199 protein-coding genes, 5 tRNA genes, 1 other RNA gene, 11 pseudogenes and 1 riboswitch (2 of these 217 only partly in view) are annotated in these 226,392 nt (G+C 67.2%); of the genes and pseudogenes, 99 read left to right on the top strand and 117 right to left on the bottom strand.

Going from position 1 to position 226,392, the window contains the following annotated elements; all coding sequences use genetic code 11:
• The 4 genes and pseudogenes from ACVWZ8_RS05405 to eat all read right to left on the bottom strand — a co-directional run.
• A protein-coding gene (locus tag ACVWZ8_RS05405) for an aldehyde dehydrogenase family protein (protein ID WP_426975845.1) crosses the window boundary here: on the bottom strand, positions 1-429 show its beginning. It extends 945 nt beyond the left edge of the window; the window shows 429 of its 1,374 coding nt (coding positions 1-429); its start codon is at positions 427-429; its stop codon lies off the left edge, out of view.
• A complete protein-coding gene (locus ACVWZ8_RS05400) occupies positions 426-1,175 on the bottom strand; it encodes a gamma-glutamyl-gamma-aminobutyrate hydrolase family protein (protein ID WP_426975846.1) in 750 nt (249 codons plus the stop codon). Before ACVWZ8_RS05400 ends, ACVWZ8_RS05405 begins: the two co-directional genes overlap by 4 nt.
• Positions 1,156-2,539 (bottom strand): annotated as a pseudogene (locus tag ACVWZ8_RS05395) (glutamine synthetase family protein). The gene ACVWZ8_RS05400 and the pseudogene ACVWZ8_RS05395 overlap by 20 nt, the downstream one beginning before the upstream one ends.
• Before the next feature lie 52 nt (positions 2,540-2,591).
• Positions 2,592-4,046 carry an ethanolamine permease gene (gene eat, locus ACVWZ8_RS05390; protein WP_426975848.1) on the bottom strand — a complete coding sequence of 485 codons (1,455 nt, stop codon included), beginning with the start codon at positions 4,044-4,046 and terminating at the stop codon, positions 2,592-2,594.
• 248 nt (positions 4,047-4,294) lie between these two features.
• Here eat and ACVWZ8_RS05385 point away from each other — a divergent pair, with 248 nt between their 5' ends.
• Positions 4,295-5,005, top strand: a complete 711-nt coding sequence (locus ACVWZ8_RS05385) for a FadR/GntR family transcriptional regulator (RefSeq protein ID WP_426975849.1) — start codon at positions 4,295-4,297, stop codon at positions 5,003-5,005.
• Positions 5,006-5,140: 135 nt separating this feature from the next.
• On the opposite strand, the gene ACVWZ8_RS05380 is transcribed toward ACVWZ8_RS05385, so the two are convergent.
• The 3 genes from ACVWZ8_RS05380 to ACVWZ8_RS05370 form a co-directional block, all read right to left on the bottom strand.
• Positions 5,141-5,815: a response regulator gene (locus ACVWZ8_RS05380; protein WP_456504030.1), complete on the bottom strand. Its 675-nt coding sequence runs from the start codon at positions 5,813-5,815 to the stop codon at positions 5,141-5,143.
• The gene (locus ACVWZ8_RS05375) at positions 5,815-8,532 is read right to left on the bottom strand and encodes a DUF4118 domain-containing protein (RefSeq protein WP_456504029.1); all 2,718 of its coding nucleotides are present in this window, start codon (positions 8,530-8,532) and stop codon (positions 5,815-5,817) included. Before ACVWZ8_RS05375 ends, ACVWZ8_RS05380 begins: the two co-directional genes overlap by 1 nt.
• 426 nt (positions 8,533-8,958) lie before the next feature.
• Positions 8,959-9,369, bottom strand: coding sequence for an SGNH/GDSL hydrolase family protein (locus tag ACVWZ8_RS05370; protein WP_426975852.1), 411 nt, complete (start codon positions 9,367-9,369; stop codon positions 8,959-8,961).
• Between the two features lie 774 nt (positions 9,370-10,143).
• Between ACVWZ8_RS05370 and ACVWZ8_RS05365 the strand changes: the two genes are divergently transcribed.
• On the top strand, positions 10,144-11,022 hold the full coding sequence (locus ACVWZ8_RS05365) for a hypothetical protein (RefSeq protein ID WP_456504028.1): 879 nt from the start codon (positions 10,144-10,146) through the stop codon (positions 11,020-11,022).
• Positions 11,023-11,032: 10 nt separating this feature from the next.
• On the opposite strand, the gene ACVWZ8_RS05360 is transcribed toward ACVWZ8_RS05365, so the two are convergent.
• A complete protein-coding gene (locus ACVWZ8_RS05360) occupies positions 11,033-11,251 on the bottom strand; it encodes a hypothetical protein (protein WP_426975854.1) in 219 nt (72 codons plus the stop codon).
• Between ACVWZ8_RS05360 and ACVWZ8_RS05355 the strand changes: the two are divergent.
• Positions 11,227-11,810 (top strand): annotated as a pseudogene (locus ACVWZ8_RS05355) (recombinase family protein). The gene ACVWZ8_RS05360 and the pseudogene ACVWZ8_RS05355 overlap by 25 nt on opposite strands.
• A gap of 198 nt (positions 11,811-12,008) precedes the next feature.
• Here the strand turns inward: ACVWZ8_RS05355 and ACVWZ8_RS05350 are convergent.
• The 7 genes from ACVWZ8_RS05350 to ACVWZ8_RS05320 form a co-directional block, all read right to left on the bottom strand.
• A complete protein-coding gene (locus ACVWZ8_RS05350; protein WP_069950491.1) occupies positions 12,009-12,212 on the bottom strand; it encodes a cold-shock protein in 204 nt (67 codons plus the stop codon).
• Positions 12,213-12,361: 149 nt separating this feature from the next.
• On the bottom strand, positions 12,362-12,535 hold the full coding sequence (locus ACVWZ8_RS05345) for a hypothetical protein (protein ID WP_456504027.1): 174 nt from the start codon (positions 12,533-12,535) through the stop codon (positions 12,362-12,364).
• Positions 12,532-15,261, bottom strand: coding sequence for a PEP/pyruvate-binding domain-containing protein (locus ACVWZ8_RS05340; protein ID WP_456504026.1), 2,730 nt, complete (start codon positions 15,259-15,261; stop codon positions 12,532-12,534). Before ACVWZ8_RS05340 ends, ACVWZ8_RS05345 begins: the two co-directional genes overlap by 4 nt.
• A gap of 21 nt (positions 15,262-15,282) precedes the next feature.
• Positions 15,283-15,600 carry a hypothetical protein gene (locus ACVWZ8_RS05335; RefSeq protein ID WP_426975856.1) on the bottom strand — a complete coding sequence of 106 codons (318 nt, stop codon included), beginning with the start codon at positions 15,598-15,600 and terminating at the stop codon, positions 15,283-15,285.
• A 131-nt stretch (positions 15,601-15,731) separates the two neighbouring features.
• A complete protein-coding gene (locus ACVWZ8_RS05330; RefSeq protein ID WP_456504025.1) occupies positions 15,732-16,787 on the bottom strand; it encodes a zinc-dependent alcohol dehydrogenase family protein in 1,056 nt (351 codons plus the stop codon).
• A gap of 91 nt (positions 16,788-16,878) precedes the next feature.
• Positions 16,879-17,505 (bottom strand): response regulator, encoded by a 627-nt coding sequence (locus tag ACVWZ8_RS05325; protein ID WP_426975858.1) that lies wholly within the window; start codon positions 17,503-17,505, stop codon positions 16,879-16,881.
• On the bottom strand, positions 17,502-18,722 hold the full coding sequence (locus ACVWZ8_RS05320) for a sensor histidine kinase (protein WP_456504024.1): 1,221 nt from the start codon (positions 18,720-18,722) through the stop codon (positions 17,502-17,504). The genes ACVWZ8_RS05325 and ACVWZ8_RS05320 overlap by 4 nt, the downstream gene beginning before the upstream one ends.
• A gap of 204 nt (positions 18,723-18,926) precedes the next feature.
• Here ACVWZ8_RS05320 and ACVWZ8_RS05315 point away from each other — a divergent pair, with 204 nt between their 5' ends.
• Both ACVWZ8_RS05315 and ACVWZ8_RS05310 read left to right on the top strand, forming a co-directional pair.
• Entirely contained in the window at positions 18,927-19,535 is a 609-nt protein-coding gene (locus ACVWZ8_RS05315) for a GlcG/HbpS family heme-binding protein (protein WP_456504023.1), read from the top strand.
• Positions 19,536-19,545: 10 nt separating this feature from the next.
• Positions 19,546-20,256: an ankyrin repeat domain-containing protein gene (locus tag ACVWZ8_RS05310; RefSeq protein WP_456504022.1), complete on the top strand. Its 711-nt coding sequence runs from the start codon at positions 19,546-19,548 to the stop codon at positions 20,254-20,256.
• A gap of 18 nt (positions 20,257-20,274) precedes the next feature.
• Here ACVWZ8_RS05310 and ACVWZ8_RS05305 read toward each other — a convergent pair whose 3' ends face one another.
• The 5 genes from ACVWZ8_RS05305 to ACVWZ8_RS05285 all read right to left on the bottom strand — a co-directional run bounded on the left by ACVWZ8_RS05305 (position 20,275) and on the right by ACVWZ8_RS05285 (position 26,409).
• Complete coding sequence (locus ACVWZ8_RS05305) at positions 20,275-21,294, bottom strand: glycosyltransferase family 4 protein (RefSeq protein ID WP_456504021.1); 1,020 nt, start codon at positions 21,292-21,294, stop codon at positions 20,275-20,277.
• 20 nt (positions 21,295-21,314) lie between these two features.
• Entirely contained in the window at positions 21,315-23,468 is a 2,154-nt protein-coding gene (locus ACVWZ8_RS05300) for an amylo-alpha-1,6-glucosidase (RefSeq protein WP_456504020.1), read from the bottom strand.
• 262 nt (positions 23,469-23,730) lie between these two features.
• On the bottom strand, positions 23,731-24,915 hold the full coding sequence (locus ACVWZ8_RS05295) for an acetyl-CoA acetyltransferase (protein WP_456504019.1): 1,185 nt from the start codon (positions 24,913-24,915) through the stop codon (positions 23,731-23,733).
• Complete coding sequence (locus ACVWZ8_RS05290) at positions 24,912-25,622, bottom strand: CoA transferase subunit B (protein ID WP_456504018.1); 711 nt, start codon at positions 25,620-25,622, stop codon at positions 24,912-24,914. Before ACVWZ8_RS05290 ends, ACVWZ8_RS05295 begins: the two co-directional genes overlap by 4 nt.
• 49 nt (positions 25,623-25,671) lie before the next feature.
• Positions 25,672-26,409, bottom strand: coding sequence for a CoA transferase subunit A (locus ACVWZ8_RS05285; RefSeq protein ID WP_426975866.1), 738 nt, complete (start codon positions 26,407-26,409; stop codon positions 25,672-25,674).
• Between the two features lie 213 nt (positions 26,410-26,622).
• Here ACVWZ8_RS05285 and ACVWZ8_RS05280 point away from each other — a divergent pair, with 213 nt between their 5' ends.
• Complete coding sequence (locus ACVWZ8_RS05280; RefSeq protein WP_426975867.1) at positions 26,623-27,399, top strand: IclR family transcriptional regulator; 777 nt, start codon at positions 26,623-26,625, stop codon at positions 27,397-27,399.
• A gap of 264 nt (positions 27,400-27,663) precedes the next feature.
• Positions 27,664-28,638: a plastocyanin/azurin family copper-binding protein gene (locus ACVWZ8_RS05275; RefSeq protein ID WP_456504017.1), complete on the top strand. Its 975-nt coding sequence runs from the start codon at positions 27,664-27,666 to the stop codon at positions 28,636-28,638.
• A gap of 115 nt (positions 28,639-28,753) precedes the next feature.
• Here the strand turns inward: ACVWZ8_RS05275 and nadE are convergent, their stop codons facing one another.
• Positions 28,754-29,575 (bottom strand): ammonia-dependent NAD(+) synthetase, encoded by an 822-nt coding sequence (nadE, locus tag ACVWZ8_RS05270; protein WP_426975869.1) that lies wholly within the window; start codon positions 29,573-29,575, stop codon positions 28,754-28,756.
• Between the two features lie 230 nt (positions 29,576-29,805).
• On the opposite strand from nadE, the gene ACVWZ8_RS05265 reads away from it, so the two are divergent.
• The 6 genes from ACVWZ8_RS05265 to ACVWZ8_RS05240 all read left to right on the top strand — a co-directional run bounded on the left by ACVWZ8_RS05265 (position 29,806) and on the right by ACVWZ8_RS05240 (position 36,714).
• Positions 29,806-31,050, top strand: coding sequence for an FAD-dependent oxidoreductase (locus ACVWZ8_RS05265; RefSeq protein WP_426975870.1), 1,245 nt, complete (start codon positions 29,806-29,808; stop codon positions 31,048-31,050).
• Between the two features lie 52 nt (positions 31,051-31,102).
• On the top strand, positions 31,103-31,675 hold the full coding sequence (pyrE, locus tag ACVWZ8_RS05260) for an orotate phosphoribosyltransferase (RefSeq protein ID WP_426975871.1): 573 nt from the start codon (positions 31,103-31,105) through the stop codon (positions 31,673-31,675).
• 95 nt (positions 31,676-31,770) lie between these two features.
• The gene (locus ACVWZ8_RS05255) at positions 31,771-32,700 is read left to right on the top strand and encodes a LysR family transcriptional regulator (RefSeq protein ID WP_456504016.1); all 930 of its coding nucleotides are present in this window, start codon (positions 31,771-31,773) and stop codon (positions 32,698-32,700) included.
• A 112-nt stretch (positions 32,701-32,812) separates the two neighbouring features.
• A complete protein-coding gene (locus tag ACVWZ8_RS05250; protein ID WP_456504015.1) occupies positions 32,813-33,910 on the top strand; it encodes a tartrate dehydrogenase in 1,098 nt (365 codons plus the stop codon).
• A 145-nt stretch (positions 33,911-34,055) separates the two neighbouring features.
• Positions 34,056-35,558 carry a C4-dicarboxylate transporter DctA gene (dctA, locus tag ACVWZ8_RS05245; protein WP_456504014.1) on the top strand — a complete coding sequence of 501 codons (1,503 nt, stop codon included), beginning with the start codon at positions 34,056-34,058 and terminating at the stop codon, positions 35,556-35,558.
• Between the two features lies 1 nt (position 35,559).
• Entirely contained in the window at positions 35,560-36,714 is a 1,155-nt protein-coding gene (locus ACVWZ8_RS05240) for a glycerate kinase (RefSeq protein ID WP_426975875.1), read from the top strand.
• A gap of 242 nt (positions 36,715-36,956) precedes the next feature.
• Here ACVWZ8_RS05240 and ACVWZ8_RS05235 read toward each other — a convergent pair whose 3' ends face one another.
• Positions 36,957-37,316, bottom strand: coding sequence for a ribbon-helix-helix protein, CopG family (locus ACVWZ8_RS05235; protein WP_456504013.1), 360 nt, complete (start codon positions 37,314-37,316; stop codon positions 36,957-36,959).
• Positions 37,313-37,480 (bottom strand): hypothetical protein, encoded by a 168-nt coding sequence (locus ACVWZ8_RS05230; RefSeq protein ID WP_456504012.1) that lies wholly within the window; start codon positions 37,478-37,480, stop codon positions 37,313-37,315. Before ACVWZ8_RS05230 ends, ACVWZ8_RS05235 begins: the two co-directional genes overlap by 4 nt.
• Before the next feature lie 960 nt (positions 37,481-38,440).
• On the opposite strand from ACVWZ8_RS05230, the gene ACVWZ8_RS05225 reads away from it, so the two are divergent.
• From ACVWZ8_RS05225 to ACVWZ8_RS05215, 3 genes are all read left to right on the top strand, one after another.
• A complete protein-coding gene (locus ACVWZ8_RS05225) occupies positions 38,441-38,920 on the top strand; it encodes a hypothetical protein (RefSeq protein WP_456504011.1) in 480 nt (159 codons plus the stop codon).
• Between the two features lie 173 nt (positions 38,921-39,093).
• A complete protein-coding gene (locus ACVWZ8_RS05220) occupies positions 39,094-39,228 on the top strand; it encodes a hypothetical protein (RefSeq protein ID WP_456504010.1) in 135 nt (44 codons plus the stop codon).
• Positions 39,229-39,326: 98 nt separating this feature from the next.
• Entirely contained in the window at positions 39,327-40,367 is a 1,041-nt protein-coding gene (locus tag ACVWZ8_RS05215) for a thioesterase domain-containing protein (RefSeq protein WP_456504009.1), read from the top strand.
• A 15-nt stretch (positions 40,368-40,382) separates the two neighbouring features.
• Here the strand turns inward: ACVWZ8_RS05215 and ACVWZ8_RS05210 are convergent, their stop codons facing one another.
• Entirely contained in the window at positions 40,383-41,237 is an 855-nt protein-coding gene (locus ACVWZ8_RS05210; protein WP_426975881.1) for an HAD-IIA family hydrolase, read from the bottom strand.
• Positions 41,238-41,328: 91 nt separating this feature from the next.
• Here ACVWZ8_RS05210 and ACVWZ8_RS05205 point away from each other — a divergent pair, with 91 nt between their 5' ends.
• From ACVWZ8_RS05205 to ACVWZ8_RS05195, 3 genes are all read left to right on the top strand, one after another.
• Complete coding sequence (locus ACVWZ8_RS05205; RefSeq protein ID WP_426979795.1) at positions 41,329-42,003, top strand: TrmH family RNA methyltransferase; 675 nt, start codon at positions 41,329-41,331, stop codon at positions 42,001-42,003.
• Positions 42,004-42,146: 143 nt separating this feature from the next.
• On the top strand, positions 42,147-43,169 hold the full coding sequence (gene fbaA, locus ACVWZ8_RS05200) for a class II fructose-bisphosphate aldolase (protein WP_456504008.1): 1,023 nt from the start codon (positions 42,147-42,149) through the stop codon (positions 43,167-43,169).
• On the top strand, positions 43,169-43,591 hold the full coding sequence (locus ACVWZ8_RS05195; RefSeq protein WP_426975883.1) for a DUF3151 domain-containing protein: 423 nt from the start codon (positions 43,169-43,171) through the stop codon (positions 43,589-43,591). The genes fbaA and ACVWZ8_RS05195 overlap by 1 nt, the downstream gene beginning before the upstream one ends.
• A gap of 132 nt (positions 43,592-43,723) precedes the next feature.
• Here the strand turns inward: ACVWZ8_RS05195 and ACVWZ8_RS05190 are convergent, their stop codons facing one another.
• Together ACVWZ8_RS05190 and ACVWZ8_RS05185 are read right to left on the bottom strand one after the other, a co-directional pair.
• A complete protein-coding gene (locus tag ACVWZ8_RS05190) occupies positions 43,724-44,356 on the bottom strand; it encodes a uracil-DNA glycosylase (RefSeq protein WP_456504007.1) in 633 nt (210 codons plus the stop codon).
• 237 nt (positions 44,357-44,593) lie between these two features.
• Positions 44,594-44,767: pseudogene (locus tag ACVWZ8_RS05185) on the bottom strand (epoxyalkane--coenzyme M transferase); the annotation flags it as partial.
• Between the two features lie 48 nt (positions 44,768-44,815).
• Between ACVWZ8_RS05185 and ACVWZ8_RS05180 the strand changes: the two are divergent.
• The 6 genes from ACVWZ8_RS05180 (at position 44,816) to ACVWZ8_RS05155 (ending at position 49,206) form a co-directional block, all read left to right on the top strand.
• Entirely contained in the window at positions 44,816-45,151 is a 336-nt protein-coding gene (locus tag ACVWZ8_RS05180) for a hypothetical protein (RefSeq protein ID WP_426975885.1), read from the top strand.
• Between the two features lie 188 nt (positions 45,152-45,339).
• The gene (locus ACVWZ8_RS05175; protein WP_426975886.1) at positions 45,340-46,629 is read left to right on the top strand and encodes an adenylosuccinate synthase; all 1,290 of its coding nucleotides are present in this window, start codon (positions 45,340-45,342) and stop codon (positions 46,627-46,629) included.
• A gap of 277 nt (positions 46,630-46,906) precedes the next feature.
• Entirely contained in the window at positions 46,907-47,425 is a 519-nt protein-coding gene (locus tag ACVWZ8_RS05170) for a hypothetical protein (RefSeq protein ID WP_426975887.1), read from the top strand.
• Between the two features lie 88 nt (positions 47,426-47,513).
• Positions 47,514-48,062 (top strand): RNA polymerase sigma factor, encoded by a 549-nt coding sequence (locus ACVWZ8_RS05165; protein ID WP_456504006.1) that lies wholly within the window; start codon positions 47,514-47,516, stop codon positions 48,060-48,062.
• Entirely contained in the window at positions 48,059-48,802 is a 744-nt protein-coding gene (locus ACVWZ8_RS05160) for a hypothetical protein (RefSeq protein WP_456504005.1), read from the top strand. The genes ACVWZ8_RS05165 and ACVWZ8_RS05160 overlap by 4 nt, the downstream gene beginning before the upstream one ends.
• 218 nt (positions 48,803-49,020) lie before the next feature.
• Entirely contained in the window at positions 49,021-49,206 is a 186-nt protein-coding gene (locus tag ACVWZ8_RS05155) for a hypothetical protein (RefSeq protein WP_456504004.1), read from the top strand.
• A gap of 164 nt (positions 49,207-49,370) precedes the next feature.
• Here ACVWZ8_RS05155 and ACVWZ8_RS05150 read toward each other — a convergent pair whose 3' ends face one another.
• Both ACVWZ8_RS05150 and ACVWZ8_RS05145 read right to left on the bottom strand, forming a co-directional pair.
• The gene (locus ACVWZ8_RS05150; protein ID WP_456504003.1) at positions 49,371-49,466 is read right to left on the bottom strand and encodes a CoA-binding protein; all 96 of its coding nucleotides are present in this window, start codon (positions 49,464-49,466) and stop codon (positions 49,371-49,373) included.
• Between the two features lie 4 nt (positions 49,467-49,470).
• Positions 49,471-49,838, bottom strand: a pseudogene (locus tag ACVWZ8_RS05145) (AMP-binding protein); the annotation flags it as partial.
• Positions 49,839-50,151: 313 nt separating this feature from the next.
• Here ACVWZ8_RS05145 and ACVWZ8_RS05140 point away from each other — a divergent pair.
• The 5 genes from ACVWZ8_RS05140 to ACVWZ8_RS05120 all read left to right on the top strand — a co-directional run bounded on the left by ACVWZ8_RS05140 (position 50,152) and on the right by ACVWZ8_RS05120 (position 52,910).
• The gene (locus ACVWZ8_RS05140; protein WP_426975895.1) at positions 50,152-50,577 is read left to right on the top strand and encodes a CoA-binding protein; all 426 of its coding nucleotides are present in this window, start codon (positions 50,152-50,154) and stop codon (positions 50,575-50,577) included.
• A gap of 108 nt (positions 50,578-50,685) precedes the next feature.
• Positions 50,686-51,516, top strand: coding sequence for a polysaccharide deacetylase family protein (locus ACVWZ8_RS05135; RefSeq protein WP_456504002.1), 831 nt, complete (start codon positions 50,686-50,688; stop codon positions 51,514-51,516).
• Between the two features lie 50 nt (positions 51,517-51,566).
• Positions 51,567-51,977 (top strand): MmcQ/YjbR family DNA-binding protein, encoded by a 411-nt coding sequence (locus tag ACVWZ8_RS05130; protein ID WP_456504001.1) that lies wholly within the window; start codon positions 51,567-51,569, stop codon positions 51,975-51,977.
• A complete protein-coding gene (locus tag ACVWZ8_RS05125) occupies positions 51,974-52,519 on the top strand; it encodes a DUF1990 family protein (protein WP_456504000.1) in 546 nt (181 codons plus the stop codon). The genes ACVWZ8_RS05130 and ACVWZ8_RS05125 overlap by 4 nt, the downstream gene beginning before the upstream one ends.
• Before the next feature lie 97 nt (positions 52,520-52,616).
• A complete protein-coding gene (locus tag ACVWZ8_RS05120; RefSeq protein ID WP_426979796.1) occupies positions 52,617-52,910 on the top strand; it encodes a DUF503 domain-containing protein in 294 nt (97 codons plus the stop codon).
• An 84-nt stretch (positions 52,911-52,994) separates the two neighbouring features.
• Here ACVWZ8_RS05120 and purL read toward each other — a convergent pair whose 3' ends face one another.
• The 3 genes from purL to purS are packed head-to-tail and all read right to left on the bottom strand — an operon-like array spanning position 52,995 to position 56,342.
• Complete coding sequence (purL, locus tag ACVWZ8_RS05115; protein WP_456503999.1) at positions 52,995-55,334, bottom strand: phosphoribosylformylglycinamidine synthase subunit PurL; 2,340 nt, start codon at positions 55,332-55,334, stop codon at positions 52,995-52,997.
• Positions 55,331-56,089 carry a phosphoribosylformylglycinamidine synthase subunit PurQ gene (purQ, locus tag ACVWZ8_RS05110; protein WP_426975898.1) on the bottom strand — a complete coding sequence of 253 codons (759 nt, stop codon included), beginning with the start codon at positions 56,087-56,089 and terminating at the stop codon, positions 55,331-55,333. The genes purL and purQ overlap by 4 nt, the downstream gene beginning before the upstream one ends.
• 1 nt (position 56,090) lies before the next feature.
• Complete coding sequence (purS, locus tag ACVWZ8_RS05105; RefSeq protein WP_011690410.1) at positions 56,091-56,342, bottom strand: phosphoribosylformylglycinamidine synthase subunit PurS; 252 nt, start codon at positions 56,340-56,342, stop codon at positions 56,091-56,093.
• 238 nt (positions 56,343-56,580) lie between these two features.
• Between purS and ACVWZ8_RS05100 the strand changes: the two genes are divergently transcribed.
• Together ACVWZ8_RS05100 and ACVWZ8_RS05095 are read left to right on the top strand one after the other, a co-directional pair.
• Positions 56,581-56,766 carry a hypothetical protein gene (locus tag ACVWZ8_RS05100; RefSeq protein WP_426975899.1) on the top strand — a complete coding sequence of 62 codons (186 nt, stop codon included), beginning with the start codon at positions 56,581-56,583 and terminating at the stop codon, positions 56,764-56,766.
• Between the two features lie 291 nt (positions 56,767-57,057).
• Positions 57,058-60,291, top strand: a complete 3,234-nt coding sequence (locus tag ACVWZ8_RS05095; protein WP_456503998.1) for a S8 family serine peptidase — start codon at positions 57,058-57,060, stop codon at positions 60,289-60,291.
• Positions 60,292-60,451: 160 nt separating this feature from the next.
• Here the strand turns inward: ACVWZ8_RS05095 and ACVWZ8_RS05090 are convergent, their stop codons facing one another.
• From ACVWZ8_RS05090 to ACVWZ8_RS05075, 4 genes are read right to left on the bottom strand one after another with little or no spacing between them, the layout of a single operon-like run.
• Positions 60,452-60,832, bottom strand: coding sequence for a serine protease inhibitor (locus tag ACVWZ8_RS05090; protein WP_456503997.1), 381 nt, complete (start codon positions 60,830-60,832; stop codon positions 60,452-60,454).
• On the bottom strand, positions 60,829-61,836 hold the full coding sequence (locus tag ACVWZ8_RS05085; RefSeq protein WP_426975902.1) for a 3-methyladenine DNA glycosylase: 1,008 nt from the start codon (positions 61,834-61,836) through the stop codon (positions 60,829-60,831). The genes ACVWZ8_RS05090 and ACVWZ8_RS05085 overlap by 4 nt, the downstream gene beginning before the upstream one ends.
• Complete coding sequence (locus ACVWZ8_RS05080) at positions 61,793-62,356, bottom strand: SSI family serine proteinase inhibitor (protein WP_426975903.1); 564 nt, start codon at positions 62,354-62,356, stop codon at positions 61,793-61,795. Before ACVWZ8_RS05080 ends, ACVWZ8_RS05085 begins: the two co-directional genes overlap by 44 nt.
• Before the next feature lie 27 nt (positions 62,357-62,383).
• The gene (locus tag ACVWZ8_RS05075; RefSeq protein WP_426975904.1) at positions 62,384-62,893 is read right to left on the bottom strand and encodes a MarR family winged helix-turn-helix transcriptional regulator; all 510 of its coding nucleotides are present in this window, start codon (positions 62,891-62,893) and stop codon (positions 62,384-62,386) included.
• A gap of 81 nt (positions 62,894-62,974) precedes the next feature.
• Between ACVWZ8_RS05075 and ACVWZ8_RS05070 the strand changes: the two genes are divergently transcribed.
• The gene (locus ACVWZ8_RS05070; RefSeq protein WP_426975905.1) at positions 62,975-63,199 is read left to right on the top strand and encodes a hypothetical protein; all 225 of its coding nucleotides are present in this window, start codon (positions 62,975-62,977) and stop codon (positions 63,197-63,199) included.
• A gap of 153 nt (positions 63,200-63,352) precedes the next feature.
• The gene (locus tag ACVWZ8_RS05065; RefSeq protein ID WP_426975906.1) at positions 63,353-63,580 is read left to right on the top strand and encodes a hypothetical protein; all 228 of its coding nucleotides are present in this window, start codon (positions 63,353-63,355) and stop codon (positions 63,578-63,580) included.
• Positions 63,581-63,666: 86 nt separating this feature from the next.
• Here the strand turns inward: ACVWZ8_RS05065 and ACVWZ8_RS05060 are convergent, their stop codons facing one another.
• The 5 genes from ACVWZ8_RS05060 to ffs all read right to left on the bottom strand — a co-directional run bounded on the left by ACVWZ8_RS05060 (position 63,667) and on the right by ffs (position 69,707).
• A complete protein-coding gene (locus ACVWZ8_RS05060; RefSeq protein ID WP_426975907.1) occupies positions 63,667-65,025 on the bottom strand; it encodes an aspartate kinase in 1,359 nt (452 codons plus the stop codon).
• A 280-nt stretch (positions 65,026-65,305) separates the two neighbouring features.
• A complete protein-coding gene (locus tag ACVWZ8_RS05055; RefSeq protein WP_456503996.1) occupies positions 65,306-65,869 on the bottom strand; it encodes a GNAT family N-acetyltransferase in 564 nt (187 codons plus the stop codon).
• Between the two features lie 14 nt (positions 65,870-65,883).
• Entirely contained in the window at positions 65,884-66,483 is a 600-nt protein-coding gene (recR, locus tag ACVWZ8_RS05050) for a recombination mediator RecR (protein ID WP_426975908.1), read from the bottom strand.
• A 69-nt stretch (positions 66,484-66,552) separates the two neighbouring features.
• Positions 66,553-69,612: a DNA polymerase III subunit gamma and tau gene (locus ACVWZ8_RS05045; RefSeq protein WP_456503995.1), complete on the bottom strand. Its 3,060-nt coding sequence runs from the start codon at positions 69,610-69,612 to the stop codon at positions 66,553-66,555.
• Positions 69,611-69,707: signal recognition particle sRNA small type (ffs, locus tag ACVWZ8_RS05040), an RNA gene on the bottom strand. The genes ACVWZ8_RS05045 and ffs overlap by 2 nt, the downstream gene beginning before the upstream one ends.
• A 228-nt stretch (positions 69,708-69,935) precedes the next feature.
• On the opposite strand from ffs, the gene ACVWZ8_RS05035 reads away from it, so the two are divergent.
• A tRNA-Ser gene (locus ACVWZ8_RS05035) sits at positions 69,936-70,020 on the top strand.
• Positions 70,021-70,123: 103 nt separating this feature from the next.
• On the opposite strand, the gene ACVWZ8_RS05030 is transcribed toward ACVWZ8_RS05035, so the two are convergent.
• Entirely contained in the window at positions 70,124-71,035 is a 912-nt protein-coding gene (locus ACVWZ8_RS05030; protein WP_426975910.1) for an oxygenase MpaB family protein, read from the bottom strand.
• Between the two features lie 576 nt (positions 71,036-71,611).
• Between ACVWZ8_RS05030 and ACVWZ8_RS05025 the strand changes: the two genes are divergently transcribed.
• Entirely contained in the window at positions 71,612-72,586 is a 975-nt protein-coding gene (locus tag ACVWZ8_RS05025) for a M23 family metallopeptidase (RefSeq protein ID WP_456503994.1), read from the top strand.
• A gap of 739 nt (positions 72,587-73,325) precedes the next feature.
• Positions 73,326-73,679: pseudogene (locus tag ACVWZ8_RS05020) on the top strand (M23 family metallopeptidase); the annotation flags it as partial.
• A 167-nt stretch (positions 73,680-73,846) separates the two neighbouring features.
• On the opposite strand, the gene ACVWZ8_RS05015 reads toward ACVWZ8_RS05020, so the two are convergent.
• On the bottom strand, positions 73,847-74,512 hold the full coding sequence (locus tag ACVWZ8_RS05015; RefSeq protein ID WP_456506004.1) for a hypothetical protein: 666 nt from the start codon (positions 74,510-74,512) through the stop codon (positions 73,847-73,849).
• A 134-nt stretch (positions 74,513-74,646) separates the two neighbouring features.
• On the opposite strand from ACVWZ8_RS05015, the gene ACVWZ8_RS05010 reads away from it, so the two are divergent.
• The 3 genes from ACVWZ8_RS05010 to ACVWZ8_RS05000 all read left to right on the top strand — a co-directional run bounded on the left by ACVWZ8_RS05010 (position 74,647) and on the right by ACVWZ8_RS05000 (position 77,442).
• On the top strand, positions 74,647-74,769 hold the full coding sequence (locus tag ACVWZ8_RS05010; RefSeq protein ID WP_456503993.1) for a hypothetical protein: 123 nt from the start codon (positions 74,647-74,649) through the stop codon (positions 74,767-74,769).
• Positions 74,770-75,028: 259 nt separating this feature from the next.
• Positions 75,029-76,240 carry a formaldehyde dehydrogenase, glutathione-independent gene (gene fdhA, locus ACVWZ8_RS05005; protein WP_456503992.1) on the top strand — a complete coding sequence of 404 codons (1,212 nt, stop codon included), beginning with the start codon at positions 75,029-75,031 and terminating at the stop codon, positions 76,238-76,240.
• Between the two features lie 260 nt (positions 76,241-76,500).
• Positions 76,501-77,442, top strand: a complete 942-nt coding sequence (locus ACVWZ8_RS05000) for a phosphodiesterase (RefSeq protein ID WP_456503991.1) — start codon at positions 76,501-76,503, stop codon at positions 77,440-77,442.
• A gap of 7 nt (positions 77,443-77,449) precedes the next feature.
• On the opposite strand, the gene ACVWZ8_RS04995 is transcribed toward ACVWZ8_RS05000, so the two are convergent.
• Positions 77,450-79,084, bottom strand: coding sequence for a stealth family protein (locus ACVWZ8_RS04995; RefSeq protein ID WP_456503990.1), 1,635 nt, complete (start codon positions 79,082-79,084; stop codon positions 77,450-77,452).
• A 94-nt stretch (positions 79,085-79,178) separates the two neighbouring features.
• Positions 79,179-80,093: a hypothetical protein gene (locus ACVWZ8_RS04990; RefSeq protein WP_456503989.1), complete on the bottom strand. Its 915-nt coding sequence runs from the start codon at positions 80,091-80,093 to the stop codon at positions 79,179-79,181.
• A 179-nt stretch (positions 80,094-80,272) separates the two neighbouring features.
• On the opposite strand from ACVWZ8_RS04990, the gene ACVWZ8_RS04985 reads away from it, so the two are divergent.
• The gene (locus tag ACVWZ8_RS04985; protein ID WP_426975916.1) at positions 80,273-80,572 is read left to right on the top strand and encodes a type II toxin-antitoxin system VapB family antitoxin; all 300 of its coding nucleotides are present in this window, start codon (positions 80,273-80,275) and stop codon (positions 80,570-80,572) included.
• Entirely contained in the window at positions 80,565-81,242 is a 678-nt protein-coding gene (locus ACVWZ8_RS04980; protein WP_426975917.1) for a LytR C-terminal domain-containing protein, read from the top strand. Before ACVWZ8_RS04985 ends, ACVWZ8_RS04980 begins: the two co-directional genes overlap by 8 nt.
• Here ACVWZ8_RS04980 and ACVWZ8_RS04975 read toward each other — a convergent pair.
• The 4 genes and pseudogenes from ACVWZ8_RS04975 to ACVWZ8_RS04960 all read right to left on the bottom strand — a co-directional run.
• Positions 81,239-81,877 (bottom strand): TetR/AcrR family transcriptional regulator, encoded by a 639-nt coding sequence (locus ACVWZ8_RS04975; RefSeq protein ID WP_426975918.1) that lies wholly within the window; start codon positions 81,875-81,877, stop codon positions 81,239-81,241. The genes ACVWZ8_RS04980 and ACVWZ8_RS04975 overlap by 4 nt on opposite strands.
• A 158-nt stretch (positions 81,878-82,035) precedes the next feature.
• A complete protein-coding gene (locus tag ACVWZ8_RS04970) occupies positions 82,036-82,755 on the bottom strand; it encodes a DsbA family oxidoreductase (RefSeq protein ID WP_456503988.1) in 720 nt (239 codons plus the stop codon).
• A 91-nt stretch (positions 82,756-82,846) separates the two neighbouring features.
• Positions 82,847-82,939: pseudogene (locus tag ACVWZ8_RS04965) on the bottom strand (GNAT family N-acetyltransferase); the annotation flags it as partial.
• Positions 82,938-83,123 (bottom strand): annotated as a pseudogene (locus ACVWZ8_RS04960) (sugar phosphate isomerase/epimerase); the annotation flags it as partial. The pseudogenes ACVWZ8_RS04960 and ACVWZ8_RS04965, both read right to left, overlap by 2 nt.
• Positions 83,124-83,221: 98 nt before the next feature.
• On the opposite strand from ACVWZ8_RS04960, the gene ACVWZ8_RS04955 reads away from it, so the two are divergent.
• Positions 83,222-84,415: an MFS transporter gene (locus tag ACVWZ8_RS04955; protein WP_456503987.1), complete on the top strand. Its 1,194-nt coding sequence runs from the start codon at positions 83,222-83,224 to the stop codon at positions 84,413-84,415.
• 206 nt (positions 84,416-84,621) lie between these two features.
• Here ACVWZ8_RS04955 and aceB read toward each other — a convergent pair whose 3' ends face one another.
• Together aceB and aceA are read right to left on the bottom strand one after the other, a co-directional pair.
• On the bottom strand, positions 84,622-86,286 hold the full coding sequence (gene aceB, locus ACVWZ8_RS04950; RefSeq protein ID WP_456503986.1) for a malate synthase A: 1,665 nt from the start codon (positions 86,284-86,286) through the stop codon (positions 84,622-84,624).
• A 213-nt stretch (positions 86,287-86,499) separates the two neighbouring features.
• Positions 86,500-87,831, bottom strand: a complete 1,332-nt coding sequence (gene aceA / locus ACVWZ8_RS04945; protein ID WP_456503985.1) for an isocitrate lyase — start codon at positions 87,829-87,831, stop codon at positions 86,500-86,502.
• A gap of 143 nt (positions 87,832-87,974) precedes the next feature.
• Here aceA and ACVWZ8_RS04940 point away from each other — a divergent pair, with 143 nt between their 5' ends.
• From ACVWZ8_RS04940 to ACVWZ8_RS04930, 3 genes are all read left to right on the top strand, one after another.
• On the top strand, positions 87,975-89,486 hold the full coding sequence (locus ACVWZ8_RS04940) for a helix-turn-helix domain-containing protein (protein ID WP_456503984.1): 1,512 nt from the start codon (positions 87,975-87,977) through the stop codon (positions 89,484-89,486).
• A gap of 115 nt (positions 89,487-89,601) precedes the next feature.
• The gene (locus ACVWZ8_RS04935) at positions 89,602-91,350 is read left to right on the top strand and encodes a pyruvate dehydrogenase (protein WP_456503983.1); all 1,749 of its coding nucleotides are present in this window, start codon (positions 89,602-89,604) and stop codon (positions 91,348-91,350) included.
• Between the two features lie 215 nt (positions 91,351-91,565).
• Positions 91,566-92,831, top strand: coding sequence for a serpin family protein (locus ACVWZ8_RS04930; protein WP_456505907.1), 1,266 nt, complete (start codon positions 91,566-91,568; stop codon positions 92,829-92,831).
• Between the two features lie 78 nt (positions 92,832-92,909).
• On the opposite strand, the gene ACVWZ8_RS04925 is transcribed toward ACVWZ8_RS04930, so the two are convergent.
• From ACVWZ8_RS04925 to ACVWZ8_RS04915, 3 genes are read right to left on the bottom strand one after another with little or no spacing between them, the layout of a single operon-like run.
• Positions 92,910-93,929: a TAXI family TRAP transporter solute-binding subunit gene (locus ACVWZ8_RS04925; protein ID WP_456503982.1), complete on the bottom strand. Its 1,020-nt coding sequence runs from the start codon at positions 93,927-93,929 to the stop codon at positions 92,910-92,912.
• A complete protein-coding gene (locus ACVWZ8_RS04920) occupies positions 93,922-95,358 on the bottom strand; it encodes a sensor histidine kinase (RefSeq protein WP_426975926.1) in 1,437 nt (478 codons plus the stop codon). Before ACVWZ8_RS04920 ends, ACVWZ8_RS04925 begins: the two co-directional genes overlap by 8 nt.
• The gene (locus ACVWZ8_RS04915) at positions 95,355-96,023 is read right to left on the bottom strand and encodes a response regulator transcription factor (protein WP_426975927.1); all 669 of its coding nucleotides are present in this window, start codon (positions 96,021-96,023) and stop codon (positions 95,355-95,357) included. The genes ACVWZ8_RS04920 and ACVWZ8_RS04915 overlap by 4 nt, the downstream gene beginning before the upstream one ends.
• Positions 96,024-96,280: 257 nt before the next feature.
• Here ACVWZ8_RS04915 and ACVWZ8_RS04910 point away from each other — a divergent pair, with 257 nt between their 5' ends.
• Positions 96,281-97,705 carry an MFS transporter gene (locus ACVWZ8_RS04910; RefSeq protein ID WP_456503981.1) on the top strand — a complete coding sequence of 475 codons (1,425 nt, stop codon included), beginning with the start codon at positions 96,281-96,283 and terminating at the stop codon, positions 97,703-97,705.
• Positions 97,706-97,948: 243 nt separating this feature from the next.
• Positions 97,949-98,644: a queuosine precursor transporter gene (locus ACVWZ8_RS04905; RefSeq protein ID WP_456503980.1), complete on the top strand. Its 696-nt coding sequence runs from the start codon at positions 97,949-97,951 to the stop codon at positions 98,642-98,644.
• Between the two features lie 215 nt (positions 98,645-98,859).
• Here the strand turns inward: ACVWZ8_RS04905 and tgt are convergent, their stop codons facing one another.
• The 5 genes from tgt to ACVWZ8_RS04880 all read right to left on the bottom strand — a co-directional run bounded on the left by tgt (position 98,860) and on the right by ACVWZ8_RS04880 (position 103,089).
• A complete protein-coding gene (gene tgt / locus ACVWZ8_RS04900; protein WP_456503979.1) occupies positions 98,860-100,167 on the bottom strand; it encodes a tRNA guanosine(34) transglycosylase Tgt in 1,308 nt (435 codons plus the stop codon).
• 33 nt (positions 100,168-100,200) lie between these two features.
• Entirely contained in the window at positions 100,201-100,926 is a 726-nt protein-coding gene (locus ACVWZ8_RS04895; protein ID WP_456503978.1) for an SRPBCC domain-containing protein, read from the bottom strand.
• 49 nt (positions 100,927-100,975) lie between these two features.
• Positions 100,976-101,974 carry a DUF6707 family protein gene (locus ACVWZ8_RS04890; protein ID WP_456503977.1) on the bottom strand — a complete coding sequence of 333 codons (999 nt, stop codon included), beginning with the start codon at positions 101,972-101,974 and terminating at the stop codon, positions 100,976-100,978.
• Positions 101,975-102,093: 119 nt separating this feature from the next.
• Positions 102,094-102,633 (bottom strand): NUDIX hydrolase family protein, encoded by a 540-nt coding sequence (locus tag ACVWZ8_RS04885; RefSeq protein ID WP_354242255.1) that lies wholly within the window; start codon positions 102,631-102,633, stop codon positions 102,094-102,096.
• A gap of 42 nt (positions 102,634-102,675) precedes the next feature.
• Positions 102,676-103,089, bottom strand: coding sequence for a RidA family protein (locus ACVWZ8_RS04880; RefSeq protein ID WP_456503976.1), 414 nt, complete (start codon positions 103,087-103,089; stop codon positions 102,676-102,678).
• Between ACVWZ8_RS04880 and ACVWZ8_RS04875 the strand changes: the two are divergent.
• Positions 103,064-103,375 (top strand): annotated as a pseudogene (locus tag ACVWZ8_RS04875) (M20/M25/M40 family metallo-hydrolase); the annotation flags it as partial. The gene ACVWZ8_RS04880 and the pseudogene ACVWZ8_RS04875 overlap by 26 nt on opposite strands.
• A 7-nt stretch (positions 103,376-103,382) precedes the next feature.
• Here the strand turns inward: ACVWZ8_RS04875 and ACVWZ8_RS04870 are convergent.
• The gene (locus tag ACVWZ8_RS04870) at positions 103,383-104,120 is read right to left on the bottom strand and encodes a VOC family protein (protein ID WP_426975933.1); all 738 of its coding nucleotides are present in this window, start codon (positions 104,118-104,120) and stop codon (positions 103,383-103,385) included.
• A gap of 103 nt (positions 104,121-104,223) precedes the next feature.
• Between ACVWZ8_RS04870 and ACVWZ8_RS04865 the strand changes: the two genes are divergently transcribed.
• Both ACVWZ8_RS04865 and ACVWZ8_RS04860 read left to right on the top strand, forming a co-directional pair.
• Positions 104,224-104,820, top strand: a complete 597-nt coding sequence (locus ACVWZ8_RS04865; protein ID WP_456503975.1) for a YdeI/OmpD-associated family protein — start codon at positions 104,224-104,226, stop codon at positions 104,818-104,820.
• A gap of 95 nt (positions 104,821-104,915) precedes the next feature.
• Positions 104,916-105,722, top strand: a complete 807-nt coding sequence (locus ACVWZ8_RS04860; protein WP_456503974.1) for a phosphatase PAP2 family protein — start codon at positions 104,916-104,918, stop codon at positions 105,720-105,722.
• Positions 105,723-105,842: 120 nt separating this feature from the next.
• Here the strand turns inward: ACVWZ8_RS04860 and ACVWZ8_RS04855 are convergent, their stop codons facing one another.
• From ACVWZ8_RS04855 to ACVWZ8_RS04840, 4 genes are all read right to left on the bottom strand, one after another.
• Positions 105,843-107,033 carry an ABC transporter ATP-binding protein gene (locus tag ACVWZ8_RS04855; RefSeq protein ID WP_456503973.1) on the bottom strand — a complete coding sequence of 397 codons (1,191 nt, stop codon included), beginning with the start codon at positions 107,031-107,033 and terminating at the stop codon, positions 105,843-105,845.
• A complete protein-coding gene (locus ACVWZ8_RS04850; RefSeq protein ID WP_456503972.1) occupies positions 107,030-108,622 on the bottom strand; it encodes an ABC transporter permease in 1,593 nt (530 codons plus the stop codon). Before ACVWZ8_RS04850 ends, ACVWZ8_RS04855 begins: the two co-directional genes overlap by 4 nt.
• A 4-nt stretch (positions 108,623-108,626) precedes the next feature.
• Positions 108,627-109,676: an iron ABC transporter substrate-binding protein gene (locus ACVWZ8_RS04845; RefSeq protein ID WP_426975938.1), complete on the bottom strand. Its 1,050-nt coding sequence runs from the start codon at positions 109,674-109,676 to the stop codon at positions 108,627-108,629.
• Between the two features lie 165 nt (positions 109,677-109,841).
• Positions 109,842-111,134 carry a glycoside hydrolase family 76 protein gene (locus ACVWZ8_RS04840; protein WP_456503971.1) on the bottom strand — a complete coding sequence of 431 codons (1,293 nt, stop codon included), beginning with the start codon at positions 111,132-111,134 and terminating at the stop codon, positions 109,842-109,844.
• Between the two features lie 219 nt (positions 111,135-111,353).
• Between ACVWZ8_RS04840 and ACVWZ8_RS04835 the strand changes: the two genes are divergently transcribed.
• Complete coding sequence (locus tag ACVWZ8_RS04835) at positions 111,354-112,187, top strand: SDR family NAD(P)-dependent oxidoreductase (RefSeq protein ID WP_456503970.1); 834 nt, start codon at positions 111,354-111,356, stop codon at positions 112,185-112,187.
• On the top strand, positions 112,187-113,404 hold the full coding sequence (locus ACVWZ8_RS04830; protein WP_426979798.1) for an acyl-CoA dehydrogenase family protein: 1,218 nt from the start codon (positions 112,187-112,189) through the stop codon (positions 113,402-113,404). Before ACVWZ8_RS04835 ends, ACVWZ8_RS04830 begins: the two co-directional genes overlap by 1 nt.
• 121 nt (positions 113,405-113,525) lie before the next feature.
• Here the strand turns inward: ACVWZ8_RS04830 and ACVWZ8_RS04825 are convergent, their stop codons facing one another.
• Together ACVWZ8_RS04825 and ACVWZ8_RS04820 are read right to left on the bottom strand one after the other, a co-directional pair.
• Entirely contained in the window at positions 113,526-114,353 is an 828-nt protein-coding gene (locus ACVWZ8_RS04825; RefSeq protein ID WP_456503969.1) for a DUF1684 domain-containing protein, read from the bottom strand.
• Between the two features lie 84 nt (positions 114,354-114,437).
• Positions 114,438-115,085, bottom strand: coding sequence for a TetR/AcrR family transcriptional regulator (locus tag ACVWZ8_RS04820; protein ID WP_456503968.1), 648 nt, complete (start codon positions 115,083-115,085; stop codon positions 114,438-114,440).
• A 130-nt stretch (positions 115,086-115,215) separates the two neighbouring features.
• Here ACVWZ8_RS04820 and ACVWZ8_RS04815 point away from each other — a divergent pair, with 130 nt between their 5' ends.
• The 3 genes from ACVWZ8_RS04815 (at position 115,216) to ACVWZ8_RS04805 (ending at position 119,313) form a co-directional block, all read left to right on the top strand.
• Positions 115,216-115,896 carry an NADPH-dependent F420 reductase gene (locus ACVWZ8_RS04815; RefSeq protein WP_456503967.1) on the top strand — a complete coding sequence of 227 codons (681 nt, stop codon included), beginning with the start codon at positions 115,216-115,218 and terminating at the stop codon, positions 115,894-115,896.
• Between the two features lie 240 nt (positions 115,897-116,136).
• The gene (gene ppc / locus ACVWZ8_RS04810; protein ID WP_456503966.1) at positions 116,137-118,956 is read left to right on the top strand and encodes a phosphoenolpyruvate carboxylase; all 2,820 of its coding nucleotides are present in this window, start codon (positions 116,137-116,139) and stop codon (positions 118,954-118,956) included.
• Between the two features lie 51 nt (positions 118,957-119,007).
• A complete protein-coding gene (locus ACVWZ8_RS04805) occupies positions 119,008-119,313 on the top strand; it encodes a hypothetical protein (protein WP_456503965.1) in 306 nt (101 codons plus the stop codon).
• Between the two features lie 16 nt (positions 119,314-119,329).
• Here the strand turns inward: ACVWZ8_RS04805 and ACVWZ8_RS04800 are convergent, their stop codons facing one another.
• Entirely contained in the window at positions 119,330-119,956 is a 627-nt protein-coding gene (locus tag ACVWZ8_RS04800; RefSeq protein ID WP_456503964.1) for a DedA family protein, read from the bottom strand.
• Between the two features lie 90 nt (positions 119,957-120,046).
• Positions 120,047-121,018: an RluA family pseudouridine synthase gene (locus tag ACVWZ8_RS04795; protein WP_456505906.1), complete on the bottom strand. Its 972-nt coding sequence runs from the start codon at positions 121,016-121,018 to the stop codon at positions 120,047-120,049.
• 231 nt (positions 121,019-121,249) lie between these two features.
• On the opposite strand from ACVWZ8_RS04795, the gene ACVWZ8_RS04790 reads away from it, so the two are divergent.
• Both ACVWZ8_RS04790 and ACVWZ8_RS04785 read left to right on the top strand, forming a co-directional pair.
• The gene (locus ACVWZ8_RS04790) at positions 121,250-121,930 is read left to right on the top strand and encodes a helix-turn-helix domain-containing protein (RefSeq protein ID WP_456503963.1); all 681 of its coding nucleotides are present in this window, start codon (positions 121,250-121,252) and stop codon (positions 121,928-121,930) included.
• Positions 121,923-122,621 (top strand): SRPBCC family protein, encoded by a 699-nt coding sequence (locus ACVWZ8_RS04785; RefSeq protein ID WP_456503962.1) that lies wholly within the window; start codon positions 121,923-121,925, stop codon positions 122,619-122,621. The genes ACVWZ8_RS04790 and ACVWZ8_RS04785 overlap by 8 nt, the downstream gene beginning before the upstream one ends.
• A gap of 102 nt (positions 122,622-122,723) precedes the next feature.
• Here ACVWZ8_RS04785 and yczR read toward each other — a convergent pair whose 3' ends face one another.
• Positions 122,724-124,211, bottom strand: coding sequence for a MocR-like transcription factor YczR (gene yczR / locus ACVWZ8_RS04780; RefSeq protein ID WP_456503961.1), 1,488 nt, complete (start codon positions 124,209-124,211; stop codon positions 122,724-122,726).
• A gap of 61 nt (positions 124,212-124,272) precedes the next feature.
• On the opposite strand from yczR, the gene yczE reads away from it, so the two are divergent.
• On the top strand, positions 124,273-124,902 hold the full coding sequence (gene yczE / locus ACVWZ8_RS04775) for a membrane protein YczE (protein WP_426975950.1): 630 nt from the start codon (positions 124,273-124,275) through the stop codon (positions 124,900-124,902).
• 98 nt (positions 124,903-125,000) lie between these two features.
• Here yczE and ACVWZ8_RS04770 read toward each other — a convergent pair whose 3' ends face one another.
• The 13 genes from ACVWZ8_RS04770 to ACVWZ8_RS04710 all read right to left on the bottom strand — a co-directional run bounded on the left by ACVWZ8_RS04770 (position 125,001) and on the right by ACVWZ8_RS04710 (position 142,502).
• Positions 125,001-125,930 (bottom strand): Fpg/Nei family DNA glycosylase, encoded by a 930-nt coding sequence (locus tag ACVWZ8_RS04770; protein ID WP_456503960.1) that lies wholly within the window; start codon positions 125,928-125,930, stop codon positions 125,001-125,003.
• On the bottom strand, positions 125,923-131,085 hold the full coding sequence (locus tag ACVWZ8_RS04765; RefSeq protein ID WP_456503959.1) for an Lhr family ATP-dependent helicase: 5,163 nt from the start codon (positions 131,083-131,085) through the stop codon (positions 125,923-125,925). The genes ACVWZ8_RS04770 and ACVWZ8_RS04765 overlap by 8 nt, the downstream gene beginning before the upstream one ends.
• A 98-nt stretch (positions 131,086-131,183) precedes the next feature.
• Positions 131,184-131,825, bottom strand: a complete 642-nt coding sequence (locus tag ACVWZ8_RS04760; protein ID WP_456503958.1) for a DUF4232 domain-containing protein — start codon at positions 131,823-131,825, stop codon at positions 131,184-131,186.
• Positions 131,826-131,945: 120 nt separating this feature from the next.
• A complete protein-coding gene (locus tag ACVWZ8_RS04755; protein WP_426975954.1) occupies positions 131,946-132,092 on the bottom strand; it encodes a hypothetical protein in 147 nt (48 codons plus the stop codon).
• Positions 132,079-132,321, bottom strand: a complete 243-nt coding sequence (locus ACVWZ8_RS04750) for a hypothetical protein (protein ID WP_426975955.1) — start codon at positions 132,319-132,321, stop codon at positions 132,079-132,081. The genes ACVWZ8_RS04755 and ACVWZ8_RS04750 overlap by 14 nt, the downstream gene beginning before the upstream one ends.
• A gap of 123 nt (positions 132,322-132,444) precedes the next feature.
• Positions 132,445-132,996 carry an SRPBCC family protein gene (locus tag ACVWZ8_RS04745; RefSeq protein ID WP_426975956.1) on the bottom strand — a complete coding sequence of 184 codons (552 nt, stop codon included), beginning with the start codon at positions 132,994-132,996 and terminating at the stop codon, positions 132,445-132,447.
• 257 nt (positions 132,997-133,253) lie between these two features.
• Positions 133,254-135,659 carry a phosphoenolpyruvate synthase gene (ppsA, locus tag ACVWZ8_RS04740; protein ID WP_456503957.1) on the bottom strand — a complete coding sequence of 802 codons (2,406 nt, stop codon included), beginning with the start codon at positions 135,657-135,659 and terminating at the stop codon, positions 133,254-133,256.
• A gap of 151 nt (positions 135,660-135,810) precedes the next feature.
• A complete protein-coding gene (locus ACVWZ8_RS04735) occupies positions 135,811-136,629 on the bottom strand; it encodes a pyruvate, water dikinase regulatory protein (RefSeq protein WP_456503956.1) in 819 nt (272 codons plus the stop codon).
• Positions 136,630-136,675: 46 nt separating this feature from the next.
• Entirely contained in the window at positions 136,676-138,346 is a 1,671-nt protein-coding gene (locus ACVWZ8_RS04730; RefSeq protein ID WP_456503955.1) for an amidohydrolase, read from the bottom strand.
• A gap of 33 nt (positions 138,347-138,379) precedes the next feature.
• Positions 138,380-139,978 carry a 5-guanidino-2-oxopentanoate decarboxylase gene (locus ACVWZ8_RS04725; RefSeq protein ID WP_426975960.1) on the bottom strand — a complete coding sequence of 533 codons (1,599 nt, stop codon included), beginning with the start codon at positions 139,976-139,978 and terminating at the stop codon, positions 138,380-138,382.
• A 137-nt stretch (positions 139,979-140,115) separates the two neighbouring features.
• Positions 140,116-140,892 (bottom strand): amino acid ABC transporter ATP-binding protein, encoded by a 777-nt coding sequence (locus ACVWZ8_RS04720; RefSeq protein WP_426975961.1) that lies wholly within the window; start codon positions 140,890-140,892, stop codon positions 140,116-140,118.
• A complete protein-coding gene (locus ACVWZ8_RS04715) occupies positions 140,889-141,617 on the bottom strand; it encodes an amino acid ABC transporter permease (protein WP_456503954.1) in 729 nt (242 codons plus the stop codon). The genes ACVWZ8_RS04720 and ACVWZ8_RS04715 overlap by 4 nt, the downstream gene beginning before the upstream one ends.
• A gap of 30 nt (positions 141,618-141,647) precedes the next feature.
• Positions 141,648-142,502, bottom strand: coding sequence for a transporter substrate-binding domain-containing protein (locus tag ACVWZ8_RS04710; protein ID WP_426975963.1), 855 nt, complete (start codon positions 142,500-142,502; stop codon positions 141,648-141,650).
• 247 nt (positions 142,503-142,749) lie between these two features.
• Between ACVWZ8_RS04710 and ACVWZ8_RS04705 the strand changes: the two genes are divergently transcribed.
• Together ACVWZ8_RS04705 and ACVWZ8_RS04700 are read left to right on the top strand one after the other, a co-directional pair.
• Positions 142,750-143,694, top strand: a complete 945-nt coding sequence (locus tag ACVWZ8_RS04705; RefSeq protein WP_456503953.1) for an Lrp/AsnC family transcriptional regulator — start codon at positions 142,750-142,752, stop codon at positions 143,692-143,694.
• A 329-nt stretch (positions 143,695-144,023) separates the two neighbouring features.
• Positions 144,024-145,418 carry an amino acid permease gene (locus ACVWZ8_RS04700; protein WP_426975965.1) on the top strand — a complete coding sequence of 465 codons (1,395 nt, stop codon included), beginning with the start codon at positions 144,024-144,026 and terminating at the stop codon, positions 145,416-145,418.
• 174 nt (positions 145,419-145,592) lie between these two features.
• Here ACVWZ8_RS04700 and ACVWZ8_RS04695 read toward each other — a convergent pair whose 3' ends face one another.
• From ACVWZ8_RS04695 to ACVWZ8_RS04685, 3 genes are read right to left on the bottom strand one after another with little or no spacing between them, the layout of a single operon-like run.
• Positions 145,593-147,371 carry a cobaltochelatase CobT-related protein gene (locus tag ACVWZ8_RS04695; RefSeq protein ID WP_456503952.1) on the bottom strand — a complete coding sequence of 593 codons (1,779 nt, stop codon included), beginning with the start codon at positions 147,369-147,371 and terminating at the stop codon, positions 145,593-145,595.
• 8 nt (positions 147,372-147,379) lie between these two features.
• Positions 147,380-148,399: an AAA family ATPase gene (locus tag ACVWZ8_RS04690; RefSeq protein ID WP_426975967.1), complete on the bottom strand. Its 1,020-nt coding sequence runs from the start codon at positions 148,397-148,399 to the stop codon at positions 147,380-147,382.
• Positions 148,387-149,298, bottom strand: coding sequence for an IclR family transcriptional regulator (locus ACVWZ8_RS04685; protein ID WP_456503951.1), 912 nt, complete (start codon positions 149,296-149,298; stop codon positions 148,387-148,389). The genes ACVWZ8_RS04690 and ACVWZ8_RS04685 overlap by 13 nt, the downstream gene beginning before the upstream one ends.
• A 202-nt stretch (positions 149,299-149,500) precedes the next feature.
• Between ACVWZ8_RS04685 and xsc the strand changes: the two genes are divergently transcribed.
• The 4 genes and pseudogenes from xsc (at position 149,501) to ACVWZ8_RS04665 (ending at position 154,594) form a co-directional block, all read left to right on the top strand.
• Positions 149,501-151,399 carry a sulfoacetaldehyde acetyltransferase gene (xsc, locus tag ACVWZ8_RS04680; RefSeq protein WP_426975969.1) on the top strand — a complete coding sequence of 633 codons (1,899 nt, stop codon included), beginning with the start codon at positions 149,501-149,503 and terminating at the stop codon, positions 151,397-151,399.
• Between the two features lie 131 nt (positions 151,400-151,530).
• A pseudogene (locus ACVWZ8_RS04675) lies at positions 151,531-153,025 on the top strand (NAD-dependent succinate-semialdehyde dehydrogenase).
• Positions 153,026-153,052: 27 nt separating this feature from the next.
• On the top strand, positions 153,053-153,364 hold the full coding sequence (locus tag ACVWZ8_RS04670) for a phosphate acyltransferase (RefSeq protein ID WP_456503950.1): 312 nt from the start codon (positions 153,053-153,055) through the stop codon (positions 153,362-153,364).
• A 135-nt stretch (positions 153,365-153,499) separates the two neighbouring features.
• Positions 153,500-154,594, top strand: coding sequence for a YeiH family protein (locus ACVWZ8_RS04665; RefSeq protein WP_426975972.1), 1,095 nt, complete (start codon positions 153,500-153,502; stop codon positions 154,592-154,594).
• 451 nt (positions 154,595-155,045) lie between these two features.
• Here ACVWZ8_RS04665 and ACVWZ8_RS04660 read toward each other — a convergent pair whose 3' ends face one another.
• A complete protein-coding gene (locus ACVWZ8_RS04660) occupies positions 155,046-157,040 on the bottom strand; it encodes an FAD-binding and (Fe-S)-binding domain-containing protein (RefSeq protein ID WP_456505905.1) in 1,995 nt (664 codons plus the stop codon).
• Positions 157,040-157,873, bottom strand: a complete 834-nt coding sequence (locus tag ACVWZ8_RS04655; RefSeq protein WP_456503949.1) for an FAD-binding oxidoreductase — start codon at positions 157,871-157,873, stop codon at positions 157,040-157,042. Before ACVWZ8_RS04655 ends, ACVWZ8_RS04660 begins: the two co-directional genes overlap by 1 nt.
• A 56-nt stretch (positions 157,874-157,929) precedes the next feature.
• Between ACVWZ8_RS04655 and ACVWZ8_RS04650 the strand changes: the two genes are divergently transcribed.
• Positions 157,930-158,655: a GntR family transcriptional regulator gene (locus ACVWZ8_RS04650; protein ID WP_426975974.1), complete on the top strand. Its 726-nt coding sequence runs from the start codon at positions 157,930-157,932 to the stop codon at positions 158,653-158,655.
• Positions 158,656-158,722: 67 nt separating this feature from the next.
• Here the strand turns inward: ACVWZ8_RS04650 and ACVWZ8_RS04645 are convergent, their stop codons facing one another.
• The 5 genes from ACVWZ8_RS04645 to ald form a co-directional block, all read right to left on the bottom strand.
• Positions 158,723-160,105 carry an MFS transporter gene (locus tag ACVWZ8_RS04645; protein WP_426975975.1) on the bottom strand — a complete coding sequence of 461 codons (1,383 nt, stop codon included), beginning with the start codon at positions 160,103-160,105 and terminating at the stop codon, positions 158,723-158,725.
• Positions 160,102-161,373 carry a hydroxyacid-oxoacid transhydrogenase gene (locus tag ACVWZ8_RS04640; RefSeq protein WP_456503948.1) on the bottom strand — a complete coding sequence of 424 codons (1,272 nt, stop codon included), beginning with the start codon at positions 161,371-161,373 and terminating at the stop codon, positions 160,102-160,104. The genes ACVWZ8_RS04645 and ACVWZ8_RS04640 overlap by 4 nt, the downstream gene beginning before the upstream one ends.
• A gap of 210 nt (positions 161,374-161,583) precedes the next feature.
• Positions 161,584-162,366, bottom strand: coding sequence for an IclR family transcriptional regulator (locus ACVWZ8_RS04635; RefSeq protein ID WP_456503947.1), 783 nt, complete (start codon positions 162,364-162,366; stop codon positions 161,584-161,586).
• An 18-nt stretch (positions 162,367-162,384) separates the two neighbouring features.
• Entirely contained in the window at positions 162,385-163,911 is a 1,527-nt protein-coding gene (gene pdxR / locus ACVWZ8_RS04630) for a MocR-like pyridoxine biosynthesis transcription factor PdxR (protein ID WP_426975978.1), read from the bottom strand.
• Between the two features lie 93 nt (positions 163,912-164,004).
• Positions 164,005-165,126 (bottom strand): alanine dehydrogenase, encoded by a 1,122-nt coding sequence (gene ald, locus ACVWZ8_RS04625; protein WP_456503946.1) that lies wholly within the window; start codon positions 165,124-165,126, stop codon positions 164,005-164,007.
• A 230-nt stretch (positions 165,127-165,356) separates the two neighbouring features.
• Here ald and ACVWZ8_RS04620 point away from each other — a divergent pair, with 230 nt between their 5' ends.
• The 6 genes from ACVWZ8_RS04620 to ACVWZ8_RS04595 all read left to right on the top strand — a co-directional run bounded on the left by ACVWZ8_RS04620 (position 165,357) and on the right by ACVWZ8_RS04595 (position 172,364).
• On the top strand, positions 165,357-166,721 hold the full coding sequence (locus ACVWZ8_RS04620) for an aspartate aminotransferase family protein (RefSeq protein WP_426975980.1): 1,365 nt from the start codon (positions 165,357-165,359) through the stop codon (positions 166,719-166,721).
• Positions 166,722-166,859: 138 nt separating this feature from the next.
• The gene (locus ACVWZ8_RS04615) at positions 166,860-167,870 is read left to right on the top strand and encodes a phosphotransacetylase (RefSeq protein WP_456503945.1); all 1,011 of its coding nucleotides are present in this window, start codon (positions 166,860-166,862) and stop codon (positions 167,868-167,870) included.
• A gap of 92 nt (positions 167,871-167,962) precedes the next feature.
• Positions 167,963-169,030, top strand: a complete 1,068-nt coding sequence (locus ACVWZ8_RS04610; protein WP_456503944.1) for a YeiH family protein — start codon at positions 167,963-167,965, stop codon at positions 169,028-169,030.
• 236 nt (positions 169,031-169,266) lie between these two features.
• The gene (locus ACVWZ8_RS04605; RefSeq protein ID WP_456503943.1) at positions 169,267-169,605 is read left to right on the top strand and encodes a hypothetical protein; all 339 of its coding nucleotides are present in this window, start codon (positions 169,267-169,269) and stop codon (positions 169,603-169,605) included.
• A 287-nt stretch (positions 169,606-169,892) separates the two neighbouring features.
• Complete coding sequence (locus tag ACVWZ8_RS04600; RefSeq protein WP_456503942.1) at positions 169,893-170,756, top strand: endonuclease/exonuclease/phosphatase family protein; 864 nt, start codon at positions 169,893-169,895, stop codon at positions 170,754-170,756.
• A gap of 570 nt (positions 170,757-171,326) precedes the next feature.
• Entirely contained in the window at positions 171,327-172,364 is a 1,038-nt protein-coding gene (locus ACVWZ8_RS04595; protein WP_456503941.1) for a phosphotransferase, read from the top strand.
• A 268-nt stretch (positions 172,365-172,632) separates the two neighbouring features.
• Here the strand turns inward: ACVWZ8_RS04595 and ACVWZ8_RS04590 are convergent.
• A tRNA-Ser gene (locus ACVWZ8_RS04590) sits at positions 172,633-172,722 on the bottom strand.
• Between the two features lie 138 nt (positions 172,723-172,860).
• Between ACVWZ8_RS04590 and ACVWZ8_RS04585 the strand changes: the two genes are divergently transcribed.
• Genes ACVWZ8_RS04585 through ACVWZ8_RS04570 form a run of 4 tightly spaced genes read left to right on the top strand, consistent with a single transcriptional unit; the run spans position 172,861 to position 176,819 of the window.
• On the top strand, positions 172,861-173,883 hold the full coding sequence (locus ACVWZ8_RS04585) for a zinc-dependent alcohol dehydrogenase (protein WP_456503940.1): 1,023 nt from the start codon (positions 172,861-172,863) through the stop codon (positions 173,881-173,883).
• Positions 173,884-173,887: 4 nt separating this feature from the next.
• Complete coding sequence (locus ACVWZ8_RS04580) at positions 173,888-174,286, top strand: 6-pyruvoyl trahydropterin synthase family protein (protein ID WP_456503939.1); 399 nt, start codon at positions 173,888-173,890, stop codon at positions 174,284-174,286.
• 9 nt (positions 174,287-174,295) lie between these two features.
• Positions 174,296-175,519, top strand: a complete 1,224-nt coding sequence (locus ACVWZ8_RS04575; RefSeq protein WP_456503938.1) for a glycosyltransferase — start codon at positions 174,296-174,298, stop codon at positions 175,517-175,519.
• A 4-nt stretch (positions 175,520-175,523) separates the two neighbouring features.
• Positions 175,524-176,819, top strand: coding sequence for a DNA glycosylase AlkZ-like family protein (locus tag ACVWZ8_RS04570; RefSeq protein WP_456503937.1), 1,296 nt, complete (start codon positions 175,524-175,526; stop codon positions 176,817-176,819).
• 47 nt (positions 176,820-176,866) lie between these two features.
• Here the strand turns inward: ACVWZ8_RS04570 and ACVWZ8_RS04565 are convergent, their stop codons facing one another.
• Entirely contained in the window at positions 176,867-177,370 is a 504-nt protein-coding gene (locus ACVWZ8_RS04565) for a nucleoside deaminase (RefSeq protein WP_456503936.1), read from the bottom strand.
• Between the two features lie 61 nt (positions 177,371-177,431).
• Between ACVWZ8_RS04565 and ACVWZ8_RS04560 the strand changes: the two genes are divergently transcribed.
• The 3 genes from ACVWZ8_RS04560 to ACVWZ8_RS04550 all read left to right on the top strand — a co-directional run bounded on the left by ACVWZ8_RS04560 (position 177,432) and on the right by ACVWZ8_RS04550 (position 179,440).
• Positions 177,432-178,307 carry a phosphatase PAP2 family protein gene (locus ACVWZ8_RS04560; RefSeq protein WP_456503935.1) on the top strand — a complete coding sequence of 292 codons (876 nt, stop codon included), beginning with the start codon at positions 177,432-177,434 and terminating at the stop codon, positions 178,305-178,307.
• Between the two features lie 12 nt (positions 178,308-178,319).
• Positions 178,320-178,955: a uracil phosphoribosyltransferase gene (upp, locus tag ACVWZ8_RS04555; RefSeq protein WP_354242128.1), complete on the top strand. Its 636-nt coding sequence runs from the start codon at positions 178,320-178,322 to the stop codon at positions 178,953-178,955.
• 107 nt (positions 178,956-179,062) lie between these two features.
• Positions 179,063-179,440, top strand: a complete 378-nt coding sequence (locus tag ACVWZ8_RS04550; RefSeq protein WP_426976027.1) for a VOC family protein — start codon at positions 179,063-179,065, stop codon at positions 179,438-179,440.
• A gap of 126 nt (positions 179,441-179,566) precedes the next feature.
• Here ACVWZ8_RS04550 and ACVWZ8_RS04545 read toward each other — a convergent pair whose 3' ends face one another.
• From ACVWZ8_RS04545 to ACVWZ8_RS04535, 3 genes and pseudogenes are all read right to left on the bottom strand, one after another.
• Positions 179,567-180,361, bottom strand: coding sequence for an aggregation-promoting factor C-terminal-like domain-containing protein (locus ACVWZ8_RS04545; protein WP_426976028.1), 795 nt, complete (start codon positions 180,359-180,361; stop codon positions 179,567-179,569).
• Positions 180,360-180,519, bottom strand: a riboswitch (cyclic di-AMP (ydaO/yuaA leader). Its footprint overlaps the gene before it by 2 nt.
• Positions 180,520-180,759: 240 nt before the next feature.
• A pseudogene (locus tag ACVWZ8_RS04540) lies at positions 180,760-182,238 on the bottom strand (HAMP domain-containing sensor histidine kinase).
• A 96-nt stretch (positions 182,239-182,334) separates the two neighbouring features.
• Positions 182,335-183,075 (bottom strand): response regulator transcription factor, encoded by a 741-nt coding sequence (locus ACVWZ8_RS04535; RefSeq protein WP_426976029.1) that lies wholly within the window; start codon positions 183,073-183,075, stop codon positions 182,335-182,337.
• 689 nt (positions 183,076-183,764) lie between these two features.
• Between ACVWZ8_RS04535 and ACVWZ8_RS04530 the strand changes: the two genes are divergently transcribed.
• From ACVWZ8_RS04530 to ACVWZ8_RS04505, 6 genes and pseudogenes are all read left to right on the top strand, one after another.
• Complete coding sequence (locus tag ACVWZ8_RS04530; RefSeq protein ID WP_456503934.1) at positions 183,765-184,634, top strand: winged helix-turn-helix domain-containing protein; 870 nt, start codon at positions 183,765-183,767, stop codon at positions 184,632-184,634.
• A gap of 212 nt (positions 184,635-184,846) precedes the next feature.
• Complete coding sequence (locus ACVWZ8_RS04525) at positions 184,847-186,253, top strand: IS1380 family transposase (protein WP_456503408.1); 1,407 nt, start codon at positions 184,847-184,849, stop codon at positions 186,251-186,253.
• A gap of 352 nt (positions 186,254-186,605) precedes the next feature.
• On the top strand, positions 186,606-186,809 hold the full coding sequence (locus tag ACVWZ8_RS04520) for a dodecin family protein (RefSeq protein ID WP_354189975.1): 204 nt from the start codon (positions 186,606-186,608) through the stop codon (positions 186,807-186,809).
• Between the two features lie 67 nt (positions 186,810-186,876).
• Positions 186,877-187,404, top strand: a complete 528-nt coding sequence (locus ACVWZ8_RS04515; protein ID WP_426976031.1) for a SixA phosphatase family protein — start codon at positions 186,877-186,879, stop codon at positions 187,402-187,404.
• Positions 187,405-187,517: 113 nt separating this feature from the next.
• A complete protein-coding gene (locus ACVWZ8_RS04510) occupies positions 187,518-188,000 on the top strand; it encodes a hypothetical protein (RefSeq protein WP_456503933.1) in 483 nt (160 codons plus the stop codon).
• Positions 188,001-188,098: 98 nt separating this feature from the next.
• Positions 188,099-188,953: pseudogene (locus ACVWZ8_RS04505) on the top strand (EamA family transporter); the annotation flags it as partial.
• Between the two features lie 807 nt (positions 188,954-189,760).
• Here the strand turns inward: ACVWZ8_RS04505 and ACVWZ8_RS04500 are convergent.
• The 5 genes from ACVWZ8_RS04500 to ACVWZ8_RS04480 form a co-directional block, all read right to left on the bottom strand.
• Positions 189,761-190,432: a TetR/AcrR family transcriptional regulator gene (locus ACVWZ8_RS04500; protein ID WP_456503932.1), complete on the bottom strand. Its 672-nt coding sequence runs from the start codon at positions 190,430-190,432 to the stop codon at positions 189,761-189,763.
• The gene (locus ACVWZ8_RS04495) at positions 190,429-192,495 is read right to left on the bottom strand and encodes a YhgE/Pip family protein (protein WP_456503931.1); all 2,067 of its coding nucleotides are present in this window, start codon (positions 192,493-192,495) and stop codon (positions 190,429-190,431) included. Before ACVWZ8_RS04495 ends, ACVWZ8_RS04500 begins: the two co-directional genes overlap by 4 nt.
• Positions 192,492-193,238 carry an ABC transporter ATP-binding protein gene (locus ACVWZ8_RS04490; protein WP_456503930.1) on the bottom strand — a complete coding sequence of 249 codons (747 nt, stop codon included), beginning with the start codon at positions 193,236-193,238 and terminating at the stop codon, positions 192,492-192,494. Before ACVWZ8_RS04490 ends, ACVWZ8_RS04495 begins: the two co-directional genes overlap by 4 nt.
• A 171-nt stretch (positions 193,239-193,409) precedes the next feature.
• Positions 193,410-194,867, bottom strand: coding sequence for a dihydrolipoyl dehydrogenase family protein (locus ACVWZ8_RS04485; RefSeq protein WP_456503929.1), 1,458 nt, complete (start codon positions 194,865-194,867; stop codon positions 193,410-193,412).
• A 137-nt stretch (positions 194,868-195,004) separates the two neighbouring features.
• Positions 195,005-195,078 (bottom strand) — tRNA-Arg (locus ACVWZ8_RS04480).
• A gap of 277 nt (positions 195,079-195,355) precedes the next feature.
• Here ACVWZ8_RS04480 and ACVWZ8_RS04475 point away from each other — a divergent pair.
• Positions 195,356-197,182, top strand: a complete 1,827-nt coding sequence (locus ACVWZ8_RS04475) for a phosphoenolpyruvate carboxykinase (GTP) (RefSeq protein ID WP_456503928.1) — start codon at positions 195,356-195,358, stop codon at positions 197,180-197,182.
• Positions 197,183-197,273: 91 nt separating this feature from the next.
• Here the strand turns inward: ACVWZ8_RS04475 and ACVWZ8_RS04470 are convergent, their stop codons facing one another.
• The 4 genes from ACVWZ8_RS04470 to ACVWZ8_RS04455 form a co-directional block, all read right to left on the bottom strand.
• Positions 197,274-198,434, bottom strand: coding sequence for a globin domain-containing protein (locus tag ACVWZ8_RS04470; protein ID WP_456503927.1), 1,161 nt, complete (start codon positions 198,432-198,434; stop codon positions 197,274-197,276).
• A gap of 225 nt (positions 198,435-198,659) precedes the next feature.
• On the bottom strand, positions 198,660-199,109 hold the full coding sequence (locus ACVWZ8_RS04465; RefSeq protein ID WP_456503926.1) for an RrF2 family transcriptional regulator: 450 nt from the start codon (positions 199,107-199,109) through the stop codon (positions 198,660-198,662).
• Between the two features lie 20 nt (positions 199,110-199,129).
• Positions 199,130-199,615, bottom strand: coding sequence for a hypothetical protein (locus ACVWZ8_RS04460; RefSeq protein ID WP_456503925.1), 486 nt, complete (start codon positions 199,613-199,615; stop codon positions 199,130-199,132).
• Positions 199,616-199,628: 13 nt separating this feature from the next.
• Positions 199,629-201,041, bottom strand: a complete 1,413-nt coding sequence (locus tag ACVWZ8_RS04455; RefSeq protein ID WP_456503924.1) for a phosphomannomutase/phosphoglucomutase — start codon at positions 201,039-201,041, stop codon at positions 199,629-199,631.
• A gap of 135 nt (positions 201,042-201,176) precedes the next feature.
• Between ACVWZ8_RS04455 and ACVWZ8_RS04450 the strand changes: the two genes are divergently transcribed.
• Positions 201,177-203,378, top strand: a complete 2,202-nt coding sequence (locus tag ACVWZ8_RS04450; protein ID WP_456503923.1) for a RecQ family ATP-dependent DNA helicase — start codon at positions 201,177-201,179, stop codon at positions 203,376-203,378.
• Here the strand turns inward: ACVWZ8_RS04450 and ACVWZ8_RS04445 are convergent.
• From ACVWZ8_RS04445 to ACVWZ8_RS04430, 4 genes are all read right to left on the bottom strand, one after another.
• Positions 203,323-204,819, bottom strand: a complete 1,497-nt coding sequence (locus ACVWZ8_RS04445; protein WP_456503922.1) for an MFS transporter — start codon at positions 204,817-204,819, stop codon at positions 203,323-203,325. The two genes, ACVWZ8_RS04450 and ACVWZ8_RS04445, sit on opposite strands and share 56 nt — an antisense overlap.
• Complete coding sequence (locus ACVWZ8_RS04440) at positions 204,816-206,510, bottom strand: phytoene desaturase family protein (protein ID WP_456503921.1); 1,695 nt, start codon at positions 206,508-206,510, stop codon at positions 204,816-204,818. The genes ACVWZ8_RS04445 and ACVWZ8_RS04440 overlap by 4 nt, the downstream gene beginning before the upstream one ends.
• Positions 206,511-206,649: 139 nt before the next feature.
• Positions 206,650-206,737: transfer RNA gene (locus ACVWZ8_RS04435), tRNA-Ser, on the bottom strand.
• Positions 206,738-206,885: 148 nt separating this feature from the next.
• Entirely contained in the window at positions 206,886-209,174 is a 2,289-nt protein-coding gene (locus ACVWZ8_RS04430) for a prolyl oligopeptidase family serine peptidase (protein WP_456503920.1), read from the bottom strand.
• A 98-nt stretch (positions 209,175-209,272) separates the two neighbouring features.
• Between ACVWZ8_RS04430 and ACVWZ8_RS04425 the strand changes: the two genes are divergently transcribed.
• On the top strand, positions 209,273-211,390 hold the full coding sequence (locus ACVWZ8_RS04425; protein ID WP_456503919.1) for an FAD/NAD(P)-binding protein: 2,118 nt from the start codon (positions 209,273-209,275) through the stop codon (positions 211,388-211,390).
• Between the two features lie 94 nt (positions 211,391-211,484).
• On the opposite strand, the gene ACVWZ8_RS04420 is transcribed toward ACVWZ8_RS04425, so the two are convergent.
• From ACVWZ8_RS04420 to ACVWZ8_RS04405, 4 genes are all read right to left on the bottom strand, one after another.
• Positions 211,485-211,712 (bottom strand): hypothetical protein, encoded by a 228-nt coding sequence (locus ACVWZ8_RS04420; RefSeq protein ID WP_456503918.1) that lies wholly within the window; start codon positions 211,710-211,712, stop codon positions 211,485-211,487.
• Positions 211,709-213,148, bottom strand: coding sequence for a glycosyltransferase family 2 protein (locus ACVWZ8_RS04415; protein ID WP_456503917.1), 1,440 nt, complete (start codon positions 213,146-213,148; stop codon positions 211,709-211,711). The genes ACVWZ8_RS04420 and ACVWZ8_RS04415 overlap by 4 nt, the downstream gene beginning before the upstream one ends.
• A 436-nt stretch (positions 213,149-213,584) precedes the next feature.
• Complete coding sequence (locus ACVWZ8_RS04410) at positions 213,585-214,388, bottom strand: VOC family protein (RefSeq protein WP_456503916.1); 804 nt, start codon at positions 214,386-214,388, stop codon at positions 213,585-213,587.
• 197 nt (positions 214,389-214,585) lie between these two features.
• Positions 214,586-214,673: transfer RNA gene (locus ACVWZ8_RS04405), tRNA-Ser, on the bottom strand.
• A 151-nt stretch (positions 214,674-214,824) separates the two neighbouring features.
• Here ACVWZ8_RS04405 and ACVWZ8_RS04400 point away from each other — a divergent pair.
• The 7 genes from ACVWZ8_RS04400 to ACVWZ8_RS04370 all read left to right on the top strand — a co-directional run bounded on the left by ACVWZ8_RS04400 (position 214,825) and on the right by ACVWZ8_RS04370 (position 221,486).
• Positions 214,825-215,808: an NAD(P)H-quinone oxidoreductase gene (locus ACVWZ8_RS04400; RefSeq protein WP_456503915.1), complete on the top strand. Its 984-nt coding sequence runs from the start codon at positions 214,825-214,827 to the stop codon at positions 215,806-215,808.
• Positions 215,809-215,958: 150 nt separating this feature from the next.
• Positions 215,959-216,495: a PadR family transcriptional regulator gene (locus tag ACVWZ8_RS04395; RefSeq protein WP_426976050.1), complete on the top strand. Its 537-nt coding sequence runs from the start codon at positions 215,959-215,961 to the stop codon at positions 216,493-216,495.
• Between the two features lie 180 nt (positions 216,496-216,675).
• Complete coding sequence (locus ACVWZ8_RS04390) at positions 216,676-218,976, top strand: carbon starvation CstA family protein (protein ID WP_456503914.1); 2,301 nt, start codon at positions 216,676-216,678, stop codon at positions 218,974-218,976.
• Positions 218,977-218,989: 13 nt separating this feature from the next.
• The gene (locus ACVWZ8_RS04385) at positions 218,990-219,181 is read left to right on the top strand and encodes a YbdD/YjiX family protein (protein ID WP_456503913.1); all 192 of its coding nucleotides are present in this window, start codon (positions 218,990-218,992) and stop codon (positions 219,179-219,181) included.
• Between the two features lie 200 nt (positions 219,182-219,381).
• Entirely contained in the window at positions 219,382-220,074 is a 693-nt protein-coding gene (locus tag ACVWZ8_RS04380) for a bacterial proteasome activator family protein (RefSeq protein ID WP_456503912.1), read from the top strand.
• 7 nt (positions 220,075-220,081) lie between these two features.
• A complete protein-coding gene (locus ACVWZ8_RS04375; protein WP_456503911.1) occupies positions 220,082-220,537 on the top strand; it encodes a hypothetical protein in 456 nt (151 codons plus the stop codon).
• Positions 220,538-220,640: 103 nt separating this feature from the next.
• Positions 220,641-221,486 (top strand): aldo/keto reductase, encoded by an 846-nt coding sequence (locus ACVWZ8_RS04370; RefSeq protein WP_456503910.1) that lies wholly within the window; start codon positions 220,641-220,643, stop codon positions 221,484-221,486.
• A gap of 123 nt (positions 221,487-221,609) precedes the next feature.
• Here the strand turns inward: ACVWZ8_RS04370 and ACVWZ8_RS04365 are convergent, their stop codons facing one another.
• A complete protein-coding gene (locus ACVWZ8_RS04365; RefSeq protein ID WP_456503909.1) occupies positions 221,610-221,789 on the bottom strand; it encodes a hypothetical protein in 180 nt (59 codons plus the stop codon).
• Between the two features lie 39 nt (positions 221,790-221,828).
• A complete protein-coding gene (locus ACVWZ8_RS04360; RefSeq protein ID WP_456503908.1) occupies positions 221,829-222,830 on the bottom strand; it encodes a hypothetical protein in 1,002 nt (333 codons plus the stop codon).
• A 70-nt stretch (positions 222,831-222,900) separates the two neighbouring features.
• Here ACVWZ8_RS04360 and ACVWZ8_RS04355 point away from each other — a divergent pair, with 70 nt between their 5' ends.
• Positions 222,901-223,119 carry a hypothetical protein gene (locus ACVWZ8_RS04355; protein WP_456503907.1) on the top strand — a complete coding sequence of 73 codons (219 nt, stop codon included), beginning with the start codon at positions 222,901-222,903 and terminating at the stop codon, positions 223,117-223,119.
• 33 nt (positions 223,120-223,152) lie between these two features.
• Positions 223,153-223,377: a hypothetical protein gene (locus tag ACVWZ8_RS04350; RefSeq protein WP_456503906.1), complete on the top strand. Its 225-nt coding sequence runs from the start codon at positions 223,153-223,155 to the stop codon at positions 223,375-223,377.
• Here ACVWZ8_RS04350 and ACVWZ8_RS04345 read toward each other — a convergent pair.
• Positions 223,334-224,689: an MFS transporter gene (locus ACVWZ8_RS04345; protein ID WP_456503905.1), complete on the bottom strand. Its 1,356-nt coding sequence runs from the start codon at positions 224,687-224,689 to the stop codon at positions 223,334-223,336. The genes ACVWZ8_RS04350 and ACVWZ8_RS04345 overlap by 44 nt on opposite strands.
• Before the next feature lie 264 nt (positions 224,690-224,953).
• Between ACVWZ8_RS04345 and ACVWZ8_RS04340 the strand changes: the two genes are divergently transcribed.
• Together ACVWZ8_RS04340 and ACVWZ8_RS04335 are read left to right on the top strand one after the other, a co-directional pair.
• The gene (locus ACVWZ8_RS04340) at positions 224,954-225,412 is read left to right on the top strand and encodes a hypothetical protein (protein WP_426976060.1); all 459 of its coding nucleotides are present in this window, start codon (positions 224,954-224,956) and stop codon (positions 225,410-225,412) included.
• Entirely contained in the window at positions 225,405-225,725 is a 321-nt protein-coding gene (locus ACVWZ8_RS04335; protein WP_456503904.1) for a hypothetical protein, read from the top strand. Before ACVWZ8_RS04340 ends, ACVWZ8_RS04335 begins: the two co-directional genes overlap by 8 nt.
• 63 nt (positions 225,726-225,788) lie before the next feature.
• Here the strand turns inward: ACVWZ8_RS04335 and ACVWZ8_RS04330 are convergent, their stop codons facing one another.
• Positions 225,789-226,392, bottom strand: the 3' portion of a protein-coding gene (locus ACVWZ8_RS04330; RefSeq protein ID WP_456503903.1) for an FAD-binding oxidoreductase. 689 nt of this gene lie beyond the right edge of the window; 604 of the gene's 1,293 nt are visible here — the last part of the coding sequence; its start codon lies beyond the right edge, outside the window; it ends in the stop codon at positions 225,789-225,791.

Below are 226,392 nucleotides of genomic sequence, written 5' to 3'. Positions count from 1 at the left end.
AAAGCCCCAGGCGGCTATCGGCATGGGGAAGTTCCACGGCACGATGATCCCCACCACGCCGAGGGGTTCGTGGAAGGTGATGTTGACACCCCCGGCCACCGGGATCTGCTTCCCGAAGTGACGCTCCGGCGCGGCGGAATAGTAGTTGAGCACATCGCGGACGTTGCCCGCCTCCCAGCGTGCATTGCCGATGGTGTGCCCTGCATTGATGACTTCAAGCCGGGCAAGGTTTTCAAGATCCGCGTCGACAGCCGCGGCGAAGCGCCGCAGCAGCAGCGAGCGGTCCGCCGGCGCAACGGCTCGCCAGGATTCGTAGGCGCCGGCCGCCCGGGCAATGGCGGCATCCACTTCGGCCAGGCCGGCCAGTGCGACCGTCTCGATGACTTCCTCGTTGGACGGGTTGATGACGTCAAAGGTTGTTGCTGTCATGTCGTGGACATCTCTTTCATGTTGGCTCGGTAGCTGCCGGCGGCCTGCACAAATCCGCGGAAAAGCCGCAGGTCTTCAGGGTTTTGCTCCGGGTGGAATTGAACGCCGAGCACCCAGCCGGCGCCGTCTGTCGCTTCCAGAGCCTGGACGGTCCCGTCGGCGGAGGAAGCTGTGACGCGCAGGCTCGGCGGTACGGCGTCCATGCCCTGGTGGTGATAACACGGTGCTTTCGCCGCATCGCCCAGCAGCCCGTGTATCAGGCTGCCGGACTCGGTAGTGAAGGCAGCCTCGCCGTACACTCCCGGGGCCGGCTGGAAGTTCGCTGTGGGGTTGGTGTCCGGGATGTGCTGGTTGAGGCTGCCGTTCAGGGCAACGTTGAGGATTTGCGCCCCGCGGCAGATGGCGAACAGCGGCAGGCCTCGGTCCATGGCGGCCCGCGTCAGTATGGTGTCGTGCTCGTCACGCAGCGGCTGGGGAGCGGTTTTCGGGTGCGCGGCGGCCCCGTAGCGGGCGGGGTCCACATCGGGCCCGCCCACCACGATCAGCCCGTCCACCAGATCCAGCACCGATTCATCCGTGCCCAGCGGAGGCAGCAGGATTGGAGTGCCGCCGGCTGCCACCACAGCCTCCACATAGGTTCCGGGGACGATGGCCGCTTTGGCTTTCCAGACTCCCCACGCGGCGTCCTGATAGTAGCTGGTCAGGGCAATCCTGGGCCGGTAAGTGTCAGAGTCGTTCGAAGCCACGCACGCGCTCCCAGTCAGTGATAGCGCTGTCGAAGGCTTTCAGTTCGACGCCGGCGGCGTGGACGTAGTGGTCCACCACGGCGTCTCCGAACGCTTTGCGGGCGATGCTGCTGTCAGCCAGCATGTCCCGTGAGTCGCGGAGGTTTGTGGGGAGCCGTTCGGCGTCCGACTCGTAGGCACTGCCCTTCATGGCGGGGCCCAAAGGCAGCCTGTTTTCCAGCCCGTGGATGACGGCGGCGATCAAGGCGGCCGCTGCAAGGTAAGGGTTGAGGTCTCCGCCGCCCACCCGTATCTCGGTGCGCAGACCCCGCCCATGACCTACGACGCGGAGCGCGCAGCTACGGTTGTCCATACCCCAGGCGATGGCAGTAGGGGCAAAGCTGCCTTCGACAAACCGCTTATAGGAGTTGACGTTCGGGGCAAGGAAATATGTGAGTTCCTTCAGTGCGGCCAGCTGGCCTGCCATGAAGTGCTCCATGACGGGGCTGAACCCGTGGCTCGCCGTCGCCGGGTAGGACGGGGTTGCCGTCCAGATCTGTCAGGCTGAAGTGGATGTGGCAGGAGTTTCCTTCCCGCTCATCGAACTTCGCCATGAAGCTGATGCTCTTGCCGTGCTGGTCGGCGATTTCCTTGGCGCCGCTCTTGTAGAAGGTGTGCTTATCGCAGGCCTTCAGGGCTTCGTCGAAGCGGAACGTGATCTCCTGCTGTCCCAAGTTGCACTCGCCCTTGGACGATTCGACCACCAGGCCGGCTGCTTCCATGTTGGTGCGGATAGAGCGGATGACCGGTTCCAGGCGCGCGGTCGCGAGAAGCGAGTAGTCGACGTTGTACTGGGTGGAAGCATCAAGGCCGTGATAGTTCTTCTGCCAGGCCGCACGGTAGGAATCGTCGAACATCAGGAACTCAAGCTCCGTGCCCATGAAGGCGCGGTAGCCGAGTCTTTCGAGACGTTCCACCTGGGCGCGCAGGATCTGCCGCGGTGAAGCAACCACGGGGGACTTGTCCGTCCACATCACGTCGCACAGCACCAAGGCCGTGCCTTCCTGCCACGGAACTCGGCGCAAAGTGGAGATATCCGGGAGCATCATCATGTCCCCGTACCCGGATTCCCAGGAGGACATCGCGTAGCCGTCAACGGTATTCATCTCGACGTCGACGGCCAGCAGGTAGTTGCAGCCTTCGGCGCCGTGGTCAAGGACGTCTTCGAGGAATGAGCGCGCGCCGCAGCGCTTGCCCTGAAGCCGCCCCAGGGAGTCCGTGATGGCCACGACCACGGTGTCGATGGCTCCGGAGGCCACCTCCTCTCTCAGCGTATCGAGGGTGAGCTGGACGTTCAGGCCGGATTGTTTTGGTTGTTCAGTCATGGTTGCTCCGCAACGTTGGTCTTCAATGGGTGGGATTATGTTCGAAGGACAGCTACTGCTTCAGTTCGGCCTCAGCCAGGGCCAGCCGCGCAAATTCCTCATCCGGGGATCCCGTGACGATGCGGTGGCGGCTGTAGAACCAGTAGTACGCAATGGCTGCGGCGAAGATGGCCGCCGTTATTGAGGCTGCGTAGACGTCCACAACGAACGTAGCTACGACGGCGACGGCGGACAGGACGAGGGCGATCGATGTTGTGACGATGCCGCCCGGAGTCCGGTAGCCGCGTTCCAGCTCAGGCTCCTTGATCCGAAGGACGATGTGGGACAGGTTCAGCAGCACATAGGAGACCGTGGCCCCGAAAACTGCGATGTTGATGAGCAGTGCGCCGTCGCGGGTGACCGCGGCGAGCAGGAAGCCTATGGTTCCCGGGACGATCAGGGCCCAGTAGGGTGTGCGGCGTGCCCCTGTGAGGGAAAGCCATTTTGGCAGGTAGCCGGCGCGTGAGAGCGCGAACAGCTGCCGAGAGTATGCGTAGATGATCGAGAAGAAGCTGGCCACGAGCCCGGCAAGTCCGGCGTAGTTGATGAAGTCGGCCAGGAAGGTATTTCCTCCGTAGGCCAGACGGAGCGCCTCCGGCAACGGGTTGTCCGAGGTGCTCATGGCCTGCGCTCCGGCAGCGCCCGGAACGAGTACCAGCATCAGGGCACCGAAGCCGACCAGGATGAGGACGGCGACGATTATGCCCCGGGGCATGTCTCTTTTCGGGTCGGCCGATTCCTCGGCCGCGAGTGGAACGCCTTCAACGGCCAGGAAGAACCAGATCCCGTAAACGAGGGCCGCTAGTATGCCGCTGATGCCCATCGGGAGGAAAGCGCTGGAGCCAGCGGATCCGTCAGGCACGATGTCGAACAGCTTGGTCGGGTCGAATTTCGGCAGCAGCCCGATGGCGGCAGCCACCAGGGCAACGACAGCCACAGCGGTGATGGCGAACATGATCTTCAGGGCCTCGCCGACCCCCCGGAGGTGGATCCAGATGAAGATGGCGTACGTGACCAGGTAGACCGGCCACGAGTTGGTCAGTCCAAACAGCCCGAGCGCTTCTATGTAGCCTCCGATGAAGGTGGCGATCGCGGCTGGCGCGACGGCATATTCGATCAGCACGGCTATCCCGGTAGCGAAGCCGCCCAGGGGTCCGAGGGCGCGCCGTGCGAAAGCGTACCCGGCGCCGGCAGTGGGAAGCGTCGAGGAGAGCTCGGCGAGCCCGAACACCATGCAGGTGTACATGATGCCCATCAGGACGAAGGCTACGAGCAGGCCGCCCCAGCCGCCCTGGGCCAGCCCCAGGTTCCAGCCGGCGAAGTCGCCGGAGATAACGTAGGCGACGCCCAGCCCGGCGAGCAGGACCCATCCGGCAGCCCCGCGTTTGAGCCGTCGATGCTGGAGGTAGTCCGCTTCGTTGCCGCTCGCGGTGTCCCGAATGCCGGTGCCTTCGTCTGCTGATTTCATGCGTTTCCCTTTGATGAGAGGATGTTGCCCAGGACCTACCCAGGGCCTTAAAGGACTGTTTTTAGTCCAAGAGCATGAGACTTAGTCTGGTGGTGTGCATCACACACGTCAAGGGGCGCGGCTAAATTGAGCAAAATCTGGAGCGGGGTTGAGTCATTGGTGTCTTAGGTGACCTTTGGGCCCCGTCGCGGTACTGTGAGGGAAAGTAGTTGCAGCACTTCGGACGATCTGGAGCTGATCATTTGACCGTGTCCCCCTTCAGCCAGTCCTACGCCATGCTCCGGCCTGTCCGCGGCGGAAATGCCTTCGAGGAAACCATCGAGCACATTCTCCGGACAATCAAACTCGGGATCTTCGCCCCCACAGAGAAGCTCCCGCCGGAACGGGAACTTGCCGAGCACCTGGGCGTCTCGCGGGCGACTCTTCGGGACGCGCTGGGCGAACTTCAGAGTGCAGGTTACCTGGATGTCCGGCGCGGACGATACGGCGGGACCTACGTTTCCGGCACTACCGTGCGGGCGCAGCACGACATCCGGCCACTGGAGCCTGCCGATGTTCACGATGTGCTCGTCTTCCGGGGGGTCATCGAGCCCGCGGCAAGCGCGCTGGCAGCAGGTTCCGATTTATCTGCGGCAGCGCGCAGCCACTTGCGCCATTGTCTCGCGGAGGTCAGTGCTGCCACCGATGCCAGCTACCGGCCCAGGGATGCCCGCTTCCACATTGCCATTGCCGAGTTGACAGGCGCGCCAAGCCTCGTGGCGTCCGTCGCGGAAACCCGGGGCAGACTCAACGAACTGCTGGACCGGATTCCGTTCCTGGGGACCAACCTAGAACACTCCAACGAACAGCATGCAGAGATCGCGGACGCTATTCTGAGTGGCGATCCCGCTGCCGCGGAACAGGCCACCCGGCAACATCTTGAAGGGACCGCCGCCCTGCTCCGGGGGTTCCTGTCCTGACACACTTGGACCCACAATGCCGTATCTGCCCTGGCGCGCAACTTTTCTGCCGTTGTCGGCCGGCGTCAGGGCAACGGGCCGCGGCCGGAGCGGTCTGCGGACTCAACGGAGAGGTGCCGGGCGGAGCGCACCGACTCAGGGCCGGAAGCGGTATCCAACCCCTGCCTCGGTGATCAGGTGACGGGGGTTGGAAGTGTCTGGCTCCAGCTTGCGCCGCAGCTGGGCCATGTACACGCGCAGGTAATTGGTTTCCTTGGCGTAGGACGGTCCCCACACCTCAGAGAGCAGCTGTTGCTGGGTGACGAGTTTTTCGGGGTTACGGACGAGTATCTCGAGCATGTGCCATTCGGTCGGGGTGAGGCGGACGTCCTGGCCGTCGCGGAGCACCAGGCGTTTAGCCAGATCCACGGTAAAAGCATCTGTGGTGATAACCGGAGTCTGGTCCGGATCGATGCTGCGGCGCAGGAGGGCACGGAGGCGGGCCAGGAGCTCATCAAGGCCGAACGGTTTGGTGATGTAGTCATCGGCGCCGGCATCCAGGGCCTGAACCTTGTCCTCGGAGCCGTGGCGTGCGGAGAGCACCAGGATGGGAACCCGGCTCCAGCTGCGGAGCTCCCGGATTACACTGGTGCCATCCAGGTCGGGAAGGCCAAGATCCAGGATCACTACTGCCGGTGCATTCTGCCGGGCCGCGAGCAGCGAGGATCGTCCGTCCGCGGCCGTGCTGACGGCGTAGCCGTGGGCCTTCAAGGTGATCCGCAGGGCGCGCAGCAAGTACGGATCATCATCAATCACCAGGACAGCTGTCATCAGGCGTCCGGCCCGGACGAAAGGATCGGCGGGGCGTGGTGGCGCCGGGCAATGGCCGATTGCGGTTCCAGCGGTGCCTGCTCAACAGGCGCATCGAAAGGAACGCCCTCGGACAACGGGAGGCTGATGGCCATGGTCAGGCCGCCGCCCGGTGTGGCTTCAGCGGTCAGGCGGCCGCCCATCGCCTCGGTAAACCCCTTCGCCACGGCCAGGCCCAGCCCGACGCCGGTAGCCGGCGATGCGTCGTCCAGACGCTGGAAAGGCCGGAACATTTCCACGACTCTTTCTGCCGGGACGCCCGTGCCATGGTCGATGATGCGCAGCTCCCCGGCCGGACGGCCAGTCACACTGGCCCGGCTCAGGCCACCGGCGGAACCGGCCAGGACTATGTCCGAATCGGGGGCGTACTTGACGGCGTTTTCAACGATGTTGGCAATGACACGTTCGAGCATGCCTGGGTCCGCGTCGACCTCGGGCATATTGGCGGGGAGCTCGGCGCGAACCCGGCCCGGTGCGATCCCGTGCAGGCCACCGGGAATGACCTCCTGCCAGCGCACGGGCCGCAACAGCGGCCGGATGGAGTCGGACGTGATCCGGGACATGTCCAGCAGGTTTCCCACCAGCACGTCCAACCGGTCGGAGCACTCCTCGATCGTCGCCAGGAGTTCCTGCTCTTCCTCGGGGGTGTAGCTGACCCCCTGCTGCCGGAGGCCCCCAACAGCAAGTTTGATTCCGGCCAACGGGGTGCGGAGATCGTGCGAGACGGCGCGGAGGATTGAGGTGCGCATGGTGTTGCTCTCTGCCAGCCGCAGGACCTCATTGCGGCTGGCGAGCAGACGCTGGCGCTCCAACTGCGCCACCAGATGCACGCCGAAGGCCCCAAGCAGCCTTCTGTCGCTCGCCGGCAGCACCCGCCCGGAGAGGACCAGACAGGTGGTGGCATTGATCTGTTCAACGTTGTCGCCCTGGATACCTGACGTGCCGGGGGCATCGCCGGAACCGGGTGGGGCCGGCGGAACCTCGCCGACGCTCGCGATCAGGCGCCAGCCAGGCCGGGAACCGTCACCCTGGGACCTGGTGCTGCCGCCGCCGCGGCTGCCGTCGCGGTCGTCGTCGTCGTCGGGCAAGCTGAACAGTGCCGCGCCCCGGACCTGAAAAACGTCCATAGCCTGTGCCAGCAACCCCATGACTGTGTCCTCCGAGTCTGCTGCCCCGCGCGAGAGGTCGGCCAGGGTGGTGGCTTCGGCGCGGGCCAGGGCAGCCTCCTTGGACCGCCGGGCTGAGACGTCAACTACGATTGCCACAGCGGCTGACACCCCAACAAAGACGAGAAGGGCGAGCACGTTTTCCGAATCGCTGATGGTGAGGGTGCCCAGCGGCGGCGTGGAGAAATAGTTCACCAGCAGGCTGCTCCAGAGGGCCGCGAGGATCGCCGGCCACAAGCCGCCAACGAGGGCCACCGCGACGGACCCCGTGAGCTGGACCAGGACTGTCGTGGCAAGGTTTTTATCAGGGCTAACCGCAAGCACCAGCTGCAGGAGGGCGGGCAGGAAAACGGCCAGGAGAAAACCGACGGTGGCCCGGACCCGGCCCAGGTCCTGTCGCCGTGGCAGGCCGGAGCGTCCGTCGTGGAGCGGCTGGGACACCATATGGACGTCGATGTCACCGGAGTCGCGCACCACCCGGGTGCCCGTGGCGCCGCCACGAAGGCCCTTCAGCAGTCCGGCGAGCTTGCCCTGGCGCGAGACACCCAGGACGATCTGGCTGGCGTTGACGCTGCGGGCGAAATCCAGCAGGGCGGCCGCCGGGTCCTCCCCGGCCACGATGTGGTAGCTGCCGCCGAGATCCAGGACCAGACGGCGCTGGGCCTCGAGGGCCTGCGGGGATTCGGCGGCGACCCCCTCCGCAGCCCGCACGTGCACCGCCAGCAGGTCGCCACCGTTGACCCGGTTGAGGATCCTGGCCCCACGGCGGATCAAGGCTTCGCCGTCCGGGCCACCCTTCAGCCCGACGACGATGCGCTCGCGCGCGGGCCAGCTGTCTTCGATCCCGTTTCCCTGCCGGTAGCTGGCCAGGCTCTCGTCCACCCGGTCCGCGAGCCACAACAGAGCTAGTTCGCGCAGTGCCGCCATGTTGCCCGGACGGAAGTAGTTGGACAGGGCGGCGTCGATCCGGTCCTTCGCGACGATCTTGCCGTCCGCGAGCCGCTGTCGCAGTACGTCGGGGGAGACATCCACCAGCTGTATCTGCTCAGCCCGTCGGGCGATCGCATCCGGGACGGTCTGGGCAGGGCGGACCCCGGTGATCGCGCTGACAACGTCGCTGAGCGATGCGAGATGCTGGACGTCCACAGTGGAGAGGACATTGATCCCGGCATCCAGCAGTTCATCGATGTCCTGCCAGCGATAGGGGTTCCGGCTGCCTGGGACGTTGGAGTGCGCGTATTCGTCCACGATTGCAGTGGCGGGCGAGCGGCGGAGCGCCGCGTCCAGATCCAACTCTTCGACCAACAGGCCGCCATACGGCACCCGGGCGGCCGGGATGAGCTCGAGCCCTTCCAGCAGTTCGCGGGTCTCCTTGCGGCCGCGGTCCCGGGCCGCGACGGCGACGACGTCCTGGCCGTTGGCGCGCAGCCGGTGCCCCTCACGGAGCATGGCGTAGGTCTTGCCGACGCCGGGTGCTGACCCCAGGAAGATGCGCAGCGTTCCACGTGCCATGCTGTCATTCTTCCAGTTTCCGCACTGCGCGACCGGCCACAACGGCGTCAAGGATTCGTCAAGATAGGCACCCGCCACGGCTGTGGAGTTCGGCGCTTCGTGGCGGCGTTCTGTGATCGCTCGATGTCGCAGTTGTCGGCGGCAGGTGCCGTCTTGCATGGCATGCGTTTCGAGACACAGAGGTTTCGAGACACCCGAGCCGGATTAGGAGAAGGTGTCGGCCGCCCGCAAGCGGAACGGTCACCGGAACAATTTCGGGCGGATGCATGAGGTGTTGAATGGAGCTGGGGCTTGAGACTGGTAAATACCGACTACTCAATCAACGGTCATTACCAGTCTCAAGCCCCGAGCTGTGACGGACAAACTGGGAAGAGGGCCGATCCACTATGCCGCCATCGATGTCATGCCCGCTTCCGGAGGCTACCTCTAGACCGCGAACGGGCCGTCGGCACCGACGGCCGCGTCGGCGAAGCGCTCACCGATGCGACGGTGGCCGGGGGGATCCGGGTGGAGCTGGTCTGGCAGCGGAAGCTCGACAACATCTGCTTCACCGAAGAGAGAGCGCCCATCGATGTAGTGCAGATTCGGGTCGTCGACCGCTCTCTGCGCAACGATGCGGATTAGTTCGTCGCGGATGATGTTCAGCCTCAGCCGGGTACGGTCCCGGGCCTGGGAAGCGCAGGATGACAGTCGGCGGATCAATGACAGGATCCGGACCATCGGCCAGGACTTCGCCGCCGAACAGCCGTTCCTGGCACCGTTGCCGGCAGAGGAATTTGATCCGGGCCTGGTGCTGACACCCAGGGTGGACCGGTCCTCGATGGTGGGGAGGACCACCGCGCGGAAAAGTACCGCTAAGCATCAAAATGACCAAAGTTGGAGCGGCTTTTCCTGACCGCGATGGGAAGCCTTGTTCAGCATGAGCAGTCACCCAAACGTCCGTAGGCGTTGCATTGGCCCGGACACGGCACGCTTTACAGCTCTGACCTGCGGAAACGTTTCAAGTGCAGAAGTGTATGGCGAACGAACGTTACCCGACACCGCCAACAGTCTTAGCGTCGGATATTTCACGAATTCACAAGCCACCCCAAGTGGTACAGAACTGGCGAGCACGAAGCTGGCGTCACGCAGTTTCTGGTTGCAGATCCGGACGGGTACTCGATTCGATTCCAAGCGTCCCTGGGACAAAGACTTGTCTCTCCAGGACCGAAATAGGTATCCATCGAGGAGCCACCGGGGAAGAAGACGCGGCGGAAACGACCGGTTGTGAGACAACGGGCCAGTGGCGGAACACTGCAGGCCTCCTGGCTCGCACGGGGCGCGGTCTGCCCCGACCGCGCCCCGGCAATACCGGGCCCGGATCCCCAGCGGCCCGGAAGCCTTGGTCTGCAGAGCGAGGAGAGTGTTGCCAACCGTTCCGTGCTGCACGCTCCGCTCCCCGCGCTGGCCGGGAGTGCCGAGGGAGCGAGTACCCGCTACTCGTGACAGAGAGACAACCGTGTCCTATGATGCAGGCGCCGGAAAGATCCGGCGCCTGAAGCGGCCGGTCTCGCCGCGCCGGGCTTCACCGCCCCAATAAACACCGGGGACACAATTTCCGGGGAGAGACCCATGAAAAAAACCCTGCTCGCGTTCGCCACAGCCATCGCACTGATGTTCGCCGCCCCGATGGTCGCAACAGCCACCACATCGATCAACAACAACAGCAACAACAGCAGCAGCAACAGCAGCAGCAACAGCAACAGCAACAAGAACAACAGCAACAACAACAAGAACAACAACAAGAACAACAAGAACAAGAACAACAACAACAAGAACAAGAACAACAACAACAACAACAAGAAGGCCCCGGCCCCGGTCTGCCAGAGCGGCACGCCGCCACCTTCCAACCAGTACCCGGGTGTACTCGTAGTGGCAACCAGTTTCGAATCCGGAACGCTGAAGGGATTTATTGCCAGCACGTCGGGGACCGGGACAGCCTCTGTCACCTCCGACCAGCACCATTCAAGGGGCTGCGCGGCCTTCCTGCACGTCACGGATGAGTCAGGCTCGGTGGCAAACATGTCAGCAACCCTGCCGGGAGGCTCCTCGGGCGCCTACGCCGACGGCTGGTTCAACATCACCACGGCGGGCAACGTAGGAAACAACGTCCCGTATTTCCGGTTCTTCAATGGTGGCATCCGTGTGGCCGATGTTTTCCGGGACAACGGCAACGGCCAGCTGTGGCTGCGCGTAGCGTCCCCTTCGGGCACTTACGGGTACACCAACCTTGGACTGGCGGTACAGCTCGGCTCCTGGCACAAGGTGGTGATGCACGTGGTGGCCAACGGTGCCGCCTCCACCGTTGAGGTCTGGTTCGACGCCAGGCTCCTCTACAGCAACCAGGTCAGCACAGGGTTCACGACGCTGACCCGGGTGCAGCTGGGAGCGGAGCACCCCCGGCAGGTGGGCGACAGCTATATCGACGATGTCATTATCAAAGCTTCATAACGCCGCTGCCCTACGCGGACTGGCTACCGGGGCATGTGGGCTGAGATCCCGCCGGAAGAAGCCCGAACCTGACCAGCTGGAAGGGACGTTCAGCAGGGTGGAGGAAGTCGAACTCGAGGTCGATGTACTCGTCTTCGAGAATGGCGTCCGTGATGACGGCGATCTGGCTGTCATCACGTTCCGGGTAGTCGATCGGAGCAGCCCATGACGAAACTGATCGGCTACGCACGCGTTTCGACGCGGCAGCAAGTCCACCGACCGGCAGCAGGCGGACCTTCTGGCCGCCGGCGTCCGACGCGATGACCTCTACGTGGATCACGGTGTATCTGGGGCGCGAGCCTCACGACCCCAGTTCGATCGAGTACTCGACGCGCTGATCGACGGAGACACCCTCGTGATCACGACGCTGGATCGGCTCGGGCGATCCACCCAGAACATGCTCGCCTTCGCTGACGAACTCCGCGGTCGAGGCGCGGGCCTGCGCGTCTTGAACCTTGGCGGTGGCGACGTCGACACCGCAACACCCATGGGGTCGATGCTTTTCACGCTCATGGCCGCCCTCGCGCAGATGGAACACGAGATCAAACGCGAACGCGTCACCGACTCCATCAGTAAACGCAGAGAAGCCGGAAAGGACCTCGGCGGCCGACCCCGTCGGATCACCGACAGTCAGATTCGAAGCGCTGTCCGCCTGGTCGAAGGCGGCGAGCCCGCTGCGCAGGTTGCCCGCGATCTCGGGAATGTCACGCGCAACGTTTTATAGACGGTCGCGAGCACTCACCGACTAGCCGCTCTGCGCGTCCTCCCGGAAGGCGACAGCCAGCGATCACAGAACGCCGCCAAAGAGCATCCAACTCCACCCGCCACGGCGCAACGGTGCTGACCGCTGCGGACCACAAACGCCCCGCCGGAGGAATCCTCCGGCGGGGCGTTTGTGGTCTTCGCGGAAAACGTCCCGGCCTGGCCGGGGGTGCTTTCCTGAGTGCTTAGAGCGGGCGGATGTTCTCAGCCTGCGGGCCCTTCGGGCCCTGGGTGACGTCGAACTCGACCTTCTGGTTCTCGTCCAGTGAGCGGTAGCCGCTGCTGGAGATTGCCGAGTAGTGGGCGAAAACGTCGGCTGACCCGTCATCCGGGGCAATGAAGCCAAAACCCTTTTCGGCGTTGAACCATTTAACTGTGCCTGTAGCCATGCCATTATCCTTCTGAAATGCTGCTGATCTCCGGCGGCCCTGGGGCCAACGGCTGCGGAGACATTCGTCCGCTGTCCCCCAACGTACGGGTCGGCGGGCCGCGGTGCAAGAGGCCACCGGGGCCATTTTGTTCCGGATGGAGACCATGGTCAGGGCACGATGGCCACAATCCCGGTCATTGTCCCCTCCCGGAGGAAGCTGAAATGCTCGCCGCCCGCCTGGAGGCGCGGGTCCGGCAGGCCCGGCGCGCCGATGAAGTCATCGTGGTGGACAACGGACGTTACGGCCGAGGTCTGTGCGGCGGAAACTCCCCGCGCCGTCACTGGCGGACAGTGCCGGCGGATCCGTCCACGGTGACAGTCTGGCCGGTGCGCAGCCGCGTGGTGGCCTCAGGCACGCCCACGACGGCGGGGATGCCGTATTCGCGGGCCACAACGGCCCCGTGCGAGATGACCCCGCCCATTTCCATGACAAGGGCACCGGCGGTCAGGAACAAGGGGGTCCACCCCGGGTCGGTGGAGGGGGCTACCAGGATTTCGCCGGGTTCGAGGTGGGCGCCCACCGGGTCCAGAATCACCCTCACCCTTCCGGTGGCCGTGCCGGCCGAGGCCGGTGTGCCGGACAAGCCATCGGGGGCCGGGGACTTCGCCATCATTGCCGCCTCCACGTCTGTGCCGTCGGACAGCAGGACCCGGGGGATATGCCGCCGTCGCAGTTCCACGTCGTAGAGCCGGCGGCGGTCCGCGACCAGGCCCCATAAATCGGCGCCGCGCAGTCCGACGCGGATCTCATCGAAGTCCAGGAAGAAGACGTCGTCCTGGCTCGCCACGCTGCCGGTCGCGGCCAGCTCGGCGCCGACCGTGGCGAGCTGCCGGTGCATTTCTGCCAGCGCCATCACGATGTAGAACTTGGGCAGTTCCCGCAGCCCTGACAGCTCCCGGGCCCGGCGCAGGCACAGTTCCAGGAGGCGCGCCCGCCAGCGGCCGCGGGCCCGCGCACGCTCCACGAGGCTGTGGATCCGGTCCTCGGCGTGTTCTGCCGCCCGGGCGAACTGCCGGTCCGGAGCCTGTTCGGGATCCTCTACCCGCAGATAGTTGGAGATCATGCCGAGGATATGGTCCGACTGCTCCGACCACCGCGGCATGCCGAGATCGATTTCTGCTACGGCGCGGTGACCGTAACGCGCAAGGAAGCTCCGGACGCCGGCCTGCGCCGGCGCGGGCAGGCCGCCGGCCCGGAAGATCCCGGCGAGCTCGTCGGGGCGTTTCGCCAGAAAGGCCTCGCGTGCAGCCGGATCGGCGCCGATGGAGACCGCCAGCTCCCAGAGTTCAAGATCCATCTCGGTGGTCACGTTGTTCGGCAGCCCACGCAGCACCGCTTCGAGTTCGCGCGGCTGGGCAATTCCGCGCAGCAGCCTTCGCGCCGCGGCCAGCATGATGTAGCCGATCGATGGGCCCGGCAGGGTGGCCTGGATCAGTCCGTCGACCGTCCCGTCCAGGATGTTCTGGGCGTAGTCGAGCCGCTGGAAAGGCGTGGCAGGCTCGGGCAGCGCCAGCTCCGCTTCGAGCAGCTTTCCATACGCCTTCGCCCGGCGCAGTTCCGCCTCCGGACGGAGTGCAGCCCCGATGAGCGCCGGTACTAACTTCAGTATCAGGCCAAGACTCGCGGTCACCGCTGTACTCCGGACTTGCCAGGCACGGCCGGACCGCTTCGCCTGGGCCGGGAACTTTCGGGAGTTCTTGATAACCCGGAATCTCGGGTCCTCCAACAGCGCCGGAAAAACGGCCGCGGATCTCCCGTCCGCCAGCGGCAGAAACCTCAGCAGGTAGCGACGGCCGAGCCTGCTGCGCACTACGGACGTCAGGTCCACATACATGCGCAGCCCGGGGTTGACGTACTTCCAGGGCCCCTGCCGCATCCCGCCGAGGACCGAGAGCCCCAGCGGCGTGATCGGCCGGGTCAGCCCCTGGAGCAGGGTGCCGCACAAATACACCCGGGTTCCGCCGTCGGCAGCCGCGCCCGCCGATTCCCTGGCTGACGGGTCCGGCAGCGGATACAGCGTGGTGATCGGCCGGGACTGGGTCAGCCAGATCGTGCCCGAAGCATCGATGACCCACTCCACATCCTGCGGGGCGTCGAAAAGGCGCTGGACCGCGTCGCCCAGCGAGGTGAGCTCGCTCAGCTGCGCGTCGCTGAGGCTTGGTTGCCGGCCGTGTTCCGGGCCGCCCGCCGTGCGGTGCAGGACCCAGGCCGTGGCGGTGTCCAGCACGAAGTGGTCAGGATTGACCGCCCCGGAGACGACGGCCTGCCCGGGGCCGGGGCTGGCGTCGATGACCGTCTCAGTCCTCGTTCCGGTGACGGGATTGGCGGTGAACAGGACGCCAGCGGTGACGGCATCCGCGACCCGTTGGACGACGACGGCGAGGCCGACGTCACGGTGGCTGATCCCGGTGGCCGAGCGGTAGGCGACCGCCCGCTCGCTCCAGAGGGAGGCCCAGCAGCGGCGGACGGCGTCGATCACGGCGTCGGCGCCGACAATGTCCAGATAGGAGTCCTGCTGGCCGGCGAAACTGGCGAACGGCAGGTCCTCCGCCGTGGCTGAGGACCGAACAGCGACGGCGGGCTCGTCGCCCGGGGCGGCTCCAAGCCCGGCGTAGGCCGCGCGGAGTGCGGCGTCCACCTCGGGCGGGACCGGCGATGACCCGACCAGGTCCCTGGCGCGCTCCGCCGTCCCGGCCTGCGCCGTCCTGGGCTCCACCGTTCCGTCCTGGACAGTCCCATGCGCCACAGCCCGGGCAGCCGCCGTATCGAGTTGCTCCGCCAGCGCTGCCAGTTCTCCCGGCGCCGCCAGCTCGTAGGCCTCTGTTGTCAAGCAGAACCCGGACGGGACCGGAAAGCCGGCTGCCAGGAGCTTGCCGAGGTTTAGGGCCTTACCGCCCACGAGGCGCAAGGCGACTGAGCCGGCCTCTTGGAGGTCCACCACGAAGGGGGCAACCAGGAGCCCGTCCGCCGCATCTCTGACCGGGGGAGTCCGGTCTGCAGCAACCATTTCCCGCTCCTATTCCCGCTCCTAGGCAGTGTCCGCGGCCTCGCCGGTGTCCTCCCACAAGACGTCCAGATTGCGGAAGACAGGAGGACTGTCGCACAGGGCGGCCATCTTCGCGGCGAAGTCGGAGGTTTCCGGCCGGCTGGAATTTTCCATGGCCGACTCATAGGACTCGAACTCGACGATCGTGAAATAGGTTCCGGGGTGGTCGCGGTCCGCGGTGGCCAGGATCCGGCCGAACGTCGGTGCGGTGCTTCCCTCCGTCCTGGACGGCCGGCCGAGTTCTTCAATTTCCTCGATCCGGGAGGACTGAAATTCGATGATCTGCACAAACCTTGCCATGACGGCTCCTCGACGGCGGCGCTGCTGATGCGGCTCACGCTAGACCTGCTGTGTTAGCAGTGCAAGAGGTGCGGCCAGAGCGCTGCGGGAGCCCCGCGCCGCCGTCGTCGGAAGTCCCGAACGGAGCCCGGCTAGGGCGTCAGCAGGACCTTGATCGCGCGCCGTTCGTCCATGGCGCGGTACGCCTCGGGCGCCTCCTCCAACGGCATGACGACGTCGAACACCCGGCCCGGATTGATGGTTCCGGCGAGCACGTCCGCGAGCAGTTCGGGGATGTAGGTCCGGGCCGGCGCCATGCCGCCGGCGATCGAGATGTTGGTGTCGAAGAGGTAGCGCAGCGGGGCTTCGGCGCCGCCGGTCGGGACGCCGACAAAGCCCAGGGCGCCGCCCGGGCGGACGCTGTGCAGGGCCTGCTCCATCGATTCCTTGGTCCCGACGCACTCGAGCACGGAGTCGGCCAGCACACCGCCGAGCAGTTCGCGGACCTTCGCGACGCCTTCTTCGCCGCGTTGCGCGACGATGTCCGTCGCCCCGAACTCGCGGGCAATGGCCTGGCGGTCCGCATGCCGGGACATGGCGATGATCCGCCCCGCCCCGAGCCGCTTTGCCGCCAGCACGCCGCAGAGCCCCACGGCGCCGTCGCCCACCACGACGACGGTCCTGCCGGGGCCGGCCTTCGCGGCGAGGGCCGCGTGGTGGCCGGTGGCCATCACATCGGAGAGCGTCAGCAGGCTCGCGAGCAGGGCGTCGTCCGGTTCGGTGACACCCGGGACCTTAACGAGGGTGGACTCTGCCAGCGGCACGCGGACCGCCTGGCCCTGGCCGCCGTCGATCGCCAAGCCCGTGTCATCCTTGCCGCCCCAGCCGGCCAGGTGGTCGCAGGCCACGGTGACGCCGTTGAGGCACTGCGGGCATTTGCCGCAGCTGACCACGAAGGGCGCGATCACGAAGTCGCCCACGGCCAGGCCGCTGACCTCCGCGCCGACGCTTTCCACCGTGCCGACGAATTCGTGCCCGATCGCGGAGGGCTTATGGGTGGGCCTGACGCCGCGGTACGGCCACAGGTCCGAGCCGCAGACGCAGGATGCCGTGACCTTCACGACGACGTCGGTGGGCAGCTGCACGGTGGGGTAGTCCCGGTCTTCGACCCGGATGTCCCCGGGGCCGTGGATGATGGTGGCGCGCATGACGGCTCCTGGAGTGGGGGGTGGGTTACCTACGAGTCTATCCGCGCGGCGCCTGCCGCCCCGGCAGGCGCCGCAACTTGGCCAGGGTTGGCTAGCGCATCCCCTCCCGGCGAATCGCGGTGGCGATGGCCGCGGCCCGGGTCTCCACGCCCAGCTTGGCGTAGATGTGTGCCAGATGGGTCTTGACCGTGGCCTCGGAGATGAAAAGCCGCTGGCCGAGCTCCCGGTTGCTGAGCCCCTCCGTCAGGAGGCCCAGCAGCTCCGCCTCACGCGGCGTCAGGACCTCGTCCGGATTCCGCAGCTGCTGGAACAGCCGGGAGGCCACCGGTGCGCTCATGACGCTCTTGCCCTGGACCGCGCCGCGGACGGCAGCGAAGATCTCCTCCGGTGCTGCGTCCTTGAGCAGGTAGCCCATGGCCCCGGCATCCACCGCCCGGACAATGTCGGCGTCGGAATCGTAGGTGGTGAACACCAGTACCGCCTGTTTGCCGTTGCGCCGGCGGAGTTGCTTGATGGCCTCGATGCCGTCCATGCCGGCACCCATGGCGAGGTCCATCATCACCACTGCGGGGGAGTGCTCCTCCACCGCCATCAGGGCTTCCTCGCCGGAGGCGGCCTCGGCCACGACGGCGATATCCGGCTGCGTTCCCAGCAGGGCCTTGAGCCCGCTGCGGACCACCAGGTGGTCGTCCACCAGCAGCACAGTAATGGGACTCACCGATCCTCCTCCGCGGGCAGTTGTGCGGCCACAATCGTCCCTTCGCCCGGGGTGCTTTCCACCGAGAAGACGCCACCCAGCTGCTCCACCCGCTGTCGCATGGCCCGCAGGCCGTAGCCTCCCGCTTTCGACGGCGGGGCCAGCGACGACAGGTCAAAGCCGATGCCGTCGTCGTACATGTCCAGCGTGACGGCGCAAGGCAGGTAACCGAGCGTCACCGTGACGTGGGTGGCCGAAGCGTGCAGTTTGATGTTTGCAGCGGCGCTCTGGACCACCCGCAGCAGGGCATGCCGGACATCGGGCGGAACCGGGCGTGGCTCACCGGTGACCAGCAGTCTGGCGCCCGGGACATAGAGCGTCGCCGCCTGAAACACTGCGTCCGGCAGGGCTGAAGCCTCCAGGCCGGGCGAGGCCAGTTCGTGGACCAGGCTGCGGGTATCGGACAGGTTCTGGCGCAGCATCCCGCTGGCGCGGCGCACGTCCTCCTGCGCAGCGGGGCTGGGCCAGGATCTATTGGCGGCTTCGAGGAGGAGCAGGCTGCTGGCGAGGCCCTGCGTCACGGTGTCGTGGATTTCACGGGACACGCGCTCGCGCTCCTCGATGGTGCCGGCCCTGCGCTCGCTGGCCGCCAGCCTGCCCTGGGCCAGGGAAACCTCGGCGTGCAGGCGGCGCTGCTCCCCGGCGTCGTGCTCGATGCGGTCGTAGATCAGGGTCAGCATGACGCCCACGGCCAGCGGCCCCAGCAGCATGGCGACATCGCTGCCGCCGCCGAGCCGGAACAGTCCGACGGCGGTGGCCGCCGCCGTCGCGCCTCCCGCCAGGTACGCCACCCAGCCGGCGAACGCCGTCCGGCACAGGAAGAACACGGCGAACGAGCACCACGCGAAGCTGGGCGCGGCGATGACCAGGACCGCCCACAGTGCCGCGAGCACAAACATCCACAGCGCCCACGGCCGCCTGCGCTGCGCAAGGACCGCGATCACCGCATAGAGCCCACACACCGCTGCGGCCAGCGCCAGGATCCATACGTTGTCTGCCGGGCTGTGCCGCATCACGTAGCGGACCGCCGACGCCACCATCAGCACGGCGAAACCGAGATGGACGACGGCGTCAATCCGGCCGCCAGGCCAGCCGTCCGCCGCGCGGTGGTTCTGCAGGGTGGCCGATGCGTTGTCCTGGGCAGGTTCCGGGGGTCTGGCTGGTGCTGAAGAAGGCATGGGGTGTCCGGTTCCGGTGGATGGAGTGCTACCCCCATGCTAGGGCCCGCGTCGTTGCTGGTCTCTCAGCCTTTTGGCTGACACGGCAAGCCCGATGGCGGAGGCGGGTGCAGACGAACGCCCGATGCCAGGACCGGGGCCAGCCGAAAGGATGGACGTATGCCCAGGGGCACGGCCCCGCAACCGCATTCCGAGGAGAAACCCATGAAGAAATCCAACAAGACTGCTGCCATCGCCGCTGCCGGAGCGTTGCTCCTGATAGGGGGCGTCACCGCAGCGGCCAACGCCGGTACCGTTCCGGTTGCGTCAGCACCCGTAGCTGCCCCGGCGGCGGTTCCGGCGGCGGTTCCGGCGGCGGTTCCCGCCGTCGATCTCCAGCCGGGTCCTGAAACCGTGGTGGCCCAGAACCGCATCAGCGTGGGCGCCTCTGCGGCCGCCGTCAACGCTGCCCTGGCCAAGTGCCAGGCCGACAAGTTGCCGTTCGTCACGGTCGCCTTGGTGGACCGCTTCGGTACTGTCCAGGCCCTGCTCCGCGGCGACAACGCGGCGGAGCACACCATCGAAGCCGCCCAGCAGAAGGCTTACACGGCCGCCGCCTTCGGGACGCCCACGAGTGAGCTGGCCAAGCGGATCAACGGAAACGGACCCAGCATCGCTGACCTCCCCGGCACGCTTTTCCTGGCCGGCGGAGTCCCCCTTAAGGTCAATGGAGTGTCGGTGGCAGGCATCGGTGTGGGCGGCGCTCCCGACGGCATGCTGGACGAAGCCTGCGCAACAGCAGGCGCCGGTGCCATCGCCGGAACCGCCAAGTAGGCTCTGATTCATGACGTGGTTCAATGCTCCCGGCCGGCGCCATGGTCTGCCGGCACTGGCCGGGGCAGCGGCATTCGCCGTGCTGCTCACGGGCTGCACCTCCGAAGGCGGGACGGCGGCGGCCCCGCAACCGTCGTCCGCAGTCCCCTCAACGAGCCCGACGGCGGCAGCCGCCTCACCGGCGACGGCAACCACAGGGAGTACCCGCCCGGCGCTTTCCCCGGAGGCCCAAATGGAGCTGGATCAGCGGCTGATTCTCGCGGCCAAAGCCAACGATCTGCCGCTCGTGACGCAACTGATCCGGGCCGGAGGAGACGTCAATGCCAAGGACGGAATCCAGGACTCGGCGTTCCTCTATGCGGGGGCGGAGGGCTTCAATGAGATCCTGCAGCTGACGCTCGCCAGCGGCGCCGATGTTGTCAGCACCAACCGTTACGGCGGCACCGGGCTCATCCCGGCGAGCGAACACGGCCACGTGGAAACGGTACGGATTCTCATTGCTGCCGGGGTGCCGGTGAACCACGTCAACAACCTGGGCTGGACCGCCATGCAGGAAGCCATCCTGCTGAACAGTGGCGGCCTCAGGCAACAGGACGTGGTCCGGCAGCTGCTCGACGCCGGTGCGGACCCGGGCATCCGGGATCCTCAAGGCCGCACGGCGCTGGAGAACGCCGAACGGCTGGGCTTCGGCGAGATCGCTGCCCTGATCCGGGCCCGCTGACCGGGCGCGCCGCTTGGGCTACGTTCCGGCGAGCACGTCCTCGAACAACTCCACGTATTTCCGCGTCATCGCCTCCGCGCTGAAACGGGTTTCGACGGCGGACCGGCAGCCATGCCGGTCCAGGCCTGACGCACGCTGCAGGCAGATGGCCAGTTCATCGGTACCCGCGGCGAGGAAACCGGTGACTCCGTGCTCGATGATTTCCGGTGCGGAGCCCCGCGGAGTGGCCACAACGGGGGTGCCGGCGGCCAGCGCCTCGATCATGACCATTCCAAAGGGTTCGTCCCACTTCACAGGGTTGAGCAGCGCGACGGCATTGCCCAGCAGGGCGAACTTTCCGACGGCGTCCAGTTCTCCGAGGAACTCTTCATCAGGCCCGAGCAAGGGGGCGACCACGGAGCGGAAATAATCCACTTCCGCCGGGGCGCTCATTTTTGCGGCGATCTTGAGCCGGATTCCCGCTCTGCGGGCCACCGCTATGGCCTCAGCGATGCCTTTGCACGGCGCCATTCGGCCCAGAAAACACGCGTAGCCGCCGGCTCCGGTACCGGGTGGAACAGTTGCGGGATCGATGCCGTGGTGGATGACCCGTCGAATTTTCACGTCCGGGGCGCTGTTTGCCTGGTGCTGCGAGATGGCCACCAGTGACACGTCCCGGCTGAAGGCTTCATATACCCGGCACAGCGCCGGCGTCATGTCCGAATGAATGGTGCTGACCACTGGAATCCCGGGTGGGCGGTGCCGGTACAACGGTCCCGCCAGGGTGTGGTCATGGATGATATCGACGTCGTCCAGTCCGGCGTAGGCCCTGATCACGTGCGGCAGCTCTGAGCTTGTTCTGCCCATGGCGGCACGCTCCGCCCGGGCGAAACCGCCGATCCGTTCGACCGGGCAGGTGCTGTCGGCCGCCGCGGCAAGCACCACGCTGTGCCCGGCCGCCGCCAGCGAGGTGGCCAGCGCATGGATCATCGCCTCTGTTCCGCCGTAGCCCGGGGGCGGGACGGGGATCCATGGTGGAGCTATCAGTCCTATCCGCAAGATGCGCTCCTGCTCGAGGTTTAGCCTGTCTTGTCCAGCTTCTCGGCGAGCTCGACCAGATCGGCAAGGGGGGGACGTGTCCCGCGGTGGAACGTCATGCCCGGCGGGAGCCCCTCGATCGTGGCCTGGCTGCCGGTCACGTCGATGGTGATCCGGCCATCGCCTATGGGGCAGTTGGTGATGTGGACCCGGCCCCAGGACTCCGGCAGCACAGGGTCCATCCACATACCGTTCATGGAGACGTGGGGGTCATAGCGCAGCAGTGTGCGCAGCAGATGCACCGGGGTGGTGGCAGCCCAGGCCTGGGGCGAGCAAGCCGTCGGGTAAGGCACCGGTTCCGGGAAATCAGCGCGGTCAAATCCGCAGAACAATTCAGGCAAGCGGTGGTCCGTGAAATCCGCGGCCTCAGTAAGCCCGAGGGCAACCCGCCGGGCCTCGTCCACAAATCCGTACCTCATCAGGCCCGTAGCAATCATCGCGTTGTCATGCGGCCACACGGATCCGTTGTGGTAGCTCGCCGGGTTGTAGGCGCCCATATCCGTGGCCAGGGTGCGGATCCCCCAGCCGCTGAACATTTCCGGCGACATCAGCCGGGCAGCCACCTGGGGCGCCTTGTCGGCGTCGATAATCCCGTTCCACAAGCAGTGCCCCATGTTGGAGGCACAGGCATCCACAGGTCTCTTGTCCCGGTCCAGGGCGATGGCGTAGTAGCCGCGGCCCGGCAGCCAGAACTGTTCGTTGAATTGCTTTTTTAGCCGCGCCGCGCGTTCCCGCAACTCCCGCGCCAAAGCCAGGTCCCCGGCGTCGTACGCCATCCACGCCCGGGCGATGTAGGCGCCGTACACGTAACCCTGCACTTCGCAGAGGGCGATCGGCGGCTCTGCCATGCGGCCGTCCGCGAAATTTATGCCGTCCCAGGAATCCTTCCATCCCTGATTGATCAGCCCCTGGTTGTTGAGCCGCTGATATTCCACAAAGCCGTCGCCGTCGCGGTCCCCGTAGTCCCGGATCCATTCCAGCGCCCTGTCAGCGTTGGGCAGCAGTGCGGCCACCTGGTCCGCGGCGAGGCCCCAGCGGCTGACTTCGCCGAGCAGCGTGACGAACAACGGCGTGGCATCGGCCGTGCCGTAGTAGGCGGACTTGCCGCCCAGTGCCAGGCCCGTGCTGACGCCCAGCCGGACCTCATGGAGGATCCGGCCGGGCTGCTCTTCGGTCAGCGCGTCCACCACGTTGCCCTGCCTTTCGGCCAGCGTCTGCAAGGTGTCCAGGGCCAGCGACGGGTCCACAGGCAGCGCCATATAGGACGAGAGAAGCGAATCGCGGCCGAAGAGGGCCATGAACCATGGAGCACCCGCCGCGACGACGGTCCGGTCCGGATGCAGCGGGTCCTCGATCTGGAGGGCGCCGATGTCATCATGGCTGCGCTGCAGGGTGCGGGCAATCGACACGTTGCTGACGTGCATCGCGGGGATCTTCCGGATCCACTCCTGGCGCCGTATTTCCGCAGGCGAGGTGCCGGTTGCCTGGCGCTGGAAGGGCGCGGGCGTTTCGGCTGCATCCAGTAGCGGCGATACCGTCACCCTTGTTTGCCACTGGCCGTGCGGCGGCACCACGGTGCGGTAGCCCAGGCCTTCGTGGCTAAAAGTCGCGTGGGGAGCCCGCAGGACAACCCCCTTGTGAATTCCCCGCCAGACGCCCTGGATGGTGAGGGAGCCGCCTTCCGGGTGCCGGGACTGGTCCCAGTACCGGATGATCCGGGCGTCCTTCACCTCAAAGAGGTCCGCGAAGTCCGCGTCCATCGCCAGTTCCACCACGCACACGGCAGGCTCGCGGGAATGGTTCCGGACGGTGATCTCCTCCAGGATGCCCGCGCCCACCTCGCGGTTTCGTTCCACGATCAAAGGGCTGTCCGCTTGGCCGGCTGCCCGGGCCGGACGGCCGATGAAGACGGCCCGGTACGGTTCGAGGGCGCGGGCGGCCAGCGGCTCCAAAGTCACATCATTGATCGTCAGTCTCCAGCGGGAGACGATCCGGGTGTCCTCATGGAACACACCATGGGGGCGGTCTGAGTACATGTCGCCGGCCAGGCCGGAAATGCAGAAGTTCGAGCCATCCACAAGTGTCACCGTGGCCCCCAGGGGGCCAGCCGCGTTGTCAGCATTCCATCCAGCCATCCCTGGCTCCTTTGACGCTAATCCGGTAGGCAACGCTGCGGGGCCCGTTCCTGGGGACCCCAAGGTGGATCAGAAGGGCTGCCGCCGCGGATCGATCAGTCGTGGGATCTTCGTCCTCATCGGTCTCCAACGGAGCCTGATGGGCAACAAATCTGTCATGAACGAATCTGTCATGGCGGACCTCCACCAGGAGCACGTTGGTTCTATGACCCTACGCTTGTGGTTCTGTGGACGCTAGACCTGCGAAACCCACCTCATATCTCTAGACCGCTTCGAGCACGCTGACGTAGTTGGCGATGCCCACGCCGCCCATGTTCTGCACCGCGGCGCGGCGGGGGTTGGCGAGCTGCATGGCTCCGGCGGTGCCGGTGAGCTGCATCGCCGCGACGACGTGCTGGGACACGCCGGTGGCGCCCACCGGGTGGCCCTTGGCCTTGAGGCCGCCGGAGATGTTGATGGGCAGCCGGCCGTCCTTGAAGACCCAGCCTTCCTCGACGGCGCGGGAACCCTGGCCGGGTTCGGTCAGCCCCATGGCCTCGTACATCAGCAGTTCGGCGATGGTGAAGCAGTCGTGCACCTCCGCGAAGTCCAGCTCCTCCAGCCCGACGCCGGCCATCGCCAGCGCGCGCTGCCAGGACACCCGCGTGGCGGCGAAGGCGGTCGGGTCCCGGCGTTCGGCGGGGAAGAAGTCGTTCGCCTGGCCGAAGCCGGCGAGCCGGACCGGGTCGGTGGCCCCGTTGGTGGGGGAGGTGCTGATCACGACGGCGGCGGCGCCGTCGGACACGGGGGAGCAGTCGGTGCGGCGCAGCGGATCGGCCACCATCGGGTTCTTGTCCGAGACCGTGCGGCAGAACTCCTCGCCGAGGTCTTTGCGGAGCTGCGCGTAGGGGTTGTCGACGCCGTTGCGGTGGTTCTTCGCGGCGATGGTGCCCAGCACATCGCTGACAGGCCCGTAGCGCTTCTCGTAGTGCTTGGCCACCTCCGCGAACAGCCCGGTGAACCCGGTGGTGGAGGCCTTGCCGGCCATGTCGTAGTCCGCGCCCAGGAGGGCAGCGCCCACGACGTCGGCGCCGGCCTGGGTCATTTTCTCGGCACCGATCACGAGGACCGTCTTGGCCGTGCCGGCCAGCAGCGACTTGGTGCCCTGCTGGAACGCGGCCGAGCCCGAGGCGCAGGCGTTCTCGACCCGGGTGGACGGTACGTTGGCCAGCTGGTCGGAGACCTGCAGCGCCAGCGAGGAGGGGAAGGCCAGTGGCATCATGCCGGAGTTGAACTGGCCGAGGTAGATCTCGTCGATCTGGCCGGGCTCGATGCCGGCGTTGCCGATTGCCTCGGTGGCGACCTGGACGGTCAGGGACTCCAGGGTCTCGTCCGTCAGCTTGCCGAAGCGGCTGTGTCCCCAGCCGGTGAGCAGGACATCCTTGCCGAACTGTTCGCGCAGGCTCATGCTGAGGCTCCTTCGAATTCTGTTGTCTCTTCGGGTACTTCAAGTACTTCCAGTGCGACGTCGAACTCCGTCTCGGTCTTCTCCCGGATCTCCGCCACGGTGACGCCCGGGGCGAGGCGCGTGAGCGTGAGCTGCCGGCCGCCGGCTGTTTCGTGTTCATGCTTCACGAGGTCAAAGACGGCGAGGTCGCTGATGATCCGGTCAACGCAGCTCAGGCCGGTGAGGGGCAGGGTGCATTCCTTTACGATCTTGGCGGTGCCGTCCTTGGCGTTGTGCTCGGTGAGGACCACCACGCGGGGCGTGCCGGCGACGAGGTCCATGGCACCGCCCATGCCTTTGACCATCTTGCCGGGGATGGTCCAGTTGGCGAGGTCGCCGTCGCCGGAGACCTGCATGGCGCCCAGGATCGCGACCTTCACGTGCCCGCCGCGGATCATGCCGAACGACGTGGCGGAGTCGAAGATGCTGCCGCCGGGCAGCACCGTGACGGTCTGCTTGCCGGCGTTGATGAGGTCCGCGTCCTCCTCGCCTTCGTAAGGGAACGGGCCCATGCCGAGCAAACCGTTCTCGCTCTGCAGGACGACGCGGACGCCCTCGGGCAGGTTGTTGGCGACCAGCGTGGGGATGCCGATGCCAAGGTTGACGTAATCGCCGTCGTTCAGTTCTTCGGCCGCGATCGCAGCCATTTCATTCCGGGTCCAGGACATGATGATTCTCCTCAGGTGGTGTGGGGGCGGCGGTTCAGGCCGGTACTGTTCAGGCCGGTACGACGGCGGGCGCTGCTTCTGCGGCGACCGGGCGCTCGCGGACCGTCCGCTGTTCGATGTCCTTGACCCGGCCGCCGGCCTGCACGAGGCGCTGGACAAAGACGCCGGGGGTGATGATGTGGTTCGGATCGAGCGTGCCGGGTTCGACGATCACCTCGGCCTCCGCGACGGTCACGGCGCCCGCGGTGGCCACCACGGGGTTGAAGTTCTGGGCGGTGTAGCGGTAGATCAGGTTGCCGTCGGTGTCCGCGGTGTGCGCGTGGACCAGGGCGACGTCGGCCCTGATGGCGCGTTCCTGGACGAAAGTCTCGCCGTCGAACTCGGCGAGCGGCTTGCCCTCGGCGACGAGGGTGCCGACGCCGGTCTTGGTGTAGAAGGCGGGGATGCCGGCGCCGCCGGCGCGCAGGCGCTCGGCGAGGGTGCCCTGCGGGGTGAACTCCACTTCCAGCTGGCCGGCAAGGTACTGCTCGGCGAAGAGCTTGTTCTCCCCGACATAGGAGGCGATGACCTTGCGGACCTGGCCGGCCTCGATCAGAACGCCGAGGCCCTTGCCGTCCACGCCCATGTTGTTGGACACGACCGTGAGGTCCTTGACGCCGGAATTGCGAACGGCCTCGATCAGATCCGCCGGGATCCCGCTGAGGCCGAAGCCGCCTACGGCGAGCGTCATGCCGTCCCGCAGTACGCCCTGCAGTGCGGCAGCCGCCCCGGATTTCACCTTTGACATTGCATCTCCTCGTTGAGCGGTCAGGAGCGGCCGGACACGTTCCCGCCGGCTCGATCCACGTTGTGGACTGTTCGTCTGAGGAAGGAGCCTATGGCGTGTCGTGGGCCACTGTCAACGCCGTTATTCCGCTACATTTGGCCCATTTCTACAGTGTGGACGCTAGGATGGGCAGTGTCCATAATATGGATAATTTGAGGAATCCTGAGGTGAAAGATGAACTCCGTACCTGTCCAGGGCGCCCAGGTGGTCAGCCGCGTCGCGGCGTTGTTGAGGATTGTGGGACGCAAGCCCGAGGGCTCCCCGCTGACGGCACTGGTCCGGGAATCGGGCCTCACCCGTCCCACCGTGCACCGGCTGCTCAGCTCCCTGGCAGCCGAAGGGCTGCTGGACCAGGAACCGGGCAGCGGCAACTGGGTGTTGGGGCCGGAGATTCTGTTGATGGGCTCCGTGGCCTCGGCGCGGTTTCCCCTGGAAGATATCGCCAGGCCCAGCCTCCGGCGGCTGGCCGGGGAGACCGGGGAAAGCGCGTTCTTCTCCATCCGCCGCGGCGCCGAAACGGTGTGCCTGCTGCGGGAGGAGGGAAGCTTCCCGGTACGTTCCTTCGTACTGCACGAAGGCGTGCGCTTCCCGCTCGGAGTCGCCTCCGCCGGCACCGCCATCATGGCGTTCCTGCCCCCGGAGGAACAGGAGGAGCTGCTGGCCCACTGGGCCGCGCACGCCGGCAGCTTCGCGGCGGCCCATACCGAGGCGCTGGTCCGGACGAACCTGGAAGCGACGCGCCAGGCAGGCTATTCGGTCAATCCGGGGCTGGTGCTGGAAGGCAGCTGGGGGATGGGCGCCGCGGTTTTCGACCAGCGCGGACACCCCGCCTGGGCCCTGTCCCTGACCGGCATCGAGCCGCGCTTCCGGGCGGAGCGGCAGGCGCAGCTGGGCCGCCTGCTGATGGACGAAGCCCACCGGATCTCGACCCTGCTGCAGGGCACCGGGTAGGCCGGCCATTGCCCGCAGTCTCGACAAAACATGGGCCGCGGAGCACCATGAGAACTGCATGTGAAACCGCATAACCGTTTATGCCCGGCAGCGGGCCCGTTTCCGGCGGCTTCCTGCCCACCCGGTCCTGGGTGGTTGAGGGAGCGGATGAAGCCTGGCGGAAGCGCACCCTTCCGGCCCCGGCCGCCGTCGTGGTCTACGGCGTCCGTGAAATATACCAGGCCGGTAGCCGGCCGTTCACCCAGCGTCAAAGGAGTGAGTCTCGTGGCTCCTCATGCAGAAATCTTGTCTATGCCGCGTCTGTTGCGCGTTCTTGTCGCCTCCCTCGCAGCCGTGTTGTTGCCGGTGGCCCTCAGTGGCGCCGCCGTCGCCGACGGCGGTAAGCCAGCCCGCACTTGGACTGTCCAGGTCGGTTCCGAATCCTCCGACCAAGCGATCCAGGGCATGGCGTTCCTGCCCGAGAACATCTACGTCAACGCGGGTGACAAAGTCACCTGGAAGGCGAACGCGGCGGAAATCCACACGGTGACGTTCCTGGCGGCCGGCCAGTCATTGGAGTCCACCCAGCCTTTCAACCCGGCGCTTGACGCGAATATCCATCAGCAGGGCGGAAAGAGCTATGACGGGCAGTCCTATTACAACTCAGGCGTCATGACCAATGTGTCAAACAGCGGTTTTGACCAGACCAAGGAATACTCGCTGAAATTCCCGGACACGGGTGAATTCACCTACTACTGCCTGGTGCACGGGATGGCCATGAAGGGGACGGTCCACGTCCGGGAGGCCGGAACCGAGTACCCCTACAGCCAGTCCGAATATGACCACCAGGCCCACAAGCAGGAGCGGAAGATCCTGCGCGACGGAGAAAAGCAATGGGAGGCTGCCCGCGAGCATGTGGACCAGGCGGACCAGCCCACGGTGATCGCCGGCACGGACAACGGAACCGCCATGGTGATGCGGTTTGTGCACCGGGAGATCAAGATCCACGTCGGTGACAGCGTGACGTTCGTGAATAACGGCATGGGTGCCCCGCACACCGTCACGTTCGGCACGGAGCCGGCCGATCCCTTTGCGGAAGTTGGCGACCCGGCCGGCTTCACGGGCGGGGATCTCAGCTCAGGACTGATGCCTCCGGGCAGCTGGTTCAAAGTGACCTTCAAGAAGGCCGGGGACTTCGACTACATCTGCGCCCTGCACGACTTCATGGGCATGGTGGGCACAGTGGAAGTCCGCGACTGATCACTTCTCGTTTTGCCGTCGCGGGGCACTTTGACACGGACACGCCGCCCAATTGCGGGTGGACCACAGCATCACGGCTCAAAGTGCCCCGCGACGACGCCCCGTTGGGGCCCTACTACTTCCACCAGGTGTCGTTGATGGTGACCGGGACGGTGCGCTTGTGCCGGGTGCTGAGGTATTTCTGCTCGATGAGCTCGGCGGCGCCCTCGGTGACGTCCCGGCCCTCCAGATAGTCATCGATCTGGTCATAGCTGAGGCCTAGCTCGTCCTCATCCGTCCGGCCAGGCGCGCCGTCCAGCAGGTCCGCCGTCGGCACCTTTTCCCAGACGCGGGCCTGGGCGCCCAGGTGGGCCAGCAGGGCGCGGTTCTGCCGCTTGTTGAGCCCGAAAAGCGGGAGGATGTCGGCACCGCCGTCTCCATACTTGGTGAAGAACCCGGTCACGGACTCGGCGCCGTGGTCCGTGCCGATCACCAGATAGTTGTACTCACCGGCCAGGGCATACTGCGCGGTCATGCGGGCCCTGGCCTTTGTGTTTCCCTTGTGGAAATCGGAGATAGCGGCACCAGCGGTCTTTTCGAACTCGGACTCGAACGCCTCCACGGCCGGGGCGATGTTGAATGTCAACTCGGTTTCGGCGCCAATGAAGTCCAGTGCCGCCTGGGCGTCTTCTTCGTCGTGCTGGAAGCCGTGGGGGAGCCGGACGGCCAGGAACTTCGCCTCCACGCCCTCGGTTTGCAGTTCCTCGACCGCCAGTTGGGCCAGGCGTCCGGCCAGGGATGAATCGAGGCCGCCCGAGATGCCCAGGACGAATCCGTTAGTCCGGGTTGCCTTGAGGTATTCCTTCAGGAACGTGACGCGTTTGCGCACCTCCCCGGCGGGGTCGATCCGGGGCTGCACGCCCATTTCTTCAATGATCTTCGCCTGGAGTTCACGCATGACTCAAAGCCTAGCCAGCGGTGTCAACCGGGCTCAATTGTTGCGGGCGGAATGGCACCGGCGCGGCGCGTGCCGGCGCTGCGCAAAATACCGGGCGCGGCCCGGATCCGGATCCCGGCAGCACCCGTGCATTTCCGCAGCGCCGGTGCGAATCCGCAGCGAAAACAGCTGCCGAAAACCATTCCCCAAAACCGCTGCCACCCGGCGTCGCGCAGGCGTACCGTGGGGCCATGGAAACTACCGGATGCGCTGTGGTGGGCGGCGGTCCCGCCGGCATGATGCTCGGCCTGCTGCTGGCACGGGCCGGGGTGAAGGTGACCGTGCTGGAGAAGCACGCCGACTTCCTGCGGGACTTCCGCGGCGACACCGTGCACCCCTCCACCATCCGCCTGATCGACGAACTCGGGCTGGGGGAGGAATTCCGCCGGCTGCCGCAGAGCCGCTTGAGGAATGTGGCCTTTCCGGTGCCGGGCGGACCGCCCGTGACCATGGGCGACTTTGACACCCTGCCTGCGCCCTACAATTACGTCGCCATGATGCCGCAGTGGGACTTCCTGAACTTCCTTGCCGATGCCGCCGCCAGGGAACCGGGGTTCACCCTGCTCATGAGCCACGCCGCCACGGGGTTGGTGCGCAACGGCGGGCGGGTCCGGGGCATCCGCGTCCGGACACCCGATGGCGCCGAGGACGAACTCCTGGCGGACCTGGTCATCGCCACGGACGGGCGGCACTCCACGCTCCGCAGCGCGGCCGGGCTCGCCCCGAAGGAGTTCCCCGTGCCGTTCGACGCCTGGTGGTTCCGGCTGCCCCGCTATCCCTCCGAGCACGGTGCGGTTGCAGGGATCGTCCCGGCGTTCGGCCGGGGCGAGGCACTGGTGGCCCTTCTCCGCAACGACTACTACCAGATGGGCTATCTCGCGCCGAAGGGCACGGACGCCCGGATCCGTGCCGAAGGCCTCGAGGGCTTCCGACGGCGGATCGCGGCACTCCGTCCAGACCTCGCCAGCCGGGTGGACGCCATCTCCTCGCTCGAGGATCTGCACTGGCTGGACGTCCGCCTGGACCGGCTCCGTTCATGGCACATCAACGGCCTGCTCTGCATCGGCGACGCCGCCCACGCCATGTCCCCGGCGGGCGGGGTCGGGATCAACCTCGCCATCCAGGACGCCGTGGCCGCCGCGGAGTGCCTCGCCCCCGCGCTCCTCCGCGGCCGGGTGACCGTTGAGGATCTGGTGAAAGTCGAACGACGGCGGCGCATGCCCACCGTCGTCGTGCAGACCGTCCAGCGGCTGATGCACCGCGCGCTCTTCGCGCCCATCATGACCGGGAAGAAGTCACGGCTGCCCTCCGCCGTGCTGTATGTGGGCCGGCGCGTCCCGGCGGCCCGGCGCATCATCCCCCGGTTCATCGCGTTCGGACCGCGGCCCGAACATGCTCCCGCGTTTGCCCGCCGCGCCCAACGGACGTCGACGTAGCACCGGCAGCCGGCTGGGAAAACGGACCCGGCTGAGCACTAAACTGGGACCCATGACTGCCACCCCTGACACTGCCGCTGCCCGCGCCCGCCTGCTGGAACTCATCAAGGAACTGGCCGTGGTCCGCGGCAAGGTCATCCTCTCCAGCGGCGCCGAGGCCGATTACTACATCGACCTGCGCCGCATCACCCTGCACCACGAGGCGTCGAAGCTGGTAGGTCAGGTCATGCTCTCGCTGCTGGCCGACGCCGGGATCGACTTTGAGTGCGCCGGCGGCCTCACCATGGGGGCGGACCCCGTCGGTACCGCCGTGATGCACGCCGCCACCGACGCCGGCCGTCCCGTCGATGCCTTCGTCGTCCGCAAAGCGCAGAAGTCCTACGGCATGGGCCGCCAGGTGGAGGGCCCCTCCGTCGAAGGCCGCAAGGTGCTGGTCCTGGAGGACACTTCCACAACGGGCGGCTCCGCACTGACCGCCGTCGAGGGCGTCCGCAAGGCCGGCGGCAACGTGGTGGCCGTGGCAGTGATCGTGGACCGCGCTACCGGTGCCAAGGAAAAGATCGAAGCCGAGGCCGGCGTTCCCTACCTGTTCGCCTTCGGCAAGGACGAACTCGGCCTCGCGTAGGCTATCTATGCTTCAGCGCAGCACTCATTGTTCCCGTCGGCCGGGCACCATCACTGCGCCGGAAGCCCAAGGACCGAACCGGCGAAGGAGCTGGCGTGGACACGCGAAAGCTGAAGTATTTTCTGGCCGTCGTTGACCACGCCGGGTTCAATCGCGCGGCCGAGCATCTCCTCATCGCCCAGCCCTCCCTCTCCCAGACCATCGCCGGACTGGAAAAGGAGCTTGGCGTGCCGCTCTTCCACCGCATCGGCCGCCGGGCGGTCCTCAGCGAAGCGGGCAAGGAACTCGTCGGACCGGCCCGGCTGGTGATGCGCGATCTTGATGCCGCACAGTCCGCGGTGCAGGCACTCAGGGGTGTGCGCAGCGGCCGGCTGGACATCATCACTATGCCCTCGCCCGGGATCGAGCCGCTGACCTCAATGATCGCCGGCTTCACCCGGCAGCACCCTTCCGTCCGTCTAAACGTCAGCGCCGCATTCACGCCGGAGGAAGTCATCGAGTCAGTCCGGACCGGCAGCACCGAGATCGGCCTTGCCGGAGCCTCCACTCCGATCCGCGTGCCGGGTGTCCAGGTTTTGGAGCTGGAGCGCCAGCCGCTGATCCTCATCGTCAACCCCCAGGCCGACACTTTCAGCCCCGGGGAGGAGGCCATCCAGCGCGAAGACCTGGGCGGCCACCGGCTGATAGCCAGCCAGCGGGGATCACTGATGCGCTGGCTGGTTGACGATGCACTGGCGCACGGCGTCGATACGGAAATCGTCGTCGAGGTTGCGCACCGCACCTCGATCCTGCCCTTGGTGCTGGCCGGCGTCGGGCACGCGGTGATGCCGTCCTCCTGGGCGCCGTTGGCGCACAGGTCAGGGCTGCGGACTTTGCTGATCGAACCGGTGTCCCACTTGGATGTGGCGATCCTGAGCCGGAAGGAAGACCTGACACCGGCGGCCCGGGCGTTCCTGAAAGTGGCGGAACTGCACGTGGAAGCCGGGCCGGAAAATGCGCCCCCGCCGGTTCGATCAATAGGCTGAGCCTATTTGCCCTATCGAATCTTGGTCTTGGACGCGGTCTGGTGTCATGGCCTCTACTTGAAGAGGAAGGGCAGTGTGACGCTGCTAACACACTCAACGAGGAGGTAGGCACATGAGCGCCACCCAGAAATTCAGCATCGCTTCAATCCCCGCAGACGGTGTCGGCAAGGAAGTCGTCTCGGCTGGCCGCCGCGTCCTGGACGCCCTGGCAGTGAACTCCGGCGGAAAGTTCGCCTTCGAGTGGACCGAGTTCCCCTGGGGCTGCGGCTACTACGAAAAGACCGGCCAGATGATGGACCCCAATGGCCTTGATACCCTGAAGGACTTCGACGCGATCTACTTCGGCGCCGTCGGCTGGGAAAACGTCCCGGACCACATCAGCCTCTGGGGCCTGCGTCTGAACATCACGCAGAACTTTGACCAGTGGGCCAACATCCGCCCGGTGAAGTTCCTCCCGGGCATCCAGTCCCCCCTGCGCAAGGCCGACAACACCGAGCTCGACTGGATCGTTGTCCGCGAAAACAGCGAAGGCGAGTACGCCGGCCTGGGCGGCCGGAACCTCAGCGGCCGTGGCCCGGGCAACGAGGTTGCCCTGCAGACCGCGCTCTTCACCGAAAAGGGCTGTGAGCGGATCATGCGCTTCGCCTTCGACCTGGCCCGGACCCGCACGGTCAAGAAGGTCTCCTCCGTGACCAAGTCCAACGCCCAGCAGTACGGCATGGTCCTCTGGGACGAAACCTTCCAGCGCGTGGCCCTGGACTACCCGGACGTGACCACCGAAAGCGTCCTCGTCGACGCGATGAGCGCCAAGTTCATCCTGCACCCCGAAGACCTCTCCGTCGTCGTCGCCTCGAACCTGAACGCAGACATCCTCTCGGACCTGGGCTCGGCCCTGGCCGGAAGCCTCGGCCTGGCAGCCAGCGCCAACCTGAACCCGGAGCGCCGCTTCCCGTCCATGTTCGAACCGGTCCACGGCTCCGCACCGAACATCGCCGGCAAGGGCATCAGCAACCCGATCGGCGCGATCGCCAGCGCCGCCCTGATGCTGGACCACTTCGGCCTGCACGCCGAAGCCCGCCTGATCGAGGCCGCCATCGAGCAGACCACCGCCGCCGGGTACCTGACCCGCGACGTCGGCGGCGAAGCCAACACCGAAGACGTCACCGAAGCAATCATCAAGGCCCTCAGCCACACCCTGGCCGCCGTCTAGCCAGAACGCGTGACCAGCCGGGTCAAACCCCGGCGGTCAGTACAAAGCCCGGAGTGGACGGCGGTGCACCATCCCGCCGCCGTCCATCCCGCCACTTCATTCTTCAAGCACCCCTCCAGCGACATTCCACAACGAGGTAGGAATCATGGACCAAATCACCACCGCCGGATCGGCTGCCCCAGCCAAGACGCAGTCAGCTAAGAAAGCGGCCCCCAAGACACGCTGGTACAAGCAGCTGTACTTCTGGGTACTGACCGCCATTCTCATCGGCATCCTCGTCGGCTGGCTCGCCCCGACCGTCGGCATCGCCATGGAACCCATCGGCACCACCTTCGTCAACTCGATGAAAATGCTCATCGGGCCGATCGTGTTCCTGACCATCGTCGGCGGCATCGCCAGCGTCGCGGACCTCAAAAAGGTCGGCATGACCGGCCTGAAGGCCCTGACCTACTTCCAGGTCGGCACCATCTTCGCCATGATCTTCGGCCTGGTCGCCATCAACATCTTCCGCCTCGGCGACGGCGTCAACGCCGACGCCGGCTCGATCAAGACCTCCGACTCCGCAGCCAAGCTCATCGACGCCGGCACGCACCAGGAATGGTGGCAGTTCCTCACCCACATCATCCCCAACAGCATCGTCGGGCCCTTCGTTGACGGCGACATCCTCCAGATCATCTTCATCGCCGTGGTCTTCGGCATTGCCCTGAACGCCATGGGCAAGGTCGGCGCCCCCGTCCTGGACGGGGTGCAGCGCCTGACCGGCGTCATGTTCAAGATCCTGGGCTTCATCATGAAAGCCGCCCCGATCGGCGCCTTCGGTGCGATGGCGTTCGCCGTCGGCAAATACGGCGTCTCCTCCCTTACCAGCATGGGCGGGCTGATCGCACTCTTCTACATCACCTCGATCCTCTTCGTTGTGGTGGTCCTCGGATCCGTCATGGCCTTCCTGAAGCTCAACATCTTCACGATGATCCGCCACCTCAAAGAGGAATACATGCTCATCCTGGGCACCTCAACCGCCGAACCGGCCCTGCCGGGCCTGATGCGCAAACTGGAGCACGCCGGCGTGAAGAAGGAAACGGTCGGACTCGTCGTGCCCACCGGATACAGCTTCAACCTCGACGGCGCCGCCATCTACCTCTCCCTGGCAGCCCTCTACATCGCCCAGGCCACCAACACCGACCTGACCATCGGCCAGCAGCTGGGCCTGCTCGCCGTCATGCTGCTCACCTCCAAGGGCGCAGCCGGCGTCGCCGGCGGCGGCTTCATCGCCCTGACCGCCACGCTGACCACCATCGGCACCATCCCGGCCGCCGGCATCATGCTCATCTTCGGCATCGACAAGTTCATGTCTGAATGCCGGGCCCTGGTGAACTTCACCGGCAACGCCGTCGCCACGCTCTTCATCGCCTGGTGGGACCGCACCCTGGACGCAGACCGCGCCCGCCGGGTCTTCGCCGGAGAAACCGTTGAGCCCATGCCCAACGAGGACCCTATCCACCTCGACGAAGTGACCGACATCGACGATGACCTGACCGAATATGGGCACCACGCGCCCAAGGAAATCAGCGCCAAGCACGCAGGACACGCCGATGATGCCCCGCCCTCCACGGACGACCGCCGTCCCGCCTACTCGGAAACCATCTGAGATGTACAACGCAACCGCCCCGAAAACCGTGCGGACCCTCATCGCACCCGATAAGTTCAAAGGCAGCCTCACCGCTGGCGAAGTAGCGGATGCCCTGGCAGCGGGGCTCCGCTCCGCAACCGGAGCCGGGACCGGGACGGTCCATTGCGAACTGCTTCCACTGGCGGACGGAGGCGACGGCAGCGTTGACGCCGCCGTCGCCTCCGGGTTCACCCGGCGCAGCTACACCGTCGCCGGACCCACCGGCCAGCACGTCCAGGCCAGCATCGCCTTCGACGGCATCACCGCCGTCGTCGAAGTCGCCAACACCTGCGGGCTTGGACTCCTGCCCGAGGGACAGCTGGAGGCGCTGAACGCCTCCAGCCGCGGCTTCGGCGAAGCCATCCTGTTCGCACTCAGCCTGAACCCGGCCCGAATCGTCATGGCCCTGGGCGGCAGCGCCAGCACCGACGGAGGCATGGGAATGCTCACCGCACTGGGCTACAGCTTCCGCGACGCCGACGGCCGCCAGCTCTACGGCAGCGGCCGTGCCCTGGCCCAGATCGACACCATCCACCGGACCACCCTCCCCGCACTCGCCGACACCGAACTCATCGTCGCCAGCGACGTCCACAACCCGCTGCTCGGCGACCAGGGCGCCCCGGCGGTCTTCGGACCCCAAAAGGGCGCCGGCCCCGAGGACATCGCCGCACTAGACAAGGGCCTGGAACACCTCGTCACCAAAATGGCCGAAGCCGGGTTCGCCGACGCGGCCGCCCTGGCAGAGCACGACGGTGCCGGAAGCGCCGGAGGCATCGGCTACGCCTGCCTGCTGCTCGGGGCGCAGCAGGTCTCAGGGGCCGACTACTTCCTGGACCTGCTGGACTTCAACACCCGCAAGGACAACTGCGACATCGTCATCACGGGCGAAGGCAGCATCGATGAACAGACCCTGGCCGGGAAACTGCCCGCCGCCGTCGCACGGCGGTCAGGGACCCGGCCGATCATCGCCGTCGCCGGCCGTTCCCTCCTCCCCACGGAGCGGTGGCCGGAAATGGCACTGACCCGGGTCTACACCTTGGCCGAATACACCGACCAGGACTCGTCCAAAGACCCCGAACTGTCCGCCGCCCTGCTCCACCGGATCGGCAAAGACATCGGGACAAGCCTCCTGTAGCGGCTCGTCACCTGCTGCAAGAGAACTCAGAAACGCCTGACCGTAGCCCGGGCGGGCGTTTCTGTCTTCACCCGGGCGCAACCAATACCGAAGACCTAGGTATCAACGCCCACGAGGAGTATGCGCGCGTTGAGCGGGAGATCGGTCACGTCCCCGCCCGCTTTCAGCCACTCCGCCGCGGGGGATCGACTTGAGGAGCGGTTCCGCTTCCCTTGAAGCGGAACCGCTTCTCCTTGGTCGGGTCAGGAGGCTTTGGCGAGATATTCGGCCAGGGCATCCCGAAGGATGGCGGAGGGTTTCCGGTGTTCCATTTTCGCCCGTGCGACCAGCTGGGCGTCCATGTCCTCGGGCAGTCTCAGGGAACGTGACGGCGATGTTCCCTTGGCGCTAAGTGAGGGTTTGCCGACAGCGCGCCTGACTGCTTCCGCAGAACCCAGAGCAGCTTCCAGCAGCGCCCGTCCGGCCTCGGGTCCTTGGGCTTTGGTGATGCGGGCTTCCGGCCCGATATCGGCGGTTTCTGCCCAGGTGGCGAGTTCCGCGTAGCGGGCCTGCTCCTCGGCGTCGAGCCCGTGGCCGCCCTTGGCCTTCTTCGTTTCATTCACTTGTCTGTTTCCCTTTCTGCGATGTCCAGGATTTTCCGGCGGGCTTCCATGACGTGGAAGACCAGGATGTCGTTCGGAGGTGTGATGACGGCCATGACTTCAAGGATTAAGCGCCGGTCCCGGCTGGGGCCGATAAACAGGTCCGGGCGGATGCTCGAATCCACACGCGGTTCATCGAATTGCCGGACATGTTAGATCTGATTCAGGATCGCGTTCAGCGCGTCCTCACGGTCTACGCCGTGCTTGTCTGCGCTCTCTGCCCACCTGATTCCCACACCAATATTGTCGTACTATATTGGGAGTATTGCAAGACAATATCTCCCGCGTCTGCACCCCGGATCACGGAGGCGTTCACCGCGCTGGTCCACCGTGACGGCACCGACGCTGCCGGGATCTGGCCGGCCGCGGCGCCGGCGGCCGCCGGGCGGGCGCCTTCTGCGGTGATGGCATATGCCCGGGTGCTCGCGGCCCGGTTCGGGATCGTCACCATGGCGTGGCAGGCTGCGGGGTGGCCGCGGCGGGCGCATGGTTTTTCAGCGCCGGGTGGCATGGGCGCGGCCAACACGAGCTGGCCCTTATGCCGGCCGTCCCGGGCGGCAAGGGTGGGAGGGCGCCGGCTGATCCGCCCGAAACCGTCCGAACCGGGCCCTGCAGCTCGTCGGCATCAATATCGGCTAAAAGACTTTGCAGTCGCCCTGGCGCCGCAAGTGTTTTGCGGTCCGTGACCATGAGCCCCGTCGGGGCGGAAGGGTCGACGGCGATGCGGACGTCGATGCCCTCGGCCAGGATCTTCCGTTCTGGCGAAATGATGGAAGCTCCTCTGATCGTCCGCTCAGTTCCGCGGGACAAAGGCACGAGACTCCTACGGCGTCTCGATTGAAGGACGCACTGCTGGCACGTACTGTGAAGGCGGCGCGCTCCGGTGCAGCGCGAAGACGCGGCGGCCATCTGCGGCGACCGTCAAGCTGCTGGCGGAAGCGCTTCCGAACGGTGACTTCTATGACGACGAGGCCATTGCGAGCTTCGCCTGGCCTCTGCTGATCCAGGCCGGTGGTCTTGCGGACGGCAGCCGGCTTCAGCTGACCCCGCGAGGGCGCTCGGCGCTGTCGAAAGAGCCGGCAGACGTGCTGAGGCTGCTGTGGCGGCGGTGGATCAAAAACGGTGTCATCGACGAGTTCAGCCGCATCGAGGCGGTGAAGGGACAGCGGTCCACCAATGTGCTCAGCGCGGCCGGACGGCGGCGTGCAACCACAGGCGACAGCCTGCGCCTGCTGCCTGCCGGTGAGTGGGTTGAGGTCGATGACCTCTTTGCCCGGATGCAGAAAGCGGGCATGGAGCCCACCGTCCAGCGGAGTGAACGCGGGCTCTGGAAGCTCTACCTGGAGGACCCGCAGTACGGCAGCTTCGGCTATGACGGCGCGCACAAGTGGGAACTGCTCGAGGGCCGGTATGTTCTTGCAGTGCTTTTTGAGTATGCCGCCACGCTGGGACTGATCGATGTGCGCTACATCGAGCCGGACGGCGCACGCACCGATTTCCGCGACCACTGGGGCGCCGATTGGCTGCCACGCCTCAGCCGCTATGACGGGCGCTGCAGGCCCTGAGGATCACGGCTCTGGGCCAGTACTGTCTCGGACCGGTCCCCAGCTTTGAGGGCCACCTACCGCTCGCCGCGCAGCCGCCTCGCGTGCCCCGCTGATGTGCCTTAACGCTGGCGGGCGCGGCGGCGATCACCGGCGTGCACCAGCATGGTGCCACCCTTCCCACGCATCACAGGGTGGCACCGCCGAAGGACAAGAAAATCGGCGATGAGGGGCCCGACATGGCCAGCTCGGAACTCCTGGCCTCCTACGAGGAAATCAGCCGCGAAATCGGCAGGCGCGGGGTCGGCCGCGAGCCGGAACCGGTCTAGCGACTGTACTACTGGGCCGGATTCCGCCCGGAGACTGTGGCTGAGCTGTTATCCGGCCGGGTTTCTGATCCGTGTTCAGCAGTGGATACGGTAGGGGTGTGCCGCGTGAGACGGAAGAAAACAGTGGGCGCGGTCCCGGTTCCGCCGAGGCCCGCATACTCGGGCACGCCGCAGAACTGAAGCGGTTTTCGCGCCGGAATTTCCTCCTTGGCATGGGCTCCGCCTCGCTCCTGGCCGCGGACATGCTGCTCACCCGGCAGGTCCAGGCCGCCCGCCGGGTGAACAAGATCCTCACTGTGCCGGACGACACCGCCGAAATGTATTTCCCCTCGGCCAGCTGGATCCTGTTTCCCGGCTACAAGACCAGCTGGGAGGAAGCCCAGTGGATTCTTAACTCCCTGCGCGGTGCCCTGACCGAGCGGGGTCAGCTGGCCGCCGTCGGGTATTCCAATGTGGGCCTGGACATCGACCAGATCGTGATCGCCGTGATCGAGCACGTGCGCGCCCGGAAGCTCACTACCCTGTATTTCTACGGCCACAGCTTCGGCGGCATGGTGGCGACCCAGGTCGCGGCCCGGCTCCGTGAGCTGCACGGCCTCGAAGTGGCGTTCATCCTTCTCGATTCCAGCCCCAACAGCAGATACGACGTGCTGGACCAGAGCTGGTTCGAGGGGGTGGTGTTCCTCTATGAAAGCGGATTCCGCTTTCCCTCGGTGCTGCGCGGCGGCTATGAACTCGGTGAACGGATGCTCCACAAGGACGAGCGCAGCTGGGGACAGGTCCTGGACCAGACGCTGGAGCAGCTCTCGCCGATCGCCCCCTCCAGCGTGCTGGTCCAGTCGGAGTCCGCCTACATTTATCATTTTGATGCCAGCCGCTTCGCCGGGAAGCTCGGCGGCACGCGGATGGCGTTCATCGGCAACCCGCGGGACCGCACCGTGGACTATGAGACTGCGCGGGAGGCCTGGATGCTGACCTTTAAGGACAACATGGTGTCCGACGAGCTGCGCACAGACGGCGCCCGCCCGGCGCACGCCAGCCCGGGCTGGAACCCGTTCGTCTACCGCCCGCTGATCGAGGAGCTGCAGGACCAACTGTTCCCGCTGCCCTCCGGTGGAGGCAGGAAAACCGCGTTCTAGTGGTGTTCCAATGGGCTAGATCTGGTTCTTCAGATCCGCCACGGAGTTCAAGATCTGGTTGGGCCGGAACGGGTAGGCGGCGATGTCGTCCCGGTGCGTGATGCCGCTGAGCACCAGCACCGTATGCAGCCCTGCTTCCATGCCGGCGATGATGTCCGTGTCCATGCGGTCACCGATCATCGCCGTGGTCTCGGAGTGCGCGTCGATCTGGTTCATCGCCGAGCGGAACATCATTGGATTCGGCTTGCCGACAATGTAGGGCTCGCGGCCGGTCGCCTTGGTGATGAGCGCGGCGATCGCGCCCGTTGCCGGCATCGGCCCGTCCTTCGACGGCCCGGTGGCGTCCGGGTTGGTGGCGATGAACCGCGCGCCGCCCAGGATCAGGCGGATGGCCATCGTGATCGCTTCGAAGGAGTAGGTGCGGGTTTCGCCGAGCACCACAAAGTCCGGGTCCTGGTCGGTGAGGATGAAGCCGGCCTCGTGCAGCGCCGTCGTGAGTCCTGCTTCACCGATCGTGTAAGCCCGGTTGCCGGATTCCGAGCCATGCACCTGGTCCTTGAGGAACTGCGCCGTGGCCAGCGCCGACGTCCAGATGTTCTCCTCGGGGATTTCCAGGCCGGAGCTCTTGAGCCGGGCGGCGAGGTCCCGGGGCGTATAGATGGAATTGTTGGTCAGGACGAGGAAGCGCCGGGAGGTGTCCACCCAGCGCTGGATGAGGTCCGCGGCGCCGGGGATGGGCTGGTTTTCGTGCACCAGTACGCCGTCCATGTCGGTCAGCCAGCATTCGATGTCCTGGCCGCTGCGGTACACCGACGACGAGGATCGTACTTCGTCTGCATCTGTCCGCTGGGCTTTGCGCTGGTCCGCCATGGTGTCCTCCGCTGTAAGTGTGCCGCTTCCTGTGTCCTAAGTCTAAGGTTGAGTCGTGACTGAACCCGAGACGCCCAGCGAAGCCCCCGCCATCCCGCCGGCCGGAAAAGGGGTCGAGAATGCGGTCGAGCCAGAGGCGGGTGCAGAGACCAAGGCGGAGGTCGGCGTCGGCCCCTGGGAAGGCGAACTTCCCCAGGGCGGGCACTGGGATCCGGACCTCCTGGCGGATGGCGACCGCCGCAATGTCGTCGACAAATACCGCTACTGGAAGCACGAGGCGATCGTGGCGGACCTCGACTCCCGGCGGCACAACTTCCACATCGCGATCGAGAACTGGCAGCACGACCTCAACATCGGCACCGTGGTCCGCACCGCCAACGCCTTCCTCGCCAAAGAGGTCCACATTATCGGACGACGCCGGTGGAACCGCCGCGGGGCCATGGTCACCGACCGCTACCAGCACGTCCGCCACCACCCCACGGTGGACGACTTTGTGGCCTGGGCGCAGGGGGAGGGGCTGGCGATCATCGGGATCGACATCTTCCCGGACTCCGTCCCGCTGGAGACCTACGAGTTGCCCAAGGACTGCGTGCTGGTGTTCGGCCAGGAGGGCCCCGGGCTGACGCCCGAGGTCCATGAGGCCGCCCTCGCCACCCTCTCGATCGAGCAGTTCGGCTCCACCCGGTCCATCAACGCCGCCTCCGCGGCAGCCATCGCGATGCACGCCTGGATCCGCCGGCACGTCTTCCACCAGCTGCCGGGCTGACTCGCGCGCCGGCCAGCCAGTATTACAGGGCCGAGTGAGGAGAAACACGGCCAGGGCGCAGGAATGGCTAGGATGGATCGTAGCCGACAGGTTCACTCCAGGGTCAACCCAACCAGCAGACGAAATTCACTTTAGGAGTCAGCATGCCCATTGCAACCCCAGAGATCTACTCCGAGATGATCGACCGCGCAAAGGCGGGCGGCTTCGCGTTCCCGGCTGTCAACGTCACCTCCTCCCAGACCCTGAACGCCGCCCTCCGCGGATTCGCCGAGGCGGAGTCCGACGGCATCGTCCAGGTCTCCACCGGCGGCGCTGCGTACTGGTCCGGTGCCTCCACCAAGGACATGGTGGCCGGTTCGCTGGGCTTCGCCGCGTTCGCCCGCGAAGTCGCCAAGAACTACGGCGTCAACATCGCCCTGCACACGGACCACTGCCCCAAGGACAAGCTCGACGGCTTCGTGCTGCCGCTGCTCGCCGCGTCCGAGGCCGAGGTGAAGGCCGGCCGCAACCCGCTGTTCAGCTCGCACATGTGGGACGGTTCAGCCGAGACCCTGCAGGAAAACCTGCGGATCGCCCGTGAACTCCTCGAGCGCACCGCGGCCGCCAAGATGATCCTCGAGGTCGAGATCGGCACGGTCGGCGGCGAGGAAGACGGCGTCGAGAACGCCATCAACGACAAGCTCTACACCACCGTCGAGGACGCCCTCGCCACGATCGAGGCCCTCGGTTCCGGCGAAAACGGCCGCTACATCACGGCGCTGACCTTCGGCAACGTGCACGGCGTCTACAAGCCCGGCGGCGTCAAGCTCCGCCCGGAGATCCTGAAGGACATTCAGGAGCAGGTGGGCGCCAAGATCGGCAAGGCCAACCCCTTCGACCTCGTCTTCCACGGCGGCTCCGGTTCCTCCGAGAAGGAGATCGCCGACGCCGTCTCCTACGGAACCATCAAGATGAACATCGACACCGACACGCAGTACGCCTACACCCGCCCCGTGGTGGACCACATGCTCCGCAACTACGACGGCGTGCTGAAGGTTGACGGCGAGGTTGGCAACAAGAAGCTTTACGATCCCCGCGTCTGGGGCGCGTCCGCCGAAGCCGGCCTCGCCGCCCGCGTCGTCGAGGCAACCCAGCAGCTCGGCTCCACCGGCAAGACGCTCAAGTAATGTCCGACGAGTTCCGCAAGAACCTGATGGGTCCCGAGCCCACGCTCCTGCCTGCCGAGACCGAGGTCTACGCGGCGTTGGACGCGGGCGCGGAAGCGCTGGATCTGGTGGAGAAGCACCCGACGTCCTCGCTGCTTTGGGCCGTGCTTGCCGAGGAGGCCTGGAGCGAGGGCCGGACTATCGATTCTTACGCCTACTCCCGCGTCGGCTACCACCGCGGCCTCGATTCGCTGCGGCGTAACGGCTGGCGCGGCGTCGGGCCCATCCCGTGGGAGCACGAGCCCAACCGCGGTTTCCTGCGCGCCCTGTACTCGCTGGGCCGCGCCTCCGCGGCGATCGGCGAAGCCGAGGAACCGGAGCGGATCGAGAAGTTCCTTAAGGACTCCGATCCCACCGCCAAGGCAGCGATCGAAGCGAGCTAACAACAACACGGTCGAAACGACGACGACGGCGGGCGCCCACCTTTCGGTGAGCGCCCGCCGTCGTCGTTGCAGGTGGGCCCACGCCCGCCGGGTTCCCTGGCCGAGCGTGCGAGGTTAGGGCGCGGGTGGGGACTAGCTGGTCTTGGCCAGACCGGTCCGGGCCATGGCGTCCTGGTAGACGGTGTGCATTTCCTCAAGGTACTGCTCCTGGCGGGCCGGGGTGCCGGCGAACGCGCGGCCGCTCAGCGAGCGCACCTTGTAGGTCTTGAGACCGCGGCGCCACAGCAGCGGGACCTCCGTCTTGAGCAGCAGGTTGGCCAGGCGGTTCGCCTCGGTGCCGTGGGCAACGATGACGGAGGCGCGGGGAACGAGGGCCAGGAACTTCAGCAGTGGCTTGAGTCCGGCGGAGATCTGGTCCGGCGTGAACTTGCCGTTGGGCTCGCCGGCGACGTGCCAGGGGTGAACGTTCCACGGCATGACGTACTCCGGGCGAAGGCCCAGCTTCCACTGGACGCCGAGCATCCGGGTGCCCGCTTCTTCGTCGCCGGCGGTGATGAAGCCGGACTCGTCCTCGGTCCCGATGTTCGAGAAGAGGCTGATGATGCGGCACTCGTCGACGTCGTGGATCGGGTCCACGTAGGGCACAGTGGTGCCAGCTTTGGCGGCCTGCAGCGTGTCGCACAGCTCGTTGACGGCCGCGACGCTAGCTTCGTAACGACGGCTCAGAAGCTGTTCGCGGGAATTTTCAGTGGCCAAGGCTGTCATATATTGCTGAGTCTCCTGCGGGATTGGTAACGCTGCCAGGCCGTACGCGGGCACGCCAAATACGGTGTGGTTTGAAAATGTGGTGTGGACCGATTCCTGGTCGTTCCTTATTTAGTCTATCAAGCCCTGCGAAATGACGGGCCGGCCCGGGGCGGCGGGAACCGGCTGGGGCGCCGCCCCAGCCCACGGAACAGACCCCGCATCAGGCTGCCGCCGGCACCCCTCGGAAAGCGAGCAAAGCCGCGAGCTGGCGCGGCGTGGGCCCTCACCGGGGGCCTCCAGCTTCGCGAAAGCAATCTGCGGATGAACCCTGCCGCCGAGGCCGCAATCTGTGGACGCAATCACATTTTCCCGGCCCGCCAGGTCCGCGAAACGCACGATCCGGTCCGCCACGAGGTCCGGATGCTCAAGTCGTGACCGCTCTGTGCCGCAGACAGTGCCGTGGGGGATGATGCAGCTATGAAGAAGCAAGAATCCTCGGCCGCCGCAGTCGGGGCCTTCGAAGCGGTGGCCGCGGACCTGGCCGGTGCCGGCGTCACCCTCGGCCAGACCTTCGGTGCCCGCGCGCTGATGGTCAACCGCAAGGCCATCGCCTGCCTCAACGGCGACAGCATGGCGTTCAAACTGGGCCGGGACTCACCGGAGCACTCCCGGGCGCTCGGGCTTCCGGGTGCACGGCTCTTCGATCCCTCGGGGATGGGGCGGCCGTTCAAGGACTGGGTCGAAGTGCCGGCCGGCTCTGCGGAGGAGTGGACGGTGCTGGCCGAGGCGGCCCTCGCGTTCACAGCGGCCTAGCCACCGCGCCCGCCCCTTGGATGGTCGAATGAGTGCCCGGCACTGTGATCGGCTAAACTTGGGTGGTAAGAGCCCCGGAACTCTGGCGTTGGTAAAGAGCAGCGGCAGAATTCGGGGCATTCTCATGAACGGCGCTGAGCTGCGGGAATTCGACTGCGGTTCGGCCCGAACGAATGGGGGAGGATCCCATGCCAGCAATCGTGATCGTCGGAGCCCAATGGGGCGACGAAGGCAAAGGTAAGGCCACTGACCTGCTCGGCCACCGCGTCGACTACGTCGTCAAGCCCAACGGCGGCAACAACGCCGGGCACACCGTCGTCGTGGGCGGTGAGAAGTATGAGCTCAAGCTCCTTCCGGCCGGCATCCTGAGCCCGAACGCGGTCCCGATCATCGGCAACGGCTGCGTGGTGAACCTTGAGGCGCTGTTCCAGGAGATCGACGGCCTGGAAGCCCGCGGTGCGGACACCTCCAAGCTGCGCATCTCCGCCAACGCCCACCTGGTTGCGCCGTACCACCAGGTCCTGGACAAGGTCACCGAGCGTTTCCTTGGCAGCCGTGCCATCGGCACCACCGGCCGCGGCATCGGCCCGGCCTACATGGACAAGGTGGCCCGCCTGGGCATCCGCGTCCAGGACGTCTTCGACGCCTCGATCCTGCGCCAGAAGGTCGAGGGCTCGCTGCGCCAGAAGAACGAACTGCTGGTCAAGGTCTACAACCGCCGCGACATCGAGGTGGACGAGATCGTGGAGTACTTCCTCTCCTTCGCCGAGCGTCTCCGCCCGCTGGTCATCGACAGCACCTTTGTGCTGAACACCGCCCTGGACGAGGGCAAGGTGGTCCTGATGGAAGGCGGCCAGGCCACGTTCCTGGACGTTGACCACGGCACGTACCCCTTCGTGACGTCCTCGAACCCGACGGCGGGCGGCGCCTCCGTGGGCTCGGGCATCGGCCCCACCCGGATCTCGCGTTCCATCGGCATCATCAAGGCGTACACCACCCGTGTGGGCGCCGGTCCGTTCCCCACGGAACTGTTCGATGAGATGGGCATGTACCTGCAGAAGACCGGCGGCGAGTTCGGCGTCAACACCGGCCGTCCCCGCCGTTGCGGCTGGTACGACGCCGTGCTGGCGCGCCACGCCTCCCGGGTCAACGGCTTCACGGACTACTTCGTCACCAAGCTCGACGTCCTCACGGGCATCGAGCAGATCCCGGTCTGTGTGGCCTACGACGTCGACGGTGTCCGGCACGACGAAATGCCGATGACGCAGACCGAATTCCACCACGCCAAGCCGATTTTCGAGTTCTTCGAAGGCTGGACCGAGGACATCACCGGCGCCCGCACCCTGGACGACCTGCCGGAGAACGCCAAGAACTATGTGCTGGCCCTGGAGAAGCTCTCCGGCACCCGCTTCTCGGCGATCGGCGTCGGCCCGGACCGTGACCAGACCATCGTGGTCAACGACCTCATCAACGACTGACTCACTGACAGCCCACGTTCGACGGCGGCGGGTCACCTGACACGGTGGCCCGCCGTCGTCGTCGTTAAGCCGGTCTTGAATCATTGCGGAAAAGAAAAAAGAAAATCGGGTAGCTGCGTAACCTTTCGGGGTGCCCCAGCGATTACTCCTTTGTAAGCGCCGCCGGAGCCTGGCCCCCATCAGGGATCCGGCCGGCCTTTCAATGTAAGCGCGGGCCGGCGCCTGCCCCCATCAGGCGCCGGCCGGCCTTCCAACAAACCAAAGGATGTACGTTCTTATGAAGACTGTTAGCAAGACCACCAAGATTGCTGTCGGCGCCGCCATCCTCGCAGTCGGAGGCTTCTCCGGCATCGGACTGGCCAACGCGGCCCAGGTGTCCAGCACCCAGCAGGCTGACGTGACCCACGCTACGCCCGCCGTCCCGGCTACCCCCGCTGCCCCCGCAACTCCGAAGCTGCCGGCAGTTCCTGCCGTTCCGGCAACCCCCGCTGTCCCGGCCATCCCTTCGGTTGACGGTTCGGCTGACGGCAAGGCCGGCGCTTCGGTTGACGGCGAGGCCGGCGTCGAGGGCCATGAGGCTGCAGCCGAGGGCTCCGTCACGGCCGGCAAGGACGGTGCCAGCGTCAAGGGCAACGCCGTCGCCCACGGTGCTGCCGCAGCGGCTGCCGCCCACGCCAATGCCGAAGTGAAGCCCGCGGTTCCGGCTGTTCCCGCTGTCCCGGGCGCCAAGGGTGTGCCAGCCGTTCCGGCCGTTCCTGCCCAGCCGTCCGTTGAGCTGCCTGAGCTCGACAAGTAGGTAGTGCACGCCTCCCACCGGAGGCATCGGGGTGCGGCCACTAGACTAGCTGGGGCCGCACCCCCGGCAGTCACGGAAGGACAGCCTCTTGGCAGAACAGCTAAGCGATGACGAATTGTCAGCAGCCTTAGCTGGCGACCCGTCAGGCTTCAGCGCTGTCTACACCGCGATTTCGCCCGCGGTCCTCGGCTACTTCCGGGCCCGCGGCGTGGAAGACGCGGAGGCACTCACGCAGGACGTCTTCGTGGACGTCCTGCCGAAACTGGCCAATGTCAGCGGCGGCCACGCCGGTCTGCGAACCTTTGTCTTCTCTGTCGCGCACGCGAGGCTGGTCGACCAGCGGCGGCGCTCAGAGCGTACGCCGTATTTGGCCGAATACGATCCCCGGGATGACACACGGTCTTCCGCCTCCGCCGAGGACGAAGCCCTGGGCTCCCTGGGCGGCATCTCCGGCACCCTCTCACAGCTCAACGAAGAGCAGCGGGAGGTCTTGGTCCTGCGGATCGTCGCGGACCTCTCGATCGACCAGGTCGCCGGCATCATGGACAAGACACCGGGAGCCATCAAACAGCTTCAGCGGCGCGGGCTCAGTGCCCTGCGCGAACTCGTCACGGATAAGGACCACGCAGCATCATGACCGGCACACGCGAACCCCAGCAGGATGGCAGCATCCAGGCGATGCTCCGCGAGTCCGGCCTCGAAGCTGCCACCGAGCTCCGTGGCTCGCTCGAACAGCTCCGCGACCTGGTCCCGGACCAGGCCCCGGCTCCCCGGGCCGACCTGGCGGCCCTGTTGGCGGCCGGTGCTTCCGGGGACGAAGCGCTGCCTGCCGGCGTCGCGAGCCTGGCGGACCGCCGTGGCCGGAAGCGCCGGCTGGCGGTAGTCGGCGGAGCCGTCATCGGCGCGATGAGCCTCGGCGCGGGCGCGGTAGCTGCCTCCAGCGAGGACTTCCGCCAGAGCGTCAGCCACACCGTGGGAGTTATCCTCCAGCGCGCAGACACGGCACCCGACGTGGCTCCGAAGCCAGCCAGTCCCTCACCTTCCAACGTTCCGGCCGCTCCGGTACCAACGGCTGCCGCCAGCGCAGGCACGACGCCGACGGCCGAAGCCGTGCCGGCGGGCCCAGGGTCCGCCGCGGCGCCGCCTGCCTCCCCGGCCCCTGCTGCCACGCCGCCCGCTGCCACGCCGCCCGCCGGCGGACGTGGCGGAGTCCTGCCGAACCCACCCCGCGGTCCGGTAAGCCCGGCTTCGCCGGGCGTGCCCGGTATGCCGGCGGTGCCTGGACCACCGGACGGGCAGGGCACCTCTGTCAGCGCGCTTCCGGCGCCGCCCACGCTCCCGAGTGCAATTCCCACGAAGCTCCCGGGCAGGCCTTAGGCGATTCCCCGTGGGCGAGGAAACCCTGTCCGTTGCCGGATCTGGGTCCCGCTTACGGAGGCCAGGATGCGCCGGCTTCAGGAAGGCCTTGACCCTGAAACGTGTCCAAGCCACCATGAGAAAAGCAGTCGCTCCGGAAAAATCGACAGCTCCGGCTACAGGCTTCCAGGTAGCGGGCAGTGGAGCGGCGTTGGGGCAGGGACACGAAAGGACGCGACATGAGCGAAACGCCTGAGGCATCCGAACGCCGCCATAGCGAGGCGCCGGCTGAGGGAGATCCGGACGCTGACGTGTCGGAGATCCGAGTCCATTCCCAAGAGCCCGCCGAGGGCGCAGATTTCGAGGACACGACGCCGGACAGCTTGCCCGCCCCAAGTACAGCAGAGGACGAGGAAGCCGGCTAGGCCATCGTCCCTTAGACCAGCACCTGCCGCTTGGAAGAGATGACCCCGGTGTCGAAACCGGCCAGGTGCAGGCCGCCGTGGAAGCGGGCATGCTCAATTTTCACGCAGCGGTCCATGACGACGTCGAGCCCGGCGGCTTCCGCCTCCCTGGCAACGTCCTCATGTCAGGATCCGAGCTGCAGCCACAGCGTCTTGGCGCCCGCCGCGATGGCCTCGTCCAGGACGCCCGGTAAATCATCGTGCTTCCGGAAGACATCCACAATGTCCGTTGGAGAGCGGGCGTACAGCTCGTAGGTGTGGGCGGTGACCCAGGCGAGGTCGGCGGTGCACCAGTGGACGTCCTGGTCCCGGAGCTCGCGGTCCGGGTTGCTGAAAAGGTGCTGGTAGCTCCAGGACGCCTGGGTGAGGTAGCCGCCGGAGGTATGCACCAGGCCCTTGGGCTTCCCCGTGGTGCCTGAGGTGTACATAGTCAACAGCGGCGTCTCGGCGTCGAACGCCTCCGGGGTGTGGACCTCGGAGGCTTGCCCGACGGCGTCGTGCCACCACACGTCGCGGCCGGCAGTCATCGGGACGGTGTCCGGCAGCTCGGGGGCGGTGGTGCGGTTGACCACCAGGACGTGCTCGATGGCGTTCCACGGAAAAAGCCTTTGCGCCGGGTGGTCAGTCCGGTGGTTCCCGTGGCTCAATTCCTTGCTATCGCCGGAGTCAGAGGGCGGATTCCGGCGACCAGGGTTGCTGCGGCTTCATCGATCCAGGTCTCTCGGCCGCTCGGGATGGTCACTCTCAACCGAAATGGAACCGGATGGTTTTCCCAAATCGGCGCTTTATCGCGTAATATTCGTCCACGCCTTTCGACCTGGTCCTGGCTCAGTCACTTGTTCGGCAATGCACCGCGTCGCGCCGTCACTGCCGGGGGCCTGCTGCCGCGGCCGCTAGGCTGTGCTCATGCCTCACGTCAACGATCCTGCCGTCCTGGAAAGGCTCCTGCGCGCCAAGGGGCGGTGGGCCGTCGTCGGCCTCACCACCAACCAGTGGCGCGCTGCCTATGACACCTCGCTATTCATCCGGGACCGGCTGGGCATGGAGATCATCCCGGTGAATCTTCCGGCGGATCCGGTCCACGGCGAAACGGGCTACGCCAGCCTTGCCGACATCCCGGCGGAGAAGCGCCCCATCGACGTCGTCGACTGTTTCGTGAACTCGCACAAGGTGGGGAATATCGTGGACCAGGCGATCGCCGTCGGCGCCCGGGCCGTGTGGCTGCAGCTCGGCGTCATCGATGAAGCGGCGGCTGCCCGGGCGAGAGCCGCCGGACTCGACGTCATCATGAACGCCTGCCCGGCGCAGGACGCCCGGCGCTTCGGTCTGTAAGGCCGTTCGCAAACCCGTCTGCAAACCGGTCCGTGAAGCTCGCGCCTGGAACCGCCTTGTTCCTCTGCTAGTCTTCTGCTGAATCATTCCCCGGAAGCCAGGATCAGCATGCGCAGGAACCGACCGTCAGGGCTGCCGGTTTTCCGCCCGGACGCCCCCGGACGCAGGGCGGCGCTTGGTCTGCTGGGAGCCTCGCTCGTCGCGGCCGTCGGGGCGTGTGCGGCGCCGGAACGCTCCGGACAGCCCGACACATCGACCGCGTCCGACGCCGGCACCCCGGCGCCCGGGCCGGCCGGCATCAAACGCCTCCGCCGCTCCTTCATTCCGGATTTCACCCTGCCGCCCGTGCACGGCGGGCTGGTTCCGGTCCTGACGAGAATCCCGACCAAGCACCCCGTGGTCTTCCTGACCATCGACGACGGGGCGGTCCGGACTCCCGAAATGGTGCGGCTCATGGCCGCCTACGACTACCCGGCGTCCCTCTTCCTCGCCCGGACCTTCGTCCAGGAGGATCCTGGCTTTTTCCAGCAATTCGCCGCGCAGGGCAGCCTGGTGGAAAACCACACGCTGAGCCACAACATCAACATGGTCCGGCAATCCGGCTACCCGCAGCAACTGGCAGACATCGCGGGAATGCAGGACTACGCCGAGCAGCAGTTCGGGCGCCGGCCCACCCTCTTCCGGCCCCCCGGAGGCGCGTACTCCGACGCCATGCGGCAGGCCGTGGCGGCCGCGGGCCTGAAGGCCATCGTCACGTGGGAAGCCAAGGCGAACGCCGGTCGGATGGATTACCAGCACGGGAACTCGCTGCGGCCAGGCGATATTGTGCTGATGCACTTCCGGCAGGAATTCGCCGCCGATCTGGCAGCGTTCCGCGCGGCCCAGCTGGCTGCCGGACTTGAAGTAGTGCTGCTGGAGAGCTTCCTCGGCGTCGCCTGAGCCCGACCCAGGCCGCCCCAAATGTCGGGGGAGGGAAGTAGGCTCGACACATGGAAGTAGCTGAACTCCGGGGGCTCTGCCTGGGCTTTCCCGGCGCCTTCGAGGATTTTCCGTTCGGGCCGGAGACGTCAGTCTTCAAGGTACGGGCCGCGGTATCCGGAGGCGCCCGCCACGAAGCCAAGATGTTCGCCCTGTCATCGATGGACGAGGATGATTTCGCGGTGAGCCTGAAGTGCGAGCCGGCACTGGCCGAGCAGTTGCGCGCCGCCCACCCTGAGATCACCGGAGCCTGGCACCTGAACAAGACCCACTGGAACGGCGTCCGGCTGGACGGGTCCCTGCCCGATTCGATGGTTTGCGACATGGTGGAGGACTCCTACGACCTCGTCGTCGCAACCCTGACCCGGCGCCAGCAGGAACAGCTCGGCTGGGCGCGGCTCGCCCGGGAGGCGCGGCCGTGAGCGGGCGCATCGCCGACGGCGAGCTGAACTACGACGGGATCGGCTCCACGGAGCACGGCCCGCCGCCGTTGGACGTCGAGTGCCTCGTGACCTTGGCGTACGTCGGCGAAGGCCTCGCGACGTACCGGCGCGTGGTCCGGGGCGTGTTCTCGTGGCAGCTCCAGAAGCGGGCGGGTTTGCGGGTCCGCACCGACTCCGACGTCGTGAGGCCCGGCGCGCGGGTTGTGAGCGGCTTCGGAATCGGGCCGTTCCGGATCAACGCGCCCTGCGAGGTCGTCTGGGTCCGCCGCCCGGTGCCCGGGGGCGAGCCGCAATCCGCTGGTTTCGGCTACGGCACCCTGCCGGGGCATCCAGTCCGCGGCGAGGAGGCGTTCGAGATAGAAATCAATGACAAGGGCATCGTGACGATCGAAATTACGGCTTTCGGTGTTCCGTCTAACTGGTTCTACGCCGCCGGCGGCGCCCTGGCGAAGCGGGTACGGGGCCGCATCACGTCCCGCTACATTAGGAGCGCCCAGGAACTGGCCGCCGGAGTGAACTGAGCAGGAGTTGGCAGATGCTGGATCAACGTACCCTTGACCGGCTGCGGGACTTCGACCGGACGGGAACTCACCATCGCGTAGCGAAGAAGGGCGCGGCATGTGGATCGGCTGGATTGAATTCGACCTCCTTCTCGGCGATGTCCACAGCCTGAAGGAGAAACGCTCAGTGGTGCGGCCCGTGCTGGCGGAGCTCAAGCGCCGCTTCGATGTTTCTGTCACCGAAGCGGCTTTGCAGGACCAGTACCGGCGCACTGTCATCGGCGTCGGGCTGGTCGCGCCAGACCGTGCACACCTCGTTGAGGTGCTGGCCGCCGTCGAACGCTTCATGGCCGCACGGCCCGAACTCGAACTGCTCAGCGCCCGCCAGCGGGAACTCCGCAGCGACGACTGAACAGCAACGCGGGGTCACTTAGCGCCCATCCCGAGGGGGATTTATGGGCGGCAAGTGACCCCGCGTTGCTGTCAGCGGGAGGGGTTAACCGAAGTACTTCGGCAGGGTCGCCTCGTGGGCTTCGCGGAGCGCCTCGAGGGACATTGTCTCGACGCCGTTGATCTCCAGCTTGCCGCTTTCAGCGTCGACGACGCCGACCCGGACGTGCGCGAAGCCGCGGGCGGTGCACATGTCCTTGAACCGGATCTCCTCCGAGCGCGGGACCGCCACGATGGCGCGGCCCTGGGTTTCGGAGAACAGTGCCGTGAACAGGTCCACGCCGTCGCGGTCCAGGACATCCTGCAGCGCGATCCGGGCACCCACGCCGTAGCGCAGTGAGGACTCCACCAGGGCTGCCGCGAGGCCGCCTTCGGAGAGGTCGTGCGCGGAGTCCACCATGCCGTCGCGGGAGGCATTGATCAGGATTTCACCCAGTGCGCGTTCGGCGGCGAGGTCCACCTTGGGCGGCAGCCCACCGAGGTGGCCGCGCATGTTGGACCATTCCGAACCGTCCAGCTCTGCCGCCGTCGTGCCCAGCAGGTAGATGGCCTGGCCGTCCTCGCGCCAGCCTGACCGCGTGCGGCGGGCGACGTCGTCGAACTTGCCCAGCACGGCCACCACGGGGGACGGGTGAATGGGCGTGGTGCCGGTCTGGTTGTACAGCGAGACGTTGCCGCCGGTGACCGGGATGCCCAGCACCATGCAGGCGTCGGAGAGGCCTCGAATCGCCTCGGCCAGCTGCCACATGACGTCGGGGTCCTCGGGGGAGCCGAAGTTCAGGCAGTCGCTGACGGCCATCGGAACCGCGCCGGAGGTGGCGACGTTCCGGTACGCCTCGGCCAGGGCCAGCTGTGCGCCGTGGTATGGATCGAGGTAGGTGTAGCGGCCGTTGGCGTCGGTGGCCAGGGCCACGCCCAAGCCGGTCTCCTCGTCCACCCGGACCACGCCTGCGTCATCAGGGAACGCCATGGCGGTGTTGCCGCCGACGTAGCGGTCGTACTGCTTGGTGATCCAGGACTTGCTGCACATGTTCGGCGAAGCAACGAGTTCGGTCATGGCGGCGGCCAGTTCCGCGGGGGCGGAGGGGCGGCCGGTGTCCTGCACGGACCCGGTGAACGAGTCGGCCTGGACGGCGTCCTGCCACTCGGGGCGGGCATACGGGCGGTCGTAGACCGGACCGTCGTGGGCCACGGTGCGCGGGTCGACGTCGACGATCACTTCGCCTTCCCACGTGATGATGAGGCGGCCGGTATCGGTCACCTCGCCCAGCCAGGAGTACTCCACCGCCCACTTGTCCATGACCGCTTCAAACGCGGCGATGTTCCCGGGGGTGACCACGGCCATCATGCGTTCCTGCGACTCGGACATCAGGATTTCGCCCGGGGTCAGGGTGGGGTCGCGCAGCAGGACGGAGGTCAGTTCGACCTCCATGCCGCCGTCGCCGTTGGAGGCGAGCTCGGACGTGGCGCAGGAAATGCCGGCGGCGCCCAGGTCCTGGATACCCTCAACCAGGGAACCCTTGAACAGCTCCAGGCAGCACTCGATCAGGACCTTCTCGGCGAAGGGGTCGCCCACCTGGACGGCGGGGCGCTTGGACGGCTTGGTGTCATCGAACGACTCCGAGGCCAGCACGGAGGCGCCGCCGATGCCGTCGCCGCCGGTGCGGGCACCGAACAGCACCACCTTGTTGCCCTTGCCCGAGGCGTTGGCGAGGCGGATGTCCTCGTGGCGCATCACGCCGACGGCGAGAGCGTTGACCAGCGGGTTGCCCTGGTACACGGAGTCGAAGACCATTTCGCCGCCGATGTTGGGCAGGCCCAGCGAGTTGCCGTAGCCGCCGATCCCGGCCACGGCGCCGTGCATGACGCGGGCCGTGTCGGGGTGGTCAATGGCGCCGAAGCGCAGCGGATCCATCACCGCTACCGGGCGGGCGCCCATGGAGATGATGTCGCGGACAATCCCGCCGATGCCGGTTGCGGCGCCCTGGTAGGGCTCCACGAACGACGGCGAATTGTGCGACTCGATCTTGAACGTCACGGCCCAGCCGTCGCCCAGATTGGTGACACCGGCATTTTCGCCGATCCCCACCAGCATGTCTTTCTTCATCTCGTCGGTCACCTTTTCGCCAAACTGGCGCAGGTGGTTCTTCGAGGACTTGTAGGAGCAGTGCTCGCTCCACATCACGGAGTACATGGCGAGCTCGGCGCCGGTCGGGCGGCGGCCCAGGACCTTCACGACCTCGTCGAACTCGTTCTGCTTCAGGCCCAGCTCGGCCCAGGGAAGTTCAGTGTCCGGCGTCTTGGCCGCGTTCTCGACGGTGTCGATGTTGAACTTCTTGGTCTCGGTGGCGTTTCCGGCCGTCCGGCCCGTCGACGTCTCCGTCATTTGTTATCTCCCACGATCTTGTTCAGGACTGAGGTGAAGAAGCCGAGGCCCTCGGTGCTTGACCCGATCTCCGGTCCGTACCCGGTTTCCACCGCGTGCTCCGGGTGCGGCATGAGGCCCACGACGTTGCCGGCGGCGTTGGAGATGCCGGCGATGTCGCGGCGCGAGCCGTTCGGGTTGAAGCCGACGTAGCGGAAGACGACGCGGCCTTCCGCCTCGAGGGCGTCCAGGGTCTTTTCGTCGGCGATGTACTGGCCGTCCTGGTTCTTCAGCGGCACGGTGATTTCCTGGCCGGCGGCGTAGTCGCCCGTCCACGCCGTGGTGTTGTTCTCCACCCGCAGTACCTGGTCGCGGCACATGAACTTCAGGTGGTCGTTCTTGATCATTGAGCCGGGCAGCAGGTGCGACTCGGTCAGGATCTGGAAGCCGTTGCAGATGCCCAGCACCGGCAGCTTGGCATCGGAGTTGGCGGCGTCGATGATCTTGGACATCAGCGGCGCGAAGCGGGCGATTGCGCCGGCGCGGAGGTAATCGCCGTAAGAGAAACCGCCGGGAATCACGACGGCGTCGACGTCGCCCAGAGCGGTGTCGGCGTGCCAGAGGGCAATCGGGGTGGCGCCAGCCAGACGGACCGCGCGGGCGGCGTCGCGGTCATCGAGGGTTCCGGGGAAGGTGACGACGCCGATTTTCGCACCGGCGAGCCTGGGTTCTGCCGCAACGGCGATTGCCTCGCCGATCAGGGGGAGTTCAGTCATCTCAGGCCTCGACGACCTCGACGTTGACGACATCCTCGATGACGGGGTTGGACAGCAGCGTCTCCGCGGCGTTCCGGGCCTGGGCCAGGATTTCCTCGGTCACCTCGCCGTCGACCGTGAGTTCAAAGCGCTTGCCCTGGCGGACAGAGCTGAAGGCGGTGAAGCCCAGCCGGGGGAGTGCACCCACGATGGCCTTCCCCTGCGGGTCCAGAATCTCGGGTTTGGGCATGACGTCGACAACGATCCGGGGCATCCGGCAACTCCTGTGCGTGAGCATTGGGTAAGGGCGCAGCGGAGTGGTGCCGTCTCACGCCGATCCGCTGTGTGGTGAGGGCAACGTGAAAGGGCGCTCCGCGAGCTTGCATGCCCATTCTACCGGCCGCGGTGCGTGCAGACGCATTCAGGCCCTGACTGTGACCGGGACCGGCGAACGGGCCGGTCCCGGAGCGGCAGCTATGGTCTACTTCGAGGCCCGTCAGTAGGATGTGCCCATGTCTGAGAAATCAAAATCCGTGCTCTTGCCCGTAGTCGCTGCCGCTGTGTTCGCGGGGCTGGGCCGGATGGTCCTGCAGAAGATCAAGGCGGACCGCGCGGCCAGGGCAAGCAAGGTGGCCGGACCCCTCGACGAAAAGACACGCGCCTGGATCAGCGAAGTCGTCAGGACGCCGCGGCAATAGGGCGGGGGAGCTGACAGCGGCCCCCGGCAACCGCCACCGGTAACCGCTTCAAAGCCAGGGCCGGCCGTGCCGGCCCTGGCTTTGCCGTGCCCGCCGCGCCGGCCACTTGTCGAGTCGCGTGACAAATTTTGATTCCCCTTGTGGGCTATGTCATATCTCGCTCTCAGTCTGTACTGTATGACTCGGCTGGTATCCGCCGGGGCTGCGGAAACGTCTGCTCCTGCAGCCCCGCCAGTCTGCACCCCCGGCACGGACGCCGGGACCGTTCCTTACGAAAGGTTCCAATCACTCGTGAAAGCACCAGGAAAGAGCTTCCTTCGAAGCGGGGGACTCCGGAGGGCCGCGGCACTGACCCTGGGCTTGCCGGTTCTTCTGTCAACGGTCGCCATCGCACCCGCCATCGCGGCTCCCTCACAAGGGGCATCCGTTGCCGGGGTCGCACAGAAGAATCTGGATCCAAGCAACTACCTGGACGGGCGTTACATCGTCGTCCTGGCCGAGAAGCCGGCAGCCACGTACGACGGCGGAACGGCGGGACTGCCGGCCACAAAGCCGAAATCCGGCAAGAAGCTCGACGCCAACAATTCTGAGGTCAAGAAGTACAAGGCGCACCTCGAAAAGAAGCAGGCCGAGGTCGCCGGGCAGCAGAATGTCCAGATCCAGCGCCAGTTCACCGCTGCAGTCAACGGTTTCAGCGCCACGCTGACCGCGGGCCAGGCCGTCAAGCTGGCGAAGGACCCTGGCGTCCTGGTGGTTGCCCCTGACACTGAAAACGCGCCGGACTACTCCAGCACCGACTTCCTGAAGCTCAGCGGAGCCAATGGCACCTGGAACGCCACGTTCGGCGGCCAGGATGCCGCCGGCAAGGGCGTCGTCGTCGGAGTCATCGACACCGGCTACACCCCGTCCAGCCCGTTCTTCGCCGGCGAGCAGGTCAAGCCTCTCGTCGGCGACCCCGTCGTCGGCGTGCCCTACCGGACCGACGACGGCAAGATCGCCATGCTCAAGTCCGACGGCGACACCTTCACCGGGGAGTGCCAGAAAGGCGTGGAAACGGGTGCGGACTTCGACGGTTCTGCCTGCAACTCCAAGGTCCTCAGCGCCCACTACTTCGCCGATGACTTCGTGAAGTATGTCCCCGCGCAAGGCCGTGCACCCGAAGAACGGTTGTCCCCGGTCGACGTCGCCAGCCACGGCACGCACACGGCCAGCACCGCGGCCGGCAACGCCAACGTTGAGACGTTTGTTGACGGCCGCAGCTTCGGCATGACGAGCGGCGTTGCGCCGGCCGCGAAGCTCGCCATCTACAAGGTCTGTTGGGAAGACACCAACCCTGACTCCGGTGGCTGCTACAGCTCCTCGTCTGTCGCGGCAGTGGAGCAGGCAATTCTTGACGGTGTCGACGTCCTGAACTACTCGATCTCGGGCTCCACCACGACCACCACGGATCCGGTTTCCATGGCTTTCCTGTCGGCCGCCTCGGCCGGCATCTTCATCGCAGCTTCGGCCGGCAACTCGGGTCCGACCGCCAGCACCGTCAACCACGGCGCCCCCTGGCTCACGACGGTAGCCGCCAGCAGCTTCTCCCAGGAGCTGCAGGGGACAGTCGAGTTCTCCGACGGCAGCAAGTTTCGGGGTGCGAGCATCATGAACCGCCAGGTGGCCAATGCTGGCGTCGTGTTGTCCGCCAACGCGGCCGCCGCCGGGAACAAGGACGCTGCGCTGTGCGGCCCGGACAGCCTGGATCCCGCCAAGGTGGCCGGCAAGGTAGTGGTCTGTGACCGCGGTGTCTTTGACCGGGTGGCCAAGAGCGCCGAGGTGGCCCGCGGTGGCGGCATCGGCATGATCCTGGTGAACCTGAGCAACTCCTCGCTGGACACGGACAAGCACGCCGTCCCGACCGTCCACGTGAACCCGCCGGCCACCGGGATCATCAAGGCCAAGGTGACCGCCAACTCCGCCCTCACTGTGTCCCTCGTCAACAAGGACACCACGGGCCTGGCGCTCGAGGCGCAGCCGCAGATCGCCGGCTTCTCCTCCCGCGGACCGCTCCTCGCCACCGGATCCGACCTGCTCAAGCCCGACGTCGCAGCCCCGGGCGTCGCGGTACTGGCCGGCGTGTCGCCGATCGGCACGGGCGGGGACAACTACGGCTTCATGTCCGGAACCTCCATGGCCTCGCCCCACGTCGCCGGTTTCGGCGCCCTGATCCTGGGCAAGAACCCGATGTGGTCGCCCGCCGTCGTCAAGTCCGCCATGATGACAACCGCCAGCGACGTCAAACTCGCCAACGGTGCCAAGGATACGGATGTCCACGCCACCGGTGCGGGTCAGGTGGACCCGGCACGCGTGCTGGATCCGGGCCTGGTCTACGACGCCGCCACCGATGATTACCTTGCCTTCATCCAGGGCACCGGAATCGACCTGGGCATCCCGGGACTGGGTACCACCAAGGCGCGCGACATGAACGTTCCGTCCTTCTCGCTGGGCAACCTGACGGGCAAGATCGAGGTCACCCGCACGGTGACCGCCCTGACGCCGGGTCTCTACCGCGTCAAGGCCGATGTTCCGGGCGTGAAGGTCAACGTGAGCCCGAGCGTGCTGAACTTCAGTGCAGCCGGCGAGAAGAGGACCTTCAAGGTCTCCTTCGAGAACCAGGGAGCGCCTCTCGGCAAGTTCGCCATGGGTTCGCTGACTTGGCAGGGTGCCGACAAGAACGTGGCGTCCCCGATCGCGGTCCGCCCGCAGTCGGTCGTGGCGGCCCCGGATGTAGCCTTCACCTCCGGGGGCGGCACCGGTTCCGCCGCCATCAACGTCGTCTCCGGCACCAACGGTCCCATCGACATGACCCTCGACGGCCTGTCCAAGGCGGATTCCACCCCGGTGGAGCTGGTACCGGGACCGTTCACTGGTGGCACGGACGCCTCGAACGTCGTCAAGGACGTGGAGGTTCCGGCCGGCAGTCCGCTGGCCAAGTTCTCGGTCTACTCCGCGGACCCGAACGCCGACTTCGACATGTACGTGTTGACCCCGGACGGCCCGCTGACCGTCGCAACGTCGTCTGCCAGCGAGTCTGTCTCCATCCCGTATCCGGCAGAGGGCACCTACAGGATCTACGCGAACCTGTACGCCAGCCAGGACGGCAAGACCACTAAGGGAAGCGTCGATGCGTCCGTGCTCGTTCCGAATGTGGGCAACGCGACCTTGACGCCGGCCCCGCTGCGGCTGGCCAACGGCAAGACCGGCGCAGTCACGCTCAACTGGAAGGGTCTGGAACCCGGTTCCTACATCGGCCGCGTGACGTTCGCCGGAGCAAGTGATCCTACGTTCGTCAGCGTGCTGGTGACCCCGGCCGGCACGGTGGTGGTCCCGCCGACCTCCGAGGACCAGGACAGCAATGACGGTCCGGGTGACAGCGGGGACGGCGGAAGCCACGACAAGAAGGACAAGGGCAAGAAGGTGAAGAAGGAGAAGGGGAAGATCCAGAACGAGGATCTCGACCACGCTCCGAACAACGCCATCTGACGCGAAAATAAGGTGATTTTCAGTCCCCACGGCGGAGCGAAGCGCCCCTCAGGAACTAGGCTGAAGACAGCACCCTAGTCACGGCAATGGCCGGCGGTTCCACCGCCGGCCATTGCCGTTTCAGTTTCCTCCCGGAACGGGCGGCTGGCCTAGGTTGCGCCTAGATTGCGCCGGTGCCGCCGGCGACTCCGCCAAGCAGCGGTGCCATGGCGCGCCAGCGGGCGATCTCGCAGCCGTCGGTGCGGCGGAACTCACTGAGCACCTCGCGGCCCAGGAACCGGCCCGTCACCACGGCCACCTGCGGGCCACCGTACTGCTGCGTGCACAGCTTCGGCGGGCCGGGCTTGGGGAAGAAGATGTCCTCCCCGAACCGCTGCACGGCCTCGAGGGCGGCGGCCGGATCCGGCAGGGTGGACCCGGCGCCGATGGCGCCGTCGCGGGCCTCCAGCCGGAAGGTGTACGCCGGGGCTCCCGGCGACTCCGTCAGACGGATGGTGAGGTCGACGTCCTGCTGGCCGGGCACGTCCTGGGCGTCGGTCATTGCGGTCCTTCCAGGCTGATAGCGGCCAGCGCGTGCGGCGCGGGAAGGGCGAGAAGCGCCTGAAGCGGCTGTGTGAGCTCCTGCAGCAGCCGCTGCCGCAGCTCCTGCGACTCGGCGGCGAAGGACCGCTGGAGTTCCACGTACTCGGCCTTGCCCTCGGGGGTTTCGATCCTGATGGGCGGATAGCCCCACTCGTCCAGATCGTACGGGGACGCCTGCATGTCCATCGCCCGGATCCGCCAGGACAGTTCGAAGCAGTCCATCACCAGTTCGCTGGTCAGCAGGGGCGCGAGCTTGTAGGCCCACTTATAAAGATCCATGTTGGCGTGGAGACAGCCCGGTTGCTCCATGGTCCGCTGATTCTCGCGGCTCGGCTCGAGATTGTTCAACGGCACGGCGTCCGGGGTGTAGAAGCGGAAGGCGTCGAAGTGGCTGCAGCGGATCCGGTTCTCCTCCACCACCTGGTCCGTGCGCTCCGGGCCGAGCCGCAGCCGGAGGTACTCATGGCGCAGCTCGAACTTGTCCTGCCGGTAGACCATGGCCCATTCGTGCAGCCCGAAACAGCCGAACTGCGCGGGCCTCGCCGCCGTCCCGGCCAGGATGATGCGCGCGAACTCCAGCGCGTCGCGGCGGTCCCGGAGGAAGGATCCGACGTCGGCCGTGACCGCGGGGATGCCGGCCGGCAGCCCGGCGGCGGCGAGTTCGCCGTCGTCGGCAGCGCGGTAGTACTTCCAGCCGGTCCGTTCCGACGCCTCAGGGCCGGAGAGCACGACGCCGGTGCCGGGGTGCCAGCGCAGCAGCTGGCCGGGTTTCTGGGTGTAGTAGGTGAAGAGGAAGTCTTCCACCGGGTGCTTCCGGCCGGCCGACCGCCGGGCCAGATATGGGTCGGAGTAGCGCCGGACACGTTGTTGGTAAGCGGCCTGGCGCGGCAGCCAGTCTTCCCGCGGGAGGTGCAGCAGCTTAGACAGCCCCTGCGGCCGAGCCAAGGACGTCCTTGGCGGCATTCCAGGCGTTAATCTCGCAGCCGTCGACCAGGCTGAAGCTCGCTTCAACGGGCCTGCCGTCTACGACGCCGGTGACAGTGGCCTTCTGCGGGCCGCCGTACTGCTGCGTGCAGGCCTGGTCCGTGGCCTTAGGTGCCAGGCTGAGAATCGCAGCGTTGTTCTTCAGCGCCACGCAGGCCGGGGCGGCACTGGGGTGCTGACTTTCGGCCGTAGGGACCCCGTCCCGGCACACGAGCGTGAAGTTGGCAGGTGTTCCGGTTTCGGAAGGTTTGACCATGATGGCGAGTTCGGCGTTGCCCTCCCCCGGGCCGGAAGTCACCGGTGCGGCGGACGGCGAGGGAGCCGGCGAAGTCGTCTCGGTGTCAGGTGAGGGGGTGCCGGAGGAGGGGCTGGCGCCTGTGCTTGTGGGGGCCGCGGTGCTGGCTGAGGGAGATGGGGTGGTCCCGCCACCGGGATTGCAGGCGGCCAATCCTGCCACCGCCATCAGGACGAGCGCCGCGCGGCTCACTTGCTTGTACATCAGCAGTCCTCCTCTGTTACGCACAGTCTACCGCCGGGGCGTGTCCTCGGCAGCGGCCCGGGTGGCGGCAATCAGGTCCATCATGGAGGCGTGGAGTTGCCCCACCTGCTCCCGGGTCAGGCCAAGCCGGGCCATCATCGCGACCGGGACCTCGGTGGCCTGCTGGCGCAGGGCCGCGCCGCGCGCGGTCAGCCCCACCGCGAGGGTGCGTTCATTCCCTGCCATGCGCTGCCGCGTGATGAAACCCGCAGTTTCGAGGCGGCGGAGCAGAGGCGAAATGGTAGCAGGCTCCTGGGCCAGCGCATCGCTGATGTCCCGGACGGAGCGGGGGTTGGACTCCCACAGGCTCAGCATGACGAGGTACTGCGGGTGCGTCAGCCCGAGCTTGTCCAGCACGGGCTTGTACGCGCCCACCACGCTGCGCGAGGCAACGGTCAGGGCGAAGCAGAGTTGCTGTTCGAGCAGGAGGTCATCGTGTGCTGCATCAGCGGCGTCCGCGCCCGGGTTCTCCCGGGACTCCTCGGTCACATCTGTCATGGGGGCGCCTCCTGTAATAGTTAGTGGCCTAATGATTAGCGTACACTTGTGGGAGTATTTCGTTCTGAGGAGTGGATAATAATGGCCAAGGAAAACCCGGCCCAGAGGTTCATGCGTGCAACCGGCAAGCTCCGGGCGGTCTTCGGCCCCGCCAACCGGAGTTCCCTCGCGCACGAGATGACGGAGCAGAACCGGCAGCTGCTGGCACAGCGCGAGGCCGAGACCCAGCAATGGGAGACCGTCCACCGGCCGGACGGCAGCACCTACGTCGTCCCGCGGAACCCTGACGACCAGTCACTGCGGTAGGCAGTTCCAGACCGCGCGCTTCCGTGCCAGTTTGGGGCCGCCGCTCGCCATGCCTTTCCCCGCCGCCGGGCGTAAAATAAGGGCACTGGCACCGGCACCAGCTGTGAGCCACAGCTGTTCCGCGTGACCCAACGCTGGAGAGGGGGTGGAATTGTGGCAATTGCACTGGCTGTAATAAGACAGCACCTGCATCCGTCGTCGTGGGCTCGCTTCCTTTTCGGCCCTGCCTCGCGGGGTGATTACTCCGCACCGATCGTGCACACGCACGACGACTTCGAGCAGGCCTCGGAAGTGGACCTGGCCGGGTTTGAAGTGGAGACCGATGCGCACGGGCATCGATATGCGGTCCGTCGGGAAGACCTCCCGAAAGAACAAGTCTGAGAAGCGCCCCGGCCATGCGGCGTAAAAGGGGAGCGGCAGGTGCCGCTCCCCTTTTGTCTGTCCGTTCGATCGTATGCGGGCGCGGCCTAGCGGCCGGTGCCGCCGTACACTGTCGCCTCGTCCTCGCTGTCCAGGTCGAAAGCCTTGTGGATGGCGCGCACCGCGTCGTCCAGCAGGTCCGCGTGCGTGACAACGGAGATACGGATCTCCGAGGTGGAGATCATGTTGATGTTGATCCCTGCTGCCGAGAGCGCCGCGAAGAAGCGCGCCGAAACGCCCGGGTGTGAGCGCATGCCGGCGCCGATCAGGGACAGCTTGCCGATCTTCTCGTTGTACTCGATGCTCTCGAAGCCGATCTCGGCCTGGGCGGCGCGGAGGGCGGCCAGGGCGTCGGCGCCCTCGACGATCGGCAAGGTGAAGGAGATGTCCGTCCGGCCGGTGCCGTGGGTTGAGACGTTCTGGACGATCATGTCGATGTTCGAATGCGCATCGGCGATGACCTGGAAGATCGCCGCGGCCTTGCCGGGAATATCCGGAACTCCGACGACCGTGACCTTCGCTTCGGAACGGTCGTGTGCAACACCGGAGATGATTGGCTGCTCCAAGGCAACTCCCTTTTGGGTCGTGATCTTGTCGTCGGCGCCGGGCAGGACCCAGGTGCCTTCGTTCTGGCTGAATGAGGAACGGACGTGCAGCGGCACACCGAAGCGGCGGGCGTATTCGACGCAGCGCAGGTGCAGGATCTTGGCTCCGGAGGCGGCCAGTTCCAGCATTTCCTCGCTGGAGATCCTGTCGATCTTGCGGGCTGACGGAACCACGCGCGGGTCGGCGGTGTAGATGCCGTCCACATCCGTGAAGATCTCGCAGACGTCGGCGTCGAGCGCGGCGGCGAGCGCCACCGCCGTCGTGTCCGAACCGCCGCGGCCCAGCGTCGTGATCTCGTTGGTGGTGCGGCTCATGCCCTGGAAACCGGCCACGATCGCGATGTGTCCCTTGTCCAGGGCAGTGCGGATGCGGTGCGGGTCGACGTCGATGATCCGGGCCTTGCCGTGGATGCCGTCGGTGATCATGCCGGCCTGCGAGCCGGTGAAGGACTGGGCGGAGGCGCCGAACTTGTTGATCGCCATCGCCAGGAGGGCCATCGAGATGCGTTCGCCGGCGGAGAGGAGCATGTCCATTTCCCGGGCGGGGGCGGAGTCGGTGACCTGGGCGGCGAGGTCGAGGAGCTCATCGGTGGTGTCACCCATGGCGGAGACGACCACAACCACTTCGTCGCCGGCGTGGTGGGCATCCACGACCCGTCTGGCCACGCGCTGAATGCCCGCCGCGTCCGCCACCGAGGAACCGCCGAATTTCTTCACCACAAGGTGCTTGGTGACGGCGGCCGAGACGGGCAGCTCCTGGGGCTGGGGTCCGGGCTGGACTTCGGTAGTGGGCAAACTCATGCGCGCACCCTCACTGGATCATCGGGGTTCTGGGCCAGGCAACCAAATGGCGCGACCGGATAACTTCTACGCCAAGTTTATCGCCGGCAGGCCTCCGGCGTTGAATTGTGACCGCATTCCACACCCGCCCGTCCGGACATGCCCTCCGCTGCGGGTCAGGAATGGGCATGTTGGCATTATGTCCATCCCAGGGCGCCGGGGCTGGGCATGTCCACGGAGCGGTTTGCTGCACGACGGCGGAGCGCGCCGGGTGCCGGGGCGGACGAGCTTCTCGGAGGGACTAGGACCGGTCCAGCCTGTACCGCCAGGACGGCAGCATCTTGCCCGTGGTGTCCTGCGCGGCAGCGAAGTAGTGGTCCTGCCGGAATCCGAGGCTCTCCAGGAGTCGTCTGGAGGGGACGTTGGGTTCATACACGCCGGCGAACACCGTTTGTGTTCCGCGTTCCTGGAACAACCAGCCGACCAGGGCTTCCGCAGCCTCCCGACCCAGGCCATGTCCGTGGTGGTCGGGGTGGAGAACGTACCCGAGGCTCGCGCAGCGGGCCGGGATTCTGCCCGGTGCCGGCGGCTCGGCGGTGTTCCAGGTCCGGCCGTCGCCGATCAGCTGGCCGGTGGCCTCGAGCTCGACTGCCCAGCCGAGGTGGAACCATTGGGAGGTGGAGGCCTCTGCGGCGGCCACCAACTTCTCGAGGCGGGCGCGGTTCTCTTCGGGACCCAGCGGTTCGTGGGACAAATACCGCGTGGCCTCGTGGTGGCCGCGGAACCGGAGGACAGCCTCCGCATCCTCGATTGTCAGCGGACGCAGCAGCAGTCGTTCGGTGCGGATCGGGACCGGTCTGCTCATGGGCCGGACCCCGTTCAGCTCAGCGCGTTGCGGCGGCCTTCAAAGGCCCTGCCCAGGGTGACTTCGTCCGCGTATTCGAGGTCCCCGCCGACGGGCAGCCCGGAGGCCAGCCGGGTGACGGCGATGCCGATCGATTTGAGCATCCGCACCAGGTAAGTCGCCGTGGCCTCGCCCTCGAGGTTGGGGTCCGTGGCGATGATGATTTCCTGGATGGCGCCGTCGTTGAGCCGGGTGAGGAGCTCGCGGATCCGGAGCTGTTCGGGGCCGACGCCGGCGATCGGGTTGATCGCGCCGCCCAGCACGTGGTATCTGCCCCGGAACGAGCGGGTGCGCTCCACCGCGAGGACGTCTTTGGATTCTTCGACGACGCAAATGACCGAGGGGTCCCGGCGCGGGTCGCGGCAGATATTGCACAGATCCTGCTCGGTCACATTGCCGCAGACCGTGCAGAACTTGACCCGTTCCTTGACCGTCGTGATGGCGTCAACGAGCCGTTTCATGTCCTGCGGGTCGGCCTCGAGGATGTGGAAGGCCAGCCGCTGGGCGGACTTGGGCCCGACTCCGGGAAGGCGTCCGAGCTCGTCGATCAGCTCTTGAACTGCACCTTCGTACACAATGTCCTCGTTCGTTTGGGGTGGCGGCAGGCGGACGGATGGCTGGGCCGGCGGCTAGAAGCGGGGTTGCTAGAAGCGCGGCGGCAGCGGGCTGCCGTCTTGGGACCGCTCTTCCACCAGCTTCCCGCCCAGAATACGCTCGACGGCGGCGCGGCCGAAGACGCCCGATTCCTCGATGGTCTCGTCATCGGCGCTGGGGATGTCCTGGACATAGGTGGTGGTGGCTGCTGCGGCACGGGTCGGAGCTTTGGCGCGCCCCGCCTCCGCCTCCGGGCTGTTGGACAGCCGCTGGTACAGGCTCTGCCTGCCGGCGGCGCCTTGAGCTGCAGGCGCGGCGGGCGCGGGTGCGGGAGCGGGATTGGTGATCGGTGCCGAGGGCGGCGCGGTCAGGGGGGAGGACGGGGCAGCAACCGGGGCAATGCCGGCGGCACTGATGGCGGCGCTGTCGGCGGGAGCGGTGACAGCGGCCGGCACGAACTCCGGCGCCCCCCAACCGCCCGAAGAGTTGTCAGCGGCGGTCGCGGACATGGCCCCCACATACTGTGGGAGCTGGGCTGCCGCGGGCGCGTAGTGGGGCGGAGCCGGCGCATCCGCCGGCAGCGGATCCGCCGCCTCCGCCGCCGGCAGCGCATCCGTCGCCGGGCCGTGCTGGCCCACGTTCGAATCCGTGCCTACAGTCCAGATGCCCGGTGACTGCTCGAGGGCCCGTGCCCACGGGTCATCAACCGGTTCCGGTGCGGGGTGTACCGGAGTGCCGGCGGAAACTGCGGGAGCGGCGGTGCGGGCACCTGCCTGAACCGCGGCCTTCTTGCGCGTTGGCGCCGGTCCTGAGCCGACCGATGACCGCACCGTCCCGGATGCCGTGGAGGCAGAGGGGTCCCAATCCATGGGCGGTTCCTCGTCCAGCGGGGGAGCGTCCTCGTCCCGGGGCGGGCCCCAGTCATCATCGGCGTAGGCATGGGAGCCCGAGGGCTCACCCGCCGCCGCGGGCGCCGGGGCAGAGGCCGGGGCGGCGGTGGCTCCGGGCGATGCTTGCGGTCCGGGGCCGGCCGCAGACTCCGGTCGGCGGGCAACCGGCGCCTGAACCGCGGGAGACGCGGCGGGCGGTGTTGTGGGCTCTTCCGCGGGGTCCGACTGCGGCGCGGACTTCTCGGTATCCGGTGTCAGTCCCCAGGCCGCATCGGCGGACGTTGGCGGGATCTCCCGGTCAGCGGGTGCTTTTGGGTTTGGCTCAGAGCTCGCTGAGCTGTTGCTGCCACCGGCGACGGCGTTGATCTGGCAGTCAATCCCGATCGTCTTGTGGATCGCCTGGCGCAGGTTGTCGGCGTGATCAGCCCGGCCGAAGGCGCCCGCCAGGCCGGAGGTGGTGAACGCCAGCGTCAGGACCTGGCCTTCGAAGTGGCCGACCTGGGCATTGGGTTCAACCAGCGCCCAGGTGCTGCGTTTGATCTTGGTCAGCGTCTGCAGGATCTCCGGCCAGGCACGGCGGAGTACCTCGACGTCGGCCCCGGTTCCGGCAGCCGGCGGCACCGCTGCGGGGCCGGACACCGGGGCAGGCGGGGCCGGGGCCGGGCTCTGCTGGGCTGGTGCGGATTGCGGAGGACCGGACGGCGCTGGCTGCGCCGGTGCAGAAGTCAGGGCTGCGGGAGCCTGGCCGGAGGTGCCCCGGTTGGCTGCGGCGGGTTGGTCGACGGGCCAGTCGCTGGTGCTGACTCGGGGCGCCGTGAGCGGTTCCCGGGACGCCTCGACGGGCGCCGGAGCAGCCGCTGTTGCGGGTTGCGGGACCGGCGCCGTGGCCGGGGCAGGCTCGGTGACAGCGGCCACGGGAGCGGGGGCCTCCCGGACGGGGGCAGGCGCAGCCGCGGCGGGCGCGGAAGCGGTAGGTGCCTGTGCCGGGGCGTCGGCGGCGGGAGCTCCGACGTCGTTCCCGGCGTAGTTCAGGCGGCGCTCGACCCGGTCTATCCGGGCGGCGATGCCGCGTTCGCTCTGCTCGGAGGAGGGCAGCAGGATCCGGGCACACAGAAGTTCAAGGTGCAGCCGCGGCGAGGTGGCCCCGGTCATCTCGGTCAGCGCGGTGTTGGTGACGTCGGCCGCGCGGGAGAGCTCGGCCGCGCCCAGGTTGCGGGCCTGGTTCTGCATGCGCGCGATCTGGTCCGCCGGCATGCCGCGGAGGATGGACTGGGCGCTTTCCGGCATGGCCTGGACGATGATGAGGTCGCGGAAGCGCTCGAGCAGATCCTCCACGAAGCGGCGGGGATCATGGCCCGTCTGGATCACCCGGTCCACGGCGCGGAAGACGGTGGCGGCGTCGGAAGCGGCCACGGCCTCGACCACATCGTCGAGCAGCGATGCGTGGGTGTAGCCGAGGAGTGCGACGGCGAGTTCGTAGTCGAGTCCGGTCGGTCCGGCGCCTGCCATGAGCTGGTCCAGCACGGAGAGCGAGTCGCGGACCGAACCGCCGCCGGCGCGGATGACGAGGGACAGCACGCCGGGGGCCACCGGGACGTTTTCCTGGCTGCAGAGCAGCTCCAGGTACGCCATGAGGGGCTCCGGCGGCACGAGCCGGAAGGGGTAGTGGTGCGTGCGGGAGCGGATGGTGCCGATGACCTTGTCCGGCTCCGTGGTGGCAAAGATGAACTTGATGTGTTCCGGCGGCTCTTCGACGATCTTGAGCAGGGCGTTGAAGCCGGCGGATGTGACCATGTGGGCTTCGTCGATGATGAAGATCTTGTAGCGGTCGCGGACCGGGGCGTAGGTGGCCCGTTCGCGCAGGTCCCGGGCGTCGTCTACGCCTCCGTGGCTGGCGGCGTCGATCTCGATGACGTCCAGGGATCCGGAGCCGCCGCGGGCGAGTTCGACACAGCTGGGGCACTTGCCGCAGGGGGTGTCGGTGGGGCCCTCGGCGCAGTTCAGGCAGCGGGCCAGGATCCGGGCGGAGGTGGTTTTTCCACAGCCGCGCGGGCCCGAAAAGAGGTAGGCGTGGTTGACGCGGTTCTTACGCAGCGCCGTCATCAGCGGCTCGGTGACGTGTTCCTGCCCGATAACGTCTGCGAACGAATCGGGGCGGTATCTACGGTAAAGCGCGGTAGTAACAGTCACAGATTTAACCCTACCAATCGGCACAGACATAAAAGACCCCCCATGCACCCGCCAGAGCCCATTTACCCTTGCTACCTTCCGGTCCTGGGGGAGTTCAACAGGATGACGCCACATGAGGGGCCGTCAGCAAGTTTACCCGACGTTTGAGTGTGCCTCGAATCGGCCCCGTTTCCCCCGCCAATCCCGGTGGGGACATGCCCATTATTCGTGGGCTGTGGTGGGCATGTTGGGGCCATGTCCATCCCATGCGGGCAGGGTGGGGCATGTCCCGCGGCGGGAGGGCCGGCAGGGTCAATTGGGCGAAGCCGGAAAGTTCAGGTATTCTAGTATCTGCTTTTGATTCAGAAGCTACTGGAGAATTCGCCTAGCGGCCTATGGCGCACGCCTGGAACGCGTGTTGGGTTAACGCCCTCGGGGGTTCAAATCCCCCATTCTCCGCGGCTGGCCCCGGTCCCTTGGACCGGGGCCTTTTTGCGCACTCTTCGTGCCGGCACCCGCCCTGGCGCGAGTTCCGTCCCGGGGCCATCCCCCGCTTCGCGGCTCAGATCCGGTAGCCCAGCCTCCGCAGCCGGTCCCGGGCAGCCTGCTCGCTCGGCCCCACCCGGCCCAGCGCAAGACGGACGACGGCGAGCGTCACTCGTGTGGCCAGCACCACCGGCAGCGGGATGGGACCCAGCCGCGCGGTCCGGAGGCCCAGCAGCTCCCGGTACTTAGGTTCGAGGCTGGTCACGGCGGCAGCGAACAGCACCCGGTAGCCCGGCCTGAGAGCAGGGTGGAGGGGCGGATCGCGGATGAACGCCACCGCCTCGGCGACCCTTTCATCGGAGCGGAGCTCGCCGTCGTCGTACCAGCGGTCCAACTGCCGGCGCATTTCCGCCTCGCTGAGCGGCGGCGCGTCCACGCCCATCAGCCGCCCGGCCTGGGCCCACTCACGGACATAGGCGTCCGGTCCGCCCGGGATGGGACTGCCCCACAGCTGGTGGGCGGCGAGGAACGCGTCGGTAAAGGCAATGTGGACCCAGCGGAGCAGCTCGGGATCGTTCGCGGCGTAGCTCCGGGCGACGCTGTGGCCGTCGACGTAGCTTCCTCGCACAGATTCGTGCAGCCGCAACACTCTGTCCGATGCCCCGCGTGCGGCGTCCGTCGAGCCGTAGGACACCGTGAAGATCCAGCGGATCGTCCCGGCCAGCCGTCCGAGGGGATCGTCGCGGAAGCGGGAGTGGTCGTGCACCCCGGCCAGGGCGCCGGGGTGGAGTGCCTGCATCAGCAGTGCCCGTATGCCGGCCACGATGGTGGGCATGCCGCCGTGCACGGCCCAGACAGCCGAGCCGGGCAGGTGGTAGCCGGCGTCGTCACCGTTCGCGAGCCGGGGCACCCAGTCCGGCACCTCCTCCCGGGTCCCGGTGAAGGTCTGCTTGAGCTCGGACTGCCACTCCCTGAGGACATTGCGCATGGTCAATTCTCGCGCACATAAAGTCGCACAGCCGACCGCCGCCGCCGCCGGCCGTGCACGGATTTCCACCACTCACCACAGATGCCCGAACGGGCACCTTGACGGCCACGCGGGAGTCCCCCAACGAGCGCGGTTTAGGGATTCCCAGAGCTTGCCAGCTGTGTTCCCGTGGAACGTGAGCCCGCCGAGATTGGGGTCTGGCGGGCATATCGCGGGAGTCGCATCGTGGGAATACCAGGGGGAAACGGACGCGAAAAGCGGTCAGGCGGACCGTGGTCAAAGTTTGCATGGATACTCGCGGTGTGTGCGGTTTCGGTGCTGACCGTGTTGGCGTTTGGGTTCCACGGCCCGCAACTCACACCGCTCAATGGCGGGTTGCCGACGCAAGGGGCGGCGGCAAATCCTGCCACGGCGTCTGCCATGCCTCATGCCGACAGCCCCGCGCGGTCCTCCCCTGGAATGTTTACCGGGGACGTGAATGCCCTGGTTTCCTTCAGCCGCTCTGGCATCAGGACGACGTCCAAAGACGGCAAGCACGAAATGAATGTTGCGTCCCTTGGAATGCGGCGTCCGCCCTTGGGGTCTCTCACGGCGCCTCTCGAGACGCTGACCCCAACGTCGCCGTTCGGGCTCCGTATCAGTCCCCTCTCCGGTTCCGCGGGAGAGTTCCACTGGGGCCAGGACTTCGCAGCACCGTGCGGCACCCGGGTGTACGCGGCCGACGCCGGCGTGGTCCGGGCAGTTGGGTGGCATCCGTGGGGCGGGGGTAACCGCGTGGAAGTCGACCACGAAAACGGGCTGATTACTACGTACAACCACCTGCAGGCGATAGCAGTAAAGAAGGGCGAGTCCGTCGAGGTCGGCGAGGTCATTGCAAAGGTGGGCACCACCGGCTCATCCACAGGTTGTCACCTCCATTTCGAGACCATCCGGAATGGTGCCCACACCAACCCGCTACAGTGGACGCTCCAGCCCATCAAGCAGCGCGATGAACTCGGGAACATCGAGATGATCAGCTACGTCCCCGGCACGAACGCCCCCAAGGGGGCGCCGACCTGGGCTATCCCCGTGCGGCAAGACAACTCGCATGCCGTCACCGGCGGGAACGCCGAAAAGGTCGTTCCGCCTCCGCCGGAGCCACCCGTTACTGAACCGCCTCGGAAGGCGCCGCCCCCGCCCGTGGTGGAACCACCGGTGGTGCCGCAGCCGCCGCCGGTGGTGGTGGAGCCGCCGCCCCCGCCGGTGGTGGAGCCTCCGGTAACTTCGCCGCCCCCGCCGGTGGTGGAGCCGCCGCCCCCGCCGGTGGTGGAGCCTCCGGTAATTTCGCCGCCCCCTCCGGTGGAGCCGCCGCCCCCGCCGGTGGTGGAGCCTCCGGTAATTTCGCCGCCGCCCCCGGTGGTGCCGCAGCCGCCGCCGGTAGTAGTGGTGCCGCCGCCCCCGCCGGTGCAGCAGCCGCCGGTGGTGCCGCCACCCCCGCCGGTGGTGCCGCAGCCCCCGGCGGAACAGCCACAGAACTTCGCGCCGACGCGAGCCCCGGAACCAGCTCCCTAGGCCCTCGCCAAGATGCAGCTGGAGGACCTAGTCGGACGCTGCGCTGGCGGCTGCCGGTGAACCATCCGACGAAGGGAACTTGATCGTCGCGGCCGGACGCATGGGTCCTCGCGGTTACTCCCATTCCTACCCGGCTCCGCGGTGGCCAACACCTGCTTTTGCAGCGGGCGCTACTGGGCCGCCCCTGAGACGCTACTGGGTCGCCCCTGAGGCGCTACTGGGGGCGCGCGAAGAACCCGAATTAGCACCCCTAGAGAGTGGTTTTTACGGTTCACAGACCTACCCGTCTGTGGTCACATAGGGAGGTGAGTCCGTGAAGATTGGGGTCTGGCGGACATGATGCAGGAGTCGCAGCGTGGGAAAACACCGGGGAAACTCATCGAGTGAGCAGCCGATCAGGGCACGGACCATTGCCGTGCGCTGTTTATCCGGCGGCTTCTGCTTGTCCCTCGCGGTCCTGACCTTCGGGGTTCACGGGTTGGCAGGCGGCGTGACGCAATTTGCGCCAAATACGGCAGCCGTTTCCGGTGCCGTTGCGCCCGTGCCACTGGGCGCCGCGATTCCGGCCGGCCCGGCCGTCGCCAGCAACGCAGCAGAGGCCCCCGTCGCTTTCACCGCGGACCCCTCGGCGCTGGTTGGCTTTAGCCGCTCCACGGTTGAGACGAGCTCCGAGCAGGGCGGAGGCGGGGAGCTGAATGTCGCCTCCGCCAGCCTGAAACGTCCGGCGCTGGGCTGGCTCATGGCGCCGCTGGAATCGCTTCGTGAGTCTTCCCCCTACGGTCTGCGCACGAGCCCGCTGACTGGTCACTCCGGCGAATTCCACTGGGGCCAGGACTACGCCGCTGCCTGCGGCACCCGGGTCTATTCGGCCGACGCCGGCGTGGTGCGGGCCGTCGGCTGGCACCCCTGGGGCGGCGGGAACCGGGTGGAGATCGACCATGGCAACGGGCTCATCACCACCTACAACCACCTTGAGGCCATAGCCGTTAAGAAGGGCGATTCGGTGCGTGTCGGCGAGGTCATTGCCCGGGTCGGCACCACTGGATCCTCCACGGGATGTCATCTCCATTTTGAAACCATTCTGAACGGCTCCCACACGGACCCGCACGGCTGGAAACTGCTCCCCACCACGCAAGTGGACCCCCTTGGCACCATCGAGATGACAAGCTACCAGCCGGAAGCCAACAGGTCGTCAAACGCCAGCATTGGCTGGGCCATCCCGGTCCGGGAGGACCTGACACACGAAGTGACGGGCGGCGTTCAGGAAAAACCGGTTCCAGCTGTTGTCGCCACGCCGACGCCCAGCGCGCCACCGCCGCCACCCACGACGACCGCGCCACCCACGACGACCGCGCCACCCACGACGACCGCGCCACCGCCGCCACCCACGACGACCGCGCCACCCACGACGACCGCGCCACCCACGACGACCGCGCCACCCACGACGACCGCGCCACCCACGACGACCGCGCCACCCACGACGACCGCGCCACCCACGACGACCGCGCCACCCACGACGACCGCGCCACCCACGACGACCGCGCCACCCACGACGACCGCGCCACCCACGACGACCGCGCCACCCACGACGACCGCGCCACCCACGACGACCGCGCCACCGACCACACCGACGCCGACCGCGCCGCTCAAGACGCAGCCGCCGACCGCGCCACCGACCACACCGACGCCGACCACACCGCTCAAGACGCAGCCGCCGACCGCGCCGACGACCACGCCGCCGCCGACCGCGCCGACGCCGACACCCACCCCCTCGCCGGCCACCACGCCGATTCGGAGAACAGCCCCGGCGTCCAGCGCAGCTGCTGCCGCGCCGCCCAGTACCCCCGTCGCCCCCACCCCGGTGACACCCGTCGCGCCCACCACCAGCGTGACGCAGCCGAAGAAATCCGCTGCAGTGACGACCACGCCCCCGGCGCCTGCTCCCACCAGTACGCCGAAGCGTTAGGCCCGCGACGGAGCCAAAACGGGGCCGTGCCGGTCAATGCGGGGCCAGCAACGCCGAACTGACCAAATTCAAGAACAGTGTCCTTCCTGGGCTGGTGAAGTGGAATTTCGAGAGGCTTCTGGTGAACCGCGACGGCGAGGTGGTGGCCCGCTTTGCGCCCACCGTGGAACCGGACTCGCCCGAGGTCATTGAGGCGATCCAGGCCGCCCATTCCTGAGGGAAAGCCGGGCCGGGCGTCAGGCTTGAGGGCCCGCTCGGCGCCCGGTTAGGACAGGGCACAACGGCCCCTGTTCCTAAATTTGCTTACCGCCTAGACTGGCCGAACCATCCAATATATATCCGGGCAAACCCGCGGTGCGGCCACGCCTGCCCGCCGGCAATGTGGCCGAAATCTGCCGGTGGATGGCGAATCAGCACGCTTCGTGAATCACAACTGGACACTCTTATTGGGGGTCCGTGAAACCAGGAGGAAAGTGATGACAGGGAACAAAGCCGTTGCCTACAAGGGACCGGGCAAGGTCGAACTCATCGACATTGACTACCCCACTTTTGAACTTAAGGACGGCCCGGGGGTCAACCCCGCCAACGTGGGCCGTTCGGTGCGCCACGGCGTAATCCTTAAAACCGTTGCCACCAACATTTGCGGCTCCGACCAGCACATGGTCCGGGGCCGTACTACCGCCCCGCCGGACCTCGTGCTCGGCCACGAGATAACCGGTGAGGTCGTCGAAGTGGGCCCCGACGTCGAATTCATCAAGGTGGGGGATATCTGCTCCGTCCCCTTCAATATCGCCTGCGGCCGCTGCCGGAACTGCAAGGAACGTAAGACAGGCATCTGCCTCAACGTCAATCCCGACCGCCCCGGCAGCGCCTACGGCTACGTGGACATGGGCGGTTGGGTCGGCGGGCAGGCCAACTACGTCCTGGTGCCCTACGCGGACTGGAACCTGCTGAAGTTCCCGGACAAGGACCAGGCCCTCGAAAAAATGTTGGATCTGACCATGCTGTCGGACATCTTTCCGACCGGCTACCATGGCGCGGTCTCGGCGGGAGTCGGTGTCGGTTCCACCGTCTACATCGCTGGCGCCGGTCCGGTCGGGCTCGCTGCAGCCACCAGCGCCCAGCTGCTGGGCGCCGCCGTCGTCATCGTGGGGGATCTCAACGCCGACCGCCTGGCTCAGGCGCGCAGTTTCGGCTGCGAAACGGTGGACCTGACCAAGGGCGGACCGGCAGAGCAGATCGAACAGCTGCTGGGCGTTCCGGAAGTCGATTGCGGTGTGGATGCGGTCGGTTTCGAAGCCAAAGGCCACGGTGCCGGAGCCCAGGAGGCACCGGCCACGGTGTTGAACTCACTCATGGAGATCACGGCCGCCGGCGGTGCGCTCGGCATCCCCGGGCTCTACGTCACCGGTGATCCGGGCGGCGTGGACGAGGCCGCCAAGAAGGGCTCGCTCTCCCTTAGCCTCGGCACGGGCTGGGCTAAGTCGCTGAGCTTCACCACCGGACAGTGTCCCGTGATGAAGTACAACCGCCAGCTGATGATGGCGATCCTGCATGACAGGGTCCACATCGCTAAGAACGTCAACGCGAAGGCCATTACTCTGGAGGATGCGCCGAAGGGCTACGCCGAATTCGACGCCGGCGCGGCCACGAAGTATGTCCTGAATCCGAACGGCTACCTGGGCTAGAACACTCCTGGCATCCGGGTTGGCACTGCCTGGTCTCCGCTCTCCGCGGGGACCGGGCAGTGCGCTCCCGCACCGGGCCGTGCTGCCCCGGCCGTCCAGGGAATATTCCGGAAGAGAAATGGGTGACGGCGTCAGCCTTAACGCCCATTTTTCGAACATGCCTGCCGACGTTTGCACATTGTTTGCCTAATGTCTGGTTGGATAGACCTTACTGAGAGGGACACTGGAGGCACCGCTTCCACCCAACCAAGAAGGTAGCAATGGAGCTCATCGAGGCCGAACACCCCCGGCCACGTCATTTCCTACTCCACTTGAGCGACCCCCACCTGCTGGGAGGTACGGAGCGCCTGCACGGCGTAGTCGACAGCGACTCATTGCTCCAACAGCTCTTCGACGAAGTCCGGGCTTCCGGCGCGCGACCCGAAGCCGTGGTCTTCACCGGCGACCTCGCGGACCGCGGCGAGCCGGAGGCCTATGCCAAGCTGCGCGCGATCGTCGATCCCGCCTGCAAGGCCATGGGCGCCAAAGTCATCTGGGCCATGGGAAACCACGACAACCGTGCCAACTTCCGCACCGGACTTCTGGACCAGGCGGCCGATGACTCGCCGGTGGACCGCAGCTACTTCATCAACGGGCTGAGGATCATCACCCTGGACACGTCCGTCCCGGGATTCCATCATGGCGAACTCAGTCCCGCGCAGCTGGAATGGCTAGCTGCGGAACTGGCCACACCGGCCCCCGACGGGACTATCCTGGCCCTGCACCACCCTCCGGTGCCCTCGGTGCTGGACCTCGCCGTCCTGGTCGAACTTCGGGGGCAGGCGGCCCTCGCGGGAGTGCTGCGCAACTCTGATGTGCGTACCATCCTCGGCGGCCACCTGCACTACTCGACGACGGCGACCTTCGCTGGCATCCCCGTGTCCGTGGCATCGGCGACGTGCTACACCCAGGACCTGAACGTGGGTGTGGGCGGAACCCGCGGGCGCGACGGCGGGCAGGCGTTCAACCTGGTCCATGTCTACGAGCACACGATCGTGCACTCCGTGGTCCTGTTGGGCGAGACTCCTGCGGTGGGTGAGCTGGTCTCCGCGGAAGAGGCCCAGCGGCGGATTTCGGCCGCCGGGATCCGCGTTCCTCGTCAGGCCAAGCTGGAAGATCCGGCCAGGACGCCGGGCCACCGCACGCTGACCACCCGGAACTAGTGCCCCTTTACTTCTCCCAGGGAGCCTTGATCGGGTAGTACTTCTCCAGGAAATCCGTCACGAGGGCGGCCCGCTCCTCGGCCGGCACCTCGGGGAAGCTGCCGTCGTTCAGGCAGAAGAAGTCCATGTTCCGCTTGGACAGCAGCTTGGGCAGGTAGTTGAGGCCGGCCCGCGCCGTGGTGTCCACGTACCGCACCTTGGCCGCCGTCTGGGTGACGGCGCGGCCGGTGAGCAGCGCGTAGTAGTGGTAGAACGAGTTGGTCACGGAGATGTTGTCCGCCGCGCGGAAGGTGCTGGCGGCGGTCTTGGCGAACTCCGCCGGGAATTCCTGTTCCATCTGGGCAACCAGGCTGCGCCGCAGCGGGGCGGCTGAGTGCTCGAGGTGCCTCGTGGTGATCCGGCCGAACCGGTCCCAGAGCAGTTTGCGGTTCACCCGGGCGGCGTTCTCGAACCCGCTGCGCTCGGCGTCGTTGTCGCCGAGCCCGATTCGGGTTTCCGCCTCGATGAACTTGGTGATGCCGCCCGGGGTGAAGAACATGTCCGGTCCGACGGCCCGCCCGAAGAACATGTCGTCATTGGAGTACAGGAAGTGCTCGGAGAGTCCGTCGATGTGGTGGAGCTGGCACTCCACCGCCTGCGAATTGTGGGTGGGCAGCACGGACGGGTCCGCAAAGAACTCCTCGCTGCGGACAATTGTCACACTCGGGTGGTTGGCCAGCCAGGACGGGGTGGGGGAGTCTGTGGCGATGAAGATCCGGCGGATCCACGGCGCGAACATGTAGACCGAGCGCAGGGCGTACTTGAGCTCGTCGATCTGGCGGAAGCGGGCCTCATGGTCATCGCCTTCCCCCACGACGACGCCCGCCATCCGTGCCCGGCGGGCTGCGATGTACTCCGGGGAGCTTCCATCGACCCACGAGAACACCAGATCAATGTCGAAGCTGATGTCGCTTGCGTGGTCCGCGAACATGTTCTCGATGGTGGGCCAGGTGTGCCCGTAACGCTCCACCGTGCCACGGACGGCGTCCTGGGCCAGCATGGTGCGGCGGGTCAGCGAGTTTTCGATCGGGAGGATCAGTTGGTCCCCTTCGAAGCTCCACAGCTCAAGCTGGACGCCGGCCGAGGCGCCGAACTCGAAGCCGCCCTCCGGCTCGACGCGGGGGCGGTACAGCCGGAAGATCCGGGACTGGCGGTTGGGAGACAGCTCGCCGTCGGCCACCAGCACCGACGACTTCTTCTTCGCGTCGACGCTCATCGAGTAGAACGGCTCGTCGTGGCAGGCCTCCACGAGCGCATCGCGGAGCTCCTTACGGTTCTTCCAGTCCACGGCGATGACCGGCCGGTGGTTGTTGCCGCGGACCAGCAGGTAGTCCAGACCGGCGTCGGCAAGCACAGAGCGGATAAACAGCAGGTCTTCGACCATGGCCTGGTACGGCGTGCGGTTTTCGTTGATCAGCGCATACCGGCCCCGCCGGCGTACTACGTCAGGGCGGGGCCGGAACCTGGCGACGGCCGCGGCGGAGGTGACCTCTTCGTGGGCGTCCTCGGAGGCCTGGCTGCCGTAGTAGATCTCATCCTGGACCAATGCTTCTGTAATGTCGTTTCTCCGGGCTTCTGTGCGTGAACGTGTACCTACTTGCATGATAACGCGAGGCCCAAAATCGCAACGGAAATCCGCCGGTATGGCTCCGGCAGGGCTCCGGAATGGCACCGGTCTTACGCCGGCAAGCGCAGACTCAGCCGATGAGGGCGGACCGCCAGCTGCGCAGGAAGGCCGCCCCGGCGTCGTCGTGGATGACGTCCCCGCCCAGCCCCAGATCCGCCGCGGTGAGCACCTCATAGGGCTTCACCGGAACACCGTCGGCCGGGCGCACATCCACGTGCTTCACCGGATGGTCGTTGTGGTGCAGCCAATCGGCCATGGCGTAGTCGGTGCGGGAGTCGCCCACCGTGCGCCAGGCCTGCGGTGTGATGCCTTGGGCTGCGAGCAGTTCCACGGCACGGCTCGCGCCCAGGTCCTTGCCCAACCGAACAGACTCAATGTCCGTGGAAATGATGGTGGGATCCACGCGGTAGTCGATCTGGTCGTCCGAGTTGGGTGCGTGGTGGTCAAGCCGCACAACCCCGAGACCGTGCCGCCCCATCAACGCCATGGCATCGGCGTCGAAAAGCTCCTGCTCGGCGCGGTAATCGGAATTGGCGACGGCGACGTGCTGCTCCACGGACACCATGGCCCGCTTGGTTTCATCGAAGAACATGTGGGCGGAATAATCCTCGGCCACGAGACGGCGCACATCGTCGCCTAAGGCCTGCGGCATGGCGAGTTCCCGGTCCACGTGTACGGGTCCGGGGCCTTCCGCGGTGTAGCTGAACCACACTGCGCCCTTCTCGCAGATCGCGTGGATGACGGTCCCTGCCGCCATCCCGGCGGCGATCATCGGCTCCATCACCTGCTCACGGATGAAGGCATCCGAGCGCCCCGTGTTGAAGATGACCGGGATGCCCGCTGCCGCCAGCGCGAGCATGTCCGCAATAATCCCCGGCTGCACGTCGCGCGTCACAGGGCTCGCCACGGGCCCGTCGACGTCGAGCAGCAGGGCCAGCGGGGGAGTCGACGGCGAGGGGGCGGCCGGCGTCTGAAGTGCAGTCATGCACCCATTCTGTCAGCCGTTGGGCCCCTTGGCATTCGCGGTTGACCCGGGCGACTGGATGGTGTGGCCCGTGACAACCAGGCGCCGCCGGTGTGACAAATGGTTACCGTTTGGCTACAACCTCACGCCTGCGGTGGTCTTGGATTCCTTTGTCCGCCCAAGTTCCCTAGGCTGGCAGGGTGATATTCAAAGCTGTGGGCGAGGGACGCCCGTACCCCGACCATGGTTACAACACGCCCAAGGAATGGGCGGCTCTGCCGCCGCGGCCGGTCCGGCTGGACGAGCTGGTGACCACCAAGCAGACACTGGACCTTGAAGCCCTGCTGGCGGAGGATTCAACCTTCTTCGGCGATCTGTTTCCGCACGTTGTTGAGTTCCAGGGCGTCCTGTACCTGGAGGACGGCCTGCACCGGGCCGTGCGCACCGCCCTTCACCAGCGCACCGCCATCCACGCGCGCGTCCTGGTGATTAATGGCTAGAAAGCCGAAGGACGTCACCGCCCTGCACGGGCACCGAGTCGTCAGTGGTTCCGAACTCCGGGCCACCTTCGTCGAAGAGGACGACGCGCCGGACAACCCCGTCCGGCTGCGCCGCCGCATTCTGCATGGCGTCGTCCTGGTGCTGCTGGTCGGCCTCATTGCTGCGGCGATCGTTGTCGCCCTGGCGATCATGAACGGCCAGATCAAGGTTCCGACGGCGGAGCGCAGCCGCGCTGCCACTCGGCTGTGCCCGGAAGCAACGTATGACTACACGCCGCCGGACAAGATCACTCTTAACGTTTTCAACTCCACCAACCGTCCCGGTCTGGCACAGAGCGTGGCGGACGCGTTTGCCGCCCGTCACTTTATCGTGGGGGCGGTGGGCAACACTGCGTCAAGCTACCGCGGCGTGGCACTGATCGTCTCCGGCGCGGCGGGCCAGTCGGCTGCCTTCAGTGTCCAGCGCAACGTCCCGGGCTCGGACTACGTCCAGGACGACCGCACGGACCCGAGCGTCGACGTCATCCTTACCGGGGACTACAAGGAGCTGACCGGTCCGGAGCTGGTGGACCAGACGCCGGGAAAGCTCAGCTGCCCGCGGGAGGAGCGGCGGATCGTCGACGACTCCGCCGTCCCGATCATGCCGACTGCGCCGCCGTCCACCGGCTAGCGACTGACGCGCACGGCCCTGCCGGCGTCGTCGAACCGGGCGCCGGCGCCCAACTGGATAAACCGGACCGTCCGCGCAATCCGCGCCTCGGCGTCGGGGTCCTGGCCTGCGCCGTCGCCCCGGGCCGCACTTGAAGAGAGCGTGCCGTGGATGAGCTGCGCGAGCTGGGCGATGTCCGCCCGGGGCAGGTAGCCCTGGGCCATACCGTCGCGCAGGATGCCCTGCAGCAGCACGCTGAGCTCGCCCACATGGTCCGCCAGCTTCGCGAAGGACGCAGGCGAAAGCACCGCGCCCATGGCCGGACCGGGCGGGAGATGCCGGCGGCTGAGGTCCTCGACCTGGGCGCGCACATAGAGTGCCAGCCGCTCCACCGGGTTTTCCAGCGAGTCCAGCGAGTCCCGGAGGTCCAGGAGGAACCGTTCGGTCTCGTCCAGGGCGTATGCGATCAGGAGCTCTTCGATGTCCGCGTAGTAGTTGTAGACGGCGGTACGGCCGATCCGCGCGTGCCGGGCCACATCCGTCATGGTCAGGCCGGGCAGCCCGTGGGTGAACAGCAGTTCGCCGAACGCGGTTAGGATGCGGCGTTGGGTCTCGGCACGTTGGGCGGCGTTGCTCGCGGCCGAAATCCTGGGCATACGGACACTTTAGCGCGATCTGTCACCAAAGCTCCGGTTTCCCGGCGCGAACGGACACTTCGCGCCCACAAAACCGCGATTTCGGGGCGCCAAGTGTCCGCTCGCGCGGGGGCGGGGTGGGGGAGGGGGTGGCGGAGGTCCAGGGTACGGACGTTGGGCTAGACAGCGCACCCGTCCGGTCCGCAGGCATCTCCGGCACCGTCGACCGTGCCGTCGCCGGTGGCGTTGACCATCACGAGAGGGTTGCTTTCCTGCCACGCCTGTTCGAGTGCCGCGGTGAAGGTCTCCGCAGGCTGGGCGCCGGAGAGCCCGAACGTCCGGTCGATCACGAAGAACGGGACGCCGTTGATGCCCAGTGCGCGGCCCTCCTCAAAGTCCAGCCGGACGTCGTCGGCGTACTTGTCGGTGCTGAACAGCTCGGTCAGTTCGCCGGCGTCGATCCCGAGGTCCAGTCCCAGGGACGTGAGGTACTCCTCGTTGCCGATGTCCTTGCCGTGCTCGAAATGGTCGCTGAGCAGCCGTTCCTTCGCGGCGTCCTGCTTGCCGCGGGCGGCCGCGAGGTGGATCAGGCGGTGGGCGGTGAAGCTGTTGGCCACGACGACGTCGTCGAAGCGGTAGTTGAGGCCCTCGCCTTTGGCCTGGGCCGCCACGTGCTCGAACATCTGCGAGATCTGGTCCGGTGCCATGCCCTTGCGCGTGCTCAGGTACTCCAGTTCAGTGCCGTCGTAGTGTTCGGGGAGAGTGGGGTCCAGCTGGTAGCTGCGCCATTTCACCTCCACCGAATCGCGGTGCGGGAAAGCGGCCAGGGCGGTTTCAAAGCGGCGCTTGCCGATGTAGCACCAGGGGCAGGCCACATCGGACCAGATCTCAATCTTCATGCTGGCCACAACCGCGCGGGTGGCAACCGCATTCCCCGGAGGGGTTGTCACTTCGGTCACGGACGTGCCCGTACCCTGGCGCCGGCACTGCTCAGGGCGTGACCGCGCGCTCCATGACGAAGTCGTTTTCCACCGTGTTGCCCAGGTTGAAGGACTTGGTCCCGACCGTGCGGAAGCCGGATTTCCCAGTTCAGCCCGAACGCCGGCCGCTGGCCGATCGCCTCGAGGGTGCGGACGGTGGACCAGGAGTCGTAGGCGATTTCGGAGGGGTGGACTTCGTGGGCGAAGCGGACCCCGCATTCATCGAAAACGTCCAGGATCGGGTTCCAGCCGTCGGCGAGGTCCTGGTAGCCGGCGCCGAGCGCTTTCGGGTAACCCAGCTACGCCGTGATAGCAATGACGGGTAAGGATCTCAATCCATAAACCTGATTTGTGGCCAAGCACGCCCAAGAGACGGACACTTCCTATGACGGCGAATATTCTCTCCAGGGTGCCGCGCGGCTGGCTCCTGCTTGCCGCCATCGGGCTCATCGCGCTGAACATGCGCGGTCCGCTGGTGGCGGTGGCGCCGGTGGTCGGGCTGATGCAGGCGGAGCTGGGCTTCTCGCCCGTGGAACTGGGTTTCCTGACCGGCATCCCGGTGCTCTGCTTCGCCCTCGCCGCGCCGCTGGCTTCCCTCGCCGGCCGCAAGATGGGCGCCGAAGTCGCCATCACCCTTACCCTGCTGGGCGTGCTGCTGGGCGTGATTGTGCGGTCCGCGGGCGGCGGCGGCCTCGTCATGGTCGGCACGGTGATCCTCGGCATCGCCATCACGGTGGGCAACATCGCCGTCCCCCTGATCATCCGGCGCGACTTCGCCCCCGCCCGGCAAGGCACGGCCATGGGCATCTACACCGCCGCGCTGAACGTCGGCTCCTTCGTGACCTCCGTGGTGACCGCGCCACTGGCCGAACTGCTGGGTTGGCGGCCGGCGCTGGCGGCCTGCGGACTCTTCGCGCTCGCGGCGTCCTTGGTCTGGGTGCTCGCCTTCGGCAGCCGGGCCCTCCGCCCCGAAGCCGTTCCCGGATCAAAGCCTGATCGCACGGCCACCAAACCGGCGTCGCGCTGGATCACCGTCGGCCTGACCGCCGGGTTCGCCGGGCAGGCCTTTTCCTACTACGGCGTGACCGCCTGGCTGCCGAGCCTCCTCGCCGACGAACTCGGCATGACGCCGGCCGCCGCTGGTGCGGGGTCATCACTGTTCCAGATCCTCGCCATCGCCGGCAGCCTGGGTGTTCCGTTCGCAGCCCGCTTTGCCAGTACGACGACGGTCGGCCTCACCTTGGGGCTGTTGTGGCTTACGGTGCCCGTGGGCTTGCTGCTGGCCCCGGAGCTGTGGTGGCTGTGGTCCTCGTTCGGCGGGGTGGCCCAGGGTGGCGGCATCACCCTGATCTTCATCGCCATCATCCGGTTGGCCCGGGACCAGGCCTCGGCGGGGCGGATGTCCGCCGTCGTGCAGGGCGCCGGCTACTGCCTCGGAGCCCTGGCGCCGACCCTGCTGGGCTACGTGCACGGCGTCTCGGACTCCTGGGCCGGCCCGCTGCTGATGGTCCTCGGCTCGGTGGGCGTCTTCATCCTCGGCACCGCACTGTCCCTGCGCCACGTCCCCAAGGTCCACTGACTGGCCGCTCCGACGCCCGAACGGACACTTGAGGCCCACGTTTGTGTAAAACGCGGGCCTCAAGTGTCCGTTCGACGCCGTTGTCGAGCGAGGGGGTGTTCCGTCGCCGGGCTGCCGCCCCGGATCTCGGGGTGCCTGTTGCGAAGGGCGTGGCGGCCCGGCGGACGGAAATCTGTGCGCTACGGACCTGTTGCCCGTATCCGGCCCTAAGCCGCGACGAGCGCGGGGGCCCCGGCGGTGACGTCACCGCCGTCGCGCGCTTCATGCAGGAAGCGGTCGTAGGCCGGCAGCGTCAGGAACGCCGGGAACTCGGTGCTGAGCGTGACTTCCTCGAAGATGTCCCGCGCGTCGGCGAAGCGGTCCCCTTCGAAGCGTTCCAGCCTGACGAACTCCTCGTCCAGCATGTCCTCCACCCACTCACGGGTGATGACCTCGCCCGTGTCCGTGATGGCGCGGGCGAAGATCCACTGCCACAGCTGCGAGCGGGAGATCTCCGCGGTGGCGGCGTCCTCCATCAGGTTGTGGATGGCGACGGCGCCGTTGCCGCGCAGCCAGGACTCGATGTAGCGGATGCCGACCTCGATGTTGTTCCGGATGCCCTGTTCGGTGATGGTGCCGCTGGTGGCGGCGATGTCGAGCAGGGCGCGGTCGTCGGGGGTGACGTCCTCGCGGAAGCGGTCCAGCTGGTTCGGGCGCTCGCCGAGGACGCCGTCGAACACCTCGCGGCACACCGGAACGAGGTCCGGGTGCGCCACCCAGGATCCGTCAAAGCCGTCGCCGGCCTCGCGGGTCTTGTCCGCACGGACCTTCTCGAAGGCGCTCGCGTTGGCTTCCGGGTCCTTGCGGTTGGGGACGGCCGCGGCCATCCCGCCGATCGCCATGGCGCCGCGCTTGTGGCAGGCCCGGACCAGCTGTTCGGTGTAGGCGCGCATGAACGGCTGCGTCATGGTGACCTGGCCGCGGTCCGGCAGGACGAACCGGGGCCCGCGGGTGCGGAAGTTCTTGATCACGGAGAAGATGTAGTCCCAGCGGCCGGCGTTCAGGCCCGCGGCGTGATCGCGCAGCTCGTAGAGGATCTCCTCCATTTCGAACGCGGCGGTGATGGTCTCGATCAGCACCGTGGCGCGGATGGTGCCTTGCGGGATGCCCAGCAGGTCCTGCGCCAGGACGAAGATGTCGTTCCAGAGCCGGGCCTCGAGGTGGTTTTCGATCTTCGGCAGGTAGAAGTACGGGCCCTTGCCCTGGGCGATCAGGCGGCGTGCGTTGTGGAAGAAGTGCAGTCCGAAGTCCACGATTCCGCCGGCGATCGGGGTGCCATCGATGAGCATGTGCTTTTCCGGCAGGTGCCAGCCGCGGGGACGGACCACGATCGTGGGCAGGTCCTCGGCGGGGCGCAGCCTGTACTCCTTGCCCTCCGGGGAAGTGAAGTCGATCCGGCGTTCCAGCGCATCCGTGAGGTTCAGCTGGCCTTGGATGACATTGCGCCAGGACGGCGTGGAGGAGTCTTCCATGTCCGCAAGCCACACCTTGGCGCCGGAATTCAGCGCGTTGATGGTCATCTTCTTATCCACCGGGCCGGTGATTTCCACGCGGCGGTCCTCCAGGCCCGGAGCCGGGGGAGCGACGCGCCAGTCCGGATCGTTGCGCACGGACTCGGTCTCGCGCAGGAAGCGCGGGTCCTGGCCCTTGCTGATCTGCTGTCGGCGCTCCTGCCGTGCCTGCAGCAGTTCCAGCCGCCGGCCCGCCGTGGCCCGGTGCAACGCGGCAACAAAGGCCAGGGCGTCCGGAGTAAGCACCTCGCTCTGCCGGCAAATCGGCTGCGCGGTCAACGTAACCCCGTTGATGGTGAAGTTGTCAGTGAAGCTGTTCATTTCAATCTCTCCTTGGAGAAGCAAATGTTCGACGGCGGGCCGTGCGTCAGGTGCGGTGCCCACGAGGCCGAAGGTGCCGGTATTGCGGGAGCCTGCGTAAAAGGGGCCCCATTGCCGCCTCGCGGAGTCGAACGAAGCAGAGGCGGCAATGGGGAATAGCAGGCAGAGCAATGCCGGACCGAAGGCCGTACGCAACCGCCGCCGTCGTAAGTGTTAGTGGAACTGGCCCTCTTCTGTGGATCCCACGAGAGCCAAGGTGGATGCGTTCGGGTTGAGCGCGGTAGCGATGTCGTCGAAGTAACCGGTGCCGACTTCGCGCTGGTGCTTGGTCGCGGTGTAGCCGCGGGACTCGGAGGCGAATTCCTTCTCCTGCAGCTCGACGTAGGCGCTCATGCCTTCCCGGGCGTACCCGTGGGCGAGGTCGAACATCGAGTAGTTGAGGGCGTGGAAACCGGCCAGGGTGATGAACTGGAAGGTGAAACCCATGGCGCCGAGTTCGCGCTGGAACTTCGCGATCGTGGCGTCGTCGAGGTGCTTCTTCCAGTTGAACGACGGCGAGCAGTTGTAGGAGAGCATCTGGTCCGGGAACTCGGCCTTGACGGCCTCGGCGAACTTGCGGGCCAGCTCCAGGTCCGGGGTGCCCGTCTCCATCCAGATGAGGTCCGAGTACGGGGCGTAGGCCTTGGCGCGGGCGATGCACGGTTCGATCCCGTTGCGGACCTTGTAGAAGCCCTCCGCGGTGCGGACCGGCTGTCCCCCTTCGCGGAGGATGAACTCCTGGTCCCGCGGGTCGACGTCGGAGGTGATCAGGGTGGCTGCCTCGGCGTCGGTGCGGGCGATGATGACGGACGGGGTGCCGGCGACGTCGGCGGCCAGGCGGGCGGCGTTCAGGGTGCGGACGTGCTGCTGGCTGGGGATCAGGACCTTGCCGCCGAGGTGGCCGCACTTCTTCTCCGAGGCGAGCTGGTCTTCCCAGTGCACGCCCGAGGCGCCGGCCTGGATCATGGACTTCATCAGCTCGTAGGCGTTCAGCGGGCCGCCGAAGCCGGCCTCTGCGTCGGCGACGATCGGCACCATCCAGTCCTCGACGGTCTGGATGCCTTCGGAGAACTCGATCTGGTCGGCGCGGAGCAGGGCGTTGTTGATCCGGCGGACCACCGTCGGCACGGAGTTGGCCGGGTAGAGCGACTGGTCCGGGTACGTGTGGCCGGAGTTGTTGGCATCCGCGGCGACCTGCCAGCCGGAGAGGTAGATGGCGCGGAGCCCGGCCTTGACCTGCTGCACGGCCTGGTTGCCGGTCAGGGCGCCGAGGGCGTTGGTGTACGTGCCTTCCTTGTGCTCCTCGGTGAGCTGCTTCCACAGCTTCTCGGAGCCGCGGCGGGCCAGCGTGTGTTCTTCGGAGACGCGGCCGCGGAGGCGGACGACGTCGGAAGCCTTGTAATCCCGGGTGACACCTTCCCAGCGCGGGTTGGCAGCCCACTCGAGCTCCAGGGCGGCGGCCTGCTCTTCGGGCGTCTGCTGGGTGGGCTCAAATGCTGCAGTCATCGTTGTCTCCTTGGTTGTGCCCGGGGCCGGCCAGTCTGCGTCTCTGCAGATCCTGGCTGCTTGTTCCCGGATAGTGAATCTTTCCGTGAGATCTACTTTTCTGCACTTTCAAGGGGGTTTCTAGACTAAAAGGGTGGAAAGAAATGCACTTCTTCGCGTATCCTCAAGAAATGCACTCAAGCAGCTGGAACCGACAAGCCACTTCACCCTCCGCCCCCGCAGCGCCGGAGGTGGATGTCATCAGCATGGGCCGCCGCGTCCGCCACCTGCGCAAGGCGGCGGGCCTCACCCTCGATGACCTGAGTGCCGCCGTCGGCACCGCCCCGAGCCAGCTGAGCCTGATCGAAAACGGCAAGCGGGAGCCCAAGCTCGGCCTGCTGCAGCAGCTTGCGGCCGCCCTCGGGGTCAGCATCGATGAGCTGCTTGGCGCGGAGCCGCCCAACCGCCGCGCGGCCCTGGAGATCGAGCTGGAACGCTACCAGCGCAGCCCGATCTACGAGTCCCTGAAGCTGCCCAAAATCCGCATTAGCTCGCGGCTGCCGATGGATGTGCTGGAGTCGATGGTGGGGTTGCAGCATGAGCTGGAGCGGCGCTTGAACGAGCAGGTCGCGACGCCGGAAGAGGCCCGCCGCGCGAACGGGGAACTGCGTGCCATGATGCGCGAGCGGAACAACTACTTCCCGGAGTATGAGGCGGAGGCGCAGAAGGTCCTCGCCTCCGTGGGGCACACCAGCGGCCCGCTGTCCCATCACGTCATCGCGGACATCGCCGGGCACCTCGGTTTCAGCCTCCACCACGTGGGCGACCTCCCGCATTCCACCCGTTCGGTGACCGATCTTAAGAACCACCGAATTTATCTGACCCAGAATGTCCGCAGCGAACACGACCCCCGTTCGGTGCTGCTGCAGGCTCTGGGGCACTACGTCCTGGGCCACCAGACCCCCCACAACTACGGCGATTTCCTGATGCAGCGGGTGGCCACGAACTACTTCGCCGCGGCGCTTATGCTGCCGGAGCAGGCCACCGTGGAATTCCTGCAGAAGGCCAAGCAGGCCAAGGAAATCGCCGTCGAGGACATCCGGGACGCCTTCGCCGTGTCCTACGAGACCGCCGCGCACCGTTTCACCAACCTAGCCACCCAGCATCTGGACATCCGCACGCACTTCCAGAAGACGCACAAGAGCGGCATCATCTACAAGGCCTACGAGAACGACGGCGTGACGTTCCCGCAGGACCATACGGGCGCCATCGAGGGCCAGTTTTCGTGCCGGAACTGGACCAGCCGGGTGGTGTTCGATGTCGCGGACAAGTTCAGCGCGTACAACCAGTACACGGATACCCCGGCCGGGACGTACTGGTGCACGGCACGGACAGAACGCTCCGCAAGCGGTGAGTTCTCACTGTCCGTTGGCGTGCCGTACGCCCAGGTGAAGTGGTTCAGGGGGCGTGACACCACGGAGCGGTCCAAGTCGACCTGCCCGGACGAGAACTGCTGCAAGCGGCCGCCGGCGGCCCTGGCTTCGGAGTGGGCCGGCAACGCCTGGCCCTCGGCGCGGGCGCGTTCGCACCTGCTCGCCGCGATGCCGCCAGGCGCGTTCCCCGGCGTGGACGAGACCGAGGTGTACTCCTTCCTGCAGGCCCACTCCGGGAACTGACCGGGCTGTTCCTCCCTCAGCTCTTCCGACGGAGGATTCCCGGGCGGCGGCCGGAAGCTGGGCGGACTATATTGGCCGTGTCAGCTAATGGATTCGACTGCGGGAGCGCCCAGCCATGGCCAAGGAACTTGCAACCCAGCTCATCGAACAGCTTCAGGCCGCCGGAGTGCAGCGGATCTACGGCATCGTCGGGGACAGCCTGAACCCGATTGTCGACGCCGTCCGGAAGATTGGCGGCTCTGCCAAGGGCGGCATTGACTGGATCCATGTGCGGCACGAAGAGGCTGCGGCGTTCGCGGCCGCGGCGGAAGCACAGCTGACCGGCCGCCTCGCGGTGTGCGCCGGCTCGTGCGGACCCGGGAATCTGCATCTGATCAACGGGCTCTACGACGCCAACCGCTCCGGGGCGCCCGTGGTGGCGATTGCCTCACATATTCCCAGCAAACAGATCGGCAGCAGCTACTTCCAGGAAACGCACCCGGACAGGCTCTTCAACGAATGCTCGGTCTGCTCCGAACTGATCAGCACGGCCGAACAAGCTCCGCGGGTGATGCACAGCGCCATCCAGCACGCCGTCGCGCTCCGCGGAGTCGCCGTCGTCACCTTGCCGGGGGACATCGCCGGGCTGGAAGCAGCGGCCGAGACCCCTCTTCCCGCCGCGTTTGCGCCTGCCAGCCTGGTGCCGGCGCCGGGCAGCGTCCGGCAGTTGGCCGATGCAATCAATGCGGCCGGCAAGGTCGCCATCTTCGCCGGGGCCGGAGTGCAGGGTGCCCACGACGAAGTCATTGCCCTGGCCGAGCTGATCAAGGCGCCGATCGGGCACTCGCTGCGCGGCAAGGATTTCATGCAGTACGAGAATCCCTATGACATCGGCATGACGGGCCTGTTGGGTTACGGTGCCGCGGCTGAAGGGATTGAGGATGCGGATCTGCTGATTCTGCTGGGAACCGATTTTCCCTACGACCAGTTCCTCCCCGCATCCCGGACCGTCCAAGTGGACTGTGCCGCGCAGAAACTGGGCCGGCGGACGGATGTCGACATCGCCGTTCATGGCGATGTCCTCCCCACGCTCGCAACGCTGATGCCCTTGCTCCAGGCGAAAAAAAGCAGCCGCTTCCTCGATCAGATGCTCAAGAAGCACGACAGGCTGATGAACAAGGCCGTGGGCGCTTACACCCGAAAAGTGGAAAAAACCGAGCCCATCCACCCCGAGTACGCCGCCTCACTGCTTGACCAGGTTGCGGCGACGGACGCAATCTTCACCGCCGACACCGGCATTTGCAACGTCTGGACCGCACGATACATCAACCCGCTCGGCACCCGCAGATTGATCGGGTCGTACCTGCACGGGTCCATGGCCAACGCACTGCCCCATGCGATCGGCGCCCAGCTTGCTTACCCTGGGCGGCAGGTCGTTTCCGTATCGGGCGACGGGGACCTGTCGATGCTGCTGGGGGAGCTGATCACCGTCGCTGCCCACCGGCTGCCCGTGAACGTTGTGGTATTCAACAACTCAACGCTGGGAATGGTCAAACTGGAAATGCTGGTGGACGGGCTCCCTGATTTCGGTGTGGACGTCCCGGACGCCAACTATGCCGCCGTGGCCCGGGCACTGGGGTTCCACGCCGTCCGCGTCACCGACCCGGCCAAGATCGAGGACGCTTACCGGGAAGCCTTCGCCCACCCCGGCCCGTCGCTGGTGGAACTGATCACGGATCCCAAGGCGCTTTCCATCCCGCCGAAAATCAAGGGCTCCCAGATCCTGGGTTTCGCGACCGCGATGTCCAAGGTAGTGCTCAACAGGGGAGCCGGCGAGGCGGTCAGCATGGCGCGGAGCAACCTGCGCAACATCCCGCGGCGTTGAGCCAGGATCCAGCGAGCCAGGATCCGGCGAGCCGGACGTCAGGGCCGCTGGGCGTTGCCATGGGCTCGGGGGTCCGTGTCGTCGCCAAAATGACGGCAAACCGTGACGCGACAGGCATGGTTAGGTTCAGCCACGGCTGGTTGACTGGGCAGAGGCGGATCCCCGCCATTCCAATTGGCAGACCTGTCCGAGGGGTGGCAATGAAGCATCATCGCATGGCCGGAATTGTGGTGGCAGGGACCATTGTGGCGCTCACTGCGTGTTCGCCCCCGGTGCCCGGGCTCTTGAAGGCCGACGGCGTCGAGCGGATCTCGGTCGACGGCGCCGCTTACCGAGCTGAACTGAAGGCACTCCGGTTGTCCGCGCTGAAGCTCGGAGCGGCGCTCCTGTCCGACGGCGGTGACGGTTCCACCGGAAACGTCGTCTCCTCGCCGGGAAGCCTGCTGATTGCCTTGGCGATGCTGCGGGCCGGCGCCTCGGGGGGAACGGCCGCAGAGTTGGACGGCGTGCTGAAGCTCCCGTTGGAACGCCGCGACGAAGCCATGAACGCGCTGCTCGCGTCCCTCGAATCGTTCGACGGCGATCCCGGCTCCGTGGATGAGAAGAACCCGCCGCGGAAGCCGGTGATGCACGCGGCGAACGGACTGTTTGTGGACAAGCAAGTGACGACCGGTCCGGAGTACCTGCGTACCTTGGCCAGGCATTTCGGAACCGGTGTGTACCCGGTGGACTTCCGGGATGAGCGCACCACCAAGCCGGCGATTGATGCGTGGGTTGACAGGAATACGGGAGGGCGGATTAAGGAATCGCCGGCAAAGTACGATCCCAGCAACACCTTCAGCCTGCTCAATGCGCTGTACTTCGCGGCCGCCTGGCGTGCCCCTTTTGATCCGGACAACACCTCGGACTTGCCGTTCACCAAAGCCGACGGTGAGGAAATCATCGCTCCCACCATGCACAACGAGCTGAAAATGAAATACGCGGAGGGTCCGGACTGGCGCGGGGTGGATCTGCCGTACGCGGAGGGCTTTGTGATGCGGCTGGTACTGCCCGACGCCGGTGCGGCCGGCGCCGGGGACCCGACACTGGAGTCGGAAAAGCTGGCGCAAATCGCTGATGCCTTCGACGCCGCACCGCTGGAGACGGTGCAGATCCAGCTGCCCCGGTGGGACCACAAATGCAGCTTCGACCTGCGCAGGGTGCTCGGTTCGTTGGGATTGCCTAAGACGCTCACCACCACCGAGGACTTCGACGCCATCCAACCGAAAATGATGCTCACGCAGGCCGCCCAGGGGGCCAACATCACCGTCGCCGAAAAGGGCACGGTGGCTGCGGCCGTCACCCAGATCAACGGCGCGGTTTCCAGTGCCCAGCCCCTGCCGGAGCGCACCATCGAATTCGACCGGCCGTTCCACTACCAGGTCGTGCACAGCGAAACAGGCCTGCCGCTGTTCATGGGGAAGGTGGCCGACCCCAGGTGAGCGCCGGGAAAGTTACCGGTTGTGACGGCAGAAGGGTTGTTTGAGGCAACTGAAGTCATGTCACCCCCTGCCATTGTCCTAGCCATGCAGGTCACGATAGGCGGCGGCCGCGGCGGGGTGCAGGGGTAAGCCCGCGGTGTTGATAAGTGATTCCGGGCTCAGGAACTGGACCCCCAGGCTGGAGCGCGGGATGAGTTCCTCGGCGTGTCCCACCAGCAGTTCGACAGTCCGCTTCACCGTTCGGCCATCCAGATCGTTCCGGCACAGGAGCAGATTCGCCACGCCCACCGTCCAGACGGCCGGAATGCCCTCGTAGGCACCTTCCGGGATCAGCACCCGGTCGTAGAAAACGCCGTACTTGGCGCGCAACGCCGGAAGCAGCGGGGAGAGATCGAGGAATCCCAGCCCGACGTCATGGTGCGCGGCGGCAATTGCAGCGGTAGGCACGCCGCCGGACCAGAACAGCGCTTCCACTGATTCATCCTGCAGAGCCGCGAGGCCCTCGTTGAGCCCGAGGTTCAGCACTGTAACGGCCTTTTCGGTCGCAACCGGGTCCGCACCAGAAGCAGTGGAGCTGAGCTCGGCAGCCTCGATCAGGCGGGGAGTGGTCAGCGACGTCCCCGAGCCAGGCTCGCCGACAGCCACGGTCCTGCCGGCAAGCCCGGCAATGTCCCGGATGCCGCTGTTCTTCCGGATGACGCAGTGGACGTAGTTTTCGTACACCTTTCCGACGGCGGAAATTTCGACGGCGGGCGGGTCGCCCGCCCCTGCGCGCTGGGACGCCGAGTCTGCCAGCGCGACGGCGAAGGTCGCTTTGCCGGTCAGTAGATATTCGAGGTTATCCAGGCTGCCGCCAGTGGTCAGCGCCGTGGCCTGGCCGGCCACACCATGTCGCTGGAGGGACTCCGCCAGCAGGGTGGCGAACTCTAGATAGAAGCCTCCGGGCTCACCGCCGGCGACGGTGACAGCGCCCGGACGGTCCGCGGGCGTGCACGCGCTAAGGACCGGCAGAAGGATGCCGGACAACCCGGCGGCCAGGCCGGCTTGGAGGACGGTCCGCCGCGGGGGAAGGGCTCGCGCTCCCATCACGTCAGGCATGCGGAGCCGCCTGCCCGTGCACAGCCGCGGCATGTGGAAACTCGATGCGCGCGATCAGGCCATGCGGCGAGGCGTCCGCGAGCAGCAGGCGGCCACCGTTGGCCCCCGCCAGCTTGTCCACAATGGTCATGCCCAGGCCGTTGCCGCGGATCTCCCGGTGCCGGGGGGACCGCCAGAACCGGCTTGTGGCCGCTGTCCGTTCCTCCGCGGAAAGCCCGGGACCATCGTCGGACACTTCGATGGCCACCGCGCCTTGGCGCACACGGGCAGCAACCGAGATGTGGGCACCAGCTGCGTATTTGATGGCATTGTTGATGAGTTCTCCCACCATCTGGGCCAGTTCCGCGGCGTTGCAGGCGATGTGCACGGCCGGTTCGGGCGGATTTTCCAGCAGGATCGATGCTCCGCTGCGCCGGGCGGCAGGTCCTGCCCGTTCGGCTTCTTCCTGCAGGATCGGGTAGGGGTCAAGGGGAGCCTGCACGCCGCGCGAAGGGGTGCCCAGCGGACCCCTGGCAGAGTCTTCAAACGCCCGGTGCTCAGCTGCCGCCAACCTCAATACTCCGTCCAGGATCTCTTCCACACGTTCGAGTTCGGCCAGCACCGCGGCTGCCGCGTCGTGTTCCCGGGCGGTCTGCAGTTCCAGCTGCAGCAAATCGAACCTCAGCCGCAGTGCGCCCACGGGATTGCGCAGCTCGTGCGATGTGTCCGCTATCAGTTGCCGCTGGGAATCGATGCTGTCGCTGACGGTCCGCGCCATCGTGGTGAACGAACGGCTCAGTTCCCGCAGTTCCGGCGGCCCGTCCTCCGGAAGCTGACCAGTCCGGCCTGTTGCCTCAAGCTCCGTGACCGCCGAATTCAGGCGATGCACCGGGCGCAGCACCCACCGGGTTACCCGGGCAGCGCCCAGGAGGAGCACCGCAGCCAGGGCCGCGGCCGCCAACCCGACCACGAGCCACCGTTCCCGCAGTTTCTGCCGGGCCGCATCCAGGTTGACCTCGAGGACTGCCTCGCCTAGAACCTGGCTGGCGCTGCCGAAGGAGCGGGAGATCACCTCGGAACCTGATCCGAAGGGCTGCAGCGGGGTGAGCGTGGTGTCGCTGAGGTTCAGGTTCGCCCTGGCCACTGCATCGCGGACGTCTGCCCTGTCCTCGCTCAGGCCGCCGGAACGCAGGGTGTTCTGCTGGAGGCGGATCAGGACTCCCTCCCCGTACAACTCCGAGTATCTGTCCATCTCCGTCTGCAGTTGTGTGGATTCTCCGGCCGTCGCAGCGTCGAACGCCACCTGCGCGAGCCGGTTGAGCGAAGCAACGCGGTTGATCTGGAGTTCCTGGGTCAGTTCCCGGCCGGCGGACGTCAAGATGGCGTTGGAGGCGATGATCACCATGAGAACGGCCAGCACACTCAGGATGCCGAGGACACGGAGTTTCACGCCGGGTCCGCCTCGATCCGGTAGCCGACACCGCGGACGTTGATGATGAAGCCTGGCAATTGGAGCTTTGCCCGCAGCCCCGTCAGGTGCACGTCAAGGGCCCGGGAGGAGGCGACGAAAGCATCCCCCCACAGCGCGTCCAGGATCTGTTCGCGGGTCACGACCGAACCAGCATGACTGGCTAAAAGCGAGAGCAGGTCGAACTCGGTGGCCGTCAAGGGCAGCACCTGAGATCGGAGGGCCGCCACGCGCCTCTCAAGGTCGATCTCAAGATCCCCCAGCACGACGCTCCGCTGCCGCGTGCCGCTGTGACGGCCTGCACGCCTGGTGACGGCTTCGATGCGGGCGAGCAGCTCAACGAGTTTCACAGGCTTGACGAGGTAGTCGTCCGCTCCGGACCGCAGGCCAAGCACCACGCTGCGCTCGTCGTCGCGGGCGGTGAGGATGAGGATCGGAACGGGTGTGACTTGGCGGAGCTTCCGCAGTACGTCGAGGCCGTCAATGTCCGGCAGCCCCAGGTCCAGCAGGATCACCTCGAACTTCCGGTGGACCAGCAGGGCGTCAGCCCCGCGGGCAACCCTGGTGGGGTTGTGTCCCGCGGTCACGACGGCGGCGGCGAGGGCAGACGCCATGGCGTCGTCGTCCTCGACGATGAGCAACTCCATGGCTTGGTCCCTTTTCGCTGAGTGGGCACCTGCATCTGCCCGCTTTGGAGATTACCCATTCTCCCGGCGAAACCTAAGGAAGTGTTAGGAAATGCCCTCCCACGTTGGATGTGCCGTGGATCACGCATAGTTTGGATGTGGCCCTCGGCGTGTGAGGGGGACCGTCAACGTCGAGGAGGAACCATGGGCAATGTGGCCATGGACAGCAAGAAAGTAAGCCAGGAACCCGTGCTGCCGCAGCCTAGGAAGGTTCAGCGATGAGCACCCAGCAAGCCATGCCCCAGACTGAGGCAGCACAGACCCGCAAGGCCGTAAGCAACATCCTCAAGGGATCTGCCGGCAACCTTGTGGAGTGGTACGACCTCTACGTTTACACAGTCTTCGCGGCATATTTCCAGTCGCACTTCTTCAACTCCAAGGACGAGCTCCAGGCCGGTCTCGAGGCTATGGCCGTCTTCTCGACGTCGTTCCTGATGCGGCCGGTCGGCGCCTGGTTCTTCGGCCGCTACGCCGACCGCAAGGGACGCAAGGCCGCGCTGACGCTCAGCGTGACGACGATGTCCGCCGGTTCGTTCGCCATCGCCTTGCTGCCGACGACGCAGCAGATCGGCGTCTGGGCTCTGCTCCTGATGATCCTGGTGCGTCTGATCCAGGGCTTCTCCGTGGGCGGCGAGTACGGCACCAGCGCCACCTACATGTCCGAGGCGGCCACCTCCAAACGCCGCGGCTTCTTCTCCAGCTTCCAGTACGTCACCCTGATCGGCGGCCAGATGATGGCCCTGCTGGTCCTCGTCATTCTGCAGAACACCATGGACAAATCGACCCTGACCGAATGGGGCTGGCGCATCCCGTTCGCGATCGGCGGCGTGGCCGCGCTCGTGGTCCTGTGGCTGCGGCGCTCAATGGAAGAGACCGTTTCGGCCGAGCAGGTCGAGGCCGCCAAGGCGCCGGTCACGGCCGGCGTTGCTCAGCCCGGCACCATGAAGCTGCTGTTCACCCAGTACTGGAAGCCGCTGCTGATCTGCATCGGCGTCACCCTTGGCGGCACCGTCGCGTTCTACACCTACACCAACTTCATCCTGAAGTTCATGAACGATACGTCCGGCATCGCCAAGACCGACACCTCGGTGATCAACTTCTGGGCGCTGTTCATCTTCATGCTGCTCCAGCCGGTCTACGGCATCATCTCCGACAAGGTCGGGCGCAAACCCCTCCTGCTCTGGTTCGGCATCACCGGTGTGCTGTTCACCTGGCCCCTGCTGAACGCACTGTCCGGGACCAAGGACCCGTTCACTGCGTTCCTGCTCATGATGGGAGGCCTGCTGATCGTGGGCGGCTACACCTCCATCAACGCGCTCGTCAAGGCCGAACTGTTCCCGGCATCGATCCGCGCCCTCGGCGTGGGCCTGGGCTACGCCATTGCCAACTCGCTCTTCGGCGGGACGGTTCCGCTGCTGGGTGCCGCGTTCCAGAAGGCCGAGCGCGTGGACCTGTTCTTCACGTACGTCACCGTGGCCATCGCGATCTCGCTGGTGGTCTACATCTTCGCGCTGAAGAACAAGAAGTCCACGCACCTGGACCACGAACAGGGCCACGCCTGGGAGACCACTGCCGGCCCCGCTGTGCCGGGCGACGGCCCCAAGGACGACGACAGGGATCTCGTCGACGCCTCGCACCGCTAAACCGCAGTCCGTTTCGGCGGATGGTACGACGGCGGGTCGCCGGCTACGGAACGTCAGTTCCGGGAGCCAGCGGCCCGCCGTCGTCGTTAGGGCCGGGGCGTCGGTGTTCCTCCGGGTGAGAGAATGGAGGGCGGTTCCCGGCGGTCTGTTCGCGGGGGCCGACCAGTGCTAATACAGCCGGCTGCCGAGCGTGGTCCTTCCCCGGGCCTTGGTCGCCGAGCGAACCACTATGAATGGAACCCCATGACCTCCGCCCAGACATTCCCGGCCTCAGCGCCGCCAAAGTTCGCCTCGATCGGCTCCCCATACTTCGGCATCATGCTGGCCTTCATGGCCGTGGTGCTGATCCTGTCCAACATCGGGGCGTCCAAGGGCGTAGCCATCGGCCCGATCATCACCGACGGCGGCTTCTTCCTCTTCCCGCTCGCCTACATCCTGGGCGACGTCATCAGCGAGGTCTACGGCTTCAAGGTGGCGCGCAAGGCCATCGTCACGGCGTTCGCGCTGTCAGTCTTCGCATCGCTCTGCTACTGGATCATCATTGCGCTGCCCGGGTTCGACGACGATTTCGGTGCCTCCAAGCAGGCCGCCCTGGAAGGGGCGCTGGGCCCGGTCCCGCAGATCGTGCTCGCCTCGCTGCTGGCGTTCCTGGCCGGCCAGACCATCAACGCCTGGATCCTGGTGAAGTTGAAGGCGCGCACGGGCGAGAAGACCCTGTGGGCCCGGCTCATGGGATCCTCCGTGGCCGGCGAATTCGTGGACACCCTGATCTTCTGCAGCATCGCCGCGTCCGTCATTGGGATTACCGACGCCGGCACCTTCGTGAACTACGTCGTCGTGGGCTTCCTGTACAAGACCCTCGTGGAGTTCCTCTTCGTCCCGGTCACCGCGGCCGTGATCGGCTGGATCAAGAAGCGCGAACCCTCCTACGTGGCGTAGGACCCCGCCGACCCCGCCGACGCCGCCCACCCGCCCCGCCGCCCCGCCGCCGCCCCGCCGCCGCCCCGCCGCCGCCCCCCACACGCCCCGACGCCGTCCACCCGCCCCGCCGCCCCCCAATTCGCCGATCACCTGCGGGCTGGCACATAGGGACCTTCCGGCGACCTGGCACGGTTCCGGCGACTTCGGCGCCTGGACGCCCCCGGCGGGATGCCCTACGAGTAGTACTTCGCCAAGGTTTCGGCCTTGAACTCGAAGAAGCTGCCGGACTCGATGGCCAGCCGGGCGTCATCGACCATCTTCACCACGAAGCGCTCGTTGTGGATCGAGATCAGCGTGGCCGAGACCATCTCCTTGGCCTTGAAGAGGTGATGGATGTAGGCCCGCGAGTAGTTCAGGCAGGCGTAGCAGTCGCAGCCTTCCTGCAGCGGGCCGAAGTCGCGCTTGTACTTGGCACCGGAGAGGTTGTACCGGCCGCTGGGGTGGTAGAACGCCGAGTTGCGGGCCACCCGGGTGGGGGAGACGCAGTCGAAGGTGTCCGCGCCGTTCTCGATGGCGGTGAAAATGTCGTCCGGTTCGGAGATGCCGAGGAGGTGCCGCGGCTTGTTCTCCGGCAGTTCCTCGTTGCACCAGCGCACGATCGTGCCGAGGTTCTCCTTCTCCAGTGCCCCGCCGATCCCGAAGCCGTCGAAGTTCATGGCACCGAGATCGCGGCAGGCCTTGCGGCGCAGGTCCTCGTACTGGGCGCCCTGGATGACCCCGAACAGGGCCTGGTACTGCTTGCCCGCACGCTCGGACGTCAGCCGGAAGTGCTCGGTGATGCAGCGCTCGGCCCAGCGGCGGGTCCGTTCCAGGGATTCCTCCTGGTAGCCGCGGGAGTTCTGCAGGGTGGTCAGCTCGTCGAAAGCGAACATGATGTCCGCGCCGATCTGGTGCTGGACGTTCATGGAGATCTCGGGGCTGAAACGGTGCCGGTCGCCGTTGAGGTGGCTCTTGAACCACACGCCTTCCTCGTCCACGTGGGCCAGGCGTTCCTTGCCTGGTGCGACGGCGTCGTCCGGGACGGCGGTATCCGCAACTGGCGCAGTTTTCATGTCGATGACTTTCTTGAACCCCGAGCCCAGGCTCATCACCTGGAACCCGCCGGAATCCGTGAAGGTGGGGCCGGCCCAGTTCATGAAGGCGCCCAGCCCGCCGGCCTCGTCCAGGATGTCCGCGCCCGGCTGCAGGTACAGGTGGTAGGCGTTGGCCAGCACGGCCTGCGCCCCCAGCTCGGCGACTGATTCGGGCAACACTGACTTCACCGTGGCCTTGGTGCCGACGGCGATGAACGCGGGCGTCTGTATTTCACCGTGCGGGGTGGTGATGGTGCCGGTGCGGCCCAGGAAATCGCCGCCGTTCGCCGCCAGCTGCGCGCCCGACGGCGAGCAGCTTTCGCTCAGGCGTTTGCCCACGCGGAAAGAAAATTCGGATTGCTGGGCTGGCTGGAGCGGCGACGCGTCTGATTCAGGTTTGGCTGGCACCGTTCAAGTGTGCCAGCTGAATGCCTTCAACCTTTAGTGCAGCGGATCGGAGGTGGGGTAGTTTTCGGCCCGCCATTTGTCCCAGTAGTTGCGGACGGCCTCAAGCTGGTGCGCCCCCAGATCGTAGCTCGAGACGATCACCAGCGAGCCGCCGTCGGGCCGGACGTCCGGGATGGCCGGCTGGTCCGCCACGATCACGAGGCCCTCGCCGTGCTCCGCGTAGTTGTGGACTGTCAGCCCCGCCTGGTGGTTGCTCCGGAACCAAACCCTGCCGGAAATGTCCTCGCCGGTGGCCAGGGTGAGCGAATACGGTTCGCCCGGGGCGGGCACATCGCTGAGGCCGAGCTTGTCGATGACGGATCCCTCCGTTCCGGGCACCGAGAAGAAAAAGGTCCGGCGTCTGCCGTGGGGATGCCGCTCCAGGGCAAAGCGGAGTTGCTGAAGGAAGGTCAGCCAGCCCTGGGTGATGTCCTCATCCCAGGCGGCCCACTCCGAGTTGTGGTCGATCGCGGCCCTTGTGACGCTGACTTCCGTACCGGTGGGGACCGGTTTCAGCGTGAAGACGTCCCCGCCGTCGACCACGAGGGAGGTGTGGTCCGCGCCCTCGACCACCTTGGGACTGAAGTAGATTTCAGTGATCTCGGCGGCCTGATCATCAGCTTGCCAACCGTGCCACTCTGCCACTTTGGACGGTTCGCGCAGCATTGTCCAAACCTGCTGCACGTCGGAGTTGATCACAACGCTCAGGTTGTTCGTCATGGGGCGAATCTACAACGCCGGGCCGCCACGGGGTAGGGCCAAACGGAAGTCAGGCGCGGACAGATTCGAGTTCGTTGCCGATCCGGCGCTCCAGCTCCGGGGCGCCGATGGTTTCCGAGCCTCCGTGGGCGCGCAGGACGAGCAGCGACTCCAGCCGCAGCAGCCGCCATTCCCGTTCCGCATCCGGGTTCGAGTTGTCGATGGCGCGGAAGATCTCTTTGTCATACAGGTTCGGTTCATTGAGTGAGCGCTGGCGCACCTTGGCGTTGATCCGGGCCTTGAACGGGTCCGTTTCCATACCGTCCGGCGTCCGGAGGAACTTCTCGTAGACTGCCGCGCGTTCCTCCTGCCCGAGCTGGCGGCAGATGTAGCTGGAGAGTGCCAGTGCCGCCTCGACCGATGCCCATCGTCCGGGGTTCCCATCGAAGGGCAGGACGTTGAGCACGTCGGCGACGGCGAGGGCGTTCTCGGCGTCCTTGCGGATGATGAACAGCTCCTGCGCCAGATCGCTGAGGTCCTTGAGGCAGCTGCCGGACTTGGTGTTGATGCCCTTGGCCAGCCGCTCGGTCAGCAGCAGCACGCCCACAGCGTCCGGGTACGCCTCGGCCACGGCTTCCACTACGGACTCCGGTGTGCCTTCAGCGGACGGGATCAGTGCCAGGTCCTCCTCGCTGGGCCCGCTCGTTCCCGGCGGTGCGGAAGGCAGGGGAGGGACGACGACGGCGGGCGCCGTCGCGGGGTTGCCGGCGGCGTCAGGGGTGGCGTCCGCGGCCGTGGTCGCCTGGACGTCTTCGCGGCCGGCAGCCTCCACCACCTCATCAGGGGCCTCATCCACGATCTTGACGGCGGAGCCGGCAGCGATCCGCAGCATGCCGCCGCCGGTGAGCGTCGCCAGGACCATTGCGGGGGTGCCGAAATCGTCGGTTTCGACGTCGACGCGCTGGATTTCGGCGGAGCGTTTGCCGTCAGGAAGGAGCAGGTGGTGGCCGGTCTGCAGAGTTCCAGCCTGCTGTTCGCTGTAGTTCCGGGAGGCTGGGGGGTGGGTCATCTGGAGTCCTTAAATTCTCTTACGGTCCGCCCAACAGTCTACAAAAGGCACCTGTGAAGTCGGGGACGCACGGGAACCTCCGGGAGTCCCGGGACTTTTACGGTGCGGCCAGGCAGCGGTCAGTTGCCGACGCCCGCGAAGGCCAGCGCCTGGCGGATGAGCGCGCCACGGCCTCCGCTGAATTCCAGCTGCACGTCCGAGCTCATGACTTCTTGGGGGGTCATCCAGGTCAGCTCGAGGGCGTCCTGCCGCGGGGTGCATTCTCCGGTGACGGGGATGATGTACGCCAGCGAAACGGCGTGCTGGCGGTCGTCGGTAAACCCCGTCTGGGACGGGGCGGGAAAGTATTCGGCCACCGTGAACGGCACCGGGCTGATGGGCAGCTGCGGGAACGCCAGGGGGCCGAGGTCTTTCTCCATATGGCGCAGCAGTGCGGCCCGGATGGTCTCGCGGTACAGCACCCGCCCGGAGACCAGGGAGCGGACCATGGTGCCGTCCTCGTCGGCCTGCAACAGGGTGCCGACCTCGTTTACGAACCCCAGCGGATCCAGCCTGACCGGCACGGCCTCGACATAGACCATGGGCAGCCGGCCGCGCGCCTCGAACAAATCGTCGTCGGAGAGCCAGCCGGGATTCGGGTCGGGAGTGCGAACGTTCATGGTTAAGTTCTACCGCATCCCTGACCCGTTCCCCGCCGTCCGTCAGATCGCCAGCACCGATTCCAGCGGCTCGCCGGATGCGATCCGTGCCAGCAGCGCCGGTTCGGCGGCGTCGGAGACCAGTGCCTGCGGCGCCTTGCGCAGTGGCCGCCGCCGCGGTGACGGCGCCCACCGGCGCGTGCCGGTGGTCACCGGACATGTCCACGACCAGTACCGCGCCGGGGTACAGCTCCAGCAGGGCACGGTGAGGTAGGCGTTGACCTTGACCACGTGTTCCAGGCCGGACCCGGCGGCCTCGAGCACGGACCGGAGGTTGAGGATGGTCTGGCGTACCTGGTCCTCGAACGTGTCGGGCTGGTGGTCCAGCCCGCTGATCGCGGGAATTTGGCCGGCGGTGAACACGAAGCCGTTGGCGACGACCGCCTGGGAGCTGGCGAACGTCACGGTGGAACGCAACCACGCCCACTCCTGGCCCGTGACCCCGTACCAGCCCGAGGGCGTTGAACTCGCGGCCAAGGTGGCGGCGGACCTGGGCCTGGCCAACAAGCAGGTCATGACCCTGGCCGGGCACGATTCGACCAACATGAAGGACCTCGCCCCGACGGTCATGCTGTTCGTGCCCAGTGTGGACGGGATCTCCCACAACGAGCACGAATACACCACGGACGAGGACATCGTGGCCGGACTGACGATGCTCACCGAGGTCGTCAACCGGCTCTGCAACGGCGTGCTGGAGGACTGACCCCGGGTCAGGCCCCTGCCGGTTTCGCCGAAATCCAGAGCGTCGCCCCGTTGGGGTTGTCCGACAGATCGGCCGCGTCGGGGTTGGCAACGTGCAGGCTCCGTCCGTACGCCTCTTCCGTCATGCTGACCCGGTGGCCCGCGGCCGCCAGCCGGTCCCGCAGGGCGGAGAGGTCACCGGTGTATTCAAAGCCCAGGCCGGACCGTGCCGGGCCGGAACCGGTGCGCACCATTAGCACCCCGCCATTCTTGGCGGTGAAGTCGGCAGTCTCGTCGTCGTCAGGGACGGGACGGAACCGGGCGCCGATGCTCCGCAGCGTTTCGGCGGCAGCGGCAGCATCCCCGGTGAACCAGACTTCGACGACGGCGAGCGCCGGGTCAGCGTCCGCACGGTTGGCGCCGTGGGCAGCCTTGTCGGCCAGGAAGCTGAAGCCGTCCTCGCCGGTGATGCGGCAGGAGTCCCCGTGGTCCGCCTGGATGAGTTCAGCCGGGGCGTTTCCCGTTTCTGCGCCGGCTTGATTCGCACGGCGGGCGAACTCCGCGAGGTCGCCCACTTCGACGCCGAAGGAAGTGGTGCCGTCATCGGCGGAGCCAGCCGCGCTGCGGTGGAGTGCCAGGCGGCCTGCGCCGGCGTCGAACTCCCGCCATTCAGTCCCGTCAACGGTCTTCACCAGGCCCAGATCGGTGAGGAGGCTTTCCCACTGATCCATGCGGGAAGTGAAGTGGATGGGACGGACACGCAGCATTGGCTTCTCCCTGGACGCGGAATCGACGGTGACATGCAGTCGATGGTGACATGGCCATGATGCCACGCCTTGATCAAGGCGGCTCCTAGAGCACAATGGTGCCATGGCTGAACTTGAGGAACTGCTGGTTAGAGACGCCGCCGAGTGGCGGGCATGGCTTCAGGCGCATCACGCGGACAGCCCCGGGGTGTGGCTGGTGCTGCACAAGAAGGGCGGCTCGGTGACCGAGCTGGACTATGAGGCCGCGCTGCAGGAGGCGCTCTGCTTCGGCTGGATCGACGGCCAGGGCCGGCGCCGCGACGCGGAGAGTTCCTGCCAGCGGATGACCCGGAGGGGCGCCAGGAGCGTATGGTCCGCGCGGAACGTGGACCGGATCGGACGCCTCGAAGCCGCGGGCAAAATGGCGCCGGCGGGCCGTTCCGCCGTCGACGCCGCCAAGGCCGACGGGCGGTGGGAAGCCGCCTATTCCGGGGCTTCGACCGCGGAGCTGCCCGAGGATCTCGCGGCGGCCATTGCGGCCGATCCCCGGGCGCAGGCCATGTTCGACGTCCTGACCTCGGTGAACCGCTACGCGCTGATCTACCGGACCAACGCGGTCAAGCAGGCATCGACGCGGGAGAAAAAGATCACCGGCTTTGTCGAGATGCTATCCCGCCACGAGACGCCGTATCCGCAGGTCAAACGCCCGTCGGACTCCTGACCCGGCCGCCGGGCCCATCCAACGGGCAGCCGGGGTCATGCGAACTCCCAGCGGATGCCCGGGGTACGGGCAGGTCGGGGTGGCAGACTCGGCTGATGCCTACTGCCCACCGACTGCCGCGCGCCTCGGACATCTCCCGCGCCTCCGACGTCTCCACGGTGCCCTCGCAGCGCCGGCTGTTCTTCGGCGCCGCCGGTCTGCTGGTGGCCGGCGACGCCATCTTCTGGGCGATGCTTGCGGCGGTTCAATCGGACAGCGGGATCGCCGCCTGGGACGCGCCGGTGCATGACGGGCTCGTGGCGTCCCGGAACCCGGCGGCCACCGCCGTCCTGACGGCTGTGACCACGGTGACGTCGCCGCTCTGGATGACGGTGATCGGGTTTGCACTTGCCTTGGGCTGGGCCGCCTGGAAACGGGAGCTCTGGCGGCCCGCCCTGCTGATCGGTGCCATGGCGGCGACCTTTGCCCTGTCCACCCTCATCAAGCACGAGGTGGACCGCGCCCGGCCCGCTGCCGTTGACTTCCTGCTGGGCCCGGACGACGCCATGTCCTTCCCCTCGGGCCATACCTTCGGCGCCGGGGTCTTCCTCCTGGTTCTCGCCTACCTGTTCGCGGCGGGCCGGGGGAGGCGTCCGACGTCGTTCCTCGCCTTCGCCGCGGCCGCCGCCGGCACGGTGCTGGTCGCCGTCAGCCGGCTCTACCTCGGCTACCACTGGCTGACGGACGTGCTCGCCTCGCTGGGACTGGCGGTGGCCGTCACCGGGATGGTCATCCTTGCAGACGGACTGCGCTCGGCCAGGACCGCCCGGCTCTCAGCGGGAAGCGCCGTGGAGGAAACCAACATCCCATCCGGATTAGAACCCCACCCCCACGGCCTGGGCGATCACCACAGCCGAGGCTGAGGACCACGCCTGCGGATGGCGATGGCCGTGTCGTGGCTCCAGACCGAGCCGCAGTGGTAGCTGAAGGGCCAGAGTCCGGCTTGACGCGCAGGCGCTTACCACCGCGCACCGCCACAGAACTTACTCGTGCGCCGCGTCGTCCATCGGGAAGGCAACGCCTTCGCCCACCACGCGCAGGCACAGCTCGGTGCCGGGGCGGGCGATGGAGGCGTTCCAGTGCCGGATGGTGATGATCTCGCCGCCGCCGGGGTACCGGTGGTCGGCCACGGCGCCCTCGGCGAGGACCGGCGGGACGGCGAGCTTGAGCCGGACGGTGGTTTCCGGGCCGAAGTAGTCGGTGTCCACCACGACGCCGCGGATCGGCCCGTCCTCGGCGATCCGGATCTGTTCGGGGCGGAGCATGAGCTGGACCCGGCCCTGCGCCGGGGGCCGGCGGACCGGGATGCCGCCGAGCGAGCAGGTGGCTAGGGAGCCCTCCATCCAGGCGTCAAGGATGACGGCGTCGCCCAGGAATTCCGCGGTGGCGCGGTCCGCCGGACGCGTGTAGACGACGAAGGGGTTGCCGATCTGTGCCAGTCTCCCGCCGCGCATCACTGCGACCTGGTCCGCGAAGGACAGCGCCTCGGCCTGGTCATGCGTGACGAGGATGGTGGTCACGCCGGCGTCGTGCAGAACCTTGCCTACGGCACGGCGGGTCGCGACCCGCAGGCCGGCGTCGAGGGCGGAGAAGGGTTCGTCCAGCAGCATGAGCTCGGGCTCGCGGGCCAGGGCCCGGGCCAGGGCGACGCGCTGCTGCTGCCCTCCGGAGAGCTGGTGCGGCCGGCGCTTGGCCATGGCCGCGTCGAGGGAGACCATTTCCAGCAGCTCTGCGACCCGGGTCTTGACGCCGCGGTGGCCGCCGGGGAGCTTGGAGGCGTCGAGGCCGAAGGAGATGTTTTGTCCGACCGTCAGGTGCGGGAACAGGGCGCCGTCCTGAGCCACGTAGCCAACGTGGCGCTTGTGGGCGGGGACCCAGACGCCGTCTCCGGCCACCTTGCTGCCGTTGAGCGAGATGGTGCCGGTTTCGGGGTGCTCGAAGCCGGCGATGAGGCGCAGCAGCGTGGTCTTGCCGGAGCCGGACGGGCCAACGATCGCCGTCGTTCCGCCCTTGGCTACCGAGAGGTTGACGCCCTTGAGCACGGCCTGGGAACCGAAGTTCTTCGTGACCGCGTCGATCTCCAGGTGGCTGTTGGTGCTGGGCGCCACGGACGCTGCGATTCGCGGTTCCGGAAGCCGGGAGGGGGCGTCGCGCGAAGAGTAAGAATCGGTCACTGTCCCGCTACTTTCTTGGACTGCTGGAAAAGGAGATAGGTCATCGGTGCCGAGATCAGGATCATCAGCAGTGCGTAGGGGGCGGCGCCGGCGTAGTCGATTTCGCTGCTCTTGTTCCAGAACTCGGTGGCAAGGGTCCGGGTCCCGCTGGGGGAGAGCAGCAGGGTGGCCGTCAGCTCGTTGACGATTCCGAGGAACACCAGTGCGGCCCCGCCCGCGGCTGCAGGGGCCGTGAGGCGCAGCGTCACCCGGAGGAAGGACAGCAGGGGAGGCTTGCCCAGCGCCTGGGCGGCCTCATCGAGTTCCTTGGGCGCCTGGGACAGGCCGGACCGGATATTGACCAGCGCCCGCGGCAGGAACAGCAGCACATAGGCGGCGATCAGGAGCCCCGTGGTCTGGTACATGCCGGGTACCAGCCGGATGCCCACGGTTACGAAGGCCAGGCCCACCACGATCCCGGGCATGGAGCTCGTGACGTAGTTGGACAGTTCCAGGGCTTTGCTGAACCAGCTGGGGTGCCGCACGGCCAGGTACGCCATGGGGAACGCGACCACGGTGGTGACCACGGCCCCGGCCAAACCGTAGGCGAGCGTCTGCAGCAGCGCCGGCAGGAACTCCTCCGCGGCCCAGATTCCCGGTCCGCCTGCGAAGATCCAGCGCACGACGAACCACAGTGGAAGGCCGAAGGCCAGCGCGGTGAGGGCGAGCAGGGACAGCTGGGCGGGAAGCTGGTAGGAGTGAAGGGGAAGCTGCAGCGCTTTCGCCTGCGCTCCGGAGCCCACGCGGGCGTACCGTGCGGTGCCGCGGCTGCGGACCTCCGCGAGCAGAAGGATCAGGCAGAGGAACACCAGCACGCTGGCCAGCATGTTCCCCGCCGTGCCGTTGAACGTGGACCGGTACTGCACCATGATCGCCGTCGTGAAGGTGTCGAAACGGATCATGGCGAAGGCCCCGTATTCGGCCAGCAGGTGCAGGGACACCAGGAGGGCTCCGCCGGTCATGGCGATGCGCAGCTGGGGCAGCACCACGCGGAAGAAGGCACGCCAGGCACCGAGGCCCAGGGACGCGGCGGATTGTTCAATCGCCGGATCCAGCCGGCTGAGGGTCGCCGCGGCCGGGATATAGACCAGCGGGAAGTAGGAAAGCGTGGCGATCAGCACGCCGGAGGACAGGCCCTGCAGAGACGGCACGGCCGAAACCCACGCATAGCTGTTCACGAAGGCCGGAATGGCAAGGGGGGCCGCGAGCAGAACGGCCCAGATCTTGTGTCCACGCAGCGTGGTCCGTTCCACCAGCCACGCGCCGCCGACGCCAAGGACGAGGCACAGCGGTACGGTGATCGCAATCAGCAGGACTGTGTTCAGCAGCAGCTCGCCCACGCGCGGCCGGAAGATCAGCGCCGCCGCCGTGTCCCAGCCCGTGACGGCCGTCATAAAGGCGACGTAGCCCAGCGGGACAAGGGAAAACAGGGCGATCAGCACCGCGAGGACCGCTACCGCAGATACGCCGAAAGGCGGGCGGGGGCGCTTGCCCCTGCCCGCCGTCGTCGTGCTCCCGGACGTTTCCGGGGCCGATAGATCAGTGGTCACAGAATTACAGCAGTCCTGCCTTGGTCATCAGTTCGGTGACCTTCTCGGAGTTCAGCTTGGCCGGGTCCACGGTGGGAGCCTGAAGGTCCTTGATCGGGACCAGCTTCTCGTTGGCGGGGACCTCGGAGGCGATGGCGTACTCGAAGGATGTGCCCTTCTGCAGCACTTCCTGGCCCTTCTTGCCGGTGATGAACTTCAGGAAGGACTGGGCCGCGGCCGCGTTCTTGGAGGACTTCAGCACGCCGCCGCCGGAAAGCGAGAGGAAAGCGCCCGGGTCCTGGTTCTTGAAGTAGTACTGGGCCACGTTCTTGGAGTTTTCACCGGTCTTGGCCTGGTCGCCGAAGTAGTAGTAGTGGTAGATCAGGGCGGCCTCGACTTCACCGGCATTGACGGCCTTCATGGCGGTGCTGTTGCCCTTGTAGTCCTTGGCGTTTTCCTTCATCGCCTTGAGCCATTCTTCCGTCGCGGCCTCGCCCTTGAGTTCCAGCAGTGCGGCAACGACCGCCTGGAAGTCGGCGCCGGACGGTGAAGCAGCCCACTTGCCCTTCCACTCCGGCTTTGCCAGGTCCAGCATCGACTTGGGCAGCTTGTCTTCGGTCAGCTTGGTCTTGTCGTAGACCAGCACGGTGGAGCGGGCGGCGATGCCGGTCCACTTGTTGGTGCTCGGGCGGAAGCCGGCCGGCACCTGCTCCGTGGTGGCTTTGTCCACGTCAGCGAAGAGACCCGCGTTCTCCACCTGGGCCATCGCCGGGGAGTTCTCCGTGAGGAAGACGTCGGCCGGAGAGGCCTGGCCTTCCTGGATGATCTGGTTGGCCATCTCCGGGTCTTCGCCGTTGCGCAGGGTGACCTTGATGCCGGTCTCCTTGGTGAAGGCGTCCACCCATTCCTGGGTCAGGCTTTCGTGCTGGGCGTTGTAGACCGTGATCTCACCTTTGCCGTCCGCTCCGGCGCTGCTGCTTCCGGAGGGGGAGGTCCCGGAGCCACAGGCTGCCAGGCCGAGCGCGGCGGTCGCGGCGAGGGCGATGCCCGCCAGCGCGTTGTTGCGGATCTTCATGGGGCTACTTTCTGCAAGGAAAAAGGTCAGGGAACCCTAGCCCCCGTGAGCGGGGAGTTAGGGCATGCTCACTAACGAAAACTGTAGGTTAGCCAAACCTAAGCAACCAAGCCGAGACCGGCCTAAGTGATCAGGATCACATGAATTACGAAACTATTGCGTGACTTAATTCCCTTCCTCGCCTTCCTGACTTGGCGCGTCTGCTGCCGCTTCTTCCGTGGGCGCCGGATCGGTTCCGGCCCCGGCCGGCGCTTCTTCCGCGGCCGGGCCCCCGGTCCTGCCGGCGATTGCAGCGGCGGCTTCCAGCACCATCCAGGCCTGGAGCTGGGTGGAGAGTTCGACGACGGCGCCGGCCGGGTAGCTGCGGCGCGCCGCCAGTTCGGGCCGGGCCGAGAACACCAGCCGGCTGCCCTTGCGCGCCAGGGGTTCCTGGGCCGAGACGACGCGCCGGCCTTCCCAGAACGCCTCGGCGGTGTCATTCACCAGCACGGCGGCCGCGGCGCGGGTCTCGTCCGGAAGCCGCTCATCGAGGGCAGCCAGGGCCAGATAGCGGGCCAGGATGCCGGTGAAGAGCCCTCCGTCGCCGCCTCCCTCGCAGCGCAGCACGGTGGCAGTGCGGGCCAACAGCGGGGCGGGGATGGTGAGGCTGCGTGCCGCCGAGGCCACAAGGGCGGACGCGCGCTCCAGGTTGGCCGTGCCGCCGAGCTCCAGCAGGGCGCCGAGGACGGGGCCCTGGTTGTAGGTGTAGATCGCGGATTCCAGCACCACCTCGCCGGTGCCGGAAATGCGCAGGCCGTCCTGGTACATGCCTTGTTCCGGGTCGTACAGCCGCGCGTCCAGCCAGTCCAGCAGGGCCTGCGCCTTGGCTGCCTTGCCGGTGCGGGCGTAGTAGAGGGCCACCGGAGCGGTGGCCGGTGTGTTCTTAAAATCCCGTTTCTTGCTCCAGAACGTGCCGCCGCCCAGGTCGTCGGTGGAAGCGGAGTCGAACTGCAGCGTGAGGCTCTTCAGGACCTTGGCGTTCCGCCGGCGGCCGGCGGGTTTGCGGGTGTCCTCCGCCAGGCCTGCCAGCCGCAGCGTGGCAAGGGCCAGCCAGGCCATGTCGTCGTAGTAGTTGTTGACGAAGGTGAGGAAATTGCGCAGCCGGATGCCGGTGACCAGCTCGGAGGCGAGCTGGCCTGCGCTTGGCCGGTTCTCGCCGTCGAACCGTGTTCCGGGGTGGCCGGCGCTGCCCAGTTCGCGGCGGCCGGTGTCCACCAGAGCGTCCACGTAGTGCGCCTGCCACCAGTAGTGCCACGGCCGGGCGAGGTTCTTCAGCCGGCCCGACGGCCGCACAATCGCCGCGATGTGGGTCCCCGGCAGGAAGAAGAGCCGCTGCCCGAAAAGCCTGGTCACCGAGCGGGCCGCTTCGTCGGCGCGAAAGGACCAGTTGGGGGCGGCGGGGGCATCTGCTGGGCTCATGGGCCAAGCCTAGCGGCGGCGGTGCTGCCGGAGCGGGATCTTCGCGGGAGGTGCGGGCCGCCCGGATTTCAGTTAACCTGAACTAACTAATGTTCCCTGCCGCGGGTGATTGCCGCGCGTGATCGCCTCGGGTGATCGCCGCAGTGATTGTCGCGCGGCGGCCGCAGCACGCTGCGTGCAGTCCGCGGCCGGGGCCAGGTTCCACATCAAGGAGGATGCATGGACATCAAAGGTACTGTTGCGCTGGTCACCGGCGGGGCGTCGGGCCTGGGCGCGGCGACCGCGAGGCGGCTGTTCAACGCCGGCGCCTCCGTGGTGCTCGTGGACCTGCCGGGCTCGGCCGGGGCTGCGTTCGCCGCCGGGCTGAATGCCGGGGGCCCGGTGGGCGCAGGCTCCCCGGAAGCCGGCGATCCCATGGAACCCGCCAACAAGGCAGTCTTCGTCCCCGCGGATGTCACCAACGAGGAGCAGGTGCAGGCCGCCGTCGACGCCGCCGTTGCGCTGGGCCCGCTGCGGATTGTGGTCAACTGTGCCGGGATCGCCACCCCCGGCAAGGTGCTGGGCCGCGACGGCGTGCTCCCGCTGGAGGCCTTCAACCGCGTCATCCAGATCAACCTCGTGGGCACCTTCAACGTCATCCGGCTGTCCGCGGCGGCGATGGTTGCCACCGAGCCGGCCGTGACCCAGCTCGGGGGGCCGGAACGGGGCGTCATCATCAACACCGCCTCAGTGGCCGCCTTTGACGGCCAGATCGGCCAGCCCGCGTATGCCGCCTCCAAGGGTGCCGTGGCCGCCATGACGCTGCCGATCGCCCGTGAGCTGGCACGCTCGCTGGTCCGCGTCGTCACGATAGCCCCGGGCATCTTCGAGACCCCCATGATGGCCGGCCTGCCGCAGGAGGCCCAGGACTCCCTGGGGCACCAGGTGCCGCACCCGTCCCGGCTGGGCCGCCCCGCCGAGTTCGCGAACCTTGCCGCGCACATTGTGGACAACGCCATGCTCAACGCCGAGACCATCCGCCTCGACGGCGCCATCCGGATGGGGCCCAAGTGATGCAGGCCGGGTTCGGCCCCGGCTCCTCCCCGTCCACGGCCGGGCTGCCGGCCGCCGACTTCTTCGACTTCGAGTCGCTGCTCAGCGCGGCGGAGCAGGCGAAGCTGGCGGAGCTGCGGGAGTTCCTGGCCCGCGAGGTCGCGCCGTTCGCCACGGACTGGTGGAACAACGCCGAATTCCCCGCCCACATCCTGCCGAAGCTCGCCGCCCTTCAGCTCAGTGCCCCGGCGCAGCGCGGCTACAGCAACCTCTTCGCGGGACTGGTCATCGCCGAGATGACCCGGGTGGACACCTCCCTCGCGACGTTCTTCCTGGTCCATCACGACCTCTTCGTGGAGTCCCTCTACGGCTTCGGCTCCGAGGAACAAAAGGCCCGCCTGCTCGACGACGCCGCCAGCCTCCGGACCACAGGCGCCTTCGCGCTCACCGAACCGGAGCACGGCTCGGACGTCGCCGGCGGGATGGAGACCAGCGCCCGCAGGGTGGCCGGGGGAGCGGCCGACGGCGGTGACTGCTGGGTGCTCAACGGCGCCAAGCGCTGGATCGGCAACGGGACGTTCTGCGACTACATGCTGGTGTGGGCCCGCGATGAGGCCGACGGCGGCATCCGCGGCTTCATCGTGGACGCGGCCCTGCCCGGGGTGGGCCGGAGCAGGATCGAGAACAAGATCGCGCTGCGGACCGTGCAGAACGCGGACATCGTGTTCGAGGACGTCCGGGTGGCCGAGACGGACCGGTTCGCTGGAATCAACAGCTTCGAGGACACGAACGAGCTGCTCCGTGGCTCCAGGATCATGGTCGCCTGGCAGGGTGTCGGGCAGCAGCTGGCCGCGTTCGACGTCGCGCGGCAGTACGCCGTCGAACGCCAGCAGTTCGGCCGGCCGCTAGCGAAGTTCCAGCTCGTGCAGCAGCAGCTCGTGACGATGCTCGGCAACGCCGTGGCCAGCATGGGCATGATGGTCCGGATCGCCCAGCTGCAGGAGCAGGGCGCCGCGGACATGCCGCAGGTGGCGCTGGCGAAGTCCTATGTGAGCGCCAGGATGCGCGAAACCGTGGCGATGGGCCGGTCGCTGCTGGGCGGCAACGGGATCGTCACCGACTACCGGATGGCCAAGATCTTCTCCGACGCCGAGGCGATCTACACCTACGAGGGCTCGTTCGAGATCAACACCCTGATTGTGGGCCGCGCCGTGACCGGGGTTTCCGCGATCGTGTAATCTCCTGGAATCTCCGGCCGAGCGGACACTTGAGGCCCCGAAATGCGCAATTTCGGGGCCTCAAGTGTCCGCTCGCGCGTGGCGTTCGCGCGAGGGGCGGGCGCGTGGCTCAGGAGTCGGCCTAGGTGAACGGCTCCTTCTCCCCGGCTTCGATCCGGTAGTCCAGGCTGTTATTCTTCACCGGCATGGGGCAGGTGCCGTACGGGGTGAAGGCGCTGGGGTAGTTGATGGCCCGGTTGAAGTCCAGGATCACGGTGTTGTCCGGGCGGGGCCGGGCGGTGGACACCTTGCGCCACTCGTCGGTCGATTCACCGTTGGTTTCGTCGTGGAAGGTGACCGTGAGGGCCCCGAGTTTCTCCTCTTCGGCCTGCAGGTGGAACTCGTGGGCCTTGCCGGGCAGCCGGAATACCAGGTCGCCGACCGAGCGGTGCACCCCGTCGACCAGCGGGTTGGCGGTGCCGATCGGGACGTCCACAGGCTCCGGGTACGGCAGGAACTTCGCCTCGACCACGAGGTCCGGCCGGAAGTCGAAGGTGGGCACGCCGTCGAATTCGGTGAACACGGGCGACTTCGCATCCCGGGTGCGGACGGCGTACCTGCCAGCCCGCATCGCCAGCTCCACCACCACCTGGCGGCCGTCGTTGCCGCCGTACTGGGCCCACATCAGCGACTCCTCATCGGAAAGCGTCGCACTGACGGTTCCGTCCACGGGTTCGCCGGCCGCCACCAGCGTCAGTCCGTCGGACGCAGCAGCGGTGAGGGACGCCGTCGTGCCGTCCGTGGACCACAGCCCCGGGACGAGTTCGACGGCGGAGGGCTCGCTGTCCAGCCACTGGAAAGAAGTCAGCGTGAGCCAGCCGTGATCGCTCGCGAGGGCGGTGTTGCGGCTGCTCCGAAAACGCTGCCAGCGGGCAAGCCGCGGGTCAGGGGTGGTTAGGTCGGTGCTCAAGAAGGTCCTCCAATGCGGTCAGTGTGATCCCAACTAGATCGCAGTTGTGTCGTTTTCACGGTTCAAAACGGCAACAAATGCGACTCAGTTGGGGGAGTGGGGGCGGTCGGCGTCGGGCGTTTCCGGGGAGCGGTTCAGGCCCGCGGCCACAAGCTGGGCCGCGGTGGCGCGGGCAGCAGCCGCGGCTGCCGGGTCGGCGTCGAGGACGCCGATGGCCAGGCCGCCGTCGAGCAACAGGGTGAGGCTGCGCGCGAGCTGGCCCGGGTTACGGGCGCCGGCCTCCTCAGCCATGCCGTGGATCCAGGCCTGGATGTGCTGTTTGTGCGCCACCGTCCGCTCATGAACCCGGGTGCCGGAGGCGGACTCGGCGGCGGCGTTGATGAAGGCGCAGCCGCGGTAGCCATCGCGACGGCAGGCGCTTTCCAGCGCATCGAACAATCCCACGAGCCGGGCTGCGGGGTCCGGCCCGGCGGCGTCGGCGGCGGCGTGGAGCTGTCCGGTCCAGATGCCGTCCGCCTTCTCCAGGTAGGCAAGGATCAGCTCATCCTTCGCGGGAAAGTACTTGTAGAAGGTGGCCTTGGCGACGCCGGATTCGGCAATGATCGTATCGATGCCGGCCGCGCGAAGACCCTGGGCGTAGAAAAGCCGGAAAGCCGTGGACAGGATCTTGTCCCGGGCGTGTCCGGCGGGAGTGCGGACAGCCTGCGCGGTTTTGGCTGCGGGCGGGGTCATGGCTCCATGGTACACAGACAAGTCTGTCCATCCTTGCCGCAGAAAAAGCTGTCTGATAACGTCTCGCTCAAATCGTAGACGGGCTTGTCTACCCCTCCACCAACCTGCATCCATCCCGAACGGGGACATCATGAAGATCGCAGTATTCGGAACCGGAACCGTCGGACCCACCGTCGCGGCCGCCCTGTCAACCCTCGGCCACAACGTCGTGATCGGTACGCGCGATCCGCAGGCGACGCTGGCCCGGACCGAACCCGGTGCGACCGGCGGCCCGGCATTTGCCCCGTGGCACGAGACGCACCGCCAGATCGGAGTCGCGACCTTTGCCGATGCCGCGGCGGGCAGCGAGATCATCGTCAACGCCACCAATGGCGGCGGCTCCCTCGAGGCACTAACCGCGGCCGGTGCCCCAAACCTGGCCGGCAAGGTGCTCGCCGACATTGCGAACCCGCTGGATTTCTCCCAGGGGTTTCCGCCCTTCTTGAATCCGGTGAATACCGACAGCCTCGGTGAGCAGCTCCAACGGGCATTCCCGGAAGCGCGGGTGGTCAAGACACTAAATACGATGACCGCCAGCGTGATGGTGGATCCGGTGCGCGTGGCCGGCGGGGACCACTCCGTGTTCGTCTCGGGAAATGACGCGGAGGCCAAGGAGACTGTGAGGGGACTCCTCACGGGCCTGGGACACCGGGACATCATCGACCTGGGCGACATCACCACGGCCCGCGGCGCTGAAATGATCCTGCCGCTCTGGCTGCGCGTCTGGGGCTCTCTCGGCACGGGGCACTTCAACTTCAAGGTCGCCCGCTAAGGGCATCCGCCGGGCCCAACTAGCTCGCAGTTGTTGTCGTTCCCACGTTCCCACGTCCCTAAACGTCAACTACTGCGAGCCACTTGGGGGCCCGACGGCAGGCAGTCGCGGACGGACACTATCTGAGACGGATTCCCGGCAAGCGCGGGCTGCGGGTAACATCCCTTAGGAAGAAGTAACCGGGCTCACAGTATCCAGCGCAGTGTACGAGCCAAGTCGAACCCTCGAAAGATAGTTTCCATGGCTGACACTGCAATGAATTCCGGCACCGATCTCGCCTCTGAACTCCGCGCCGACGTACGCCGGGTCTCCACCCTGCTCGGCGAATCCCTCGTCCGCCAGCACGGCCCCGAACTCCTGGCCCTGGTGGAGCAGGTCCGCCTGCTGACCAAGGAATCCAAGGAAGCCGCCCGCGGCGGTGCCGATGCCACCGGGCCGTGGAGCTCGTACGACGTCGTCGCCCAGGTCCGCGAACTGCTCGGCTCGCTGCCCCTGGAGCAGGCCACCGACCTGGTCCGCGCCTTCGCGTTCTATTTCCATCTGGCCAACGCCGCCGAGCAGGTGCACCGGGTCCGCGGGCTGCGCACCCGCCAGGAAAAGGACGGCTGGCTCGCCAAGGCCGTCGCGGACATCGCCGGCCAGGCCGGTGCCTCGGTGCTGCAGGAGGTGGTGAACGAACTCGACGTCCGCCCGATCTTCACCGCGCACCCCACCGAAGCCTCCCGCCGCTCCGTCCTGGACAAGGTCCGCAGGCTCTCCGACATCCTCGCCGAAGCCACCGAGGAGGGCACGTCCGGGCGCCGCCGCCAGGACCGCCAGCTCTCCGAAGTGATCGACCAGATGTGGCAGACCGACGAGCTCCGCCAGGTCCGGCCCACCCCGGTGGACGAGGCCCGGAACGCCATCTACTACCTCACCGGCATCCTCACCGACGCCATGCCGGAAATGCTTTCGGACCTCTCTGAGCTCCTCGGCGAGCACGGTGTCACACTGCCCGCGGAGAAGGCGCCCATCCGCTTCGGCTCCTGGATCGGCGGGGACCGGGACGGCAACCCCAACGTCACCGCGGCTGTCACCCGCGAGATCCTGCAGATCCAGAACCAGCACGCAGTGCGGATCAGCATCGGCCTGATCGACGGGCTCATCTCCATCCTGTCCAACTCGACGGCGCTCGCCGGGGCGGACCAGGAGCTGCTGGACTCGATCGACGTCGACCTCGAGAACCTCCCGGGCCTGGACCGCAGGGTCCTCGAGCTCAACGCCCAGGAACCCTACCGCCTTAAACTCACCTGCATCAAGGCCAAACTGCTCAACACCGCCCGGCGGGTGACGGCGGGCTCTTCGCACGAGCCGGGCCGCGACTACACCGCCACCGCGGAGCTCCTCGCCGAGCTGGGCCTGCTGGATCGGTCCCTGCGGAACCACCACGCCGCGCTCGCAGCCGACGGCGCCCTGGCCCGGGTCCGCCGGGCCATCGCCTCCTTCGGCCTGCATCTGGCCACCCTCGACATCCGCGAACACGCCGACCACCACCACGACGCCGTCGGGCAGCTGATGGACCGCCTCGGGGGCCCCGGCGTCCGGTACGCCGAGCTCAGCCGCTCCGAGCGGCTGGAGGTGCTGGGGTCGGAGCTGGCCTCCCGCCGACCGTTGTCCGGCCATCCGATCAAGCTCGACGGCGTCGCGGACGGCACCTACGACGTCTTCCGTGAGATCCGCCGCGCCCTGCGCACGTACGGCCCTGACGTGATCGAGACGTACATCGTCTCCATGACCCGCGGTGCGGACGACGTCCTCGCCGCGGCCGTGCTGGCCCGCGAGGCCGGGCTGGTGAATCTCTTCGGCGAGGCGCCGTATGCCAGGATCGGCTTCGCACCGCTGCTGGAGACGGTGGAGGAGCTGCGCGCCTCGGCCGAGATCGTGGACCGGCTGCTCTCGGATTCGTCCTACCGGGAGCTGGTCCGGCTGCGCGGCGACGTGCAGGAAGTCATGCTCGGCTACTCGGACTCCAACAAGGAATCCGGCGTGATGACCAGCCAGTGGGAAATCCACAAGACCCAGCGGAAACTCCGGGATGTCGCGGCCAAGCACGGCGTCCGGGTGCGCCTCTTCCACGGCCGCGGCGGATCCGTGGGCCGCGGCGGCGGCCCGACCTACGACGCCATCATGGCCCAGCCCAACGGCGTGCTGGAAGGCGAAATCAAGTTCACCGAGCAGGGCGAGGTCATCTCGGACAAATACTCGCTGCCCGAGCTGGCCCGGGAAAACCTGGAACTCTCGCTGGCGGCGGTCATGCAGGGCTCCGCGCTGCACCGCACCCCGCGCACCTCCGAAGACCAGCGGGAACGCTACGGGCATGTCATGGAGACCATCTCGGACGCCGCCTTTACGCGGTACCGGACGCTGATCGACGATCCCGATCTGCCCGCCTACTTCATGGCCTCCACTCCGGTGGAGCAGCTGGGTTCGCTGAACATCGGCTCTCGGCCGTCCAAGCGGCCCGATTCCGGCGCCGGGCTGGAAGGCCTCCGCGCGATACCGTGGGTCTTCGGCTGGACCCAGTCGCGGCAGATCGTGCCGGGCTGGTTCGGCGTCGGCTCCGGCCTGAAGGCGGCCCGCGAGGCCGGTCACTCCGCCCAGCTGGTGGAGATGATGGAGGGCTGGCACTTCTTCCGCTCGGTGCTTTCCAATGTCGAAATGACGCTGGCCAAGACGGACCTGGACATCGCCGGCTACTACGTCTCCACCCTGGTGCCGGAGGAGCTGCACCACCTGTTCCGCGCCATCCGGGCCGAATACGAGCTCACCGTCGCCGAGGTCCAGAACCTGACCGGCGAGCACGTCATCCTCGATGCCCAGCCCACCCTCAAGCGCTCGCTCGAGATCCGTGACCAGTACCTGGACCCGATCAGCTACCTGCAGGTGGAGCTCCTGCGCCGGATCCGCGCCGGGTCAGCCGCGGGGGAGAGCATGTCCGGCGCGGAGATCGACGAACGCCTCCAGCGCGCCATGCTGATCACCGTCAACGGAGTCGCGGCAGGCCTGCGCAACACCGGCTAACCGTAACGCCCCGGCCCGCGCCGGTTGTGGGGTCCCGCTAGGCTTGAGCCTATGCCGTCGTTCCAGAGCAGACTCAAGATCACCGGGCTCAAGCCGGGCAACCCGCCGGAGGCCGTGATGGCCGCGGCCGTGGAAGCGCTGGAAACGCGCCACCACGTGGAGTCCAACCAGCTGGAGCTGGCCGGCGGGGTCCCGCAGCTGAATCTGCGTTTCCTGGTCGAGGCCACGTCGTACAGTGGCGAGAACAGCCAGGCGCTCGCGTCGGCAGCCATGATGCGCGACGCCGTCGAACGGGTTGCCGTGACCGGATCCCTGACGGTCCTCCGCCGCAACCGAGGCCGCTGGGCGCCCGTTTAGGCGTACACCGACAGCCTCAAAAGTCCAGTTCCTCCTCGGGTCCGCCCACCACCGGGGAACGGTCTCCGCGGCGCCGCGTGACAATCACGCCCACGACGGCGCCGATCACCAGTCCAACGCCGACGCCGATCAGGGAGCTTGCCCAGAACGGCAGCTTGGTGGCAGCGCCGGTGAAGTATCCGAGGCCGACCGACCAGATGGCCCAGAGCAGGCCGCCGAGGGCCGCGCAAAGGCTGAAGCCGCGGCTGGAAACGTTGGCGATGCCGGCGGCGGCGGTTGTCGCCAAGCGTCCGCCGGGGATGAAGCGGATGCCGATGATGGCCCCGTAGGTGGAGGACCGGCCCGCCTGGGCAATGGCGCGGTGCACGGCCAGATGGAACGAGCGGCCCCATTTCCAGCGGTCGAGCACATGGCTGAGCCGCCGCTTGAAGAGCTGGAACACGATGATGTCGCCGAGCCAGGATGCCAGGGCGGCGAGGAGAACCACAAGGAAGGCGTTGGCGCGCCCGTCCGCGGAAAGCGCGCCGCCGGTGATGACGACCATTTCGGACGGGACGGGCGGGAATATCGCATCGCCCATGACGACCGGGATGATCCAGAAATAGATCGCGTCCCCCCAGCTGTCCGCGTTGCCGAAGTCCATGGGCACAAGGTACCGCACTTCCGGCCGTACGTTCGCTCCTGACGGGGCCGCGAGCCATCGCTGTTGCGGGATGGTCCGTGGCCGGCGGGCTCAGCGGGCTTCGCTGAGCTGCAGCCCGCTGCGGTATTCCACTGCCCTGCCGGAGATGGGGTCATCGAAGCGGATCCCGCGGGCCAGCAGCTGCAGCGGCTTCGCGTAATCGTCCGGGGCCTTGTCCAGCAGCTCGGGATAGAACGCGTCGTTCACGATGCCCAGTCCGAGGGATGCCATATGCACGCGGAGTTGGTGGGTCTTTCCCGAGTGAGGCGCCAGCCGGTACAGCGCGCGGCGGCGGCTCCCGCCGTCGGTCCCGCCGGTCCCGCCGTCAGCCGCATGTGCGGGTCCGGCGTCAAACGTCCGGAGCCGTTCGATGCGGGTCTCCGCGTTGGGTTCGCCGTCGATCACCTCGGCGAGCAGGTAGCTGCGCGACTTGGTCATCCGGTTGCGGACCACCACGGGGAAGTCGACGGCGGGGTGGCCGGCGGCGGGCTCGGCCGCAGCCACGCACTCGTATTCCTTCTGGACCTGGCGTTTTTCGAAGAGCACCTGGTATTTGCCCCGCGTCTCCGGGTTGGTGGAGAGCAGCAGGATGCCGGCCGTCATGCGGTCCAGCCGGTGCATGGGGATGAGATCCGGCAGCTCGAGCTGGTTGCGGAGCCGGACGAGGGCGGACTCCTGGATGTAGGTGCCGCCGGGTGTGGTGGGCAGGAAGTGCGGCTTGTCCACCACCAGGAGGTGCTCGTCCTGATGCAGGATGTCCAGTTCCACCGGGATCCGGGTCTCGGGCGGCAGGGTGCGGTAGTACCAGATGAAGGTGTGGTTCCGCAGCGGGGCGGCGCGGTCCAGTGCGATGCCCGCCTCACCCACGATCTCCCCGGCGTCGAACCGGTCCTCGATGCCCTGGGGGTCGATATGGCCCCAGCGGTGCATCATGTAGTCCATCGCGGTGTCCCAGGGCCCCTCATCCGGGAGGCGGAGACGGGTCGCATTGACGCCGTCGCGCACGGGAAGGGGGGATTGCATCACCGCTCCATTCTACTTTGCCGGGGTTGCCGCGGTTGCCGCGCAGTCGGCCGCGGTTGCCGCGCAGTCGGCCGCGAGGAGCGGACCTGGCCGCCAATTCGCCGGAGGTGTGCGGGTTCGCCGCGAGCCTCCGGCGAACCCGCAAGCGTTCGGCGATCTCGGCACAACGGCCACCGCCCGACAATAAAAAAGTTCTTGACAAATAAAACTGTCGGCGGGCACACTGGATGCATGTTGGACATCGAAGTGATCGAGGACCCGGCGGCGGCGGAGGCCTCGCTGGACCCGATCCGCACGCGGATCCTGCTGGAGCTCGCCGAGCCCGGCTCCGCCACCCAGCTCGCCGCGAAAATGGGGCTGCCGCGGCAGAAGGTGAACTATCACCTCAAGGCGCTGGAACGGCACGGGCTCGTGGAGCTTGTGGAAGAACGCCGCAAGGGCAACGTCACGGAGCGCATCCTGCGGGCGGCGGCGGCTTCCTACCTGATTTCCCCGGCGGCCCTGGCCTCGGTGGCGCCGGATCCGCACCGGTTCTCGGACCGCTTCTCCGCCTTCTGGCTGCTCGCGCTCGCCGGCCGCATGGTCCAGGAAATGGGCCAGCTGATCGCCGGCGCTGCGGCGGCGAGGCAGAAACTCGCCACCTTCGCCATCGACGGCGAGATCACCTTCCGCACCGCGGCGGACCGGGCAGCCTTCGCCGAGGAGCTAGGCGTGGCCGTGACCCGGCTCGTGGACAAGTACCACGACGGCGGCACCGGCGCCCGGCCCGGCTCCGGCCCTCCCGGCACCGGCACGCCGACGGGCAGCGGGCGAAAGCACCGTCTCGTCGTCGCGCTTCACCCGGCATTGAAGGCATCGGCATCCAAAGCATCACCCAAGATCACTCAGGCAAAGGAGCAGGACAATGACTGACAAGCGGAACTTCGAGATCGTCTACGACACCGATCTCCCGGGCACCCCGGAGCGCGTGTGGAACGCGGTCACCAAGGACACTCCGGCCTGGATGTTCCCCACGGATGAGTGGCCGGCCGTCAGGACAGTCGACGAGTACCCCAGGCATCTCGTCTCCCGGATGGACGGCCCCGACGGCTGGTTCAACCAGCTGGAGCACGTGCTGGAACCGCTCGACGGCGGCCGCGCCCGGCTGCATTACGTCCACAGCGGCATTTTCGCGGACAACTGGGACGAGCAGTACGACGGCGCCAGCAAGCACACCGAGTTCTACCTGCACACCCTCGGCCAGTACCTGAAGTACTTCGACGCCAAGCCCGTGGTCTTCACCGACGTCCAGGCGCCGGCGGCGTCACAGTCCCCGGACGGTTTCGTCCGGCTGAAGAAGGCCATGGGCGTGGCTGGCGTGGCGCCGGGTGACGCCGTGGAGCTGGAGCTCGACGGCGTTGGGCGGCTCACCGGCGAAGTGGACTTCGCCAACGAGCACTTCCTGGGCCTTCGGACGGCGGACACCCTGTACCGCTTCTTCGGCCGGAACGCCTTCGGGGCCCCGGTGGGCATGACGGTGCACGATTTCAGCGGCAGCGGGGACTCCGAGGCCACGGCCAAGGTATGGGGCGGCTTCCTGGACAAGGTCTACGGCCGGGACTGAGCCGGCGCCCAGCGACGCGCGGGCCGCTGGGCTCTGCACGGATGCCCTTGCGATACCCGGATCCCGGCGTCGCCAGGGCATCTCGGCCAGGCGTCGTCGCGCTCAGGCGATGGCGACGGCGGGCGGGCTGGTCAGGTCCCGCCGCAGCCGGGGCGAGGCCTTCAGCCGGTCCTGGGCCGAGCGCAGCGCTTGTACCGCGGTCTCGAGCTGCGCGGGCGGCAGGGTGAACGGCACGCGGAGGTAGTGCTCGAAGGCTCCGCCAACGCCGAACCTGGGTCCGGCCGCGAGCCGGATGCCGAAGTCCGGGGCGATCACCGTCATTGCCGTACTCAGCGGAGCCGGCAGCCGGCACCAGACGGACAGCCCGCCGCCGGGCCGCTCCGTTTGCCATGTCGGCAGGTTCCCGGCGATCAGCGCCAGCAGGGTGTCCCGGTTGGTGCGGAGCGAGGCGAGCCGTTCGGGCAGCGGTTCAGTGAGGTCCTTGACCAGATGGGCTCCCGCGAGCTGCTCCACGATGGGGCCGCCCAGGTCCATGGTGGTTCGGGCGGCGGCGAAGCGCTGGATGAGGGGCTCGCCGGCCCGGATCCACCCGGTCCGCAGTCCGGCCCAGTGCGACTTGCTGAGCGAACCGATGGAGACCACGGCCGGGCTGAACGCGGCCAGCGGCGTGGAGGGTGCGCAGTCGAGGTTGAGCTCCCGCATGGTCTCGTCCACCACCAGCACGGTGCCCGAGGCGGCAGCCGCCCGGACCAGTTGCCGGCGTTGGGCGTCCGGCATCAGCCGGCCGGTGGGGTTGTGGAAGTCGGGGACCACGTAGGCCATCGCGGGCCGCTGCTGCCTCAGGGCGGTCTCCATGGCCTCGATGTCCCAGCCGGCCCCGCCAGCCTGGCGTGCCGGGGGCATGGCCACCGGAACCGGGCGGCAGCCGGCCGAGCGGATGGCGTCGAGGGCGTTCGGGTAGCTGGGATGTTCCACGAGCACCTTGGCGGAACGGCCGGCGAGGGTTCGCAGGATGATGTTCAGCGCGTGCTGGGCGCCCGAGGTCACGAGGATCTGGTGCGCGGTGGTGGGCACGCCGGCGGCGGTGTACCGGGCGGCGATGGCTTCGCGGAGCGGGCCGATCCCGAGTGCGTCGTAACCGAACCCCGGCAACAACGCCGGCAATTCCGTCAGGGCGGCCGCGAAGGCTCGGTGCACCACCTCGCCGCTGGCCGGCAGGGAGGCGTAGGCAAGGTCCAGCAGTCCGTCCGGAATGGCCAGTCCGGGCGCCCCGCTGAGTTCGGATCGGCCATCCGGCGCGGTTCCGCGCGGGCCGCGGTGCGGGATGCAGGTCCGGCCCCGGCTGCCCTGGCCGCTGCTCAGGAAGCCCTGGTCGCGCAGCAGGGCGTACGAGGCGGTCACCGTGGTGCGGCTGATGCCGAGCGTGGCGGCAAGTGACCGCTCGCTGGGCAGGGCGACGTCGAGCGGGACGCGGCCGTCCAGCACCAGCAGACGGACGACGTCGGCCAGTTCGCGGTAGGCGGGGGACGCCCCAGGGTTCCACTCGCCCAGGAGGCGGGCCAGCGTGGTGGGATTCAGGGCGCCGGACATAGAGCCAGTATTTCAAACTGGCTATGGAATGCAAGGCCAGTTCTCGGGGAGGATGAATGACATGATGACCCGAAGGCTCCTCCAGCTCCTTATTGGCCTCGCCATGTATGGCGTATCGCTCGCAATGTTCATCCGGGCCGGACTTGGACTGGACCCCTGGGACGTCTTCCACCAGGGCATCGCGCTCAAGACCGGGCTGAGCATCGGCACCGTGGTGGTGATCGTCAGCTTCCTCGTGTTGCTCCTCTGGATTCCGCTCCGGCAGTGGCCGGGCGTGGGCACGCTGTGCAACGCCGTGCTGGTGGGGGTGTTCGCCGACATCGGCCTTGCGCTGATTCCCGCGTTCTCGCACCTCGGCGGGCAGATCGGGATGCTCGCGGGCGCCGTCCTGCTCAACGGCATCGCCTCGGCCTGCTACATCGGCGCCCGCCTCGGACCCGGTGCCCGTGATGGTCTCATGACGGGACTCGCCCGGCGGACCGGCTGGTCGGTGCGGGCCTCGCGGACCGGCATCGAGGTCGTGGTGCTGGGCGCAGGGTGGCTGCTGGGCGGCTCCGTCGGCGTCGGGACCGTGCTCTATGCCCTGGCGATCGGACCGCTCGTGCAGCTCCTGCTGCCGCGGTTCACGGTGCCCGAACGGGAAGTACCCGAGGTCCCGGTTGCGGCCGGCACGGCAGTCACCGCACCCTGAGGCCGCGGCGAGGGCAGGCGGCGTGCATTTTCCCTGCCGACGCTCGAGGGAATTTGAGTGTCGTCAGGAATTTTGAGGGTCAGCGGGACGATTACGCGTCATGACCTTCGGCCCTCTTCCGGCACCGGCTGGCAATTCGGGCAGTAGTAGATGTCCCGCTCTTCGGTGCCCGCCGCTTTGCCAAGCACCCCGCGGCGCACCGACGTCCCGCATTTCAGGCACGGCTGGTGCTCGCGACGGTAGACCCAATGGCCAGGCAACCCCGAAGACCGGCCCACGGCAACACCGCGGGGGTTCAGCACGGTGGTCCGGCGGCCGGGGCCCAGATTCGCCTCCAGGAGGACCTTGGCACCGGTCATCAGGGCAGGCAGATCAGCTACCGCGGAGACGGGCGACGCGGGATTGATGCCGGCGAGGAAGCAGGTCTCGCAACGGTAGATGTTCCCGATCCCGGCGAGGTTCCGCTGGTCCAGCACGGCGACGCCGATCGGGACGTCGGGGGCGGCGCGGATCCGCCGTTCGGCCTCGGCCAGGTCCCAGTCGGGGCCCAGAAGGTCCGGGCCCAGGTGCCCGACGATCGACTCCTCCTCGGACGTGCGGATCACTTCGAGGATGCCGAGGGAGAAGCCGACGGCGTCTGCCGCGGCGGTGCGCAGCACGCAGCGGGCGGTGAATCCCGGTTTCTTCCAGCGTCCTCCCGGCGGGTAGACCTGCCAGTTCCCCTCCATTTTGAGGTGGGAGTGGATGGTCAGCCGGTCCGGTTCCGCCCGGCTGGCTAGTCCCGCCCGGCTGCCGTGTTTCGGCCCGGATTCTTCCGACTGATCCGCCGGACCCGGACCCGGATCCGCCGGACGCTGCAGCCGCATCAGCAGGTGCTTGCCGCGGGGCACCACCTCGGTCACGGTCCAGCCGCCAAGCCTGAGCGTGGCGAAGCGGGGCACCCTGAAGTCGGAGGAGATCAGCTGCTGACCTGCCAGGGCGGCGTGGAGCTGCGCGGCAGTGCGGAAGACCGAGTCGCCTTCAGGCACGGATTCTCAGTCCCTTCGGGGTGGAATAGGCGCCGGCCTGGGCGAGGGCGGCGGCCACGGGGGTGTCGAGGATGCCGTGGCCGTTCACTTTTTCCATGATGAGCTTGTCGACCGCGCCGCGGGTCACCAAGCGCACGAGGGCGGCGCCTGCCGCGGCCAGGATCTCGGTGTCGTCGCTGAATACCAGCAGGGTCTTGCCCCCGCGTTCCACGTAGAGCACCAGGTCGCCGTCGACCAGCACCACGAGGGCTCCCGCCTTCCGCCCCGGCCGGTGGCCCGTGCCTGCCTCGACATTGAGGGCGGGCCAGGGCAGGGCTGCGCCGTAGGGATTGGCCGGGTCCGTTGCCGCGAGGGCCAGGGCACTGGGTTCGGGTTTTTGCAGCTGGGTGTCCTCGGCGTAGGAACGCAGCCGGTCCACAGTGGCCGGTACGGCGAACTGCGCCGCGCCAAGATGCTCGATGAAGTAGCCCCGACGGCACCGGCCGGCTTCCTCCAACCTGGCGAGCACCTTGTACATCAGTCCGAAGCCGCCCAGGATGTTCTCCGCCATGACCGAGCCGCGGGTGACCACCCCGTACCGGTCCAGCAGCAGTTCCGCGGTGGCCCGGGCATGGATGGTGGGATCCAGTTCGGGGGCCGGCAGGGCGGACCAGCGGCCCGCGGCCAGCGGGGGAGTGGGTGCGGAGCCGGTGACGGAACCATAGCGGCCGCCGGTCAGCCCGGGTGACCCCAGCAGCCCGGTGCCGTGGGAACGTCCCAGCCGGCTCAGCCGGGGTGCGCGGGCCCGCGGCGCCCGGGACACCTGCCGATGGGCGGTGTGACCGCCGGCGATCAGGGCGCGGACGGGGGCAAAGGTGTCGCCGGTGATCCGGCCTGCCCAGGCAAGGTCCCAGAGGGCGGAGACCACGTCCTGGTCGCTCAGCACCGAGTCCATGCCGCCGGCTATCTCGGCCAGTTGCCGGAAGAAATACCCGCCGCCGTTGTTCCGTAGATGGTCGAGCAACCGCAGCTGCGCGTCGCCCGGCTCGAACTCCACGGCCGGATTCAGGGTCAGTTCGGCTGAATCGGCAAGGTGCAGGCTCACCCAGCCGTCATTGCCCGGGAGCGAGCCCGCACCGGACCAGAGGACTTCCCCGGCGGCCATGAGCTCGTCCAGCATGGCCGGCTGGTAGTCGGCCACCCTGCTCGCCAGAACCAGCGGTTCCCAGGCCGAGGCCGGAACGGGCACGCCGGAAAGCTGGTCGACCGCAGTGACGATGCCGTCCAGCCCGCGCAGTGCAGACTGGCCGCGCCGGCCGGGCGCGCGGACGTTCTGCCAGGCGGGCAGGAACCGCCCATAGGCGGCGGCGTCCACCGGCTCGACCTCGGCCCGGAGCGCGGCGAGGGACCGGCGGCGGAGCTTGCGCAGGACCTCGGCGTCGCACCACTCGCTGACGCCGGCCAACGAGGAGGCGATGGGGGGAATGGTTTGTTGGGCCTCGGCAGCACCGCCGCCGCGGGCCGACTCCACGCCATCCGTTTCCGTCGCTGTGGGCGGTTCCGGCGCTGTGGCGTGGGGGCGGAACTCGCCCTCCACCACGCGGCCGTCTGCGGCGAGCCGTTTCAGCGCGGTGCCGACGACGGCGACGCCGAGTCCCAGCCGGGCGGCCGCCTCGGCGGATGTGAACGGCCCGTGGGTGCGGGCGTAGCGGGAGACGAGGTCGCCCAGCGGATCCGCGACGGGTTCGATGAAGGCCAACGGGACGCCCATCGGCAGGGGGACGCCGAGGGCATCGCGCAGCCGGGCGGCGTCCTCCACCGCGGCGAAGCGTTCGCCGCCGCCAATGTTGACCTTGATGGCGCGGTTGGCGCGCTGGAGCGCGGTCAAGTGCGCGGCGGCGTCGGCGACCGGCAGTTCCGGGGCATCCTCCCTGGTCCCGGCAGGCTCAACCACCTCGGCAGGCTCAACCACCCCGGCAGGCTCAACCACCGGGAAAGTTTCAGCCGCATCCGCAGGCCGGGCGACGGGCGCAGGTTCGACGGACTCCGCCGGCGGTTCCAGCCGCGCTGCGACTTCCTCCGGGGTGAGCGGGCCCAGCAGGCGGAGCAGGTCCGCGACCCCTTCCACGCCGCGCACCTTCCGGTCCGGTGCGAGGCGCTGCAGCTCGCGTTCGGTGGCGTCGATGACCTTGGCGTCTAGCAGTTCGCGCAGCTCCACCCGGCCCAGGAGCTCGTTGAGCAAGGTGGAATCGAGCGCAAGCGCGGCGGCCCGGCGCTCGGCGAGCGGAGAATCCCCCTCGTAGAGGAACTGTGCCACGTAGCCGAACAGCAGGGACTTGGCGAACGGCGAAGGCTGCTGGGTGGTGGTCTGCACGATCCGCAGTTCCCGGCGCTCAACCGAGGCCGCGATGTCCTTCAGTGCGGGGAGATCGTAGACGTCCTGCAGGCACTCGCGGACCGTTTCGAGCACGATCGGGAAGGTGGGGTACTTCCGGGCGACATCCAGGAGCTGGGCCGAGCGCTGCCGCTGCTGCCACAGCGGCTGCCGTTTGCCCGGTGTCTGCCGGGGCAGCAGCAGCGCGCGGGCGGCGCACTCGCGGAATCGGGAGGCAAAGAGGGCGCTGCCGCCAACTTCCGCCGTCACAATCTGCTCGAGTTCCTCGGAGTCGAAGAGAAACAGTTCAGCTCCGGGCGGCTCGTCTTCCATCATCGGCACGCGCAGCACGATGCCGTCGTCGGCGGCCATGGCGGAGCCGTCCACCCCGTAGCGCTGGTGCAGGCGCTGCCCGACGGCCAGCGCCCACGGGGCGTGGACCGGCATGCCGAAGGGACTGTGCAGCACCACGCGCCAGTCGCCGAGCTCGTCAAGGAAACGCTCCACCACGAGGGTCGTGTCGCTGGGCACCACTTCGGTGGCCAGTTTCTGTTCGGCAAGGTACTGGATCAGGTTGTTCGCCGCGAAGTCGTCCAGACCGCTGGCCTTGCAGCGTTCCATGGCCGGTCCGACGTCGGACGCGGACAGTTCGCGCACGAACGCGCCGAGCGCGCGGCCCAGGTCCACCGGCCGGCCGAGGGAGTCGCCCTTCCAGAACGGGAGTTTTCCGGGCTGGCCGAACGCGGGGGACACCAGGACCCGGTCGTGGGTGATGTCCTCGATCTTCCAGCTGGTGGCGCCCAGGGCGAAGACGTCGCCGACCCGGGACTCGTAGACCATCTCCTCGTCGAGTTCACCGACCCGGCGCCCGCCCTTGGCAGCGGCCGCGGCCGGGCTCGCGGCCCTGCCGTCCGCGCTGGCACCGCCGGAGGAACCCGAACCTTCCACTTCGGTGCCGATGATGTAGACCCCGAACAGCCCACGGTCCGGGATGGTGCCGCCGGAGGTGACGGCCAGCCGCTGGGCGCCGGGCCGGCCCTCGATGGTGCCGGCGTTGCGGTCCCAGATGATCCGGGGCCGCAGCTCCGCGAATTCGTCGGAGGGATAGCGTCCGGCCAGGAGGTCCAGGGTGGCCTCGAAGGCGGAGCGGGGGAGCGAGGCGAAGGGTGCGGAGCGCCGGACCGCGGAGAACCATTCCTCCACGTCAATGGCGCCCAGTGCTGTCGCGGCGACGGTCTGCTGGGCCAGGATGTCCAGCGGGTTGGCCGGGACACTGAGCCGTTCGATCTTGCCGCCGAGCATCCGCTCCACCGTGATGGCGGTGTGGACGAGGTCCGCACGGTGCTTCGGGAACAGCACGCCCTGGGAGATTTCGCCGACCTGGTGGCCGGCCCGGCCCACCCGCTGCAGCCCGCTGGCCACCGAGGGCGGGGACTCCACCTGGACCACGAGGTCCACTGCGCCCATGTCGATGCCGAGTTCCAGAGAGGACGTGGCCACGACGCAGCGCAGCCGCCCGGACTTCAAATCATCCTCGATCAGGGCGCGCTGGTCCTTGGAAACGGAGCCGTGGTGGGCGCGGGCCAGCACCGGATCGGCGCCGGCGGTGCTGCCGGCCTGGGCCATCATGTGCGCCGGCGTCGCAGTCGAAGTGGGCGCTGGCGTCGCAGTGGAAGTTGGCGGCGCAGCAGCGCTACCGGACGGTCCGCCGGACCGAACCCCGGCGTCCGCCGCCTCCACGTCCGGCGCCCCCGCGCCAATCCCGGCCCAGCCGCCGGCGGTCATCAGCTGCCGTTCGGCGTAGATCTCGTTGAGCCGGGCGGTGAGCCGTTCGGCGAGCCGGCGGGAGTTGGCGAACACGATGGTGGACTGGTTGGCCAGCACCAGGTCCACGATCTTCTCCTCCACATGCGGCCAGATCGACGCCTGCGGCTGGAGCCCGGATGCCGGACCGGAGTCGAATGCCCCCGCCGCCCCCTGCAGATCGGACATGTCCTCCACCGGGACGGAGACGGTCAGGTCCCAGTTCTTCTTCGACGGCGGGGCCACGATTTGCACCGGCGCAGCGCCGGCCAGGAACTGTGCGACGAGCTCCTTGGGCTCCACGGTGGCCGAGAGCCCGATCCGCTGGGCGGGTTTGGACAACAAGGCGTCGAGGCGTTCCAGTGATACCGCCAGATGCGCCCCGCGTTTGGTGCCCGCGACGGCGTGGACCTCGTCCACGATGATGGTGTCCACCTCGCTGAGCGTCTCCCGCGCCTTGGAGGTGAGCATGAGGAACAGCGATTCGGGCGTGGTGATGAGGATGTCCGGCGGGTGGCTGAGCAGCGTGCGGCGCTCCGACGCCGGTGTGTCCCCGGAACGGACTCCCACGCTGATCAGCGGTGCAGGGAGTCCCAGCCGTTTCGCGGTCTGGGTGATGCCGATCAGCGGGGCGCGCAGGTTCCGTTCGACGTCGACGCCCAGCGCCTTGAGCGGCGAAATGTACAGCACACGGGTAGTCGGCTTCGGTGCCTTCGCCCGGGTGCCCTTCACGGCGCCAAGACCGGGCAACAGTTGGGGCTCGGCGGGGGCGGAGACGAGCAGCCGGTCCAGTGCCCAGAGGAAGGCCGCAAGCGTCTTGCCGGAGCCCGTGGGTGCCACCACGAGGGCGTGCGAGCCGGAGGAGATGGCGCCCCAGGCACCGTTCTGGGCCGGTGTGGGCGCGGAAAAAGCGCCCAGGAACCAGTCCCGGGTCGGCCGGCTGAACTGGTCCATGGCGTCGGCCGCGAGTGTGCCGCCGGCGAGCTCCTGCCCCTTCATTCCTCCATCATGCCCTACGGCACCGACAGTATTTGGCGGTAACGTTCCGGGCTGGATTCCGGGCACCGCGGCGGGACGGCCGCCGGGTTGCCCGGATACTACTTTGCCTGGAAAGCCCCAATAGTCAGCAGATTGATGCCTGGGTTGCTGCAGGCGTCCATGGGCTGGGCGAGGAACAGGGACGCCGTGTCCTCCGGCGGGTAGATCCGGAAGCCGGCCGCCGGGGTGCGGGTGCAGTCCGGGTAGTTGCCGGCCTGGGTATAGCGCAGCGTCGCGGTTCCCGCCTGGCCCGGCGCGAGCAGTACTTCGATGACGGTGGTGGAATCGTCACGGGTCGCGGCAGCACCAATGGGCTCGCCGTTGGCGTCAGCGGCCAGGGAGACACCGGCGAAGCCCGTCAGCAGGCAGGGTTCGGCTCCGGAGTTCGTCAGGATCAGCTGCATGTAGACGCTGCCGGCCGCGCCGCCGCCGGTGGAATCGGTGGTGGCCGTCAGGCTGGCGGCCTTGCACAGTGCGGCGCCGGACCGAGTGGGCGCGGGGGATGCCGACGTCGGCTGGGCCGTGTCAGTGCCGGCAGCGGCGGCGCTGCCGGCCTTGTCCGACGAGCTGGCCGTGGGGGCCACTGTTTCGCTGGCAGCCTGCGCTGGCGGCTTGCTGGCCCCGCAGCCGCTGAGCAGGAGCGCTGCTGCGGCAACCGCCGTCGTGAGTGCCAGTCCGTTCTTGGTTCGCTGAGCCGTCATGGCACCACCTTTACGTTCCATGCTGGCTTAGTCAACGACGCCACGGCGGCGGAGCCGGATTGATGCCCCGATTGTGATTTCCGGGCATCAACCGAGGTCAAACCAGCCGTGCAGCTGCTGCTAGTCCGTCTCGGGTCCTGAGCAGTAGTGGCAATCCTCGGGGCACGAGTCGGTGACAGCGGGCCACGCCGCCGCACGGGCCGGCAGACCGCGGGCAATGTCCAGGGCCCCGGCGCCAGGCTGTCCGGTGGTGCTAGTTGTCCTCATGGTGCGTTCCCTCCGCAGCGACGGTCAACTGGTAACCATCGGCTGCGTGGAACAGCTGCCGGGTGCCACCATCCGGCATCACCCACACGACGGCGCCGTCGGCGGTCCGGTTGTCCACCCGGCCGATGAGCTCGAGGTGGCCTTCCCGCCGGAGCTGGACGCGGTCACCGATCTGGACGTCGTCCCAACGGTCTGGGCTGCGGGTGGCCCGGTTCTGCTGCAAAGTCACGATGCTTCCTGGAGGTCAGTGGTGGAGAACGCTGTTGTGACTTAGCTAACCCGGTGAGATGCCGGCGGTTCAATGGACCAACTCACGGCGGAGAGGGTCTGTTGTTGTGCAGGCGTCCAGCCGCTAAGGATCGCGGCGGGCCGCCCGCCGGAACGTGGGGGGCGGAGGCGGCGGGACGGCCCACGGCTGAGCGGCGTGCCGACGGCGCCGCAATTCCAGGGCGAGGCTCTCCTGTCCGCGGGCCATCGCCCAGCGGTGGTTGGCTGCGAACGCCGGTTTCAGCAGCCAGCTCAGGCGCCGCAGCAGGGGCTTGGCCGCGCTGACGCGCCAGTCGTAGGTGATGACGGTTTCGGGGCCGTCCTGCTCGAAGGTCCAGCGGCCTGTTCCGTTCAGGTCTCCGCGGGTGGTGAGTGCGAATCCGCGGGCGGTGACCGGTTCGGTGACGGTCAACGTCCAGCGAAGCGTGTACGGCAGCCACCCCTTGGTGTGGAGAGCCACGGGCCTCGGGATGCCCGGTGCGGTGCTGTTCCCCGCGCCGGGTGCAGCCTGGACGCCCAGATACACGGAAGGCCACCAGCGGGGAAGGGTGGTGGCATCGCCGAGGACGTCCGCGACCTCCTCCGCAGTGCCGGCCACCCGCCACACGGTCTGGAATTCGTAGTCGGCGCTGCCCATCGGGGACTCCTGCCTGTTCTTCCGTGCGGATTGACTGCGTCTGGATTGCCTGCCGCCTGGGTTGCCTGCGCCTGGATTGCCTCGGGTCCGGCGGCGATCTGGTCCGTAGTACTAGTTCAGGCTGACGTGGGTGGCTTTGGCGAGCCATGAATGTCACAGGGCTGCCAGGCAAAAGGAACACCCCGGTCCGAAGACCGGGGTGTTGCCGGGGCGCGGGACAGGCCTGCGCCTTGTTCCGCGGCCTTAGCGGCGTGCCGTCAGTCCGCTGCGCCGCCGGTTGCACCGCCGGCTGCCGCGCCGGCGAGCCGGAGCCAGGTGTCCACCACGGTGTCCGGGTTCAGGGAGACGGAATCGATGCCTTCCTCGACCAGCCACTGGGCGAAGTCCGCGTGGTCGCTGGGTCCCTGGCCGCAGATGCCCACATATTTGCCGCGCTCCTTGCAGGCCTTGATGGCCATGCTGAGGAGCTTCTTGACGGCCGGATCGCGCTCGTCGAAGCTGCCGGCGACGATCGCGGAATCCCGGTCCAGGCCCAGGGTCAGCTGGGTCATGTCGTTCGAGCCGATGGAGAACCCGTCGAAGTGGTCCAGGAACTCGCCGGCCAGCAGCGCGTTGGACGGCAGTTCGCACATCATGATGACCTCAAGGCCGTTTTCGCCGCGGCGCAGTCCGTTTTCCGCCAGCAGTTCAATGACGCCGCTGGCCTCGTCCAGGGTCCGCACGAAGGGGATCATCAGCTTGACGTTGGTCAGGCCCATCTCGTTGCGGACGAAGGACAGTGCCTCGCACTCGAGGTCGAAGCAGTCCCGGAACGACGGTTCCAGGTACCGTGAGGCGCCGCGGAAGCCGATCATCGGGTTCTCTTCATGCGGCTCGTAGGCGGGTCCACCAATCAAGTTGGCGTACTCGTTGGACTTGAAGTCGGACATGCGCACAATCACCGGCTCCGGGGCGAACGCCGCGGCGATGGTCGACACACCTTCGGCCAGGCGCTTGATGTAGTAATCACGCGGGCCGTCGTAGGCGGCAATCCGTTCCCGGATTTCCGCGGCCACCTCCGCCGGCTGATCGTCCAGGTTCAGCAGCGCCTTGGGGTGGATGCCGATCTGGCGGTTGATGATGAACTCGAGCCGGGCCAGGCCCACCCCGTGGTTGGGCAGCTGGGCGAAGGTGAACGCCTGCTCCGGGGTGCCGACGTTCATCATGACCTTGACCGGGGCCTCGGGCAGCTGGGTGATCTCGGTTTCCTCGACGCTGAAGTCCAGGAGTCCTTCGTAGATGACGCCGGTCTCACCGTCGGCGCAGGAGACGGTCACCTCGAGTCCGTCGGAGAGGGCATCTGTGGCGTCCCCAGTGCCGACGACGGCCGGAATCCCCAGTTCCCGGGCGATGATGGCCGCGTGGCAGGTGCGTCCGCCGCGGTTGGTCACGATGGCGGAGGCGCGCTTCATGATCGGTTCCCAGTCCGGGTCGGTCATGTCGGCGACGAGGACGTCGCCGGTCTTGAAAGCGGCCATCTGGTCGATCGCGGTGAGGATGCGGACGCTGCCGGCGCCGATGCGCTGGCCGATGGCGCGGCCCTCGACCAGCGCCCGGCCGGTCCCGTTGAGGCGGAAGCGGCTCAGGCTGCCGGTCGCCCGGCGGGACTGCACGGTTTCCGGTCGTGCCTGCAGGATGTACAGGCCGCCGTCGATCCCGTCCTTGCCCCATTCGATGTCCATGGGGCGGCCGTAGTGGTTCTCGATGGCGACGGCGTGGCGGGCCAGCTGCTCGACGTCGTCGTCCGTGAGGCTGAAGCGGTTCCGCAACGAAGCCTCGACCGGTACAAAGTCAATGGTGTGGCCGACCTCGCGGTTGCTTGTGTAGGTCATCTGGAGCGCCTTCTCGCCCAGCCCGCGCTTGAGGATGGCCGGGCGGCCCGCCTGCAGCGCGGGCTTGTAGACGTAGAACTCATCCGGGTTGACGGCACCCTGGACGACGGCCTCGCCGAGGCCGTAGGAGGAGGTGACGAAGACGGCGTCGTTGAATCCGGATTCGGTGTCCATGGTGAACATCACGCCGGAAGCCCCGACATCGGAGCGCACCATGCGCTGGATGCCCGCTGAAAGTGCCACCTCGGCGTGTTCGAACTTGTGGTGCACGCGGTAGGCGATGGCCCGGTCGTTGTAGAGCGACGCGAACACATCCTTGATGGCCAGCAGGATGTTCTCGATGCCGCGGACGTTCAGGAAGGTTTCCTGCTGCCCGGCGAAGGAGGCATCGGGGAGATCTTCCGCCGTCGCGCTGGAGCGGACGGCCCAGGAGAGGTCCTCGGAGCCGCCGTGCTTGTCCACCAGCGTCCGGTAGGAGTTCCGGATCTGATCTTCGAAGTCCGGCAGAAAGGGCGTCTGACGCATCAGGGACCGGATCTCCTGGCCCGCCGAGGCCAGTGCCGTCACGTCATCGGTATCCAGGCCCACCAGCCGGTCGGCGATCTTCTGGTCCAGGCCGGAGTCGGCCAGGAAGCTGCGGTAGGCGTCCGCTGTCGTGGCGAAGCCGTCAGGCACCTGGACACCGGCAGAGGTCAGATTCTGCACCATCTCGCCGAGCGAGGAGTTCTTACCGCCTACTCGATCCAGATCCTTGAGTCCGAGTTCTGAGAACCACAGGATGTCTGTCGTCATGGTTGCTGCTCCTTTGCAGATGGTGGCATGCATGTGCGCCGCCCCTCGTGCGGGTTTACCGGTTGATGGGCGCAATTTCCTCTCCACAGTGACAGGTCTGGAGCCGTCTTTCCACATGAGCTCCGACACACAATGATTGTGAAAATTTTCCCTAATGCTTTAGCTTCATGCGCTGCAGGATGGTGGCTGCCATTTCCTCCACCGACACAGTGGCTGAATTCAGGTATGGAATCCCGTGGGAGACGTACAACTGCTCGGCGCTGCGCAGCTCAAAGCCGCACTGGCGCAGCGACGCATACGGTGAGCCGCGGCGGCGCTCCGTGCGGATCTGGCTCAGCCGCAGGGGGTTGGAAGAGAGGCCGAAACACTTCTCAACGAAAGGCCGCAGCGGTCTGGGGAGCCCCTCCCGCTCAAAATCCTCATCCACCAGCGGGAAGTTCGCGGCGAAGATCCCGTGCTGCAGCGCCAGGTACATGGTGGTGGGTGTCTTGCCACAGCGGGACGGGGCCACCAGGATGACCTGTGCCTTTTCCAGCGCGCGCAGGCTCTGGCCGTCGTCGTGTTCCATGGCGTATTCGACGGCGGCCATCCGGGATTGGTAGCGCTCTGCATTGCCCAAGCCATGGGCCCGGCCAGGTTCCCCGCTGGCCGCGGTGCCGACGGCACGCTCCAGTTGACCGACATGCGTCCCGATCAGGTCCACGATGATGCCCTTGCACGCCGCCAGGGTCTGGCGGATGTCGCTGCCGACAGCGGTGGAAAAGACGATCGGCTGCAGGCCGCTTGCGGCCAGTTCGTCGATGGTGCGGACGACGGACTTCGCCTGCTCAACAGTGGTGATGAAGGGGATCGTAATGCGGTCAAAATTGTTCGCGGGGAACTGCGTCAGCAAGGTGTTGCCGAGGGTCTCCGCGGTGATGCCGGTACTGTCCGAAAGGAAGTAGACAGGCCGAAGATCGTCATTGGTCATGAACGCATTCTCCACCAGGGCGCACCGGGTGGGGGAATCCCGGGGACTACATGGCGTAGGCTCGGGCGCCGTCGACCCAGGTCTCCAGGACGGCGATCCTGGAGATGTCCCCCGCCGCCACGGCCAGTGGGTCGGCGCTGAGCACTACAAAGTCCGCGCGCTTGCCGGGGGAGATGCTGCCCAGCTCGTCCTCGCGGCCCAGGGCCCGGGCGCCGTTGATCGTGTGGGCGGCCAAGGCCTGTTCCGCCGTGATCCGCAGATCGTCCGCTCCCAGCCGGTGACCCTGCCGGGTCACCCGGGTCACCGCCGCCTGGATGGCCTCGAGGGGTTTGGGCTCGGCCACGGGCGCGTCGGAGCTGAGCGTGACCGGCACGCCGGCCGCCATAAACTCGCCAAGCGGGTTGAACCTTTCGCCGGGGGTGCCGATCGCCTCGGTTACGCCTTCGCCCCAGTTGAAGTAGTGCTGCGGCTGGTTGACGGGGTAGACACCCAGCTCCTTCATCCGCACAATCTGCTCCGGGCTGGGCAGGCCGCAGTGCTCGATCCGGTGCCGGGCGTCCGACGCGGGGAAGGCCGCCTGCGCGGCTTCGATCGCATCCAGAACCATGCCGATCGCGGTGGGGGACTGCGCGTGCGTGGCGGTCTGGAGGCCCACGGAATGCGCCCGGGTGATGAGTTCGGTGTACTCGCCCGGCTCATGGTAGAGCTGGCCCGTGCGGCACGGGTCGCCCACATAGCCGTCGGGGAAGTACGCCGTCCAGCCGCCGAGCGTTCCGTCGGCGTAGAATTTGATGCCGCCCACGGCCAGGTGGGAGTTGCCGAAGGCGCCGTGGATGCCGATCTCGATGGCCTGCTCGAGCAGGTGGGACAGCAGGTACATGCTGACCCGGGTCTTGAGCTCGTTCCGGGCGGACAGGCGAAGGTACATGTCCAGCTCGCGCCGGCTCACTTGGCAGTCGCCGATGCTCGTGACGCCGCCCCGCAGGAACTTCTCCTGGGCCGCGCGCAGCTGGCGCAGGTGCTCCTCGGGCTCGTCCTCGAGGTGGAAGTTCGGGCCGTGGTGGCCCACCTTGACGCCGTCGACGCCCGTCAAAATGTTGCATGCCGCGTCCGAGAGCTCACCCGTGAGCTCGCCGTCGGCGTCCCGGAAGAACTCGCCGCCTTCGGGGTTGGGGGTGTCCCGGTCCACGCCATGCAGGGCGAGCGTGTAGTTGTTCACGACGCCGCCGTGCCCGCTGGCGTTCATGAGATAGACTTCGCGGTCCGTGGCGACCTGGTCCAGTTCCTCCTTGCGCGGATGCCGGCCCTCCGCCAGGTTCCTGTGCTCGTAGCCGTAGCCGCGCACGGGGGTGGTGCCGGGACGCTCAGCGGCCTCGCGAAGCAGAGCCACGATCTCGGGGATGCTGGCCGCCTTCGCGGGGCCGCAGTCCACCCAGCTCATCATCTGCCCGTACATGAGCGGGTGGGCGTGCGGGTCGATGAAGCCCGGAACCACCACCTTGTCCGCCAGGCCCACTACTGCGGGTTCGGTCGGGCACCGTCGGCGGGCCTCTGCGCGGCACTCGGCCTCGGTGCCGACCGCGGCCACATGCGAGCCGTGGACCAGGAACGCCTCGGCGCGGCCCAGTTGCGGGTCCAGCGTGTGGACCGTGGCGCCCGTGAAAATGGTGCTGACGGCATCCAGCGGGGATGCTTCCAGGTGGTGAAGCTTGCGCATGTTGTTGACCTCGCTTTGCAGGGGTGGCTGAGGCTAGCGGCGGATGCCGGCCGGCATGTCGGGGGCGGTTGCGACGATGACGCTGACGCCGTCGTGCCCGTAACTTTCCTTCAGGGCCCGGCCGAAGGCCTCGGGGTCCTCGACCCGCGAGGAGCGGGCGCCGAAACCCTCGGCGATCTTGACGTGGTCGACGGCGGTGACCTCCGTGTCGATCCGGGTCACGTTGGCGCGGTCGAAGGAGTCCCGGATTTCGCCGTAGCCGGCGTTGTCCCACAGGACCACGGTGAGCTGGGACCCGCGGTCCACGGCGCTGGCCAGTTCGGTCAGCGTGAAGAGGGAGCCGCCGTCGCCGGCGATGGCGAGCACGTGCTTGTCAGGTGCCGCGATCCGGGCGCCGACGGCCATCGGGATGGCCGCACCCAGGGTGCCCAGCCCGTAGCTGGCGATCCAGGTGCCGGGGGTGGAATGCGGAAGGTACTGCTGGGCCGTGTAGGCCAGCTGGGTCGAGTCCAGCACGGTGATGGTGTCCGGCGGCGTCGCCTCGGCCAGGGCGTCCAGCCAGGGCATGTGCACCCGGGAGGCGTCGACCCATTCGATCGCCGAGCGCATGGCGGCGGCCCGCGCGGCGCCGTCGTGGGCGGCGGGCGGCAGTTCCGCCGTCGCGTCGAGCAGCGCGGCCAGCACGGTCTCGGCGCGGCCGGCCAGTCCCACCGCGGCGGCGAAGGGGACGTTGAGCTGGGCGGGGTCCACGTCGATGCGGATGATGCGGCCCCCGATGCGGACGGGGCTGCCCGTGTAGATGGTCTCGGTCTCGGAGAATTCGGTGCCGATGGCGACGACGACGTCGGCCGCGTGCAGTTCAGCCTGCGTCCCGGAGAAGGGCAGCTGGTTGGAAGCGGAGAGCGGGTGGTCCGCGGGGATGATGCCTTTGGCGTTGGTGGTGGCGATGACAGGGGCGTCGAAGCGTTCGGCCAGCCGGATCAGTTGCTTCGAGGCGAGCAGGGCGCCACCGCCGGCGAGGATGACGGGCCGCGAGGCCGTGCGCAGCAGCTCGGCGGCCTCGCGAAGCTGCGCCGTGGTCCAGACCTGCGCCGGAGCGGGCGGGGACACCGGCTCGATCGTCCCCACCTCCTTGGCCAGGATGTCGATGGGGATCGCGATGTGCGCCGGGCGCGGCCGCCCGGTCCGGAAGCCATGCCAGATTTCGGCCAGTACCTGGGCGTACTGCTCCGGATCCGTCACGGTCACGGAGGGGGACGTCAGCTTGCCCACGAGCCCGGCCTGGTCCGGGATGTCATGCAGCGGGCCGCGGTTCCGGCCCAGCAGCGCCGTCTCGGTCGTGGAGGCGAGGACCAGCATGGGCACGGAATCGTGCCAGGCCTGGGCCATGGGGGTCAGCGCGTTAAGCACGCCGGGGCCGGAGATGAGCAGGCAGACGCCGGGCTTGCCGCTGACGCGGGCGTAGCCGTCCGCCATGAAACCGGATCCCTGCTCGTGCCGGGCCGGGATGGAGCGGATTCCGGTCTCGCCCAGTCCGCGGTACAGCTCGATCGTATGGACCCCGGGGATCCCGAAGACGGTGTCGACGTCGTAGTGCTCGAGGAGTTTGACTGCTGCCTGGCCGAATTTCATGTCGCTTTCTCCGCGTTCAGTTCAGTGGTGGTTCCGGGGCGTGTTTGGGTGCGCTGAAGCTGCCTGGGAGCCCTGTGGGGCATGGCGGCGTGAACCGTTCGCACCTCTGGGTGCCGGCGGGACGCGGTCCGGGAGGGCTAGTGGACGTGGCTGAGGAACTTTTTGGTCCGCTCGTGTTGCGGGTTGCCGAAGAACTGTTCCGGGGCGGACTGCTCGATGATGTAGCCGCCGTCGAACATGACCACCTCGGAGGCCACGCGCTGGGCGAACTTGACCTCGTGCGTCACCACGACCATCGTCATGCCCTCGCGGGCTAGGGTCTCCATGACCTCCAGGACCTCGCCCACGAGTTCGGGGTCCAGGGCCGAGGTCGGCTCGTCGAAGAGCAGGACCTTCGGGTTCATGACCAGGGCCCGGGCGATCGCCACGCGCTGCTGCTGTCCGCCGGAGAGCTCCGAGGGGAAGGCGTGCGCCCGATCGGCCAGGCCCACTCGGGCCAGCATCTCGTGCGCGACCGTTTCGGCTTCCTTCTTGTGCGTCTTGCGGACGGTGGTCATGCCGACCATGACATTGTGCAGCGCGTTCAGGTGCGGGAACAGGTTGAACTTCTGGAACACCATGCCGATGTCGACGCGTTGGTGCGCCATGGCGCGTTCGGAGAGCGGCACGAAATGTCCCCTGCGTTCCACCACCCCGATGCGCTGGGACTCCAGGTAGATCTCGCCGTCGTCTGCGGTCTCGAGCAGTGCCATCAGGCGGAGCATGGTGGACTTGCCGGAACCGGAGGGGCCGAGGACCGCCTTGACCTGGCCGCGCTGGATCTCGAAATCGACACCCCTGAGGACGGGATTGTGGCCGTAGCTTTTCTGCAGGTTCTTGACCCGCAGGATCGGCTGACCTGAGGCTTCACTCACAGTATGACTTCTTCCTTCTCCGGGCGAGTCCGGATAACCTTGGCCGCCTTGGTGGTCCAGCGGAATTTCCGCTCGAAGTAGCTCTGCAGGATCATCAGGATCGACACGATGACGAGGTAGTAGATGATGGCGGCCGCGTAGTACTCGGCGTAGCGGAACGTCACCGAGACGCCCACTTGCGCAGTAGTGAGCAGTTCCCGCAGCGAGATGACACTGGCCAGGGAGGTGTACTTGACCAGACCGATGAACTCGTTGCCCGTCGGCGGGATCGCGATGCGGGTGGCCTGGGGAATGATGACCTTGAGCATGACCTGGGCCGGCGTCATGCCCAGTGCCCGGGCGGCCAGGGGCTGTCCCTCATCGACGCTCAGCAGCGCCGAGCGCAGGATTTCAGCCATGTAGGCGCCCTCCACAACGGACAGTGCGATGAGGGCCGCCAGGAAGGGTGTGTACCAGCTTTCCGTCAGGGCCGGAATGAGCTGCGGGCCAGCATTCCAGACGATCAGCAGCACCAGCAGGGTGGGAATTGCCCGGAAGAACCAGACATAGGAGCCGGAGATGCCCCGGGCCGTCTTGTTCCTGCTGATGCGGCCCACCGCGAGGGCGAAGCCGATCAGGATGGCCAGGATCTGGGAGAGCGCGGCCAGGCCCAGGGCGATGCCGGCGCCCTGCACGTACTCCAGGGAGAAGAGTTGCTCCCAGAAGATGGCCGGATCAAATTGCATGGCGTCCCACCTTCAACGTTGGCATTCGGCCTATCCCTTGACCAGTTTGTCGGGGTTGAGGCCGTACTTCTTGGCGAGCTCGGCAAGCGTCCCCTTGCTGATGAGCGCCTTGACGGCCTTGGCCACCGGCTCGCTGAGCGGGCCGCCCTTGATCGTGAATACACCGAACGTCGTGTCGGTCGGGAAGATCCCCTCCACGGGGACCAGCGCGCCATTGCTCTTGGCCACGATGTCCGCAATCGCGACGTCGGTTTCCACCAAGGCGTCGGCCTTGCCATTGGTGACGGCCAGGACCGTCTCGGTGACCTTGGGGTATTCGGCGACGTTGATGTTGCCCTTGCCGCCCTGCACGCACTTCTCGCCCAGCGCCCGGACGGTTGCGGCGTTGGCCCCGCCGTTCTGGGCCGCGACGGTCTTGCCGCAGAGGTCGTCTGCAACCTTGACGCTGTCCTTGTTCTTGGCGGCGACGATGATGCCCGGGCCCGTGTTGAGGTACTTGGCGCCGTCGGCAACCTGCAGGCGGGGCTCGCTCGTGTAGAGGCCGGACCACATGACGTCGCAGCGTTTGGCCTGCAGCGCAGGCATCAGACCGTCGAAGGCGGCCTGCTGGAACGTCGGGGTGAGGCCCCAGTAGGACGCGAGGGCGCGGGCGCCGTCGGCGTCGAAGCCGATGATGTCTCCGCTGGTTCCGTTGCTGAAGTACTCTAGCGGGGCGTATTCGGGGTCGATGCAGATCTTCAGCTGGCCGGCGGTGATGAGCCCGCTCGGCGCGGCTTCTACCGCGGCCGCCGTGGAGGCGGTGCTGGCGGGACTGGATCCGCCTCCGCAGGCGGAGAGGGACAGCGCGAGGATCGCTGTGCCGAGGAGGCTGGCAGTTTTCTTCAAGGCCATCTCACTTTCGAGTTCGTGGTGCAGATCACACTGACTGGGGATGAGATGACCGTAGTCCCAAGCTCTAGCCGTGGCAAGCAATCGAATTGTTACATTGCTGATTTGGTGATTCTTTTGTTGGGACGCCCGACAATAACGTGACTCTTAAGCCTGAATCTATCGTTTGCTCCTCGTTTTTTGTCAGTTCGATCGAGATAAGATTCTTCAAGTTAGTTCCGCTCGCGGTTCCGAAGGGTACGCCATGGTCGACATCGACGAACAGATCTTCTCCCTGCTGCAGGACGACGGGCGTGCCAGTTACTCCGCCATGGCGCAAAAGATCGGAGTATCGCGGGCCGCGATCACGGCCCGGGTCGATGCGCTCATGGCGGATGGATCACTTCGCGTCGTCTCCGCAACCCACCCCGACTTCCTGGGCCTTCACTCCATCTCGCACGTGTCGATCCAGACAGACGGACCCTCGGACCCTGTCGTTGAGGCGCTTTCCTCCTGGCCGGCCGTTGTGCTGGTGTTGGGGGTGGGCGGCATCCACAACCTCGTGGTCGAAATCCGGCTCCCCAACCAGGTGGACCTCTATGCCACGATCGGGCGGATCCGCTCCCTTCCGGGGGTCTTGACCGTGAACACCCTGGTCTATGTGGACGTGGTCAGGGGCATCTTCATGCCGCGGCATGCGCTGCCGGAGAACGTGAAGGTCGACGACGTCGATCTCCAACTGATGCGCCAGCTCGAGCAGGACGGCCGCATGAGCTACAAGGATCTGGCCCCACTCCTGGGGCTTTCTCCCAGTGCGGTGCGGAACCGCGTCAACTACCTGCTGGAGAACCACGTGATCCGTATTGGGGCCGCCCACAACCGGCGGGGCAGGACCCGCAACGTCGCGACGGGGCTCGGCGTGAACCTGCGGGGGGACGGGGCCTCCGTGCTTGATGTCATGGCCACGCTGCCGGGCATCGAGTTCCTGGCCCGCACAATAGGCCGCTTCGATCTGGTCGCCACACTGGCCGCTGACTCCGCGGCGACCCTCCGCCATCTCATCGACCGGCTCAGGCAGGTTGACGACGTGGTCAAGATCGAGTCCTGGATGCACCTTGAGGTCTTCAAGGAGAAGTACGAATGGCCCGTCCCGGACGCAACCAGGCCCTTCGCCTTCCCCTCCCCGTCGAACGGCGCCGGCCGGCGTTAGGAAGGCGTTAAGACTTCCCTGGAACCGCACAAGGCGGCTCTCTTGCCGTCTCCAGCCGACGCTGGCTCCCTTTTTTCGGCTTGATCTGGCCCTGTGCACCCCCACGCCACATCCGTAGGTTTGGGGCTACACCAGGAGGAGTGATCGGGATCACTCAAAGTTAGACTGTGCGGACCGATACCTCCGGTGGACCCTAGTCTCGCCTCTTGGCGCAGGCGCAAAAGTGCACTTCTACGGGTTCCGTCAGAAATTTTGGAGGAAACGTGAACATTGCCGAACCTCGGCAGGCCGAGAATGCAGGTCTTAGTAAGGGCCTCAAAAACCGACATATGAATCTGATCGCCATTGGGGGTGTCATCGGCGCCGGATTGTTCGTCGGCAGTGGCGTGGTGATCAGCAGCACCGGTCCGGCCGCGATTATTTCTTTCTCGATCGCGGGCCTCATCACCTTGCTCCTGATGCGGATGCTGGCCGAAATGGCCGTTGCGCGCCCCGTGTTGGGCGCCTTTTACGTCTATGCGCGGCAGGCGCTGGGCCAGCGGGCGGGCTTTACCACAGGCTGGATGTACTGGTACTTCTTCGTGATTGTGGTGGCCGTCGAGGCGATTGCGGGCGGGAAGATCATCCAACTGTGGTTCCCCATGGTCCCACTATGGATGCTCAGCCTGGGCCTCATGGTGGTGTTGAGTGCCACGAACATGGTTTCGGCCCGCTCCTTCGGCGAGTTCGAGTACTGGTTCTCCTCAATCAAGGTGGTGGCCATCGTAGTGTTCCTGGGATTGGGCATCCTGTGGATCACGGGGCTTTGGCCCGAATCCACCCCAGGTCTGGGGAACCTGTTCGACCATGGAGGGTTCACGCCACTGGGCTGGGGGGCGGTGCTGGCCGCCGTCGTACCGTGCGTGGCTTTCTATACCGGCGCGGAAATCATCACCATAGCGGCTGCTGAATCGGAGGATCCCGAGAGGGCCGTCAAGCGCGCCATGCGCTCGATTGTCGCCCGGGTGGTGACCTTCTACGTCGGTTCGATCTCCGTTGTGGTGTGCATTCAGAGGTGGGACGCCGAAAGCGTTGGTGTTAGCCCCTACGCGGCGGTGCTGGACGTGATGGGTATTCCGGCGGTGTCCACCATCATGAACTTCATCGTCCTGACAGCAGTGCTCTCCTGCCTGAACTCTGCGCTGTACACCACCTCGCGCATGCTCTTTGCCCTCACCCGCAATGGTGACGCACCCAAGTTTTTCACCAAGCTTTCCAAGGGTGGCGTTCCTCGCCGTGCCATCCTGCTGGGCACCACTGTGGGGTACATCTCCGTGGTTTGCGTCTACGTGTGGGGTGACGTGGTGTTCGCCTTCCTGGTGAACTCCTATGGAGCGGTGGCGCTCTTCGTCTACCTGGTGATCGCCATTTCACAGGTGGTCCTGCGCAAGAGGCTTGACCGCGAAGACCCCGGGGCATTGAAGCTCAAGATGTGGCTCTTCCCGTGGCTGAGCTACGCAACCATCGCGCTGATGCTGGCCGTGATCGCAGCCATGGCCATTCTTCCCAGCACCCAATCCCAGTTCCTGATGAGCGGCGTGACGCTCGTTGTCATCCTGCTCGGCTACGAGCTGCGCCGGCGGCACGGCAGGAAGCCGGGAGAAGAGGCAGGCAACGACGCCGCCGAACTGCCAGCAGAACTGCCGACAGACCTGGACAACGAGCCAGCAGCAGCCCGCACATGATCTTCAGGCCGGATCAACCATCCGGCCCACGGAGCCCGCTGCAGGAGAGTGCCAATGGCGGCACTGTCCTGCAGCGGGCTCTTGTGTTTAAGCGGGTGCAGGTTTGGGCGCAGGATCGGTGTTGTCAGCGGCGCCCGGCGCCCAAGGGCCCGGCTTCCCAAAGCATCGGTGTTGTCAGCGGCGTCCGGCCAGCATGGCCAGGACCTGCCCGACGACGGCGCTGGTGGTTCCGCGGGACAGGTCCAGTGAGATGTTCCGCCGGTAGTACGGCGAGAGGTCCAGCCCGACGCCCAGTCCGAAGATGTCCGCGCTGCCGGACGCCTCGTGCGCCGCCACCACATCCTGCAGGTGCTGCTCCAGGTAGTGGCCGTCGTTGGCCAGCGCTGTGGCGCCGTCCATCGGGCTGCCATCGGAAATCACCAGCAGGATCCGGCGGGCGGCGTCGTTGCTCCCGGTGCCGCCGTTGAGAAGGCGCGCGCAGGCCCAGTCCACGGCTTCGCCGTCGACCCCCTCGCGGAACAGGTCCTTCTTCATCAGCCCGGCAATCCCCGGGCGGGCCCGCCGCCACGGGGTGTCGGCATCCTTGAAGACCAGATGCCGCACCTCGTTGAGCCGCCCTGGATGCGCGGGCCTCCCGGCGCGGATCCAGTCTTTCCCGGCCCGGCCGCCGTTCCAAGCGGCGGTGGTGAAGCCGAGGATCTCGCACCGCGCACCGGCCAGCTCCAGGGCGCGCGCATAGACGTCCACCAGTGCGGCCACGGCGGCGCTGTATTCCTTCATGGATCCGGAGCAGTCCACCAGGAACGTCACCGCGGCGTCGGTCCGGGGTTCGATCCGTTCAGTCCTGAAGACCCTGCGGTCCCCGGAGGATGTGACCAGCCGGGCCAGCCTGCTGCCGTCGAGCCGACCCTCCAAGGCGTCCCCGTCCCAGCCGTCGTTGATGGCCGTGGACAGCACCGCGCCCAGGGCCCGGCCCAGCCTGGGCACGTTGATGCCCTGCCGGGCGATGTCGTCGTCGAGCTGTTGCCGGTAGCCGCGCAGCAGCTCGGCGCGGACCAGGTCTTCGGCCTGGAACTGACGGTCATGGGCGGTGGTGAACCGCCGGTAGCCGCCATCGCCGGCCTGCAGGGCGTCGCTGTGCCCGTATCCGGCGGTGGGGACGGCGTCGTCGTTACTGTCCTGGTCGAAGAGCAGCTGGAACTGCGGCACCCGGCTGCCGGAGCGGGCCGGCCGCGCATCCCGGGATTCCAGGTGCTCGCTGATTGCCGCAACGGTCTCCGCGATGGCAAGGGCATGGCGGGCGAAGCCGGACTGCGAGAACCGTTCCCGGCGCAGGGCGGCCAGATGGGTGCCGATGTACGGGGCAAGGTCGGCCCGGGTCGATTCGATCCGGTCCTCGAAGTCCGGGGTCATCGGCTCGGCGGTGATCCGCGCCCGGCAGACGAGAGCCACGGTGAAGAGGATGATTCCCAGCGCAGTGTCGATCTGGGTGGATGCCTCGAACTCCCGGGACCACTGCTGGAAACGGCCGTTCAGGTTGGCCCGGACCCCCGGCATGGCAGGATCGGTCAACGATTCGGTGCGGAACTGTTCCAGCATTTCGAACACCAGCATGCGCGTGGGAGTCACCGGGCAGAGCCGGCCGTGCAGGGCGGCGTCGCTGTGCCGCAACCGCAGCGCCATGCCGTCGGCCGCGCCGCGGAAGGACGCCAGGGCGGCGTCGTCCGTGTCCGGGTGCAGATGCGGGGCGGGCATCGCCACCGGGGTGCCTTCCCGATAGAGGACCGGGCCGCGGAAATGCAGGCCACCCTGCCCGCTGAGCGCGCGCAGGGCCGCGGCGCACAGTTCAACGGTCTGCTTGCGGCGGCGCAGCGATGCGGCTGCGCGGTGCCGGGAGGCGGTCTCCGCCCGTTCCTTATCCGCCTGCGCCGTCTGTTCCGTCAGGGAGGCCATGCGAGGCCCTACCCCGCGGCGGCGGCGAAGGCGCCGGCCGGCTGCGGTTCGGCCGGCCCATACCCCGGCGTCCGCGGTGCTTCCAGCTCGCGGTCGAAGCAGCGCTGGAAGTACTCGGCGATGACCGGCTGTTCGGCTTCGTCGCACTTGTTGACGAAGGACAGCTGGAACGCCTTGCCCGGGTCGCCGAAGATCTCGATGTTCTCGGCCCAGGTGATCACGGTGCGCGGGGACATCAGGGTGGACAGGTCCCCCACCCGGAAGCCGTCCCGGGTCAGCTTGGCCACGGCCACCATGGAGGCCACCAGCTTACGGCCGGCCGGGTGGTCCATCTCCGGAACCCGCGCCAGCACGATCCCGATCTCGTCCTCCGCCGGGGGATGGTTCAGGGCCGCAACAATGTTCCAGCGGTCGATCTGGGCGTGGTTGAGCCGCTGGACGCCGTGGTACATGCCGTTGAGGTTCCCCAGTCCCACGGTGTTGGCCGTGGCAAAGAGCCGGAAGCCGGGGTGCACGTCCAGGACCCTGTTCTGGTCGAGCAGTGTCAGCTTGCCGTCACGCTCCAGGAGCCGCTGAATCACGAACATCACGTCCGGCCGCCCGGCGTCGTACTCGTCCAGGATCAGGGCCACAGGCCGCTGGATGGCCCAGGGGACGATGCCCTCCTGGAACTCGGTGATCTGCTTGCCGTCCTTGAGGACCACGGTGTCGCGCCCCACGAGGTCCAGCCGGCTGATATGGCCGTCCAGGTTGACGCGCACGCACGGCCAGTTCAGCCGTGCGGCCACCTGCTCGATGTGCGTTGACTTCCCCGTCCCATGGAGCCCTTGGAGCAGCATCCGCCGGTTCCGGGTGAAGGCGGCCAGGATGGCCAGCGTGACGTCGTGGTTGAACCGGTATGCCGGGTCAACCTCGGGGACGTGCTCCTCGGCATCCCGGAACGCGGCCACCTTGAGGTCCGAGTCGAGGTTGAACACCTCGCGGACAGAGACCATCTCATCGGGCATCAGGCGTGTCAACTGCTCCACAGCTGGTCCTCCGCCGCGTCAGCCCTGCCCGAGCCGGTGCCGCCCGTGCCGGCCGGGCTGCCGCCGTCGACGGCTGCTTCCCCGGTGCCGGCACCGGACTCGGCCTCAATCCTGCCGAGCTCCGCCGCGGCACGCTGCAGGGCGGGGAGTAGCTTCAGCCCTTTCTCCGGAGTGAGCCGCATGACGGGCGCCTGGACGGCGACACAGAGATTGGACACGGCGTTGGTGGTGGGCACCAGCACTGCGACGCAGACCATGCCCGGCAGGAATTCCTCGTCGTCGATGGCATAGCCGTCCCTGCGGACGCGCTGGAGTTCCTCCTCGATCAGCTCGGGGTCCGTCACGGTCTTGTTCGTGTAGCGCTCCAGCGGTGCGGCGGCAATGAGCCGCTTGCGCTGGGCCGGGCTGAGCTGGGAGAGGATCATCTTCCCGCTGGCCGAGCAGTGGACCGGAACCCTGGACCCAGGCTGCAGCGTGATCCGGAGCGGTTCGGAGGTTTCGATGCGGTCCAGGTAGACCACCTCGCTGCCGGACACAGCCGTCACGTTGCAGCTCTCGCCCAGTTCCGCGACCAGATTGCGCAGCACCGCGCGGCGCGCGCCGTGGTGCATGTCGTTAATCAGCAGGTCCTCGGCCATGCGCCGCAGGCGGACCCCGGTGCCGTAGTGCCGGCCGTTGTTTTCGCGGATCAGCAGGCCGGCGCTTTCCAGCTGCTGCAGCATGCGGTGCAGGGTGGGCTTGGGGGTGCCCGTTTCCTCCACCAGCCCCTGGAGCGTGAAGAGCTGGTCCTTCGTGGCGATCAGTTCCAGCAGCGAGAACAGCCGCATGGTGGGCGTCTCCCCGAGCAACTCCGTCGGTGCCTGCACGCCTGGGTCACCAAGCCTGTGAATCTCAGCCATTTGTTGTCCTCCACTGCTCAAGCCGCACTGTTTTTGGCATCTATTTCAAGAATATCGTACGTCTAGTTCCAAATATTTGAAATACCTGTTGACCTTGCGGCGCTTTTGTCATAATCTCGGCATCAGCACCAAAACAGGAACGTTTTGTTCCATTTTTTATATATCTAGCGTATCTAGGCGAAGTCCTGGAGGAGGAGTCATCATGAGCCAAGACACCGTCGAAACCTCATTCGTTGCCGACGACGGCGCGGAAGAAGCGCTCGTCACGGAGGCATCTGAGGCACAGGGCGATGGCGCCCCGGCCAAGGCCGCACGTGAAGTAGTCAAGGGCCTGCAGAAGATGACGCCGTCGGAGGCCTTCGTGGAGACCCTGGTCGCCAATGACGTCACCGATATTTTCGGCATCATGGGCTCGGCATTCATGGACGCGATGGACATCTTCGCTCCCGCCGGCATCCGTCTGGTCCCGGTGGTCCACGAACAGGGCGCAGCCCACATGGCCGACGGCTATGCCCGTGCCAGCGGCCGCCACGGCGTGGTCATCGGCCAGAACGGCCCCGGCATCAGCAACTGCGTCACCGGCATCGCCGCCGCCTTCTGGGCCCACAGCCCGGTGGTCATCGTGACGCCGGAAGCCGGTACGACGGGCATCGGCCTGGGCGGCTTCCAGGAAGCCAAGCAGCTGCCCATGTTCCAGGAATTCACCAAGTACCAGGGCCACGTGACGCACCCGGCCCGCATGGCAGAATTCACCAGCCGCTGCTTCGACCGCGCCATGTCCGAAAACGGGCCCACCCAGCTGAACATCCCGCGTGACTACTTCTACGGCGAGATCACCGCCGAAATCCCGCAGCCGCGCCGCGTGGACCGCGGTGCCGGCGGCACCAAGAGCCTGGACGAGGCCGCAGCGCTGCTCGCCACCGCCAAGTTCCCGGTGATCGTCTCCGGCGGCGGTGTGGTCATGGCCGACGGCGTCGAGGAATGCAAGGCGCTCGCCGAGCGTCTGGGCGCCCCGGTGGTCAACAGCTACCAGCACAACGACTCCTTCCCGGCCAGCCACCCGCTCTGGGCCGGACCGCTCGGCTACCAGGGATCCAAGGCGGGCATGAAGCTCATCTCCCAGGCCGACGTCGTCATCGCCCTTGGCACTCGCCTGGGCCCGTTCGGCACCCTGCCGCAGTACGGCCAGGCCTACTGGCCCACCGAAGCCAAGATCATCCAGATCGACGCCGACCACACCATGCTCGGCCTGGTCAAGAAGATCAGCGTCGGCATTTGCGGCGACGCCAAGGCCGTCGCCCTCGAACTGAGCAAGCGCCTGGACCAGCTGACGCTTGCTTGCGACGCCACCAAGGCCGAGCGTGCCGCCACGATCAAGGCTGAGAAGGAAAGCTGGGAAGAGGAGCTGACCGCGTGGACTCATGAGACGGATGAGTACAGCCTGGACATGCTTGAGGAGCACAAGAACGAGGAAGGCAACTGGCTGTCCCCGCGCCAGGTGCTGCGCGAGCTGGAAAAGGCGATGCCGGAGAACGTCATGATCTCCACCGACATCGGAAACATCAACTCCGTGGCCCACAGCTACCTCAGGTTCGAGAAGCCGCGCAGCTTCTTCGCCCCGATGAGCTTCGGCAACTGCGGCTATGCGTTGCCGACCATGATCGGCGCCAAGGCCGCGGCCATGGACCGTCCCGCAGTGGCATACGCCGGCGACGGCGCATGGGCCATGAGCATGGGCGAAGTCCTGACCGCGGTCCGGCACGACATCCCGGTCACGGCCATCGTCTTCCGCAACCGCCAGTGGGGTGCGGAGAAGAAGAACCAGGTGGAGTTCTACAACCGCCGCTTCGTGGCCGGCGAACTCGACAACGAGAACGAGAGCTTCGCCGCCATGGCCCAGACCATGGGTGCCGAAGGCATCGTGGTCGACCGGCTCGACGAGGTCGGTCCCGCCCTCAAGCGCGCGCTCGCCGCCCAGATGGAAGAAGGCAAGACCACAGTCATCGAGATCATGTGCACCCGTGAACTGGGCGATCCCTTCCGCCGCGATGCCCTCGCCAAGCCGATCCGCATGCTCGAGAAGTACAAGGACTACGTCTAAATCCTGATTTCGTTTCCGGTTTTACCCTTGCGGAGGTCTTCCTTGTGGAGGCCTCCGCAGGCCTTCTTCTCTTCCAGACCCGGCCGCCACCGGGCCAGACTTCTCGGCCCGACCCATAGCAAAGGACGCTCATGAGTATCCAGTCAACGACCAACTCCCGGACCTCGCAGCAGGCGCTTGACGCAATCGCCACGGTCAGCACCGGCCTGTTCATCGACGGCGAATGGGCCGAAGCGGCGTCCGGGGCCCGTTTCGACGTCGTAAATCCTCCCCACTGAAGAGGTCATCGCCACGGTAGCCGACGGCGGTCCCGAAGACGCCCGCCGGGCCATCGAAACCGCCGGCCGCGTACAGAAGCAATGGGCCAAGACGTCGCCGCGCGAGCGGAGCGAGATCCTCCGCCGTGCCTACGACCTGATCACGGCCCGACAGGATGAGCTCGCTCTCATTATGACCAGCGAGATGGGCAAGCCGTTCCCGGAGGCCAAGGGCGAAGTGGCCTACGCCGCGGAGTTCTTCCGTTGGTTCTCCGAGGAGGCCGTGCGGATCGGCGGCGACCTGACCACCACCGGCGACGGCAAGAACCGCATCCTCGTCTCCAAGGAGCCCGTGGGCCCCTGCGTGCTGGTCACGCCGTGGAACTTCCCCCTGGCCATGGGCACCCGCAAGATCGGCCCGGCCATCGCGGCCGGCTGCACCATGGTGTTCAAGCCCGCCAACCTCGCCCCGCTGTCCTCCCTGGCGCTCGTGGACATCCTGATCGAGGCCGGCCTGCCCAGGGGTGTGCTCAACGTTGTCTGCACCACTAAGGCCTCGGAGGTGGTGTCGCCCTGGATGGCCAGCGGCATCGCCCGCAAGGTCAGCTTCACCGGCTCCACCGAAGTCGGCGTGCGCCTGCTCCAGCAGGCATCGCAGCACGTCATGCGCTCCTCGATGGAACTGGGCGGGAACGCCCCGTTCATCGTGTTCGAGGACGCTGACCTGGACCGTGCCGTGGACGGCGCTGTCGCCGCGAAGATGCGCAACATGGGCGAGGCCTGCACGGCAGCCAACCGGCTCTTTGTGCAGCGCCCCATCGCGGACGAATTCGCCCGACGGCTGGCCGCCCGCCTCAGTGCCCTTTCGGTGGGCGACGGAGCCGACTCCGGCACCGACGTCGGGCCCCTCGTCGAAGAGAAGGCACTCACTAAAATGCAGGAACTGGTGGACGACGCCGTGTCCAAGGGCGCCACGGTGGTGTGCGGTGGCTCCCGCCCGGACCGCCCCGGCTACTTCTACACTCCCACTGTTTTGTCCGGCGTCAGCCCGGAATCCGACCTCATGAGCCAGGAGATCTTCGGGCCCGTGGCTCCTGTAGTTCCCTTCGACACCGAAGAGGAAGTCACCCGGCTGGCCAACGACACCCAGTGGGGGCTGGTGGGCTATCTCTTCACCCAGGACGTGGACCGGGGCTTCCGCATGGGCGACGCCCTTGAAGTTGGCATGGTCGGGCTCAACACTGGAATTGTCTCCAACCCTGCGGCGCCCTTCGGCGGCATCAAGGCCTCCGGCCTGGGCCGCGAGGGTGGCCGGGTCGGGATCGAGGAATTCCTCGAGACCAAGTACATGGCTATTCCCCGCGTCTAAGCCTTGGCTAAGCCTTGGTAGAAGCTGGTGCCCCAGGCATACCGAGCGGACATAGCCGTATCGGCGGCTGCGATGCACCGGGCTCTGACGGGGCAGGCACCCAGAGTGGCCAGGCTGTCCTTCAGCACGCGGGGCAGCGCCGTCCATCCGCACATGGACAAGGTCAGGTCAGCGATGGGGATCCTGCGGACCCGCCATCCGCTGCTTCAGGTGGATGGCGAACTGCAGTTTGATGCCGCCCTGGTCCCGCAGATCGGGGCGTCGAAGGCACCTGGATCGCCGTTGAACGATCTGTCCCGGGATGCAGCGCGGAGGACATCATCTCCGTGGGTCTGCTGAGCGCCATGCAATCGCTCTCGCCGGCGGCGGCCTGAGCTTCCTGCCCCGAGGGGCGTTCCATGAGGCCTGTCCCGAAAGAAAGGAGATCCGGCCCGTATCTGGCGCATGCCGGCTCAGGGAGGATCGCAGACGACTATGACACAAGACATTGCCACATCCGCTGAAACAGGCGGCCGGGGGAGTCTTCCCCCCGGATTTCGAAGCCCGCGGCTTCCGGGGCTGGCGGTGGCCGCGGCTGCCGTCGCCGTCGCCTGGCTCATCCACTCGGCCGTCCCGGTGCTGCCGTTCCTCACGGTGTCCGTAATTCTGGGGATTCTTTCGGCGAACCTTCCCGGGATCAGTACGGCCGTGGAAGGGGTCCTTCAGCCCGGTCTGGTGCTTTCGGCCAGGCGCTTCATGCGGCTGGGCATCGTTTTGCTGGGTCTCAAACTCAGCCTCATCGATGTGGCCGCGCTGGGCTGGAAGACGCTGGGGATAGTGGTTGGTATCGTGCTGCTGACCTTTGCGGGGACACTGATGCTGGGTAAGGCACTGAAACTTCCGGGCGATCAGTCTTTGCTGCTGGCCGCAGGTTTTTCCATCTGCGGGGCCTCCGCGATCGGGGCGATGAGCGGGGTCACCAAAACGGATCACCGCGATACCGTGGTTCCCATCGCGCTCGTGACGCTGTGCGGAACGCTGGCAATTGCGGCGCTGCCAGTGCTGCAGGGGCCCCTTGGCCTGGACCCTGTTCAGTTCGGGTACTGGGTGGGGGCCAGCGTCCACGATGTGGGGCAGGTCGTGGCAACGGCGCAGACGGCCGGGGCGGCCGCCCTCGCCGGAGCGCTGATCATCAAGCTCACCCGCGTGCTGATGCTCGCGCCGATGGTTACCGGAGCCGCCCTCGTGGACCGTTACCGCCGCCGCCGGACGGCAAAGGGAGCAAAGAAGAACGGCGCAGGGGCAAACGGCGCACGGGAATCCGGCATCAAGCTCCCGCCGCTGATCCCGCTCTTCGTGGCCGGGTTCATGGCGATGATCGTTCTGCGCACACTGGGAATCCTGCCGCCCGTGGCCCTTGAGATTGCCGGCACGGTCCAGGACTTCCTGCTGGCCGCAGCCCTCTACGGGCTGGGAGCCTCGGTGCGGGTACGGTCACTGCTCCAAACCAGCGGCAAGGCAATCATCGCAGCGATGCTCTCCTGGGCCCTCATCGCGGCACTGGCATATGCCGGCGTGCAATTCATCTAGGAGCACACAAGGCCAGCTGGTCGGATACTTCTGCTGATGGGTGGTCCGTCCTCCGAGGGCGCTGTCGGCGCGTCGGCTACCGTCTTTACAACCAGCGTTCGCTGAGGCCGGTTGACCACCGATTCAGCAACATTTCGTGCCGGACTACGACCAGGTCGGCATTGCATCCGACGTCCAGCCCATAGTTCTCAAGGCCCAGAATCTGAGCACTGTTGCCAGTATCTGAGCACCGTTGTAGGTCGCCGAGTCCAATGCCAGCTCAATGTCCTTATCGCGGCGAAGGTCGCTTCGATAAGCAACAAACATGGCACGTTCGAGCATGTCACCGTTGCCATATGGAGACCGTAGGTCTCGAATCCCGTCGTTTCCGCAGGCGACGTTCACGCCGCGATCGGCAAGTATCTTTAGCGGTAGCACCGGCCGGTTGAAGACGGGCGTCGGTGCGACCTTGCTATGACGGCGGCTCGGCAGCTTGGTCCAGAAGCTGGGCCAGGTGCAGCCCGCGCCGGTCCGTGAGGTCTTCCAGCTGGGTCCGGCACGAAAAGCCGTCGGCCAGAACCAGGGCATCAGGCGCCGCGGCCCGGACGGCGGGCAGCAACTGCTGTTCCGCTACGGCGACGGAAATATCGTAGTGGCCGCGCTCCACGCCGAAGTTGCCGGCAAGCCCGCAGCAACCGCCCAGTTGTTCGAGCTCGGCACCAGCCTCCTTGAGTAACTCCGCATCCGGACTCCAGCCCATCACCGCATGGTGATGGCAGTGCGGCTGCGCCACCACGGACTGTCCGGCCAGCGACGGCGGGGTGTAGTTCGGGAGGGTGCCGAGGTACTCGGCCAGGGTGCGGGTCGCGTTGGCGACCGGCTGCGCGGCGTCCGCCCCCAGCAGTTCGAGTGCGTCTGAGCGGAGGACGGCCGTGCAGGAAGGTTCCACGCCCACGATCGGCGTGCCTGCCTCCGCCGCGGCGGTGAGCGTCTCCACAGTCCGGCCAAGTATTTTGCGGGCGCCGTCCAGCTGCCCGGTTGAGATCCAGGTCAGACCGCAACACAGCGGCTCCGCGGGGATATCGACCTTCACCCCGGCCGCCTCCAGCACCCTGACGGCGGCCTGCCCGATTTCCGGCGAGAAGTAATTGGTGAAGGAATCGACCCACAGCAGTACGGTGCGCTGCCTTTCTCCGGCCGGTTCCGGACGCGAGTTAAACCAGGCGTGGAACGTCTGCGGCGCGAATTCCGGGATGCTGCGCCGGCTGTCCACGCCGGCAAATCGCAGGCTCAGTGGACCCAGGCCGGGAAGCCGCATCATGGCGTTGACCAGCCGCGGTGCCTTGGAGGCCAGCGCTGCCCATCGCGGCAGCCAGCCGAGGGTGTAGTGCGCCATAGGGCGCAGACGGCCCTTGTAGCTCTGGTGCAGGACCTCGGCCTTGTAGGCGGCCATGTCCACCCCGGTGGGACAATCCGAGGCGCAGCCTTTGCACGAGAGGCAAAGATCCAGAGCATCATGGACTTCCGGTGCCCGCCAGTTTGCGCCGCCTTTGCTGATCATCTCCTGCAGGACCCGGGCGCGCCCGCGGGTCGAATCTTTCTCTTCCCTGGTGGCCAGAAAGGAAGGACACATGACGTCGTCGCCGGTGTTATCCGCCCGGCACTTGCCGACGCCGGTGCACCGGTGCACGGCCTGGCTGAAATCGCCCTTGTCATCGTGGTAGGCCCATGCCAGGCCCTTGGTGAGGGGGTGCGCGAGAGCGACCCGCACATCCGCGTCCAACGGGCGGGGGTCAACGATCACGCCGGGGTTGAGGAGATTGTCCGGATCCAGAATGTGTTTGATGTTGGCGAACATCCGGATGGCGTCAGGGGAGTACATGTGCGGCAGCAATTCACTCCGGGCGCGGCCGTCGCCGTGTTCGCCGGAGAGTGATCCGCCATAACTGGCCACGAGCTCGGCGGCCTCGGTCATGAATTCACGGAAAACAACCGTGCCGCCCGGGTGGTCCAGCGGCAGGTCCAGGCGGACGTGGACACAGCCGTCGCCGAAGTGGCCGTAAGGGAAACCGGTCAGCCGGTGCCGCATCAGCAGCTTGTCGAAGTCCCGCAGGTAGTTACCGAGCTCCGCCGGGGGAACGGCCGCATCCTCCCAGCCGGAGTGGGCCGGGACGCCCGCCGGCGAGCGCCCGGCCAGGCCCGCGCCGTCCTCGCGGATCTTCCAGAGCCTGGCCGCCTGGGTCTGGTCAGTCACCACCCGGCTCTCCTTGGCCGCGTCCAGCAGCGCAAGTTTCGCTGCGCGGTCCCTCACATCGGCCGGATCATCGCCGGAGATTTCCACGAAAAGCCAGGCAGCCCCTGCCGGAAGATCCGGAACCGCGGCCGCCCCGCGCCGGTTCGCAACGACGTCGACGATCCTGCGGTCCATGCCCTCGCAGGCTGTCGGGGAGAACGGAAGCACCTGCATCACGGCGTCCCCTGCGGCACCGATGTTTCGAACCCCAGCACCACCATCGCCTTATATCGGGCGTCGGCCACGAGCCGCACGCCGGCCTCCAGCACCACGGCCAGGGTGCCCTCGCTTCCCACCAGGGCGCGGCGCAGGTCGAAGCGACGCTCCGGCAGCAGGTGCTCGAGTGAATAGCCCGAGACCTGACGGCCGAAGCGTCCCAGCTCCGTGCGGATGGTCTCCAGGCCACCTCCGACAAGGGCGCGCAGGGCGTCGGTCTGCGGCGTGGACGGGGTTCCGTCCGGACCCAGAAACAGTCGCTGCCCGGACCCTGTGACGACGTCGAGTTGGGTGACGTTGTCGCTGGTGCGCCCGTAGGCCAGGGTGCGGGAGCCACAGGCGTTGTTGCCAATCATTCCGCCGATCGTGCACCGCGTGTGCGTCGACGGATCGGGCCCGAACCGTAGCCCCTGGGCCAGTGCCGCCTTCTGCAGCGTCGCGTGGACGGTTCCGGGTTCGACGACGGCGGTGCGGGCCTCATGGTCGAGCGACAGCACCTTGTTCATATTCCGGCTGAAGTCAAGGATGACGCCGGTGCCCACGGCGTTGCCGGCAACTGAGGTTCCTGCGCCTCTTGCGGTAAGGGGGATTCCGCGGTCCCGGCACGCTTCCATCGCGCCCAGGACCTCGTCCGTGCTCCTGGGGAACACCACGACGGAGGGTTCCACCCGGTACAGCGAGGCATCGGAAGAGTAGGCGGCCCTGGAGAGGGCGTCGTCCCGGACGTCTGCGATGCCGCGCGAGCGCAGCAAGGAGGCCAGCGAACGGGGTGCCTGCAGCGAAGTAACCATGACTAACATGTTACAGGCCACATAGTGGAGAATGTCCAGAGAGTTAGGCTAAAAACATGCCACGTACCCACATGCAGATGACCCCGATCGTCACCAACGCGCCCTCCTTGACCGAGCGCGCCATCGAAGCCGTGCGGGATGCCATCAGGGAAGGAACCCTGGTTCCGGGGGAGCTGTACTCGGTCTACACCTTGGCCGAAAACCTAGGGGTTTCCCGAAGCCCGGTACGGGACGCCCTGTTGCGGCTGGCCGAGACCGGCGTGGTGCGGTTCGAACGTAACCGCGGGTTCCGCGTGATCATGCCCGGACCGGAGGAACTGGTGGAGATCTTTGCCGTCCGCCTGGCGCTGGAAGTCCCGGCGGCTGGGCGGGCGGCGCGGGCGGCGGTCAGTGACCGCGAAGCGCTGCGTGCCGCGAGCGCGGAACTGCAAGACGCCGTCGACGCCGATGACGAAGCGCTGTTCATGTTGCGCGACCAGCGATTGCACGGATTGATTTTGGCACTGGCCGGTAATAATCTGGTGCGCCAGACCATCGAGAACCTCCGGGACGCGATCCGCCTCGTGGGCGCCTCCACCGCGGAGAAGTCCCGCACGCTGCAGGGCATCCACGCGGAGCACACGCCGATTGTCCAGGCCATCCTGGCCGGCGACGGGCCCGGTGCGGCAGTCGCGATGGCCGTGCATCTGCGGGAAACCGGCCGCTTGCTGACGCGGGAGGCTGCGCGTCAGGAGGGGGAAGGTCGGGACGCCGACGCACTGTGGGCTGCCCTCATCGACTGACCGGCTACGTTCCGCCGGAAAAGACGGAGTGCGGGGCGCCGGCTGACAGGCGCCCGCGCCCAAGCCGCTATCTGACTGGAGCGGCAACCAATGGTTCGTCCGATGCGACCGCTACGGCGGCGTCGTCCGCTTCCGTGTACATGTCACGACGACGTATGGCCATGGTGCACACGGCGCTGATGACAGTGACCGCGGCAATGTAGGCCATGATCCAGTACAAGCCGCCATCGGCTTCGCCCAGCAAGTAGACCAGTACCAGCGGCGTGAGGCCTGAGGCGAACAGCCCGGACAGCTGGTACACCACTGAAATTCCGCTGTACCGCACCCGCGTGGGGAAGAGTTCGGAAAACAGCGAGGCCTCCGGCGCGTAGATCACCGGATAGATGATGCCTAGGACCAGAACGATAGTTCCGCCGACCACCAAGGCATTGCCGGTGCCAAGCAGCAGGAAGGCCGGCCAAGCCGCCAGTCCCAGAATGATCACGCCCACCGTATACATGTGCCGTCGGTCCACCCGGTCTGACAGCCGGCCCATGATCGGGATGAAGACCACCATGGCGGCGGCTGCGGCCATGACCGAGAGCAGAAGTGTGCCTTGGTCAAGTTTCAAGGTTCCGGTGCCGTAGGTGATGGCGAAGACGGCCCAGGTGTTGAAGGCCACGCCCTCGGCCCAGCGGGCTCCCATGCCAAGCATGATGTTGCGCCGGGATCCCCGGTTCTTCACGAGCTCTAACGCAGGGATGGTGGCGCGGGACTCGGCCTGCTGGAGTTTTTGAAACGCCGGAGTTTCCATGACTTTCAGCCGGATGAACAGCCCAACGATCACCAGGACCGCACTGAGCAGGAAGGCTATCCGCCACCCCCACGCGAGGAACGATTCGCCGCTCATCACTGCCCCCAGGAGGGCAAAGATGCCGGTTCCCAGCATCAGGCCGAGGGCGAGCCCCACTTGCGGCAAGCTGCCGTACAGCCCGCGCTTCCCTTTGGGCGCGTACTCGACGGCCATTAGTACGGCCCCGCCCCATTCTCCGCCTACTGCCACGCCCTGAGCCAGGCGGAACACAATCAGCAGGATCGGGGCCGCAGCGCCGATCATCGCATAGGGCGGTATGACGCCGATCAGGAACGTGGCCACGCCCATGATCATCATGGTGGCCACGAGCGTCTTCTTGCGCCCCACCCGGTCGCCGATGTGGCCGAAGATGAGACCGCCCACTGGGCGGGCCACGAACCCCACGGCAAAGGACGCGAAGGCCAGAAGGGTGCCAACCAGCGGATCCTCGCTCGGGAAGTACAGCTTGTTGAAGACCAGTCCGGCCGCCATCCCGTAGAGGAAGAAGTCGTACCATTCGACCGTCGTTCCCACCACACAGGAGATGATGACCGTACGGAGATCCTTCTTGGAGATCTCAATGTCGGCGCCGCTGCGGAGCTCCGTTCCGGCACTCACAGGGACTCCCGGAAGATGCCGAGAAGGGCGTCTCTGGTGACCGGACGCGGTACCACCGCCAGCTGCCGAGTCTGCTTCATGGTGCCGTCCACGAGTTCATCCAGATCAGCCTCGGTGTAGCCGAAGCTGCGAAGGCCCGCGGGCATCCCGATGTCAGTCATGAGTTCGGACAGCACCTGGGCCAGGGCGTCAGCGCCGTCGGTGGCGGTGAACGTCTGACCGCTCAACAGCTCAGCAGCGCGAAGATGGCGGGCCGGATCGCCGTCGTAGGTCCAGCGGAAGACGGCTGCCGCCGTTGAGGAAACCGCCTGGCCGTGCGGGACCATGGGCATCTCCGGGTATCCCTCGGCGCGGTAGTTCTTCACAGCGCCTGCGACGGGATAAGCGTTGGCGTGCGGCAGGTGGGTGCCGGCGTTGCCAAACCCGGTGCCAGCGGAGGTCGAGGCCAGCGCCATCTGGTAGCGGGCTTCGAGGTCGGTTCCGTCTTGGACGGCCCGGCGAAGGAACTTACCAACCAGCCGGAGTGCCTGCTCGCACCAGACGTCACTGATGGGGTTTGAACCGCAGAACGCCGGCCGCTTGCTGGGGTCCACCGGGGCCGGCTTGGAGTCGAAGGGGACGCAGGTGTAGCTCTCCAGCGCGTGTGAAAGCACGTCCATGCCGCTCGCGGCGGTGACCTGGCTGGGCAGCGTGAGAGTGGTCAAAGGATCGACGACGGCCAGTACCGGCCGCAGCTTCGCGTGGCTGATGCCGGCCTTGAGGTGGAGGCCCAGAAAGTCGATGACGCAGATGGTGGTGGACTCGGAGCCGGTTCCGGCCGTCGTCGGAACTGCAATGAGCGGCTTCAGCGGAAGCCACGGCGCCTTGCCGCCGCCGATCGGCGGGGTGACGAAATCCAGCAGTTCGCCCGGGTGGGTGGTCAGCAGGTTGACTGCCTTGGCGGTGTCGATCGCGGATCCGCCGCCGATGGCAATGTAGCAGTCCCATTCCCGCTGGCGGGCGTGGGCTACGGCCTCGTTGATGCTGTCGTCCGTGGGTTCGATACATACCCGGTCAAACACCTCGCATTTGATGCGGGAAGCCAGCAGGATCTGCTGGACCCGCTCGGGAATGCCCGTATTACGCACACCCGGATCGGTGATGATCAGGCATGAGGAGGCTCCAAGCGCGGCCACCTCGGATCCGATCTCTTCCAGTGCGCCATTCCCGAACTTCAGCGGGGGCGCAGCCCATGTGAAAACTGTTTCGGTGGAGTTAAGAGCGTTCATGACTGACCTCTTTGTCGTCGCTATGTGTGGAGGCTCCCCACATAATGGATTCACTGTAGTGCCGTCCATTGCAGATGTGAAGTACCTCATACCGCAAAGGGGCAGCATTAAGTGTTGTGATGCGCCCGCGATTGCAGGCAGGGAGCAGGTGAAGAACGCCGTGCGCGTCAGGTGGGGCGGGCAGGAGCCCGGCGGCGAAGTGTTCCCCGCTTAGCGGGAAGTGGTCCGGTTGACAGGGACGAACCAGGCCGCTTCTGCAGCAATCTGGACAGCGCGTTCGCCGAGTTCGCGGACGCGTCCCTTAGGCATTCGGACTGCCGGTACCTGTACTACTAGTGCGGCCTGGGCATTCCCCGCGCTGTCAAGGATCGGAGCGCCGACGCTGCGGACGCCGTCGACGTTTTCCTGTTCGTCAATGCTGTAGCCGCGCTTCCGGACCGCGGCAATCGCCTGTTCCAGCTCCTGCGGTGTTTCCAGTGTGTGCGGGGTCAATTTCTGCAGCCGCGGCGGCAAGGCTGCCACGTAGTCTTCCCAGCGTGGCGTGAACGCCAAAATGGCTTTTCCTGAGGCGGTGGTGTGGAGCGGGAACCGCGCACCGGTCCTTTGCTCGAACCGAAGCGGCAAGGTGGACTGAACCCGGAGCATGACCACCGATTCATCGCCGTCACGGATGGACAGGTTGACCGATTCGCCGGTTTCGGCGTTGAGCTGCTCAAGCAGCGGCAGCATCTTATCGATCCCGAAACCGCGCTGTGCCGCCTGGCCCAGCAGGACGGTCCCGCTGCCGAGGTAGTAGCAGTCGGTCCGTGGGTTGCGGGCGATGAAATCCTCGGCCACGAGCGCCCTGATGATCCGGTTCGCGGTGCCGGAGGAGAGGCCAACTGCCTTGGCAATTTCCGCGCCGCTGAGCTCGCCGGTGGCCGAACCGAGAAGTTTGAGTACGCTGAGCGCCCGGCCCACTGCTTGTGTCCCGGCGGGCGCATGATCAGTCATTGCGCCAGTGTACCGGCGCTACGCCCGCGCGACCGTTCCGCCGGCAGTGCCCCCTGGGCCGCCGTCGTAATCCTCGATGGCTCCCTGCCCGAGCAGGATCTTTGCTTCCTCGCCGACCACTGCCAGACCCTCCGCAATTGAGCGCAAGGGAATGGCGCCAAAACCAATCCTGAAGCAATTCCGCGGTGCGTCCGGCTGGATGAAATAAATATCGCCCCGTTCAATGAGCACTCCGCGCTTTTCTACGCGGCGGACCAACTCCAGGGCATCCAGCCCGGGCGGCCCCTCCACCCAAAGACTGACGCCGCCGGGCGGGTAGCTGCCCTGATCCCAGGGCAGATATTGTGCCGAGAGGCTGCTGACCATCTCCCAGCGGGACTTCATCTGCCGGCGGTGGCGCCGCAACGCACGGTGATAGTCCCCGCTGTCAATCATCAGAGCGAGCGCCCGCTGTAAATGGCCTGGCGGATGGCGGACCTGGTAACGGCGCACCTTTCTTAGTTCGCGGATCAACTCAGCCGGGCCGACCAAAAACCCCAGCCGCAAACCGGGTGACAGGAACTTGGAGAACGTACCCAGGTACAGGACGTCGCCGGTGGAGTCCAGCGCCTTCAGCGCGGGACTGGGGCTGCCTTCGTAGCGGAACTCGCTGTCGTAGTCGTCCTCGATGACCACCGTCCCGGAGGCGGCGGCAAGGTTGAGCAGACGACGGCGGCGTTCCATGCTCAGCGTGACGTTGGTGGGGTGGTGGTGGCTGGGGGTGACGTAGAGCAGTGCGGTGCCGCTGAGTGTCTCCGGGAGGCAGAGCCCGTCCCGGTCGACGTCGATCCCGTAGACCTGGGCGCCGGTGCGCAGGAAGATGTGGCGCGCGTCCAGATAGCCGGGGTTCTCGATGCCCACGCGATGGTGGGGGCCCAGCAGGGTCCTGGCCAGCAGGTCCAGTCCCTGCTGGGATCCGACGGTGATCAGGATTTCGTCCGGCCCGGCCTCAATGCCGCGTGCCGGAAGGATCTGGCGCCGGATCATCTCGACCAGCATGGGGTCGTCGGCGCCCACGCTGTCCTGGAGGCTGGCGAAACGGTGGGGCTGGTACAGGGCTTCCCGCAGGCTCCGGACCCAGGCGGTGGCGGGGAAGCTGTGGACATCCACCTGGCCGGCCACGAACGGGTACGGGTACTTGTACCAGTCGGCCGTTTTCTCCACCTCGGGGACGCCTTCGTCGGCGTAGCGGCGCATCCGGGAGGACCAGTCGATCATTGATTCCGTTGCCGGCGCCTCGACTGCCGCCGCGGCCAGCATTTCAGGGTTCACGAAGATACCGCGGCGCTCGTGGCTGAGCACCAGCCCCTCCGTGAGCAATTCCTGGTAGGCCAGGTTGATGGTGTTGCGTGAGACCTTGAGCTCGGCGGCCAGCTCCCGGGAGCTGGGGAGCCGCCGGCGCGCATCGAAGATGCCCACGGCGATGCCATGCTCGATGACGCGGCGGACCTGCCGGTACAGCGGCTCGCTGGAACTGCGGTCAATCTCTATGAGTGTCCGTGGCACGTGTCGCCTCCCAAGTAGCGCGATGAAGTATCAGGACCGAAAGAAGCGAGGGAGTTCAGTATGAACTCCCTCGCCAAGAATTTCTCTTTGACTTTAGCTAAATGCCACAGCATCCACTGAATCCATGACATCGATGCCGAGGGCTGCGCCGACGGCGGCGTTGGTCAGCTGACCGCCGAGGGTGCTGAGGCCGGCGCGCAGCGCTGCGTTTTCGGCCACGGCCCGCTCGACGCCCTTGTCGGCGATCTGCAGCACGTACGGCAGCGTGACGTTGGTCAGGGCGTAAGTGGAGGTGTGGGGGACGGCGCCCGGCATGTTAGCCACGCAGTAGAAGACCGAGCCGTGCACGCGGAAGGTGGGTTCCTGGTGCGTGGTCGGGTGCGAGTCCTCGAAGCAGCCGCCCTGGTCGATGGCGATGTCCACAAGGACGCTGCCGGGCTTCATGCGGGAGACCAGTTCGTTGGAGATGATCTTCGGGGCCTTGGCGCCGGGAACCAGGACGGCGCCGATGACCAGGTCCGCCTGGATGACTTCCTGCTCGATGGCGAGCTGGTTGGCGGCGAGCGTGCGGACGCGGCCCTGGTACATGCGGTCTGCGGCGCGCAGCTTGTCCACGTTCTTGTCGAACAGGACCACGTCGGCCCACATGCCGGCGGCCACGGCGACGGCGTTCATGCCTGAGACGCCGGCGCCGATGATGACCACGCGGGCCGGTGCCACGCCGGAGACGCCGCCGATCAGCACGCCGCGGCCGCCCTCGGGGCGGGTCAGGCACTGGGCGCCCACCAGGGGAGCCAGCCGGCCGGCCACTTCGCTCATGGGGAACAGCAGCGGCAGGGAGCCGTCCTCAAGCTGTACCGTTTCGTAGGCGATGGACGTGCTACCGGCGTCCAGCAGCGCCCGGGTGCAGGCTTCGTCGGCTGCCAGGTGCAGGTACGTGAAGATCGTCAGATCCGGACGCATGCGGCGGTATTCCTCGGCGATCGGCTCCTTGACCTTAAGCAGCAGATCAGCCGTGGCCCAGACCTCGTCGGCCGTCTGGAGGATGCTGGCTCCCGCCACCGTGTACGCATCGTCGGCGATGGACGAGCCTATCCCTGCGCCGGCCTCAATGAACACCTCATGCCCGTGAGCAACCAGCTCATGGACGCCCGCAGGCGTGACGGCCACTCGGTATTCGTGGGACTTGATTTCCTTCGGGATGCCGATCTTCATTGGGACCTCCGTGTTGTCGATGGGTGCTGTCAGATAAGTCCGCTGTGCGGGCTGCGCAGCATTATCGAAGTATGGGCCGGGCCCGGATGGGACCAGAAGGGCCAGAAGAGTTCGACCTGAAGGGACCAAACTGGTCCCATCAGACGGCACCCATGTGGCACTGACGCCCGCCGGAACCCCGGCCTAGGCTTTCGATCATCGCTACTCACCTCGACAAAAAGGAGATGATCGTGGACGCCACCACACTCAGGGCCCAGGCCCGACGACACCTCGGACCCCATTTCACCCGCAAGGACACCTGGGACAGCGAGTTCCCCATTTTTGTTCGTGGCGAAGGCAGCTACCTCATCGACACAGAGGGGGGCCGCTATCTGGACGGCCTCGCCGGCCTCTTCTGCGTGAACATGGGCCACGGCCGCAAGGACATCGCCAAGGCAGCCAGCGAACAGATCAGCACCCTGGCCTACGCCTCCAACTGGGGCTCGGCGCACCCGCCGGCCATCGAGGCCGCCGCCCTCATCGCGGACCTGGCCCCCGGCGACCTGGGTACCACGTTCTTCGTCAACTCCGGCTCCGAAGCCGTGGAGACGGCCCTGAAGTTTGCCCGCCAGTACTTCCGCAGCCAGGGCCAGCCGCAGCGCACCAAGGTCATCAGCCGCGACATGGCCTACCACGGCACCACCATGGGCGCCCTGTCGATCACGCAGCTGCCCAAGATCAAGGACCCGTTCGGCGAACTCCTGCCGGGCATCCGCAGCGTCCCGAACACCCTCGGCTTCACCGGCGACTGCGGCCCGGTCACCGAACTCGACTGCTTCCGAGCCATTGAGCGTGTGGTCCTCGAAGAGGGCCCCGAAACCGTTGCGGCGATCTTTGCCGAACCGGTCCAGAACGGCCGCGGAGCCCTCGTGGCACCGGACGGATATTGGCCGGCACTGCGCGCCCTGTGCGACAAGTACGGGATCCTCCTGGTCTCCGACGAAGTCATCTGCTCCTTCGGCCGGCTCGGCCACTTCTTCGGCTACGGCGTCACCGGCGTCGTCCCGGACATGGTCACCTTCGCCAAGGGCTCCACCTCCGGCTACGCACCCCTGGGCGGCCTGATCGTCCGTGAACAGCTGGTCCAGGAGCTGTTCAACTCCTCCACGGGCGGAGTCTTCACCCACGGCGCCACTTGGGGCGGGCACCCGGTGTCCACCGCCGTCGCGGTCGCCAACATCACCGCCATGCGGGACGAAAACGTCCTGGGCAACGTCCAGGAACAGGGCCCCAAGATCAGGGAGGCGCTGGAATCCCTGAAATCCTCGCACCGCTGCGTCAAGGCGGTCCGGGGCACCGGCTTCTTCTACGCGATCGAACTCATGGCGGACAGCTTCAGCGGCCGCGAACTGACCGAGGCCGAGTCGCTGAAGGTCCTGCGCGAAGTCCTGCCCGAGTCCTTCAAGCGGACCAAGGTGATCCTGCGCGGAGACGACCGCGGCGCCACCATGATCATGATCTCCCCGCCGCTCGTGGCCGACGCCGAGGTCCTGTCCGCGTTGCTGCACGGCGTGGACGGCATGCTGAACGACGTCGAAAAGGCCATTCAGCCTTAAAGCCGCGGCTTCCGGTTTCCCCCTGCGGAGACCTCCCTGGCGGGGGTCTCCGCAGGGCTCGATATGAGAGGCAAGACGATGGCGACGGCGGTTACTAACAAGCGGGGATCGCAGGCAGCGCGGCCCGCGGGGAGCGCAGTGTTTGAGCGCTGGCGACAGGAACTGTCCGGCCGCGGCCGGGTGGTGGGATTCGCCGACGGCGAGGACGCACGTGCCGTCCGCGCCGCCAGTATGCTGGCGGCCGAAGGGATTCTCCAGCCCCGGCTGATCGGCAGGAACGACGAAATCCGGCGGCTGGCCGCCGGGCTGGGCTGTGCCCTGCCCGGGGATGCCATCCTCGACGTCGGTGCGCTGGCCCGCGACAGCGCGGTCGCCGCGCTGATCGGCGAGGCCTATGCCCGCAAGCCCCTGCAGCTGCCCCAGGCCCAACAGGAGCCTGTCCATGTTGCCGCGGCCGCGTTGCGGGCCGGGTACCTTGATGCCTGCGTGGCAGGGGCGGCCGCTCCCACAGCCCTGGTGCTCCGTGCCGCGCTGCGTGTGGTGGGCTTGGCTGCCGGCTGCACCACCCTGAGCAGCTCATTCCTGATGCTCCTTCCCGACGGCAGGGAACTGACGTTCGGCGATTGCGCCGTCGTGCCGGATCCGTCCGCGGAACAGCTGGCGGACATCGCCGCTTCGGCGGCGGCCTCGCACAAGGCGCTGACCGGGCAGACTCCGAAGGTGGCCATGCTGTCCTTCAGCACCCGCGGCAGCGCCGTCCATCCGCACGTGGACAAGGTCAGGGCCGCGATGGGGATCCTGCGGACCCGTCACCCGCTGCTGCAAGTGGACGGCGAGCTGCAGTTCGACGCTGCCCTTGTCCCCACGATCGGTGCGTCGAAGGCGCCCGGCTCGGAGGTCGCAGGCCAGGCGAATGTCCTGGTGTTCCCCAGCCTGGATGCCGGGAACATCGGCTACAAGATCACCGAACGCCTCGGCGGAGCCGTCGCCGTGGGCCCCATCCTGCAGGGCCTGGCCGCACCCTTGAACGATCTGTCCCGGGGCTGCAGCGCGGAGGACATCGCCTCCGTGGGCCTGCTGAGCGCCATGCAGTCGCTCTCCTCCGCCGCTGCCACCGGCCGGCCCGGGCTTCCGCCCTCAGCGGCCTGAGCATCCGGCCACCGTTTCAATTGCTGCCTCGAAAGAAAGGAGATCCGGCCTGGGCCTGGCGCGTGCCGGCTCCGGATGGATCGCAGACCACCATGACACAAGACGTTGCCACACCCGTAGGAAGCGACAAGCAGGGTGGACTTCTTTCCCGGGGCCTGCGGTACAAGCGGCTGCCCGGGCTCGCGCTGGCAGCCGCCGCCGTCGCCGCCGCGTGGCTCATCCACGCGGCCGTGCCGGTGCTGCCCTTCCTCACGGTGGCCGTCATCCTGGGCATCCTCTCCGCGAACCTGCCCGGGATCAGCACGGCAGTTGAAGGAGTCATGCAGCCCGGGCTGGTGCTGGCCGCGAAGAGGTTCATGCGGCTCGGCATCGTGCTGCTCGGCCTGAAGCTCAGCCTCATTGACGTGGCCGAGCTCGGCTGGGCGACGCTGGGGATCGTGGTGGGCATCGTCCTGCTGACCTTTGTGGGGACACTGCTGCTGGGCAAGGCCCTGAAACTTCCTGGCGACCAGCCCTTGCTCCTGGCCGCAGGCTTTTCCATCTGCGGCGCCTCCGCCATCGGCGCCATGAGCGGGGTGACCAAGACGGACCACCGCGGCACCGTCGTCCCCATCGCGCTCGTGACATTGTGCGGAACGCTTGCCATTGCCGTGCTGCCCGCCCTCAAGGGTCCTCTCGGCCTGGACGATGTCCAGTTCGGGCACTGGGTGGGGGCCGGGGTCCATGATGTGGGGCAGGTTGTGGCGACCGCGCAGACGGCCGGTGCCACCGCCCTGGCCGGAGCGCTGATCATCAAGCTCACCCGAGTCCTGATGCTTGCCCCGATGGTCACCGGAGCCGCGCTGGTGCAGCGTTACCGCAGCCGGGCGGCGGCCAACGGCACCGAAAAAAGCAACCTGAAGTTCCCGCCGCTGATCCCGCTCTTCGTGGCCGGATTCATGGCGATGATCGTGCTGCGGACGCTGGGAATCCTGCCGCATGCGGCCCTGGAAGGCGCCGCCATCGCCCAGGATCTTCTGCTGGCCGCAGCCCTCTTCGGACTGGGGGCATCGGTGCAGATGCGGTCCCTGCTGCACACCAGCGGCAGGGCCATTGTCGCCGCTATGCTCTCGTGGGGCCTCATCGGAGTACTCGCCTATGTGGGAGTGCAACTTATCTAGGAGTGGACGCCATGACCACCACGGAACTCATCATTTCGGCGTTCGTTGTTGCCATCGCCGTAGTGGCACACCGGTGCACGGGATCACCCGCCAGCACTATCCAGGCGGGGGTTTTCAGCTGAGGCAACGTATCCGGCTACGCGGAGGTATGAGACGAGTCAACGCCGTCCCTATGCGGCGTTCCGGCACAGACGTAGACTGCTGGCGTACAACGGCAACGACGTCGGGAGAAGGACATGAGCTATTCAGGGACCGGTAACGAGAAGGCCATCGCAGCAAGCGATCTTAACCGTACACACGTCGGGCTGACCGTGAGCTTCCAGCCGGACGAATTCACCGTGGTATTCGGCCGGATCGGCGCCATTGCGCGCAAGGAGGGCGGAGTCACCATCGCGCTGGAAGGGGTGGACGGCACGGGCGGTCTTCCAGCCCACTACAGCTTTCCTCCGACCCAGCAGGTCTACGTTCAGCCGGACATGCTCACCAACACAGAGTCAACCATCAAGGATTTGTTCGGCAAGGTGCAGGACAACCTGCGCGGCCATAAGGGCGATCACCGGCCTGAAAACGTGTAAGGCCCGCGCCAAGCCCCAGCCCCGGCAAGGCAAAGGTCCTTGGTGCCCTGGTAAGCAATGGGAACCAGGGGTCTTTCCGTTTCGCGTTGACGGCTTCTCCATGCTTAGCTGATGCCCTGTATCTGGCTCCGTCCGCGCCCTACAATTGAGGCCTCGGCGTTATCGAGAAACCCATCAGGACGGTTGAGGATCAGCGAACGGGGAACACGTTGCTATCTTTCCAGCAGAAAAATCCTGACCGCAGCATATCCAGGAAGACGAGGACTGCCACCACCGCATCGGTCCTCATGTTTGCCGTCGGAACCTCCGTGCTTGGTGCCGCACCGTCAAACGCGGCGGGCACCACAACCGTCACAGTCGCTTCGTACAACGTCGACTCGGCCTGGCGCGAGGTGTCACAGCCCGAAATCCCTCGATGGGATTCACGCGTTGTCGGCGTCAAGAATGTCATCAACACGGTAAAGCCTGATGTGATCGGCATCCAGGAAGCGCCGAACATCACGGTTGGGCTGCGCCAATACACGCAGGCATCAGACATTCGGCGGATGACGGGCTACGCCATGTACCAGCCTGCCAACGGCACGGCCGAACCGATCCCTATCATGTGGCGTGCGGGGTTGTTCAAACTGACTGCTTCCAGCTACAAAATTTTCGAGTTCAAGCCGTATCCGGACTACGGTCGCGCCATGACCTGGGTCAAGCTGAAGTCCCGGGCGACAGGCAGAGAGTTCTTCGTCTTCAACACCCACTTTGAAGTCGGCGCTGGCGGGCAGGCTGCCCGCAACTCCGAAGCAGCAAAGCTCGCCGCCGAGATCAAGCGGGTCAACCCCGGCGGGTTGCCGGCCTTCGTGACTGGAGACTTCAACGACCCTTCAAGCATCTCGGCCCCGCACGCAATCCAGCTCAACGCCATCGGTTACGCGGACAGTTACGGGCTCACGGCCGCAAGGATGCACCCTGAATTCAACACCTACAACGACTACAGGCGTCCGGGCGTCGGTGACTACCGCATTGATCAGGTGTACGTCGGTGCTGCCAACGGCATCATGGTCCAGTACTGGGAGAACTGGACGCCATCTGGCAATCAGATCGTCGGTGGACGCCCGCCGTCCGACCACAACCTGATCTACACCACCGCCACGTTCCAGTAGCCGCAAAGCGCGCTCCCGGGACTGAACGACTCAGTAGAAGGCGCCTACTTCGCTGAGTTATCAACGATGTAGACGCTTTCTCCATTCGCGGGCGTTTTACGAATTCGCTGGATCCGTTGTGGGACAAGGGAATTTTCTGAGGAGTTTGAGTCGTAGCCACAGGCTAAGCACTTGATTTAGCACGGCCGTGAACAAGTCTGCTGTCTCGTGTTAGCTGCATGCAGTGCCGCTCGATCGGGAACGGGAAGAAGGCGTTCATGAGAGTTCCTTCATGATCCTTTAACCGGCGCCTCATTGTTGTAGTTCATGCTGGACATACGAACCGGCTTGCGCCGGAAGAGCTTGTGGGTGTTGAGGACCGCGGTGAACATGTACGGACAGAGCTTGGCTGCGGGCCGGGCACTGGCGGCACGGGACGCCAGGATCCCGGTACCCCGTTGCGTGGTGCCACTAGTTGGCACATCCGCAGGGTCCTGGAGCTGATCGCATGGGCTGGCCCTCCCCCCCGTCCCCCTGTCCGCCGCCGACGATACTGGCACAGCCTGGCAGGTCCGCCGGGCCTGGCCCGTTATGACACCGGGAGACTACGTTCCGGAGGTCCTGACGCCGGGACGGCCCGGCGTCAGGGGAGCGCGTCTGCGTCACGGGCGCTTCAAACTCATCCCGCCGGATGATCCGAGGCTGCCCGCCTTGCAGGCGGAAGCGCAGCAGGGGGAAGTCATTTCGTATCGGCCCTACCGCCAGGCGGTCGTCCGGGCGGAGGGCCGCTACATTAAGATCTTCCGGCCCGGCCGCGCCGTCGTGCCCGCCGAACGTTGCGCACAAATGGACATCCTGCTGGACGCCGGCACCTTCACCACCCCCAGAATCCTCCTTCGGAGCTCCCAGGACGTCATCGTTTTCAGCGCCATCCCAGGAAAGACTCTGTGTGAGCTGGGTACGAAGGAGGCCGCGGTCTCCGACGAAACGTTCGCCAGCGCGTGGGAGAAATGGTCGCGCGCCTGGGTCGCGCAACTGAACGGCCCCTCTCGGCCCGCCGCACAAAGCGTTCTCAACAGCCTTCCGCTCCATTCACCAGAGGTGGAAGCAGCGGACGTGTGGCGGCGGGTGAACGGTTGGTTGCGTCACAATGAAAACGTCCCGGGATCGTCGTCTCCGGGCGAGGCCTTGCGCGCCGCCGCAGAGCAAGTGAGCCTGAACCTGCTCCGGACGGCACCGGACCCACTGGTATGGGCCCACGGAGACCTTCACGACAAGCAAGTCATCGCCACTGAAGGCGTATTCCCGCCCGGATTGCTGGATTTCGATAGTACGGCCCGGGCCGAGGCCGCCCTCGATCTGGCAGACCTGGACGTCCACCTGGAGCTTCATCTACGACAAAACCACATGACGCCTGAACGGTACCTAACGGCTCACACGCAGGTGCTGGCCGCCGCCGAGGAACTGCACGTCAGCCCGGGCCGGTTCCATGCCTACTCGGACGCCATCTGGCTCCGTCTGGCAACTTCTCCGCTACCAGGCCGCTTGTCCCTAGCCATCGCCGTTCTCGCTGATCGGGCGAAGCATCATCAGGCCCCGTCCAGCCTCACCACGACGAAGATGGTCTAACGGCCGTGAAGGGACCTGGATGCGCCGCCTGGGTCGGGTTCGTGTTCGCGCAGGAGCTGAGACAGCGAGCCAGCCCCGTCAGTCGACTGCGCACGAAGTAAGTTCGGCGGCCTCTTCGGGGCTCATCCGGGTAACGCTACGCGCGCCGATTGTCCCCGAGGATCGCGCCTGAGGCTTCCACCTGCGTCTTAACGACGAATTCCTTTGGGTAGGAATCTACCCAAAGGAATTCGTCGTCGGGGACCACGTTAATTCGTAATACCCCCTTTGGCGGTGACGGTGGGATTTGAACCCACGTTGGCTTTGACACCAAACAACATTTCGAGTGTTGCACCTTCGGCCGCTCGGACACGTCACCAACCTGTATAGGGTACCGGAGCAAGGCGCCCAACCCCAAAACGGCCGGCTCCAAGCGGTTCGGCCGTGTCCCGGGACGACCCGCCGGCACGGGACAGGCTTCCCTGCACCCTGCCGGGGCACTAGATTCATCAGCAAGATGGGTACTTCTCAGCAGCAGGCCACAGCAACCGCGTACTGGACCGTCGGACCCGAAAAAGGTGAGCTCCGGCGCGAAGAGCTGCCCGCCCCCGGGCCAGGCGAAGCCATCGTGCGCACCCTGTACTCCGGCATCAGCAAGGGCACCGAACTCGTCGTTCACAACGCCCGCGTGCCGCCATGCGTCGCCGCGGAAATGGCCGCCCCCAACCAGGAGGGTTCCTTTCCCGGGCCGGTGAAGTTCGGCTACCTCTCCGTCGGCGTCGTCGAAGAAGGCCCGGCGGACTGGCCGGGCAGGACAGTTTTCTGCCTGTACCCGCACCAGGACCGCTATGTCGTCCCGGTCGAGTCGCTCACCGTCGTCCCCGACGGCGTTCCGGCCCGCCGCGCCGTCCTCACCGGAACCGTCGAGACCGCCGTCAACGGGCTCTGGGAGGCCGGCCCCCGGCTCGGCGACCGCGTCGCCGTGATCGGCGCCGGACTCGTGGGCGGCATGGTGGCCAAGCTCCTCAGCGCGTTCCCGCTCGGACGGCTGCAGCTGATCGACGTCGACCCCGCCAAGCGCGCGTTCGCGGAAACCCTCGGCGTCGAGTTCAGCCACCCCGACGACGCCCTGCCGGACTGCGACATCGTGATCCACTGCTCGGCCTCGCAGGAAGGGCTTGAACGGAGCCTGCAGCTCGCGGGCGACGAGGGCGACATCATCGAGATGTCCTGGTATGCCGACCGGAAGATCACGCTGCCGCTGGGGGAGGACTTCCACGCCCGCCGGCTTTCCATCCGCGCCAGCCAGGTGGGCGTGGTGGCCCGCGCCCGCCGCCACCGCCGCACCCACGCGGACCGGCTCGAGCTCGCCGTCTCTATGCTGAATGACCCCGTCTTCGATGTGTTCCTCACCGGATCGTCCAGCTTCGAAGAGCTGCCCGACGTCGTCCGGCAGCTTTCCGAGGGCACCCTGGACGCGCTCTGCCACGTCATTGAATACCCAGTCCCCGATCCCAAGACCACAGAAGCCACGAGGTAAGACCGTGTTCAGCCTGACCGTCCGCCGCAACTTCATGATCGCCCACAGCCTCCCGCGCCCCGCCTTCGGCCCTGCCCAGGGCATGCATGGGGCCACCTTCGTCACGGAGGTGACCTTCCGCCGTCGTGCGCTGAACGACGACGCGATTGTTCTGGACATCGGCGAGGCCGGCGACGTGCTGGATTCCGTCCTCGAGGGCCTCAACTTCAAGAACCTGGACGAGCACCCTGACTTCGCCGGAAAGCTCAGCACCACCGAGGCCCTGGCCCGGTACGTCGCCGACGCCGTGGCTGCGAAGATCCGCCGGGGACAGGACGGGCCGGAGCTTGCCGGGCTGGACGTCACCCTCCGCGAGACCCCCGACGCCTGGGCCAGCTACACGCTCGACTTCGACGCCCGCTAGGCACCCGCCGTGCAGCCGCCAGACCTCCGCCTGCGCCTGGTGGTGCCCGGCAACGTCCGGCATAACTCCGGCGGCAACGTCTACAACGCCGCCCTCGCCCGGGAGCTGTCCGCGCTGGGGGCCGCGGTGGAGACCTGCCCGCTCGACGGCGACTGGCCCGGCGGCAGCCCGGCGGACCGACGGCGGCTGGCCGCCCTCCTGCACGGCCCCGGCGACCCCGACGGCTCCGGCTCCGGCGACACCGGGGCGGGGAACTCCGGCGCGGACAGCAGGATAACCCTCGTTGACGGACTGCTCGCCTGCGGGGCGCCGGAGGAACTCGCGGCCGCGGCGGCCGCCGGGCGGCCCGCCTGGATCCTGCTGCACATGCCGCTCGACGACTCCGGTCTAGAAGGGGCAGGGCTGGAACGCCGGGCGCTTCGGGAAGCGGCCGGGGTGATCTGCACCAGCAGCTCGGCCGCGGCCGGGATCCGGGCCAGGTACGGGCTGGGCGGCGTCACGGTGGCCCTGCCGGGCACGGAGCCCGCCCCGCTCGCCCACGGCTCGGAACCCCCGCACCTCCTTGCGGTGGCCGCCCTGCTGCCGAACAAAGACCAATCGCTGCTGCTCGCCGCGCTGGCCCCGCTCACCGGGCTGCCGTGGACGGCGTCGCTGATCGGCTCCGACTCCGCGGACGCCGCGTACGCCGCGCAGCTCAGGGATACCGTCGTCCGGCTGGGGCTGCAGGACCGCGTCCGCATCCCGGGGGAACTCCGGGGCGAAGCGCTGGAGGCAGAATGGGCCGCCGCGGACCTCAGCCTGCTCATCTCCCGGGCCGAGACCTACGGGCTGGTGGTCACCGAGTCGATCGCCCGCGGCATCCCCGTGGTGGTGCGTGCCGGCACCGGAGCCGTGGAGGCGCTCGCGGCCGGCAGTGCGCCAAGCCAGAATCTGGCTGTCCCGCCGGACACCGCGGCAGCCGAGGTGACCGCACTGCCGGGCACCGCCGTCGCACTCGGCTCTGACCCGTCGGCGCTGGCCGAGGTCCTCCGGCGCTGGCTCACTGAGCCGGCGCTCCGCGCCCGGTGGCGGGCGGGCGCCGCCGCTGCCAGGGACCGCTTGCCCGGGTGGGAGACCACGGCCAGGACGGTGTTCGAAGCCTTGGACACAGCTCCGCGCGCGCCGCACCCGCGGGACCCGCCGGAATTGCCTGCGGCAGATGATTCCCCTGCCGCGCAGGCTGTTGGACAATGACCCCATGACGCCCGAGCCCCTCACCACCGTGCCCCCGACCGTGAACATCCCTCCGGCCAGGACGCTCACGCCCGAGCGGCTCCGCGCCTGGGCCTGGCACAGGCAGGGCCTGGACGGCTCGCTCGCGGGTTGCACGGCGGAGCAGGTCTTCGCCCGCGCGGGCTGGGCAAGGTCCGTAGGCGGCGCGAACCCGTACCTCACGCTCTTTGCCCGCGCCGGCATCCGCCGGGAACAGGTCGACGCCGACGTCCTCTCCCACCGGATCCTCGAACTGCCCACCGCCCGCGGCTGCACCTACGTGCTGGGACGCGACGACTTCGCCTGGGCCCTCAAACTGGGCAAGGACGCCGCCGAGGCTTTCCGGGTGCTTGGCAGGCTCGGCGTCGACCGCGGGGAAATCACGCTCCTGGAGGAACAGGTCCTGCACACCCTCGCCGAAGCCGCCGCGCCGATGGACCCGCGGCAGCTCAAGGACGAGCTCGGCGACTCGGTGCGGAACCTCGGGGAGGAAGGCAAGAAGAAGGGCGCCACCACCACACTGCCCACCGTCCTCGGTATCCTGCAGGCGCAGGGAAGGATCCGCCGCGTCCCCGCCAACGGACGTCTCGACCAGCAGCGCTACGCCTACGAGCTCTGGAACCTCCCCGCCAGCCCCCTGGACGAGGACGAAGCCCGCACCGAACTGATCCGCCGCTACCTCGGCTGGACCGGCGGGGCCACGCTCAAGCAGTCGCAGTGGTTCCCGGCTTTCACCGTGGCGCAGAGCAAGGCTGCGCTGGCCGCCGTCGGCGCCGTCGAGGTGGCCACCCAGGTGACCGCCGCCGGGGGCGGGGGGCTGTGGTTGCTGCCCGACGACGTCGAACGCCTGGCCGCGTTCGAGGAACCGGCCGAGGAACAGATCCAGCTGCTCGCCGGCACGGATTCGCTGGTGCTGCTGCGGCGCAACGCGGCGGAGCTGCTCGCCGAGGACGGACCTGACGGGGACAACATCGGCAGGGACGTCATTACTTCGCTGGCGCTGCAGGCGGACCTGCCGGACCACCCGATCCTGGACCGCGGACGGATCATCGGGCTCTGGCAGTACGAGCCGGGCCAGGAGCGGATCGTGCCCTGGCTGTTCCACGGCCCGACGCCAGCGGTGACCCGGCGGATCGCGGAGGTGGAGGCCTGGATCCGGGAGGACCTGGGTGACTTCCGTGCATTCAGCCTCGATTCACCGGCCACCCGGCAGAAGCGGATCGACGTCCTGGCGGCAGCCGCAACAGGCTCCGCCGCAGCAGCTTCCGCCGTCGGCACGTAAGCCAGCAGGACCGGATGCCACCGGAACGGGGCCGTGATGTCCGAGGTTCAGCTGCCGCGGTGTCCGGCGAAGAAGCCCCGCAGCAGCGCCGCGCACTCCGGCGCCCGGACTCCCGCGTACACTTCCACCCAGTGGTTGAGCCGGCGCTCGCGGAGGATGTCGAACACGGAACCCGCGGCCCCGGCCTTCTCGTCCCAGGCGCCGAACACCACCCGGGGAATCCGGGCCAGCACCACCGCCCCGGCGCACATGGCGCAGGGCTCCAGCGTCACCACCAGGGTGCAGTCCTCCAGGCGCCAGCCGTCATCGCGTTGCCCGTTCCGTGCGCTGCGCTCCCGCAGCCGGGCCGCGGCCTCGCGGATGGCCACCATCTCGGCGTGCGCCGTCGGGTCCCCGAGCGCTTCCCGTTCATTGCGCCCGGAACCGAGCACAGCGCCGTCGGGTCCGATCACGACGGCTCCGATCGGCACGTCGTCGGTGGCAAGCGCCCGGCGTGCTTCGGCGATGGCAAGGCCCATCCATTCGGTATGGCGTGGCTCCGGGGAAGTCATGGCTCAATGATAGTTTCGACACTAAGCACGCTGTGCACCACCGGAACGTCAGGAGACAGCCGTGAATACCAGGACTGAGAGCTGGTTGACGCACCGCTGGGGCAAATGGGTGGTGCCCTACGCGGCGCTGTGGGTCACGATGCTCATCGGCGGCGTGGTCGTGGTGGTCTTGGCGCTGTTGAGCGCCGAGGTCTATGACAACGTCGTGGACGACGTCGGCCTGGCGAACCTGGACAAGCCCACCCTGGCGTTTATGGAACAGCTACGGAGTCCAGGCCTGGACTCGTTCGTCACGGGGTTCACCAACATCGGCGGCGGGATTGGCATGCCGATCCTGGCCAGCATCCTGACGGCCTGGCTCATCTGGGCCAGCCGTACCTGGCGGCCGCTGATCCTGATCGGAGGCGCAGCCGCCGTCTCCGTGACCGCCACCACCCTGGGCAAGAAGCTGATCGGCCGGAACCGGCCGGACCACGCCGACGCCGTCCCGCCCTACGAAAACTCGCCGTCCTTCCCGAGCGGCCACACGCTCAACACCACGGTGGTGATCGGGCTCGTGGTGTACCTCGCCTGTCTGGAGGTCCATCGGGCCATCGCCCGGGCCGGCCTGATCACGGCGGGTGTGATCTTCATCGTCGCGATGGGAATGAGCAGGGCCTATCTGGGGCACCACTGGATGACCGATGTGATCATCGGGTGGGTGCTGGGGCTGGGCTGGGTGGGGATCGTCATCCTGGCCCACCGGCTCTTCCATGTGCTGCGCCACCGGGAACAGGCCGGCCCAGCACCGACTTTTGACCATCCCGCCCGCCTCCACGAGGGCGGCGCGGAGGGCGGTGCGGAGGCCGGTGGCGGGGGCTCCGGCAGCGGCCGTCCTGCCGAGACCAACGACGCCGATACCCCCGGCCCCTCGGGAAGGTCCTCGGCGACCGGGTGATAGTTTTGACCCATGCGCACTCTCGTTGTGGACCACCCGCTGGTCGCCCATAAGCTCACCGTTCTGCGGGACAAGAACACCCCGTCCCCGGTCTTCCGCCAGCTCACCGAGGAGCTCGTCACGCTCCTGGCGTATGAGGCCACCCGTGAGGTCCGCACCGAGCCCGTGACCATCGAGACCCCGGTCAGCACCACCATCGGCACCGCCTTCACCAAGCCCACTCCGCTGGTGGTCCCGATCCTCCGTGCCGGGCTCGGCATGCTCGAGGGCATGACCAAGCTGGTCCCCACCGCCGAGGTCGGCTTCCTGGGCATGGCCCGGGACGAGGAGACCCTGGACATCATCACCTACGCCGAGCGCCTCCCCGAGGACCTCACGGACCGCCAGATCTTTGTCCTGGACCCCATGCTGGCCACGGGCGGCACCCTGCGCGAGGCCATCAAGTTCCTCTTCAAGCGCGGCGCCTCCGACGTCACCTGTATCTGCCTGCTCGCCGCCCCCGAAGGCTTGGCCAGGCTGGAGGAGGAGCTCGCGGACGCCAACGTGACGATCGTCCTCGCCTCGATCGACGAGAAGCTCAACGAGAAGTCCTACATAGTGCCCGGCCTGGGCGACGCCGGCGACCGCCTCTACGGCATCGCGGGCTAGTACAGCCAGGCAGCCGCGTCGAGGACCCGGCGCCGAGGACCCGGCTATTGCCGGGACCGGCACGCGTTCCCTTCCGGAATCCCGCAACCCGCGCTAGCGTGTGGGCCATGGACTGGAAACTTGAACTCGTGTTTGTCCCCGTGTCCGATGTGGACCGCGCCAAGGATTTCTACGTCAACAAAGTCGGCTTCAACGCCGACTACGACGAGCGGCCCACGGACGGCATCCGCTTCGTCCAGCTGACCCCGCCGGGCTCCGGCTGCTCGATCGCCATCGGCGAGGGCCTCAACGAGGCGCCGCCAGGCACCGCTCCCAGCCTGCAGCTCGTGGTCAGCGACATCCAGGCCGCGCACAAGCAGCTCAAGGATAACGGCGTGGACGTCAGCGATGTCGATGTCCAGGACTGGGGCCACTTCGTCCATTTTGCCGATCCCGACGGCAACAAATGGGCGGTGCAGTACATCCCCAACCGGCCCAACGGCTAGACGCACCAGCGCACGTCCGTCCCGCCTCCGTCCACTGACAGCACTCAGCACGAAAGAATGCCCCGAACCGCAGGGATTCGGGGCATTCTTGCTGAAGCAGGTTCGTCCGGGAAACTGCCGGCTGGCTTAGTACCAGTTGTGCGCGTAATGGAAGTTCAGGGCGCCGCTGGGGGAGCCGTAGCGTTCCTTGACGTAATTGAGACCCCAGTTGATCTGGGTCCGGTAGTTGGTCAGGTAGTCAGCGCCGGAGCTCGCCATTTTTTCGGCCGGCAGGGACTGGACCACACCGTAGGCGCCGCTGCTCGGATTCGTGGCCGTGGTCTTCCACTCGGACTCCTTGGTCCAGAGCTTCATCAGGCTCTGCATTTCGCCGGGCCCCCAGCCGTAGGATTCCAGTTGCGATGCGGCGTAGGCCTGCGCCGCGGCGGGATCGTCAACGGCGACGGGAGTCGCCGCTTCGGGGGCCGGTGCGGGTGCCGCGACAGGTGCGGGGGCAGGTGCCGGAGCCGCGACAGGTACAGGTGCCGGAGCCGCGGCAGGTGCAGGTGCTTCAGCGGGCTTCACCTCCGCGGACTGGGCCTCGACGCTGGCGCCGGGGGGCACAGAGGTCTGGGCGTCGACGCGGACCCGTTCGAAGTTCAGGGGCGTCAGCGGGTCGGCAACGGTGGCCGACGCCTTGGAGCTGCCGGCGGCGGAGGGACCGTTGGCCGTCTCGGCGGCCTGACCGGCAGCGCCAACTCCGACGAGGACCGCGCAGGCGGTGGCAACGACGGCGGCGCGGCGGCCAGTGGAACCGATGCCCGCGGCAAACCGGGACAGGGCCGAGGCCGGCTTGGCTGACTCGGCGCGGTGGCGTGAATGCGTGGAGCGGGACTTGCCTGCAGCGCTGTCGGGGCGCGTTTGTACTTTGAATTCAGTCATGATGCCTCTCAAACGCCTGCGGAGTTAGCTGTCGGGTTCGGATGAGAAATCCGGCCGCACGGTGCTTCACGTGTCGGCTTCACCCCAAGGGTGCATAGATGCAGAATGCCCGGGAACTCTGGGTCCCCCGCCTCTGCCTGGTCCAGCGAATCCGGGAAGCGGCAGAGTTTGGCGTCCATCCGGATATACGGCGCCAGTGGTGGCCGCACTCTAAAAACCGTACAGGAGTTCCATCCGAGAGTCACATTTTGGTAACGGACATCACGACAGCGGAGTGTCGCCTTGTGCTCTTCCGCCTGGCCGTCGGTGCCGTTGCGCCGCCTGCGTGCCCACTCGACGCGCAGTAACGTCTAGCCGGCACGTAACCGTCGAACGGCGGTGGACGGACGCGACCGCGGCTAGGTCACGGGCGGGCTCGTGGGCAGGCGAACGGCGAACTCCGTCCGGCCTGGCCGGGAGGTGACCTCGACGGTGCCGCCGTGGGCCGCGACAATCGCCTGCACGATCGACAAGCCAAGCCCGCTGGTCCCCTCGGCAGTGGTTGCCGTCGTTGCCGGGGCGGGGGCCCAGGGGCTGCGGGAAATCGCCGAACGGGAGGTTGGCGCCGTCGTAGCTGCCGGATTCTTCCGCGCGGCGTCCGCGCGGGCAAAGCGTGAAAAGACCTTATTCATGAACTGAGGGGGGATCCCGTCCCCGTTGTCGGTCACCGTGACCACGGCGCTTCCATCGGCTGAACGCATCACTCCGGTCACCACCGTCGTCCCGGCCCCGGTGTGCTTGCGCGCATTGGACAGCAGGTTGGCCAGCACCTGATGCAGCTGGGCGGAGTCGCCGCGGACCACCACCGGCTCTTCGGGGAGTTCCAGTTGCCAGACGTGATCCGGGGCCATGACCTTCTCGTCACTGACGATCTAGATCGCCAGCTGGGTGAGGTCCACCTCGCTGAGCTTGAGGGGCTGGCCCTCGTCCAGGCGGGCCAGCAGCAGCAGATCCTCAACCAAGGTGGTCATCCGTTCGGACTGGCTCTGCACCCGTGCGAGGGACTTCTCACCGTCCGGCGTGAATTGCTCGGTCATCCGCATCAGCTCGGTGTAGCCGCGGATAGCGGTTAGCGGGGTCCGCAGCTCATGCGAGGCATCGGCCACGAACTGGCGCACCCTCATTTCGCTGAGCTGCCGCGCCTCGAGCGCGTTGGAGACATTGTCCAGCATCTGGTTCAGCGCGTATCCCACGCCGCCCACTTCCGTGCCACGATGGGCGGCCGACGCCGGCACCCGGACTGCGAGTGCCACCTCGCCGGCGTCGAGGGGGAGTCGGGAGACCTTGGTAGCCACCTCGGACAGCTGTTCGAGCGGCTTCATGGTCCGGCGGATCAGTGCCGTGCCGGCGAGACCGATGACGATGAGGCCGCCGGCAGACACCACCACCATGGTCCACACGAGCGAAGCCAGGGTGTTCTGCTTTTCCGCCAGCGGCAGCCCGGTGACGATCACGTCTCCATAGGGGGTCCGCCCGGCAGTGAGCCGGTAGCCGCCGGCCGAGAGCGTACGGTCAACCGGGACGCCGTTGGGCGTGAGTCCGAGGAGGACGTGGTCGTCATCGGGGGAGAGGCTCTTCCGGGTGGCGTCCCCGGCGAGGAAGCCGGCCCTGCTGACGGCGCCACCCAGGATCCGCGCGTTGAGCGTACCGATGCCCTGGCCTCGGGCCTCCAGCGGATCGGTGCGTCCGCCGGAGTCGCCGGGCGAGGGCCGTCCGAACACGCTGGCGCGGTGGGACGCCTCATCCAGCTGCGTGTCGAGTTGCTTGGTGAGGAAGACGTCCATGGAGGCGTAGCTGAAAAGTCCTACGGCGCCGCAGATGGCCACAAGCAGCGCCATGGTGACGAGGACCAGCCGGGTGCGCAGATGCCAGGTGGAGGGGTCGCGCCACTTTCGCCGGGGGGCAGGGGTCTCACCGGGGAGAGCGCGCACGGATCAATCCGCCGGCTTCAGGACGTAGCCGGCGCCGCGCACGGTGTGGATCATGGGAGCGCGGCTGGCATCGATCTTTTTGCGGAGGTAGGAGATGTACAGTTCGACGATGTTGGCTTGTCCGCCGAAGTCGTAGTCCCACACCCGGTCCAGGATCTGCGCCTTGCTGATGACCCGTTTGGGGTTCTCCATGAGGTAGCGCAGCAACTCGAACTGCGTCGCGGTGAGGTGCAGTTCCTCGCCGGCCCGGGTGACTTCACGGGTATCGACATTGAGTACGAGGTCACCGACCACGAGCTCCGCTGAGTCCATGGCGGCCACGCCGGAGCGCTGCACGAGCCGGTGCAGGCGCAGCAGGACTTCCTCCATGCTGAAGGGCTTGGTGACATAGTCGTCCCCGCCGGCGGCGAGGCCGGTGATCCGGTCCTGGACGTCGTCCTTCGCGGTGAGAAACAGGGCAGGCACAACCGGAGCGAAGGCGCGGATCCTGCCGAGCAGTTCGACGCCGTCGAACCCGGGGATCATGACATCGAGCACCAACACATCTGGGCGGAACTCCTTGGCGAGTTTGACCGCTTCGGGGCCGTCTGCCGCGACAGCGACGGACCAGCCTGCCATCCGCAGGCCCATGCTCATGAGCTCGGAGAGGCTGGGTTCGTCATCCACGACGAGAGCTCGGATGGGGGAGCCGTCCGGGTGGGTGAGCTGCGGAAGGTTGTTGGTCATAGAGTGCGAGGAGGCCATGGGACAACTCTCCGTTCTGCCGGTTAGGCGTGGCTTTGGGGATCCTGTGCTGCACCTGTGAATCCCAGCCTAGCGAGCTGGCAGCCGCCGCGGTGGTCCGTCGCGGGCTTTTGGAACCGTCTCTGACGGAACGGCCGGCATGGGCGGCGGAACTTTGAAGGCGTTCCGCCGCCGGACAATTCGGGCCTGACGGTGTGACCACTCTGTGGGACGGTGGACATTGAATGATAAGTAGGCGAAGCTTCCGCCAGACTGCCCTCCCATGAAGGATTCTTGGCAAACAGCCATCCGAGGCGAACAATATTCGGCTAAACGCCACGACCGACCAGTCAGTCAGGAAAACATCTGTTATTTTATCGGCGCGGCAGAATTGTGATCTGCACTACAATCCCGCGTTTCGTCTCACTATGTGGAACCCGAATCCCTTTGTTACTTGCAAGTTGGCATTGTTACGTTGCACACTTCAATTGTGAACAAGAACTCAACAGCACCTGCAGCCGCAGCTTCCTGGATCAGCCCACCCGCTGATACCGCGATGCGCTGTTGTCGAATGTACGCCTAACTTTTACACCCCAAGAGTTTCTAGGCATTCGCCCCAGCCCAGCGTCGGGCGCCCCTCCCCAGTTTCATTGCGGGGAAAAGTAGCATTCGAGCCGCGATGACGGCCATTCACATTGAGGTAAGCATTCATGTCAGTTGCATCCGGATACGTCCACATCTCCGTCCGTAACGCCGGCAAGGCCGGCCAGGCCTCGGGTATCCGCCAGGGTTTTGGTGGCGGCGGCCGCCCGTCCTTCGCCCCCGCCGGTCCCAGCAACAGCTTCCCGGCCCCTGGTTATGCAGCACAGGGCTACAACCCCGATTCCTACGGCCAGCTCCGCGCCGTTCCGGCCGCCCCGGCCACGGCGCCCACTCCTGTCATTGGTCCGGCTAACGGCAACGCGGTCCGCCCCGTCCCGGCCGACAACGTCGCCCGCGGCTTCGTGCTCTACATGGGCATCGACGAGGAGACCGCCGCGGCTGCCGGCACGTCCATCGCCAAGCTCGCCCAGGAGATCCGGGCCTACGCCCAGTCACTGGTCGCGGGTGCGGAGAGCTACGCCGCCGTCGCCGTTGCGCCGGCCAGCGCCCCGGGTTCCGCGCTCGACGTCGTCCGCTCCACCTTCGGCGACCCCACCGTCGGCGCCCGGCAGCGTGCCGAGACCGCACGCCTCCAGCAGCCGCAGGACCCGCGCCCTTCCGGTGTTCTCATCGACCTTGCCCGCCGCGAGGTCCACCTCGACGGCGATTCCCTGAACCTCACGTTCAAGGAATTCGAGCTCCTGAACTACCTCGTGGAGAACGGCACCCGCACCGTGGGCCGCGACGAGCTGCTCGAAGGACTGTGGCGGAACGCCGAAGAAGTGCCGAATGAGCGCACCATCGACGTCCACATCCGCCGCCTGCGCTCCAAGCTCGGCCGGCTCGCCAACACCGTGCGCACGGTGCGCGGCCAGGGGTACCGCTTCTACGAGCACCCCGAGGTTGTTGTCTGGGCTGCTCCGGAATACTCGATCTAGTCTCTAGCTCACGCAAAGCGTCCGTTCCTGTTGCAGGGGCGGGCGCTTTTGCGTTGGCGGGACGCTTCAGCGACTTTCCGCCGTGCCTTAGCCTTGATCCACCGATGTTGATTGGGGCTACGTCGGCGTTTTAAACCGAGAATGGCCGCCTTTTCAAGGAAAATGAAGTTTGTCTAGAACTCATTTTTCACCGAAAAGAGGCCATCTCGTAGATGCAAGTTTCCCACAAACCATCCGCGGTGTCGGTTTCCTTTGACGAGCCCAATCTCGTGTCGGCTGCCGGGCTGCTGCCGGTCATGACGCTGGCCCGGGACGCCGGGCTGCACGAGCTCGCCCAGGACTGGCTGACGGTGCCGACGGATAAGGGCGCGAACGCCGGGCTGAAAGTCGCTTCCCTGGTCGCCGGGATGGTCGCCGGGGCAGACTCGATTGATGACATGACCCTGTTGCGCCACGGCGGGATGAAGCGGCTCTTCACCGCCTGCTACGCGCCCTCGACCCTGGGCTCGTTCCTGCGGTCCTTCACGTTCGGGCACGTGCGCCAACTGGACGCTGTCGCCTCCCGTTTCCTGGCCGGCCTGGGGACCCGGGCCCCGCTGCTCGGGAGCCCCGGGGCGGAGGACTTCGTGTTCGTCGATGTTGACGACACGATCATCGAGGTCCACGGCTACGCCAAGCAGGGTTCCGGCTACGGGTACTCCGGGGTCCGCGGCCTGAACGCCCTGCTGGCCACGGTCTCCACCAAAGACACCGCCCCGGTAATCGCGGCCCAGCGGCTGCGCAAGGGCGCGGCGAACTCGGCCCGCGGAGCCAAACGCCTGATCACCGATGCCCTGTCCACGCTCAAAGGCCTCCAGACCGGAGGGCAGAGTCGCGGGCGGGTGCTCTGCCGGTTCGATTCGGCCTTCTATGGCCATGCAGCGGTTTCCGCCGCGCTGGCCGGCGGGGCCGAGGTCTCGGTGACCGTGCGCATGGACCCGGCCGTCAAACGGGCTATCGCCGGGATCCCGGAGACGGCATGGGAAATGATCGAATACACCGACGCGGTCTTCGACGAGACCACCAACACCTGGGTCTCGAAGGCTGAGGTCGCCGAAACCGTGTTCACCGCGTTCTCCTCCCGGAAAAAGGCCGAGCAGGTCACCGGCCGGCTGGTGGTGCGCCGCATCCCGGAACTGAACAAGAAAGCCAGCGACGGACAACCCACCTTGTTTGAAACCCATCGGCACCACGCGTTCTTCACCACCGTGGACGCCAAGGTTCTGGACACTGTCGCCGCGGACCAAACCCACCGCAAACACGCTCAGATCGAGCAGGTGAACGCCGATCTGAAGGACAGTGCGCTGGCTCATATGCCCTCAGGTGTTTTCGCGGCGAACTCCGCCTGGCTGGTTGCCGCGGTCATGGCCTATAACCTCACCCGCGCCGCCGGGCTCCTCGCCGCAGGCCCCTTCGGCAAGGCCCGGACCGGCACGATCCGCCGCAAACTCATCCACGTCCCGGCCCGCATCGCCACCAGCGCCCGGAAAATCCGGCTTCATCTCCCCGAAGCCTGGCCCTGGCAAACAGCATGGCAGGGCCTCTTCGAGCACCTCTACCCGCCGCCACAACCGGCCTGAACCCACACCAACCAGCCACACGGCGCAACCAGGACCACCAGTGGAACACCCCGACAGCGAGGCCGGATGATCCACCATGCCCAAACACCTCACCGCAGCCAGCCCGGAATTACGCCCGGGACCGGCTGCCGATCGGTGGATCAAGGCTTAGACACCTCCTTCGTTCCTCAGTCGGCGATGCGGCACTACGCGGAAAGCCGCTTCGCTTCCGCCGGGCAGTTACGTTCCCCGCCGTGTGGCGGGCGCTTTGGGTGCCTGGCTGGCGGGTATGTGCCTCCGCGGCTGAGGGACCTGTTGTGATTCGTGGGTGCGGCGTAGGCTCTGAGCGTTGATCCGACTATTGGGAGGAAGCATGTCTGTTGCACGTATTACTACCCTGAGCTCGAACTCCAAGACCTCGTTTGATGCTGCCATCAAGGAGGGGATCGAGCGGGCCAACAAGACGCTGCGCAATGTCACGGGTGCGTGGGTCAAGGAACAGAAGGTGGAGATCAGCGACGGCGCAGTTGTTGCCTGGCATGTTGTGCTGGAAGTGACCTTTGTCCTGGAAGACTGAACCGCCGCCTGAGTAGCAGCCCGAGTGATGCGCGCCCGTGGAATTCTGTCCGCACTAGGATTGGTGCATGAGCGCGCATCACATCAAACGGCTGGTGATCATGCGGCATGCCAAGGCCGACTGGCCCGGAGGGGTTGCGGATCACGACCGGCCGCTGGAGGAGCGTGGCCACAGGGACGCGCCTATGGCCGGCAAATGGCTGCTCAAGCACGGCGTGGTCCCCGATTTCATCCTTTGCTCCAGTGCGCTCCGGACACGGCAGACGTGCACGTGGGTGTGCAACGAACTCGGCGACAAGGCACCGACGCCGAAACTTGAGGACGGGCTCTACGCCGCCTCAGCCCTGCGGATGCTGACCGTCATTAACGACGTCCCGGACACCGTCACCACGCTGATGGTGATCTCGCACATGCCGGGGGTGCAGGACCTTGCCATGCACCTCGCTTCCCGTGATTCCAACCATGACGCCTACATGGACGCGGCCACCCGGTACCCCACGAGCGGCCTGACCGTGATGGAAACGGAGAAGTCCTGGTCCGAGCTGGATGGCCAGGACGCACGGCTCACGCACTTCAAAGTGCCCCGGGCCAAATAGTCCCCGGCTGCGGGCTCCCGGCCGCCCTGAATCCATAGTCACGGGACCAATTCTGCGGTTTACTGATGCTGTTACTCGTCGACTTTCGTGTTCGAGAGAAAAGGTGGATCATCGTGGATTCAGGACAGCTCATAGGGATCATTGTTGGCGTCATCGTCGTGCTGGCGATCATTGCAGTGGCAGTCATGCTCAACCGCAAGCGCAAGGTGGAGGCAAACCGCAGCCGGGCGGTCGAGATGCGTGAACAGGCCAAGACCGACGAGATCGGTGCAAGGGAGCGCGAGGCGAAGGGGGCGCGCGCCGAGGCGGATGCGAAGCAGGCCGAAGTTGAGGCCGAGCGCCTGCGCGAGGAAGCCCACGGCCGCCAGTCAGAGGCCGAGAACGTCCGCGCCGGCGCCCAGGAACAGCTGCGGAAGGCTGACGAACTGGACCCTGACGTAGTGACCAGCGAACGCGGCGACGCCGAGTCCCGGGACGGGATGAGCGGTGAGGAATTGCGCCGGGACCGCGGTGCGACGAACCACGTCCAGGGCGATACCGGCACCCACCGGCCGGAGGATGACCAGCCCCGCGGCGACCGGCCACGGAATCTCTGACAGCAAGTCTCCCCGAATCCCGGCTGCCTGGGCCGGACTTTCGGTGCGTCGTCCCCGTCATAGGGGCGGAGCACGCCTGAAACCGGCATAGTGGCACTGTGAACCCTCGCCATTCCGCCCTGGCCCTGCTCGTTGCCGTGCTGTGGGGCGTCAACTTCGTCGCGATCGATCTTGGCCTGCACCCGAATGGGACGGAGATGCCGCCGCTGCTGTTCGTCGCCATGCGCTTCACGCTCGTGGTGATCCCCTGTATCTTCTTCATCCGGAAGCCGGACGTGAGCTGGAAGGCGATCGTCGGCGTCGGGCTCTTTATGGGCGCGGGCCAGTTCGGTCTCCTCTACCTGGCCATGGCCCTGGGCATGCCGGCCGGCCTCGCCTCCCTGGTCCTGCAGGCGCAGGTCCTCCTGACGGTGCTGCTGGCTGCCGGCTTGCTCGGCGAACGCCCCAGCCGGCGGCAGTTCGCCGGCGTCGTCCTGGGCGTGGCGGGCCTGGCCGTGGTGGCCGTCGGGCGCAGCCTGGTGGCCCCCGCGTTGCCGCTCATGATCGTGCTGGCGGCGGCCCTGTCCTGGGCGGCCGGAAACATCGTCGCCCGGAAGGCAAAGGCAGCCTCAGGGCTGGGTCTTGTGGTCTGGTCCGGTGCCGTGGTGCCGCTGCCGCTGTTGGGGCTTTCACTGCTCCTGGACGGCCCGGCCGCGGTGTCGGGGGCTCTCATGGACGTGCAGCCCGTCACCCTGCTGAGCGCCCTGTACACCGCGGTCTTCGGTTCCCTCGTGGGCTACGGAATCTGGAACCGGCTTCTCAGTCTTTACCCGTCCTCCGCGGTGGTCCCGTTCACGCTGCTGGTCCCCGTGGTCGGCATGACCACGGCGTGGCTGGTCCTGGGCGAGGTCCCCTCTCCCGCCGAAGTGGCCGGGGGCCTGCTGCTGCTGGGCGGGGTGGCGACGGCGGTGCTGCGACCGTGGCGTTTGTCGCGCACGAGTTCGACGCCGCGGGGTGTGGCGCCGCACGCTCAGCGGCGCGTGGACGACCCTGCGGCAGGCAGGGCCGGGGACTTGGCCGGAGACTTGACGGACGCTTCTTTGGCAGCAGGTGCCTTGGCAGCAGACGTCTTGGCCGCCGGCCGTGGCGTGGCCCGGGGTGCTGCCGTCCTGGCGGCTGACGTTCTGGAAGCAGAGTCCCGCGGTCCGGGACGCGGCGCGGACGTCCCGGAGGAGGCGCCCCTCGTCGACGGAACCCGGCGGGACGGACCCCCGGCCGGACCCCCGGAAGCCGGACCCCTGGCTGTGCCGCGGGAGGCCGACGTCGGACGGCGGCGCGGGGCGTAGCTGGCGCCACGCCGGGTGCCGCCCCTGCCGGGCAGGACGGTCCCGGCGAACAGCAGCAGCAAGGTGGCGGCGCCGGATGCCGCCGCGAGGTAGAAGTACAGGTCCGGATGCTCGGAATCCACCGGAGTGGATATGGCGTCCGGGTCCGAGTTGAAGGCCAGCCCCCATTGCCGCAGGAATGCGATGCCGAACGCCATGAAGAGGATGCTGCCGATGCCGCTTGCCACCAGGGTCTTGTGCCGTCGGCGGACGACCACCTCGGCAACGCAGGCCACATACGCGGCGGCGGAAGCGGCCAGGAACCACACGAGTACCGTCTCGTGCAGGGTGACCCCGGTCAGCACCAGCAACGCGAGGGCAGCCAGAAACGCTCCGATGGCTGTCTTGCCGCTGTTACCCATGTGGCGCATGTGACCCATCATCCCTGAGCGGGGGCTACTTCACCACGTAGCCGCGCATGGATGCCATGATTGCGGCGACGCTTTGCTCGCGGGTCCGTTCCGGGTTGTAGGTCTGCCGGTCGAGCCCAACGACAAAGCAGGCACCGAAAATAGCGGTCTCCAGGCTGCGGCGGGAGACGGTGGGATCAACCGGGTGGACGGCGGCCACCCCGTCGATCGCGGCTCCGATCACGGCGAGCAGGCGTCCGCGCAGTTCGGTGAAGGTGTCCTGCCACTCGCTCGGCGTCCGCCAGTTCTCACTGACCCATAGCCGGGCGAAGGAGGGGTACTCCGCCATGAAGTCCATCGCCTGGCCGATCATCTCGTCCATGGCGGCGAGGGGATCGGCGGCGGTGTCCTTGACGCTCAGCAGCCGTGCCAGCAGGATGTCCACCCCATGGCGCAGCAACTGGGCGATCAGGTCCGACTTGCTGCCGAAGTTGTAATACACCGTGCCCTTGGAGACCCCGGCGGCCGCCGCGATTTCATCGACGGTGACCCCCGCCGCGCCGCGCTCGCCGATCAGCTCCATGGAGGCCTCGAACAGCTTCTGCTTGGTGGCGTTGGTGCGCGCCGGACGGAGCCTCTTCGCCGATTGAGCCGATTGACCTGGCGTCCCAGCGGCGCCGGAAGAGGGCGAGCTGCTGTCCGAAGGGCTGCTGCTCATACGGCGATCTCCGGTTTCAAGGTCTTGAGGGTCCAGTACTTGTGCTTGCGAACGGCCATGGTGGACATTGCCGTACCCAGCAAAGTGTAGCCAAGCAGCCCCAGCATGGTGGGAGGGATGCTGGTGAGGTCGGCGCCGTAGATCAGGTGCCGCATGCCGCTGACAACGTAGCCCATCGGCAGGAGCTGGTGCACCACATGCAGCGGCTCGGGCGTGGTCTGCCACGGGAAGGTGCCGCCGGAAGAGACCAGCTGGAGCACCAGCAGGATGAGGACCACGAGCTTGCCGGGAGATCCGAGCAGCGCCACCACGCCCTGGATTATCGCGCTGAACGCCATCGCCGCGGCCAGCATGAGGACCCACATCAGCACCGGATGTGCTGGGTTGAGCCCCAGCCCCACGTCCACCACCAGGGTCAGCAGGCTCGCCTGGACGGCGGCGACCGCCAGGAACGGAAGCCAGCCCCCGACGGCGATCTTCCACGCCGGGGCGTTGGAGGCCAGTGCCCGCTGGGTGACGGGCCGCATCGCCTGGATCAGCATGAAGACGCCAATCCACAGGGCGAGGGTGAGGAAGAACGGCGCGAGTCCTGCTCCATAAGACCCGGCCTTGGCCTGCGAGACGTTGCTGACGGCGACGGGATCGGCCATCACCCGGGCGAGGCTGTCCTTCTGGGCGTCGTCGGGGTTGGGGACTTTCCCGGCACCGCTGGCGAGCTCGCCCGCAAGGGTCCGGGCGCCGTCGGACGCCGTGGCGGCCCCGCCCTCCAGCTGAGCCGCGCCCTCATCAAGTTTCCCCGCACCCTGGGAGAGTTTCCCGGCGCCGTCCAGCGCGCTCTGCTGCCCGGCGGCGAGGGCAGCTGCGCCGCCGTCGAGCCGGTCCGCCCCGGAAGCGGCCTGGGCGACGGCGCCGCTGAGGGCCGGGCCAGCGGCCGCCAGCTTTGCCGCGCCCGCGCTCACGGCGGCAGATCCGTCGGCAAGCTGCTGGATCTGTGCCGCGGCGGTCTTGAGGCTGACCGCGGGGCCCGCTGCGGCGCTGGGGCCAGCTGCGGCGCGGGGGGCCGGGTTGGCATCGAAGTCGGCCAGGATGGCGTCCGCCTGGGCGGGGGTGATGGCCCCCGCCGAGACCAGCCGGGAGTTGGATGCCACGATCCGGCTCCGTTGCGCCTGGGCGGCGGCTTGGTCGGAGGCGGCCAACTGGCCCGCCAGGCCCTGCACCTGGGTGTTGAGCGCGGCGTTGCCGGCGGCCACCTGCGCGGCACCGTCCGCGAGCCGCTGCGAATCGGCAGGCAGCGTGGCGGTCTTGTCCTGCAGCTGGGTGAGCCCGGCGCTGAGCTGGGACGCGCCCGTGCTGAGTGAGTTTGCCCCGTCCCGCAACTTGAGCTGGCCGTTGTAGAGGTCCGCGGCGCCGTCCTTGAGTTCGCCGGTTCCCTGGTGCAGGGTCACCGTCCCGTCGTGCACGGTGGCGACGCCGTCGGCCAGCTTCCCGGCGCCGTCGGAGGCCTTGAGCATCTGGGAATGGATGGTGCCGAAGCCGGTGAGGAGCCGGTTGGCGGTTTCCTCGCCCACCTCGGTGGCAACCGTGGTGTGCACGGCGGTGGTGAGCTTATCCACGATGGTGCTCAGCAGATAGTTGTTCGCGTCGTTGGTGGTGACGTTGAGCATGGCCTGGTTGGCGGCGTCGAAACTGCCGGGGGAGACCAGGTTGGCCGAGAAGTCCTTGGGGATCTTCAGCGCGAAGGCGTACTTGCCCGTGCTCACGCCCTGGTCCGCTTGCTCCGATCCGGAAACGGTCTGCCAGTTGAAGACATGGCCGTCGGTCAGGCTTTCCGCCACCTTCTTGCCGGCCTCCAGCCGGGTGCCGTCCGTGGACGTGGCGCCGGAGTCCTCGACCACGAGCGCAGCGTCGATCTGGTTCAGCTTTCCGTACGGATCCCAGTTGGCATAGAGGTACACGGCCCCGTAGAGCAGCGGGACCATGACCAGCGCCAGGATGGTCAGCTTGGGCAGCAGGCCCGCGGTCATGCGCTTGAGTTCGGAGCGGGCCAGCCGCAGCACAGTCACTTTGCGCCCTCTTCCTGCAGTGTTTGACTTTGCTGCGTTTGATTTTGCAGCGTCTGAGCAGGGTGTTCGTCCCCGGACGGCGGTTCCGCCCGTTGTTCGGGCCCGGGGCGGGCGTTGCCGATCGAGGCGGCGGGACCGGCCCACCCGGCCGGGAGGCTGGTGACGGTGGCGACGACGGCAAGCGGCCGCCCGGCGTCGTGCGCCAGCTCCTCAAGCCGCGGCAGCCAGTCCGCGGGATCGCCGCTGTGGCGGTCGGGGGAGTCGACCACGAGGAGATCCGTGTTCGGGTTGGCGAGGGCCAGGGCCGTCAGCAGCTCGATCCGCCGGCCGGCGTCGAGCTGCTCGGCCCACAGCCCGGCGATGTCCTCGAAGCGGTTGACCTTGAGCCAGGGTTTGCTGAGCAGGGCGCCGCGGTAGCGGCGGGGGACCAAAGCGAGGTCCTCCGTGACGAGATCCTGGACGCTCAGGTGCTGCTCGGGCTCGTTGACGCCGGGGGAGTCCACCACGGCGCTCGCCGCACGCAGCTGTTTGATCCTGGCGCTGCCATCCCATTCCCTGCCGTCCCAGGAAAAGTGGCCGCCGGAGGGCTTCATGCGTCCGCTCAGTGTCAGCGCGAGGGCCGTGCGCTGGTCCTGCCGCGTTCCAGTCACCAGCAGGAGCCCGCCGCGCATGGCCTGGAGCGACGTCGCCGGAAGCAGGAAGTCCCGCCGGCCGTTCACGGAGAGCTGTTGCACGGAGAGCAAAGGGGGCCTTTCGCAGAGGAATGTCTGCTCCAAGTCTAACTAAACTGACTGGTCAGTTCAAATAAAGCCCGTCCCCGGAAGCGCGAACGTACACTTGAGGCCCCGAAAACGCGCTTTTCGGGGCCTCAAGTGTACGTTCGCGCGTCCTGGGGGCGTGCGGAGTGGGCATGCTTAGAGACCGTATTCCTCGAGCAGCCGGAGCCAGACTTCGCTGATTGTCGGGTAGGACGGCACGGCGTGCCAGAGACGGTCCAGCGGCACCTCACCCACAACGGCGATCGTGGCGGCGTGCAGCAGCTCGGCGACGTCCGGGCCGGCGAACGTCGCGCCCAGCAGCACCTTGCGGTCCTCGTCGATCACCAGCTGGGCCCAGCCCTCATACTGCTCGGAATGCAGCGAGGATCCCGCCACCTGGATGGGCAGCTCCACGGAGGCGGCTCTGAAGCCATCCTTTTCCGCCTGCTGCACGGACCGCCCCACGTTCGCGAGTTCCGGGTCGGTGAACACCACATTGGGTACGGCATGGCCGTCGGCGGTCTGGGCATAGCGGCTCCACGGCTCCGGCTCTCCGGTGAGTTCGCCCCTCGCGCGCGCTGCGATGGCGTCGCCGGTGGCCCGGGCCTCGTATTTTCCCTGGTGGGTCAGCATGACCTTCCCGGCCGCGTCGCCGACGGCGTAGAGCCACGGTCCGCCGTCGTCGCCTGTTGCGCCGGAGACCAAACCGGTGGAGTCGGTGCCGAGCCTCAGCGCCTTGCCCTCCGCTGCGGCGAGCCCCACGCTCTCCAGGCCCAGTCCTTCGAGGGCCGGGTGCCGCCCCGTGGTGACGAGCAGCTTGTCCGCCGTGACTGTGCTGCCGCCGTCGAGCGCCAGGCTGAGGGAGCCGTCGTCGTTCTCACTGACGCCTTGCGTTCCGGTGTGCAGGTGGAGTTCGACGCCGTCGGCCCGCAGGCCCGCCGCAACCAGCCGCGACGCCTCCTCCGGGAACATGCCCAGCAGCCCGCCGCGGGCCACGAGGGTCACTGCCGATCCCAGGCGCGCGTAGGCCTGGGCGAGTTCGGTGCCGGCCACGCCGCCGCCGAGCACGGCCAGCCGCTCGGGAATCTGGTGGGCTGAGGTCGCCTCCCGCGTGGTCCAGTACTCGACGTCGTCCAGTCCTTCGACCGGCGGCAGATTGGGGGTGGACCCTGTCGCGACCACGACGGCGTGCCGCGCCGCGAGCGCGTAGCTGTTGCCGTCCAGCCCCGCGACCTCCACTTTCCGCGGCCCCGTGAGCCAGCCGTGGCCGCGGATCAGTTCGATTCCGGTTTCCTCGACCCATTTGACCTGGCTGTCGTCCTGCCAGTTGGAGGTGAAGTAATCGCGGCGTTTCAGCACTGCGGCGGCATCCAGGGTCCGGGCGACCGCCTGCCGGGCGCCGGGGACGGTCTGGGCTGCGTGGAGGGCGGTTCCGGGCCGCAGCAGCGCCTTGGAGGGCATGCAGGCCCAGTAGGAGCACTCGCCGCCGACCAGTTCCGCCTCGACCAGCACCGCGGACAGCCCTCCCCGGACCACCCGCTCCGCCACGTTCTCGCCCACAGCCCCCGCGCCGATCACAATGACATCGAATTCCCGCTCAAGCTGTGCCGTCATGGCAGAAGCCTACGCCCGGACCTTACCGGCCGGGCGCGGGTCCCCACCCCGGAGAGTCTTAGCACAAGGCGATTGCGGAGTAGGGCTTAAACGAGAAAATCCGCAACCGGCGGACCGGTGCGGATTTTCTTGTTCTGTGCGCCCAAAGGGATTCGAACCCCTGACCTTCTGTTCCGTAGACAGACGCTCTATCCAGCTGAGCTATGGGCGCATTCTCGGCTCTTGGAGAACTTCTCGCTCCCCGAACCTCGAATTACTTTACGCGAGGTGGGCCGTGCTGACAAATCGAAAGGGGTGTAATCTGGCTGACTAGACCGGTCTACGTGACCTTAGTCACAAAATATCAGCTTGCGGAGGCAAAAGTTCGTTGAATTTCCGGGGTTTTTGATTTCCGGCCTCCCGGATGTCCCGTAACTGGACCACTTTTGAGGGGGTGATCTAGCCCTACATTTAGGAACACACCACTGAACCCGAGGAAGGGAACCGTAATGGGCGATCTGGCGCGACTGCCGTTGCTTGAAAAAGCACCCACCACACATGCTGGTCTGCTGGCATGGGTCGAAGAGGTAGCTGAACTGACCCAGCCGGACCGGATCCACTGGGTTGACGGCTCCGAAGCGGAGAACACCCGGCTCACGGACGAGCTCGTAGCCGCAGGCACACTGACCCGGCTGAACGAGAAGCTGTTCCCCAAATCTTTCGCGGCATTCTCCGACCCCGCCGATGTGGCCCGTGTCGAAGAGCAGACCTTCATCTGCTCCGAGAACAAACGCGATGCAGGCTTCACCAACAACTGGATGGCTCCGGCGGAGATGAAGGAAAAGCTGCGCGGGCTGTTCAGCGGCTCCATGCGCGGCCGCACCATGTACGTCATCCCCTTCGTCATGGGACACCTTGATGCCGAGGACCCCAAGTTCGGTGTCGAGATCACGGACAGTGCCTATGTTGTCGCCTCCATGCGCATCATGGCCACCATCGGCACTAAGGTCCTGGACCGCATCACCGCCACGAACGCCTTCTTCGTCCCCGCACTGCACTCCCTGGGCGCGCCGCTGACCCCCGGCCAGGCCGACGTCGCCTGGCCGTGCAACCCGGACAAGTGGATTGTCCACTTCCCGGAAGAGCGCTCCATCTGGTCCTTCGGTTCCGGCTACGGCGGCAACGCCCTGCTGGGCAAGAAGTGCTATGCCCTGCGCATCGCCTCCGTGATGGCCCGCGACGAGGGCTGGCTGGCGGAGCACATGCTTATCCTCAAGCTGACCTCGCCGGAGCAGAAGAAATACTACGTCTCCGCTGCGTTCCCGTCCGCCTGCGGCAAGACCAACCTCGCCTTGCTGGATCCGACGATCGAGGGCTGGGAGGTCGAGACTCTCGGTGACGACATCTCCTGGATGCGGATCGGCAAGGAAGGCGAACTGCGCGCCACCAACCCGGAAGCCGGCCTGTTCGGTGTCGCTCCGGGCACCGGCTGGGGCACCAACCCCAACGCCATGCGCGCCATTGCCAAGGGCCACAGCATCTTCACCAACGTTGCCCTGACGGACGACGGCGGCGTGTGGTGGGAAGGGATGACGGAGGAGACTCCGGCGCACCTGACCGACTGGCAGGGCAACTCGTGGACGCCTGATTCAGATAAGCCGGCAGCCCACCCGAACTCCCGCTTCTGCACGCCGATCTCCCAGATCGACATGCTGGCCGAGGAGTACTACAGCCCCGAAGGCGTCGAGCTTTCCGCGATCCTGTTCGGCGGCCGCCGGAAGACCACCATCCCGCTGGTAACCGAATCCCGCACCTGGTCCAACGGCGTCTTCATGGGGTCCACGCTGTCCTCGGAGACCACGGCGGCTGCTGCCGGCCAGGTGGGCGTGCTGCGGCGCGATCCGATGGCCATGCTGCCGTTCATCGGCTACGACGCGGGTGACTACCTGAACCACTGGGTCAACCTGTCCGCCAAGGCCAACCAGGAACGCCTGCCCAAGATCTTCCTGGTCAACTGGTTCCGGCGCACCGCCGACGGCGGCTTCGCCTGGCCCGGCTTCGGCGACAACGCCCGCGTCCTGAAGTGGGCCATCGAGCGCATCGAAGGCAAGGCTGCCGCCGTCGAGACCCCCATCGGCTACGTGCCGACCGGCGACTCGCTGGACGTCACCGGCCTGGCCCTGACCCCGGCCGAGGTGGAAGACGCAGTCCGCGTCGACCCCGAGGAATGGGCAACTGAGCTGGCCTCCATCGAAGAGTGGTACGCCCGGTTCGGTGACTCCCTGCCCGAGGCCCTGCGCTCCGAGCTCGAGGGGCTGAAGGCGCGCCTCAGCTAGTTTCACCCGTTAGTACGACGGCGGCGCCGCACCTTTTCGAAAGGTGCGGCGCCGCCGTCGTCTGCTCGCTCGGACCGGTCGGCCCGTGCAGCTAGCTGGCCAGCCAGATGTCCGGGCCGAAGACCTCGTAGTGTATCTTCGTGGCCGGGATGCCGGCGTTGATGGCCTCGTTGCGGATGCTCTTCATGAACGGCAGCGGACCGCAGAGGTACAGCGAGGCGTTTGCCGGGAGGTCCACTTCGCGCAAGGTCATGTTGCCCTGCTTGGCCCCGGCTGACGGCTGCTCGAGCCAGAGCTGGAGGTCGGCGCCGTCGAGGCGTTCGACGTCGTCCGTCATCTGGCCGCGAAGGGCCCAGCTGTCCAGATCGCTTTCCGCGTGCAGGACCAGGACCTGGCGGTCCGAGCCGGACTCGGCGAGGGAGCGCAGGATGGATGCGGTGGGGGTGCAGCCGATGCCGGCGGAGGCCAGGACCACGGGGCCGTCGCCTTCCTTCAGGGTTATCTCGCCGTAGGGGTTGGAGATCTCGAGGATGTCGCCGAGCTCCACATTGTTGTGCAGCACCGGGGAGACTTCGCCGCCGTCGTCCTTCTTGGTGGTGAAGGTGCGGCTCGCGCCGGCCTCGCCGGACAACGAGTACTGGCGGACCTGGCGCAGGCCGTCCGGCAGCTGGACCTTGACGCTGATGTACTGGCCCGGGAGGGCGGGAGTGATGGGGGTGTCGTCGGCCGGTTCCAGGGTGAAGGTCACGGAACCGGTGCCGGCGGGGGTCTTGGCGGCGACCCGCCACGGGCTCCACATCTTGCCGTTGGCCTGGGCCGCGTAGAGGCCCTTCTCGAGCTTGATCAGCGCGTCCGCCATGAGCCAGTAGACCTCGGTCCAGGCCTCGGTGATTTCCGGAGTGATGACCTCGGCGAGGTCCTCGGCGATGGCGGCGAACAGGTGCTCGTAGACCACCTGGTACTGCGGTTCGGTGATGCCAAGGGAGGCGTGGCGGTGGGCGATGCGGGCGAGGACGGTCTCCGGCAGGGTGCCGGGGTTGTTCACCAGGTGGGTGGCGAAAGCGGCGATGCTTCCGGCCAGGGCCTGCTGCTGATTGCCGTTGCGCTGGTTGGAGCGGCTGAAGAGCCCGTCCAACAGTTCGGGGTGGGCGGCGAAGAGGCGTGCATAGAACTTGGGCGTGATCTCCCCGATCCGGGAACCGACCAGCGGGAGGGTGGCCTCGATGACGGGGAAGGACTTGTCCGAGAGCATGTTGACTCCTGAGATAGTGGCCCGGGTCTTCAGCCGGACCGTGATGAATACCTGTATTTCAAATACGAGTATTTATAGTTCAGTTCTACACGGCGTAGAAAACAACGACAAATCGGCAGGATTCCCGGGCGTGGCGGATGGCGCCGGCTGGTGCAATCCGAGCAGGTTGCCAGGACGGCGCGGGACGGTGAAATGGCCGGGCGGTGCCCGGGTCCGTGCGGCCGGTCAGAGCCCGGGGCGCAGGCCGATTGCCTGGAACACGGGGTTCATCTGCCGCGTGGTCGGCAGCGAGGTGACCACGACGCCGTCGAGTTCCCGGTAGAACGCCTCGCGGGCCCGGGCCAGGGCGCCGCGGAGCCGGCACTCATTGATGAGGGGGCAGGTGCCCGTGGCCACGACGCAGTCGGCCGGGTCGGTCCGGGTGTCGAGCTGGCGCAGGAGCTGGCCGACAGTGGCGGCCCGGCCTGAGCTGCTCAGCCGCGACCCGCCATGGCGGCCGCGTTCGACGTCGATCAGGCCCAGTTCGCGCAGCTTCGCCATCGCCTTGCTGACATGGTTGTACGGCGTGCCGACGGCGTCGGCGACGCTCTGGGTGGTCATCAGGCCGCCGTCGGGAGCGGCCGCGAGCACCATCATGGCGCGCAGGCTCACGTCCGCGAAGGCGTTGATCTTCATGGCACCAGCTTACGGTTGGTCTAGTCCACCCAGACGACGGGTTCGTTGGTGTCGGCGGCGAGCTGGCCGAATTCGAGGTCATGCGTGTCGGGGTTCGCGGTGTACGGGAGGACCGCGGCGAACAGCGAGCCGTCCTGGTGCTCGGCGGCAACGTGGATGGCGTCCGAGTCCTCGTCCAGCAGGGTGATGTCACAGACCACGGCGGCGGCGCGGAACTCATCCCGGTGCTGCCGCAGCAACTCCTTGAGGTCGCTGATCATCGAATCCGCATCGAAATCCGCATCCGTGCCGTCGGCGGCGTCGGCGGGCGTCACGGCTACCAGGCGGACCTCGCCGTCGTTCTCGACGACGAGGGCGAAGGGAAGGAAGCCGCCATTGCGCTGCAGTTGCTCCTGCGCCGCACCGACGCCGGTGCCCAGCAGGTTTTCCAGGTCCGTGGCACTGGCCTCGGGCACCGAGTCACGCCAGGAGCCGGCGGGAATTGCTGACGGCAGTTCTGACGGCATTTCCAGCACGGGCCTAGCCCCGGACCTGGGCCAGGACACGGTCGCGGACGCGCTCCATGGTGTCCTTGTCCGTGGCCTCGACGTTCAGCCGGAGGAACGGCTCGGTGTTGGAGGGGCGCAGATTGAACCAGTAGCTGCCGTCCGTGGCGATGAACGTGCTGCCGTCAAGGTGGTCCACCTCTACGTCCTCGGACTGGAAGTCACGGCGGACCCGTTCCACGGCGCCGGCCTTGTCGTCGATCTCGGAGTTGATCTCGCCGGACGATACGTAGGGCTCGTATTCGCGGGCCAGCTCGGACAGCGGACCGTCCTGTTCGCCCATGGCGGCCAGGACGTGCATGGCGGCCAGCATGCCGGTGTCCGCATTCCAGAAGTCCCGGAAGTAGAAGTGGGCCGAGTGCTCGCCGCCGAAGATGGCGCCTTCCGCGGCCATATCGGCCTTGATGAAGGAGTGGCCCACCCGGGTGCGGACGGCCCGGCCGCCGTGCCTCTCCACCAGTTCGGGAACGGCCCGGGAGGTCAGGAGATTGTGGATGACGGTGGGGTTGGCCTCGCCCAGGCCCTGCGCGCGGGCGATCTCCCGGCGTGCGACCATTCCGGTGATGGCCGAGGGCGAGACGGGCTCACCGAGCTCGTCGATGACGAAGCAGCGGTCGGCGTCGCCGTCGAAGGCCAGGCCGATGTCCGCGCCGTGTTCGACGACGGCGGCCTGCAGGTCCCGCAGGTTTTCCGGCTCCAGCGGGTTGGCCGGGTGGTTCGGGAACGAGCCGTCGAGCTCGAAATACAGGGGGACGATCTCCAGCGGGAGCTTGGGCAGCAGGGCATCGCCAAGCACCGCGGGGGTGGTCAGGCCGGCCATGCCGTTGCCGGCATCCACCACGACTTTCAGGGCCCGCGAGCCGCGGAGGTCCACGAGGCTGCGCAGGTATGCGGCGTAGTCCTTGAGGACGTCCTGCACGCCGATCAGGCCACGGCGGGCGGCCTCGGGGATCGCGCCGGCGTTGAGGTACTGCTCGGCGAGGGCCTGGATTTCCTTGAGCCCGGTTTCGGAGGAGATCGGCACGGCGCCGGCCTTGGCCATCTTGATGCCGTTGTATTCGGCCGGGTTGTGGCTCGCGGTGAACGTGGCGCCGGCTGCGTTGAGGGCGCCACAGGCGTAGTAGAGCTCATCGGTGGAGATGAGGTCAAGCAACTGGACGTTGGCTCCGCGCCTGGTGGCGCCGTTGGCAAAGGCCTTGCTGAACTCGGGCGAGGACGGCCGCATGTCTCCGCCCACGAGCACCGTCTGCCCGTCCAGGTTCAGGACGTCGACAAACGCCGCACCCACGGCCTCGACGATTTCCGCGGTGATGGATTCGCCCACAATTCCGCGCACGTCGTAGGCCTTGAAGGAGGCCGAGAGGTCAAAAGTCTTTGTCTTGTCCATAGTCACGCGTCTTATCTTACGTGGAAGCCGTATGGCGCTGTGGAGGAGCAGTCCGGGTGCCGCGCCGATGTGATTGTCCACATGTCGGGGCCCCCGGGCTTCGCGGCCGTCGGAGGGGGCTGGGATACTGGAGCAATGGCCAATAACCAGAACGCTGCAGTCCTTTCCGCCTCCAACCCCGCTCATGCCTCCGGTTCCAATGGAGTTGCCGGGACGCGGGAACAGGCCCAGGAAGTGCTGCGCGAGCTGGTGGGGCACCCGGCCGCGGAATTCCATGACGGCCAGTTTGAGGCCATCGAGGCGCTGGTCGACGGCGGCCGGCGGGCCCTCGTCGTGCAGCGCACCGGCTGGGGAAAATCGGCCGTGTACTTCGTGTCCTCCCTGCTGCTGCGCCGACGCGGCGCCGGACCCACCCTGATCGTTTCCCCGCTGCTGGCGCTGATGCGCGACCAGGTTGCGGCCGCAGCCCGTGCCGGGGTCCGCGCCGTTGCCATCAACTCCGCCAACCAGCTCGAGTGGGACACCGTCCGCGAGCAGCTGGCGGCCGACGAGGTCGACGTGCTGCTGGTGTCCCCGGAACGGCTCACCAACCCGTCCTTCCGCGAGAACCAGCTGCCCGAACTGATCCGCCGCACGGGGCTCCTGGTCATCGATGAGGCGCACTGCATCTCGGACTGGGGCCACGACTTCCGGCCCGACTACCGGCGCATCGCGGACCTGATCACACAGCTGCCGGATTCCGTTCCCGTGCTGGCCACCACCGCCACCGCCAACTCCCGGGTGGTCCACGACATCGAGGAGCAGCTCGGCGCCGGTGTGCTGACCATCCGCGGCGCACTGGGCCGCAAGTCGCTCCGGCTGGGCGTGCTGAGCCTGCCGGACTCCCGCGACCGGCTGGGCTGGCTGCTGACGCACCTCTCGGACCTGCCCGGCAGCGGCATCATCTACACGCTCACGGTGTCCGCGGCCGAGGACACCGCACGCCTGCTGGCCGAAGCCGGGCACGAGGTGCTCGCCTACACCGGCCGCACCGACCCCGCGGACCGGGAACGCGCGGAACAGCTCCTCAAGGACAACCAGGTCAAGGCCCTCGTGGCCACCTCCGCCCTCGGCATGGGCTTCGACAAACCGGACCTGGGATTTGTGGTGCACCTGGGCGCGCCGTCCTCCCCGGTGGCGTACTACCAGCAGGTGGGCCGCGCCGGCCGTGGCGCCGCGAACGCCGATGTCCTGCTGCTGCCCGGCTCCGAGGACCGCGACATCTGGCAGTACTTCGCCACGGCGTCGATGCCCTCCGAGGAAAAGGCCGCCGCCGTCCTCACCGCCCTGGCCGAAGCGGGGACGGCCGTGTCCACCGTGGCGCTGGAGGCCCGGGTGGACCTCCGCCGGACGCCGTTGGAACTCCTGCTGAAGGTGCTGGCCGTGGACGGCGCCGTGGAACGTGTGGGCGGCGGCTGGCGCTCGACCGGACATCCCTGGGCGTACGACGCCGAGCGGTACAGCCGGATCGCCGAGGCCCGCGTGGACGAGCAGGATTCCATGGTCATCTACCAGGACACCGCCGGCTGCCGGATGGAATACATCACCTCGGTCCTGGACGACGAGACCGCCCACGCCTGCGGCCGGTGCGACAACTGCGCAGGCCAGTGGTTCCCGGCAGACATTGCCGCCGCCGCCACGGAAGCCGCGGGCCAGACGCTGAGCCGCGCCGGCGTGCCGCTGGAACCGAGGCTGCAGTGGCCCAGCGGCATGGACCGCCTCGGCGTGAGCGTGAAGGGCAAAATCAAACCGGAGGAAAGCGTGGCCGGCGGCCGGGCGCTGGCCCGGCTCACGGACCTGGGCTGGGGCGGCGCCCTGCGCGAGACCTTCGCCGCGGGAGCGCCCGACCGCACGGTGGACTCCGGCATGCTGCAGGCCTGCGTCCAGGTGCTGCGGGAGTGGGGAACCGGAGACGCGCGCACCCCGGGGTGGAGCGGTGCCGGCCGGCCCGCCGCGATCATCAGCGTCCCGTCCCGCAGCAAGCCGGCACTCGTGGACTCGCTGGCCCGCGGTATTTCGGAGATAGGCCGCATCCCGTACCTCGGCCAGCTGGAGCTCGAACACGGCGGCCCCACGGGCGGCCGCGGCGGCAACAGCGCCTACCGGCTCGCCGGGGTCTGGGACCGCCTCGTGGTGGGGCCGGAACTGGAAGCGGCGCTCACCGGGCTGCAGGGCCAGAGCGTGATGCTCATTGACGACCTCATCGACAGCCGCTGGACCGTGACTGTGGCCGGACGGGCCCTCAGGCTCGCCGGCGCCGGAGCGGTCCTGCCGCTGGTGCTTGGCCAGGCCGGCTGACCTCAGCCCCCGCATGGCGGGGCAGCGTCAGGCTGTCCACGGTGCTCAGGAGCATGACGGCGGCAATCGCCAGGAACGCTGCGCGGTACGGCGCCGTCGGATAGTCCCCAACGGTGGCTGCCGGGCCTGCCAGCGGACCCGATGCCTCGAAGATCCGCAGCAGCAGCGCCCCGACGGCGATCCCGGCGGCCATTGCCAGCTGCACGAGGGTTGCGGAGACGGCGTTGGCTGACGGCAGCTGCGACGGAGCCACATCCGCGTACTGGACCGAGGCATAGGCCGAGAAGCCGAGGGAACGGAACGCTCCGCTGGCCACGAGCAGTGCGAAGATCAGCGGCTCCGGAGTTCCGGCGTCGAGCAGGGCGCACAGGCCAAAGGTGGCCGCCGAGGCCAGCGATGCGAACACCAGCACCGGCTTGAACCCGAACTGCCGGATGATCGGCGTCGTGGCCGGCTTGATCCCGATGTTTCCCACAAACACCGCCGCCACCAGGATGCCCGCGTGCAGGGGGTCCCAGCCGAAGCCGTTCTGGAACATCAGGGGCAGCAGGAACGGCACGGCGCTGATGGTCAGGCGGTAGACGAAGCCGCCGGTGGCGGTGGCACGGAACGTCCGGGTTGCGAAGACGGCGAGGTCGAACAAGGGCTGCGGGGCCCGACGCATCCTCGCCACGGCGCCGGCGAGGAACAGCAGCCCTGCCGTGACGCTGACGGCCGCCGGCAGGGCCGAGGGCTGGCCGCCCGCGAGCTCAAGTCCCACCACCAGCGCCCCGACGCCGAGGGTGGTCAGCGCCAGCCCCGGCCAGTCGAGGCGGCGCCGGCGGTCCCCGCCGGCGGCGGGGACGAGGCGCAGCGCGGCCAGGAACGCAGCAAGCCCCAGGGGCAGGTTGATCAGGAAGATCCAGTGCCAGGAGAGGTAGGTGGTGAGTGCTCCGCCAACCAGCGGAGCGAGGACGGGCGCCAGCAGGCCGGGCCACACCAGATAAGCCGTGGCCCGCAGCAGCTCCTTTTTCGGCGTTCCGCGGAGCACCACCAGAGTGCCCACGGGAACCATCATCGCGCCCCCGGCGCCCTGCAGCACCCGGCTCAGGGTCAACATGGTGAGATCCTGGCTCAGTGCGCAGAGCAGGGACGCGGCCGCGAACGTGGCGATGGCCAGGCAGAAGACGCGCCGTGCCCCCAGCCGCTCCGCCATCCAGCCGCTGAGCGGAATTCCCATCGCCACCGTCATCAGGTAGGCGGTCATGGTGATGTTGACGTCGGCCGCGGGTACAGAGAAATCCGCGGCAATGCTGGGAATCGCGGTAGTCAGGACGGTTCCGTCGAGGAACTCCATAAAGAATGTCGCGGCGACCAGCAGCGCCAGCCGCGGACTCCACTTCCCCGGCGCGGCGGCGGACCCGGAGGAGCCCGCCTGGGCGGGATCTGCGGGTCCGTTCATCCAGCGGCAGGAACTGATATAGCGGCGGGACCGGATTCAGGTACCGGACTTGATTCAGCCACGGGACCGGATTCCAGCACCGCCTTGGCCGCGTTGTGCCCGCCGATGGCGCTGACCGCCCCGCCGCGCCGCGCGCCGGATCCGCAGAGCAGGATCTGCGGATCATCCGTCGCCACGCCCCAGCGCCGGGCCGGGGTGTCCAGGGGTGCACCGTCCTCCACAAAGGGCCAGTCGAGGCCACCGTGGAAGATATTGCCCCGCGGCATCCCGACGGCCCGTTCGATATCGAGGGTGGTTTTCGTCTCGATGCACGGGCGGCCGTCCGGTCCGGTGAGCAGCAGCTCCTCGACCGGTTCGGCCAGCACCGAGTTCAGCGACTTCAGCACTGCGGCCTGGAGCTCCGCGCGCCGCTCCTCGTTGTTGTCCTCGGTGATCAGCCGGTCCGGGACGTGCAGGCCGAACACCGTGAGGGTATGCGCACCGGCCGCCTGCAGTTCGGGGGACAGGATGCTGGGGTCGGTGAGGGAATGGCAGTAGATCTCGCAGGGCAGCGGATCCGGGATGGTCCCCGCCGCGGCGGCGAGGTACGCTGCGTCGAACTGGGACCAGGTCTCGTTGATGTGGAACGTGCCGCCGAAGGCCGCTTCCGGGCTCACGTTGCCATCCAGCAGCCGGGGGAGCCGCTTGAGCAGCAGGTTGACCTTGACCTGGGCCCCTTCGCGCAGGTGGTTGGGGTTGTGCGTCGCGGGCGGCACGGAAGCGGCCGGGGCGGATCCGGATCCCCGGAGCCGGTCGAGAACCACCGGGGCCACGTTGGCCAGGACCCACGGAGCCGTGGCGGCGTGCTCGGAGCCGTCGTGGCGGTAGCTGACCAAGCCGCCGGGACGGACGGCGGTGACTTCGGCCGAGGCAAGGATGGTTGCTCCGGCGGCGCGGGCGGCGCGTTCCAGTTCTCCGGAGACCGCACCCATGCCTCCGACGGGCACGTCCCAGTCGCCGGTCCCTCCGCCGATCAGGTGGTACAGGAAGCAGATGTTCTGCTGCAGGTCCTCGTCGTGCGCCCGGGCGAAGGTGCCGATCAGGGCGTTGGTCAGCACGACCCCGCGGACCAGGTCGTGCTGGAGTTCCCTAGCGATCACGGTCCCGATCGGCCGTTCGATCATGGCCTCCCACGCTTCCTCCGCCCCGGCCTGGACTGCCAGTGCGCGGGCCTCGGACCGGGTCCGCAGCGGTGAAGTCATGGTGGGCCAGAGGGCTTCGGTGAGCTGGCGGCAACGGGCGTAGAAGTCGGTGAAGGCGCGGAACTCGCCAGGGGGAGCACCGATGGCGGCAAAGGACGCGGCAGTGGCGCCGTCGTCCCCGTTGTCGATCAGCAGGGCCCGGCTGCCGTTCTCCGGGTCGGGCGTGTACGAGGAATACCGCCGCCGGGCCAGCTGGATGCGCAGGCCGAGATCGTCGATGATCTGCTGCGGCAGGAGGCTGACGAGGTAGGAGTAGCGCGAGAGGCGGGCGTCGACGCCGTCGAACGCCTGGGCAGACACCGCGGCACCGCCGGCGTGCTCGAGCTTTTCCAGCAGCAGGACCTTGCGGCCGGCCTGGGACAGGTATGCTGCCGCGGCCAGTCCGTTGTGGCCGCCGCCTACGATGATCGCGTCAAACGCGCTGGTGCTCGACATGGGGTTGCTGGACATGGGCCTATCCTGCCATCCGGCCCGGCAGGACGCGCCAGGTGTCCGGCAACCGGACAGTGCCCTCGAATCCGCCGGCCCTCGCGGCGCCGAAACGCTCCGGGTGCGCAAAAGGCCCCGGTCCAGGGACCGGGGCCAAACGCGGAGACGGGGGGATTTGAACCCCCGGTGGAGTTGTGCCCCACACTTCATTAGCAGTGAAGCCCATTCGGCCGCTCTGGCACGTCTCCAATTGCTACTAACTAGCCAACCAAGGATACGCAGAAGGTGCCATGCAGTGCAAAACGACCGGCGCGGGGTCACTTCTGGCCCGTTCAGGCCCGGATGGGCTGGAAGTGACCCCGCGTTGCTCTTGGCTCGGGACGTTCCCGCTCAGGCTCAGCTGCCGGCCAGCGCACGCCACAGGAAATGCTGGCTGCGGCTCTGCAGGGCCGCGGCCTGGCGGTTGTCCGAGGCGCCGGCGTGGCCGCCCTCGAGGGCCTCATGGAACCAGACGTTGGGGATCCCCATCGCCTGCATGCGGGCGGCCATCTTCCGGGCCTGGACCGGGCCCACCCGGTCATCCGAGGTCGCCGTCCAGATGAACGTCTCCGGGTAGTCAATCCCGTCCCGGAGCAGGTGGTACGGCGAGAACGTCTTGATGGACTCCCACTGCTCCGGCACATCAGGGTCGCCGTATTCGGCAATCCAGGAGTAACCGGCGGAGAGCTTGGTGTAGCGGCGCATGTCCAGGAGCGGGACCCCGCAGGACACGGCCCCGAACAGCTCCGGGTACTGGGTGAGCATATTGCCCACCAGCAGGCCGCCGTTGGAGCCGCCCACGCAGCCCAGACGCTGGGTCGAGGTGACGCCGCGGGAGATCAGGTCCTGTGCGACGGCCGCGAAATCCTCGTACGCCCGGTGCCGGTTCTCCTGCAGCGCGGCGCGGTGCCAGGACGGTCCGTATTCGCCGCCGCCGCGGATGTTCGCCACGACGTAAACGCCGCCGCGGGTGTGCGGGGCGTCCCCGTCATGGCCGGCGGACTCCTCGGTGCGGCGTTCCAGCCAGGCGCGGCCGACCGCGCCGCTGTAGGCCGGCGTCCGGGAAATCTCGAAGCCGCCGTAGCCGGAGAGCTGGGTCGGGTTCTGCCCGTCGAGCACCAGATCCTTGGACGCCACCTGGAAGTACGGCACCCGCGTGCCGTCCTTGGACACGGCGAAGTGCTGCTGGACCTCGTAGGCCTCGTCATTGAAGAACGACGGCGAGGAGCGGATCACCTCGTGCGCGCTGGCCACGCGGGCGTCAGCCCCGGTGCCACCGGCACGCCTGAGCGTTCCGCGGGTGAGCGTGCTCGGCGTCGTGAATCCCGTGGCCACGAGCCAGAAATCGTTCCCGGCGCCGGGGGCTTCCCCCTCCGACGCCGGGGCGCCGCCGCCGGTACCGTCGTCGTCAGAGCCCTCGGGGGCGTCCTCGTCGTCCACCGCGAAGGCGTTGACGTCGTGCAGCGGCGGGCAGGCGTCCAGCACGGTGGAGGCCCAGGCCGCGTCCGTGCCGGGCCGCTGCGGATCCAGCACCCGGATCTCCGAGGAGACGTCGCGGAGCAGGTTCAGCAGCAGGAAGTCCCGCGTCCAGCTCCAGGACTGCAGCGAGGTGTGCTCGTCCGGGGTGAAGAGCACGGACAGATCCCGGCCGCCGGCCAGGAAGTCCTCGAAACGGGCCGCGAGCAGCGCTCCTGCCGGATACGTCCTGCCGTTGACTGTCCAGTCCTTCTGTGGCCGGAACAGCAGCCATTCGCGGTGCGAGCTCAGGTTCACGTCGGCCGGGACGTCTATCTGCACCCACTCGCCGTCACGAAGCACCGAGGTGTTCTTCTCGAAGAAGCTGATCCAGTCCACGGCAAAGGTCCGTTCGAAGCCGGGCGTGGAGTCGTGGGCCACCAGGGCCATCATGTGGTCCTCGGGGATCTCGAACAGCCGCTCTGCGGCGGCCAGGGAACCTCCGCGCTGCAGCTTCACGCCGGTCCGGGCGTAGGAGGACGAGGTGCTGGGCAGCCCCTCGGCCGTGGTGGCCACCAGGAGCGTGTCCGCGTCGAGCCAGGAGGCGTTTCCCTTCGCCGTGGGCAGATCGAAGCCCCCGGCTGCGGCGTCCACGAAGCTGCGGCTCTCGACGTCGAACTCGCGGTGGCGGTTCGCGTCACCGCCGTCGGGGGAGAGGGCCAGCAGGGCACGCCGGTGCGGTTCGCCCTCGGACGGGCGGAGGAAGTTGGCGCCGTGGAAGACCCACTCCTGGCCCTCGGCTGCGGCTAGGGCGTCCACGTCCAAAAGGATGTCCCACTCCGGTGATCCGCCGCGGTAGCTCGCCCAGCTGGTCCGCCGCCACAGCCCCTTGGGGTTGTCCCGGTCCTTCCAGAAGTTGTAGTACCACTCGCCGTGCTTGCCCACCATGGCAATCCGGTCTGTGGAGTCCAGCACTTCCAGGATGCTGCCCTCGAGCCGGGCATATTCGGCATCCTCCAGCAGGTCCTCCGTCCTGGCGTTCTGTTCACGGACCCAGGCCAGTTGCTCCTCGCCGTAGATCTCCTCCAGCCAGATGTTCTCATCGACGGGTTCGGGGGCGGTTCCTGCCCCGGCGGCGGGTCCGGAAGGGCGGCCGGACGCGGACGGGTGAGCAGCTTCAGTGGTGGTCATCTTTCCATCCAAGCAACATCAGCGCGCGGCTAGCAAGTCAAGCGCCCGTCGGCGTCCGCCGGCCAAGCAGGAAGCCGGTTGCCGATACGCTGGATGCCGTGGGCATATCGCAAAGCATCCGGACGGCACTGATAGGCGCCGGTCCCCGGGGCACGAGCGTGCTGGAGCGGCTGCTCGCCAACTGGGTGCCGGCCGGCCCGGACGCAAGGCTCCACATCGATGTGGTTGATCCCTACCCCGCCGGCCCGGGCCATGTGTGGCAGCCGGGACAGTCCCGGCTTTACCTGATGAACACGCAGTCGTTCTACCCCACGATCGTTCCCGAGGACCCCGCGTTGGCGCCTCCGCTGGCCGGAGACACCTTTGACCGCTGGCGCGAACTGCAGCAGCGGCGTCCCCACCCTTCGCTGACCGCGGAGGAACGTGCCGAACTCGCCGCCCTCGGCTCCGCGGACTTCCCCAGCCGTGCCCTGTACGGCCGTTACCTCCGTTCCACGCTTGAGGAACTGCTCTCCGTGCTGCCCGCGGGAGTCACGGTGGAATTCCACGAGACGACGGCGGTCTCCGTCCGGCACGCGGCGGCCCCCGCGGCCGGACCCGACGCCGTGGCTTCGCCCGACGCCGGGACCGGATCCCACGCCGGGACCGGGCATGACGGTGACCTGAACGGGCGAGTGAGGTTCGACGTCGGACTGGCGGGCGGCGCAGTGCTTACCGTCGACTCCGTGGTCCTCGCGCTGGGCCACCTCGAATCGCGGCTGAACCCGGAGCAGCGGGAGCTGAAGGCCGCGGCGGAGGAGCTCGGGCTGCTGTACCTGCCGCCGGCCGCGCCGGCCGACGTCGACTGGTCCCGGGTGCCGGCCGTCAGGCCGGTGCTGGTGCGCGGCATGGGCCTGAATTTCTTCGACGTCATGGGCCAGCTGACCGAGGGACGGGGAGGCACCTTCCTGGCCGGGGAGGACGGCGGGCTGAGCTACCGGCCGTCCGGCCGAGAACCGCTTATCATCGCGGCCTCGCGCCGCGGCACTCCGTACCGGGCCAAGGCCGCCCTGGCCGGGTATTACCCCTCCGCCGTGACGTTGCGGTACTGCACGGAAAGCGCGCTGGCGAGGTTCGGCGAGGCGGGGATCCAGCCCGCCTTCGACCACGACCTCTGGCCGCTCCTGCACCGCGACGCTGTCTGGGCGTACTACTCGACGCTCGCGCGCTCGCAGCCCGGCGCCATCCTGACCGATCCCACCGAGTTCCTGCGGGCGCTGGAGGAGTCGCTGCGCCCGCACGCGCACAGCGCGGCCAAATGGGAGGACGCGGTGGATTCCGCGATCGCGGTGCATGTCCGACCGGCCCACCGGCTGGACCTGCTGGGCCTGGCGGCACCGCTGGCCGGCCGTTCCTTTGACTCCCGGGCGGAGCTGGACGCCGCCGTCGTCGAGTATCTCCTCGACGATGCCCGCCGCTCCGCGCTGGGGGAGGACGATCCGGTAAAGATGACGATCGGAGCCCTGCACCACGGGCGGGCGGTGCTGAAGACGGCGGTGGCCGACGGCGGCATCACGGACGAGTCGTGGGTGGCCGGGCTGCGCGGCTGGTTCGAGTCGTTCGTTGAAGGCCTTGCCAGCGGGCCGCCGGCGCTGCGCGCCGAACAGCTGGCAGCGCTGGCGCGTGCCGGCGTCGTCCGGTTCGTCGGGCCGGATCCCAAGTTCGGCGTGGACCGCAAGGCCGGGACCTTCACGGCGGCGTCACCGTGGGTAGGCGGCCGGGGCGCCGGCTCTGGCGGCCGGGGTGCCGGCGGAACGGGCACCAGGGGGACAGGCGCCGGCGGGGCACAGGGCGAGGCAGTGGCGGCCGGTGCCCTGATTGAAGCGCTTGCGCCGGCGAACAGGGTTGCCGTCAACGTGTCGGCGCTGCTGGAACAGCTGCTCGCGGAGGGGCTGGTGCGGCCGCGCCTCATGATGACGGTGGAAGGGGTTCCGGTGCAGACCTCCGGCCTGGACGTTTCTCCGCACCCGTACCGGCCGCTGGGCTCAAACGGCTCAGTGACCGAGGGCCTCTATGTCCTCGGGCTGCAGCTCTCCGCGGCGCAGTGGGGGACCGCCATCGCGGCCGAGGCCCGGCAAAAGAACGGCCCCGCCTATCGCAGCGGCCAGCGCACCCTGCACGACGCCGACGAGATAGCCCGCGGCATCCTTGGGATCCTGACCCGCAACAAAGAATGAGCATGCCCCGCACCCGGGCTGAACACTGGACATATGGGCAATATGTCCCGTGCTGCAGCCCAGGGGAGGGCATGCTCATGGCTGGAAGGCTCTCTTACCGCGGCGCGTCCGGGTAGATGCTTCGGGTCTCGGCGCGTTCGTGACGCACCGGGAGCCAGGAGCCGGGGTGCAGCTTCGGCAGGATCTTTGCCACCGCCAAGGCGCCATACATGACGGTATTGATGGCCACGAAGGTCGCCAGGATGGCGAACCATTCGGTGTGCAGGATCGACTCCGGAAACAGGATACCGGTGGGGACGAGGGGGCGGACGGCGGGGATCATGCCTGTGCTTTCACGATCTCGGGGGCGGCCTCGTGGGTGAGGTGTTTCCAGTTGGCGGTGCGTCCCAGTGCGATGTCGATGATGCCTTTGACGTAGACGATGTTGAGGAACATGTCGAAGAGCAGCTCAGGGAACAACGTCAGGGCCAGCAGGCGTGCCCGCCAGCCGCCCTTCCACACCGTGACGACGCGCTCCGTGATGAACACTGCGCCGAGGCCCAGCCAGAACGGGAACCAGATCCAGACATCGAGCGAGAACATCATGAGCAGGATGAGCAGGAGGTAGGCGCTCAGGGCAATGACGCCGTAGCCGATGCCGAGTTGCTGTGCCCAGTACCGGAAGGTCTGCGGGGTCACGCCGTAGGCGCCGATGTTTTCCAGGGCGCCGCGTTGCCAGCGCAGACGCTGGGACCAGAGGGTGCGCCAGCTGGGCATGAGTTCGGTGACCACCGTGCACTTGGCCGGCGAGATCATCAGGGCGCCGAGGGACTTCAGGGCGATTGTCAGCTCGTTGTCCTCAGTCAGGGCAACGGTGTCGTACACGTCGCCGGGGTTCCCCGGGAGGGAGTCCCCGCGCTGTGCGGCGATCGTGCGTAGGGCCCGGGGCCGGAACATGGACGCGGTGCCGGTGAGCACGAAGACGCGGCCCCGGCGTCGGCGGATCTCGCGTCCGTAGCGGATGTATTCATTGCTTTGGAACTGCCCCAGCACGCCGTGGCCCTCCTCCCCGTAGAAGAGGCCGCCCACGGCCATGAGGGCCCGGTCGTCGGTGAATCGTGCCACTGCGGCGGCCAGGAAGCCGTCGTCGAGGCTGGTGTCCGCGTCCATCACCATCACGACGTCGTTGTCGCCCTGGCCGGGCAGCAGCTGTTTAAGGGCCTGGTTCAGTGCGCCTGCCTTCTTCTTGGTGTTTCCGACGGACTCAATGACCTCGACGCCGGCCTGCCGGGCGAGCGCGGCCGTGCTGTCGGTGCAGTTGTCCGCGACCACGATGATGCGCCCCGGGCGGTGCGACTGGGCCAGGAGGGACGCGATCGTGGTGGGCAGCGAAGCTTGTTCGTTGTGCGCCGGGATCAGCACCGTCACGGTCACGGGACCGGCATAGACCTCTCGCGTGTCCGCCATGACGATCCGCGGCGCAAGCGGGGCGGCCTGGGGATTCGCCGAACGGCGCGATTTATTGGTGATGCGGCGTTCCAGCAGCGCGATTCCGGCCGCCAGCAGGAGGGCGAGGGCAATTGCGGCGACAATATTGCGCAGAGCCGGCGCATCGGTGTTGTAGAGGACGTTCCAGACACCCAGGACCAGTCCATGACTCGGCGACTCGTCAGCCCGCGGACTCCCGGCCGCGACCGCAAACCACAACAGCGCCGCTGCGCCGGCGGCGGCCAGTGCTATGACAATGCCAACCGCCCGATGAAACCTTCCCCTGCCCATTGGCCAGACGATACCAGTGTCTCCTGTGCACCGCCTGTCACATTGGTCCCAGCGGTGTCACGAGCACCAAGGCCCGGCCGCGGGAACGAACTTGGTCCCCGGCATCTCCGCCCCAAAGAATGAGCATGCCCCGCCCCCGGGCTGAACACGGGACATATGGGCAATATGTCCCGTGCTGCAGCCCCAGGGGAGGGCATGCTCATGGCTGGAAGGCTAAGAAACTAGGCCTTGAGGCGCTTCTGGTACTGGATCCAGGCGATCGTGTACTTGATCCAGCCGAATACGTCGTACCACTTAGGTGAGCGGTGTCCGGGTGCCTCCACCGGACGCTCCACAGCAGAATACCGGCCAGTAGCCCTTTGGAGAGGGTCTGGCCGGTATCTCTTATAGCAATTTTCGTAATTGTGGTCGGAGGATCTTTCCGGCCCTTCTTCGTCTAGGCGCCCGCGGCGGCCTGAGCCCCCTGTCCGGTGTCAGCCACGATCTTGAACATGGCGCCGGTGGGGTCGGCAAGGGTGGCAAGCCGTCCGAACGGGGTGTCGTCCGGCCCGTCGATCACCCGGGCGCCCATGGAAACGGCCTTCTCGATGGAGGTATCCGCGTCCTCAACGGCGAAGTAGACCTGCCAGTTGGACGGGACCTCGGCGGGGAGGTAGGCCGAGGCGTCCATGATCCCTGCCTTGGCGGCGTCCCCGGCACCCAGTGTTGTGTAGCGGAATTCTGGAGTGTCACTCATGACGTCGGTGTCCCAGCCGAACACGTCCTGGTAGAACTTGACGGCGGTGGCATAGTCCTTGGTGTGGAGCTCATGCCACGCCGGGGCGCCGGCCTCCGCCGCCAGCTCATAGCCCTTCATCTCAGCCGGCTCCCACACGCCGATGGATGCCCCGGTGGCATCGGCGATCATGGCCATGCGGCCCTGATCCGGCACGTCCATGGGCTGCATATAAACCTGTCCGCCGTTTTGGGCCGCAGCCTGCACGGTCGCCGCCGCATCCTCCGACCGCAGGTACGTGCTCCACATGTCCGGCATGCCCGCTATCGAGTCGTCCTTCTGCATCATGCCGGCAACGGTTTTCCCGTCCTTCGCCGCCGTGATGTACCCGCCGTATTTTTCCTCGTCGCCGGTTTGGAAGGTCCAGCCGAAGAGCGTCCCGTAGAACGCCTTGGCTTTTTCGGTGTCCGAGGTCATCAGGTCGACCCAGCACGGTGCGCCGTTGGTGTAGTCAGGTGTTGGCATTACAGGCTCCTGCTCTGTCTGGCGGCGCATGCGCGCTGCGGCGGCCGCCGGATTCGGATGGGTGGTGGAGACATCAGAGAGACTATGCCGGGGGACCGACGGTTTCAATGGTTCGCCGGTTCCGGGCCGCCATCCTGCCCGGGGCGCAAAAATGCCCCCGGCTCTGCGGCAGTCGCAGGAGCCAGGGGCACTGTTCGCGGAAGGTAAGAGATTCGAACTCTTGGTACGGGGTCACCGCACACTGGTTTTCAAGACCAGCTCCATCGGCCGCTCGGACAACCTTCCCTAACGAGTAGTGTTTCATAGGCAGTCGGCTGCCACAAAAAACGTGGCCGCGCTCGCGGACAGCGGCGCTTCCCCCACATACTCTGGTTGAAGGTGCCGTCTGCCGCAGGCGCATTCCGGCACGATGTACGGATGGAATCGGGAGTTCTCAATGAAGGCTGTCTATATCTCGGAGCCCGGGGGACCCGAGGCCCTGGAAGTCCGCGAGGTCCAGGCGCCGGAGCCCGGCCCGGGAGAGGTGCTGATCGACGTCGTCGCCGCCGGACTTAACCGCGCGGACGTCCAGCAGCGCAAGGGACACTACCCGCCGCCGCCCGGTGCCTCGGAGATCCCCGGGCTGGAAGTTTCCGGCCGGATCGCCGGCTTCGGACCGGGCGTGACCAAGCCCTTCTCGGTGGGTGACAAGGTCGTGGCACTGCTGGCCGGCGGGGGCTACGCCCAGAAGGTCGCCGTCCCCGCGGGTCAGGTCCTGAGGGTCCCCGACGGCGTCGACCTGGTCACCGCCGCCTCCCTCCCGGAGGTCACGGCCACGGTCTATTCCAACCTGATCATGACCGCCCAGCTGCAGCCGGGCGAGACCGTGCTCATCCACGGGGCCACGGGCGGCATTGGCACCATGGCCATCCAGCTCGCGAAGGCCTTCGGGGCCGTTGTGGCCACGACGGCGGGCACCGCCGAGAAGGTCGGCACCGCGAAGGCTTTCCTCGGTGCGGACATCGCGATCAACTATGTCGAGGAGGACTTCCCGGAGAGCCTGCGCGCCCAAAACGCCGGCAAGGGCGCGGACGTCATCCTCGATGTCGTCGGGGCCAAGTACCTCAGCCAGAACATCGACGCCCTGGCCGACTACGGACGGCTCGTGGTGATCGGGCTGCAGGGCGGGGCCAAAGGGGAGCTGGACCTCGGCCTGTTGCTCCGCAAGCGCGCCGCCATCATCGCGACGGCGCTTCGTCCGAGGCCGGTCGAGGAAAAGTCCGTGATCATGAACGCGGTGCGCGACGCCGTCTGGCCGCTGCTGGCCGACGGGCAGATCCGGCCGCTCGTGGCGAAGACATTCCCGCTGGACCAGGTCCAGGCCGCGCACCGCTACTTCGACTCAGGCGACCATGTCGGCAAGATCCTCCTGGTGATGTAGGCGGCACCGGCCGGCCAATGCCGACTTATGCTTCGAGTGGCATACGTTTTTGCTTCCGGGCCCTCAATGACGGTACTGTGATCCCATACGCGGTATACACGCGTCTTGGGGCGCGTGTATGCTGTCGTCCCCGCTACCTCCGGGAGCATCATGTCGATCCGCCACAGCCTCCTCGCACTTCTGAAGGACCGCCCACGCTACGGGTACCAGCTGAGGATTGAGTTCGAGGACCGGACGGGCGCATCCTGGCCCCTGAACATCGGTCAGGTGTACACCACCCTGGATCGGCTGGAACGTGACGGCCTGGTCCGCAACGAGGGGGCCGACGGCGAAGGCCACGTGATCTACCACATCACCCCCGACGGTCTGGCCGAAGTCCGCGGCTGGTTCACCGCTCCGGTTTCCCGAGCCTCGCCGCCACGGAATGAGCTGGCCATCAAGCTGGCACTGGGGTTGACGCTTCCCGGGGTGGACGTCGGCGCCATCATCCAGGCACAGCGCGGTGTCTCGATCAGGGCGCTGCAGGACTACACCAAGGCCCGGCGGGACACCGCGGCCCAGCAACGCCCTGCCGACACCGCACGGCTCCTGGTCCTGGATTCGCTCATCTTCCAGACCGAAGCCGAAGTCCGCTGGCTCGATCTCTGCGAGGCCCGGCTGATGCAGTTGGCCAACCCGCCGCGATAGCCCCGGTGCCGTTCCTCGCGCCCTTCCTACCGTTCATCGCCGTTTCCGGGCCGCCTGGCGCACACCCGCCGCAAAGCCACACCCACGCAGTTGCCAGCTTGGTAGGGTCCCTTGGGGCGGATCCGTCGATTGGGTCTGGTCTATTAGGTTTGTCCGGCTGGGGTTCCTCGAGGAGAAGACATGGGCACAATGCCAGATGGCACGCCAAAAAACTTACAAGTCGATGACGGCATCGCGCCGGATCCGGCGCTGCCGCCGACGTCCGTGGACGACTCCGTCCGCGAAGCCGAAGAGCGCAAATGGACGCCTGCCAAGATCGCAATCTGGGTAGGAATCTCCCTGCTGGGCGCTGTTGCCTGGTTCATGCTCGCGATTGTCCGCGGCGAAACCGTCAACGCGATCTGGTTCGTCTTCGCAGCCGTCTGCACCTACCTGATCGGCTACCGCTTCTACTCCAAGTTCATTGAGCGCTACCTGCTCAAGCCGAACGACCGCCGCGCCACCCCGGCCGAGTACAAGGCCGATGGCAAGGACTACGTCCGAACCGACCGCAACGTCCTGTTCGGCCATCACTTCGCCGCCATCGCCGGCGCCGGCCCGCTGGTGGGGCCGATCATCGCAGCCCAGATGGGGTACCTCCCGGGCACCATCTGGATCATCATCGGCGTCGTACTGGCAGGCGCCGTCCAGGACTACCTGGTGATGTTCTTCTCGATGCGCCGCGGCGGACGCTCCCTGGGCCAGATGGCGCGCGAGGAGCTTGGCGTGATCGGCGGCACCGCCGCGTTGGTCGCCACGCTCCTCATCATGGTGATCATTGTCGCCATCCTGGCCCTCGTCGTCGTGAACGCGCTGGCCGAAAGCCCCTGGGGTGTCTTCTCCGTCGGCATGACCATCCCGATCGCGCTCTTCATGGGTGTGTACCTGAGGTTCCTCCGGCCCGGCAAGATCATGGAAGTGTCCCTCATCGGCTTCGTGCTGCTGATGGCGGCCATCATTGGCGGCGGCGCCATCGCCGGGACCGAATGGGGTGCCGCATTCTTCCACCTGGACAAGGTCACCATTGCCTGGGCCCTCATCATCTACGGCTTCATCGCCGCCATCCTGCCGGTCTGGCTGCTGCTGGCCCCGCGTGACTACCTCTCCACCTTCATGAAGATCGGCGTGATTGTGATGCTGGCCCTCGCGGTCATCGTGGTCCGCCCGGAAATCACCGTCCCGGCCTTCAGTGAGTTCGCCAGCCGCGACAACGGCCCCGTCCTGTCCGGCGCGCTGTTCCCCTTCCTCTTCGTCACCATTGCGTGCGGTGCCCTCTCCGGATTCCACGCCCTGATCTCCTCCGGCACAACGCCGAAGCTGATCGAGAAGGAACGCCAGACCCGCTTTATCGGTTACGGCGGCATGCTGATGGAGTCCTTCGTGGCGATCATGGCACTGGTTGCCGCGATTTCGATCGACCGCGGGCTGTACTTCGCCATGAACGCTCCCGCTGCCTTGACCGGCGGCACCGTGGAAACCGCCGCCACCTGGGTCAACAGCCTGGGACTGTCCGGAGTGAACATCAGCCCGAGCCTGCTCTCGGAAACGGCCGCCAACGTCGGTGAAGAGAGCATCGTCTCCCGCACCGGCGGCGCGCCCACCCTGGCTGTGGGGCTTGCCCACATCATGCAGCAGTTCATCGGCGGCACCGCCCTGATGGGGTTCTGGTACCACTTCGCCATCATGTTCGAGGCACTGTTCATCCTGACCGCCGTCGACGCGGGCACCCGCGTTGCACGCTTCATGCTGCAGGACTCGATCGGCAACTTCGTGCCGAAGTTCAAGGAGCACTCCTGGCGGCCCGGGGCCTGGTTCGCCACCGCCGTTATGGTGGGCGCCTGGGGTGCTGTGCTGCTGATGGGCGTCACCGATCCCCTCGGCGGCATCAACACGCTGTTCCCGCTGTTCGGCATCGCCAACCAGCTGCTTGCCGCCATTGCGCTGGCGGTCTGCCTGGCCATCGTGGCCAAGCGCGGCTCCTTCAAGTACCTGTGGATCGTGGCGCTCCCGCTGGCGTTCGCGGCCGTCGTCACTATCACGGCCAGCTACCAGAAGATCTTCTCCTCCACCCCGGCTGTCGGCTACTTCGCCAACAACGCGGCCTTCTCCAAGGCCCTCGCCGACGGCAAGACCTCCTTCGGCACCGCCAAGACGGTCCCGGCCATGGAGGCCGTGGTGCGCAACACCGCGATCCAGGGCTGGCTCTCGGTCATCTTCGTGGTGCTCAGCATCATCGTCATCGTGACGGCCCTGGTGGCCACCTACAAGGCATTCCGGAACGCCGAGGCCGGCGTGGCGATCCGGGACCATGAGGACCCGGTCCTGCCGTCACGCGTCTTCGCCCCGGCGGGCCTGGTCCCCACTCCGGCCGAGCGCGCGCTCATGGCCGAATGGGAAAAGCTGCCGGCCGATAAGCGGCTCGAAAAGGCCGCGCACCACTGATGCGGAACTGGTCATGAACGCGGTAGTTGAGGGATTCCGGGGATTCGCCCGGTACCTGGGCGGTGTGATGGGCGCGGATGCTTACGCGAAATACCTGGAACACCACGCCGTCTCCGGGCACGGCGACGCGCCGCTGACGGAGCGGGAGTTCTGGCGGGACCATACGGACCGCCAGGACAGCAACCCGCAGGGCCGGTGCTGCTGACCCCGGATTGCTGATCGGGGTTCGCTGATCGGGGTTCGCTGATTCGGCTGCCGCGTTCCGGAGGACGCCGTCGTGCACATTAGTGCCCGACGGCGTCCTCCGCGGTTTCGTACGACTCTGCGCCATCGCGTGCAGCCCGGTGGTTTCGCGGACGCGCAGCGGGCAGGTTCCCGGTCCCGGGCTCGTGAGAGTATGAAGCCATGAGCGATCCGAACGCCACTCAACCTGCCGAAGACGTTCCCGTCGAAGGCACCACCCTGGACGACGACGCCCGGACCCCGGTCGACGGCCGCGCAGCCCCAGCTGCCGAATCAGGACACCGCGCGGAGCCAGCACAACCCGGGCCCGCCGACGGCGGCCGGCCCGCCGCGCGTCCCAAGGGCAGCCAGCTGCAGGACCTCGTGGATGAACCCGCGAAGGTCATGCGGATCGGCACCATGATGAAGCAGCTGCTGGACGAGGTGAAGTCCGCGCCGCTTGATGACGCGGCGCGCGCCCGCCTTGCCAGCATCCATGAACGCTCCATCAAGGAGCTCGAGGACGGCCTCGCGCCGGAGCTCGTCAAGGAGCTCGAGCGGATCAACCTTCCCTTCTCCGAAGACGTCACGCCCTCCGATGCCGAGCTGCGGATTGCCCAGGCCCAGCTGGTCGGCTGGCTCGAAGGGCTCTTCCACGGCATCCAGACAGCCCTCGCCGCGCAGCACGCCGCCAGGGAACACGCGACCGCCCAGCTCCAGCTTCGTCAATTGCCGCCCGGAACGGTGATCGCGCCCGGTGTCATCATCGGGGAGAACGGTGAACCCCAGCGGGCCGCCGCGTCCAGGCCCGGGGCGGCACCCTCCGCGCCTCCCGGGCCCGCCGATCCGGACCACGGTCCCGGCCAGTACCTCTAGGGCACCCTTGGGATTCTTCAGGACCGCCCGGCAGGGAAAGATAGACGACGCCGAACTCGGTACGGGCCTCTGGCGGCGGGCCCACGACCGCTTCATACGCGGACTGGACCGTTATCACCAGGTCTTGGAAGGCGTCGAGGATGAAGTGCTCTATGCCGAACTCGTGGGCATCGCCAACGAGCTGTCCGAACTCGCTGTTCGGGTCCGGATGATCTGCGTCGAGGCCCAGAGGCGCTCGCCCAGTGACGGCCTCGATATCCCCGGCGACCTGGCCGGCGTCCACCGCTCGCTGTCCACCGCAGGCAACTCCCTGGCCACCACGGCCGAGGCGGCTGCGATGCTCCGGCTCGCCATCGGGCCGGTGCCGGCTGGCGCGGTATCGGTCAGGCGTCGGGCCGAATCCGTGCTGGAACACATCAGGGATGCGGAAAGGCGTCTTGCCGAAGCCACCGCCGGGGACTGAGAACCCGGCTCCGCAGTCCACCGGCCGGTATTCCCGGTTTCGCGGGTAGCTTAGCTTGGCCCCTACGCTGGCCGGGCCGCACGGAAATTGGCAGAGTAGTCAGATGACTTCTTCTCCGGAACTGACTTTCAATGACGGCAACACCATTCCCCAGCTCGGCTACGGGGTGTGGCAGGTTGAGGACGATGTAGCCGAAAAGGTGGTTGTCCAGGCGTTCGAAGCCGGCTTCCGCCACATCGACACCGCGAAGATCTATGGCAACGAGGCAGGAGTTGGCCGGGCGATTGAGCGCTCCGGCCTCCAGCCCGAGGAAATCTTCATCACCACCAAGCTGTGGAACTCGGACCAGGGCTACGAATCCACGCTGCAGGCCTTCGAGGCTTCCCTGGAGCGGCTCGGCCTTGAGGCCCTGGATATGTACCTGATCCACTGGCAGCAGCCGAAGCAGGACAAGTACGTGGATACCTGGAAAGCGCTCATCGAACTGCAGAAGCAGGGCCGCGTGAAGACCATCGGCGTCTCCAACTTCACCAAGGAAGGCCTGCAGCGCCTGATTGACGAGACGGGCGTTGTTCCGGCCATCAACCAGGTCGAACTGCACCCGTTCTTCAACCAGGCTGAGCTGCGTGAGTTCAATGCCTCCAAGGGGATCCTCACCCAGGCCTGGTCGCCGCTGGGCCAGGGCGGCGAGCTGCTGGACAGCCCGGTGATCGCCCGGATTGCGGCCAAGCACAACGCCACCCCGGCACAGGTCGTCATCGCCTGGCACCTCGCCATCGGCAATGTCGTCATCCCCAAGTCCGTGACCGAGTCCCGCATCCGCGAGAACTACGCGGCGCTGGACGTCACCCTGGACGAGACCGACGTGCAGGCCATCGACGGCATGGACAACTCGGCAGAGGGCGCCGGACGCATCGGCCCCGACCCGGCAGTCTCCGACTTCGCCTAAGCGAACGCCTCGGCTCCGCCGCCAGGACCAACCCGGCGGCTGACGCGGGAACCGCAGCAGGGCCTTCACCCGTTCTTGGTGGGGGCCCTTTCTGCTGGACAGTTCGCCCGCCGGATGGACGGCTCAGGCGGCCTTCCGGCGTTGCAGAAGGGGCACGGCGTCGATGATGGCCCAGCCGTCCTCGTCTGCAACACTCCGGCTCGCGAAGCGCTCCGCGGCGGCGGCGTCGTCGAAAGCCTCGGTGCGGATGCGGCCGCAGTCGGTGTCCAGATACGTCACTTCAAAGTACTGGTTCGTTTCCATGAATTAAGTGTGCAACGGGCCTCCGACAGTATGAGGCCGTTAGCCCGGCGTGTTGCCAAGCCGCAACACCCGCTCGCGGGCGAGGTCCTCTTTTCGCCGGGCCCTGTCCGAGGCCCGGACCGCCTGCTGCGCCTGGGCGGCCACCAGCTCGTGCTGTTTGCGGGCTGATTTGAGGTCCAGCTCTGTCTGTTCCAGCTGTTTCCTCAGCGTCAGTGCCGCCTCGGCCAGGCCGGCCGCCAGGGCGCTGGCCTCGTCCAGTTCCTGCCCGTACCGCAGGGCTTCCTCCGTGGCCTCGCGGGCGGACTGTTCGGCCTGGTCCAACGCGGCCCGGGCGCGTTCGAGCGCCGACGGCGCGGGCGCCCGGGGTTCCTCCCGCACCGCCCGCAGCCGGGGCTGGGCCGCCTGCTTCGGGGCCGCGTGCTTCGTCGCCCGGGCCCCGGCCGGAGCGGAAGAGCTGGACGGGACCTTCGAGGGAGCCGCAACAGAAGCTTCCGGGATGGCAAGGGACGGCAGCGCCACGGCACCGGCGAGGTCCACGACGTCGACCCCGTCGGCAGACAGCCCCCGGAGCAGTCGCCCGCTCCGCACCGCCTCCGCCGCGCCTTCGTCAGCCGTGGCGGCGCGCAGCGTCTCCTCCACTTCCGTTGCGATCGCACCGCTGATCTTCCGGCCCTGCTGCGCTGCCACAGCCTGGGCATCCCGGACGGCAGCGGCCAGGAGTTGCCGCCGGTGTTGCGCCAACTTACGGAGTTCCGCCGCGTCCAGGGCCGACTGCGCGGCGCGCATGGATTGCCCCAACGCGGCGAGTTCCCGGAGCGTCTCGGGCTGGCGAGCCGCGAGCATGTTCACGGTCCACGCCGCCACGGACGGCTTGGGCAGGGACCGCACGTCTGCGGCCAGGGACCGCTGGTCCTTCGCGGTGATACCTTTCCCCGACGCGGCGGCCACTTCCTTTGCGGCGGCCGTCCGGGCGGCGACAAAATCGTCGAACGGCAAGGCATAGAGCCGTGCCGTAATGCCCGCCAGCTCCAGCTCTCCCATGCAAGAATCATAGAAGCCGTGACCCCGGCCATGGCGGCACAAGGGGCGCGCACAACGGAGGAGGGCACACTTGATCGAAATCGGCGGCCTCCCGGCCCATATCCTGCTCATCCATGCCGTCGTGGTGCTGGCGCCCATCGCCGGACTGGCCGCCATCGTGTACGCCGCCGCCGCGCGCTGGCGCAGCTACCTGGCCTGGCCCCTGGGACTCCTGTCCCTGGGCCTTGTCCCGTTGTCCCTCCTCACTGCCCAGACTGGCGAACAACTGGAAAAATCCCGCCCCTCCTAGGCGTTCATCCAGGAGCATGCCCAGCAGGGAGACGTGCTCAAGGTCACCTCGGTGATCTTCTTCGTCATCGTTGCGGCAATGATCGTTGCCAGCCACGAGCCGATCGGCCGGCGTTTCGCGTTCCTCGGCGGCCTTCGGACGAACCGCGTGGTCGGAATCGTCCTGCTGGCCGCCGGCGCGGCGGCCGGAGCCTTCTTCATCTACCAGAGCATCATCACCGGCCACTCCGGGGCCACCTCCGTCTGGTCGTCGCGCTAAGCGACCCGGGTCGCCAGGACCGGCGCGACTTCCGCAGGGTCACGAGCAGCACACCCAGCGCGGCCAGCTGCAGCGCACCCACCGCCCCGATGAGCAGCGGCCGGGCGTCGTAGAGCGCCCCGTACAGGGCACCTCCCGCCAACGCCCCGCCTCCTTCGAAGGCTGCGAAGACGCCGTAGGCCGTGCCCTGCCGGAGTTCCGGCACCAAATCGGCAATCAGCGCCTTGACCGTGGAATCCTGGATGCCCGTGGCGGTTCCCCAGACCAGGACCCCGAGCAGGACAGGGCCAGCTCCCGGCGCCAGGGCCAGGACCGGCACGGCGGCGATCAGCACGGGCAGGGCGAGCAGCACCCCCGCGCCGGCACTGTCGTACACGACGCCGCTGGCGAGGGCGCCGAGTGCCGCCGCGCCCATCGCGCCCGCGTACAGCAGCGGAACCACCGCTACCGGAACGGCCAGCGCCGTCGTCAGGTGGAAGGAGATGACGCCGAACGCCACCAGACCCGCGCTCCAAAAGAAGGCGGCGACGGCGAACAGAATGAAAGTTCCGGTGAACAACGACGGCGGCTGGCCGGCAGTGTCCGCCGCCGGGGCCGCCGTCGGGGACGCCGCGGTCGGGGACGACTCCGCCGCCGTGTCCGCCGCCGTCGGAACCTCCGGTTGCTGGCCCGCACCCGGAACCCGGACCCGGCGTCGCAGCCAGACCAGCAGGAACAGTGCCGCGGCAGCGGGAATGGCCAGCACCGCCAGGGCCACGGAGATGAGTCCCGTGGCAGCGAGCACTGCGGAGACCAGGAGCGGCCCGAGCAGGGCCCCGGCGAGGTCGAGGGACTTGTGGACCGCGAAGCCGCGGCCGCGGCCCACCGGCTTGGCTACGGCGGCCAGCAGCACGGTCTTGGCCGGGCTCCGGACGGCCTTGCCTACCCGGTCGCCGATGATGAGCACGCAGGCCAGGACCAGGCCGGCGGCTCCGATCAGTGGCGCCAGCGCGAGCAGCGGAACACAGACAGCCGTGAGTGCGTAACCGGCCAGCGTGAAGGTCCAGTACCTGCGGGTGCGGTCCGCCCACGGGCCGAAGATCAGCCGGAGCCCCTGGGCTGCGGCCTCGGCGCCGCCGGTCACGAGGCCCACAATCAGGGCCGAGGCGCCGAGCTGGGCCAGTAACGGGCCTGCCAGCGGACGGGCTCCGTCGGAAACAACGTCGGCCGCCAGGCTGACCAGGCCGAACCCGACCACCGGACCCCAGGAGGGACGGCGCTTCACGCCAGGCGTGGCAGCGTGCTGCCCACGCGTCCGCTCCGGCTGTCCCATTTCCCTAGGTTTGCCGATGTCCTGCGCAATGACAAGGCCACAGAACCCCGGCCGGGTTGCGGCGCGGGCAGGAAATATTCAGCAAACTGCATATTTTCCGTGTTCGCTTGGTAGTTTTTGTTTGCCCTGCCCCGTGAACAAGTGCGCGGTTCCTTCACCTCCGACTCCGGCGCCCGGGCCAGCGGTCAGCGACGCCTGTCCTGAAACGGCTGCTACGTCGCCAACATCGACGTCACCGGACTGCGGAGCGCCCTCACCTGGTCCGTGACCTGGCCGGATCCGAACGTCACGAGGGTCGTCAACTCCTGGGGTGTGAAGTGCACGTTCATCGCCAAGGTCTCGGTCACGTGCACAGGCTCCGCTTGGGCCACAACCATCAGCACCGGCCAGAAGCGCACCGTTGGCCTGCAGGTTGACGCCGTGAAAGCACCGATCAACCCGGTGTTGACCGCCAGGTTGCGCTCAGGCGCGCCGTCGAAGGCCGATGGCGGCCCACACCATCAGCAGGAGACCACCGAGAGCGAGCAGCATTGGGCCGGGAGAGCCACGGCCTTCCTGCTCTTCGGACGTCATCGGCGCCGCGGCGACCCCGGGAGCCTCCGTCGCGGTGGCAGCGGGAAGGGACGCGGTTGCGGTGGGAGTCGGTCCGGCGGCGGGCGAAGTCGTGCCCCGGTCCACTACTGGTGCCCCGGCTGCTGGCTGACTGGCGGACGGCGTGGTTGAACTTCCGGGAGCCGGCGGAGCCGGCCCGGCCGGCACCGCCCGGGTCGGCGTCGTCGGCGGTGCGGGCGTGCTGCTCGCTGTCGGGGCAGGTGTGGGCGCCGCCGGAGGCCCCGTCGGGGACGGCGGGCAGATCAGTACCGGGAGGAGGCCACCGATCGTCCCGCACGGCTCGGCCACCGCGGGCGCCGCGAGGACGAGCGGCGTCAGCGCAAGAGTCAGGGCAGCTGCGGTGGCATACCCTGTCCTCTTGTTAATCCTCATCCGGACCATCGTAGGGGGCAACAGCCGGCTGAGCTGGGATTTCGCCGGGTGAAAACCGCGGCTCAGAGCAGAACGCCAGCCAGAATCTCCTGGCCGGCGTTCCCGGCTGCCCCCGCTAAGGGCGGATGTTCTGATTCATCCGGAAGACGTTGTCCGGGTCCCACGCGCGCTTGAGCCCGACGAGCCGCTCGTACTTCTCGTCGCCGTAGATCGCACGCGCGTCTTCTCGCGATTCGGCGACATCGTTGACGTAGCGGCCCCTGGTTGCGAACCGCGCGACGTCGGCCATTCCCGCCCGGGCCCACCCGCGGGAGGGCCCGTCGAGCGCCGGATCGTCCCACTGGATCTCGGCGCCCATCCAGTACGCCGCCGTGCGGCCCGTGAACGCGGTCGCATCCTCCGGCACCTCGGCGATCGCCCGGCCCCACGACCAGATACCGAACTCGCCCCCGGCTCCCGCAGGCATCCCGTGCGCGTGTTGGACGGTCAGGTCGACGAGCTCGTCGGGCAGTCCGCGGAGGAAGGCGCTCTTCATATAGAAGCGGTGGCCCCAGGCCGAGGCCTCGTCTGCGAGGCGCTGCGCGACCAAGTGGGGTTTCGGCTCGATCGAGTCGGCGACCGGCGGTCCGAACGCACGCAAGATCGCGAGATCCCGCTCGGCCTCCCGGGGTGGCCCGCAGTGCAAGACGGAGACAGCGGCGATCGGCCGCCCACCGATC

This window comes from Arthrobacter sp. UYCu723 (genome assembly GCF_054059215.1).
Note: the sequence above shows the minus strand (reverse complement) of the source record. Positions and strands in the feature narration are given on the sequence as shown.

Coding starts and splice junctions, on each gene's coding strand:
- eat (WP_426975848.1), bottom strand. CDS start 4,046: ATGAAATCAGCAGACGAAGGCACCGGCATTCGGGACACCGCGAGCGGC.
- ACVWZ8_RS05380 (WP_456504030.1), bottom strand. CDS start 5,815: ATGACAGCTGTCCTGGTGATTGATGATGATCCGTACTTGCTGCGCGCC.
- ACVWZ8_RS05375 (WP_456504029.1), bottom strand. CDS start 8,532: ATGGCACGTGGAACGCTGCGCATCTTCCTGGGGTCAGCACCCGGCGTC.
- ACVWZ8_RS05365 (WP_456504028.1), top strand. CDS start 10,144: ATGAAAAAAACCCTGCTCGCGTTCGCCACAGCCATCGCACTGATGTTC.
- ACVWZ8_RS05350 (WP_069950491.1), bottom strand. CDS start 12,212: ATGGCTACAGGCACAGTTAAATGGTTCAACGCCGAAAAGGGTTTTGGC.
- ACVWZ8_RS05340 (WP_456504026.1), bottom strand. CDS start 15,261: ATGGTTGCTGCAGACCGGACTCCCCCGGTCAGAGATGCGGCGGACGGG.
- ACVWZ8_RS05335 (WP_426975856.1), bottom strand. CDS start 15,600: ATGGCAAGGTTTGTGCAGATCATCGAATTTCAGTCCTCCCGGATCGAG.
- ACVWZ8_RS05330 (WP_456504025.1), bottom strand. CDS start 16,787: ATGCGCGCCACCATCATCCACGGCCCCGGGGACATCCGGGTCGAAGAC.
- ACVWZ8_RS05320 (WP_456504024.1), bottom strand. CDS start 18,722: ATGCCTTCTTCAGCACCAGCCAGACCCCCGGAACCTGCCCAGGACAAC.
- ACVWZ8_RS05315 (WP_456504023.1), top strand. CDS start 18,927: ATGAAGAAATCCAACAAGACTGCTGCCATCGCCGCTGCCGGAGCGTTG.
- ACVWZ8_RS05310 (WP_456504022.1), top strand. CDS start 19,546: ATGACGTGGTTCAATGCTCCCGGCCGGCGCCATGGTCTGCCGGCACTG.
- ACVWZ8_RS05300 (WP_456504020.1), bottom strand. CDS start 23,468: ATGGCTGGATGGAATGCTGACAACGCGGCTGGCCCCCTGGGGGCCACG.
- ACVWZ8_RS05295 (WP_456504019.1), bottom strand. CDS start 24,915: ATGAGCCTGCGCGAACAGTTCGGCAAGGATGTCCTGCTCACCGGCTGG.
- ACVWZ8_RS05290 (WP_456504018.1), bottom strand. CDS start 25,622: ATGTCCTGGACCCGGAATGAAATGGCTGCGATCGCGGCCGAAGAACTG.
- ACVWZ8_RS05285 (WP_426975866.1), bottom strand. CDS start 26,409: ATGTCAAAGGTGAAATCCGGGGCGGCTGCCGCACTGCAGGGCGTACTG.
- ACVWZ8_RS05280 (WP_426975867.1), top strand. CDS start 26,623: ATGAACTCCGTACCTGTCCAGGGCGCCCAGGTGGTCAGCCGCGTCGCG.
- nadE (WP_426975869.1), bottom strand. CDS start 29,575: ATGCGTGAACTCCAGGCGAAGATCATTGAAGAAATGGGCGTGCAGCCC.
- ACVWZ8_RS05265 (WP_426975870.1), top strand. CDS start 29,806: ATGGAAACTACCGGATGCGCTGTGGTGGGCGGCGGTCCCGCCGGCATG.
- pyrE (WP_426975871.1), top strand. CDS start 31,103: ATGACTGCCACCCCTGACACTGCCGCTGCCCGCGCCCGCCTGCTGGAA.
- ACVWZ8_RS05250 (WP_456504015.1), top strand. CDS start 32,813: ATGAGCGCCACCCAGAAATTCAGCATCGCTTCAATCCCCGCAGACGGT.
- dctA (WP_456504014.1), top strand. CDS start 34,056: ATGGACCAAATCACCACCGCCGGATCGGCTGCCCCAGCCAAGACGCAG.
- ACVWZ8_RS05240 (WP_426975875.1), top strand. CDS start 35,560: ATGTACAACGCAACCGCCCCGAAAACCGTGCGGACCCTCATCGCACCC.
- ACVWZ8_RS05210 (WP_426975881.1), bottom strand. CDS start 41,237: ATGGCGGACCAGCGCAAAGCCCAGCGGACAGATGCAGACGAAGTACGA.
- fbaA (WP_456504008.1), top strand. CDS start 42,147: ATGCCCATTGCAACCCCAGAGATCTACTCCGAGATGATCGACCGCGCA.
- ACVWZ8_RS05195 (WP_426975883.1), top strand. CDS start 43,169: ATGTCCGACGAGTTCCGCAAGAACCTGATGGGTCCCGAGCCCACGCTC.
- ACVWZ8_RS05190 (WP_456504007.1), bottom strand. CDS start 44,356: ATGACAGCCTTGGCCACTGAAAATTCCCGCGAACAGCTTCTGAGCCGT.
- ACVWZ8_RS05180 (WP_426975885.1), top strand. CDS start 44,816: ATGAAGAAGCAAGAATCCTCGGCCGCCGCAGTCGGGGCCTTCGAAGCG.
- ACVWZ8_RS05175 (WP_426975886.1), top strand. CDS start 45,340: ATGCCAGCAATCGTGATCGTCGGAGCCCAATGGGGCGACGAAGGCAAA.
- ACVWZ8_RS05170 (WP_426975887.1), top strand. CDS start 46,907: ATGAAGACTGTTAGCAAGACCACCAAGATTGCTGTCGGCGCCGCCATC.
- ACVWZ8_RS05160 (WP_456504005.1), top strand. CDS start 48,059: ATGACCGGCACACGCGAACCCCAGCAGGATGGCAGCATCCAGGCGATG.
- ACVWZ8_RS05155 (WP_456504004.1), top strand. CDS start 49,021: ATGAGCGAAACGCCTGAGGCATCCGAACGCCGCCATAGCGAGGCGCCG.
- ACVWZ8_RS05140 (WP_426975895.1), top strand. CDS start 50,152: ATGCCTCACGTCAACGATCCTGCCGTCCTGGAAAGGCTCCTGCGCGCC.
- ACVWZ8_RS05135 (WP_456504002.1), top strand. CDS start 50,686: ATGCGCAGGAACCGACCGTCAGGGCTGCCGGTTTTCCGCCCGGACGCC.
- ACVWZ8_RS05130 (WP_456504001.1), top strand. CDS start 51,567: ATGGAAGTAGCTGAACTCCGGGGGCTCTGCCTGGGCTTTCCCGGCGCC.
- ACVWZ8_RS05120 (WP_426979796.1), top strand. CDS start 52,617: ATGTGGATCGGCTGGATTGAATTCGACCTCCTTCTCGGCGATGTCCAC.
- purL (WP_456503999.1), bottom strand. CDS start 55,334: ATGACGGAGACGTCGACGGGCCGGACGGCCGGAAACGCCACCGAGACC.
- purQ (WP_426975898.1), bottom strand. CDS start 56,089: ATGACTGAACTCCCCCTGATCGGCGAGGCAATCGCCGTTGCGGCAGAA.
- purS (WP_011690410.1), bottom strand. CDS start 56,342: ATGCCCCGGATCGTTGTCGACGTCATGCCCAAACCCGAGATTCTGGAC.
- ACVWZ8_RS05100 (WP_426975899.1), top strand. CDS start 56,581: ATGTCTGAGAAATCAAAATCCGTGCTCTTGCCCGTAGTCGCTGCCGCT.
- ACVWZ8_RS05090 (WP_456503997.1), bottom strand. CDS start 60,832: ATGACCGACGCCCAGGACGTGCCCGGCCAGCAGGACGTCGACCTCACC.
- ACVWZ8_RS05085 (WP_426975902.1), bottom strand. CDS start 61,836: ATGCCGCCAAGGACGTCCTTGGCTCGGCCGCAGGGGCTGTCTAAGCTG.
- ACVWZ8_RS05080 (WP_426975903.1), bottom strand. CDS start 62,356: ATGTACAAGCAAGTGAGCCGCGCGGCGCTCGTCCTGATGGCGGTGGCA.
- ACVWZ8_RS05075 (WP_426975904.1), bottom strand. CDS start 62,893: ATGACAGATGTGACCGAGGAGTCCCGGGAGAACCCGGGCGCGGACGCC.
- ACVWZ8_RS05070 (WP_426975905.1), top strand. CDS start 62,975: ATGGCCAAGGAAAACCCGGCCCAGAGGTTCATGCGTGCAACCGGCAAG.
- ACVWZ8_RS05060 (WP_426975907.1), bottom strand. CDS start 65,025: ATGAGTTTGCCCACTACCGAAGTCCAGCCCGGACCCCAGCCCCAGGAG.
- ACVWZ8_RS05055 (WP_456503996.1), bottom strand. CDS start 65,869: ATGAGCAGACCGGTCCCGATCCGCACCGAACGACTGCTGCTGCGTCCG.
- ACVWZ8_RS05045 (WP_456503995.1), bottom strand. CDS start 69,612: ATGTCTGTGCCGATTGGTAGGGTTAAATCTGTGACTGTTACTACCGCG.
- ACVWZ8_RS05030 (WP_426975910.1), bottom strand. CDS start 71,035: ATGCGCAATGTCCTCAGGGAGTGGCAGTCCGAGCTCAAGCAGACCTTC.
- fdhA (WP_456503992.1), top strand. CDS start 75,029: ATGACAGGGAACAAAGCCGTTGCCTACAAGGGACCGGGCAAGGTCGAA.
- ACVWZ8_RS05000 (WP_456503991.1), top strand. CDS start 76,501: ATGGAGCTCATCGAGGCCGAACACCCCCGGCCACGTCATTTCCTACTC.
- ACVWZ8_RS04995 (WP_456503990.1), bottom strand. CDS start 79,084: ATGCAAGTAGGTACACGTTCACGCACAGAAGCCCGGAGAAACGACATT.
- ACVWZ8_RS04990 (WP_456503989.1), bottom strand. CDS start 80,093: ATGACTGCACTTCAGACGCCGGCCGCCCCCTCGCCGTCGACTCCCCCG.
- ACVWZ8_RS04980 (WP_426975917.1), top strand. CDS start 80,565: ATGGCTAGAAAGCCGAAGGACGTCACCGCCCTGCACGGGCACCGAGTC.
- ACVWZ8_RS04975 (WP_426975918.1), bottom strand. CDS start 81,877: ATGCCCAGGATTTCGGCCGCGAGCAACGCCGCCCAACGTGCCGAGACC.
- ACVWZ8_RS04970 (WP_456503988.1), bottom strand. CDS start 82,755: ATGAAGATTGAGATCTGGTCCGATGTGGCCTGCCCCTGGTGCTACATC.
- ACVWZ8_RS04955 (WP_456503987.1), top strand. CDS start 83,222: ATGACGGCGAATATTCTCTCCAGGGTGCCGCGCGGCTGGCTCCTGCTT.
- aceB (WP_456503986.1), bottom strand. CDS start 86,286: ATGAACAGCTTCACTGACAACTTCACCATCAACGGGGTTACGTTGACC.
- aceA (WP_456503985.1), bottom strand. CDS start 87,831: ATGACTGCAGCATTTGAGCCCACCCAGCAGACGCCCGAAGAGCAGGCC.
- ACVWZ8_RS04940 (WP_456503984.1), top strand. CDS start 87,975: ATGCACTTCTTCGCGTATCCTCAAGAAATGCACTCAAGCAGCTGGAAC.
- ACVWZ8_RS04935 (WP_456503983.1), top strand. CDS start 89,602: ATGGCCAAGGAACTTGCAACCCAGCTCATCGAACAGCTTCAGGCCGCC.
- ACVWZ8_RS04930 (WP_456505907.1), top strand. CDS start 91,566: ATGGCCGGAATTGTGGTGGCAGGGACCATTGTGGCGCTCACTGCGTGT.
- ACVWZ8_RS04925 (WP_456503982.1), bottom strand. CDS start 93,929: ATGCCTGACGTGATGGGAGCGCGAGCCCTTCCCCCGCGGCGGACCGTC.
- ACVWZ8_RS04915 (WP_426975927.1), bottom strand. CDS start 96,023: ATGGAGTTGCTCATCGTCGAGGACGACGACGCCATGGCGTCTGCCCTC.
- ACVWZ8_RS04910 (WP_456503981.1), top strand. CDS start 96,281: ATGAGCACCCAGCAAGCCATGCCCCAGACTGAGGCAGCACAGACCCGC.
- ACVWZ8_RS04905 (WP_456503980.1), top strand. CDS start 97,949: ATGACCTCCGCCCAGACATTCCCGGCCTCAGCGCCGCCAAAGTTCGCC.
- ACVWZ8_RS04895 (WP_456503978.1), bottom strand. CDS start 100,926: ATGACGAACAACCTGAGCGTTGTGATCAACTCCGACGTGCAGCAGGTT.
- ACVWZ8_RS04890 (WP_456503977.1), bottom strand. CDS start 101,974: ATGACCCACCCCCCAGCCTCCCGGAACTACAGCGAACAGCAGGCTGGA.
- ACVWZ8_RS04885 (WP_354242255.1), bottom strand. CDS start 102,633: ATGAACGTTCGCACTCCCGACCCGAATCCCGGCTGGCTCTCCGACGAC.
- ACVWZ8_RS04870 (WP_426975933.1), bottom strand. CDS start 104,120: ATGCTGCGTGTCCGTCCCATCCACTTCACTTCCCGCATGGATCAGTGG.
- ACVWZ8_RS04865 (WP_456503975.1), top strand. CDS start 104,224: ATGGCTGAACTTGAGGAACTGCTGGTTAGAGACGCCGCCGAGTGGCGG.
- ACVWZ8_RS04860 (WP_456503974.1), top strand. CDS start 104,916: ATGCCTACTGCCCACCGACTGCCGCGCGCCTCGGACATCTCCCGCGCC.
- ACVWZ8_RS04845 (WP_426975938.1), bottom strand. CDS start 109,676: ATGAAGATCCGCAACAACGCGCTGGCGGGCATCGCCCTCGCCGCGACC.
- ACVWZ8_RS04840 (WP_456503971.1), bottom strand. CDS start 111,134: ATGAGCCCAGCAGATGCCCCCGCCGCCCCCAACTGGTCCTTTCGCGCC.
- ACVWZ8_RS04835 (WP_456503970.1), top strand. CDS start 111,354: ATGGACATCAAAGGTACTGTTGCGCTGGTCACCGGCGGGGCGTCGGGC.
- ACVWZ8_RS04830 (WP_426979798.1), top strand. CDS start 112,187: ATGCAGGCCGGGTTCGGCCCCGGCTCCTCCCCGTCCACGGCCGGGCTG.
- ACVWZ8_RS04820 (WP_456503968.1), bottom strand. CDS start 115,085: ATGACCCCGCCCGCAGCCAAAACCGCGCAGGCTGTCCGCACTCCCGCC.
- ACVWZ8_RS04815 (WP_456503967.1), top strand. CDS start 115,216: ATGAAGATCGCAGTATTCGGAACCGGAACCGTCGGACCCACCGTCGCG.
- ppc (WP_456503966.1), top strand. CDS start 116,137: ATGGCTGACACTGCAATGAATTCCGGCACCGATCTCGCCTCTGAACTC.
- ACVWZ8_RS04805 (WP_456503965.1), top strand. CDS start 119,008: ATGCCGTCGTTCCAGAGCAGACTCAAGATCACCGGGCTCAAGCCGGGC.
- ACVWZ8_RS04800 (WP_456503964.1), bottom strand. CDS start 119,956: ATGGACTTCGGCAACGCGGACAGCTGGGGGGACGCGATCTATTTCTGG.
- ACVWZ8_RS04795 (WP_456505906.1), bottom strand. CDS start 121,018: ATGCAATCCCCCCTTCCCGTGCGCGACGGCGTCAATGCGACCCGTCTC.
- ACVWZ8_RS04790 (WP_456503963.1), top strand. CDS start 121,250: ATGTTGGACATCGAAGTGATCGAGGACCCGGCGGCGGCGGAGGCCTCG.
- ACVWZ8_RS04785 (WP_456503962.1), top strand. CDS start 121,923: ATGACTGACAAGCGGAACTTCGAGATCGTCTACGACACCGATCTCCCG.
- yczR (WP_456503961.1), bottom strand. CDS start 124,211: ATGTCCGGCGCCCTGAATCCCACCACGCTGGCCCGCCTCCTGGGCGAG.
- yczE (WP_426975950.1), top strand. CDS start 124,273: ATGATGACCCGAAGGCTCCTCCAGCTCCTTATTGGCCTCGCCATGTAT.
- ACVWZ8_RS04765 (WP_456503959.1), bottom strand. CDS start 131,085: ATGAAGGGGCAGGAGCTCGCCGGCGGCACACTCGCGGCCGACGCCATG.
- ACVWZ8_RS04760 (WP_456503958.1), bottom strand. CDS start 131,825: ATGACGGCTCAGCGAACCAAGAACGGACTGGCACTCACGACGGCGGTT.
- ACVWZ8_RS04755 (WP_426975954.1), bottom strand. CDS start 132,092: ATGAGGACAACTAGCACCACCGGACAGCCTGGCGCCGGGGCCCTGGAC.
- ACVWZ8_RS04745 (WP_426975956.1), bottom strand. CDS start 132,996: ATGGGCAGCGCCGACTACGAATTCCAGACCGTGTGGCGGGTGGCCGGC.
- ppsA (WP_456503957.1), bottom strand. CDS start 135,659: ATGACGACAGACATCCTGTGGTTCTCAGAACTCGGACTCAAGGATCTG.
- ACVWZ8_RS04735 (WP_456503956.1), bottom strand. CDS start 136,629: ATGACCAATGACGATCTTCGGCCTGTCTACTTCCTTTCGGACAGTACC.
- ACVWZ8_RS04730 (WP_456503955.1), bottom strand. CDS start 138,346: ATGCGCAAGCTTCACCACCTGGAAGCATCCCCGCTGGATGCCGTCAGC.
- ACVWZ8_RS04725 (WP_426975960.1), bottom strand. CDS start 139,978: ATGAAATTCGGCCAGGCAGCAGTCAAACTCCTCGAGCACTACGACGTC.
- ACVWZ8_RS04715 (WP_456503954.1), bottom strand. CDS start 141,617: ATGCAATTTGATCCGGCCATCTTCTGGGAGCAACTCTTCTCCCTGGAG.
- ACVWZ8_RS04705 (WP_456503953.1), top strand. CDS start 142,750: ATGGTCGACATCGACGAACAGATCTTCTCCCTGCTGCAGGACGACGGG.
- ACVWZ8_RS04700 (WP_426975965.1), top strand. CDS start 144,024: ATGAATCTGATCGCCATTGGGGGTGTCATCGGCGCCGGATTGTTCGTC.
- ACVWZ8_RS04695 (WP_456503952.1), bottom strand. CDS start 147,371: ATGGCCTCCCTGACGGAACAGACGGCGCAGGCGGATAAGGAACGGGCG.
- ACVWZ8_RS04685 (WP_456503951.1), bottom strand. CDS start 149,298: ATGGCTGAGATTCACAGGCTTGGTGACCCAGGCGTGCAGGCACCGACG.
- xsc (WP_426975969.1), top strand. CDS start 149,501: ATGAGCCAAGACACCGTCGAAACCTCATTCGTTGCCGACGACGGCGCG.
- ACVWZ8_RS04665 (WP_426975972.1), top strand. CDS start 153,500: ATGACACAAGACATTGCCACATCCGCTGAAACAGGCGGCCGGGGGAGT.
- ACVWZ8_RS04660 (WP_456505905.1), bottom strand. CDS start 157,040: ATGCAGGTGCTTCCGTTCTCCCCGACAGCCTGCGAGGGCATGGACCGC.
- ACVWZ8_RS04655 (WP_456503949.1), bottom strand. CDS start 157,873: ATGGTTACTTCGCTGCAGGCACCCCGTTCGCTGGCCTCCTTGCTGCGC.
- ACVWZ8_RS04650 (WP_426975974.1), top strand. CDS start 157,930: ATGCCACGTACCCACATGCAGATGACCCCGATCGTCACCAACGCGCCC.
- ACVWZ8_RS04640 (WP_456503948.1), bottom strand. CDS start 161,373: ATGAACGCTCTTAACTCCACCGAAACAGTTTTCACATGGGCTGCGCCC.
- ACVWZ8_RS04635 (WP_456503947.1), bottom strand. CDS start 162,366: ATGACTGATCATGCGCCCGCCGGGACACAAGCAGTGGGCCGGGCGCTC.
- ald (WP_456503946.1), bottom strand. CDS start 165,126: ATGAAGATCGGCATCCCGAAGGAAATCAAGTCCCACGAATACCGAGTG.
- ACVWZ8_RS04610 (WP_456503944.1), top strand. CDS start 167,963: ATGACACAAGACGTTGCCACACCCGTAGGAAGCGACAAGCAGGGTGGA.
- ACVWZ8_RS04605 (WP_456503943.1), top strand. CDS start 169,267: ATGAGCTATTCAGGGACCGGTAACGAGAAGGCCATCGCAGCAAGCGAT.
- ACVWZ8_RS04600 (WP_456503942.1), top strand. CDS start 169,893: ATGTTTGCCGTCGGAACCTCCGTGCTTGGTGCCGCACCGTCAAACGCG.
- ACVWZ8_RS04595 (WP_456503941.1), top strand. CDS start 171,327: ATGACACCGGGAGACTACGTTCCGGAGGTCCTGACGCCGGGACGGCCC.
- ACVWZ8_RS04585 (WP_456503940.1), top strand. CDS start 172,861: ATGGGTACTTCTCAGCAGCAGGCCACAGCAACCGCGTACTGGACCGTC.
- ACVWZ8_RS04570 (WP_456503937.1), top strand. CDS start 175,524: ATGACGCCCGAGCCCCTCACCACCGTGCCCCCGACCGTGAACATCCCT.
- ACVWZ8_RS04565 (WP_456503936.1), bottom strand. CDS start 177,370: ATGACTTCCCCGGAGCCACGCCATACCGAATGGATGGGCCTTGCCATC.
- upp (WP_354242128.1), top strand. CDS start 178,320: ATGCGCACTCTCGTTGTGGACCACCCGCTGGTCGCCCATAAGCTCACC.
- ACVWZ8_RS04550 (WP_426976027.1), top strand. CDS start 179,063: ATGGACTGGAAACTTGAACTCGTGTTTGTCCCCGTGTCCGATGTGGAC.
- ACVWZ8_RS04545 (WP_426976028.1), bottom strand. CDS start 180,361: ATGACTGAATTCAAAGTACAAACGCGCCCCGACAGCGCTGCAGGCAAG.
- ACVWZ8_RS04535 (WP_426976029.1), bottom strand. CDS start 183,075: ATGGCCTCCTCGCACTCTATGACCAACAACCTTCCGCAGCTCACCCAC.
- ACVWZ8_RS04530 (WP_456503934.1), top strand. CDS start 183,765: ATGTCAGTTGCATCCGGATACGTCCACATCTCCGTCCGTAACGCCGGC.
- ACVWZ8_RS04525 (WP_456503408.1), top strand. CDS start 184,847: ATGCAAGTTTCCCACAAACCATCCGCGGTGTCGGTTTCCTTTGACGAG.
- ACVWZ8_RS04520 (WP_354189975.1), top strand. CDS start 186,606: ATGTCTGTTGCACGTATTACTACCCTGAGCTCGAACTCCAAGACCTCG.
- ACVWZ8_RS04515 (WP_426976031.1), top strand. CDS start 186,877: ATGAGCGCGCATCACATCAAACGGCTGGTGATCATGCGGCATGCCAAG.
- ACVWZ8_RS04500 (WP_456503932.1), bottom strand. CDS start 190,432: ATGAGCAGCAGCCCTTCGGACAGCAGCTCGCCCTCTTCCGGCGCCGCT.
- ACVWZ8_RS04485 (WP_456503929.1), bottom strand. CDS start 194,867: ATGACGGCACAGCTTGAGCGGGAATTCGATGTCATTGTGATCGGCGCG.
- ACVWZ8_RS04475 (WP_456503928.1), top strand. CDS start 195,356: ATGGGCGATCTGGCGCGACTGCCGTTGCTTGAAAAAGCACCCACCACA.
- ACVWZ8_RS04470 (WP_456503927.1), bottom strand. CDS start 198,434: ATGCTCTCGGACAAGTCCTTCCCCGTCATCGAGGCCACCCTCCCGCTG.
- ACVWZ8_RS04465 (WP_456503926.1), bottom strand. CDS start 199,109: ATGAAGATCAACGCCTTCGCGGACGTGAGCCTGCGCGCCATGATGGTG.
- ACVWZ8_RS04460 (WP_456503925.1), bottom strand. CDS start 199,615: ATGCCGTCAGAACTGCCGTCAGCAATTCCCGCCGGCTCCTGGCGTGAC.
- ACVWZ8_RS04455 (WP_456503924.1), bottom strand. CDS start 201,041: ATGGACAAGACAAAGACTTTTGACCTCTCGGCCTCCTTCAAGGCCTAC.
- ACVWZ8_RS04450 (WP_456503923.1), top strand. CDS start 201,177: ATGGCCAATAACCAGAACGCTGCAGTCCTTTCCGCCTCCAACCCCGCT.
- ACVWZ8_RS04445 (WP_456503922.1), bottom strand. CDS start 204,819: ATGAACGGACCCGCAGATCCCGCCCAGGCGGGCTCCTCCGGGTCCGCC.
- ACVWZ8_RS04440 (WP_456503921.1), bottom strand. CDS start 206,510: ATGTCCAGCAACCCCATGTCGAGCACCAGCGCGTTTGACGCGATCATC.
- ACVWZ8_RS04430 (WP_456503920.1), bottom strand. CDS start 209,174: ATGACCACCACTGAAGCTGCTCACCCGTCCGCGTCCGGCCGCCCTTCC.
- ACVWZ8_RS04420 (WP_456503918.1), bottom strand. CDS start 211,712: ATGATCCCCGCCGTCCGCCCCCTCGTCCCCACCGGTATCCTGTTTCCG.
- ACVWZ8_RS04415 (WP_456503917.1), bottom strand. CDS start 213,148: ATGGGCAGGGGAAGGTTTCATCGGGCGGTTGGCATTGTCATAGCACTG.
- ACVWZ8_RS04410 (WP_456503916.1), bottom strand. CDS start 214,388: ATGCCAACACCTGACTACACCAACGGCGCACCGTGCTGGGTCGACCTG.
- ACVWZ8_RS04400 (WP_456503915.1), top strand. CDS start 214,825: ATGAAGGCTGTCTATATCTCGGAGCCCGGGGGACCCGAGGCCCTGGAA.
- ACVWZ8_RS04395 (WP_426976050.1), top strand. CDS start 215,959: ATGTCGATCCGCCACAGCCTCCTCGCACTTCTGAAGGACCGCCCACGC.
- ACVWZ8_RS04390 (WP_456503914.1), top strand. CDS start 216,676: ATGGGCACAATGCCAGATGGCACGCCAAAAAACTTACAAGTCGATGAC.
- ACVWZ8_RS04385 (WP_456503913.1), top strand. CDS start 218,990: ATGAACGCGGTAGTTGAGGGATTCCGGGGATTCGCCCGGTACCTGGGC.
- ACVWZ8_RS04380 (WP_456503912.1), top strand. CDS start 219,382: ATGAGCGATCCGAACGCCACTCAACCTGCCGAAGACGTTCCCGTCGAA.
- ACVWZ8_RS04370 (WP_456503910.1), top strand. CDS start 220,641: ATGACTTCTTCTCCGGAACTGACTTTCAATGACGGCAACACCATTCCC.
- ACVWZ8_RS04365 (WP_456503909.1), bottom strand. CDS start 221,789: ATGGAAACGAACCAGTACTTTGAAGTGACGTATCTGGACACCGACTGC.
- ACVWZ8_RS04360 (WP_456503908.1), bottom strand. CDS start 222,830: ATGGGAGAGCTGGAGCTGGCGGGCATTACGGCACGGCTCTATGCCTTG.
- ACVWZ8_RS04345 (WP_456503905.1), bottom strand. CDS start 224,689: ATGGGACAGCCGGAGCGGACGCGTGGGCAGCACGCTGCCACGCCTGGC.